Source organism: Neoaquamicrobium microcysteis (assembly GCF_008180155.1).
Taxonomy (GTDB): domain Bacteria; phylum Pseudomonadota; class Alphaproteobacteria; order Rhizobiales; family Rhizobiaceae; genus Aerobium; species Aerobium microcysteis.
Genome location: NZ_VSZS01000065.1, coordinates 54471 through 282521, shown reverse-complemented (window position 1 = coordinate 282521; position 228051 = coordinate 54471). Strand labels below are relative to the sequence as shown.

Below are 228051 nucleotides of genomic sequence, written 5' to 3'. Positions count from 1 at the left end.
CGCGACGGCGGATCAGGTCGATGACTGGGACGTTTACGACGCTGCCGGCACGGAAATCGGCGAGGTCGAGGAAGTCGTCGGCCCCGATGCAAGCACGCCCACGGCTCTGGTAGTGGATTTCGAAGGCAACGGCGGCTATGCCGATCAGGACGTCGTTATCCCGATCGACCAGTTCAGCCTTGAAAACAACCGGTTGGTCCTGAATGCCGATCCTGCCGCGGTAAGCAGCATGGAAATCTGGACCGACTGATCTGACGATCCTCAGTAAAAGGCCGCCTTCGAGGCGGCCTTTTATTGCCTGCCAGTCAGGCCGCCAGAACAGCCTTGACCGCGTCGATCGCCTCGCCGGCCCGGGCGCCATCCGGGCCGCCTGCCTGAGCCATGTCGGGCCGCCCGCCGCCTCCCTGGCCGCCGATTGCGGCAGAAGCCGCGCGCACGAGATCAACGGCCGAGAAACGGTCGGTCAGATCGTCTGTCACGCCTACCACAACGCTCGCCTTGCCATCTTCAGCCGTACCGACGAAAACAACCACGCCGGAGCCGAGCGATTTCTTGCCCTCATCGGCGAGCGGCTTGAGGTCTTTCGGCGAGACGCCCGAAACCACCCGACCGAGAAAGCCTACGCCTGCGACGCTCTCGCCTTCGTCAGCGCCTGCCGAAGCGGAGCCCCCGCCGAGCGCCAGCTTCCTGCGCGCATCGGCCAGTTCGCGTTCAAGCTTCTTGCGCTCGTCCAGCACGGCCTCCAACCGCGAAACGACATCGGCCGGCGCGACTTTCAGCGCAGCCGCCGCAGCCTTGAGGCGCCGGTCCTGCTCGTCGAGATGCAGCCTCGCCGCCTCGCCGGTCAGCGCCTCGAGGCGGCGCACACCCGACGCGACCGCGCTTTCGGCCACAACCCGCACAAGACCGATGTCTCCGGTGGCGCCGACATGCGTGCCTCCGCACAGTTCCACCGAATAGGGCTTGCCGGCCTTGTCGCCATGCAGCGACGTGCCCATGCGCACGACGCGCACCTCGTCGCCATATTTCTCACCGAAGAGCGCCATCGCGCCCTCGGCAATTGCATCGTCAACCGCCATCAGGCGCGTGGTAACCGGCGCGTTCTGAAGCACGATCTCGTTGGCGTAGGCCTCGATCTTTTCCATTTCTTCGGCCGAAATCGGCTTCTGATGCGAGAAATCGAAGCGCAGCCGCTCGGGCGCCACGAGCGAGCCCTTCTGGGCGACGTGCGTGCCCAGCACCTCGCGTAGCGCCTCGTGTAGCAGATGCGTCGCCGAGTGGTTCGAGCGGATTTTCATGCGGCGCGCGCGGTCCACCTTCATTTCCACCGCGGCGCCGACCTTGACCGAGCCTGAGGCAACCCTGCCGAGATGGACGAAGACGCCTTCGCCCTTCTTCTGCGTGTCGGTCACGTCGATGGAGAATCCTTCGCCTGCAATCGTTCCCGTATCGCCGACCTGACCGCCCGACTCGCCGTAGAAAGGCGTCTGGTTGACGACGACGGCGACGCTTTCGCCTTCGCTGGCATCGGCGGCTTCGGTACCATTCTTTACCAGCGCCGTGACAACGCCCTCGGCACTCTCCGTCTCGTAGCCGAGAAATTCCGTAGCACCGACACGGTCGCGCACCGAGAACCACACGCGCTCGGTGGCCGCTTCACCGGAGCCGCCCCAGTTGGCTCGCGCCTCGGCCTTCTGCTTTTCCATCGCGACGTTGAAAGCATCGAGATCGACGGAAATGCCGCGTTGGCGCAGCGCATCCTGCGTGAGATCGAGCGGGAAGCCGTAGGTGTCGTAGAGCTTGAAGGCCGTCTCGCCATCGAGGCGATCACCCTTGCCGAGAGTCTGGGTCGCGTCTTCCAGCAGCCCCAGCCCGCGTGCCAACGTCTTGCGGAATCGCGTTTCCTCGAGTTTCAACGTTTCGGAAATCAGCGCTTCACCGCGCACCAGTTCGGGATAGGCCGATCCCATCTCGCTCAGCAGCGCGGGAACGAGCTTGTGCATCAGCGGATCGCCGGCACCCAGAAGCTGAGCGTGGCGCATCGCGCGACGCATGATGCGGCGCAGCACATAGCCGCGGCCCTCGTTTGACGGCAGCACACCATCAGCGATCAGGAAGCAGGATGAGCGCAGATGGTCTGCGATCACACGATACGAAGCGACATTGTCCGCGGCCGGCCCCTTGCCGAGCGCGGAAGCCGTAGCATCAATAAGGTGACGGAACAGATCGGTCTCGAAGACGCTCTCGACCCCCTGCAGGATCGACGCCATACGCTCCAGCCCCATGCCTGTGTCGATGGACGGGCGCGGCAGCGGCACCTGCACGCCGGGTTCCGTCTGCTCGAACTGCATGAAGACGAGGTTCCAGAACTCTAGAAACCGGTCGCCATCCTCCTCCGCACTTCCCGGAGGTCCGCCCCAGATATGCTCGCCGCGATCGATGAATATCTCCGAGCACGGGCCGCACGGGCCGGTATCGCCCATCGCCCAGAAATTGTCGCTGGTGGGGATGCGAATGATCCTGTCGTCGGAAAAGCCCGCGATCTTCTTCCAGTAGTCGGCCGCCTCGTCGTCGGTGTGGTAGACGGTGACCAGCAACTTGTCCTTCGGTAGGCCGAAATCCTTCGTGATGAGGTTCCAGGCAAGCTCGATAGCCTGCTCCTTGAAGTAGTCGCCGAACGAGAAATTGCCGAGCATCTCGAAGAAGGTGAGATGGCGCGCGGTGTAACCGACATTGTCGAGATCGTTGTGCTTGCCGCCGGCTCGCACGCTCTTCTGTGCAGTCGTGGCTCGGACATAGGGGCGCGTTTCGAGACCGGTGAAGACGTTCTTGAACTGCACCATGCCGGCATTGGTGAACATCAGCGTCGGGTCATTACGGGGCACGAGCGGGCTGGAGGCCACAACCTCGTGCCCGTTCTTGCGGAAGTAGTCGAGGAAGGTCGACCGGATATCGTTGACGCCACTCATGCTGATGCCTTCGTGAAAAACCGCGATGGTTCGCGGCAATGGAAAGAATGTGGAGATGGCTTTTAACGTTCGCGAATCCGGCTGTCCAGAAATCCCGCAGAGGCGCGAACAAACGAAAAAGCCGCCGACGCGGAAGCGCCGACGGCTGGACCATGCAACAGGCGCGGCAGCTTACATGCCGGAAGCCTCATCGACATCATTGCCGTCCTGATCGCCGGGACCGCCATTATCCAGGAACTTCTCGGCAATCAGCCCGGCATTCTGGCGCAGCGCCAGTTCGATCTCGCGGGCGGTCTCAGGGTTGTCGCGCAGGAACAGCTTCGCGTTCTCGCGCCCCTGGCCGAGACGCTGGGAGTTGTATGAGAACCAGGCCCCCGACTTCTCCACGATGCCGGCCTTGACGCCGAGATCGACCAGTTCGCCCGTCTTCGATACGCCCTCGCCATACATGATGTCGAATTCGACCTGCTTGAAGGGCGGAGCGAGCTTGTTCTTGACCACCTTCACGCGTGTCTGGTTGCCCACGACCTCGTCGCGATCTTTCACCGCGCCGATGCGCCGGATGTCGAGACGGACCGAGGCGTAGAACTTCAGCGCGTTGCCGCCTGTCGTCGTCTCGGGCGAGCCGAACATCACGCCGATCTTCATGCGGATCTGGTTGATGAAGATCACCATGCAGTTCGAGCGGGAGATGGAAGCCGTTAGCTTGCGCAGCGCTTGGCTCATCAGGCGGGCCTGAAGGCCCGGCAGGGAATCGCCCATCTCGCCCTCGATCTCTGCCCGCGGCGTAAGGGCTGCAACCGAGTCGATCACCAGCACGTCGATCGCGCCAGAGCGCACCAGCGTGTCGCAAATCTCCAGCGCCTGCTCGCCCGTGTCGGGCTGCGAGATCAGCAGGTTTTCCAGATCCACGCCCAGCTTGCGGGCATAGACGGGGTCCAGAGCGTGCTCCGCATCGACGAACGCACAGATGCCACCCTTCTTCTGCGCCTCGGCCACCGTATGCAGCGCCATGGTCGTCTTGCCGGAGCTTTCCGGGCCGTAAATCTCGATGATGCGTCCCTTGGGCAGGCCGCCGACGCCCAGCGCGATGTCGAGGCCGAGAGAGCCCGTCGAGACCGTCTCGATCTCGACCACCTGCTCGTTAGCCCCCAGCCGCATGATCGAGCCCTTGCCGAAAGCCCGCTCGATCTGCGAGAGCGCCGCATCCAGAGCCTTTGATTTGTCCACCGAACCGTCCTCAACAAGCCGCAATGAATTCTGTGCCATAGTACCTTACCCCTTGGTCGTCAGCGAAGCCGGTCAGTCCGGTGTCCCTGAGTTTTTTGTACCTTTTTTGTTCCCTTTTGGCAATAGCACCTACGGTATTGTTATTACTTGATAATTTTGATTTGTTCTATTTTTGTCCTATCCGAAACGTTCTAGGGCGCGCATTGTCGCAGCCCGCACGAGTACGTGATTTCGCAACCCGCCCGCCCAGTCGATTCGTTACGCACCATGCCCGGACAAAGAAGGCGCCACCGGCAAAGCGGCGGCGCCCCTGATATGATCCACCCTATGCGTCGGGCCGGCAGTCACGCCAGCGCGATGCTTCCGGCTCAGGTGATCGGCGAGAGATAGATTTCGACGCGGCGATTCTGGGCGCGCCCTTCCGGCGTCGCGTTGGTGGCAACGGGCTGCGACGGGCCGAAACCGTTGATGGCAAAGCGGCGGCCGTCCACGTTCTGCTGCACCAGATAGTTGGCGACAGACGATGCACGGCGCTGCGAAAGCGCCTGGTTGTGCTGCAGGCTGCCAGTCGAGTCCGTGTGGCCGTTGATGTCGACCAGCGTGCGGTTGTACTTGTTCAGTACCAGCGCCACGGCGTTCAGCGTGTTGTGGAAGTTCGGCATCACCTGGTCCTGATCGGTAGCGAAGGTGATGTTGGACGGCATGTTGAGTACGATTTGATCGCCGTTACGCGTCACCGAGACGCCGGTGCCCTGCAGGTACCCGCGCAGTTCAGCTTCCTGCTGGTCCATGTAGGAGCCAACGGCGCCGCCGGCGAGCGCGCCGATGCCGGCGCCGATCAGCGCGTTGCGGCGGTCGTCGCCGCCGGCCAGCATGCCGAGGCCAGCACCTGCCAGCGCGCCAAGCGCCGCGCCGCCAGCAGTACGCGAAACCTGCTGCTCGCCCGTGTAGGGGTTGGTGGTGCAGCCAGCCAGAAACACGCCGGCAGCCGCGCCGATCATCAACTTCTTCATCATGGAAACCCTCTCCTGAATGTCGCTTTCTCGCGAATCCCGGAGCCGTTTTAGCACAGATTGCGGCAAAAACCGGAACGGCCGGCCGTGCCTTGGCCACCGCGCCTACAGAGTCTTGTACATGATAGTCGTGCTGTCCAGCTTGCCGGCATCGAAGGGATCGCGGCAAAAGCGTGGTATCACGCCGACCGTCTCGTAGCCGAGCGAGCTGTATAGCGGTTCGGCGCGGTCACCAGTGCGGGTATCGAGCGTCAGCAGGCTGCGGTCGAGACCGCGCGCATGCCTCTCCAGCTCAGTCATGAGCGCTCTAGCTATGCCGCGCCGGCGAAATTCGGGGTGCACCAGAAGCTTGCGCACTTCGGCGCGGTGGGGTTGGTTTGGCGGCGTGTCGTGGTCGAGTTGCACAGTACCCACGATGCGGCCTTCATCTTCTGCGGCCAGCAGTACCGCGCCGCCGACGAGCAGACCGGGGAGCACCTTGTCACGCCAGAAGGCTTCGGCCTGGCCTAGGGAAAACGGCAGCACGAAGCTGATGCTTGCGCCGTCGTGAACGCAGGCATGGATCAGTGCGGCGAGATCGCCGATCCGCTGTTCGGCCTCCTGCGCCGACAAGGCGGAGATAGCTATGGAGGAAATTTCCGTCATCTGTGTCATACCATGAAGAGAACATAATGGGCGCCGCAACCCGGCGGCGTGGTGAAAACGCTGGTGCCGAAAAGCTGGTAGCGAAGGCTATCGCCGGGTCGCATGTGGTGAGAGCGACCTTGCACGGTGACTTCGAGTTTGCCTTCCAGCAGCCAGAGATGATGTTCGAGGCCCGGCCGCGGCGGCCGGTCGTAGGCAAGGCTGCAACCCGCCTCCAACGTGCATTCCAGCGCTTCGCCCGCCAGCGCGCTCGAAGGCGGTGAAATCGAACGCCGCAGAAAACCGCTTTCCTCGTCACGCCACACCGGTTGCTCTTGCCGAGGAACCATTGGCGCGAACGTGTCCTCCACCATGCGCATCAGCCGCGACAGCGTCATGCCGTAGGCGGCGCACAGCTTTCCCAACACCGCGGTCGTGGGGCTCACCTCTGCGTTTTCCAGCCGCGACAGAGTTGCCCGGCTGACCCCGCTTTCGGCCGCCAGTTCATCAAGAGACCACGCCCGCTCGGCGCGTAACGCCTTGAGCCGCTGTCCAATGAGCCGGTCTATTTCAGATGCATTGAGTACGTCGTTTCCCATATTCGGGAATATTTCCCACAAACGGGATTTAGTCAAGCAAGTGCACGGCCCGGACACTGTCCCGCCCTGCATACCCATTTCGACTATGCCGCGCGCATTCACTATCCTTTTGGTCTGCTGGCAAGCAACGCGCTGCTTGGCTACCGAAGATGTCGGGAGCAACATCAGAACCGTAACAGGCATGCTGATTGAAGGTAACGAGGCGCTATTCGCACGCGCGCATCATGTCTGTGTGGTCGGCGCCGGGCCGGTTGGGCTCGTGGCCGCCATGGAAATGGCAAAGCTCGGCCATTCGGTCACCGTGCTGGAATCGGGCACGATGCAGGTCGATCCGGCCACTCAGCAACTCTCGGACGCGATACGCGTCGATCCGCGCCGCAATGCCGACATGGCGCTAGTTGTGCAGCGGCGCTTCGGCGGGACGTCCAACCTGTGGGGAGCCGGGTGCGTGCCGCTCGATGCGGTGGATTTCGAAAGACGTTCCGTCACCGGCGATGCCCCATGGCCAATTACTTACGCAGAGTTCGCCGAGCATCTGCCGGCCGCCTGCCGCTATGCACACTGCGGGGACGGTTTCACAAACAGGCTGAATGCGCCGATTGCGGATACGGCCTTCAGCACCGACCGGCTGATGCGGTTTGCCGACCCGCCTAGCTTCCTCAAGGCCTATGCAGACGAGATCGCGTCTTCGGATCGCATTACCGCCGTGCTCGGTGTCACGGTCACCGAAATCCGTTTCTCGCAGAACGGTACCGTCTTGGGGCTGGAGGTGCGCCAGCGCGATGGCGTCAGGGGTCTGCTGCGCTGCCGCGCCGTGGTTCTCGCCTGCGGCGGGGTGGAGACGACCAGGCTGCTGCTTGCGGCGCAGGCAAATGCGCCCGAGCGCTTTGGCGGAGAGGCTGGCCCGCTCGGCCGCTACTACATGGGGCACCTGTCGGGCACGCTGGCGGACATCCGCTTCAAGGATGCCGCACTAGACAGCAGCTTCGACTTCTTCCTTGGAGAAGACAGGGCCTATGCACGGCGGCGCATAGTGGCAAGCGACGCGCTACAGGCGCGGGAGGGCCTGACCAACATCGCTTTCTGGCCGACATTGCCGCCAATGCGCGATGCGGCGCATCGTGACCCCGTGCTGTCGATGGCCTATACGGCACTGTCGATCCCACCGCTCGGCCGGAGGCTGGTGAGCGAGTCGCTGCGCCGCATCAACATCGGCGATGGCGGTAACCACGCCGCGCACCTGCGCAACATCGCATTGGGGCTGCCGGCTATTGCGACCACCCTGCCCCGCTTTCTCTATCGGCGCTTTCTGGCGCGGCAACGCCTGCCGGGGCTGCATCTGCGCAATCCTGCAAGGCGCTACGTCCTGCACTATCATGGCGAGCACCTGCCGCAGCCGTGGTCGCGCATCCGGCTGTCGCATGAACGCGACGCCTACGGCATGCCCAAGGCGATCCTCGACCTGCAGTTCAGCGAGGCGGATGCGGTATCGATCGTGCGGACGCATGAACTGCTCGCCCGCTGGCTGGAGCAGAACCGGCTAGGCGAACTCTTGTGGCGAGATGCGCCGCAGCAGCGGCTGGAGCAGGTGCTTGAGCAGGCCGGGGACGGTGTCCACCAGATCGGAACGCTGCGCATGGGCGAAAACGCGCGGCTCGGCGTGGTGGACCGCAACTGCCGCGTCTTCGGCAGCGCCAACCTCTTCGTCGCCGGCAGCGCCGTATTCCCCACCTCGGGGCAGGCAAATCCGACCCTCAGCGCGATTGCGCTAGCGGTGCGTCTGGCCCGTTTCGTTGCGAAGGAAGCCGTCTCGCACGAAATGGTATCGTAGGGGCCTGGTGCGGACAGCCGGAACCCATCGCCAGCCCGGCGGGCAGATCGCGCACGGCACGCCCCAGTCGCGCGATCTCTTCGGGCCGGTTGCTGGCAAGGATCGGCATCGTTGCCGGATAGCGACCGAAGAACCACTCGAGAACCCTTCGGTAGTCGAAACGTCCGCCCCGCGGCGGGCCCTCGCCGTGGCCGATGAGAAACCGGAGGAGCCCGAAGGCGGAGGTGCGCTTGCCCTTGGCGACCTGATCAACCAGCGCCGGCGAAGTGTCGGCAACCTCGAACTGGACCATATCGCCCACCATGGATCCGCCGCCGCAGGCGAGGAAATAGTCGGTTGAAGCGGACACGCCAAAGCGCAGCACCTTGCCGTCACGCTTCAACCTCTCCATCGCTTCGACGGTTTCGAGCACGGCCGGCAGGTCGGCAAGCCCGCGCGGTTCATGAAAGAACAGGCAGTCGAGATAATCGGTCCGCAGCCGCCGCAGCGACTGCTCGACGCTGCGGATCGCCGTTTCCGTCGAAAAGTCGCGTAGGCCGTATTCGCCGCCATAGGAAGGTGAAAAGGTGCGGCGCAGGAACTTGCTGGCGAAATAGAAGGTCGTGTTGCGCCCGCCCAAAGCGCCGGCCGGTATGCCGAACTTGGTGGCCAGCGACACCTGCATGCGCCGCCCCTGCAATACACGTCCCGTTTCCGCCTCGCAAAGCCCGTCGCCATAGGCCGGCGCGAGGTCGAGATGCGTCAGCCCTGCATCTACCGCCCCGCGGACGATGCGTTCCCGCTGACGTCTTGAAAGAACATGGTGAAGGCGCCCCAACCCGAAACCAATTAAGGGCTGAACCTGATGAACATCTTGCATGACCGCCCGTTGCTTCTATCCCGATCAGCAATCATGCCCGCCACCTCGCCGCTCTCAAACCTATCCAAACGGATGAACCGCATACCCGATGCAACTAACCCGCGTACGATACGCCCTTCGGGTGCCATGCCCGCGCCATGGATGCTAAACGGCTTGGGCAGACAGGCGAAACGAGTCGTCACGGAGGCGCGCGCATGAAGCACAGGGTCGTGGTGGTGGGTGCGGGCTTTGCCGGCCTTCAGATGGTGCGGGACCTCAAGGCGGCGGGGTGCGACATCACGCTGATCGACCAGCGCAACCACCACCTGTTTCAGCCGCTGCTCTATCAGGTGGCCACCACGCTGCTCGCCACGTCTGACATCGCGTGGCCGATCCGCCGGGTGGTCAGCTCGCGCAAGGACGTGACTACGCTGCTGGCGACGGTGGAGGGTGTGGACCGCGAGAAGCGCGAGGTCATCCTGAAGGATGCCGGCCGCGTGCCTTTCGATACGCTGGTGATCGCAACCGGCGCCCGCCACGCCTATTTCGGCAATGACCACTGGGAGGTCGATGCGCCGGGTCTGAAAACTCTGGAGGATGCAACAACCATCCGCCGGCGCATCCTTATGGCCTTCGAGCGTGCCGAGATCATCGACGACGAGGCGGAGCGCGAGGCGCTGATGACCTTCGTCGTGATCGGCGCGGGACCCACAGGCGTAGAGCTTGCCGGCATCATCGCAGAGTTGGCCCATCGCATCCTCCCGCGCGAATTTCGCCGCATCGACACCCACCGCGCACGCGTCATGTTGGTTGAGGCAGGCAAACGCATCCTGCCGAGCTTCAAGGAAGACCTTGCCGGCTATGCCACGAGCGCGCTGAGGAAACGCGGTGTCGAGATCCGAACCGGCAAGCCCGTCACGGACTGCTCCGCCGACGGCATCGTCCTCGATGGCGAGCCTGTCGCCGCGCGCACAATCATCTGGGCCGCAGGCGTGCAGGCTTCACCCGCGCGCGAATGGCTTGATGCGGAGGCCGACAAGGCAGGCCGCGTCAAGGTGAGCGAGAACCTGACCCTGCCGGGCGATCCCGCGATCTTCGTGCTCGGCGACACGGCCCACGTGGAATCGGGCGGCAGGCAGGTGCCGGGCATCGCGCCTGCGGCCAAGCAGCAGGGAACGTATGCCGCGCGCACCATCCGGGCGCGGCTTGCGGGCAAGCCCGCGCAGCCTCCATTTCGCTACAGCCATATGGGCGACCTCGCCACCGTTGGACAGAATGCGGCGATCATCGATTTCGGGCGGTTCAGCATGAAGGGACGGCTGGCGTGGTGGGTCTGGGGCGTGGCCCACATCTATTTCCTCATCGGCGCGCGCTCGCGGCTCATGGTGTCGATCAGCTGGCTGTGGAGCTATTTTTCCGGGCAGAACTCGGCGCGCCTCATCACGCAGAAGGACAAGCTGCGCGGGTGAGCGAGGGATCGGAGAGCGCGCTTTAGCCCGCCCTTGAGCGGGAATGAGGCTGAGGCCATACTCGCAGTATGTCCATCGATAGTCATGACGCCTATATTGCCGCCGCACCGGAGCAGTTTCGCTCCGTGCTTGGTCAACTTCGAGCGCAGCTTTCGCGTGCACTCCCGGATGCGATTGAAGTCGTCAAGTACGGCATGCCGGGATTTCAGATCCGAGAAACGATCATCGCCGGCTATGCTGCGTTCAGCAAACAGTGCGGTCTCTATGTCGATCCGGCCGCAATTGCCGTCCATGCCGACGAGATTGCCTCGTTGAAACTGAAGGCGACCAAGACGGGCGTCACGTTCTCGGCGAGCAAGCCCATCGCTGCCGATCTGGTCGAGAAACTGGCAACCAGTTCGCGCAGCAATAAGGGCCTATAGCGCCAGAGCGTCAGCGATGCGCATCTGGTTTACAGCGTGCTGCGTCGAACGTCCCAATTAGTTATTTGGCCGACAGAGGGCAGTTGTCCGCTTTTGGCCTCGAAGTCGCCCCCTAAACCAGTTCCACGTCCACCACACCGTGCACGGCTTTCATGGCCGAGGCGATCTGGGGGGTGATGCGGTAGCGGTCGGGCAGCGATATCTCGATCTCGCCCTGCCCTTCCGGCTTGATGACGATGAAGCTGACCTGCCCCTCGCCGCGCACGGAGAGCTGGCTGGCGATGCCGCCAAGGGGGGCCGGGTCGCGCAGGTAGATGCGCATTTCCTTCTGGTGGCGGACGGCCTCGTCCTCCAGCGCCTGTGCCGTCTGGATGCGCAGGTTCACGCCTTCCGGCCGGTCTTCCGCAGCGACGGTGATGACGACCGAGCGGCCGGGCTCCAGCACGTCGCGGAACTGCGCCAGCGCCTCAGAAAACAGCACCGCCTCAAACTGGCCGGTCGTGTCGGAGAAGTTCACCACGCCCATCTTGTTGCCGGTGCGGGTCTTGCGCTCCTGCTTGGAGGTGATGGTGCCGGCAAGGCGGCCGGCAGTCGCGCCGCGCTTCACGGCGACCTGGAATTCCGCCCAGTTCTGCACCCGCATCTTTTCCAGCAGGGCCTTGTATTCGTCGAGCGGGTGGGCGGAGAGATAGAAACCGACCGCCGCGAACTCGCGATGCAGACGTTCGGCCGGCAGCCACGCGTCGCAGGCCGGCAGTACCAGCTTCTCCGGCTGCGCGCCGAGGGCCGCGCCGAAAATGTCGGTCTGGCCGGAAGCGGCGTTTTCCTGCGCGCGGGCGGCCATGCCCATCATGCGCTCCAGCCCCGCCATGAGCGAAGCTCGGTCGTAGCCGAAGCAGTCGAACGCGCCGGCCGCGATCAGGCTTTCAAAGACGCGCTTGCCGACGATGCGCGGGTCTACCCGCGAGCAGAAATCCTCAAGGCTCTCGAACGGCCGCTCGTTGCGCTTCTCCACGATGTGATCGACGGCCGCTTCGCCCACGCCCTTGATGGCGGCGAGCGAGTAGAAGATGCGGTTATCGCCCACCTCGAACGGCCTGTGCGACGTCTTCACGGACGGCGGCACGACGTCGATGCCCAGGCGCATCGCGTCGGCACTGAAGTCCGCCAGCTTGTCGGTGTTGTTCATGTCGAGCGTCATGGAGGCCGCGAGGAACTCGACCGGATAGTGCGCCTTCAGATAGGCGGTCTGGTAGGAGACGATGGCGTAGGCGGCCGCGTGCGACTTGTTGAAGCCGTAATCCGCGAACTTGGCCAGCAGGTCGAAGATCATGTTCGCCTGCGGCTTGGAGACCGCCTTCTCCATCGCGCCGGTGACGAAGCGCTCGCGCTGCTTGTCCATCTCGGCGCGGATCTTCTTGCCCATGGCGCGGCGCAGAAGGTCTGCCTCGCCGAGCGAATAGCCGGCGAGTTCCTGCGCGATCTGCATCACTTGTTCCTGATAGACGATGACGCCCTGCGTCTCCTTGACGAGATGGTCGATCATCGGGTGGATCGAGGCGATCTCCTCCTCGCCGTGCTTGCGCGCGTTGTAGGTGGGGATGTTCTCCATCGGGCCGGGCCGGTAGAGCGCCACCAGCGCAATGATGTCCTCGATGCGGTCGGGCTTCATGCCGATCAGCGCCTTGCGCATGCCGGCTGATTCCACCTGGAACACCCCCACCACCTCACCTCGCGACAGCATCGCGTAGGTGTCGGGATCGTCCAGCGGGATGGTTGCGAGGTCGATAGCAACGCCGCGGCGACGGATCAGCTTTACCGCCGTTTCCAACACGGTCAGCGTCTTGAGGCCGAGGAAGTCGAACTTGACCAGACCCGCCTGCTCGACCCACTTCATGTTGAACTGGGTGACTGGCATGTCGGAGCGCGGGTCGCGGTACATCGGCACCAGTTCGGACAGCGGCCTGTCGCCGATGACGATGCCGGCGGCGTGCGTGGAGGCGTGGCGGTACAGCCCCTCAAGCTTCATGGCGATGTCGAGCAGGTTCTGGACGACCGGCTCCTTCTCCACCTCCTCGGCAAAGCGCGGCTCGGCCTCCACTGCGTCTTTCAGTTTCACGGGATTGGCGGGGTTTGCAGGCACCATCTTGCAGAGCCGGTCGACCTGCCCGTAAGGCATCTGCAAGACGCGGCCCACGTCGCGCAGCACGGCGCGCGCCTGCAGCGACCCGAAGGTGATGATCTGACCGACCTGGTCGCGGCCGTACTTCTGCTGGACATAGCGGATGACCTCTTCGCGCCGGTCCTGGCAGAAGTCGATATCGAAGTCCGGCATCGACACGCGGTCGGGGTTCAGGAAGCGCTCGAACAGCAGCGAGAAGCGCAGCGGATCGACGTCGGTGATGGTCAGCGCGTAAGCGACCAGCGAGCCCGCGCCCGAACCGCGGCCGGGACCGACGGGTATGTCGTGCGCCTTGGCCCATTTGATGAAGTCGGCAACAATGAGGAAGTAGCCGGGGAACCCCATCTTCGTGATGATGCCGATCTCGAATTCGAGCCTGTCGCGGTAGTTCTGCTCGGTATACCCTGTGGTGGGGCCATGTGCTGCGAGGCGCGCTTCAAGACCCTCGCGGGCCTGTCTTGCAAGCTCGTCGGCCTCGGCGGCCAGCGCCTCATCGGGATTCTGCGTGTCGGCACCGGTGAAGCGTGGCAGGATGGGGTTGCGGGTCTGCGGATAGTACGAGCAGCGCTTGGCGATCTCGACCGTGGAAGCAACGGCCTCGGGCAGATCGGCGAACAGCGCGATCATCTGAGCCTGCGATTTCAGGTGGTGGTCGGGCGTGAGCCGACGGCGGTCGTCCACCGCCACGACCGAGCCGTCGGCGATCGCCAGCAAGGCGTCATGCGCCTCGTAATCGTCGCCGGCTGGAAAGAACGCCTCGTTAGTGGCGACCAGCGGCAGGTCGTGCGTGTAGGCGAGGTCTATCGCCGCGTTTTCGATACTCTTGTCGTAGCCCCTGAAGCGCTGCAACTCGACGTAGAGCCGGTCGCCGAAGGCCTGCTTCAGCTGGATCAGTCGAGCCTCGGCAAGAGCGCGATGGTCAGTCCTGAGTGCTGTTCCGATGGGGCCCCGCTCACCGCCGGTCAGGCAGATGACGCCGCTCGAAAGCTCCGCCAGCCATCCGGCCTCGACATGCGCAGGCCCGCCGGCCGGCACGTCGAGATAGGCGCGCGAGACAAGGCGCACGAGATTGGCGTAGCCCTCCTCGCTGGCCGCGATGAGCACGAGCGGCTGCACGTCAGGCCCCTGCCTGCGGCCCCCATTCTGGCGCGAAGCGTCTGCCGAGGCATCGCCGAATGCGACGTCCATCTGGCAACCGACAATGGGCTGGATGCCGTCCTTGGACGCCTTTTGCGCAAATTCGAGCGCGCCGAAGAGGTTGTTGGTGTCGGTTACGGCGATGGCCGGTGCACGGTCCTTGACGGCGTGGCCGATGATCTTTCCCAGCGGCAGCGCGCCTTCCAGCAGCGAGTACTGCGAGTGCACACGCAGATGCACGAAGGTAGCAGCCTTCGCCGCAGATGCCCCACCGCGCGCGGCAGCCCGTATCGGATCATCCGATATCGCCATCGACCTTCCTCGTATCATACCTTGACAGAATCCCCGCCATTTTCAGTGACGGAACCGGCCGAGTCCACCGCCGGGTCAAGCTTACCAACATGCATTCCGGTCAAAAATGCTCCCCTGCGCCGAACGGGCCGATGCGGATGCCGAGCGCTATGAGATAGGCGGTCGACCAGCCGATCAGCAGAAAGCCGTTCACGCCCTCAAGCGCCGAAAACACGCGCCAGCCGACCGGCGGCACGATATCGCCGTAGCCCAAGGTGCAGAAAGTGGCGATAGAGAAATAGAGCGCGCTTTCGATATCCGGAAAGATGCCGAGGGCCAGATAGGCGGCGGTCCAGATCCAGATCTGGGCACCCAAAACTCCAAAGATGCCAAGGGCCGCGAGCGCCATTGCCAGCATGTGCGTGTGCCTGCGGTCGAGGGGCAGCATGCCCGCAAGGCGGCTCGCTCCATTGCTGACGGCCATCAGGCCGATCATGTGGACGAACACCGTCGTGCCGATCAGCACGGTTGCGAAAAGGAGGTTGTGCAGCATGGCTCGGGCCCCGCAAACACGCGTTCGTCGTACACCGGCTTGAATCGCCGGTTCATTCCTGAAAACGTGTACCCGAAAAATTCATCATTGAGGAATCGCCATGAAGACCCGCGCCGCCGTTGCCGTTGCCGCTGGAAAGCCACTCGAGATCATGGAAGTGAACCTTGAGGGGCCGCGCGAGGGTGAGGTGCTGATCGAGGTCAAGGCGACCGGCATCTGCCACACCGACGAGTTCACCCTGTCGGGAGCGGATCCGGAGGGCATCTTCCCCGCAATCCTCGGCCATGAGGGTGCGGGCGTCGTGGTCGATGTCGGGCCCGGCGTGACCAGCGTCAAGAAGGGCGACCACGTCATCCCGCTCTACACGCCGGAATGCCGCTCCTGCCCGTCCTGCCTTTCGCGCAAGACCAACCTTTGCACCGCAATCCGCGCCACGCAGGGCCAGGGTCTGATGCCGGACGGCACCAGCCGGTTTTCCATCGGCAAGGACAAGATTTTTCACTACATGGGCTGCTCAACCTTCGCCAACCATACGGTCCTGCCGGAGATCGCGGTAGCCAAGGTCAACCCTGAGGCACCGTTCGACAAGATCTGCTACATCGGCTGCGGGGTCACCACCGGCATCGGGGCCGTAATCAACACCGCCAAGGTGGAGATCGGCGCTACGGCGGCCGTGTTCGGCCTCGGCGGCATCGGCCTCAACGTCATCCAGGGCCTGCGGCTTGCTGGCGCCGACATGATTATCGGCGTCGATATCAACAACTCCAAGAAGGAGTGGGGCGAGCGCTTCGGGATGACCCATTTCGTCAATCCCACCGAGATCGACGGCGACGTGGTCTCGCATATCGTCAACCTGACGAAGCGCGGCGCGGACCATATCGGTGGCGCAGACTACACTTTCGATTGCACCGGCAACGTAAAGGTCATGCGCCAAGCCCTTGAATGCGCTCACCGCGGCTGGGGCGAGTCGATCATCATCGGCGTCGCGGGCGCGGGCCAGGAAATCTCGACGCGGCCATTCCAGCTCGTCACGGGGCGGACCTGGAAGGGCACGGCCTTCGGCGGAGCGCGCGGCCGTACCGACGTGCCGAAGATCGTCGACTGGTACATGGACGGAAAAATCCAGATCGACCCGATGATTACGCACACCCTGTCTCTGGACGAGATCAACAAGGGTTTCGACCTGATGCACGCAGGCGAATCCATCCGCGCCGTCGTCGTCTACTGACGCGGTCACGGAACCCTCGCAGCCTCGGCGCATTTTCGGGGCTGAAGGGCGTTTCCACCAAGGCGAGGTCGCGATCATGAAAACCCGAAACGAGGGCCTGCTTCTTCTGGCGGGTATCTCCCTGCTCACGCTTGCCGCTTGCGGGGAAGAGCAGGAAACGGTCGTGCAGTCGCAGGAGCCGCCCGCTGCAGTGGAAGCGCCAAACGCCGTGCCCGGCGAAGACGACCGCTCGGAAGACGCCATGCGCCGTATCGGTCAAGGTGCCGACGCAATCCTGCAAGGGGCGGAGGAACTGACCCGGGACGCCCGGGAGCGGGCGGAGCGCCTGCTTGAGGACTCGGGCCCGGCGCTCGAGCGCGCCGGCGAACTCGCTCGCGAGATCGGTGCATCGCTGGACCAGATAACAAGGCAGGCCCTGCGCGATTTCGAGACGGGCGTCGCACTGCTGCAGCAGCGGATCGACGAATCCACCGCCGATATCGAGCCGGAAACCGGCGATCCGCAGGCGGAACTGCCTCCGCTCGACCGCCTGAGGGCCGACACGCGCGCCGCGGCGCAGGCCGGACCTGCCGGCGTCGGGCCAGACTATGTTGGCGTATGGGCCGGCGATACATCGTCCTGCGGGCGAATCGATGTTGAAGCCGTGGAGATGATGGCGGTGATTACACCCACCACGATGCGCCGCCACGAGAATGTCTGCAACTTCGCCGAGGCGTCGATGACCGATCGAACGGCCACGCTGGCTGCCTCATGCATCGCCGAAGGCGAGATGGAAGACCGGCAGATCATACTCGACATGCCCGACGAAAACACGATCGAGATAGGACAGGCCGGCATGGACGGCACCGCACGGCTGGTGCGCTGCCACCTCCCATAACGCTTCGGCATCAAAGGCGGCGCCATCTTTCCGGACGGATGGAACCTTCCCCGCCGCCGCGCTATCCTGTGGCCCGATTTGGCAGACAGGGGTTCAATGGGTCGCATGTTGAAGCGGGTAGCGGTTTGGGCAGTAACGTCGCTGGTTGCAGGGTTCGCCGTGTTTTTCGTCTATGGAAGCTGGCAGACCTATACCACGCTAGACCGCATCCTGACCGTGGGCGCACCGACCGCACAAAACAGCGGCTGGCCGACACCTGAAACTGCGGCCGACATCGGCTATCGCGGCAATCCCATGGAGGCTTATGGCTATCCGTTCGAGGAGATCGCACTGGAGACGGAACTTGGTGCAGCGCCGGCGTGGCTGGTGCCGGCGCAGGGCGGTACACTCGACGGCACATGGGGTATCGTGGTGCATGGCATCGGCGGACGGCGCGAGAACGGCTACCGCTTCCTCCCGGCGTTTCATGAGGCGGGCATGGCGACGATGCTCATCTCGTACCGCAACGACGAGGGCACGCCCGCATCGCCGGACGGACGCTACGCCTTCGGCCTGACGGAATGGCGCGACCTCGAGGCGGCTGCGCAATACGCGCTCGACAATGGCGCCGACGCACTGGTTCTGCTTGGCGAATCCATGGGTGGCGGCATCGTCGGGCAGTTTCTGCGGCGGTCCGAACATGCCGCCAGCGTGAAGGCGGTCGTGCTTGACGCCGCCGCCATCGACTATCGGGCGATACTCGTGTCGGCGATGAAGCGCGAGGGAGCGCCCCTGCCCGACCTGCTTGCAACAGGCGGCATGTGGATTGCGGCAAAGCGCCAGCCTTTCGACTTGCGCGAAGCGGTCACCACCGGCGACTTTGCCGCCTTCGACGGCCCAATCTTCGTTTCGCACGGAGCCGGCGACCGGATCGTGCCCGTCGAACTTTCCGACGAACTGATGGAAAAGCGAAGCGCGCCGAGCGAGTATCTACGCACCAGAGCCGACCACATCCTGTCATGGAAGGAAGACCCGGCCCGATACGACGCGGCGTTGCTGGCATTCCTGCGGACGGTGCAATGATCGCGGCGCCCCACATCTACGTCGATGCAGACGCCTGCCCAGTCAAGGACGAGGCGACGAGAGTGGCCGAACGCCACGGGCTGATACTGACCTTCGTTTCCAATGGCGGCCTTCGCCCTTCCCGCGACCCGATGATACGCAGTGTCGTCGTATCCAAGGGTGCGGACGCGGCCGACGACTGGATCGTTGAGAACGCGACGCAAAACGACATCGCGATCACAGCGGACGTGCTGCTTGCCGCTCGGCTCGTGGCCAACGGGGTCCATGTCCTTGGGCCCACCGGACGACCGTTCACGCCCGAATCGATCGGCATAGCGGTGGCGATGCGCGATCTCAAGCAGCACCTGCGCGAGACCGGCGAGATCAGAGGCTTCAATCCCGGTTTCTCGCAGAAAGACCGCTCGGCATTCCTCTCCGCGCTCGACCAGACCGTCAGACGGGCGGTCAAAGCGACAGCGCCCTGATGATGCGCAAGCGGCACCGGCCATTTTACCTTGCAGTGATAGCCGCGGCCGCCTCCTGCGTGTCCGCAGTAGCCGTTCCGCACCTGACAGTCTGGATCATCGCTTCCAACGCTTTTTTCATCAGTTATCTGGCTCTCACCCTGTCGCGAGTGTCGAAACTGCCCGCCGGTATTCTGCGCAGCGATCCCGCCGGCAACGACCTGCCTATGTGGGCAATCTTTCTCATAACCTTTGGTGCAGTGGCTGCCGCCTTGGTCGCGCTCTTCATCATGCTCAACGCCCAGAACGCCCCCGGCGGATGGGTATTGGTGCTGGCGTTCTGCGCGGTACCGCTTGGGTGGATGACGATCCATATGATGGCTGCGATCCACTACGCCCATGTCTACTGGGAAAGTGGCAAGGGGCTCAGCTTTCCCGGGGCGAAGAGCCCGGGCGGAATCGAATTCGTCTATTTCTCTTTCGTCATCGGCATGACGGCGCAGACCTCGGACGTGGCCATCACTACGTCGGCGATGCGGCGCATGAACTTGGTGCACGCAATCGGATCATTCTTCTTCAACACCATTCTAGTGGCGGCCGCAGTAAACGCCGCCGTTGCGCTAGGCGGGTGATCGGCGGCATCGACTTGGCCGCCGGGATGAGCTAACCGGAGCCCATGAAAACCGTATCGACTTCCCTTTCCCACGACGGCGTCCAGGGCGTTTATTCCCACGCTTCCGAAACCTGCAACTGCGAGATGACCTTCGCCGTGTTCGTGCCGCCGCAGGCAAAGGACGGCCCCTGCCCCGTCCTGTGGTATCTCTCCGGACTGACCTGCACGCACCAGAACGTGATGGACAAAGGCGAGTATCGCAGGCTCGCCGCAGAGCTGGGTCTGATCGTCGTCTGCCCGGATACCAGCCCGCGCGGTGAGGAGGTGCCCGATGAAAAGGACAACTGGCAGTTCGGCAAGGGCGCGGGGTTCTACGTCGATGCCACGCAGGAAACGTTTGCCCGAAACTACCAGATGTACTCCTACGTCACGCGGGAACTGCCCGCGCTGATCGAAAAGAAGTTCCCGGCCGACATGAGTCGGCAGGGCATATTCGGCCACTCGATGGGCGGCCACGGCGCCATGACGATCGCGCTGAAACATCCCGATCGGTTCAAAAGCTGCTCGGCCTTTGCGCCGATCGTCCAGCCGTCGACGGCAGGCTGGTCGAAACCGGCGCTCGAGAAATATCTCGGCACGGACCAAGCCGCCTGGCGCACCTATGATGCCTGCGCGCTGGTGGAAGACGGTGCGCGGTTCCCTCACTTCCTGATCGACCAGGGCACGGCAGACAGCTTCCTCGATGAAGGGCTGCGGCCATGGCTGTTCGAGGAGGCTGCGAAGGACACCGGAATCGCGCTGACACTCAACATGCGCGAGGGCTACGACCACTCCTATTTCTTCATTTCCACCTTCATGGACGACCATCTGCGATGGCACGCCGAACGCCTCACCTGAGATGAAAGGTTGCGCCCGCGCGGCATATGCCTATCCTTGAGGCATCGCCGCCCGCCGTTCGCGCGGGCTTTTCCGAGACAATCAGGAGGTGGGACGGGTGCCCGACACCGTGACGATCTATTCCGAAATTCCCGACACAGACACGCTCGGAGGCAGGCTTTCGCGCGCCAGAGACGCAGTGGGCCTTTCCGCCGCGCAGCTTGCCCGCCGCATCGGCGTGCAGTCATCCACCATACAGGCCTGGGAGAGCGACCGCTCCCAGCCGCGCGCCAACCGGCTGTCCATGCTGGCAGGAGTGCTCAACGTCAGCCTCTCGTGGCTGCTGCACGGCATCGGCACCGCGCCGAGCGAGGAAGACGAGGTGGAGCTGAACGAGAGCGTCGCCCTCCAGCTCGACCGCCTCAAGCGCCTGCACCAGGAAACCGCCGATATCATCATGCAGATCGAGCGCGATATCGGCCGCATGGCCGCCAATTGACAAAGCCTATCGAGCGATCGGCTTTAACGATGTGCGCAGGTGACAGCGTCATCCGCATGGGCTAGAACCGACTCGTCCCGGGGCGCGAATGTCCCGCCGGTCTGCGGGAGAGAGCAGCGACAGCTGCCGCCGAAGGGGAAATCGCCCGAAATCTCTCAGGCAAAAGAACCGTAGACCGGTCAAGACACTCTGGAAAGTCGGGGAACGTCCCCGCGCCGAAGGTGTAAGGCTCCCCGACAGAGTTCCGGGTGGCCGAGTCTCTCAGGCTTCCGACAGAGGGGCGCGAGCTTGCCGCAATCACGCGGCCGGCTGGTGCTGTTCTGGAGGATGGATGACCGATACGGGCGAACTTTTTCAATTGCCGCTGAAAGACCTGCACGAAGCCGCCGGCGCACGCTTCGGCGGCTTTGCCGGCTGGTCGATGCCCATCACCTACCCTCTGGGCGTGCTGAAGGAACACCTCCACACGCGCGAAAAGGCCGGGCTGTTCGACATCTCGCACATGAAGCTGTTCCTAGTGACCGGTAGCGGCGCGGGAGACGCCCTGTCGCGCGCCTGCCCCCTCGATGCGGCGGCGCTCGTGGCCAACCAGTCGAAATACACCTTCTTTCTCAACGACGACGCGGGCATCATCGACGACCTGATCGTGACGCGCCTTGGCGAAGAGCGCTTCATGGTCGTTGCCAATGCCGGCAACGCCGCAACAGACGAGAAGCACCTGAAGGCGGTTGCGGCTGGCTTCGACTGTACGGTCGAGCCGCTGGACCGCGTGTTCCTCGCCCTGCAAGGCCCTGCCGCCGAAGCGGTGATGACAAAGGCCGGTCTGGACCTTTCTGCCCTGACCTTCATGCACGGCGTGGAGCCGCGCGACGACTGGTTCGCCAGCCGGTCGGGCTATACGGGCGAAGACGGCTTTGAGGTGGCGATGCCGTGGGGCGAGGCAAAAGCCTTCGCCGAAGCCCTGCTGGCCGACGAGGCGGTCGAGTGGATCGGCCTCGCCGCCCGCGACAGCCTGCGGCTCGAGGCCGGACTGTGCCTGCACGGACAGGACATCACGCCAGACATCAACCCGGTAGATGCCGGCCTGATGTGGGCCATACCGAAGAGCCTTCGCGAGACGGGCGGCTTTATCGGCGCGGATGCTCTGCGAAGCGCCATTGCAACAGGGCCGCAGCGCAAGCGCGTGGGCCTCAAGCCCGAAGGCCGGCAGCCGGTGCGCGCGGGCGCAAAACTCTTCGACGCGAACGGCAACGAGGCGGGACAGGTGACCTCGGGCGGGTTCGGGCCCTCGGCGGGATTCCCCGTGGCGATGGGCTACGTGCCGGTCGCGCTTTCCACTTCAGGCAGCAAGATTTTCGCCGAGGTTCGCGGCAACCGCGTGCCCCTCGACGTTCACCCCCTTCCCTTCACGCAGCATCGCTACCGCAAAGGATAACCCTCATGGCAACCACCTATTTCACCGAAGATCACGAATGGCTGCGCGTTGAGGGCGGCGTCGCCACCGTCGGCATCACGGACTACGCGCAGGAGCAGCTCGGCGATCTCGTCTTCGTGGAACTGCCGGAGGTCGGCAGGACCGTGGCCAAGGGCGACGCGGCCGTGGTGGTCGAATCGGTCAAGGCCGCATCGGACGTCTACGCACCCGCGGATGGCGAAATCACTGAGGTCAACGACGCGCTTTCGTCAGACCCTGCACTGGTCAACTCGTCGCCGGACGGCACGGGCTGGCTGTGGAAGATGAAGCTTGCCGACGAAAGCCAGCTGGAAGGGCTGATGGACGAGGCAGGCTACAAGGCGATGATCGGGTAAGGACACGACATGACCGACAAACAAGCCATTTTCGCCGATCGCCATATCGGCCCCGGCCCCGCGGACGTGCGGGCCATGCTCGCGACGCTGGGCGTTCCGTCAGTAGAGACGCTCATCAGTCAGGCGGTACCGAAGTCGATCCGGCTGGATCGCGCGCTCGACCTGCCCCCCGCCGCAAGCGAAGCGCAGGCGCTGGCCGAGCTGGGCGAGAAGATGAATCGCAACGTCGTGCTGAAAAGCTTCATCGGGGCGGGCTATCATGGTGTGCACGTGCCGCCCGTCATCCAGCGCAACCTGTTCGAGAACCCTGCCTGGTATACGGCTTACACACCCTACCAGTCAGAGATCAGCCAGGGCCGACTGGAGATGCTGTTCAATTTCCAGACGCTGGTGAGCGAGCTGACGGGGCTGCCCGTCGCCTCGGCCTCGCTGCTGGACGAAGCGACGGCGGTCGCCGAAGCCGTCGGCATCGCATGGCGGCACCACCGCTCGAAGCGCAACGACGTGGTGCTCGCGGGCGATCTGCACGGCCAGACGCTCGATGTCGTTCGCACGCGCGCCGAGCCGCTGGGCATCGTTATCGGCGCGGACGAGATCGGTGCGGAGACGGCAGCCGTGATCGTGCCGTGGCCGGACACCTACGGGATATATGGCAACCACAAGGACACCATCGCCAAGGCCAGGGATGCAGGCGCAATCGTCATCTTCGTGGCCGACCCGCTGGCGCTGACGCTGACCGACGCGCCGGCCTCGCTGGGCGCCGACATCGCGGTGGGCTCGATGCAGCGCTACGGCGTCCCGATGGGCTATGGCGGCCCGCATGCCGCGTATTGCGCGGTTTCGGACGCACTCACGCGCCTGATGCCGGGCCGCCTCGTCGGTCAGTCCACCGACGCACATGGGCGGCCGGGCTACCGGCTCGCGCTCCAGACCCGCGAGCAGCACATCCGACGCGACAAGGCGACTTCCAACATCTGCACCGCGCAGGCGCTGCTTGCCAACATGGCAACAGCCTACGCGATCTGGCACGGCCCGGAAGGGCTGCAGGCGATAGCGAGCAGGGTCAACGGGCTGGCCGCACGGCTGGCATCGGCGCTCGGTATCGAAGCGGCACTGTTCGACACGGTGACGGTGAGCGTGCCCGGCAAGGCCGAAGCAATCGCGAAGAAGGCGGACGAAGCTGGTCTATTGCTGCGCGTCATCGACGGCGACCGCGTCGGCGTGACCTTCGACGAAACGTCTACCGAGGCCGATCTGGAAACGATCGCCGGGCTGTTGGGCACGAGTGCGCCGGCTGAGGCGAAATCCAATCTGCCCGGCAAGGCACGGGCCGCAGGCTTCCTGACCCAGCCAATGTTCCACGAGCATCGGTCCGAGACGGAGATGATGCGGTTGCTTCGCAGGCTGGCGGACAAGGACCTCGCGCTCGACCGTGCGATGATCCCGCTCGGCTCCTGCACCATGAAGCTGAATGCGGCTGCGGAGATGATGCCGGTGAGCTGGCCGACGGTCGGCAATCTGCATCCCTTTGCGCCGGCCGCACATTCGGCGGGCTACAGGGCGATGACCGACGAGCTGGAGGCGTGGCTGGCAGAGATCACCGGCTTCGACGCCGTATCGTTGCAGCCAAACGCAGGCAGCCAGGGCGAGTATGCAGGCCTGCTGGCGATCCGCCGCTATCATCTGGAGCGTGGCGACGCAGATCGCACGGTGTGCCTGATCCCCTCCTCCGCCCACGGCACCAACCCGGCAAGCGCGGCGATGGCCGGCATGGATGTGGTGGTGGTGAAGTGCACGGATGATGGCGACATTGACGTGGACGACCTCAAGGCCAGGGCGACGCAGTATGCTGACAGGCTCGCGGCGCTGATGATTACCTACCCTTCCACGCACGGCGTGTTCGAGGAGGGTGTGCGTGACATTTGCGCCGTGGTGCATGAGCACGGAGGACAGGTCTATCTCGACGGCGCGAACCTCAATGCGCTGGTGGGGCTGGCGAGACCGGGCGATCTTGGCGCGGACGTCTGCCACATGAACCTGCACAAGACCTTCTGCATTCCGCACGGCGGAGGGGGCCCAGGTGTCGGCCCCATCGGCGTCAAGGCACATCTGGCTCCCTTCGTGCCCGGCCATGTCGATCTGGGTTCAGCACACGCCGTCGCAGCCGCCCCGTTCGGTTCGGCGTCGATCCTGCCGATCACGTGGATGTATATCCGCATGATGGGAGCGTCGGGCCTCAAGCGCGCGACGGAGACGGCGATCCTGTCGGCCAACTACGTCGCGGAAAAGCTCAAGGCGCACTATCCGGTGCTTTATGCCGGCCGCAACGGGCGAGTGGCGCATGAGTGCATCCTCGATACGCGAGTGCTGAAGGACAGCGCGGGCGTGACCGTGGAAGACATTGCCAAGCGGTTGATCGACTACGGCTTCCACGCACCGACCATGTCGTGGCCGGTGGCTGGAACGCTGATGGTGGAACCAACCGAAAGCGAGCCGAAGAAAGAGCTGGATCGCTTCTGCGAGGCAATGATGGGGATCGCGCTGGAAGCCGAACGTGTGGCGAAGGGCGAGTGGCCGAAGGACGACAACCCGCTGGTCAACGCACCTCACACGGCCAACGAGGCAATGGCCGACGAATGGAAGCATGCCTATCCGCGCTCGGTTGCGGCATTTCCCTTCGGCGACGCGGACTTCACGGCGAAATACTGGCCGCCGGTGTCGCGCATCGACAATGTGGGCGGCGATCGCAACCTCGTCTGCGCCTGCCCGCCTGTGGAAGCATTGGCAAGCTGAGAAACGCGCCTCGCCGGCTTAGCCGACGAGGCGCCACTCGCCCGTCTCGATGCGGTTGCGGCCGTCACGCTTCGCCACGTAGAGCGCGCGGTCCGCGCGCGCCATAACGTCTTCAAGGTTGGGCAGCGCGTCGTCGCCGAAGGCGATGCCGGCGCTGACGGTGCACTGGAAGGTTTCGCCGCGCGCCGACACGAAAGTGATCTCCGCGAAGGCTGCGGCGACACGCTCGGCGATCTTGCGCGCCTGTTCCGGCGATACGCCGTCCGTTACCATGACGAACTCTTCACCCCCAAGCCGGACGGCATAGTCGATGTTGCGGGCGTTGGCCTGAAAAGCCTGGGCGAACCCGCGCAGAACCTCGTCCCCGGTGGCATGGCCGTAAAGGTCGTTGACCTGCTTGAAATGGTCGAGATCGAAAAGCACGACGGCCTTGCGCGGCCCGAAAGGCCCTGAGTGAGCGGCTTGCAGCGCGCGCCGGTTCAGCAGGCCCGTCATCGTATCGATCATCGCGGCGCGCTGGAAAGTGCCGGCCAGCCGCGACTGGTCGAGGAGCAGCGTCAGCGCGCCGATACCCGTCATGCCAAGTACCGATATCACGACGTTGATGTCTTCTGCCCAGTTGCTCGGTGGGCTGCCGATGCGCCACTGCCCTTCGACCAGCAGTACGGTCCCGCATAGCGCGAACGAAAGGCCGACCAGAAAGTACAGGCCGGCAAGCGCGCCGAGCGAAAACAGCGCTTCGCTACGCCGACCGAAATAGGTCCATGCCGTGAGCACGAACATGACTGCCGTCAGAAAATTCTGGATGACGAGCGCAACGCCGTCATAGCCGAGCGCAAAGACCGGCGGTACCAACACGAGATAGGGCACCGCGAGCCATAGGATTGTCGGCACCGGGCTGAGATTGTCGAGAAACTGTCGCGAGGCCGCGTAGAGCCCTATCGCGCCTACCGGCAGCAGTGCACAGGCGACGGTGCCGAGAACGGGGGAAAGGGTCTGCGCATAAAACCAGAATGCGGCGACGTGGCCAACGAGCGCGACGACGGCAACCGCCCACGTTACAAGGAAGCCGCTGCCCCTGTTCACCTGCCAGAACAGAAGAACTGTGAAACTCAGGCAGAGACCGGAGATGGCCGTCGCAATCAGCAACGAATTTACATCGGGCATCAGCGCATCCTCGAGCGCCCGGCCTCCCCCGTCAACCGGCATTTACAGCATATCGTCCCGCAAACGTCTTCACCATTTGTTAACGCGCCGGGCGCGCGTTCTCAGCTGCGCTCAAGCAGCTTGAGATTGGCGTCGATGACGCTGGTGTCCGTCATGCCGGCTCGTGCCTCGAGAAACAGCGCGCGAGCCTTGTCGCGCTCGCCGCGAAGCAGATGCGAATAGCCCATGTTGTTGACGATCCGCGGCTTGCGGCCGGCAAGCTTGAGCGCCTGCGCATAGGCCCGATCGGCGAAGTCGAAGCGGCCGAGCTGGTCGTAAGAGGCGGCGAGCCCCATCCAGCCCTCGGCGTTTCCGGCGTCGACCTCGACCGTCTTGCGGAAGTGCTGCTCCGCAAGCCCGTAATTGGCTTGCCGGAAATGCGTCTTGGCCGATACGAGATCGGCAGCACCCGGCATCGCTCGGCCGGCGCCGGCGATCGAGGTGGTTTCGGTCGCGTCGATCGAGGCCGTCTGGCAGCCCGCAATTGCAAGCATGGCGACGAGCGCGACGATCAGCTTGGGTCTATCGTGAAGCATGGCCCTGCCCCTTGCCCGCCCCCGCAGGCTTCACGCTTACATTAGCTTTAGGGCTTTAAGCTTCGGTGCGAAAATGCCTGCAATCAGGCAGCCTCGCGGTCATCATGCATTAAGCATGTCAATCCATCGCCGAGAGCTTCACCACGATGGGAATGATGGCCACCATCAGCACCACCGGCAGGATGCAGACGGTGACGGGAACCGACATCTTGGCAGGCAGGGCGTGGGCTTTTTCTTCGGCCAGCGACATACGCTTGTGGCGCATCTCGTCCGAGAAGACGCGCAGCGCCCCAGAAAGGCTGGTGCCGAGCTCTTTGGACTGCTGGAGGAGCGTCGCGAAGGAGCGCACCTCGTCGAGGCTGAGCCGGTCTGCAAGCGACTTCAGCGCGCCGTCCAGGCTGCGGCCGGCGCGCAGCTCGATGGACACGAGTTGGAGGTTCTGGCTGAGAGACGGATAGGTGGCGGCCAGTTCCTTCGACACGCGCTCGATACCGGATTCCATGCTCATGCCGGCATCCGAGCAGACGATCATCAAATCCATGAAGTCGGGGAAGCCGTTGCGGTACTCGACCATCTTGGCCTTGACCTTGCGCGACAGCACGAAGGACGGCGCGAAGTAGCCCATGATGGCCGCCACGCCTACAAATATCCAGCGGTTCGCTTCGGTGTCCTCCGCGCCGCTGCCCTGGGCGAGAATGAAGGCCGCGATGCCCGCGCCCGCCAGCGAAGCAAAACGGATGAGGAAGAACATGCCGACGGCACCGGGGTCCATATAGCCGGCCTGAATGAGCCGCATGCGAAGGCGCGCGACGTTCTCGGGATCGGCCTTGGCGTAGAAGTCGTGCGCGGATTTTGCCGCCTTCTCGCGCACCGCACGCTTGCCGCGCTCCTTTTTCGGCCGCTCGGCAGCGACGTCCATGCCGGCGCGGAGCCTGCGGCGGACCTCGCCGCGATCGCTCGCACCAGCCAGAATCGGCCAGAACGCGGCGACACCTCCGGCGACCAGCAGGAGCGCGGCCGCCGGAAGGAGCATCGGGATGGGGCCGGAAAGGCCTATGAGTTCAGCGATCCCGCCCATGGTCAGAACCTGAAATTCGCCATCTTGAACATCATGACGTTGCCCAAGACCAGCCAGAACACCGAGCCGGCGAGCATGTACCACGTCATCGGCTCGTGCCAGACATCGCGATAGAAGCTCGGCATCAGCACCATGATGCCAGCGCCCAGCAGTACCGGCACTGCGGTTAGGATGTAGGCCGACATGCGGCCCTCCGTGGAGATGGAGCGCACCTTGCGCTTGAGCTTGCCGCGCTCGCGGATGACGGTCGAAAGCCCGTCGAGGATTTCGCGGAGATTACCGCCGGAGGTAGACTGGATCGAGACGGCGGTAACGAAGAGCGGCAAATCCTCATGGCCCACGCGCTGGAACATGGAGTGCAGCGCCGAGACTAGATCGGAGCCATAAGTCACCTCGTCGGCAACAAGGCCGAACTCCGTGCCGATCGGGTCGGGCATCTCTCGTGCGACCATGCCGATCGCGACAGGCACCGGATGACCGGCCTTCAGCGACCGCGTTATGAGCTCCAGCGCCTCGGGCAGCTGGATGCCGAAAATCTTGTGCCTCCGGTTACGCAGGAAACGCAGCGTCAGGATGGGGATCGCGATGCACAGCGGCAGCAGGACGACGAGACCGAACTTTAGCGGGACGCCTAGCCAGTTGAGCGCCAGCACCATTGCCAGCGCGGCACCCGACGTAATGGTCAGAAACCTGGGCATCGGCGTTACCACGCCGGACTGGGTGCGGAGCTTGCGCAAGGCGTTTAGCGAGAACAGCGACTGGCCCTCGACGCCGCGCTCCTTGCGCAACTGCACCAGAACCTGTTCCTGGCTCAGCTTCCGCTCCTGCAGTTTCATGCGGCGGTTGACGGCTTCGCGCCTGTCGCTGCGGCCGGCGAAAACGAGGTAGACGGCCTCCGCGATCAGGATGCCGAAGATTGCCGCGCCGACGTATATGAGGGTAAGCGCGCTCATGCTCGCCTCATTCCTGCGGGCGGCCCGGCTCGAAATACTTGCCGGGGAACTCGATGCCCATCGCCTTCAGATCCTCGAGGAACCGCGGGCGGATGCCGGTTGCCTCGAAATGGCCGACAATCTTGCCGTCGGCTTCCGTTCCGGTACGCATGAACCGAAAGATTTCCTGCATCTGAATAACGTCGCCTTCCATGCCGGTGACTTCGGCGACGCTCGTGACCTTGCGCTTGCCATCGGCAAGGCGGGTGAGCTGGACGATGATGTCGAGGGCCGACGCGATCTGCGAGCGGATGGAGGCGACAGTCATCGGCATGCCGGTCATGCCCAGCATCTGCTCCAGACGAGATATGGCGTCGCGCGGCGTATTGGCGTGGATCGTCGCCATCGAGCCTTCATGGCCAGTGTTCATGGCCTGGAGCATGTCGAAGGCTTCCTCGCCGCGGCACTCGCCCAGAATGACGCGGTCCGGCCGCATGCGCAGTGCGTTCTTGACGAGGTCGCGCTGGCGTATCTCGCCGTGCCCCTCGATGTTTGCGGGACGCGTCTCCATGCGCGCGACGTGAGGCTGCTGAAGCTGAAGCTCGGCCGCGTCCTCGATGGTGATGAGGCGTTCGTCCTCCGGGATGAAGGCCGAAAGCGCGTTGAGCATGGTTGTCTTGCCGGTGCCTGTGCCGCCCGAGATGATCGTGGTCTTGCGCGCATAGACGGCGGCGGCCAGCACCTCTGCCATCGGTTGGGTGATCGCGCCGAACTCGACGAGCTTGTGCAGGCCCATCTTGTTCTTGGAAAACTTGCGGATCGACACTAGCGGGCCATCAACGCCGACGGGCCGGATGGCGGCGTTGAAACGCGAACCGTCGAGCATGCGCGCATCGACCATTGGCTGGCTCTCGTCAACGCGGCGGCCGACGGCTGCGACGATCTTGTTGATGATGCGCAGCAGGTGCGCCTCGTCCTTGAACGGGACGTGGATCTGCTGGAGCTTGCCCTGGCGCTCCACGAAGCAGTTCTGGTGCCCGTTGATGAGAATGTCGTTGATGGAAGGGTCCTTGAGCAACGGCTCCAGCGGACCCAGCCCCACCATCTCATCGACGATGTCGTCTACCAGCGCGTCAAGCTCCGCAACGTTGATCGCAAGCCGCTCTTCGCGGGTCTTCTCGGTCACGAAGTCCGATACCTGCCGTCGCATCTCGTCCTTGGGCAATCGCTCCAGCGCAACGAGGTTGATCTCCTCGATCAGCATCCGGTGGATGCGGATGCGCGCCTCCAGCACGCGGTTGGAGGTCTTGGTCTGCTCCTGCCTCTGCTCGGGCTCCGGCCGCCGCGAATTGGGGATGGAGACCACCACCTCGCGCTCTGACGAGCGCGCGGGTTTGGGCGCCTGTGCCACGCGAGCCTGCAATGTCGAGAAACGGCTGACCGACATGACTATCCCTTTATCCAGCCTTGCGCATGAACGGCAGGTTGAACAGCGGCTTCTTCTTGCGCGCTGCCGCCTCTTCCGGAAGGATGATGCGCTTCAGGTCCTGAATGACGTTAGCCTGTGCGTCGATCATCTGTAGCGGAACGCCACGATCGACCGCCTGCCGCACGAGCTTGTAGTTGTTGGCTACGCCGCCGGCGAAGTGGTTGCCCAGAACCTCCTCGACATCGGCCTGGCGAACGCCGTTTTCGAAGGCCCGCTGCTCGAAGCGATTCACGATCACCTGAGGCTCCACTTCCTTGCCGACCGTCTCATGGATCGCCTTGATGAGACGCTGGGTGTGGCGCAGGCAGGGTACCGTCATCTCGGCCACGATATAGAGCTTGTTGGAGCCGAGCAGCACCGTCTGCGTCCACGGAAACCAGGTGCGCGGCAGGTCGATGACGACATTGTCGAAATAGGCCGACACGAGATCGAGCATGCGCAGCACGACATCGGTGTTGAAGCTGCGCATCTCGGCGGGCTGCGTGGGTGCTGCAAGCAGGCAGAGGCCGCTTTCGTGCTTGGAAAGCATCACGTCCAGAAGCTGGCGATCGAGACGCTCGGGCTGGCTCTCGATCTCGGCGATGTCGAACAGCGGTTCCAAATCGAGGTATTCGGCGCACGCGCCCTGCTGGAAGTTGAGGTCGACGATGCAGGTGGATGCAGGTCGCGACAGCGAGTGGTGGAGTTGCCATGCCGTCTGCAGCGCCAGCGTCGTGGTCCCCACGCCGCCGGCAGCTGGCATGAAGGCGTATATCTGCGAATCCGCATTCTCCGCCCTGCCCGGCCCCTGAAGTGCACGGATGCATGACCGGACCAGATCGGCGACGGCGATTGGCTTGACCAGGAAATCGGCGACCTGAAGCTGTACGAGGATGCGCACGGCGGCGGCGTTGAACTCCTGCGTGACGACAACCACCGGCGCACGGCCGTCGAGACGGCGCATGACACGCTGCAGCGCTTCGATCTGGTCGAGCCTGGACGCGTCCATGTCCACGATCACCGCGCCGCAGTCGGCCTCCTGCAACTCGCCGCGCAGTTCGGTAATGGCCGCCTCGACCGTCACCAGATCGATCGCTTGCGACGTGGCGAAGGCCGCGCGCATCTCCTGAACGAATGCGGCATCGGCAGAAACGAGCACGATGCGTTTGGAAACGGCGCTCATTCGGCCGGCTCCCCGCTGCGAACGGCGGGCGTTCTCAGGCGCGTGTCCTCCACGCCGTAAGGCCAGGGGTCAACCATCTGCATCGCCGTGTTGGCGGCTATGGCGTCACCGGCGGACGTGGTCACGCCGTCGTAGCGCAACACGTCTTCCGTGGCGCATCCGGCCAGGCAGAGGCAGGCAATCGCAGCCCAGATCGAAAAAGTTATGACCCGCATCGTCCTACTCCAGATCCAGAAAGTGGCCGAAGGCGGGGGCCGGCGAAGGCGCGCCCCCGGCATAGGCGTGAAGCGCGCCAACCGCCTGGCCGTTGGGCCGCAGTTCCTCGACATTTCCGAGGAAAAAATCGGTGTTGCTCGCCGCTACCGCGCCGTCGAAAGGGGTACGCGGGTTCTTGGTCGGATCCATCGGCTTGACCAGATGCGGCGTGATGATGATGACGAGGTCGGTTTCACGGCGCTGGTAGGCCTTGGACGAGAACAGCGCACCGATCACAGGCAGCCGGGAAATGCCCGGCATCCGCTGGGTGATCTGGTCGTTCTGGCTTTGCAGCAGGCCCGCGATCATGAAGCTCTGGCCGCTCTTGAGATCGACCGACGTCTTCGCCCGCCGCACGACGAAGCCGGGAATGGCGATGTCGCCGATGCGGTATGAGGCAGAAGCGTCCACGGACGAGACTTCCGGCTCGATGTCGAGGCTGATGAGCCCTTCCTGCAGCACGACCGGCCGGAAATTGAGGCTCACCCCATATTGCTTGTACTCGACGGTGATCTTGTCGCCGTCGGAAGCGACGGGAATGGGAAACTCGCCACCTGCGAGGAAGCTCGCCTGCTCGCCCGATCGTGCGATCAGGTTGGGTTCGGCGAGGCGACGCGCCACGCCGCGATCCTCGAGCGCGCGAATGGCCGCGTCTATGGAAAAACCGCCCGATGCATAGCGGCCGATGATGTCGCTGACCCCTGTGGAAGAGCCGGCCCGCGGGCTCGAGTTGAACGAGATCTCACCGCCGGGCCCCACATAGCTGACGCCGATGCTGGCGCTGAGCTCATGGCCGACCTGACGGTTGATCTCGACGAAGCGCACATTGAGCTGCACCTGCTGGGAGGACGAGATGTCGACCGAGTTGATGATCTCTTCTTCGCCCGCAAAGCGCGCGGCGATGTTCTGCGCCCGCTCGGCCGCCACGGCATCTTCCGCAGAACCGGAAAGCAGCAGGCGGCCATTAGCGGAATTGACCTTGATGTCGCTGCCGGGCACCGCCTCGCGGATGGTGCTGGCCAGGCGCTGAGTATCCAGCGTCACCTCGATATCGACCGTACCGACGAGCTGCCTGTTCTCGTCGAAGAGCGCCAGCCCTGTCGTGCCGAGCGCATTGCCCAGAACGTAGAAAGTGCGGTCGGTGAGCGGCGAGACGTTGGCGACGTTCGGATCGCCGACGACGATCTCGTAAAACGGGCTTGCGGTGCGGATGGTGCGCGGCTTTCCTCTGGCGATCTTGACCACCGAGTGCGCGCCCGAGGCAATCTGGATCGCATCGCCATTCGCTCGCGCCAGCTGCACTGCACCGAATGCAAACGCGAAGGTAGCCACGAAAATCAGGGCAAGCCGCAGCCAGCGCGGCATAGCGCCCTGCCCGGCGGTGTAATCATTGACCCTCATCCCCAATGCTCCCCTGTAGTCCCCGAACGCCCCGTTCACGGCTGCTGCGAATTGACCTGATAGCTCTGCGTTCCATCCACACCGCGCGTGATGATGACCGTCTTGAGCTTGGGTCCTTCCGGTTCCTTGGCCGTCGCCTTAATCAGCGAGCCCATCGCCCCGGCGATGCCCGTGCCGAAGGAACCGCCGAAGTCGGATATGGTCGTCACCCCATCGGGCGACATGCCCGCTTCCCCTGCCGAACGAAGAGACAGCGACAGCGTGCCGACGTTGCGCGCAAGCGCTACTTTCTGCGCGCCCTCGCCGGTGACCTCGATGGTGACCGAGCTGGCGACCAGCGGGTCGATCCGCCGCTCGTCGGCACCCTGGCCGACCGTCAGGACACGGGCGTTCGCAACCACGATCTCGCTGGTGATGGTGGAACCCGCCGCCCCGCGTGCGTTGCCCTGCACCTCATGGATGGCGCCGGCATCACGCGTAAGCACCACGTCTACCCGGTCGCCAGGCGTGATGAAGCCTCCGACACCGGCAATCTCGTCTGTGCGGATGGTTACGGCGCGCATGCCGGGCGTCAGCAGGTTCGCGAGTGACGCGCGGCCATCGGCGCCGGACAGCTTCGCCAGAAGCACCGGCTCGTTCGGCTCTATCGGCGACAGCACTACGCGCGCACCATCCGCCATCAGCGCATCGATCGAAGCAAACGCACCGTGGGGAAGCGTGTCGCGCGGCCATGGAATTTCGGCCAGCTGGCCGGGTTCGAGCGTCATGCCATAGCGCAGCGGGGCCGCCGCTACTACGATGCGGCCGAACTCGACCTGAGGAACCGCGGGTGCTGCCGCCACCAGCGTCGTGTCGGCGCGGGCCGCAGACTGGCTGCGCAGCCAGAAATCGGCTGCGACGATGGACACCGCCCCGAAAACGGCGGCGATGCCAATCATGGCGATGATCCTGCGTTTCAAGCCCCGGCCCCCTGCACATGCGGCTGTTTTGTGTTAGAGGGCGAGGCTGGGGGGCAAACCTAAACAAATCTGCTTTTTGGGGGCGCTCGGCGGGCACATATTCGGCAGGCTGGTTAGTCAGCAGTAAGTGCCATCCGTAAAATTGTCGCCATTTGGCTCAGATATGCCCGCGGACCGAACGGAACAGGAACTCCCGTCGCCTTGACCGCGCAGGCATGGCAATATCGACGGTGATTCGCGGCAACCGAACGACAGGCCTTCATGGACGACGCTAACGATCTCTTCGCCACCCTCGGCAGCACGCCTACTCAACCTGCAACGCCGTCGCGCCCGGCCGATCCGCTGGTGCAGGCAGCCAAAGCCGCAGCCAGACAGCAGCCGAAAGACGGCAGCGAAGGCTACAGCGCGGCCGACATCGAGGTGCTGGAAGGGCTGGAGCCGGTTCGCCGCCGGCCGGGCATGTATATCGGGGGCACCGACGAGAAGGCGTTGCACCACCTGTTTGCCGAAGTCATCGACAACTCGATGGACGAGGCCGTGGCCGGACATGCGACCTTCATCGACGTGGAACTCGACGCCGACGGCTTTCTGACCGTCACCGACAACGGACGCGGCATTCCGGTGGACCCGCATCCCAAGTTCAGGGACAAGTCGGCGCTGGAAGTCATCATGACGACCCTGCATGCCGGCGGAAAGTTCGATTCCAAGGTTTATGAAACCTCCGGTGGCCTGCACGGCGTGGGCGTTTCGGTGGTCAACGCGCTGTCGGACGTGCTGGAAGTGGAGGTGGCGCGCGGCCGCAAGCTCTATCGCCAGCGCTTTTCACGCGGCATTCCGCAGGGTGGGCTGGAAAATCTCGGCGAGGTGCACAACCGCAGGGGTACTCGGGTTCGCTTTCACCCCGACGCCGAAATCTTCGGCAAGAACGCGAAGTTCGAGCCGGCTCGGCTGTGGCGCATGGCGCGGTCGAAGGCCTATCTGTTCGGCGGCGTCGAGATACGCTGGTCGTGCGATCCTTCGCTGATCGGCGAGAAGGACGAGACGCCGGCGAAGGCGGTGTTCCACTTCCCCGGCGGTTTGAAAGACTATCTGTCGGCTTCTCTGGGCTCGGAATTTCAGGTCACCCGCGAAATCTTCGCCGGAAAGAGCGAAAAGCAGGGCGGCCACGGTTCGCTGGAATGGGCGGTCACGTGGTTCGGCGGCGACGGCTTCATCAACTCCTACTGCAACACGATCCCCACCGGCGAAGGCGGAACCCACGAGATGGGCTTCCGCAACGTGCTGACACGCGGACTGAAGGCCTATGCCGATCTCGTCGGCAACAAGCGCGCATCGATTGTCACTGGAGAGGACGTGATGATCTCGGCGGCAGGCATGCTCTCGGTCTTCATCCGGGAGCCGGAATTCGTCGGCCAGACGAAGGACAGGCTGGCGACGGTTGAGGCGCAGCGCATCGTCGAAACGGCGATCCGCGACGCATTCGACCACTGGCTGGCCGACAACCCGCAGGAAGCGGGCAAGCTTCTCGACTGGGTGATTGCGCGCGCAGACGAGCGGGTGCGCCGTCGGCAGGAAAAGGAAGTCAGCCGCAAGAGCGCGGTGCGCAAGCTTCGCCTCCCGGGCAAGCTGGCCGATTGCACGCAGAGTGCTGCGCAGGGTGCGGAACTCTTCATCGTGGAGGGCGACTCGGCCGGCGGCTCGGCGAAGCAGGCGCGCGACCGCGCCAGCCAGGCGGTGCTTCCGCTGCGCGGCAAGATCCTCAACGTCGCCAGCGCCGGCCACGACAAGCTTTCGGCCAACCAGCAGATCGCCGACATCATCCAGGCCCTGGGCTGCGGCACGCGCTCGAAATACCGCGACGAGGATTTGCGATACGACCGGGTGATCATCATGACCGACGCGGACGTGGACGGCGCGCATATCGCTTCGCTGCTGATAACCTTCTTCTATCAGGAGATGCCGCATCTCATCCGAAACGGCCACCTCTATATGGCGGTCCCGCCGCTTTACCGCCTGAGTCAGGGCGGCAAGACGATGTATGCGCGCGACGACGCGCACAAGGATGAACTGCTGAAGACCGAGTTCACCGGGCGCGGAAAGGTCGAGATCGGCCGTTTCAAGGGCCTCGGCGAGATGATGGCCGCCCAACTCAAGGAAACCACCATGGACCGAGGCAAGCGTACGCTCTTGCGGGTCGATGTGCTAGACGACGAGACTGCGACGAAGGCGTCCGTCGACGCACTTATGGGCACCAAGCCGGAAGCACGCTTCCGCTTCATTCAGGAACGGGCCGAGTTCGTGGAAGAACTGGACATCTGACAGGCCGCGACGGCGGCCGATTCAGCAAGCGGACGCTGCCCCTCACAGTCCAAACGATTATGCCGCCGCTATCGCGAGCGCGTGGTGGCGGGCGTTCTCGCGCAGGGTTTCGAGATGGATGGTCTTCACCAGCGTCGCGATCTCCCGGTCGCGCTCCGAGTAGCCGGACTGGCCGGGTGCCGCGCCGATTTCCTTGAGCATCAGCCAGCTGACTTCCTGCGCACCGGCAACGCGCTTGCCGAGCGCGACGGCGCGCCAGACCTGCAAAGCGCAGAGAAACACGCGATGAAGCACCTCGCCTAGGCCTGCCGCCCGGAACAGCGCAATCACCGCCACATCGCGACCGGACGACAGGATCGCGCGCACGCGGCTTTCCGACTGGCCTGAGAGCGCCATCAGGACTGATCCCAGGAAATCGACCTTGCCATGCGCGATGGCGCGGATGAGGAAGGCGGCGGTCAGGTCGCCACGCAGGCGCAGATGCTCGATAAGCGCGGCGTGCTCGGTGCGGCTGGTATTGTCGATAAGCGTCAGCGACGCACGCTGGCAGGCTTCTCGCGTCACGCGCTCGGCACGGGCCGCACCCATCAGCGCCACGACCAGCGGCGAGGATTTGAGCGCTTCGCCCAGCTTGACCAGCAACGTGTGACGACAGTCGCCGGGCAGGCGCGGATCGCTTAACATCGCTTCGCGCAGGCTGGCTTCGTGACCAAAACGCTCGGCCATGCGGCGGAAGGACAGCGAAGCGATGTCGGCACCGCCGTTGCCCAGCAGGGCAAGACAAGCAACCGGCTCACCCACCTCGGCAATGGCGGCAGACAGGCTCATCGAGACATAGGGGCGTGACGCCACCAGCGCCTGTATCGACCCGTCGGACGAGGCGACGCGGTCGATCAGGTCAGCATCGGTAAGCAGCGGCGAACGAACCAGCACGACGGCGGCAACCTCTTCCTGATCAGCGGCCAGCGCGGCGACGATCTGCGCCGGCGCGTGACAGCTCATGGAAACCGCCTCGGCCAACGCCGCGCGGACCTTGGGCGACGGGTCGTCGAGCAGCAGCGTCAGGGCTGCTTCCGCCTCGCAACGATCCTCAAAGGGGAGCTGGTGGTCGAGAAAGGCGTGGGCGAGCGCACTGGCGGCTGCTGCGCGCTCCGAAACGCGCGCATTGCCGATCCACCTCAGAAAATGCTTGATGACCATCGAATGCCCTACCCCACCCAACTAGCGGTGGAAGCTAAACAAAAATGGTTTACGAACGGTTCACCATGACCTTTAACCGGGCGGCAACCATAGGGTTACCGAGGAGGCGTGCGTGGCCGGTCTGTATCTGGAAGAATTCGAGGTCGGTCAGCTTATCCGCCATCAGTTGACGCGTTCGATAACAGAGAGCGACAACGTCCTGTTCTCCGTCATGACGATGAACCCGCAGCCGCTGCATATCGACTTCGACTATGCGGCGAAGAGCGAGTGGGGCAAGCCGCTGGTCAATTCGCTGTTCACGCTCGGCCTGATGATCGGCATTTCCGTGCACGATACGACGCTGGGCACCATCGTTGCCAATCTCGGCATGAGCGACACCTCGTTCCCCCACCCGGTCTTCCATGGCGACACGATCCGCGTTGAGACGGAGATAAAGTCGGTGCGCGAATCCAGGTCAAAGCCCGATCGCGGCATAGTGGAGATGGAGCACCGCGCCTACAACCAGCGCGGCGACCTCGTGGCGCGGTGCGTGCGCCAGACGATGGTTCAGAAAAGGCCTGCCTGATGCGTTCGCTGCTTTTCGTTCCTGGCGATTCCGAGAAGAAACTGGCCAAGGGCCTGGCGTCAGGCGCCGATGTACTGCTTGTCGACCTGGAAGACTCGGTCGCTCCGGACAACAAGCAGGCAGCGCGCGAAATCGCCGCCGGCTTCATCGGTTCGGCTACTGGCGGGCCGCTTATCTATGTGCGTGTGAACGACCTTTCGACGGGCCTGACCGACGACGACCTTGCTGCCGTCATGAAAGCCGGACCGGCGGGCATCATGCTGCCGAAATCCAACAGCGCCGACGATGTTGGGCGGCTAGCAGTGAGGCTGCGCGTGGAGGAAGCCGAGAACGGGCTTGTCGACGGCTCGACAAATATCATCCCAATCATCACAGAGACGCCGCTGGGCGTGCTCAACGCGGCGACCTACCGCCAGGCGGACGCACGGCTGGCCGGCCTGACATGGGGCGCGGAAGACCTGTCGGCCGAAATCGGCGCGTCGGAGACCCGCGACGAGGCGGGCCGCTATACCGATGTTTTCCGTCACGCGCGTGCTGCGACGATCCTTGCGGCCTACGCAGCCGAGGTACTCGCAATCGATACGGTGTTCCCGAACTTCCGCGACGAAGACGCCTTTCGACGAGATTGCCTGGAGGGTGCACGCGACGGGTTCGTCGGCCGGATGGCGATCCACCCATCCCAGGTCCCAATCATCAACGAGGTGTTCACGCCATCCGCCGAGGCGGTCGCCCATGCACGCGCTGTGGTGGAGGCATTCGCGGCCGCCGGCAATGTGGGCGTGGTTGGCATCGAAGGCAAGATGTACGACCGCCCTCACCTCAAGCGGGCGGAGCGGCTTCTGATGCGCGCAGAGGCCGCCGGCGTCGCCTGAACTTACAAAAGATGGGATCGGTGCTGCGCCATGCGGCAGTCGAAATCGGCAGCCAGATCGCCGAGACTGATCGCGCCGAACCGCTCGAGCAACAGCGCTTCGGCCTCGCGCAGCGTATCGCTGAGACGCGTATTGACCGCCTGTTCCACTAGGCATCGTGGATCGTCGCGCGCGATGCCGATCGCGAACGGCGACGGCGCGCCCAGCGCCTGGTGAACGTCCAGCAGCGTGATTTCGGCGAGGCTGCGCGCCAGCATCCAGCCACCGCCATGTCCTCTTTCTGAGACGACGAGGCCCGCTTCGCGAAGGCCGGCCATCATCCTGCGCACCACCACCGGGTTGGTCGACAGCATGCCGGCGAGCAATTCGGACGTGGCGGCACCCGCGTGCCGGTCCAAATGGATCAGAAGATGCAGCACGCGGGAAAGGCGGCTGTCGCTGGGCATGACGGTTTCCCTTCCGTGTCCTTAAATACAATCCATACGGATCATGAAACATATTTTGTTACGTGTCTCTTGATGCTCGATATTTTCGTAACATATAAAGATACGAATAACGAAAATGGAGAGCGAAGCGATGCCCTACGACGCCATCATCATCGGCGGGAGCTATGCCGGGTTGTCGGCAGCATTGCCGCTCGTCCGGGCACGGCGCACCGTCCTGGTGATAGACGCGGGCCTGCGCCGGAACCGGTTCGCCGACGCATCGCACGGTTTCTTCGGGCAGGATGGCAGTGACCCGTCGGCCATGGTCGCTGACGCGAAAGCGCAGCTCCTGCGCTACGACACGGTCGAGTGGCGCGACGGAACGGCTGTGAGCGCCAGAGCTTCCGGTCGGCTGTTCGCCGTGACCACCGATAGCGGGGACGAGTTCGAAGCTCGACGCCTCATTCTGGCAACGGGAGTGCGCGATGAACTGCCCGACGTGCCGGGGCTGGCCGAACGCTGGGGGCGCAGCGTGTTCCACTGCCCCTATTGCCACGGATACGAGTTAAATCAGGGTCGCATCGGCGTGCTGGCGAGTTCCGCTTTGTCCATTCATCATGCCCTGATGCTGCCGGATTGGGGTATGACGACCTTCTTTGTCAACGACGCGTTCGAGCCGGACGAAGGCCAGCTTGCACAGTTGAATGAGCGCGGCGTGACGCTGGTATATGGAAAGGTGGCGCGTGTCGAAGGGGAGCGCGCCGCCATCGTGATGACCGACGGATCTGCCTGGCCCTGCGACGGCTTGTTCGTGCTGGCGAAGACCCAGGTCGCGAGCCTTGTCGCCGAACAACTCGGTTGTCGGCTCGAAGAAAGCCCGGTGGGGCAGTTCATCTGGACGGATGCGCTGAAGCAGACCAGCATTGCAGGCGTATTTGCCTGTGGCGACGGTGCGCGCGGCGCTGGTTCGGTGCCTCTCGCGGTCGGAGACGGGGCGCTGGCGGGCACCAGCGCGCATCGCACGCTGATGTTCGGGCTTTGAGCTCTCCCTAATCCTTCCACCGCGGGCGGATCATCTCGAAGGTTTCGGTAATCGCGGCATAGTCACGATAGCCGAGTCGCGAAACCGTGCCCGCCTTTACGATGTCGAACATGCCGTCCGTCAGCACCACCTCGTCGATGTAGACGCCGACCACCTCGCCGAAAACGACGATATTGCCGGAAACCCGGCCATCCAGCCCGCGCGGTTCGTAGATGTCGGTCACCTTGCATTCGAGCGCGGCAAGCGCCTCGGCTACACGAGGCGGCGCGACGAGACGGGACGGTGCCTGACCAAGACCTGCAAAGTCGAACTCCGACTTGCCGCGCGGCGCGTCAACGGAGGTGGCATTCATCTTCTCCGCCAGATTGCGCGACACCAAATTGGCCACGAACTCACCGGTTTCGCCGATGAAGGTGGCGCTGTCCTTGCGGCCTTCCGACGAGAACATCACCATGTGCGGGTGCGTCCCCAGCGCGTTGAAGAACGAATAGGGTGCGAGGTTGAGGGAACCGTCCTTCGCCAGCGAAGAAATCCACCCGATCGGGCGCGGCGCAACGATAGCTTTGAACGGATCGTGCGGGAGGCCATGGCCCTTGGACGGTTCGTAAAACATGATCTATCCTTCGTAAGGCCCTGAATAATCGGAATATAGCGACTTAACGTCCGGGCGTGGCCGCTCGAAAGCGTTGCCCTCGAAAGTTCCTATGTGGACGAAGCCCACGACACGCTCCTGAGGCGCGAGGCCCAGTATGCGCCGCCCCTCCTCATCGTCGGAATACCAGTTCGTGATCCAATTCGTGCCGTATCCAAGGGCGTTGGCGGCCAGTACGAGATTCATCGCAGCCGCCGCACCCGAAAGGAACATCTCCCATCGAGGAATCTTGGGGTTGTCGCGGGGCACCGATACGACGCCGATAACCAGCGGCGCGCGCGAAAAGCGCGTCAGTTCCTGCTGGCGGCGGCCATCGTTCAGCGCGCCCTCGCGTTCCTCGGCACGTGCGGTGAGTAACTCGCCGACGCGTTGCCGTGCGTCGCCGCGATAAAGGATGAAGCGCCACGGCTCCAGACGGCCGTGATCGGGCACCCGCGACGCGATGGTAAGCATCGTCTCGATCTGCGAATCGGAGGGTGCCGGCTCCTTTAGTTCTGGGATAGGCGCGGATTTTCGCGCCAGCATGAAGTCGATGAAGGGTGAGGACAAGAGCTACTCCTGCGATACGATACGAAAAACTGGGTACCGACGGGGAGCCGGATGCCTGACGAATGCGAATTTTGCGCCTTGAAATTGCCACCGCCCTGGGCTTCAACGCAAGACATGACAGGGGACGTTTCCAGACTGTTCACCAGAACGATGGTGGCCGCAGCGCTTGTGCTTACCGTTTTTTCGGCCGCAGCGCAGGAAGAGCCGGATGTACTCGACGGCCTGGAGGTTCCGGGCCTTTCCAGTTTTGCGCCGCCCACCACGCAAGGGCCGCTCGCGACGGCGGGCGAAGGTGAGGTCACGCTCTCCGCTCATTTGACAGAGGAAGGGCCCGCGATCTCGCGCGGTCTGGTCTGGCGTGTGTTCAGGCCTGAAGCTGACGAGGAAGGCAAATTGCCATTGGTTGCCTCGGCACAGGGTGGCTCGGGCGTCTTCATGCTCGATCCGGGCAGCTATCTGGTTCACGCTTCCTTCGGCCGTGCCGGCGCCACCAAGCGCATCACGGTCGATCGCGGCGCGCGTACCGAATCGATCGTTCTGGACGCTGGTGGGCTGAAGCTTGACGCAGTGCTGTCGGACGGCCAGCGCATCGCCGCAGGCAAGCTCAAATTCTCGATTTACGAGGAGCAGCCGGATGCGACGGGCGAGCGGCCGCTGATTGTCCCCGACGTCAGCCCCAACAGCGTGGTGCGGCTCAACTCCGGCACCTATCACGTCGTATCGACTTACGGAGCCGTCAACGCCGTCATCCGCTCCGACATTCATGTGGAGGCCGGCAAGCTGACCGAGGCGACTGTGGAGCACAAGGCTGCCGAACTCACGCTCAAGCTGGTACGAGAGAGCGGCGGCGAGGCCATTGCCGATACGTCCTGGGCGGTCCTAACCGATTCGGGCGACATCGTGCGCGAGAGCGTTGGCGCGTTTGCGTCTATGGTGCTGGCCGAAGGCGACTACGCCATCGTCGCCAAGAACCGCGACCGCATCTACCAGCGCGATTTCAAGGTCGTGGCCGGGCGCAATCAGGATGTCGAAGTGCTCGCCGTCGAGGAAAACGGCGAGTAGAACGCGAAAGGGCAGACGAAACGCCTGCCCTTCCCATTTCACGGATCACGTTTGAGCTCAGGCCGCTTCGGCGATCTTTCGCGCGCGCTTTACGTCGGGCGGCGTCGCTTCCTCCACCAGCATGCGCAACGCGGCATCCAGCGTCATCGCTTCCTGATCGCGCGATCCCAGCCGGCGCACGTTGACGCTTCCCTCCTCCGCCTCGCGACGACCGCAAACCAGAATGACCGGAACCTTGGCCAGCGAATGCTCGCGGACCTTGTAGTTGATCTTCTCGTTGCGCAGGTCGGCTTCCGCCAGAATCCCGGCGGCCTTCAGCTTCGCGACCACGCGCGCCGCATAGTCGTCGGCGTCGGAGGTGATTGTGGCGACCACGACCTGCACCGGCGCGAACCAGAGCGGGAAGTGCCCGGCGAAATTCTCGATCAGGATGCCGAGGAACCGCTCCATCGAGCCGCAGATGGCGCGGTGGATCATCACCGGCTGCTTCTTCTCCGAATCGGCGTCGATATAGAACGCGCCGAACCGCTCCGGCAGGTTGAAATCGACCTGTGTCGTCCCGCACTGCCACTCACGGCCGATGGCGTCACGCAGCGTGTATTCGAACTTCGGACCGTAGAACGCCCCCTCGCCCGGCAGAATGCCGGTCTTGATGCGGCCTCCTGACTGCGCCTCGATGGTCTTGAGGACATCCATCATCACCGCTTCCGCGCGATCCCAGAGCGCATCTGAGCCGACGCGCTTCTCAGGCCGCGTCGAAAGCTTGACCACGATCTCGTCAAAACCAAAATCCTCGTAGACGGAGAGGATCAGGTCGTTGATCTTCAGGCACTCGTCGGCCATCTGCTGCTCGGTGCAGAAGATGTGCGCGTCGTCCTGTGTGAATCCGCGAACGCGCATCAGCCCATGCAGGGCGCCGGACGGCTCGTAACGATGCACCGCGCCGAACTCCGCAAGTCGGATTGGCAGCTCGCGATAGGACTTCAGTCCGTGCTTGAAGATTTCGACATGGCCGGGGCAGTTCATCGGCTTGAGCGCGAAGACGCGCTTGTCCTCGGCCTCGTCGCCTGCCGACTGCACGGCGAACATGTTCTCCTTGTACCAGCCCCAGTGGCCGGAGGTCTCCCACAGCGAATGGTTGAGCACCTGCGGTGCATTCACTTCCTCATAATCGGCCGCCAGCCTTCGGCGCATATAGGATGTCAGCGTCTGGAACATGCGCCAGCCCTTGGAGTGCCAGAAGACGACGCCCGGCCCCTCCTCCTGGAAATGGAACAGGTCCATCTCCCGGCCGAGGCGGCGATGGTCGCGCTTCTCCGCTTCCTCTAGCATGTGGAGGTATTGGTCGAGCTGTGCCTGATCGGCCCAGGCCGTCCCGTAGATGCGCGTCAGCATGGGGTTGTTGGAATCGCCGCGCCAGTATGCGCCGGCAACCTTCATCAGCTTGAAGGCATTGCCGATCTGGCCTGTCGACGCCATGTGCGGCCCGCGGCAAAGGTCGAACCAGTCGCCCTGGTAGTAGATCTTGAGATCCTGCCCCTCGGGAATCGCATCGATCAGTTCGACCTTGTAGGCCTCGCCCTTGTCGCGGAACACCTGCTTTGCCCGATCGCGATCCCATACCTCTCTGGTGAAAGGCTTGTTGCGTCCTATGATCTCGCGCATCTTCTTTTCGATGACCGGGAAATCCTCGGGCGTGAAGGGCTCGTTGCGCGCGAAGTCGTAGTAGAAACCGTTCTCGATCACGGGACCGATGGTCACCTGCGTTCCCGGCCACAGCTCCTGCACCGCTTCGGCCAGCACGTGGGCGGTGTCGTGCCGGATCAGCTCCAGCGCGCGCGGGTCGTCGCGAGTGACGATCTCGACCTTGCCGGATACACCGAGCGGATCGGAGAGATCGCGCAGCATGCCATCGACGGCGTAGGCCACGGCCTTCTTGACCAGCGATTTGGAGATGGATTCGGCCAACGCGGCACCGGTCATCGCCGCGTCGTATTCGCGGACGGAACCATCGGGAAATGTGAGGGAAACGGAAGTCATGTGGATTCTCCTATCCAGTCCTGCAAACGAACGCAGGTGGTGAAAATTGCCGGGTGCGCCCGGCGGCAGCGGTGTTTAACCGCATCGACGCCCTGCGTAAAGCCGTCCGGCGTCAGTCCGTCGCGGTCCGTGACCTGGCGGCTATCCACCAATAGCGCCATGGCGCGTACCAGACGTATCGATGTTCGAGCCGCTCCGGCACCAGGTCCACGCCGTGGGTGCCGCCCGGCCCGCAGCGGGCGAAGCGAAACAAGCCCATCCATCCTCCGGCCCAGAGGCCGTGGCGCGCGACTGCCTCATAGGCATATTCGGAGCAGGTCGGAAAATGGCGGCAGGAGTTGCCTACAAAGCCCGAAAGCGTGAGCTGGTAGAGGCGCACGAGCGCTGTGCCGAACACGCGGCCGGGCGTCCTCCGCCACGGGCCTGAGTAGTTTCTGGTTCCGGATTTCATGCTCGGTTCACGCCGCCGCTTCGGCGCGCTTCTTCTCGATCTGCCCGATGGCGTCGACCACCGCGTCGAAGGTGAGCATGGTGGAGGCGTGGCGTGCCTTGTAGTCGCGGACGGGCTCCAGATATTTCAGATCCTCGAAGCGGCCGTTCGGCGGCGCGCCGTTCTCCTTGAGCATCCGGAGCATGGTATCGCGCACCGAACGCAACTCGGCCGCCGTGGCGCCGACGACATGCTGCGCCATGATCGAAGAGGACGCCTGCCCCAATGCGCAGGCTTTCACGTCATGGGCGAAATCGGTAACCACATCGCCATCCATGCGAATGTCGACGACCACGGTTGAGCCACACAACTTGGAATGGGCCGTGGCGGTCGCATCGGGGTTTTCCAGACGGCCGATGCGCGCGATGTTTCCGGCAAAGCCCAGAATTTTCGCGTTGTAGACATCGTTTATCATGGTTTTCCGCTTTCAGGGCGCGCGAAGAGGATGGTTTGCCGCTTCCGCGTCTTCCAATCGTCGTACGGCCACATATATAATGGCGTGACCCTGCCGGCCACAAGCCGGGCAAAACGCCCGCGGCCTCAGGGGGAATGCACGCCGCTTCCGGAACGTTCAGATGAAGCTGAAAATCCGCGAAAGGCTGTGGTCCGTTCAACTCGTCCCTTCGTAGAAAGGGACTACGGGAGACGCCTTTCATGGATGCCGTCGTGAAGAACTTTCCGCCGCGCCCGGACAATACGCAGCCTGCTGCGCCGGCCAAACCAGACTATATGGAAAAGCCGGTCACCGACCGCCCCAGCCAGGCCGAGGTCGAAGCCGCCGTTCGCACACTGTTGCGCTGGACCGGTGACAGCCCTGACCGCGAAGGTCTGGTCGATACGCCCAAGCGCGTGGCCAAAGCCTACCGCGAGATGTTCTCGGGCTACGACCAGTGCCCGGCAGACGAACTCGGCCGCACCTTCGAGGAGGTCGAGGGCTACGACGACATGGTGCTGGTGCGAGACATCACGTTTCACTCGCACTGCGAGCACCATATGGTGCCCATCATCGGCAAGGCGCATGTGGCGTACCTGCCGGACGGCAAGGTCGTGGGCCTGTCCAAGATCGCGCGCACCGTGGATATCTTCGCGCATCGCCTCCAGACGCAGGAAGCGATGACGGCGCAGATCGCCGGCGTGATACAGGACGTGTTGAACCCGCGCGGCGTGGCCGTGATGCTTGAAGCCGAGCACATGTGCATGGCGATGCGCGGCATCCGCAAGCAGGGCTCGACCACGTTGACGACCACGTTCACGGGCACGTTCAAGGATCATCCGGAAGAGCAGGCCCGCTTCATGATGATGGTTCGCGGCTTCCCGGCCTGATTGCTTCCACATGAACTTCGCCTCCCCGCCCCAGGACAAGGCCGCGCTCGAAGAGGGCGCGGCATTCACGCCGCGTTTCGACCGCGATGGCCTCATCACGGCCGTCGTGACGGACGCCGGCGACGGTGCGTTGCTGATGGTCGCGCACATGAATACCGACGCCCTGTCGCTCACCATGGAAACCGGTATCGCCCACTTCTGGTCACGTTCCCGAGGGAAGCTGTGGAAGAAGGGTGAGACATCGGGGAACGTTCAGCGCGTCCTAGAACTAAAGACGGACTGCGATCAGGATGTTGTCTGGCTGAAAGTGGAAGTAGCCGGGCATGATGCAACCTGTCACACTGGGCGGCGTTCCTGCTTTTACAGGACGGTCAGGTTCGAGGATGGGAATGTGGCTTTGGTCATGGATGGCGACACGGCGCGTTTCGACCCCGCCGAAGTCTATGCGGACAAGGCCTGAACCAGCACCTTCCGCCTCTCCTCAGAGATTCATCATTTCGATACGACCCGCGGCGTATAAGTCGTTCGGGGATAGGGAGTATGTATGATGCTCGAATGGGCGTCGCTGCGTAGCAGGCACGAAGGGGGGAACGGTGGAGACCTTCCCGCCGAGCCGGTAATTTTGGAGCCGAAGCCTGTCAAGAAGTCCGGCATCTCGTTGGCACTTGGCGGCGGCGCGGCGCGCGGTTGGGCGCATATCGGCGTGCTGCGTGCCCTCGACGAGGCCGGCATCCAGATCGACATGATCGCCGGCACCTCCATCGGAGCGCTCGTCGGCGGCTGCTATCTTGCCGGCAAGCTGGACGAACTGGAAGAATTCGCAAGATCGCTGACGAAGCGCCGCATGTTCGGCTTGCTCGACCTGCATCTCGGCGGCAACGGACTGTTCGGCGGCATGAAGCTGACTGCGCGGATGCAGCAGCATATGGCGGGCATCACCTTTGCCGATCTTCCCAAGCCGTTCGTCTGCGTTGCAGCCGAAATCCGCACCGGCCACGAAATCTGGCTGTCCAGCGGCTCGCTGATTACGGCCATGCGCGCTTCCTACGCCCTGCCAGGCGTGTTCGAACCGGTCGCCTGCAACAAGCGGGTGCTGGTGGACGGCGCACTGGTCAACCCGGTTCCGGTTTCAGTCTGCCGCGCGCACGAGCAGCCGCTGGTCGTGGCCGTGAACCTGCACTACGACCTGTTCGGCCGCGCCGCCGTAATCAAGCACAGCGCCGATGGTCCCGAGGCCGGCGATAACGAACTGGTGGTCGACAAGGGGCCGAGCGAGCGCGAGGCGCGCCTCGGCATAACCGGCGTCATGGTCGAGGCCTTCAACATCATCCAGGACCGCATCTCGCGAGCTCGCATGGCCGGCGATCCGCCAGACCTGTCGCTGCTGCCGAAACTCGGCCACATCGGCCTTACCGAGTTCCACCGCGCGGACGAGGCGATCCGCCTCGGTTATGAGGTGACCAAGGCGCAGCTCGGCGAACTCGAACGTCTGCAAACCGTACTCGGCTAAGCCAAAGCCGCGTCGACGACCCTGAACTGCACCGAGCGGGTGCCGTTCCACCAATTCGATGAGACGCTTCCGGCTACGTGAACCGTGCGTCCACGACTGGCGAACAGGAAATTGCCGAGGTCTGTGTCGGCCGCGCGGAACGCCATCGCCTGAAGTCGCGAGCCCGTCTGCGAGCGCAAATCCACACGAATGTGATTGACGCCGACCTGACGGGCATCAGCCAGCGTATGGCGCGGCAGCACCAGCAATGGCTGCGCATGCCCCGCGCCAAATGGCCCCGCACTTTCCAGCGCATCCAGCAGATCGAAGGTCGCGCCATCGGCTGAGAGCGCCGCGTCGATCTCCAGCGTTTCTTCGTGGCGAAGCCGGGAAATTTCGTCCTGCGCCCACTCTTCGAAAAACGCGCGGAGTTCGCCGAGCTTCGGCTTTTCAACCGTGATGCCGGCCGCCATCGCGTGGCCGCCGCCCTTAACGAGCAGGCCGCGTTCTACCCCTTCCCGAACCATCCGGCCGAGGTCGAAACCAGCGATCGACCGGCCGGAGCCGGACCCGACGCCGTTGGCGTTGAACGCGATGGCGAAGGCCGGTCGACGAGCGTGTTCCTTCAGCCGCGCGGCGAGCAGGCCGACAACGCCTGGATGCCAGCTTTCACGGGCGGTGACGATAATGGCCGGGCCATCTCCTACGACAAGTTCCGCATCGGCTTCGGCGCGGGCTTCCTCAAGCATGACCTGCTCTATCGCCTGCCGCTCCTGGTTCAGCGTGTCCAATCGCTCTGCGATCGTGCGCGCTTCGACCGGGTCGTCCGTGGCCAGAAGCCGGCTACCCAGCGCGGCATCGCCGATACGTCCGCCGGCGTTGATGCGAGGGCCGAGAATGAAGCTGAGATGGTAGGGGTTGAGGGGCTCGCCGATGCGCGAGACCCGTGCAAGCGCGGCCAGTCCCGCGTTGCCGAGCCGTCGCATCGCAACGAGCCCTTTCACCACAAAGGCGCGATTGACGCCGACAAGCGGCACCACATCGCACACGGTCGCAAGCGCGACGAGGTCGAGCCAGCCGAGCAGGTCCGGAGCCTTGCCGGCATAGCCGCGCTCGCGCAGCAGGCTCACGGTTCGCACAAGCGTGACGAAGACGACGCCAGCCGCACACAGATGACCCTGCCCGGAAAGGTCGTCCTCGCGGTTGGGATTGACCACGGCGACGGCGGCGGGCAGCGCGCCGCCGACTTGATGGTGGTCGAGCACGACGACCTGCGCTCCGGCCTCGTTCGCCGCATCCACAGACGCGGCGCTGTTGGTGCCGCAATCGACCGTGACGATCAGCTGTGCGCCGCGCGAAACCAGATCGCGCATCGCATCCGGGTTGGGTCCGTAGCCCTCGAAGATGCGGTCCGGGATGTATATCTCGGCCTCGACGCCATAGTGGTCGAAGAACCGCTTCATCAGCGCGGCGGACGAGGCGCCGTCCACGTCGTAGTCGCCGAATATGGCGGCCTTCTCGCCCCGCATCACCGCTTCGGCGATGCGTGCGGCGGCCTTGTCCATGTCCGTCAGGGAGAGCGGGTCGGGCAGAAGATCGCGAATCGTCGGATCGAGGAACCGCATCGCGTCGTCTTGCGCCACGCCGCGCCCCGCCAGAACCCGAGCGACGATGTCCGGCACGCCGTGGCTCTGGCGGATGGCGAGCGCAACGTTCTCCTGCCGCTGGTCGAGCCTGTGCGTCCAAGCAAGGCCCCGCGCCGACTTGCGCACGTCGAGAAAATAGCGCCGTTCCGTCATGCCCGCTCCGCGTTCATCGCACCAACCTAGGCGCAATCGCGGCTGTTGCCAAAGCCGGGATCAGAACTTGTCCAGATCCTGATGGCGCGCCTTGATCTCGCGCACCGTGCCGGAGGACGAACGCATGACGATCGTATGGGTCTGGATCGAATCGCGGCCAAACTTGACGCCGGCGAGCATGTTGCCGTCGGTCACGCCGGTTGCCGCGAAAAGCACATCGCCTCGCGCCATCTCCTCCATCGCGTAGACCTTGTTGGGGTCGGCGATGCCCATCTTGGCTGCGCGTGCAACCTTGTCGTCCGTGTTGAGCTGGAGACGTCCCTGCATCTGACCGCCGATGCATCGCAGGGCCGCCGCCGCAAGAACGCCTTCCGGCGCGCCACCTGTCCCAAGATAGATGTCGATGCCGGTCTCGTCGGGATCAGTGGTGTGGATCACGCCAGCGACGTCGCCGTCGCCTATGAGTCGAATCGAGGCGCCCGTCGCGCGCACGGCCTCGATAAGGCGCGCGTGGCGCGGCCGGTCGAGAATGCAGGCCGTGATCTCCGAGACAGGCACGCCCTTGGCCTTGGCGAGGTTTTCGATATTCTCGACAGCCGGCGCGTCGATATCGACCACACCCTTGGGATAGCCCGGCCCGATCGCCAGCTTGTCCATGTAGACGTCGGGCGCGTAGAGCAGGCTGCCCTTCTCGGCGATGGCGATGACGGCCAGCGAGTTCGGCAGGTTCTTGGCGCAGATGGTTGTGCCTTCCAGCGGATCGAGCGCGATATCCACGCCGGGGCCGTCGCCGGTGCCGACCTCCTCGCCGATATAGAGCATTGGGGCCTCGTCGCGCTCGCCCTCGCCGATGACGACCGTGCCGGCAATCGGCAGGCGGTTCAGTTCGGAGCGCATCGCGTCGACTGCTACCTGATCCGCCGCCTTCTCATCGCCCCGGCCGCGAAGCCTGGCGGCTGCAACCGCCGCGCGCTCGGTGACGCGCACCAGCTCGAGAGTCAGAATGCGATCGAGACCGGACGAGGCGGTTTTGGCCATTTGGGATGTTCCTGCTTGAAGGCTTTGGCGCGGGTATGCATCTCTTCTGGCAAAGACGGCGCGGGGCCGCAAGGGTCCAACAGACGCGCGCAACCACATCAATCGATTGAATGTTTTGGCAGGCCCTACGCGGCGCGCTCGATGCGGATGACCTGCGGCTTGTCGAGCAGATGGCCGTCGCTTGTGATGCCATCGACGGCCTTGCGAACGGCTGCCTCCGTCGTCTCGTGCGTGACGAGGATGACGGTCTTCTGCACCTCGGAACTGGCACCGTTGGCGTGCTGGACGATGGATTCGAGCGAAATGTCGTTGTCGGCCATGCGCCTTGCGATGGCAGCGAACACGCCTGTGCGGTCATGAACCGTGAGGCGGATGAAATAGCCGCCCTCGTGGCTGCGCATCTGCGCGCGCTTGTAGGGCGAGAGCTCCTTGACCGGTCGGCCGAAGACCGGCCCGTGCTGGAATCCGGGACGGCTTTTGGCTATGTCTGCGACGTCGCCGACCACGGCCGACGCCGTCGCATTGCCGCCGGCGCCAGGGCCGGAAAGCAGCAGCTCGCCAAGAATGTCCGTCTCGACCGCCACGGCATTGGTGACGCCGTGCACCTGCGCGATCACCGAGGCGGTCGGGACCATAGTGGGGTGCACCCTCTGCTCGATGCCGCTCTCGGTGCGCTGGGCCACACCCAGCAGCTTGATGCGATATCCCAGTTCGGCCGCCGCGCGGATATCGGCCTGCGTGATGTTCGAGATGCCTTCCATGTAGATATCGTCGGCTGCGATGCGGCTGCCGAAGGCCAGGCTGGTCAGGATTGCGAGCTTGTGGGCGGTATCATGCCCTTCGATGTCGAATGTGGGATCGGCCTCGGCGTATCCGAGGCGCTGCGCGTCGGCCAGACATTCCTCGAACGAGATGCCCTCGGCTTCCATCCGGGTGAGGATGTAGTTGCAGGTGCCGTTGAGGATGCCGAAGACACGGCTGACGGTGTTGCCGGCCATCGCCTCGCGCATGGTCTTGATGACCGGGATGCCGCCGGCCACCGCGGCCTCATAGTTCAACAAAACGCCCTTCTGCTCGGCGATGTCCGCGAGCGCCAGTCCGTGCTTGGCCAGCAATGCCTTGTTGGCGGTGACGACGTGACGGCCGGCCTCGAGCGCGGTCTTCACGCAGTCGAGCGCCGCCCCTTCATCGCCGCCGATGAGTTCCACGAAGACGTCGATGCCGTCCCAGCCCGCAAGCTCCACCGGATCGTCGAACCACTGCGCAGCGGAAAGATCGACGCCACGATCGCGAGCCCTTTCACGCGCGGAAACGCCGGAAACGACGATGGGGCGGCCGCACTGGCGGGTAAGCTCAGCCGCCTTGTCGGCCAATACGCGGGCAACGCTCGCGCCAACCGTCCCCAGTCCGGCAATTCCAACACGCAATGCTTCGCTCATGCCCCCGGCGTCCCTCGTAATGCGGTAATAATGAAAGTCGTTTGCTCAGCGGCGCGCGCTGAGCGGAATGACATTGTCGGGCGTCTCGCCGGCGGTGCCGAGGAAACGCTTGATGTTGCGCGCGGCCTGGCGGATGCGGTGCTCGTTTTCTACCAACGCGATACGCACGAAATCGTCGCCATGCTCGCCGAAGCCGACGCCCGGCGCGACCGCGACATCCGCCTTCTCGACCAGCAGCTTGGAAAACTCAAGCGAGCCCAGATGCCGGAAGGCCTCGGGGATCGGAGCCCAGGCGAACATCGTCGCGGCCGGCGCGGGTATCGCCCAGCCGGCCCGCGCGAAGGCGTCCACCATCACGTCGCGACGGCGGTGATAGACCGCCCTCACCTCAGCGACGTCCGCGCCGTCGCCGTTGAGCGCGGCAGTCGCAGCAACCTGGATCGGCGTGAAGGCGCCGTAGTCGAGATACGATTTCACGCGGGTCAGCGCGGCGATCAGCCGTTCGTTGCCGACGGCAAAGCCCATGCGCCAGCCGGGCATGGAGAACGTCTTCGACATGGACGTGAACTCGACCGCGATGTCGATCGCGCCCGGCACCTGCAGGATCGACGGTGGCGGGGTGCCGTCGAAATAGATCTCGGAATAGGCCAGATCCGACAGGATGATGATGTCGTTCTTCTTCGCGTAGGCGACCACATCCTTGTAGAAATCGAGCGATGCCACGTGCGCTGTCGGGTTCGACGGGTAGTTCATGATCAGCGCGAGAGGCTTGGGAATCGAGTGCTTCACCGCGCGTTCCAGCGCCGGTATGAAGCCGCCGTCCGGCTCCACCTGCATGGAGCGGATGACACCGCCGGACATGATGAAGCCGAAGGCGTGGATCGGATAGGTCGGGTTCGGACACAGGATCACGTCGCCCGGCGCGGTGATCGCCTGCGCCATGTTGGCGAACCCTTCCTTGGAGCCCAGCGTGGCGACGATCTGCGTATCGGGGTTGAGCTTCACGCCGAAGCGTCGGGCGTAATAGGCAGCCTGCGCGCGCCTCAGCCCAGGAATGCCCCGCGAGGACGAGTAGCGGTGCGTGCGCGGATCGCGCACCACATCGACCAGCTTGTCCACGATAGCCTTTGGGGTCGGAAGGTCGGGATTGCCCATGCCGAGGTCGATGATGTCTGCCCCGTTGGCCCGCGCGGTCGCCTTCAGACGGTTGACCTGCTCGAAGACGTAAGGCGGAAGCCTGCGGACCTTGTGAAACTCTTCCATTGGAAATCCCGTCGCGAATGGGCTGTTCGGTGGCGGGCTATACACCCGATTGAAGGCACGGTCGATAGAGTCACTCGCCTTCAATTTCTGCGAGCGCCTCCTCGGCATGGCTGCGCGCCAGCCGGCGCAACTCGTTGCTCGTGTCGCGCACGTTGCCGCCGCCCTGGCTCGCGACCTGGGCCCTGCGCTCGCGCAGTGTCGCGGCCGTGTCGCGGCGCTGCTGCGGCGTGATCTGCGCGGCGGCCGGCGTCGGGATGATGTTCAGGTTCGGATAGTTGCCTGGCTGGCCGAACGCCGGCTGCTGCGTTTCCTGAAATGCAGCAGGCTGGCCGGCGACTTGATTGCCGGCAACAGGGGCCAGATCCTCGATGTTGGTGGTGGAGCAGGCGGCCAACGCCAGCGCAAGAACCACCGGCGCGATGCGCAGCGCGAAAAGTTCAGCTTCACGTCGCCTTGTCATCGTTCCACCTTATGGCGCGTCTACCGGATGTGTCTGGTGCGGACCAACGGTATGCGGCCTACTGGTCCCATGGTATTGTGTCAACAAAACGCCCCAGGAGGACGAACGCTCAGCATGGCAACACGGGACGATTCGGGCAACGGCCGAGCCAGGCCACATTCGTCGGTAGAGCAATATCTGGTCAAGGATCCGGAGCAGTTTGCCGTCAACATTGCCCGCGCCGTAGAGGAAGCGGGCAAGGCCGCAGCAGCATGGACCGCGCCGCGCGAGAAGGGCGAGGTTCGCGACACCATGGCTGAGCCGATGACCGACATGGTCAAGACCTTCTCGAAGCTGACCGAATACTGGCTGTCCGACCCCGCCCGCGCGCTGGAGGCCCAGACCAGGCTGTTCTCCGGCTACATGGACGTGTGGACTAACGCGATCCAGCGCATGGGCGACAGCGAGATCGAGGATGCCGTGAAGCCGGAGAAGGGCGACAAGCGCTTTCAGGACCCTGAATGGGGCCAGAACGCGTTCTTTGATTTCCTCAAGCAGGCCTATCTGGTGACCTCGCGCTGGGCGGGCGACCTCGTCGAGCACGCTGAGGGGCTGGACGAGCATACGCGCCACAAGGCGCAGTTCTACGTCAAGCAGATCACGCAGGCGATCTCGCCGTCCAACTTTCTTCTGACCAACCCGGAAATCTTCCGCGAGACGATGGCGTCGAACGGAGAGAACCTCGTGCGCGGCATGAAGATGCTGGCCGAGGACATCGCTGCCGGGCACGGCGACCTCAAGCTGCGGCAAGCCGACAACACCAGCTTCGAGGTCGGCAAGAACATCGCCACGACACCGGGCAAGGTGATCGCGCGCAGCGAGGTGGCCGAGATCATCCAGTACGAGCCGTCGACAGACAAGGTGCTGAAGCGGCCGCTTCTGATCTGCCCGCCCTGGATCAACAAATTCTACATTCTCGATCTCAACCCGGAGAAATCGTTCATTCGCTGGGCCGTCGCACAGGGCCATTCGGTGTTCGTCATCTCCTGGGTCAACCCGGACAGCCGCCATGGACGCAAGGACTGGGAAGCCTATATCCGCGAGGGAATTCAGTTCGCGCTCGACACGGTCGAGGACGCGACGGGCGAGCGCGAGGTGAATGCCATCGGCTACTGCGTTGGTGGCACCCTGCTTGCGGCGGCTCTGGCGCTTTTCGCAAAGGAAGGCGACGACCGCATCAAATCGGTCACCTTCTTCACCACGCAGGTGGATTTCACCTATGCCGGGGATCTCAAGGTTTTTGTCGATGAAGATCAGATCGCAGCGCTAGAGCGCTCCATGGAGGGCAAAGGCTACTTGGATGGCACCAAGATGGCGACCGCTTTCAACATGTTGCGCGCGGGCGACCTGATCTGGCCCTACGTCGTCAACAACTACATGCGCGGCAAGGACCCGATGCCGTTCGATCTGCTTTACTGGAACTCCGATTCCACGCGAATGAGCGCGGCCAACCACTCCTTCTACCTGCGCAACTGCTATCTGGAGAACAACCTCATACGCGGCCGGATGAAGCTTGCGGGACGCAACCTGTCACTGGGCGACGTGAGCATTCCCGTCTACAACCTCGCTGCGCGCGAGGACCACATCGCGCCGGCGCGTTCGGTGTTTCTCGGATGCCGCTATTTCGGCGGCGACGTGGACTATGTGATGGCCGGATCGGGCCACATCGCAGGTGTGGTCAACCCGCCGTCGGCGAAGAAATACCAGCACTGGACGGGCGGCAAGCCGGAAGGCGACTTCGAGGAATGGGTCGCCAAGGCGACCGAGAACCCCGGCTCGTGGTGGCCTCACTGGCAGAAATGGATCGAGAAGCAGGACGCTGCTACCACAAAACCGCGCAAGCCAGGTGGCAACAAGTTCAACGCACTGGCCGACGCGCCCGGCGACTATGTGCGGGTGCGGGTTTAGCTCCAGCCTCGACAGGCCGATAAAAGCAGAAAAGGCCGCCCGGAGGCGGCCTTTCTTGTATTCGGTGACGGGAACCGATTACTCGGCGTCCTTGTCCTTGGCGGCAGCCTTCTTCTTGGGCGCGGCCTTCTTCTTTTCGCCATCGGCGGCGTCGTCGGCATCCTTGGCCTTGGAAGCGGCCTTCTTGGCAGGCTTCTTCTCGGTCTTTGCCGTCTCTTCCTCGTCGTCGGCCAGAAGTTCGTCCTTCGAGACTTTCTTGTCGTCAACGGAGATCACGCCAAGCAGGTGGTCGACCACCTTCTCTTCAAACAGCGGCGCGCGGATGTTGGCAAGCGCCTGCGGGTTCTGGCGGTAGAAGTCGTAGACCTGCTGCTGCTGGCTCTGCGGCACACGACGGATCTGCTCGAACAGCGAGCGCTGAAGCTCGTCGTCGGTGACCTGGACACCGGCCTTCTCGCCGATGTCCGCCAGCACGAGGCCCAGACGCACGCGGCGTTCGGCAAGGCGCTGGTATTCGGCACGCGCCTCTTCCTCGGTAGTCTCTTCGTCTTCGAAGCTACGGCCGGCCTGAGCGAGATCGGCATTCACCTGAGCCCAGATGTTGTTGAACTCGGCCTCGACCAGCTTGGAAGGAGCCTCAAATTTGTAGGCCTCGTCCAGAGCATCGAGCAGCTGGCGCTTGGCCTTCTGGCGGGTGACCGAGCCGAACTGGCTCTCGATCTGGCCGCGAACGATCTCGCGCAGCTTGTCGGCGCTTTCCAGACCGAGCTGCTTGGCGACTTCGTCATTGATCTCGAGCTTACCGGGAGCCGCAATCGCCTTGACCTTGATGTCGAAGGTAGCTTCCTTGCCGGCCAGATGGGCGGCTGGGTACTGCTCGGGGAACGTGACGGTGATGGTCGACTCGTCGCCTTCCTTCACGCCTACCAGTTGCTCCTCGAAGCCCGGAATGAACTGGTTTGAGCCCAGAACCAGATCGGAATCCTCGGCAGCGCCGCCCTCGAAGGGCTCGCCGTCGATCTTGCCCAGATAGTCGAAGGTCACGCGGTCGCCATTGGCGGCCTTGCCCTTCTTGGGCTCGTAGGTGCGCGCGGAATCGGCGACACGCTCGACCTGCTCTTCGACTTCCTTCTCGGGAACGTCATAGACCAGACGGGTAATCTTGATGGACGAAAGGTCCTTTTCCTCGATGGGCGGCAGCACCTCGTAGTCGAGCGAGAACTCGAAGTCCGCGTTGCCGGCGAGGATCTTCTCGGCTTCCTTCTCGTCCTCGGTCATGGTGACCTCGGGCTGCATCGCGGCCTTCTCGCCGCGATCGTCGAGGATCGAACGCGAGGAATCCGACAGAATCTCGTTCACGACCTCAGCCATGAACGACTTGCCGTACATCTTGCGCAGGTGCTGCATCGGCACCTTGCCGGGACGGAAGCCGTTGATCCTGACCTTGTCCTTGGCCGAGACAAGCCGCTCCATGAGCCTGGCTTCCATGTCCTTGGCCGGAACGGTCACCTTGATCTGACGCTTCAGCCCATTGTTGAGCGTTTCGGTTACCTGCATCTCAAAACCTTTGTCTTCATCAACGCCGCCGGTCGGCATCTTGCCGTCCTGACCGCTGTAAACCTCTCCGGGGAGTGGATTGGTGCGGGTGGAGGGACTTGAACCCCCATGCCGTGAGGCGCTTGGACCTAAACCAAGTGTGTCTGCCAATTCCACCACACCCGCTTCCGGGCACTCCGCCCTTGAAAGCGCGTGGTTCTATATCATCGGCATCTAAGGGTTCAAAGGGAAATTGCCGCAAAAGACGGCGTTTTTTTGCCGGTTACGCGGGCGGCGACGCTGCCTTGCGCCCACATTCAGAAAAGCGGCTCCGAATAGAGCATCTTTTCCTCGTCGTGGAACGACTTGATCTGCGCGGTGCCATCGGAAGCCACCGCGACCTTCATGCGGAACTGGCGCTGGCGCATGTCGGCCTCGATCGCCCTGCCCTCACCCTCCGGCACGTAGAAGCGCTCGATGCCGTAGTCGATGGAGACGGAGGTCGTGTTGTCGAACCAGACGGCGCTCGCCGTGCCGCGAATATCGACCTCGCCGCCCCCGGGGACCGGCTCCAGCCGCTCCTCGTAACGCGCAGCCATAGGCTCCCATATTCCGCCGTTCCCTTCCTTCAGTCGGACGAAGACCGTGCGCCGCTCGCCGCTTTCGGTTCCTTCCGGACGCTCGGCGAAGAGGTCGGTCGGCACGGACGAGATATTGTAGCCCAGCACCACATAGTCGCCGCGCAGAAGGTCGCGCGGATCCACCGGCATGACGGAAAGCGTGACCTCCTCCCCATTTCGCAGGATGGCGGCGCGACCTGCGATCATGGACACCAGCAACGCTATCTGCAGCAACGCCACGGCGGCTGCGATAACAAGGAGCCTGCGACGGTCGCTCATGGCCGCATCCCTTCCAGGGGCCGGGCCGCGAACCGGCGCTCCAACCGCGTAATCAGCCAGGCGAGTACCGACAGGACGAGGCCGCCGAGAACAAAGAACCCGGCCGTGCCGAGCATCGAGCCCAGCATCACCATATAGACGAAGCAGAGCTGGAACGCGAAAGCCGCATAGGCCAGCCAGCGCAGCATCCTGTTTTCCTGCCCAGCAAGAAGCAGGGCCGCGATGATGCCCGCGAAGGCCGCGATGGACGGAACCAGAAACGCCTGTTCGTCCACCAATGCTATCTGGATGATGCCGATACCGGTCAGGAAACCCAGTAGCGCGTGCACGGGCAGGCCTGACCCGAGCGCCAGCCAGCGGCCGGCTTGCGCCGGCCGCCACTCGCCGAACGCGAGCAGCCCTGCCGACAGCAGAGCCATCACCAGCGGCGTCGCAAGGCTCTCGTCGCGCCAGTAGTGGAGAAAGCCGAAGAGAATGAGCGAGAGGAAGATGAGATGGCGCGATGTGACGCTGCGCGCCCAGAAAGTCAGCGCGTAAAGCAGCACGGCCACCAGCAGGTAGGCATAGGGAAGCTCGCGCATCGACCACCAATGGTCGAAACCGTGCATCAGCATCCAGACCGCGCCCAGAAGCACCGCACCGACATTGAGCGGCCCGGAGCGAAGCATGGCGGCGGCTAGCGCCGTGCCTGCGCCCCATACGAAGATCGCCTGCTTCTCGTCGCCCGACATATGATACATCTGGCCGATCAGGGCGATCGACGCGCCGAAGGCCGCCGCGGCGACGATCCACGCGCCCTGCCCGAACGCGTCCTCGCCGCGCAGCTTGAGCACCGCACCACCCAGATATCCGGCTGCAATGGTTGCAAACAGCATGGAAACCCGCACCAGCCGCGGGATCGCTTCCCAATTAGCAGCAATGAAGATGAGTATTGCAGCCGCGAAGAGCGCCGCCGCCATCATCGAAAGCACCGAACCAAAAGAGACGCGGCCGCCGCCGTTTCGCTCCACGTCGAGCGAAAGTGCGCTCGCCGTCGGCGCGTCGATCAAGCCCGCTTCGCGCCAGCGCGCGATGTCGCGTTTGACTTTGGTCGCATAAGACGCCATCCGGCGATCCTCCGCCAATAGGATAGGCGCGCGGCCCAGCCCACACAAGCGGGCAAATTGTGCCCTGATTACGGCTACATAGCCGAATCGGCCACGCTTTCGCCGCATAGGCTTAAATCCATTAATGTTGCATTGCACAAAACGCATTGGTGCTATGCAGCATCATCACTTCAAAAGCGGATCGGTCGCGACTATCTTCCAATCATCGCAAGAACAAATGAACCAGACGAACGCTTATAGGTGTTGAAATGAACCTGATCCGCAACTACCGCAACTGGCGCCGCTACCGTGAGACCGTCACCGAGCTGAGCCGCCTGTCCAACCGCGAACTGAGCGACCTCGGCATTGCCCGCGGCGACATTCCCTTCGTCGCCCGCAAGTCGGTCTAAGAATTCAGAGATTTCGCCAGGATCTACCTCCTCCCAGATCCTGACGAATACGGCCCGAGACTACCTCCTCCCAGTCGAGGGCCACCATAAAGACACCCGCCGGACCTCCTCCCCCGGCGGGTGTTTTTTTTATGCTCGGCGTCCTGCCCAGCCTTCAGGCGTTCCTTGCATTCGCCCCAGCGCCGGACTAATTCCCCTTCATGACAATCGAACCCGTTCACGTCGTCGGCGGCGGCCTCGCAGGCTCCGAAGCTTCCTGGCAGATCGCGCAGGCGGGCGTGCCCGTCGTGCTACACGAGATGCGGCCGGTGCGCGGCACGGATGCGCACAAGACGGAGGGCCTGGCCGAGCTGGTCTGCTCCAACTCCTTCCGCTCGGACGACGCCGAGACCAACGCAGTCGGCGTTCTCCACGCCGAGATGCGGCTGGCAAACTCGCTCATAATGGCTTCCGGCGATGCCAACCAGGTGCCTGCGGGCGGCGCGCTGGCAGTCGACCGCGACGGCTTCTCCGACGCCGTGACCGCCAGGCTGGAAGCTCACCCGCTCATCACCATCGTGCGCGAGGAGGTGTCCGGCCTCCCTCCCGTCGAATGGGGCAAGACCATCATCGCCACCGGTCCGCTCACAGCGCCTTCGCTGGCGGAGGCCATCGCCGCGGAGACCGGCGCGGACGCGCTCGCATTCTTCGACGCCATCGCGCCCATCGTGCACTTCGACACGATCGACATGGACGTCGCATGGTTCCAGTCGCGCTACGACAAGGTCGGACCCGGCGGCACCGGTAAGGACTACATAAACTGCCCCATGGACAAGGAGCAGTACGACGGCTTCATCGCCGCTCTGCTCGAAGGCGGCAAGACCGAGTTCAAGCAGTGGGAAGGCACGCCCTACTTCGACGGGTGCCTGCCTATAGAGGTGATGGCGGAGCGCGGGCCCGAAACGCTTCGCCACGGCCCCATGAAGCCGATGGGACTGACGAATGCGCATAATCCGTCAGTGAAGGCTTACGCAGTCGTCCAGCTGCGGCAGGACAACGCGCTCGGCACGCTCTACAACATGGTGGGTTTCCAGACCAAGTTGAAGCACGGCGAGCAGGTGCGCATCTTCCGCACCATTCCCGGGTTGGAGAATGCGGATTTCGCGCGTCTCGGTGGCCTTCACCGCAACACCTACATCAATTCGCCCACGCTGCTCGACAACTCGCTGCAGCTGAAGTCGCGGCTTGGGCTTCGTTTCGCGGGTCAGATCACCGGCTGTGAAGGCTATGTGGAAAGCGCGGCCATCGGGCTGCTCGCCGGGCGTTTTGCGGCGGCCGAAAGCCTCGGGCAGTCCATTTCGCTGCCTCCCGCAACCACGGCCTTCGGTTCGCTGCTCGGTCACATCACTGGCGGCCACATCACTTCGGACGACGAGCCGGGCAAGCGGTCGTTCCAGCCGATGAATATCAATTTCGGCCTGTTCCCGCCGCTGGAGCCGGGCACGAAGCTCAGGCCCGACGGCTTCGAGGGTCGTTTCCGGGGCAAGGACAAGTCCATCGCCAAGAAGAAGGCGATGTCGGCGCGCGCGCTGGCAGACTGCCGCGCATGGCTGGGCGGCATGCCAAGGGCCGAAGCGGCAGAGTAACGCCGCTACTATTCGGCAGGCGTTATCCCGGCTTCCGATGCGCCCGGCAAACCAGGTGTCCCGGCTTGCGAAGGGTTGCGGCGCACATAGGCGGCCTTGAGCGTTTCGGACGTGTCACGCGAGCCGTCGTGGCTCCACCCCGGCGGGCGGAAGAGATAGCCGAAACGCTGGCGCAGCGTCAGGCCCGGCGCGAACGCGTCCTTGAACATGCCGACATATTCATGGAACGCCACCTTCACCGGATTGAACGTGCCGATGTTGCGCACGATGCCGTATCGAGGCCGGTCTTCCTCAAGCTCCTCCACGAACGTGCCGAACATCCGGTCCCAGATGATGAGCGTACCGGCATAGTTGGCATCCAGGTAGCGCGGGTTGGTTGCGTGGTGCACGCGATGATGCGACGGCGTGTTGAAGACGTATTCGAACGGCCGCCACATCTTGCCGATCGTCTCAGTGTGTATCCAGAATTGCCAGACGAGGTTGAAGCCGAAGACGAAGGCGATGACCGCCGGGTGAAAGCCGAGCAGCACCAGCGGTGCCTGCAGAACGAACATGCCGGTGAACAGTCCGGTCCACGACTGCCGCAGCGCCGTGGACAGGTTGTAGTGCTGGCTGGAGTGGTGGTTGACGTGCTCGGCCCACACCCAGCGCACCCGATGCGCGATGCGGTGATACCAGTAGTAGCGCAGGTCATCGAACAGGAAGGCGACCACGAACACCCAAACCGATAGGCCCAGATCGAAGAACCTGAACTGCCAAAGCCAGAGCAAGGCCGTGTAGGAAACGACGCCCAGCAACAGCCCAGACACCACGTTTCCCGTACCCATCAACAGGCTGGTCAGCGTGTCGCGCGTCTCGAATTCGCCCTTCGCCCGGCCCGTGCGCACCAGCCATAGCTCGATCAGGATCGCTGCGACGAAGAACGGGATGGCAAACTGCGTGACGGCAGGAAACTGGTATTCGTTCATTATGTCTTCTCCCACAGCGCCGCCTTGCGCAGCGCCGAAAACATCGTCTCCACCGCCTTCGCCTCCTGTCCATCTGCGAAGCCGAAGATGCCGCCGGGCCAAGTGAAGTCTCTAAAGCGGACTAGAAGTTCCGAATCGCTCGCGCGCGGCGCGCTGGTCAGATCGCTCGCAGCGACAAGCCGTGTGAGGAACTTGCCGCCTATGGCGTGAACGATGCCGACATGGCCGTTCTCCAATTCGAGGAACGCTGCATCCCCTTCGCGCGTGAGCCAGACCCTGCCCACCATCATTTCCGGATAGTCGACGGCAAACCGGGTGCGGGCCGCTTCTTCACCGCTCAGGCGCGCCGGCGCGCTTCCACCCGTCAGGTGCACGGCGGCGACCACGGCAGCGATGCCGACCACAACGATGATGACGAGCAGCGCCAGGCTCATCGGCTGCGTTCCTCCCGAAGCGCGATAATGCGAATCTAGCTCAATCTTTACGTTAACGTCAAAGGGATTGGATGTGCTAACCCCATCCGCCCGACGCGCGACGAAGCAGCGTCCAGTGGCGGCGAATAGCGGATATATCGATGGGTTCCTGTAACGTGCGGGCGCCTAGCACGGAGGCGCGGTCGATATAGGCCAGCGCCAAAGCAGCCGGCAGAAAGGCGGCGCGCATCGTGGTGGGCACTCCGGTAGCTTCTGCCTCGAAACGGGCGACATGATCGCGCCCGAGCTCTACCATCGCCGCGATGACGCGGGAATTGGCGGCGTCATCCTGTCCGGCGAGAAACGCCTCGCGATCCGAGCCGGCCGCCGCAAGAATGTCGGCGGGAACAAAACATTGGCCGCGCGCGCGATGAAGAGGCAGCAGCCGCAATATGCCTGCAACCCCCTGCGCGCAACCGGCATGCCCTGCGGCGGAAGCGAAGGCAGGCGCCGCTTCCGCCTCCAGCACCAGCGCGGCGAGTTGTATGATCGCGGAAACCGTCTCGCCGCAATAGCCTTCCAGATCGCTCCTGCTCGGCATCGGATCGTCGTAGAGATCGAAGATACGGGCTTCGAGATAGCGATCAAAAGCGTTGCGCGGCAGGCCGTGCCTGTCAATCACCTGCGAAAGCGCTACCGCCAGCGGATGTCCGGCGGCCCCTTCCGCGCCGGCTGCAAGCGCGTCGCGCCACCATTGGAGGCGGATTTCTCCCGGCAGCGCTTCGTGGATGCGGTCGCGGATCGCGACGATTTCGGCATCGAAGCGGTAGAGAACAGCCAGCGCCTCGCGCCTTTCGGCTGGGGCGTAGAGGATGGAAAGATAGCGATCCGCATTTGCGCGCCGCAGCGTCTGCAGGTCTGCTGCGTCAGTATCGTCCGCCATGTCAGTCGACGCTGAGCAGAGCGGCGGCGACCTGACGGTCCTCGGCAAGAAGCACGTTGTAGGTGCGGACGGCCGATCCCGTCGACATCGGCTCGGCCGCAATGCCGGCTTCGCGCAGACGGGCCTTCACTGCGGCCGGCAGCGGCTTCAGGTCGAGCCCCGTGCCGACGAGCAGGATGTCGATAGAGGCCGCTTCGTCCAGTACGAGCTGGAAATCGTCGGCGCTCAGGCGCCCCGGATCGGCCGGCTCCCAACCGTGTATGCCCGACGGCAGGCACAGGATAGAGCCCCGATGCGACATGTCGGCAAAACGGAAGCCCCCGTTTCCATAGGCGTCGATGGCGGCACGCCCAGGATAGTGGGCGTCGCGGATGATGATCCCGCGATTCACCCGCTATGCCTTCGCTGCAACCTGCCCCGGCGTCTGCTTCTTCTCCTCTTCGGCTCCGAACATATCGGGCCGAAGCTTGAAAAGGATCAGCATCGGGCCGGCAACGAACAGCGACGAGTATGTGCCGATGAAGATGCCCAGTATGATTGGCAGCACGAAGCTCGCGATAACCTCGCCGCCGAAGAAGTACAGAGCGCCAAGCGCCAGCAGGGTGGTCACGCCGGTGAGGATGGTGCGAGAGAATGTCTGGTTAAGCGACAGGTTGATGAGCTCTTCCAGCGGCATCTTCTTGTATTTGCGCAGTGTCTCGCGAATACGGTCGTAGATGACGATGGTGTCGTTGATCGAGTAGCCGACCACGGTCAGGATGGCCGCGATACTCGTCAGGTTCATCTCCAGTCCTAACAGGAGATACACGCCGACGATCATGATCACGTCGTGGGCGGTGGACACCACCGCGCCGACGCCGAATTGCCATTCAAAGCGAAGCCAGATGTAGACCAGCATGCCCAGCATCGAAAGCAGGATGCCGATCAGGCCGCTCATCGCCAGTTCGCTCGAAACCGTCGGGCCGACGACCTCGATCCTGCGGAACTCGTAATCGGCGTCCAGCGCCTGGCGTACTAGCTGCATCGCCGACTGCTCGGCATTGTCGCCGCCTTCCTGCGTCTGCAGCCGGATCATCAGTTCGCGTTCGCCGAAGGCCTGAACCTGCACCTCGCCCAGATTAAGCTCGCTCAGGCGCGCGCGCACGTCACCGGGATCTGCTTCCGCAGCCTTGGCCTGCACCTCGATGAGGGAGCCACCCTGGAAGTCGATCCCGTAGTTGAAGTCCTTGACGAAAAGCAAGCCGGCCACGGCGATCGTCAGCGCGCCGGTGATGGCGAAGGCGATGTTGCGCACCTGCATGAAGCGGAACTTGGGCTCCAGCGGCATGTAGTGCACGAGGCCGGCCGGCAGGTTGGTCGGCTTGGAGCGGCGCAGCCACCATGCGGCGATCAGCCAGCGCGTCAGCGTATAGGCCGTGAACACGGTGGTGATGAGACCTATGCCCAGCGTCACGGCAAAGCCGCGAACCGGACCGGTGCCTACATAGAACAGGATGGCCGCAACGATGAACGAGGTGACGTTGGCGTCGAGAACGGTAGACAGCGCGCGCTGGAAACCGGCGTCGAGCGACTGGACGAGCGACCGCCCCTTGGACACCTCCTCGCGCACACGCTCGAAGATGATGACGTTCGAATCCACCGCCATGCCGATCGTCAGCACGATACCGGCAATGCCGGGCAGCGTCAGTGTCGCGCCCAAGGCGGTCAGGATCGCGATCAGCATCACCAGATTGGCGAAAAGCGCGATATTGGCGATGAGGCCGAGCTTGCCGTAGATCAGGAACATCGACGCGAAGACGAGAAGGCCGCCGACGATGGTCGCGAGAGCGCCCGCCTCGATGGAATCCTGGCCGAGGCTCGGTCCGACGGTCCGCTCCTCGATGATGTTGAGATCTACGGGCAACGCACCGGCGCGCAGCAGAACCGCAAGATCGTTTGCGGTCTGGACCGTGAAATTGCCGGATATCTGCCCCGATCCGCCAAGGATCGGCTCGCGGATCTGCGGCGCGGAGATCACATGATTGTCGAGGACGATCGCAAATAGCCGGCCTACGCCCTGCTGGGTGGCCTGTCCGAACCGCGAAGCGCCCTGATTGTCGAAGCGGAACGAGACGACGGGCTCGTTGGTGCGCTGATCGAATGTTGCCTGCGCGTCGACGAGGTTTTCACCCGACACGATCACCCGATTCTCGATGATGTAGGGGATCGGCGGATCGTCGTTGGAGTACATGACCGTCGAACCGGCCGGGGGGCGCCCCTGCACGGCTTCCGCCGCCGGCATCGACTGGTCGACCATCTGGAATGTCAGCTGCGCGGTCTGTCCCAGAATGTCCTTCAGGCGCTGCGGGTCCTCGAGGCCCGGAACCTGCACCAGAATGCGGTCCTCGCCCTGCCGCTGGATGATCGGCTCGGTCGTGCCCAGCTCGTTCACGCGCCGGTTTACGACCTCGACCGACTGGTTGAGCGCGGTTGCGAGGCGGTAGTTGATGCCCTCTTCGGTGAGCGTGAAGCGCAGAAGCCCCGGCTCCGGCTCCTGCATCGACAGTTCGGTCACGCTGCCGGTGCCGAACAGGCCGGACGACACAGGCTCCGTCAGGCTTGCGAGCGCCTGTTTCGCAGCCTCGATCTGCTCGGCGTCGCGCACGCGCACCTGCACCGTACGGCCCGAACCCGACAGCCCCGTGTAACCCACCCGCGCGTCGCGCAGGGCGATGCGGATATCGTCCCGCGCCGTGTCGAGCCGGTCGGCGACCATGTCGTCGCGGTCGATCTGCAACAGGATGTGCGAGCCGCCCTGCAGATCGAGGCCCAGCGTCAGCTGACGCTTCGGCATCCAGTCAGGCAGAGAGGCGAGCGTCGATTGCGGCAAGAGGTTCGGCGCGGCGACGACAAAGGCGACCAGAACGGTCAACCAGATGGCGATCGTCTTCCAGCGCGAGAAATAGAGCATTGGGCTTCGTCCAGTTCAGACGGAAAGAGAACCGCTTCCGTCCTGAATACGGTTATTTCTTGGCGTTCTGGTTCGCGACCGGTTCGCCCTTGACGCGCACGTCGGCGATGGTGGCCCGCAGTGCCGTTACCTTGGTGCCGCCGCCGAGATCGATCTCGAGTTCGCTATCGTCGATGACCTTCGTCACCTTACCCACGAGCCCGCCGCCCGTCACCACCGTGTCGCCACGACGGATCGCCGTCAGCATCTCGCCGCGCCGCTTCATCTGCTGGCGCTGCGGCCTGATGATCAGGAAATACATGATAACGAAAATGAGGACGAACGGCAGAATGCTGATGAAAACATCGGGGCCGCCGCCGGCCGCCTGGGCGTATGCGGGGGTAACGAGCATGTTGAAACTCCTGAGACGAAATGCGCGAAGGGACCGGCGCGCCGGCCCCGTGAAGCTGGCGGGAATATAATCGCTGGCCGCGCCAATGCAACCGCGATAGCCGGCTGTTGTGCCGCTTTTCCATGGGCTTCGGCCGTGATAGGCGGTGTCGAGGCCTCGCCAACCACGAAAAGACACGCCCGATGACGAATGCATTGCCCGAAACGATGGAAGAGAAGCTGGATCGCCTGATCGCGGCCGTGTCAAGACTCGGGCCAAAGGAGCCGGTTCCGACGGACCTTACGAGTGCCGACTGCTTCGTCTGGGCGGCTGAACAGGGCGTTCTCGAGCCAGTCACAAAGGTCAATCGCGTCGAGATCGAGCTCATCCGAGGGGTCGATCGCGTCCGCGACATCCTGATCGACAATACGGCGCGCTTCGCGGCCGGGCTGCCGGCCAACAACGCCCTTCTGTGGGGCGCACGCGGAATGGGCAAATCCTCGCTGGTGAAGGCAGCACATGCGACGATCAACCGCGATCGGCAAGACGGTGAAGCGCCACTCAAGCTCATCGAAATCCACCGCGAGGATATCGACACGCTGCCCCGCCTACTCGCCATCCTCAAGGGCGCACCGTACCGCTTCATCCTGTTTTGCGACGACCTGTCGTTCGACCACGACGACACGTCCTACAAGTCGCTCAAGGCGGCGCTGGAAGGCGGCGTCGAGGGACGCCCCGACAACGTGATCTTCTATGCCACGTCGAACCGCAGGCACCTGCTGCCGCGCGACATGATCGAAAACGAACGATCGACGGCCATAAACCCGCATGAGGCGGTCGAGGAGAAGGTATCGCTGTCCGACCGCTTCGGCCTCTGGCTCGGGTTCCACAAATGCTCGCAGGACGACTATCTTGCGATGATCGACGGCTATGTCCGGCATTTCGGGCTGTCGGTCGATCCCGAAAATTTGCGCCGCGACGCGCTCGAATGGGCGACGACGCGCGGCAGCCGCTCCGGCCGCGTCGCGTGGCAGTTCACGCAGGATCTGGCCGGCCGGCTTGGCAAGCGTCTCGAATGACAAACGCCCGCCTCGAAAGGCGGGCGTAAGCGGGCGGTCCGGACTGGAGACGAAACGGGCCGCGTCGTCTCTTGAAAATCTATTCGAGGAAGGTGGTCGGGTTCACGGGCGTCGAGTCCTTGCGCACCTCGAAGTGCAGCTTCGGCGTCTCTGCCGATCCGCTCATGCCCGCCTTGGCAATCTCCTCGCCGCGCCGCACCTTCTGGCCGCGCTGGACGTTGATCTCGCTGGCATGGCCGTAAACCGTCACTAGCCCATCCTCGTGGCGCACCAGCACCGTGTTGCCGAATTCCTTGAGGCCGTCGCCGGCATAGATCACGACGCCGTTCTCGGCAGCGCGAACTGGTGTGCCGGCAGGCACTGCGATGTCGATGCCGTCGTTCTTCTTGCCGCCGGAAGAGCCGCCGAAGCCGGAGATCACGCGTCCGCGCACCGGCCAGCGCATGCGGGATATGCCGGTCGCATCGGGCGCAGGCGCGCTTGTGTCGAGCGAAGCCTGCTGTATGACGCTTTCGGCCGGCTGCTGGGGCTTGGGCGGCGTGTAGGCGGAAACGGACTCGGGCTGCGCCGGCTTGGCCGGAGCGACGGTCGCCGTCGTGGTGGCGTCGGTGCGGGGCGCCTGCGCCACCTGCACTGTTGGGGCAGCACCGCCTGCCGGGATGGTGAGCGTCTGGCCGATGCGGATCAGGCCGCTGGACAAGCCGTTTGCCTGCTTGAGCGCCTCGGCGTTCACGCCCGTCTTGCGGGCGATGCCGTTAAGCGTATCGCCTGCCACGACTGTGTAGCTGCCGCCGGCGGGCGCCGCGCCGCGCTGCGTATCGTTGGCGGCCAGTTGGGTGCCGGGCTGCTGCTCTTTCAGCTTGGGCTGCTGCGGCAATACGGCAAGGCGTTCCGGTGCCTGCCCGGGTGTCGGCGCACCGGGCGCCGGCAACGTCGCATCGGCGAGCGTCGGGGCCACTGGCGCGCGCTGTGCCGTACCCGGCGCGGACGGAGCCGGCAGCATCTGAGCGTTCTGGACGGCGGGAGCCGACGCGACCGGGCTGGAGAGGCCTGAGCGCGCCACACCCTGCACCGGAGCGTTGTTGTAGACCGGCTGCGGCGCGGACCATGTGTTCTGAGTCGGAGCGGACGCCATCATCGTGCCGCCACCTATGTCGCCCGCCGGACGCGGGTTCAGGCCGACGCGATTGAGAATGCCGCCGCCGCGCTGCGCACTTGCGACCGAACCGGTGTAGGTCTGATCGACCTGCGCGACATCGCCGGGAAACGGCTGCTGCACGGGCGCTGCCTGCTGGGGCCGGGACGAACCCGTCAGGATCGAATCCTGAAACCGGCTTACGTCGGAGCTGCAACCCGCAGCCAACCCGCCGATAAGGAGCACCGCGGCGCCGCGCGCCAGAGTGCGCTGGTATTTGCCTGTAACTCCTAAACGCATCACACTACCCGCAATACCCGATACCAAAGACTGGCATGATTAAAGCGCGTTAATGTTACTGGTCGGTTAAGCTGCGGAGAGGAAATTCAGATTTCTGAATCAGGGTTTCAGATGGCCGCCGCCACGCCGCTTGCCATGGGCTGGAACCGCACCTGTGCAAAGGGAGTGCGCTCGAAGCGACTGCCCAGCTTAGCAAGCTTCTCCATTACCTGCGTGCCTTCCGCAGGCCCTACCGCCGCCACCATGACGCCACCGGTCGAAATCTGGTCGACGAAGCTGCGCGGCAATTCCTCGTAGGAGGCCCAGACGATGATGCGGTCGAACGGTCCTTCGGCAGGCGCGCCCAGCGTACCGTCGGCCTGGCGGACAATGATGTTGGAGATGCCAAGCGCCTCGTGACGCTGGCGAGCCAGCTCAACGAGCGTCTTGTAGCGGTCCAGCGTCAGCACTCTGGCTGAAAGCCGCGCCATGACCGCCGCCGTGTAGCCGGAACCGGTGCCGATCTCCAGAACCCGGCAACCCGGCTGGAGGTCCAGGGCGGCAAGGGCCTGCATCTGAAGGTCGATGCCTTCGATCGTTTCGCCGCATTCGATCGGGACGCTGCGGTCCGACCATGCATCGGCGCGCCACTGGCTGGGCACGAAGCTGGTGCGCGGAGTCGCCTCTATCGCCGCTATCAGGTCACGACGGTCTAGCCCTGCGCCGCGCATGCGCAGCAAGAAGCCGGCGAACTTCTCCCGCTCGGCCTCGTCCATCTTCACACCTTCGTCTTTGCGAGTGCGTTGGCGATCTGGTCCTTCACGGCATAGGCCGTCAGGTCCATGTGCAGCGGCGTCACCGAAATCTGATCAGCCCTGAGGGCGGCAAGATCGGTCCCGTCACGGATCTCAGACGGCTCGCGGCCAAACCGCAGCCAGAAATAGGGGAAGCCGCGACCGTCCTTGCGCTCGTCCAGCCACAGGCCATGAACCAGCTTGCCCTGGCTTGTAACCGACACGCCCTTCACGTCCTGCGGCGCGCAGTTCGGGAAGTTGAGGTTGAGGAAGACGTTTTCGGGCAGCGGCAGGCCGATCAGCTTCTGCAACACCTCGGGTGCGTGGTGCTCGGTCGTCTCCCACAACACGGTGCGCCCCTCCTCCGTCACGGAGTAGCCCTGGCTGAGCGCGATGGAGCGAATGCCCAGCAGCGTGCCCTCCATCGCGCCCGCGATGGTACCGGAATAGGTGACGTCGTCGGCGACGTTGGAGCCCGAATTCACGCCCGAGAGGATCAGGTCCGGCGGTTCGGGCATCAGCTTGCGCACGCCCATGATGACGCAGTCGGTCGGCGTGCCGCGTACCGCATAATGCTTGTCGCGCACCTTGCGCATGCGCAGCGGCTCGGACAGCGACAGCGAATGTGCGAAGCCGGACTGGTCCGTCTCCGGGGCCACCACCCACACATCGTCGGTGAATTTGCGCGCCACACGCTCCAGCACCTGAAGGCCTTCGGCATGGATACCATCGTCGTTGGTCAGAAGGATGCGCATCAGGCCGCCTCGATCTTCTCGATGCCGCCCATATACGGCCTCAGCGCGTCGGGGACGCTGATCGAGCCGTCCTCGTTCTGGTAGTTCTCCATTACGGCGATGAGTGCGCGGCCGACCGCCGTGCCCGAACCGTTGAGCGTGTGCAGGAATACAGGCCCCTTGCCCTCCGCCGGGCGGTAGCGTGCATTCATCCGCCGCGCCTGGAAATCGCCGCAGACCGAGCAGGACGAAATCTCGCGATAGGCGTTCTGGCCCGGCAGCCAAACCTCGATGTCGTAGGTCTTGCGCGCACCGAAGCCCATGTCGCCGGTGCACAGAACCACGGTGCGGAACGGCAACTCCAGACGCTTGAGAACCGTTTCGGCGCATTCGGTCATGCGCTCGTGCTCGGCAAGCGAGCTTTCCTGATCCGTGATGGAGACCAGCTCCACCTTGTAGAATTGGTGCTGGCGCAGCATGCCGCGGGTATCGCGCCCGGCCGACCCTGCCTCCGAGCGGAAGCACGGCGTCAGCGCGGTGTAGCGACGCGGCAGGGTTTCGTGGGACACGATTTCCTCGCGCACCAGGTTCGTCAGCGACACCTCCGCGGTGGGGATTAGCCCAAGCCGCCCGTCGCCATGCTTCACAAAGAAGAGGTCTTCCTCGAACTTCGGCAGTTGGTTGGTGCCGTAAAGCACCTCGTCGCGCACCAGTAGCGGCGGCTGCACCTCGGTGTAGCCGTGCTCGGTCGTGTGCAGGTCGAGCATGAACTGCCCCAGCGCGCGTTCCAGTCGCGCGAGGTGCCCCGAAAGAACGGTGAAGCGAGAGCCCGACAGCTTGGCCGCGCGCTCGAAATCCATCATGCCAAGCGCTTCACCGATCTCGAAATGCTCCTTCGACGCGTTGGCACGCCGCGGTTCGCCGACGCGGCGCACCTCCACATTGTCGGCCTCGTCCTTGCCTACCGGCACGTCGTCCAGCGGCAGGTTGGGGATCACCGACAGCGCGTCGTTCAGCGCCTTGTCGAGCTCGCGCTCGGTCGCCTCGCCGGCTTGGATGAACTCCTTGATGCCGGCGACTTCGCCCTTCAGTTCCTCGGCACGCGCGGCATCGCCGGCACGCATCGCGTTGCCGATCTCCTTGGATGCGGCGTTGCGGCGTTCCTGCTTTTCCTGGAGGGCGACGAGGTGAGCGCGGCGTGCCTCATCCTTCTCGATCAGGTCGTCGACGATTGACTGCGCCGCATCCGCCGACTGGCCGCGCTTCTGCAGCGCATCGGCTAGGGCCTGCGGGTTTTCGCGAATCCATCTGATGTCGAGCATGGCGTTGGGTCGTCCTCGGTAAGCCGTTGAAAGGCGTCCGAGGGGGTAAACCGCAATTGGATTCGACGCAAGCGCGAAGCGGTTTTGCCCGCCCGTGGCCCCGCTACTCGGCGGGCTTGGCCTCGGCCGAAGCAGTTTCCGCCGCCGCCCGCTTGGCCTCCTCGCGCGCCCGGCTCTTTTCGATGCGTTTCACGAGAATGATCGAAATCTCGTAGAGAAGGATCGTCGGCAGTGCGAGGCCGATCTGGCTGACCGGGTCCGGCGGCGTGATGACGGCGGCAACGACGAAGGCGATCACGATCGCCCATTTGCGCTTGTCGACCAGCCCCTGTGCGGACAGAAGGCCGACCCGCGCCATCAGCGTGGTCACCACCGGCAGCTGGAACACAAGCCCGAAAGCCAGGATCAGCGTCATGATGAGGCCGAGATATTCCGACACGCGCGGCAGCAGCGAAATCTGGATTTCCTGATCCGGACCGACCTGCTGCATGGCCAGGAAGAACCACATCACCATCGGCGTAAAGAAGAAATAGACCAGCGCCGCGCCGATGAGGAACAGAATGGGCGACGCCACGAGGAACGGCAGAAACGCCATGCGCTCGTTGCGGTAGAGACCCGGCGCCACGAACTTGTAGAGTTGAGTGGCGATGACCGGAAAGGCCAGCACGAGGCCGCCGAACATACCCAGCTTGATCTGGGTGAAGAAGAACTCCTGCGGCGCGGTGTAGATCAGGTCGACCCGGGTCGATCCCATGCCGGCCCAGACAGTGGCCCACTGGAACGGCAGTACCAGGAAATTGAAGATTTGTTTGGCGAAATAGAAGCACACGAGAAAAGCGGCGAAGAATCCCACCAGCGACCAGATGAGGCGCGAGCGCAGTTCGATCAGGTGCTCGATCAGCGGAGCCGACGACTTGTCGATCTCTTCGTCCTGGGGCTTGCTCACGAGGCTGCTCCACCGGTTTTGGTTTTGGTGGCCGTTTTCGGGTTGGAGGCCGCGGGCTTGGACGGAGCCTTCTTGGCCGTTGCTGGCTGGGCCGTCGCAGGTTTGGACGTCGCAGGCTTGGCTGCCGGTTTCGCTGTCGTCGCGGCTTTCACTGGCGCTGCTGCGCCATTGGCGGCTGGCTTGGCGACCACCGGTGCCCCCTCGCCTAGCCCCTCACCTGGCATCGCCGTCGGCCCAGCCTTGGCAGGCTCCACGGCCTTCGCATCGGCGGTCGCAGACGCAACATCCGGCGAAGGCTGCGGCTTTGCCGATGTCGGCTTCATCGCCGCGTCGAGGCCGGCACGCACATCCTGCGCGGCCTTTTCCATCGGCGACAGTGCCTTCTTGATCTCGTTCTTGGGGTTGAGCGCGCGCACGTCGTCGGCGACCTTCTTGATGTCGTCGAGTTCGGCTTCCTTCAAGGCTTCGTCGAACTGCTTGCGGAAATCACCCGCCATCACGCGCAGCTTCGCCGTCGTCTTGCCGAACGTGCGCAGCATGCCCGGCAATTCCTTCGGCCCGACGACCACGATCATCACGACCGCGATCACCAGCATTTCGGTCCAGCCGATGTCGAACATCGCTTCTCAACTCCGAGGCGGATAAGGCAGGCGCGAGGCCGTCAGGAGGTCTTGCCGGCCTTTTCCTTGGCGGCGCCGACGGTCTCGTCAGAGCGGTGTTCCACCGTCTTGGCGCTTTCCGCTTCGTCTTCGTCGGACATGCCCTTCTTGAAGCTCTTGATGCCCTTGGCCATGTCGCCCATCAGCTCCGGAATCTTGCCCCGGCCGAACAGCAGAAGCACAACCACCAGAACGATGAGCCAGTGCCAGATCGAGAAGGTACCCATAGTTCACTCTCTCTTCGAATGTTTCCCTCAGCCGCTTTTGGCGCAGCCTCGGGGTTTGATTTATGTGCTTTCTTGCGTTCTTTCAAACACAAGCACATCAGGTTTCCTCACCGTGAGCCAAATTTCCCGGTTCGGGTTGGACAAAGCGCCGCACCTCACGCGCGCGCGCACCAGGCGATCGGCCCCGGGAACCGCAAGCTCGAGCAGTTCCACTACACCCAGGAAACGGCGTGATACCACCCGGGCGGGGATTTCGCCATGCGTCTGGGATACGTCGAAGGCCGACAGGCGAAACGCAACCGATGCAGACGTGCCGTCTGCCAGTCCGCCCGCATCGAACCTGCCCAGCGGCGTATCCACCGCTCCGTCCTCGACCCGCGCTTCGAACACGTTGATCTCGGAGAAGAAGCCGGCGGCGAAAAGGGTGGCGGGGCTGTTGTACAGTTCCTGCGCCGTGCCCAGTTGCACCAGCCGTCCATCCTTGAGAAGTGCGATCCTGTCGCCCATGCGCATCGCCTCTTCCGCATCGTGCGTGACGACTATGGCGGTAGCGCGGCTGCGGCGCAGTATCTCCAGCGTTTCGGCGCGCACCGTGTCCTTGAGCCGCGAATCGAGGCCGGAGAACGGTTCGTCCATCAGCAGCACCGCCGGGCGCGGCGCGATCGCGCGTGCCAGCGCCACGCGCTGCTGTTCGCCGCCGGAGAGGATGTGCGGATAGGAACCCGCGTAATCTTCCAGCCCCACGCGAGCCAGCGAGATCATCGCTTCCCTGCGTGCTTCCTCGCGCGACAGCGCCGTCAGGCCGAAACGCACGTTGTCAAGAATCGTGAGGTGCGGAAACAGGGCAAAATCCTGGAAGACCAGCCCGATGGAGCGCTGTTCGGGCGGCAGGAATACGCTGGGTCCGGCTATCTCGCGATCGTTCAGCAGCACGCTGCCGCGCGTTTGCGCCTCTATACCTGCGGCGATGCGCAGGAGCGTGGTCTTACCAGACCCCGAAGGCCCCAGCAGGCACAGTACTTCACCCGGCTCGGCGGCAAGCGACACTTCATGCAAAGTGGCGGCAGTGGGTGAGAACTCGTGGCTGACGCGGTCGAAGGCGAGCCGTGCGGCGAAAGACACGCCTGCCGTCACCCTTGCCGTCGCCGAAGCTGCCACCATGTCTCGCACGCCCTTTCCCGTCACAGCCTCCTTAGCGCTTCGAGGCGCGCCGGGGCAACTCAAATGGGAACGCAGGCGCGCTCAGACTATTCCCCCCAGGGAAAAATTTGACGGAAAGCGGAATTCTCCTGGCTGCTGCGCGAGAATCGATCAGTCGTCCGTTACGCGGGGCGTCAGCAGACCCAGTTCCTCAAGGTCGATATCCGTCAGCGGATCCTCATCATCGGCTAGGCTGTCGGGATCGGCGGGCGGCTGCGGCACTGCAAAATTGGAAGGCATCCGCGCTGAGAGCAGCCCCGCGCCCTTGAGTTCGTCGATGCCGGGAAGGTCGCGTATTTCCTCCAGGCCGAAGTGATCCAGGAAGGCCTCGGTGGTGCCGTACGTGACCGGCCGGCCCGGCGTGCGGCGGCGGCCGCGCATCCTGACCCAGCCCGTCTCCATCAGCGTGTCGAGCGTGCCCTTGGAGGTCTCCACACCGCGTATTTCCTCGATCTCCGCGCGCGTGACCGGCTGGTGGTAGGCGATGATGGCGAGCACCTCGAGTGCCGCGCGCGACAGCTTCTTCTGCTGCACGGCATCGCGGCTCATCAGGAAGGCGAGATCGCCCGCGGTGCGGAAAGCCCACGCGTCACCGACGCGAACGAGGTTGACGCCGCGCCTCTCATATTGCCGGCGCACTTCTTCCATAACGGCGGGTACGTCCACGCCTTCCGGAAGCCTTGCGGCCAGCGCTTTCAGCGATACCGGCTCGGCCGAAGCGAAGACGACCGCCTCCGCCATGCGCACGGCCTCGGCGAGATGCAGGCGCTCTGCCGGATTGATGTCGAGATCGTCGTCGTCCTCGCGGGAGAAGGGGACGATCTTCGCGCCGGTTTCATTCATGGATCACTTCTCCCGGCACGGTGTGCGCGGCCGCCTTCTGCCTTCCCCGCATGAACAGGGGGGCGAACGGCATGTCCTGCCTGACCTCAAGCTGCCCCTCGCGAACCAGTTCCAGGCTGGCAGCGAAAGAACTCGCAATGGCGGTGGCGCGTTCCTCGGGCGTGGTCATGTAGCGGATGAGGAATATGTCGAGCGCCGTCCAGTCGCGCAGTTCTCCGATCAGCCTTGTGAGGATTTCGCGCGCTTCCTTGAGCGACCACACGCCGCGCTTTTCGATGCGCACATTGGTGATCGCCTGACGCTGGCGCTGCGAGGCGTATGCCGTGAGCAGGTCGTAGAGCGACGCGTTGTATTCGTTGCGTTTATCGACGATGACGGTTTCCGGCGCGCCGCGCGCGAAGACGTCGCGGCCGAGCCTGTTGCGGTTGACGAGGCGCGCGGCAGCATCGCGCATCGCCTCCAGCCGCTTCAGCCGGAATTGCAGCACGGCCGCCAACTCCTCGCCGCTCTCGCCCTCGTCGCCGGGCTGCTTGGGTATCAGCAGCTTCGATTTCAGGAAGGCCAGCCACGCCGCCATCACGAGATAATCGGCGGCCAGTTCCAGCCGCAGCTTGCGGGCATTCTCGACGAAGGAAATGTACTGCTCGACAAGGGCGAGCACCGAGATGCGGGCGAGGTCGACCTTCTGGTTGCGCGCCAGATGCAGGAGCAGGTCGAGCGGGCCTTCAAAGCCATCGACATCGACCACGAGCGCAGGCTCGGAGACGCCGCGGCTCTCGTCGTTGTCGGCCCAGAGCCGGTCCATCGGCGTGGCCTTGCTGTCTCCCGCTACCGTCAAATCCGGTTCCTACGCCACCGCCTCGAACATCGCCGCGAACTCGGCCCTTGTTGCATCTTCCTTCGCATCGTCGCGCCGCCTCAGCCCGTGAAGGGCGCTCTCGGCACGCTCGGCCGCCTTGCCGGAAAGAACCGGAACGCGGCCGGCAACGACGCTCATTTCGTCCATCCTGCCATTGCAGTGAAGAACCACATCGCAGCCCGCCGCAAGGATTGCGTCCGTTCTGGCTGCGAAATCCCCAGAAAGCGCATTCATCGACACGTCGTCGCTCATCAGCAGGCCGTCGAACCCGATTTCCCCGCGAATGATGTCCTCGATCGCCTTTGGAGAGGTCGTCGCCGGCGCATCCGGGTCGATTGCGGTGTAGACGACGTGTGCCGTCATCGCCATCGGCGCGTGGTTCAGCGCCTTGAAGGGAGCGAAGTCGTGGCCGCGAAGCTCGTCCAGCGGCGCATCGACGACCGGCAGGTTGTGATGGCTGTCGGCAAAGGCGCGCCCATGCCCCGGAATGTGCTTGATGACGGGCAGCACGCCGCCTGCCTCCAATCCCGCCATCGCCGCGCGCCCCATGGCGGTGACGATTTCGGGGTCCTTGCCGTAGGCCCGGTTGCCGATCACGTCGTGTGCGCCTTCCACCGGCACGTCCAGCACCGGCAGGCAGTCGGCATTGACGCCGTAGCGCAGCAGGTCGAACGCATGGAGCCGGGACATCAGCCAGGCCGCGCGCAACCCCGCATCGCGGTCCGCGCGGTAGAGCGCTCCCAGCGCAGAACCGGGCGGATAGTCTGGCGCCAAGGGCGGGCGCAGGCGCTGCACGCGGCCGCCCTCCTGATCGATGAAGACCGGCGCGTCCGGCCGCCCGACGCAATCGCGCATCGCGGCGGTAAGGTCGCGCAGCTGCCGGGCATCGGCGACGTTGCGGGCAAAGACGATGAACCCCCACGGCCGCTCGTCGCGGTAGAAGGCTATCTCGTCGGCGGTGAGCGTCGTTCCCGACGCTCCAAGGATGACTGCTTTTGATTCGCTCATGGCTGGAATCATAGCCTCAAGGGAGGTTTTGCGCATCTTCTCCGCGCAGCGACGTACGACCTACAACAAACAAGCCGCCATGCGAGCGCATGGCGGCCTGTTCGTCGTTTATCGGGGCGCGTCAGCGGGAGACGAAGCAGCTTCCACCGGCGGACTTGTAACGGGTGCAGAGCTGGATGGCCTCGTCGCGCGTCTCGGCGGGGATGCGCACGCGGTAGTACGTTCCCATGCCTTCGATATCGGCCCGCACGATGTTGACGCCCCTGCCCTCTAGAACGCCGCCGTAACGACGCGCGAGGTCCTGATACGTCGACTGCGCGCCTTCGGCCGTCGGCTGCGACGCGATCTGCATCGACCATGCGCCGGATGCTGCGGCAGGCGCTGCTGCGGGCGCGGAGACCGGCGTTGCAGCCGGAAGCTGGCTTGCGGGCTGCTGCTGCACGGCGGCTTGCGCCACGACGGGGGCTGCTGCCGGAGACTGCGCCTGCGGCGCCGTCTGCGGGTCCATGCGCTGCGAAGGAACGACTGCAACGGTCGCCGGCGTGTTGACCACGGGTCCGCCATCATCCTCTGCCTGCGCTGCCTCCTCGCTCGGTACGAGGCCGGCCTGCGGGGCGGAATTTGCGGGGGCCAGGGCAGGTGCTGCCGCGATCGTCGCTGCGGCCAGAACCGATTCCGGCGTCTGTTCGGCCGCAGGTGCTGCTTCCTCGCGCGGAACCATGGTGCCGTCGGCGCGCACGACCATGGTACGCACCCGGCGCGGCGCGACCGCTGCGACGTCGTCGCTCGCACCTACGCCTTCCGGTTCGGCCACAGGCTCGATGCGATCTTCGGCCTTGGGCAATCCTGCAACCAAGTCATCGACGGTCGCGGGGACGTCTCCCTCATCGGTGATGCCGGGTGGCAACGTTGCCTGTTCGTCTGCCGTCGCCGCCATGTCGATGGGCTCCTCGGCGGTGCTGATGAGGCTTTCCTGCTGCGGGGCCGCATCGGACGCACCGCCCGAAACGCGCTGGTAGACCTGGTTGTCCTGATTGGGCACCGTAGTGCCGCCCGGATTCTCCGGGCGCACCTTCATCGGGTCCGCGTCGGCACGAACGACCGCCGGCGAATCGGAACCGCCGCCGAACATGGACATGCCGAAGACACCGACGCCACCGACCACGGCGACACCGGCCACCACCGCGGCGATCAGCAGGCCGCGCTTGCGTCCCGCCGGACGGTTATCTTCCTCTTCCTCGTAGGAGGACATCGCGATGGCCTGCTCGAGGTCGGTTTCATAGTCGAACCCGTCATCCAGATACTGGCCGTCGGCCTGCCACTGCCCCTCGCCCACCGCATAGGCGTCGGCCGGCTGGGCAGGCTGATCGTGACCACCGGCGCTGTGAGCAGCGGGAGCAGCCGCAACGGACGCCGCATGGGTGCCATAGGCGGCAGCGCCGGCGGCGACCGCCGCCGTTCCCCAACCAATATTCGGCTGGGAGGTCGTCGCCTCCGGCTCGTCGGCGGCCACGTCTCCGAAGGCCTGCGCGATCTCGCCCTCCAGGTCGTCGTAGAACCCGGTCGAGACATCGGCAGCGCCGTAGTCGACATCTGGAATGTCGAGGTCGTCGGTCATCGCGACGACGGTGTCGGAAACCTCGACCGTCTCGATATCCGGAGCGGGCTGCGCTACCGGCTTGGGCTGCTGCCAGGAGCGTTCCGGCTGCCAGGATGCGAGCGCATCGACGCCGGCAGCATGGGACTGCTGCATGGCAGGCTGCGCCGGCTCCTCGGCAAACGCCACGGCTTCCTCGCCGAATATGTCGGCGAAGTCGTCGTCGCCCAGCATGGCGATGGGGGCAACCTCTTCCTCGGTGGCCGAAACCGGCTCTTCAAGGATGTGCTCCGGCTCCTCGAAAGCGGGCTCCTCGGCTTCGAACGACGCTTCCTCTGCCTCGTATTCCGGTTGCGCCGGCTCGAAAACGGCTTCCTCGTTGCGGGGCGCTACGAAATTGCTGCGGCCGAAAGTGGTGACAGCCGGGTGCCAGTCGTCGGCGGCGGCACGCGTGGTTGGCTCCACCGATGGCGAAACCGGGACATCAGCAGCCGGCTCGTCGCTCAGCAACGCGCTCAGTTCGTCCTCAAGGCTCAGTTCCGCCGGACCGGTGGATGCGGCAGAGGCGTCCTGTTCGTCGGCCGGGGCGAAGAAGACATGCCCCATCGGGACATCTTCAACTTGATCTGGCTCCTCAACGTGCGCTTCGGCCTCGTAGGCAATCGCCGGCTCGTGCGACGTTTCAGGCGCGCCGGTGAGTTCCTCTTCCAGGAAACCGAAATCCATATCGACTTCGGCCATCTCGTCCTCATCGTCATCATGCGACGCGGGCGCGGCGGCCTCCTGCCGCCAATGGGCTGCGGCAGGCTCCTCGACGACCGCCCGCGACTCAGGCTGCGGCGCGACTGTATCGAACTGCTCGACCGGCAGATGATCGGCGGGCTCCTCCAGCTCTGCGATGAGATCGTCCATGGACAGCGCTTCGCTGGACGAGCCTGCATATGACGGCTCCTGCCCGAGCATTTCGGGCTCGGGCTCGAAGCTGACGGGCTCGGCGAATGCGGCCGGCTCTCTGTCCGCCGCGGGCTCCGCGTCGTCCTCAAAAGCGGCCTCGAACTCCGACAGGAAGTCGTCGGAAAGCTCGGGCTCTTTCTCGCTGGCTTCAGCCTCGTAGGAGACCTGCGGCTCCTCGATCGGGGCCCAGGACGATGCCTGGTGCACCGGCTCCGGCTGCTCCTGGGCAGCCTCGGGCTGCGGATCGTCGAAATCGGAAAAATCCAGATCGCCCATCAACTCCTTCTCGAGGTCGATGTCGAAACTGTCCTCGGAGGGCTGCTGCACCGGCGCTGCGGCGCGAGGATCGTGGCCCATGATACGCGTCAGTTCAGCGAACGGATCGTTTTCCGAAAAGCTCGCATGATCGTCGCGTCTGCTGTGGTTTGTGTCTGCCATGCTTTTTCCCACACTCGTACTGGGTCGGACGCCGGCGACGTCGCTTGGGGTTGGCCCTACCAGTGCATTGTGGGTAAAAGGTGACAGGAAACCCGTGTTTTCTAGCGCATTTCGGCCGGAGCGTCAGCTCCCACCAGCGCCAGTCCGGACGTCAACACATCCGACACGGCCTGCACCAGACCCAGCCTGGCGTGAGTCAATTCTGGGTCGTTAACCTTAACAAAGCGTAAGTCATTGTTCTCCGTGCCGCGATTCCAGTGCGCATGGAAGGTCTGGGCGAGGTCGTAGAGGTAGAATGCGAGCCGGTGCGGCTCCATCGCCTGCGCGGTCGCCTCGATCAGCCGGGGGTACTCGGCAAGCTTGCGGATGATGGCTATCTCGCCCTCATCCGTCAGCCGGGGGGCGGCCGCCTTCATCGTCGAGCGCTCGATCCAGCCCCCGCCAAGCTGTTCCTTGGCCTGCCGGAACACCGAATGGCAGCGCGCGGACGCGTACTGCACGTAGAACACAGGATTGTCCTTGGACTGCTCCGTCACCTTGGCGAAATCGAAGTCCAGCGGCTCGGAGCTCTTGCGATAGAGCATCATGAAGCGGATGGGGTCGCGCCCCACCTCATCGACCACCTCGCGCAGCGTGACGAACTCGCCCGACCGCTTCGACATGCGCACCGGCTCGCCGTCGCGATAGAGCTTGACGAGGTTGCACAGAAGGATCGTCAGGTTCAGCGCGCCGTCAGACACCGCCTTGGCAAGCGCCTCCATGCGCTTGACGTAACCGCCATGGTCTGCGCCCAGAATGAAGATCACATCCTGAAAGCCGCGCGCGTACTTGTCCTTCATGTAGGCCACGTCGGCGGCGAAATAGGTGTAGGCGCCGTCTGACTTGACCAGCGGCCGGTCCATGTCGTCGCCGACCTCGGTCGAACGGAAGAGCGTCTGCTCGCGATCTTCCCAATCGTCGGACTTCTCGCCCTTCGGCGGCGGCAGCTTGCCCTTGTAGACGTGGCCCTTGAGGGTGAGGTCGGCAATGGCCGAGCGGATCGCGGCAGCGTTGTCGGCATGGAGCGTGCGTTCTGAGAAGAACACCTCGTGCTCGACGTTGAGAGCAGCCAAATCCTCCTTGATCATCGCCATCATCGCGTCAATCGTGCGATCCTTCACGATGGCAAGCGCCTCTTCTTCCGGCATCTGGTTGAGCTTGCGATCGAACTCGTCGGCGAGCGCCTTGCCGACCGGCACGAGGTAGTCGCCGGGATACAGACCCGGCGGTATCTCGCCGACCTGCTCGCCCAGCGCCTCGCGATAACGCAGCATCACCGAGCGCGCGAGCACGTCGATCTGTGCGCCTGCATCGTTGATGTAGTATTCCTTGGTCACGTCATAGCCGGCGAAGGCCATGATGTTGGCCAGCGCGTCACCCACCACCGCGCCGCGGCAGTGCCCGACATGCATCGGCCCCGTCGGGTTGGCCGAGACGTATTCGACATTCACCCTGCGCCCTGCCCCAACGTCCGACCGGCCGTAGTCGGTGGCGGTGTCGAGGATATCGCCCAGCCGGGCCTGCCAGAACCCATCCGCCAGCCTCAGATTGACGAAGCCCGGCCCGGCTACTTCGGCAGCGGCAACATCGGCGTCATCGCGCATTGCGGCGGCTATCTTCTCGGCAAGCGCGCGCGGGTTCTCGCCCACTGCCTTCGCCAGCACCATCGCGGCATTCGTCGCCAGATCGCCGTGGCTCGCATCGCGCGGCGGCTCGACCGTGATGCGCGACAGGTCCGGGCGGTCGCCCGATTGTGTCTTCAGATCAAGCGCTTCGACGGCCTTGGTGATGCGCGAGGCGAACTGCGCGAAAATATTCATGGTCAAAAACTCTGCCGGTGTGCGGAATTGTGCGGGCAACGGGGCTCGCAAAGTCGCGCCCCGCCTAGCCCAAATCGGGAGTCCGGTCAAACAGGCGGCGGTGTTCCTTGATGGCGTAGGTATCCGTCATGCCGGCGATGAAATCGGCAACGTCGCGCGCCTTGATGCGCTCCTCCGCCCGGTCCAGCCCCTCGCGCCAGCCTTCCGGCATGTCTCGCGGGTTGGCGAAGTAATGGCCAAACAGGTCGCGTACGATCCGGTCGGCGTTCTCGCGCACGGCCATCACGGTGGGGTGGCGATAGAGATTGGCGTAGAGGAACGTTTTCAGTTCCTTCTCCCACGCCGCCATCGCAGGCGAAAACGTCACCACCGGCCGGCCGGCACTATGGATGTCTGCCGGCGAGTATGGCTGAAGTTCATCAAGGTTAGCCCGCGAGGTCGCGATCACGTCCTCCACCATCGCGGTGATCTGCCTGCGCATCAACTCGTGGCCGGTGCGCACGGCGTCCAGCGCAGGGTACCGTTCGCGCACGGCTGTCAGGATGCCCCCAGGCAGCGAGACGGCTTCCAGCATGTCGAGCGACAGCAGACCTGCGCGCAGGCCGTCGTCTATGTCATGGGTGTTGTAGGCGATGTCGTCCGCAATCGCGGCGGCCTGCGCCTCGACAGAGGCGTATCTGTCCAGTTCAAGATCGAAGAGACCGCAAAAGTGCAGGATGGTATCCGGAACCGGCCCCTTCAGGCCCCTGCCCTCGCCATCCGTCAGCGGCCCGTTGTGCTTGACCAGCCCTTCCAGCGTTTCCCACGAAAGGTTCAGGCCCTCGAACTCGGCGTAGCGCCGTTCGATGCGGGTGACTATGCGCAGCGACTGCGCATTGTGGTCGAAGCCGCCCCACGGCTTCATCATCGCGTCCAGCGCGTCCTCGCCCGTATGGCCGAATGGCGTGTGGCCGAAATCGTGCACCAGCGCGATGGCCTCAGCCAGATCCTCATCCACGCACAGGGCCCGCGCCAGCGCACGCGCGATCTGGGCCACTTCTATCGAATGCGTCAGCCGCGTCCGGTAGTGGTCGCCCTCATGTGCGATGAAAACCTGTGTCTTGTGCTTCAGCCGGCGAAACGCGGTGGAATGGATGATGCGGTCGCGATCGCGCTGGAACGGCGTGCGCGTCGGGCTCTCCGGCTCGGGATAGAACCTGCCGCGTGTCATTGCTGGATCGCAGGCATAGGCCGCGCGGGGCCGATAGCCGAAACCGATACCTTCGAACGATGCTGACAATCCGGTCACCTGCAGCCGATCCGGCTTGTTGACTTGCCCCTTGCGGCTTCATACCTATTGGGTGGATGCAAACGCAAGGTGACACCATGGGCGTCGATGCGAAGACCGGCATGAAGGGCGTCGAGATGAGCGACGCTGCGGCGAAGCGGATCACGCAAATTCTGGCCAAGGAGCCCGGCAAGGTCGCGTTGCGCGTCTCTGTCGAGGGCGGCGGCTGCTCGGGGTTCTCCTACAAGATGGATCTGGTGGATTCGCGCAACGAAGACGATATCGCCATCGAGAAGGGTGGTGCGACCGTCCTGATCGACGATCTCTCGCTCGTCTATATGGGCGGTTCGGTCATTGACTTCGTCGACGATCTGATGGGCCAGTCGTTCCAGATCCGCAACCCGAACGCGGTTGCCTCCTGCGGCTGCGGCACGTCGTTCTCCATCTGATGAAGATCGCGACCTGGAACATCAACGGCGTCAAGGCGCGCATCGAAAACCTCGTGCACTGGCTGAAGGACAGCCAGCCCGACATCGTCTGCCTGCAGGAAATCAAGACGGTCGACGAGGGTTTCCCGCGCCTCGAGATTGAGGCGCTCGGCTATCATGTCGAGACGCACGGCCAGAAGGGCTTCAACGGCGTCGCTATTCTGTCGAAGCTGCGTTTCGACGAAGTCCATCGCGGTCTGCCGGGAGACGACGAGGACGAGCAGGCCCGCTTTATCGAGGGCGTGTTCTCGACCGACGCGGGCGCGCTGCGCGTCGTTTCACTCTACCTGCCCAACGGCAACCCGATCAGCGAGGACCGCAAGTTCGGCTACAAGCTGCGCTGGATGGCGCGGCTGGAGCGGTGGGCGGCCGAAAGGCTGGAGCTTGAAGAGCCGCTAGTGCTTGCGGGCGACTACAACGTCATTCCCCAGCCCATCGACGCGAAGCGGCCCGAAGACTGGGTCAATGACGCGCTTTTCCAGCCGGAAAGCCGTGGCGCGTTGCGCAGGCTCGAAAACCTCGGTTTCACCGACGCCATTCGCGCGGTGACGCAGGAGCAGACCTTCACCTTCTGGGATTATCAGGCTGGCGCCTGGCAGAAGAACAACGGCATCCGCATCGACCATCTGTTGCTGTCGCCGGAGGCGGCGAACCGTCTCGACACCACGTCGATCGAAAAGCACGTGCGCGCATGGGAAAAACCGTCGGACCATGTGCCTGCGGTAGCCGACCTGCGTTTCAACTAAAGCTGCGGGCTGTCAGTTCGCCTGGCCGAGTATGTCCTGCGCCAGCGCGATGGCGGTGCGGCGGTCGGCCTCGCCTGCCAGCGCAAACGCCTCTTCCTGCATACCGCGGATCCACTGCTTGTCGGAAGGCTGGGCGCGTTCCAGCGCGGCCGTCATCATCGCAAGGCCGCGCACGGCCTTGCCGCTCTGGAACAGCAGGTTGCCGAGCGTCGCCTGCGCGCCGGCATGACCCTTCTCGGCGGCAAGCTGCAGCCAGCGACCGGCCTGCTGAACGCTGGCCTTCACGCCACCCTCACCCTTGAGGAACATCTTGCCGATCTCGAACTGGGCGTTCGGGTTGCGATAGTTGGCGGCGGCACGCATGTAGTATTCCTGCGCCGCAGCGGCGTTGGCATGCACCGGCGTCCCCGGAATGCCCGTGCGCGCATAGCCCGCCAGCGCTACCAGCGCGTCGGAGACGTAGCTCTCGTCGGGCGAGCCCGGCTCCACGTCCTGAGCGGCGATTTCCTGGAAGAACTTGAACGCTTCGTAGTCGTTGCGGGTTACGCCGTCGCCCTCCGCATACATGCGCGCCAGCTTCCACCGCGCGCCGAGCTGGCCGTTGTCGGCCGCGTAGCGATAGGCTTCGACGGCCTGTTCCTTCTGCCCGCTCTGATAGGCGGTGAACCCGAAGCGGAACACGGCCCAGGGGCTGCGCTTTTCTTCCGGGCTGCCGATGATGGACTGGTCGAGGGCGTGGGCACGCGGAGCGGCGAATCCGAGCGTGCCGGCCGCAACCGTACATACAATACCCGCCCGGACGACCTCACCTAGAGTCATGATACCCTGTTTCTCCAGCCCCGCCCGGACCAGGATGGTGCGTAAATCCCCTCGCAAGCACATGCCGAATGGCTGCCAGTCGGGGTCTTCTGCGCTCTCATCATCATCCTTGCCGCAGACGGTTGCGGCGTTGAATTTTTCGTTTGTCCGGCAGCTCTGACGGCACCGTTCAATGACGCCTGCGAGCTAGCTCCCGGTTTATGGCGGGAAGTGGGCAAATTTCCTTAAGGCCGGAGCATAGCCTATGTGTGGATGAACGAGTGTTGCGGGAAAGCCACAATGAAAAACGCCCGTCGCGGAGCACGGGCGTTAAGTCTGATTTGCCTCTGGATTTGGCGGAAACGCGCCCTATTCCGGCAAAATGCGCACCGCGCCCTTGTCTGCGCTGGCGGCAAACGCGGCATATGCCTTCAGCGCCGTAGTCACGTTGCGCTTGCGTGGGGCGGCCGGCTTCCAGCCCAGCCTGTCCTGCTCGGCCCGGCGGGCCGCAAGCTCGTCGTCCGAAAGACGAAGGCTGATCGTGCGATTGGGGATGTCGATGTCGATGATGTCGCCATCGCGAACGAGCCCGATCGCGCCGCCCTGGGCCGCTTCCGGCGAGGCATGGCCGATGGAGAGGCCAGATGTGCCGCCGGAAAAGCGCCCGTCGGTCAGAAGCGCGCAGCTTTTGCCCAGCCCCTTCGACTTAAGATAGCTGGTCGGATAGAGCATCTCCTGCATGCCCGGCCCGCCCTTCGGCCCCTCATAGCGGATGACGACGACGTCGCCAGCCTTGACCTCGTTGCCGAGGATGCCCTTCACCGCCGCGTCCTGGCTTTCGAAGACCACGGCGGGTCCGGAGAACTTAAGGATCGACTCGTCGACACCGGCCGTCTTCACCACGCAGCCGTCTAGCGCGATGTTGCCCTTCAGCACCGCAAGGCCGCCGTCCTTCGAGAACGGATGCTCGACGGAGCGGATGACGCCCTTTTCGCCGTCGGTGTCCAGTTCGTCCCAGCGGGCTTCCTGGCTGAAGGCCGTCTGGGTCGGGATGCCGCCGGGCGCCGCCCGGAAGAAGGTCTTCACGCTTTCGCTGTTGGTGCGGGTGATATCCCAGCGGTCGATCGCGTCGCCCAACGTCGCCTCGTGCACGGTCGGGCTGTCGCGGTGGATGAGGCCGCCGCGCTCCAGCTCGCCCAGGATGCGCATGATGCCTCCGGCCCTGTGGACGTCTTCCATGTGCACGTCGCTCTTGGCCGGCGCGACCTTGGACAGGCACGGCACCTTGCGCGACAGGGCGTCGATGTCTTCGAGCGTAAAGTCGATCTCTCCTTCATGCGCGGCGGCAAGGATGTGCAGGATGGTGTTGGTCGAGCCGCCCATGGCGATGTCGAGCGACATGGCATTTTCAAAGGCGCGCTTGTTGGCGACGTTGCGCGGCAGCACGCTTTCGTCGTCCTGCTCGTAGTAGCGCTGGGCGAGATCGACGATCAGGTGTCCCGCTTCCACGAACAGGCGCCGGCGGTCGGCATGGGTTGCCAGCGTAGAGCCGTTGCCGGGCAGCGACAGGCCGAGTGCTTCGGTCAAGCAGTTCATCGAATTGGCCGTGAACATGCCCGAGCACGAGCCGCAGGTCGGACAGGCCGAGCGCTCGATCACCTTCACGTCCTCGTCCGACACAGTTTCATCGGCCGCAGCAACCATGGCGTCGACCAGATCGAGCGCGTGCGTCTTGCCGTGCAGAACGACCTTGCCGGCCTCCATCGGACCGCCGGACACGAAGACGGCCGGAATGTTGAGGCGCATCGCGGCATTGAGCATGCCCGGTGTGATCTTGTCGCAATTGGAGATGCAGACCATGGCATCGGCGCAGTGCGCGTTGACCATGTACTCCACCGAGTCCGCGATGATCTCGCGCGACGGCAGCGAATAGAGCATGCCGTCATGCCCCATCGCGATGCCGTCATCGACCGCGATCGTGTTGAATTCCTTGGCGACGCCGCCGGCAGCCTCGATCTCGCGGGCGACGAGCTGGCCGAGGTCCTTCAGGTGCACGTGACCGGGCACGAACTGCGTGAAGGAGTTTACGACCGCGATGATCGGCTTGCCGAAGTCGCCGTCCTTCATGCCCGTCGCGCGCCATAGCCCCCGCGCGCCGGCCATGTTGCGGCCGTGGGTGGTGGTACGGGAGCGATAGGCGGGCATGGCGTTTCCAGTCCAATGTTTCTTGGTTGGCCGATACTACCGGTAAACGGCGCGAATGTCAGCGACCGTACCGGAGGGTACTCTCCGATACGGCCACGACTTCTCGCCGTCAATAGTCTTGCCCGATGGCGGGCCGGCGATCAGACCTTGCCGGCTTCGCCTTCGTGATGCGCCTTGCGCTCCAGTTCGGCCAGTTCGCCCGGGGTCACTTCCTCTTCCTTCTTCTCCTCCTTGAAGATGACGGAGGCAAGGACGGAACCGAGGATCAGCAGCGCCACGACGCCAAGCGACACTTCCGACGGCAGCTTGTACCAATGCTGGATCAGCATCTTGAAGCCGACGAAGATCAGCACCAGCGACAGGCCGTGCTTGAGGAAGCGGAACTCGCGCATCATGCCCGAGAGCACGAAGAACAGCGCGCGCAGGCCGAGGATCGCGAACACGTTGGACGAGAACACGATAAACGGGTCGTTCGAGATCGCCAGCACCGCGGGGATGGAGTCGATCGCGAAGACGAGGTCGGTGATTTCCACCGTCACCAGCACGAGGAACAGCGGCGTCATGAAGAGCACGCCGTTGCGCCGCGTCAGGAACTTGGAGCCCTCGTAGTCCTCCGTCACCCGGCCTGTGGAACGCAGCCACTTGACGATGCGGCTGTTGCCCGGATCGGCCATCTCGCCGTTCGAAGTCATCATCTTGTAGCCGGAAACCAGCAGCACGATGCCGAGCAGCGCGCCGATCCACCAGAACTGGTCCACAAGATGCACGCCCGGCACGATCAGCGACAGACGCATGACGATCGCGCCGACGATGCCGTAGAACAGCACGCGGTACTGTGCCTCGGCCGGCACCTTGAAGTAGGCGAAGATCAGGGCGATGACGAAGATGTTGTCGAGCGAAAGCGCCTGCTCGACGAGGTAGCCCGTCAGAAACTCGGAGCCGCGCTGGCGGCCCTCGAAATAGAAGATGCTGGCTGCGAAAAGCATCGCCAGCGACACATACCCGCCAACCGTCAGAAACGCTTCGCGGGTCGTGATGACACGGTCCTTACGGTGAAGGACGAACAGGTCGAAGAAAAGGATCGCGGCGACGAACGCCAGGAATCCGGGCCAGAGCCACTCGTGGTCAAACATGATTTTGGATTTTCGGTAGCGCTGCGTCGGCGCGTCGTCGATCGGTCCGACATCACAGGCGACGCCTCGCCTGTCAGAGGGGCCCGGCCCGGGTGACTGCGCGCATAAATGAGGCATTGTCGCGCGACAATCAAGATGCCGCGCGAAAACTTCACGAATTTAATCGTTTAGGGCATCGGACCGAAAAGCGGACTCTGGTTTTCGCGTTGTTCCGACGCCCGCTCCGAGAACCGGATCGTGGGTCGCAGGCCCCGATCCGGTGCAGCTCCGCTATCCGGCGTCGCGAACCCGCGCCAACGCCGTGTTGAGCTTGCTGCGCGCCTCGGCGAGTTCGGCCTGCTTCTCGCGCTCGGCCTCCACCACCTCGGGCGCCGCCTTGGCGAGGAAGTTCGGGTTGGCCAGCTTCTTTTCGATGCGGGCGATCTCGTCGGCGTTCTTGCCCAATTCCTTTGAAAGCCGCGCCTCTTCCGCCTTCAGGTCGATCAGCGAACCCAGCGGCAGACAGGCCGTGGCCTCGCCGATCACGATCTGTGCCGAGCCCTTGGGCGCCGCCGTATCGAAACCGACCTCGCCGACGCGCGCGAGCCTCTGGATCGCCGGCTGGTGTCGGGCGGCACGTTCGCGCGTCGCGGCGTTCGCGCCGATCATCACCAGCGGCGCGGTGGCTGATGGCGGCACGTTCATCTCGGAACGGACGGAGCGGATGCCCGAAACCAGATCGACCAGCCAGTTGATCTCGGCGGCAGCCTCCGAATCCTCGAAATCCGGCGTCGGCCATTCTGCATGGCAAAGCAGCGTATCGCGGCTGGTGCCATCGGCTGCCGTCTGCTGCCACAGCTCTTCCGTCATGAACGGCATCATCGGGTGAAGCAGCTTGTAGATTTCTTCCAGAACGTAGGCCATTGTCGCGCGGCTTTCCGCCTTCGCCGCCTCGTCCTCGCCCATGAACACGGGCTTCAGCAATTCGACGTACCAGTCGCAGAACAGGTTCCAGACGAAGCGGTATGCCGCGGCTGAGGCCTCATTGAAGCGATAGCTCGTGATGCCCTCGGTCACCGCGCCTGACGCGCGGGTCAGCTCGGTCAGAATCCAGCGATTGACGGTCAGTTTCGCGTCTTCCGGGACGAAGACGGGATTGCGCGCAACGCCGTTCATCTCACCGAAGCGCGTCGCGTTCCACAGCTTGGTGCCGAAGTTGCGATAGCCCGCCACACGTGCCGTATCAAGCTTCACGTCCCTGCCCTGCGCGGCCATGATGGCCAGCGTGAAGCGCAGCGCGTCGGCACCGTATTCGTCGATCAGCTCCAGCGGATCGATGACGTTGCCCTTCGACTTCGACATCTTCGCGCCGTTCTTGTCGCGAACCAGCGCATGGACGTAGACCGTGTGGAACGGCTCTTCCTTCATGAAGTGAAGGCCCATCATCATCATCCGGGCGACCCAGAAGAAGATGATGTCGAAGCCCGTCACCAGAACGTCGGTCTGGTAATAAGTGTCCAGTTCCTTGGTCTTGTGCGGCCAGCCGAGCGTCGAGAAAGGCCACAGCGCGGACGAGAACCACGTGTCGAGCACGTCCTCGTCACGCGTCAGGATGTTGCCGGGCTCGTAGTTCTCGAGCTGGTCCTTGACCCAATCGCGCCACGGCGTATCGACGGCGAGGTAATATTCGACCGCCTCGTCCAGCGCTTCCTTCTCCGTCTTGGCGACGAAGATGTGGCCATCCGGGCCGTACCAGGCAGGGATACGGTGCCCCCACCACAGCTGGCGCGAGATCGTCCACGGTTGGATGTTCTCCATCCACTCGAAATAGGTCTTTTCCCAGTTCTTCGGCACGAAGTTGGTGCGGCCCTCGCGCACGCTCTCGATCGCCGGCTTCGCCAGCGTCTTCGCGTCGACATACCACTGGTCGGTCAGGAACGGCTCGATCGGCACGCCGCCGCGATCGCCATGCGGGACCATGTGGCGATGCGGCTCGACCTTTTCGAGGAAACCGCCCTCTTCCATGATCTGGACGACGAGCTTGCGCGCCTCGAAGCGGTCGAGACCGTGAAGCTGCTGCCAGACGTCCTCGCGCATCGCCGTCACCTCGACGCCCTCGACGAAGTCGTCATTGTCGATGATGTTGATGGTCGCATCGGTGTTCAGCACGCTGACCATGCGCAGGTGATGGCGCTTGCCCACCTCGAAATCGTTGAAATCGTGCGCAGGCGTCATCTTGACCGCCCCCGTCCCTTTCTCGGGGTCGGAATACTCGTCGGCGACGATAGGGATGCGGCGACCCACGATCGGCAGCAGGACGTGCTTGCCTACCAGATGGGTGTAGCGCTCATCGTCGGGATGAACGGCCACGCCGGTGTCGCCCAGCATCGTCTCGGGCCGCGTCGTGGCGACGGTGATATAGGTCGACGGATCCAGCGGATCGTAGGTCGCTCCCTCGATCGGGTAGCGGAAATGCCAGAGATTTCCGTTCGTCTCGACCTGCTCGACCTCGAGGTCGGAGATCGCCGTCAGCAGCTTCGGGTCCCAGTTGACCAGCCGCTTGTCCTTGTAGATCAGGCCCTCGCGATAGAGCGTGACGAAGACTTCGAGAACCGCTTCCGACAGGCCCTCGTCCATGGTGAAGCGCTCGCGCGCCCAGTCGCAGGATGCGCCCAGCCGCTTGAGCTGGTTGAAGATCATCCCGCCGGACTCGGCCTTCCATTCCCAGACCTTGTCGACGAACTCCTCGCGCGACAGGTCGCGGCGATGGATCTGCTTTTCCATCAGCTTGCGCTCGACCACCATCTGGGTCGCGATGCCGGCATGGTCCATGCCCGGCTGCCACAGCACGTTCTTGCCGCGCATGCGCTCGAAGCGGACCAGAATGTCCTGCAACGTGTTGTTGAGCGCATGGCCCATATGCAGCGAGCCGGTGACGTTGGGCGGCGGGATGACGATTGTGAAAGCCTCGGCGCCCGGCTTCGAGCCGGCACCCGCCGCGAAAGCGTCCGCTTCCTCCCACGCCTTGGCGATCTTGGGTTCGACGGCGTTGGCGTCGTAGGTCTTTTCAAGCATGGGAACTGTCCGCAACTTCGGAGAAAATAGTCGGCCGGTGTAAACCGGAAGGCCGATGCCAAGTCAACTGCGCGGGAGACCGGCGGTTCCAGCGAATGCAAAACGCCGCCCGGAGGCGGCGTCTAGTCATGTAGGGTCAGTCAGCGCTGCTTCAATTGCCGCGCGCGACGCGTTCGATCTCTTCGCGGACCAGCTTCTCCACGAGCGTGGGCAGGTTGTTGTCGAGCCAGTCCTGCAGCATGGGCCGCAGCATCTCCTCGGCCATTTCGTCGAACGAGCGGCGCCGGCTGGCGGCGAAAGCCTCGGAAAGCTCGCCGAAAGCGGCTGCCACCTGGCGGCCTGTCTGGTCGGAGATGATCGCCGGGCGACCCTCGGCAGCCGGATCGTCCTGCTCGGGCTCGGCCGCGTAGACCGGCGCATCCGTGAAGGTCTCCGCCTCCGGTTCTTCGTCTACAGCAACTTCGTGCCGAGCAAAGTCCGCTGCCGGCTCGGCTGCTTCGGGCTCGTCGCGGAGCGGAAAGATATCGACCGTGCGCGGCGAAACAGGCTCAATCTCGACTGCGGGGACATGCGATACGGACGCCTTGATGTCCGCCATGCTGGGCGCCTGCATCACCGACGGCGCAGGCTCGTCGAGTTCGGCACGGAACGCCTCCACCTCGCCGGACGACACGCCTGCCGCGTCCACGCCATGCTCCTCGGCCGGCTGGCGCACGCTGTCGCTGTCCTCGATGATCCTGCGGATTGACGCGAGAATTTCCTCCATCGAGGGTTCCCGCTGCGCGCTCCCGGTCTGTGCCATAATTACATTCGCCGCCTTCTGTGATCCGCATGCCGGCCCTACCCGTCCCCGCCAGGCAACGACCGAATCGTCCACTAGGCTAAACGACAGCGGGCCGGGAGAGAATCCCCCGGCCCGCCAATGCGTAGCTTTCGCACAAGTTTGGGAAGCGCGGCGCGAACCTAGCGCCCGTCCGGCGTCCTCGTGCCGACCCACTTGTCCTTGACGGCGTCGTAGTGCTCGCGTGGATTGTAGACGGCGACGTTCAGGCTCAGCCGCTCGGGCGACAGATGCCCCATCGCGGAGAGGATCGCATAGCTCGCGGCAACCACGTCGCGCTCCGCGGAAGCGAGGTTGATCTGCGCGGTAATCACATCGGCCTGCGCGTTCAGCACGTCCAGCGTCGTGCGCTGGCCGACATTGCGCTCCTCGACCACGCCGTTGAGGGCAAGCTGGGCCGCCGACACCAGTTCACGGTTGGCGGAAACAACCTGCTGGGAGGCTACATACTGCGTCCATGCGGCCGTCACGGCCTGCCGCACGCTGGCGCGGGCGACGTCCACCTCGATGCGCGCCTGGCCGAGCGATTCCTTCGACTGGCGCACCTGCGCCGACACGCGCCCGCCCTGATAGATCGGGATCGTCAGGTTGAGCCCGATGGAGGCGGAATTGGCCGTGCCGTCGCCGGCAGGCGTCGGACTGCCGACGCCCGGCAGATTGGTGTCGCGGAAGCTAGACGAAACGCCCGCCTGTGCGCTGACCTGCGGCAAAAGCTGGCCCTCGGCCGCCTTGACCACGAAGGCTGCGGCATCGACCAGATGCAGCGTCGCGCGAATGGCGGGATGCTCGTTCAGCCCCACGGAGATGGCATTCTCGATATTGCCCGGAAGCAGACGCGACAGCGGGCCCGCGCCTTCCAGCCGGCCAGGCCGGTCGCCGACGAACTGGAGATAGGCGGCCTCGCTGACCTGCACCTGCGCGCGCGCCGCGCTCAACTGCGCAACGGCGGATGCCTGCTGCGCCTGCGCCTGCGCCACGTCGGTCCGGGTACCCTCGCCCACCTCGAACCGGGAATTGGCTGCGCGCACCTGCTCGCCCAGGAAGTCGAGGTTGCGCTCGCGGAACACGGCGACCTGCCGGTCCCGCAGGACGTCAAGGTATGCTGCGGCGGCGTTGAAGAGGATGTTCTGCTCGCTGTTGCGCAGGCTCTCGTTGGAAGCGCGCACCCGCGCCTCGGCGGCGCGCACGTTGTTCTGCGTCTGGAAACCGTCGAACAGCGACTGCTGGATCTGGACGCCGAACGAACCCGCCGTCACCTCGGAGGAGTTATTCTGCGTGTAGGTGAGGCTGCCGGTCGCGCCGATCACCGGGCGCCAGCCCGACTTGGCGATCGCCACGCCTTCGTCGGTGACCCGTACGCCGGCGCGCGCCGAGTTCAGACTCGCATTGTTCTGGTAGGCCTTCGCGAGCGCACCGTGAATGGTCTCGGCCAGAGACGGCGTCGCGAACGAGAGTACCCCGCAGAAAACGAGCGTGGAGAAAAGACTTTTGCGTACCACAGACACGACCACCTCATTATCATCTCGATGGGTACAGCCTTGGTACCGCCCCCAACCGAACAATCTCTAGCCGCTCTGCGGCGCGACGAACCTCCATCCGACGCCGCAAACATGCGGAATCGCTCGCTCCCGAGGCGGACGCTACACTACTTTCCCACGAGGGGGCGTTACCGATAGGTAACAATTCAGGATTTTTTAAACTTCAGCTTCAACTAAAACTGGAACGCCTGTACGCGGCGGAACTCCGGGAGCGGGCGCACGGCGGCATTGAAGCCGTGGCTGGCGGAGACCAGCCCTCCCTCCTTGACATGCAGCAGGGCGCGACCGGCGTTGCCTTCGCCCAAGACGGCTACCAACCGGCCGCCGTCCTTTAGCTGGTCCGTCAGCGAGGAAGGCAGTTCATCGACGGCGCCGTTGACGAAGATCACGTCATAGGGCGCCTGCTCCGCGTGGCCGGCTGGCAGCGGGCCTTCCACGACAGAGACGTTCTCGCAGCCCAGCGACGACAGCGTCTGGCCGGCGCGGGCGGCAAGCTCCGCATCGCTCTCGAGCCCGACGACGAAGCTGGCCAGACGCGACAGGACGGCCGTAGAATAGCCGGTGCCGCAGCCGACATCGAGCACGAGGTCGGTATGACGAATCTTCGCCAGTTGCAGAAGCCGGGCGAAAGGCGACGGCTCCATCAGGTAGCGGCCGGGCGCGACCTCGATATCCTCGTCGATATAGGCGAGCGGGCGGCGCTGTTCGGGCACGAAATCCTCGCGCGGCAGGTCGAGCATGGCCGAAAGGATCGCAACGTCCGTCACGTCGGTCGTGCGGACCTGCCCGTCGACCATCTTCACCCGCTGTTCCTGAAAATCGGCCGTCATGTCTTAACCCGTCTGGCGCCCCGCCGGCGCATTGTCGAATCGGCTGAGAACGTCGGCTGATGCGGATTGGAGGCCTCGCCCGGAATCGAACCGGGGTGCAAGGATTTGCAGTCCTCTGCGTAACCACTCCGCCACGAGGCCTCGCCGCACGGGCGTTCTACGAAGCGACCTGTTAACAGAGGGTGTTGGGGCCTACAAGCCGCCGCTTGAAATTTTCAGTGCACCTGGGAAACCGCGAGCCGCGGCCGCTTACATGCCGTTGGTCTGGTCGCCCGGCTGCCTGGCGCGCGCACGCCGGCGCCCCCTGCGCTCGGCCCACCAGACTTCCGTGCGCCTGCGCCAGCGGCGCACCGTGGGAAACTCGTAGGATAGGATGAGCAGGCCGAGGGGAATCATCCAGAAGCCGAGGATCGGAAGGAAGCCGAAGCACCCGAGGATCACCAGCAGGACGCCGATGACGATACGCATTCTCCTCGATTGCGGCATCGAGAACTCGCGTCCCAGCAGGTTTATCGTCCGCTTCCTGTCCTCGAAGCGGTCGCCGCTTTCGTCCATCGCTGTACCGGTCCCTGGCGCCGGCGTGTCCGCCGGCAGTTGCGCGCACAGGGTGTGCGCCGTTCGCGACATATGAGGCGTCACGCCGCCAAACGCCATAAGGGTGAGACAAAAAGCGCGCAAAATCGAATATTGGCGCTTTGCAAAGCGGAAAACTGTTTGCTATAGGCACGCCACGTTCACGTGAGCAGGCTATTCCCCGGTAGCTCAGTGGTAGAGCAACCGGCTGTTAACCGGTTGGTCGCTGGTTCGAATCCGGCCCGGGGAGCCACTTTTCCAGAATGCCCGTCTCCGTCTGTGCCGTGATTGCGTTGCCCGCCGGCAAGTTTGCGGCCGTGTCTGGCCCGATGTAACCGAGCGACAGCAAGTTTGAGCGGTGCGCTGGTTGCGGCAGGTCGGCATCTTGCCGCAGGGTCCACTTGCCAGCCGCCTTCTCCCATTTCCACGCAGGTCATACGACGAAGTCAGATCATATGAGCGGTTCCTCATTCGAGGCCAGTCTTCCCGAAACTGAACGCCTCGCCATCGTCAACGAACTGGAACTGCTCGACAGCCCTCCAGAAGAGAGCTTCGACCGGATCGTGCGTCTGGTGCAGAACATATTCGACATTCCGATCGCGCTGGTGTCGCTGATGGATGCGAACCGCCAATGGCACAAGGCCTGCGTCGGCCTGCCGCGCGAAAGCGTCGACCGGCAGCACAGCTTCTGCCGGGTTCCGGTCGAATCGGGCGTTCCGCTCATCGTGCCGGATGCGACGCTCGATCCGCGATTTGCCGACAATCCCTTCGTGGCGGGCGATCCGTTCATCCGCTTCTACGCCGGCATTCCGCTGCGGATCGCTCCCGGCGCCGTGGTCGGAACCCTGTGCGCCATCGACCGCAAGCCCCGCCCCTTCACGGAGCGCGATTTTGCGATCCTCAGAGATCTCGCGCGCATCGCCGAGGACGAGATCGAGCTCAGGCGTCATGCGGATGTCGATGTCCTGACCGATGCGCTTTCGCGCCGCGCCTTCAAGCAGCTCGGCGGGCGCCTCGTACAGGTGCAGCCATCCCGGCATTCTCCGGTCTCGGCGATCATGCTCGACATCGACCACTTCAAGGCGATCAACGATACCTATGGCCATGCCGTGGGCGACACCGTGCTGACGGCTATCGCGGCCCGCTGCAGGGCGCAGTTGCGCGGCAACGACCTTTTCGGCCGGCTCGGGGGTGAGGAATTTGCGATCCTGCTGCCGCAGACCGGCAGCGACGGCGCCATGGTGGTGGCCGAGAAGCTGCGCCAGTCGATCCGCGAGACGCTCATCCCGACGGGGGATCACCAACTGCGCGTCACCGCGAGTTTCGGCATCGCCACGGCGGAGATGAACTTTCCCTCGCTCGATCATCTGCTCGCAGCGTCCGACCGGGCGCTCTATGCGGCCAAGGCGTCGGGGCGAGACCGGGTGGCGCACGCGGCCTGATCGAAAGGCCAGCCCGCCCTTGGCTGTAACCGCGTCACACCCTTGCACATTCTTGCCACTTTCCCGCCGCAGACATGGCGACGGGTGGGCATCCTCCTTGTTTTGGATACGTGAAAGATGAAGCTCCGGTTTGTGGGTCCTGTGTGCTGCGCGCTCCTCGCATCGGGCGCGGCGGGTTGCGTGCGTACGTCCGATGGCAGCATCGAACCGGCCTACGCGCCGGCGATGGGGCGTGCAGGCCCGCTGCCCGTCGTCACGCTCCAGCCCGTCAGGCGCGAAGTCAGCGACACGTTGCGCTACCGGCCCGCACCCGTTCCCGAGCCGCCGGCCGAAGCCTACGCCTCGCCGCCCGTCTATCGGGCGCCTCAGCGCCGGGCTGTGCAGGTAGAGGCAACGCCGCTCGCCTCGACGGTGGCCTGCGGCCCCACCCAGTCGGCTGCCGGGCGCGTTCGCGTCGAGTGTCGATAGCCCTACGCTGCTGCCATCATGGCGGCCGGTCCCTCTTGCAGTTTTCCACCATGACGTGAAAGATTGTCGCATGCGCCCGCCGAAAGCGGGCGGGCTACGTATAAGCTATGACCGGCCATCAGACCGGCGACGCAGCACAGGGACGCATGCATGTCGGACGTACAGTCGAAGCCCGGCACCGATTTTCTAGCCGTCAGGCTGGACCGCTCAAATTTCGCGGAGGTGACCCGGCCTCTGCCGATGCGCGCCCGCGCCATGCTGAAGGTGGCGATGGAGATTCCGCACGGCTCGCTCACGGTCACTACGCCGGAAGGGCTGGTTCTTTGCGTGGGCGGCAGCGGCCCTGGCCCGCATGCCGAGCTCATCCTCCACAACTGGAACCTGCCCGGCCGCGCCTTCTCGGCGGCAACGATCGGCGTTGCCGAATCATACATGGACGGAGACTGGGAGAGCCCCGACGTCACCACGCTGCTTGAGCTTTTCGTCATCAACGAAGATGCGGGCGAACAAGTGGCGGGCGGCGCGAACTGGCTGCTCACCACCGTCCAGCGCATCCGCCACTGGCTGAACGAGAACACGCGTACCGGCTCGCAGCGCAACATTTCCGCGCATTACGACCTCGGCAACACATTCTACAAGCAGTGGCTCGATCCCTCGATGACCTACTCCTCGGCGCTTTATTCGACCGGGGCGAACGATCTGGAAAGCGCGCAGGTCGCCAAGTACCGGGCGCTTGCGCAGGATGCTGGTATCGGGCCGAACGACCATGTGCTGGAGATCGGCTGCGGCTGGGGCGGGTTTGCGGAGTTCGCCGCACGCGAGATCGGCTGCAAGGTCACCGGCCTCACCATCAGCCGGGAGCAGCACGATTTCGCAAAGGCGCGCATCGCCCGCGCCGGGCTTTCCGAACTCGTAGACATCCGCATGCAGGACTACCGCGACGAGACCGGCAAATATGACCGCATTGCCTCCATCGAGATGTTCGAGGCGGTCGGCGAGAAGTACTGGCCGGTGTTCTTCGGCAAGGTGAAGGAATGCCTCAAGGCCGGCGGGACGGCGGGCATGCAGATCATCACCATCAAGGAGCACGCATTTCCGCGCTATCGGGCGCGGCCCGATTTCATCCAGCGCTACGTGTTTCCGGGCGGCATGCTGCCCACGCCGACGATCCTGAAATCGCTGGGCGCCGAGCACGGCCTGACGTTTGCGCGCGAGCGCATCTTCCCGCAGGACTATGCCCGCACGCTTGCCGAATGGCGCATCCGTTTCTGGGATTCGTGGGAAAAGATCGTGCCGCTGGGCTTCGACGAGCGTTTCCGCAAGCTGTGGGAATTCTACCTTCACTACTGCGAGGCCGGCTTCCGCGCCGAATACATCGACGTACGGCAGGTGTTCTACAAGGCCTGAAAGCGAGCTGGCTGCCGTCTCACGCGACCAGGTTGGTCGACAGATGGACGCCCATGGCCAGAAGCGCGACGAACAGTGCGCTCCTGAACCGGGCTTCCGAGAGGCGCCCCCTCACCTTTGCGCCGATCATCATGCCCGCGATCGCGGGCACGAGTGCCACGGCGGACATCATGCCCAGTTGCGCGTCGAGCAGGCCGTTGCCGCCCAGCGCCACGGCAAGAGCGAGCGTGGAAAGCGTGAACAGGATGCCCATCGCCTGAACCAGCGTATCCCGGCTCATCCCCACCGCCTGAAGATACATCACGCCCGGCACCACGAATGAGCCCGTCATGCCGGTCAGCACCCCGTTGGTTGCGCCGAAGACGGGTCCGAGCCAGCTTTGATGCGCGATGGGAATGGCGACCTTTACCCCGGCAAGGTTGATCGCCGCATACACCACAAGCAGCACGCCCAGAAGTCCGGTCAGTATCGCCGGGTCCAGGCGCGTCAGCGCAAGCGCGCCGACGCCCACCGTCACCGTCGCAAGCAGGAAGAACAGCCAGTCGCGCCGCAGGATCGCCAACGCGTTGCCGCCGCTCAGCGCCTGCCAGAGGTTCGTGGCAAAGGACGGCACCAGCAGCAGCGCCATCGCCTGCGGCAGCCCCAGCGTGGCGGCCAGCAACGCCAGGCTGACCGTCGGCAGGCCCAGCCCCACGACGCCCTTGACGAACCCCGCCAGCACGAACGTTGCGCAGATTGCCGCTATTGTCGCTGGCTCCATGACCTCCCCCTATCGGTCGATGGAGGCCGGCTGCATGCCGACCTCCGTGCCGCTACACCCTTACAAGGTGATGCGATATTTGGCGAAACCGGCCTCGCCTTCGCCGGCCGCTTCGATCGTGACGCCTTCCACCTCCGCGATGAAGGCTTCGGCTTTCGGCCCCGTTTCGAAGATGACCGTGGTGCCTTCCATCGGCACGAAGTTCCAGTTGCCGTCCGCCTTGGGGTCGATCGTGCCCTGTTCCACGATGTAGCGCACGATCACGTCGCGGTTGGTGTCCGGCGCCTCGAACACGACCTTGTCGGCGCCGATCTCCGGAAAGTTGCCGCCGCCACCTGCGCGATAGTTGTTCGACGCCACGACAAAGCGGGCTTCCGGGTCGATGGGCTGGCCGTCGAACGACAGCTCCACGATGCGGCTCGCCTCGGCGTTCACCACCACGCCGTCCTTGTCGTATTTCGCCGGCTGCGACAGGTCGATGCGATAGGTCACACCGTCGATCACGTCGAAATTGTAGGACGGGAAGTCCGGGTTGATGAGGGGCTGGTCCGACCCGCCGGCCTCGATCTGGTTGAAGATGCCGGCCGACATTTCCAGCCATTCCTTCACCTGCGCGCCGGTGATGACGACCGCCTGTACGGTGTTGGGATAGAGGTAGAGGTCGGCCACGTTGCGGATCGCCACGTCGCCGGGCGGCACGTCGGTATAGTATTCCGGCCCGCCGCGCCCGCCCGCCTTGAACGGCGCGGCCGCCGACAGCACGGGCAGCTCGGCGTATTCCGTGTCCTTCAGCATGTCGGTGATGTACCAGGTCTGCGCCTGGCTCACGATCTGCACCGACGGGTCGTCGGCCACCAGCGCGAAATAGGAATGCAGATGCGCGTCGGTCTTGCCGACAGGTGCGCGCACATAGGCAAGCGTCGCCTCGTGGTCGGCTCGCACGGCGTCCTCCACCTCGGCCTTGCTCTCCACCAGCGCCTGCGTCTGTCCGTCCACGCGCTGCGAGATGGGCCGCGCCTCGCTGGTCGAGCCCACGACGCGCCACGCATTGCCGTCGCGCTCCAGAAGCAGGTCCAGCAGGCCCAGATGCGAACCCCAGAAGCCGCCCATCACGCCCGGCTTGCCGCCGATCGTGCCCGCCGCCACATCGACGCCCTCGACCTCCTCGAACTGCGGGCCGGGGAAGACGAGGTGGCTGTGGCCTGTCACCAGCGCGTCGATGCCGTCTATGCCGGCCAGCAGGATCGAGGCGTTCTCCAGATTCTCCGAATACGCGACCGGGCCCATCCCGGAGTGCGACAGGGCGATGATGATCTCCGCGCCCTCCTCCTTCATTTGCGGCACCCACGCCTCGGCGGCTTTGACGATGTCGCGCGCGGCGGCGTTGCCGACCAGATGGCGCGAATCCCAGTTCATGATCTGCGGCGGCACGAAGCCGATCAGGCCGATGCGGATCGGATGCTCTTCGCCGGCACCGTCCGTGATCGTCTTGTCGAGGATGACGTATGGCTTGAGGAAAAGGTCGTCCTCGCGAGCATTGCCGGCCAGCTGGCCCTTGGCGACGTTGGCGCAAACGACGGGGAAGTTGGCGCCCGCGACGGTGTTCATCATGAAGTCGAGGCCGTAGTTGAACTCGTGGTTGCCCAAGGTCGAGGCGTCGTATCCCAGCACGTTCATGCCGGCGATGATCGGATGGATGTCGCCTTCCTTCATGCCGCGCTCATAGGCGATGTAGTCGCCCATCGGGTTGCCCTGAAGGAAATCGCCATTGTCGACCAGCAGCGAATTGGTCGCTTCGGCGCGGATCTCGTCCATGATGGTCGCCGTGCGCGCCAGGCCCATCGTGTGGTTCTCGCGGTCTCCGTAGTAGTCATACGGGAAGACGTGGACGTGCAGGTCCGTCGTCTCCATGATTCGCAGATGCGCCTGGTTTGCCTGCGCACGCGCCGAGAACGGGTGCAGCATCACAAGGGCGCTTGCAGCGGCGGAACCGGCAAGAAAAGCGCGCCGGGACATAGGATGGATCATCATCGCGGACATTGTGGTTCTCCGTCTGGATTGTTTGCTCTTGGCCCTGAGGGGCGAGCGAGTTTCACCCCAGGATGGAGACGAGTCCAGCAGCTTCGCGTGACCGCATCATGAAACCGCCGGGAGAATACCTGACCGACCGCGGCCTGCCTCAGGCCATTTCCGGCTTCATGCCGACATGCGTCCGGTCTACGACTTCGCGCAACGCGAAGGAGGAATTGATCTTGGTGACGTGAGGCATCGCCGTCAGCCATTCCTTGTGGATGCGCTCGTAATCCTCGAGGTCGCGGGCCGCTATGCGGAGGATGTAGTCGTATTCGCCGGACATCAGATGGCACGAAAGCACGTTCGGGCAGCGCTTCACCGCCGCCTCGAAGTCGGCAAGCGTCTTTTCGAACTGGCCGGACAGCGAGATGTGCACGATGGCCGTCATCCGATGCCCCAGTGCGGCGTTTGAAAGCCGGGCGTGGTAGCCGCGTATGACGCCTTCCTTCTCCAGATTGTCGAGCCGGCGCGAGCACGCCGACTGCGACAGGCCGACCGTCTCGGCCAGCGCTGCGTTGGAGATACGACCATTCTTCTGAAGCGCCTCGATTATGGCGATATCGATCCTGTCCAACGACATAACTCGAACATCCTTCGGCAAAAGCCGCTCATTGCGCAAAAATCCACGAATGAGCCTACCACCGATCCTATCATACGCAAACACGTGCGGCGGCCTTCGTGTTACCAATCTTGTATCAGGGAACAAAAACATCAAAAATTGCGAGGAAAGGCGTCATGCGCGTCGGGTGTCCGAAGGAAATCAAAAATCACGAGTACCGTGTCGGCCTGACGCCGGGTGCGGTGCGTGAATATGCGGCCCATGGCCACGAAGTGCTGGTCGAGACCGGCGCCGGTGCCGGCATCGGCGCCGACGACGCGGCCTATGTCGCGGCCGGCGCAAAGATCGCCCGGACGGCGGAAGAGGTCTTCGCCAAGTCCGACATGATCGTGAAGGTCAAGGAGCCGCAGCCGTCCGAATGGGTGCAACTGCGCGAAGGCCAGATCCTCTACACCTACCTGCATCTTGCGCCCGATCCGGAGCAGACCAAGGGCCTCGTCGACTCTGGCGTCACCGCAATCGCCTACGAGACCGTGACGGACGACCGCGGCGGCCTGCCGCTTCTGGCGCCCATGTCGGAAGTCGCCGGGCGTCTATCCATTCAGGCCGGCGCGACCGCGCTGCAGAAGGCCAATGGCGGCCGCGGCGTGCTTCTTGGCGGTGTGCCGGGCGTGCTGCCGGGCAAGGTAGCCGTCATCGGCGGTGGCGTCGTGGGCCTGCATGCCGCCAAAATGGCAGCCGGGCTCGGTGCCGACGTGACCATCATCGACCGCTCAATCCCTCGCCTTCGCCAGCTTGACGACATCTTCAACGGCCGCGTCCACACCCGCTATTCGACGGTCGAAGCGCTGGAAGAAGAATGCTTCTCCGCCGACATCGTCGTCGGCGCGGTGCTCATCCCCGGTGCCGCCGCTCCCAAGCTCGTCTCCCGCGAGATGCTGTCCGGCATGAAGAAGGGCGCGGTTCTGGTGGATGTCGCCATCGACCAAGGAGGCTGCTTCGAGACCTCGCATGCGACCACCCATGCCGACCCCACCTACGAGGTGGATGGCGTGATCCACTACTGCGTGGCCAACATGCCGGGTGCTGTACCCGTTACGTCGGCCCACGCCCTCAACAATGCGACGCTGCACTACGGGCTCCAGCTTGCCGACCGTGGCCTCAAGGCGATCATCGACGACAAGCACCTGCGCAACGGGCTGAACGTGCATCGTGGCCGCATCACCAATCAGGCCGTCGCCGAGGCCCTCGGCTACGAAATGGCAGAGCCGAAGGCCGTGCTCGCCGCCTGACGACAACGGGGTTCCGCGCACCTCCTCCCCCGCGTGGACAAATGGCCCGCCGGTATGCACCACCGGCGGGTCTTTTTTCGTCTCACACCCGCTCGATGCGGAGCTGATAGCAATTATTTCGCGCAGAGCGCATGTGCAGGTAGGCGATGTCGGAGCGCTGCAGCAGCTCGTGCGCGCGGGTGCAGATGTGCTGCTTGGGCGTCACCGCGCCCGTGCCGTAGACGATGCGGTCGTCGTGCCCGTAGCCGCGCAGCAGCCAGTCCGGCGTCGCCCGATAGATGTCGGGCATCACATCGCTTTCCGATGCGCGTTCGCACTCGTCGGCGCACAGGAAGATCGGGCCGGTTTCCGCGTAGGGCTGCAAATCGGGGAACGGCCGGTAGGCCAGCGTCAGCATCGGCGCACCCATCCTCACATGCCGCAGGCAGTGGCGGCACGGAAAGCCTTCGCTGGTGCACACGCTGCGCTCCGGCGGCCGCCCATAGGCGTCGGGCTCGCCGCGCTGGAAGGCGCGGGCTTCTTCGGTGGGCATGGCGACGAAACGGATCAGGGCCATCGGGCAAACTCCGGGAGGATCATCATCTGCCGCCACGATCGATGAATCTCACAGCATGCGACACCCGAAACATGCCAAGACCCGCCGGCGGGGGCCGGCGGGTCTTGTGCCGCGCGACGGGGGCCTGTGCCGCGCGGCGGGGAGATCGGGCGTGATCAGCGCAGGAACGACCCCACATTGCGCAGCGTGACGCGCCTGTTCTGCCAGTTTTCGTAAGGCGTCTGGACGAGCAGGTATTCCTCGCCGTAGCCCACCGTCTCGATGGCGCGTGCCGGGATGCCGAACTCGCCGACGAGAACGCGCTTGAGCGATTCGGCGCGGCGCTCGGAAAGGATCTGGTTGGAGTAGTCCGAGCCGACGGCATCCGTATGCCCCTCGATCAGCACACGCGTGCCGGGACGGCGATCCAGAATGCGGTTGAGCGCATTGGCGATCTCCTCGACCTTGCGGTACTGCGAGTACGGGATTTCAGCCGACCCGAAGGCGAAGTTGATCGACTGGATTTCGATCGAGGGTGCTGCGCGGCGCAAATCCGGCCGGCGCTTGAATTCCTGCACCGTCACACGGCGCTGCGGCGCCACCCGCGTGCGGGGCTCGGCTTCGAGCTGGCGCAGGATACGCTCGGCCGACGGCATGTCGGGCATCCCCTGGGCGGAGACGACGGCGGGGAAGGCGATTGCGGCCACCATGGCGGCGATGAAAGTGCGGCGAAACATGATCGTCTCCTTCAAGAGCGCCGGTGGCGCGTTTCGATGGAGAGACATTCGCAAACACGGGCTGAAACGCTGCTGAACGGCCTGTTGTCTGGCGTTCAGCTTCCTTAACGCGTTACAGCCAGGGTTCCACCGTTTCCTCCGAGAAGGCGTAGGGCGAGAAGCCGATGCGCTGGTAGAGCTGCAGAGCGCGCGGGCTGTCGAGCGTGTTGGTGTGGATCACCAGCCGCTGGGGCTGATGCGCCCATGCCGCGAACACGGCTTCCGACAGGAAGAATCTCGCCAGCCCCCTGCCCTGGAAGTCTGGCGTGAGGCCGAAATAGATGATCTCCGCTTCGCCGGGCAACCGCGACAGGTCCAGCTCGAAGAAGCCGGCCGGCGACCCGTCGACATAGAGCACCTGGATTTCGGTGCTCGTGGAGTGGATCAGCGGAAGAAGCTCGCCATCGGGCAGATCGCGGCGCAGAAGCCAGTGATGCGCCTTGCCGACCTGCCGGTAGAGATAGCGGTAGAAGGCGGCCGGCATATCCGTCGCGCGCAGCACGGCCAGCCGCGGCCCCATCGGCATCTGCACGCGGTGGGCCGGTGGCGCCAGCATCTCCAGATGCGTGATGCGGGCGATCAGTTCTCCCGCGCCGGTGGTTCCCTTGTTCATGTCAGGCTTCACCGGTGACGACCGGCGTGTCCTCGCGACCGCCCCACTCGCTCCACGAGCCGTCATAAAGCCGGTTGTCCTGATGCCCGACGGAGGCCAGCGCCAGCGAAATGACGGCGGCGGTGACGCCGGAACCGCAGGACGTGACCACCGGCTGCGAAAGATCGACCCCCGCCGCTTCAAGTGTGGCGCGCAACTCTTTGACCGGAAGCAGCTTTCCGTCTCTGGAGAGCGATGTCGCCGGCACGTTTCGTGCGCCAGGCATATGGCCCGAGCGCATGCCGGCGCGAGGCTCGGGGTCCTTGCCGGTGAACCGACCTGACGGCCTAGCGTCGGCGATCTGCGCGCCGCCGCCATCGACGATCGCGCGCATGTCATCCAGCGTAGCCACACGCGCTTCGTCGAACTGGGCATCGAAAAAGCCGGGTGCGATCTTCGTCGGCGCGGCGGTCACTTTTCGGCCGTCGGCCTTCCAGCGGTCGAATCCGCCGTCCAGCACGAGAACGTCCGTCGCTCCCATGGTGCGGAACATCCACCACACGCGCGGCGCCGAGAACATGCCCAGCCCGTCATAGACGACGATCCGGTCCTTCTCGTCGATGCCCATGGAGCTTGCGAACTGCGCGAAAAGCCCTGCGCGGGGCAGCGTGTGGGGCAGGCCGGAATCGGGCTCCACCACCTTGTCCTGATCGAAGAAGATCGCGCCGGGAATGTGGCCTGCCTCGTATTCCGCGCGGGCGTCACGGTTCTGCGCCGGCAGATACCACGAGGCATCGACGATCGAGAGGCCGGGCTCCCCCAGATGCTCCTCCAGCCAATCGGCCGAAACGACGAATGGGCTGTTCTCCTGCAATGCGCTCTCCACGTGTTGCTAACGTCATGGCATATTGCACATCCTCGGCATCTGCGAAACCGGGCGGCCGGGCGACGAGAGGAGCGGCAATGATCAAACGTGTATGGCGCGGTTACACCACCACAGAGAACGCTGACGCCTATGCCAGCCTGCTCGACAGCTTCGTCTTTCCCGGCATCGAGGCAAAACGGATCCCTGGCTACCGCGGCATAGAACTGCTGCGCCGTGAGGTGGGTGACGAAATCGAGTTCACCACGGTGATGACGTTCGATTCGATCGACAACGTGATCGCATTCCAGGGCGAAGACTACGAGGTCGCCTATGTGCCGGCGGAGGCACGCGCAATCCTGAAGCGCTGGGACGAACGCTCGGCGCATCACGAGGTGGTGCAGGTCCGGCAGTACTGAGCCGAAAAATGGCCTCAGTTGGCCGGCATGGGGCCGAAGCGAAGGCGGAAGCGACGGTTCTCGCGCCCCTTCTTCTCGATCTTGCCGATGTGAATCTCGCCGACTTGCGATGTCGAGGCGACATGCGTGCCGCCGCAGGGCTGCGTATCCACCGCCCCGCCCTCGCCTATGCCGACAAGACGGATGCGGCCGGAGCCGACGGGCGGCCTTACGTTCTTGGATTTCACCAGCGAAGGATTGGCGGCAAGCTCGTCGTCGGTGATCCACCGCGTGAACACGGGATGGTCCGCGCGAACCAGCTCCATCAGCCGCTCGGTAACCTCGTCCTTGGACAGGCCGGCATCAGGGATGTCGAAGTCGACGCGGCTGTCATCCTCGCTCACCGCCGCGCCGGTGATCGGGTACTGGCAGACGACGGTAAGCAGATGGCAGGCGGTATGCATACGCATCAGCTTCAGCCGCCGTTCCCAGTCGATCTCCACGCTCAGATCCTCACCCGGCTCGGGCAGAGCCTCTCCGGCGGCCGGCACGTGGATGATCTCGTCCTTGGTCTCGCCGGTGATCGTGGCTGCGATGGCGATGCGCGATCCGTCGGCGCGTGTGAAGAAGCCCGTATCGCCGGGCTGGCCGCCCGACGTGGCATAGAAGACCGTCCGGTCGAGCAGGATGCCGCCCCGGTCGTTAATGCCGAGAACCCTGGCCTCGGCAGATTTCAGGTAGGCGTCATCGCGAAAAAGCGCCTGCGTGACAGGCGCCATCACGCCACCTCCTCGAAAGGCACGGGAATGCTGACGGTCTCGTCCATCCAGCCCGGCACCGGCAGGTTCTTGCCGCGCAGGAACTGCGGATTGAACAGCTTCGACTGGTAGCGCGTGCCGTAGTCGCACAGGATGGTCACGATGGTGTGGCCCGGGCCGAGCTCCCTGGCCAGCCGGATCGCGCCGGCGATGTTGATGCCCGACGAGCCGCCGAGGCATAGGCCTTCCTCTTGCACGAGGTCGAACACGATGGGCAGCGCCTCCGCGTCGGGCACCTGGAACGAGAAGTCCGGCTCGAACCCTTCGAGGTTCGCCGTGATGCGGCCCTGGCCGATGCCTTCCGTGATCGAGGACCCCTCGGATTTGAGCTCGCCGGTGGTGTAATAGCTGTGCAGCGCAGCCCCCAGCGGGTCGGCCAGCGCGATCTTCACCGCATTGCTGTGTTGCTTCAGGCCCGCCGCAACGCCGGCGAGCGTGCCCCCCGTGCCGACCGCCGACACGAACCCGTCGACCTTGCCGTCCGTCTGGTTCCAGATTTCCTGCGCCGTGGTCTCGATATGGCCGTCCCGGTTGGCGACGTTGTCGAACTGGTTGGCCCAGATGGCACCGTTGGGCTCGGTCCTCGCGAGCTGCTCGGCGAGGCGGCCCGAAACCTTTACGTAGTTGTTCGGGTTGCGATAAGGCACCGCCGGCACCTCGATCAGCTCCGCGCCGAGAACGCGCAGCGCGTCCTTCTTCTCCTGGCTCTGCGTATCGGGGATCACGATGACGGTACGGTAGCCCAGCGCCTTGGCGACGACGGTCAGCCCGATGCCCGTGTTGCCGGCGGTTCCCTCGACGATCACGCCGCCGGGCCTCAGCAGCCCCTTCTTCTCGGCGTCGCGGATGATGAACAGCCCGGCGCGGTCCTTGACCGACTGGCCGGGGTTCATGAACTCGGCCTTGCCCAGGATTTCGCAGCCGGTTTCTTCCGAAGCGCGCCTGAGGCGGATCAGCGGCGTATTGCCGATGACATCGATAACCGAACTGGTCATGGGTGTTTCCTTGTCGTCATGCTTTTCAAAACCCTAGAAACGTGAAGACCCGCTTTCAAGGTCGGATTTTCTGCTGGCCCAGCATATTTAGGGATAGCCGTGCCCAATGTCGCATGGCGGCCTTTTAATCTGCGAAAAGCGCGGTTACGACAGTCTGCCCGCGAAACAGCTTCGGAATACTTCATGCCGCTTTACAGAGCCGACCCAAAGGACGGCGTCGCCTGGGTAACAGGCGCCAGCACCGGCCTAGGCAGGCAGCTTGCCCTCGATCTGGCCCGCCAGGGCTATGTCGTCGCGGCGACCGCGCGCGATGAAGACCGGCTGGTGACGCTGGTGGACGAAGCCGCCGGCGCTGCGGGTCGCATCGTCCCGTTCCTGTGCGACGTAACCGACGAGCGCGGCATGGACCGCACCGTAGACGCGATCGAGAAGCAGCTGGGGCCGATCGTGCTGGCCGTGTTCAACGCCGGCATCTATTCGGCCACGCATGGCGAGCGGCTGGAGACGTTCAACTTCGTCTCGACCTATCAGGTCAACCTGCTGGGCGTCATCTACGGGCTCGTGCCGGTGGCCGACAGGATGCGCGACCGCGGCTTCGGGCAGGTCGCGCTGGTGGGCTCGGTGACATCCTATTTCGGCCTGCCGGCGGCTGCCGCCTACGGCAGTTCCAAGGCCGCGCTCAACAGTCTGGCACAGTCGTTGCGCTACGACTTCGACAAGCTCAACATACGCCTGCAGATCGTCAATCCCGGCTTCATCGCGACGCCGCTGACGGCCAAGAACCGCTTCCCGATGCCCGGGCTGATGACGGTCGAGGACGCATCGAAGCGCATGTTGCGCGGGTTTGGCAGCGGCGGCTTCGAACTTGTATTTCCGCGCCGGGTCGCGTGGCCGACGCGGCTGCTGAGCTTCCTGCCCGAGGGGCTACGCTATCGCTTCATGCGCAGGCTGACCGGGTGGGACAGACGCCGCTTCGGCGTGAAGAACGGAAGATAGCAGTCGGGAGCGCCCGCCATGCGCATGATCCTGTTTCCCGTCGTCATCGCGCTTGCGGCGCTGGCGATCCTGTTCGTCACCGGGCCGCGCGTCGACAGGGACACCACCATCAGCTTCGACGGTTCGGCCATCGGCGACGATGCCGAGGCGTGGCTGGCGCAGCGCGAGGCCGAGGTGGCAGGCCTGCGCCCGGACGTTGCGAAGGAAATCGTCTGGGCGAACCCGGCAGCGCCCGCCAGAACGCCTCTCGCCATCGTCTACGTGCACGGGTTCTCGGCATCCAAGGGCGAGCTTCGGCCCGTGCCGGACGAGGTGGCGGGCGCATTGGGCGCCAACCTGTTCTACACGCGGCTTGCCGGCCATGGCGGCGACGGCGCGGCGATGGCGCGCGCGTCGGTGAGAGATTGGGCCAACGACTACGCGGAGGCCATCGAGATCGGCCGCAGGCTGGGCGACCGCGTCATCGTGGTCGCGACATCGACGGGCGCGGCGCTTGCCACATGGGCATCGGCGCAGCCGGCGCTGGCGCGCGATATTGCCGGCTATGCGTTCATATCTCCCAATTATGGCGTGCAGGCTTCCGGGGCGTGGCTGCTCACGCTCCCGTGGGGCGGCCAGATCGCCGAACTCGTCGCCGGCAAGGAACGCGGGTTCGAGCCGCGCAACGAGGCACACGGCCGCTACTGGACGACGCGCTACCCCACATCGGCCACGCTGCCGATGGCCGCGCTGACCGAGCTTGCGCGCGAAACGCCGGTCGAGACCGTCACCGCGCCGGCGCTTTTCATCTTTTCCGATGCCGACAGGGTGGTGCGGCCCGAACTGACCCGCCAGATGGCCGAACGCTGGGGCGGCCCCGCCGAGACGATGATCGTCGAAGGGTCGGACGACCCCGGCCATCACGTCATCGCAGGAGACGCGCTCTCCTCATCGACCAACGGTCTTGTCGCCGGCCGCATCACCGAGTGGGCGAAATCGCTCAGCCGCTGATTTCCTTGGCGGGCTTCTCCGGCTTCGCGTCGCGCGCCGCGAGATAGATCAGCAGCGAGATCGCCAGCATGATGGCGTAGAACCAGAACAGCGCCGCATAGGCCGCGGACGGGTCTTCCGGCACCGTGCTGGCCGTCACCACCCCGCCGGTCGCGAACTGCATCACACCCACGCCGCCGATGGAGAAGAAGTTGAGCAGCGTCACCCCCCTGCCCGTCAGGTGCGGCGGCAGAAACGCGCGCCCATGCGCCATCAGCAGGCCATAGCTGCCGCCGGTAATGCCGATGACGACGAGGATGGCGGTCGTCGCCGTCACGGTCGTGACGGGGTTGAGCGCGATGAAGACGAGCGCCGCCAGCCCGAGCGTATTTCCGACGATCGCCACCCATTTGCGGGTGCCGAAGAACGTGTCGAGAGGCCCGTAGATGAAGCTTCCGGCCACCATGGCGAGCGCCATGAAGAGCGTGACCTGCCCGATCGCCAGCGCGTCGAGGCCGTAGACGTCGGAAAGGTAGGGTCCGGCCCAGAGGCCGCGTATACCGGCAGCCGCAGCGTAGTTGAATGCCACCAGCGGCAGGATCGGCCACAGCACGCGCAGGCTGAAGAGCTCGAGGTAACCGGCAAATCCGTTGTCGCCCGAGCCGTCGCCGTGGCGCGCGGGATCGCGCACGAAGATCTGGATCGCCACAGCCGTCATCAGGGTGACGCAGCCGAGCCCGACCATCACCGGGCGCCAGCCGAAGGCGTCGGCGGCCGATGCCAGAGGCGATGCCCCGATCACGTTGCCGAAAGAGCCGAAGCCCACCAGCCATGAAACGAGGATGGCAAGGCGTGCAGGCGAGTAGGTGCGGGCGAAGATGAAGACCGAGGCCATCAGTACTGGCGCGCAGCCGATGCCGATAAACGCCATGGCGGCCGTGACCATCCAAGGCTCGGTCGCCATTGCAAACAGCATCGCGCCGCCACCGCCGCCAACGGCCAGCAGCACCGAAGCGGTGCGCTTTGGGCCGTAGCGGTCGAGCCAGACGCCGATGGCGAACTGCGCGGCCGCGAAGGCTATGAACCACGCTCCCGACGCGAACGAAAGCTGCGCCTTCGTCGCGCCTAACTCAGCGATCAGAGACGGCGTGAGCACCGCCATGAACGAGCGATAGAATTGCGACAGCACATAGGCTATCGCGAGCGCAGCCAATCCGGCCATATGGCGTTTCCCGTTTTTTGTTGGGCGGCCGGACGGCCGACGGGAAACGCCTTAGTCGATGAAACCGGCCCGCGCAATTGGGCCAGCCGCGTTCGGTCGGTCAGGCAGCCTTGCGGCCGCCTTGCGGGCGACGCCTGCCACGGAACGGCTTCTTTTCGCCATTCGGCTTGCCGGAACTTGCGAGATTGCGGCCCGGCTTGCCACCGAAACGCTTCGGCTTGTTGTTGTGAGGACGCCGCACGTCGTCATTGTCCGGCACGGGACGCGGAGCGTTCGGATCGCGCTTCGGCTGCACCGGATCGGGCTGGTCCAGATAGGACGCGGCGACCGTGAGCTTGGAGCGGATGATGCGCTCGACCTGGCGCAGCTTGGCGTTCTCGGTCGGATCGCACAGCGTGATCGCGATGCCGTCGGCGCCGTTGCGGCCCGTACGGCCGATGCGGTGCACATAGCTCTCTGCCTCGTCCGGCAGGTCGAAATTGACCACGTGGCTGATGCCCGGAACGTCGATGCCGCGCGCCGCAATATCCGTAGCCACGAGGATGCGAACCGAGCCATCACGGAAACCGTTAAGCGCCTTCTGGCGCGCGTTCTGCGACTTGTTGCCGTGGATCACGGCCGCCTCGAAGCCGTCACGCTCCAGGTCCTTGGTAACGCGGTCGGCGCCGTGCTTGGTGCGGGCGAAGATGATGACCGACTTCATCGCCTCGTCGGCGAGCATCTCGGAGAGGATCTTGCGCTTCTGCTTGGTGCGCGCCATCACCACGCTCTGCACGATCTCGCCGGCGGTCGTGCCCTGCGGCGCGACTTCGACGCGAAGCGGCTGCTTGAGCAGGCTTTCGGCAAGCTGGGCGATCTCGTTGGGCATGGTCGCGGAGAACAGCGCCGTCTGGCGGTCGCGGTGCGTCGCCTTGGCGATGCGGCGCACGTCGTTGATGAAGCCCATGTCCAGCATCCGGTCGGCCTCGTCCAGCACCAGATAGCGGGTTTCGGCAAGGCTGATGTCGCCTTCGCGAACCAGATCGGTCAGACGGCCCGGCGTGGCGATGAGGACATCGACGCCCGGCTGCATCTTCTTGACCTGCGAGAAGCGCGACACGCCGCCGAGCACCAGCGCGGTAGAGATGTGCAGGCCCTTGGCCAGCACGCGGATCGTCTCTTCGATCTGGACGGCCAGCTCACGGGTGGGAGCCAGGATCAGCGCGCGGCAGGTACGCGGAACGCGCTTCGAGCCGATGCCGATGATCTTCGACAGGATCGGCAGGCTGAAGGCGGCCGTCTTGCCCGAGCCGGTCTGGGCGATGCCAAGAATGTCGCGGCCCTTGAGCTGCGCCGGAATGGCCTGCTCCTGGATCGGCTTGGGCTCGGTGAACCCTGCATTGTGCGTCGCTTTCAGAAGCGGACCGGTGATGCCGAGAGCGGCAAAGCCTTCCGGTGCGGTTTCGATCGCGGCGATGTTGTTTTCGTTCGTCAAAATAATCTTCTCTCTTGCGGGATCGCGGAACTCGGTCCGGCCGCAGACAAACGCCACGGGGCGCAACCCGCAGCACAGTTTTCAATGATGGACGACAAGGCGGCGAACCGGATCGGTTCGCTCGGCTGCGCTGTCGTGCCCGCGCGCCTCTTGCGGCGGGGCTCCCCTCAAAATCCCGGCCCCTGGGGAGCGGAAAGTGGAAGGTCAGACGCAACCAGTCCGTTTAAATGGAAAGCCGGCATACCCGGCCCATGCGCCTCATGATTGTGCATATGGGGTAATTCGCGCAGGAAAGCAACTGCTTTCTTGTGCAGCGCAGCAAACCCGCTAGGTCTCGGCGGCCTCCGCCATCTCGGCCAGCTTCTTCACCGTGTTCCAGTTGCGCGCCGTGTTGGGCACGCCGATGCCCCTGTCGAACTTCTCCGCGAGCTTCGACCGGCCGAAGCCGTTTGGCGTGTGCAAATAGGCAACATTGCCGACCACGGCGATGCGCTCGCCGTCGCCCGCCACCGCCTCGAGAGCTTCCACGGCCCCCGCGGGAGGCTTGCCGTCCAGCCATGCCGCGTGAAGCTGGTTGCCGGGCTCCACGGCATCCGGAAACGGGTTGTTGGCCATCAAGGCAGCCCACTCCTTGCGCGTGAGTACATAGACCGCCTTGTCGAAGCCGAACTCGCGCGCGCAGATTTCAGCGATGCGCGCCACGACCTTTGCGCGCGCAAGATCGCTCTTCACCAGCGCGTTGCCGCTGTTGATGTAGGTCGCCACATTGTCGAAACCGGCTTCCGTCAGCTTCTCGCGAAGCGGCCTGGTGGGAAGCTGTGTCTTGCCGCCCACGCCGCGAAACAGGACGATGTAGACCGTGCCGCTCATATGATGAGCCCCGCCAGCACCTCGTTTTCGGTGATGTCCTGATAGGCCCAGCCGCCTTCGGCGAAGCGCTTGCGCAGCACGTCGAAGTTCTTCGCGTCCTTCGTTTCGATGCCGATGAGGACGGAGCCGAAGTTGCGCGCCGACTTCTTCAGATATTCGAAGCGGGCGATGTCATCGTCGGGGCCGAGCAGCGAGAGAAAATCGCGCAGCGCGCCGGGTCGCTGCGGAAAGCGGAAGACGAAGTACTTCTTCAGCCCCTCGAAACGAAGCGCGCGCTCCTTCACGTCGGGCAGGCGCTCGAAGTCGAAATTGCCGCCCGAGACGACGAGCACGATCGTCTTTCCCTTCAGCTCCTTGCGCGAAAAATCCTTCAGCGCGTCGATCGCCAGCGCGCCGGCGGGCTCCAGCACGATGCCCTCGACATTGAGCATTTCGATCATCGTGGCGCAGAGGCGGTTTTCGGGGATCAGGCGGACCTGCTCCTCGCTGAAATGCTTGAGCAGGCGGAAATTCTCGCGGCCGATCTCGCCGACAGCGGCGCCGTCAACGAAATTGTCCACCTTCTCAAGCTTCACGCGCTTCCCCGTTGAAAGGCTCTGGCGGAAGCTCGGCGCGCCTGCGGGCTCCGCGAAATAGAACGCGGTATGCCCGCCCGCCTCGCCGATATAGCGCGTCACACCGGCGGAAAGCCCGCCGCCTCCGACGGGCAGGATCATCAGGTCCGGCGAAAGCCCCTCGGGCAGTTGCGCGGCGATCTCGTGGGCGACCGTCGCCTGCCCCTCGATGATGTCGCGATGGTCGAAGGGCGGCACCATCAGCCCGCCGCTCTCTGCGGCAAACTCCTGCGCGGCGCGGTAGCAATCGTCGAAAAAGTCGCCAATCAGGCGGATTTCGACCGCCCCACCGCCGAACATGCGGGTCTTGTCGATCTTCTGCTGCGGGGTAGTGACCGGCATGAACACGACGCCGCGCTTCGCCAGATGCCGGCAGACATAGGCGAAGCCCTGCGCGTGGTTGCCGGCAGACGCGCAGACGAACACCTCGGCCGCTTCACCGCCCGCCAGCGCCTTGCGGAAGAAGTTGAACGCGCCCCTGATCTTGTAGGAGCGGACGGGCGACAAATCCTCCCGCTTGAGGAACACGCGAGCGCCCGTCTTGCGCGACAGGTAGTCGTTTTCCTGCAGCGGCGTTTCGGGAAAGAGGTCGCGCATCGCGGCGGCGGCGCGCCCAACCTCGCGTGGAAATCCGGACATCGTGTCTTCTCCGCCTGCGTTCGGGGCGCTATTGCACAATCTCCGCGATGACGCCACTGTTCGGCAGCGCAAGGTCAAGGCAGCGATTCCCCGTGCACTACACTTCAGTCAGAGCCGCGCTCCACATCGCGTCGGTGTTCGCGCTCTACCTGTCAGCCGCGATGCTGGTGCCGGCGGCCGTCGATCTCTACTACGGCAACGAAGACTGGATCGTCTTTGCCTTCTCCGCCTTCTTCACCGGCGGGCTGGCGATGGCGGTGGCGCTGGCGACGCAGGGGCGCGCGCCGCCCATCTCGTCGCGCTTCGGCTTTCTGGTGGTCAATTTCCTCTGGCTCACGTCCAGCGCGGTCGGTTCGGTGCCGTTTCTGGCGTCGTCGCTGGACATGGGTTTCGCCGATGCCGTGTTCGAGGCCGTTTCCGGCCTGACCACGACGGGTGGAACCGTGATCGTCGGCCTCGACAGCCTGCCTCCGGGTATCCTGATGTGGCGCTCCATCCTGCAATGGATGGGCGGGCTGGGCGTCATCGCGCTCGGCCTGTTCATACTGCCGTTCCTGAATGTCGGCGGCTTCTCCTATTTCAAGATCGAATCCAGCGACATTGCCGACCGCCCGTTCGAGCGCTTCTCCACCTATGCGACGACGCTGCTGGCCATCTATTCCACGATGACCATCATTTGCGCCGTGGCCTACGCGGCGGCCGGCATGAACGGCTTCGAGGCGCTCAACCACGCGCTCACCACCATCGCGACCGCCGGCTTCTCCACGCATGACGCCTCGATGGGTTACTACGCCGACAACCATGCCATCCTGTGGGTCGGCACCATCTTCATGTTCATCGGCGCCCTGCCCTTCTCCATCCTCATCCTGCTGATCGCGACCGGACGGCTCGACGCCCTGCGCGACCCGCAGATCAAGCTGTTTGCGCTCTATACCGTCGTCTTCGTCTTCGCGGTTGCCATCTACTTGCGCGTAAGCATGGGCTTACCATTCTGGGATGCGCTGACCCACGTGGCCTTCAACTTCGTGTCGATCATCACCACGACGGGCTATGCCAGTTCGGACTACATGCAGTGGGGGCCGTTTGCCGTGGCCTGCGCCTTCGCCGCGATGTTCATGGGCGGGTGCTCCGGCTCGACCTCCGGCGGCATCAAGGCCTACCGCTTTCTCATCGTCTTCAAGCTTCTGGTCAACGGCCTGCGCCGCTTCGTCTACCCCAACAGCGTTGCCAGCGTGCGCTACGGCGACCGCCCCGTCGACGATACGGTGCAGCGGGCGGTCGTGCTGTTCGTTTCGGCCTTCATGATTATCTGGCTCATCCTCACCGTCATGCTGGCAGCGACCGGGCTGGACCTCATCACGTCTCTGTCGGGCGCGCTGACAGCGCTGACGAATGTCGGCCCCGGCCTTGGCGACGTCATCGGCCCGGCCGGCAATTTCGCGACGTTGCCGGACACGGCGAAATGGATACTCTCCTTCGCGATGCTGCTCGGCCGCCTCGAAATCCTCGCGGTGCTGATCATCTTCACGCCGGTGTTCTGGAGCCGCTGATTTCGCTTTCTTCCCGCGTTGCGGGCAGATAGTTTCGCTGCACAGGGCGATTTGTCGAGGGAGTGCGCGTTGGGTTCGTCGGGTCGCAGCATTGCCCTCTGGCTGTCCATGCTCGCCATGGTCGTGCTCGGCTCGGGCTGCGCGGGCGGACAGTCGCGCAGCCTGCTCGACGCCGCAGCGGCGGAGCAGAGCCAGATACTCGCCACCCACCGCATCCTCGTAGCCACTACCCGTGCACCTGCAGCGGAACCGGCCGAGATGTTCAGCGGCGCGCGCGGCGACGCGCTCAGCTTCGCCCGTGTCGACGTCACCATTCCTCAGGGCCACCAGTCGGGCGTGCTCGAAAGGCCGCGCAACGGCCAGCGCCGCGACGCCGCCCGCCACTTCGCGGCAGGCGAGATCGGCGTTTTTCCGGCGGCTCCCGATTTCAGCGCCGCGCTGCGCGAGAGCCTGGCGCGCACCGACGGTCGCGCGCTCGTCTTCGTGCACGGCTACCGCACCGCCTTCGACAGCTCCGTCTACCGAGCAGCGCAGATCGTGCACGATTCAGGCTATGCGGGGACGGCGGTGCTGTTCTCTTGGGCGTCGACCGGGCGCACGGTCGACTACATCTACGACAACAACTCCGCGACGATTGCCCGCGACGGGCTGGAGGAGACGCTGCGCATGGTGCGCGCGGCCGGCGCGAGGCGCATCGACGTCGTCGCGCACTCGATGGGCAACTGGGTAACGATGGAGGCGCTACGCCAGATCGAGATCGGCCAGGACAATGACGCTTCCGGCATCCTCGGCGACGTGGTTCTGGCCTCCCCCGACATCGACGTGGACGTGTTCAAGAGCCAGCTGCGCCGCATGGGCACGCCGAAGCGGCCCTTCTTCGTGCTGGTGTCGCGCGATGACAGGGCGCTGCTGGTTTCCTCCATCATAGCGGGCAACCGTCCGCGGGTCGGCGACTATGACAAGGATGACGAACTGGCGAACCTCGGCGTCATCGTCGTCGACGTGTCGGGGCTTTCCAGCGGCGACCGGCTGAACCATGCCCGCTTCGCCGACAATCCGCTGCTCGTCCAGCTTCTCGGCGATCGTCTCAACGAAGACGACAGCCTCGGCGGCGATGCCAGCCAGATAACGGGCCGAATCGAAAGGCTTGCGCAGGGATTCGGGCAGACCATCGGCACGGCCGCGGAAATCATCATTACCACGCCGCTGGAGGTCATTAGTGTGGCGGTTGGACAATAGGGCGCGCAAAGCGAAGTACCTTTCCTATCGTAAGGTACCCATAACGACCGCGCTATGTCTTTTTTTATAGCGTTTTATTAGCTTTCGCGTATTTGAGTTTCGGTCGTTTTGAAGAATTTTGTATGCCTATTACACAAACCTCATTCCTTCGTGGTGGTGCAGTCCTGCTGATAGTGGGGCTGCTGGCGCTGCTTGCCATCGTCGGCTCGACGATCTGGCTGGTGGAGCGCTCGCAGCATTATTTCAATGAGGTTGTTGCAGCGCGCGACCTGCGAACCTCGACCAACAACCTGCGCATCGCAATGCAGGAAGTTGAGACGAGCCAGCGCGGCTTTCTGCTGACGCAGGAAGAAAGCTATCTCGAGCCGTACGAAGCCGCGCACAACCGCATCATTCCCACCTTCGAGGAGCTTCGCACCATCGTCGAGCGGTATCCGCAATACCTCGACGCCGTGGAGCGGCTGGGCCCAGAGATCGAAAGCAAGCTGGCAGAGATGGACCAGACGATCCAGCTTGCACGCACCGGCCAAGTTGCCGAGGCCGTCGAGATCGTCGCGACCGACCGCGGCAAGGAGATCATGGACGAGGCGCGTGCGCTTTTCACCAGGATCGTCGCCGATGCCGACAATCGTCTGATCGAGGGCGTCGAAGAGCAGCGCTTCAGTGCCAACCTCCTGCGCGTGGTGGCCATTGCGGGCGGCTTCCTGATTCTGCTGGTCGGCGGCGGCTCGGTCTGGATCGCGCTGAGCTACACCCGCGACCTGCTTGCCGCACGCCAGGAAGTCGAGACGCTGAACGCCGGGCTGGAGCAGCGGGTCAAGGAACGTACGCACGACCTGATCCGCGCCAATGAGGAAGTGCAGCGCTTCGCCTACATCGTCACCCACGACCTGCGCGCCCCGCTGGTCAACATCATGGGCTTCACCAGCGAGCTGGACCAGACCATGAAGTCGATCCAGTCCTACGTGCTGGCGGAGGGCGGGACGCTCAGCGAACAGGAAATCCACGAGGCGCGAGCGGCTGCGGCCGAGGACCTTCCGGAAGCCATCGGCTTCATCCGCTCCTCCACCCGCAAGATGGACGGGCTCATCAACGCGATCCTGAAGATTTCGCGCGAGGGCAAGCGCCCCATCAAGCCGGAGACGATAGACCTGCAGGCGCTGCTGGAGGCCAATCTGGCGACGATCCAGCACCAGATCGCGGAAGCAGACGGCGAAGCGACGCTCTCCGTCACCGCGCCGCGCATCGTTTCCGACAGGCTGTCGATCGAACAGGTCGTCGGCAACCTGCTCGACAATGCCGTGAAATACCGTGCCGGCGACCGCCCGCTGGAAATCCGCATCGTTGCGCGCAACGTGCCCGGCGGTCAGGTGCTCATCGACGTATCCGACAACGGGCGCGGCATCGCGGCCGAAGATCACCAGCGCGTGTTCGACCTCTTCCGCCGGTCGGGCCAGCAGGACAAACCCGGCGAAGGCATCGGCCTGGCGCATGTGCGCACGCTTGTTCGCAGCCTGGGCGGCGACATCACCCTTTCCTCCGAATTCGGCAAGGGCACCACCTTTTCCATTCTCCTGCCGCTGGACGTCAGGACCGTCATAAGGAGCGAAGCAGCATGAATGCCCCCAAACCGGTCACGATCATCATGATCGAGGACGATGAAGGACATGCCCGCCTCATCGAAAAGAACATCCGCCGCGCGGGCGTCAACAACGAGATCATCCCCTTCACGAACGGCACGGAAGCCCTGCGCTACCTGCTGGGCGCCGATGGCTCAGGGTTGGAAAGTGCCGGCCGTCACCTGCTCGTGCTGCTGGACCTCAACCTGCCGGACATGACCGGCGTCTCGATCCTCGAGAAGGTCAAGAACAACCAGCATACCCGCCTTTCGCCGGTGGTCGTGCTGACGACAACGGACGACGAGCGCGAGATCCAGCGTTGCTACGATCTCGGCGCCAACGTCTACATCACCAAGCCGGTGGACTACGAAGGCTTCGCAAACGCCATTCGGCAGCTGGGGCTCTTCTTCTCCGTCATGCAGGTTCCGGAGACCGAATAGCGTGCCAAACCGCGTATTCCGAGTGCTGCAGATCGACGACGACAAGGCGCTCGCACGCCTGGTCGAAAGAGCGCTGACGCGCCGTGGATACGCATATGAACTGGCAGCGGACGGCCAGGCCGGGCTGGACCGCATCGCCGAAGGTGGCATCGACGTGGTCGTGCTCGACCATTTCCTCGCGACCGGCACGGGCATGAGCGTGCTTGCAGCCCTCAGCGAGCGCAGTCCGTCGCCACCGGTGGTCTACGTCACCGGCTCGCAGGAGCCCACCGTGGCCGTGGAGGCGCTGAAGGCCGGCGCGGCGGACTATGTGCTCAAGACCGTCGGCGAGGAGTTCCTCGTTCTGCTGGTCAGCGCCATCGAGCAGGCCATCGAGAAGGCGCGGCTGGAGCGTATGCGCGAACTGGCCGAACGCGAGGTGCGCGAGGCGCGCGACCGCGCGGAAATCCTTCTGGCCGAGGTGAACCATCGCGTCGCCAACAGCCTGGCGCTCGTTGCCGCACTGGTGCGGATGCAGACCTCAGCCATCACCGATCCGGCGGCCAAGGATGCGCTCAACGAAACGCAGGCGCGCATCTCGGCGATCGCCGGGCTGCACCGCAAGCTCTACAACTCCGAGGATGTGCGGTCGGTCTCGCTCGATTCCTATCTCGCCACGCTGGCCGAGGAACTGGACACGACGATGCGGGCAATCGGCCATGCCCCGCGCATGAAGCTCGACCTTGAAGCGGTGGCGGTGCCGACCGACAAGGCGGTCTCGGTGGGCATGATCGTCACCGAACTGCTGACGAACGCCTACAAATACGCCTATCCGGAAGGAACGTCCGGCGAGGTGCGCCTGCTGATGCGCCGGTCGGAGGAAGGCCGCGCCCTGCTCGTGGTGGAAGATGACGGCATCGGCTGGAACGGCACCGGCACGCCGAAGGGAACCGGCATGGGCACGCGTATCGTCTCGGCGATGGCGGCGCAGCTTGGCACCACCATCGCCTATGGCGACGGCAAGGGCGGCACCCGCACCACCATCGAGCTGGTCATCGGCGAAGACGCCTGATCGCCGGACACTACTCCGTCACGAACAGGTCGACCTTCTCGAACCGCGTCACGTCGATGATGCCGACATCGGAGATGCGCAGCTCGGGAATGACGACGAGCGCCAGCAGCGAGTGCTGCATGTAGGCGTTGTTGAGGGTGCAGCCCATGTCGCGCATCGCCGCCGTGAGCGCCGCCGCCTTCTCGGCAACGATTTCCGCGCGCTCGTCCGACATCAGGCCGGCGATCGGCATCTCGACCAGCGCCAGTTCCCTGCCCTGCGAGAACAGAACGACCCCGCCGCCCACCTCGCCCAGCCGGTTGGCGGCCAGCGCCATGTCCTGCTTGTTGGTGCCGACCACGATCATGTGGTGCGAATCGTGCGCGACGGTGGATGCTATGGCGCAGTCCTTCACGTAGCCGAAGCCCGACACGAAGCCGTTGACGACGCCTCCCGTGCCGCGATGGCGCTCGACCAGCGCGATCTGGCAGACGTCGTTCTGGCGATCCATGGCGACGAGACCGTCCTCGACCGCGAGGTCGGCTTCCAGCGCCCTCGTCGGTGCCTGGTTCTCGATCACGCCGATGACGCGCGCGCGCACCTCGTTGGCCCCTTCGGGGGCGGCGATGTCGAAGTCGTCCGCGCCCAGCTTCTTGCCCAGCCGGACCGTGTTCTTGGCGCTGGCCGGATAATCGTATGCGGGAATGTCGGCTTCCAGCCTGCCGCCGCGCGCCAGCCTCGCACCGCGCGCATAGACCTCGTCGATGGCAAGCGCTGCAAGATCGGACACGATGAGGAAGTCAGCCAGCCTGCCCGGCGCGATGGAGCCCAGATCGCGCTCCAGCCGGAAGTGCTGGGCGGTGTTGATGGTCGCCATCTGGATGGCCGTGACCGGGTTCAGCCCCTGCGCGATGGCGTGCCGGACGACACGGTCCATGTGCCCCTCCTGCACCAGCGTGCCGGAATGGCTGTCGTCGGTGCACAGTATGAAGTTGCGCGGGTCGAGCCCCTGCTCCGTCACCGCCTTGATCTGGGTCGCCACGTCGTACCAGGCGGAGCCAAGCCGCAGCATCGCCTTCATGCCCTGCCTGACGCGGGCGATTGCGTCCTCCACCGTCGTGCCCTCATGGTCGTCTTCCGGCCCGCCGGCGACATAGCCGTGGAACGGAAGGCCAAGGTCGCGCGAGGCATAGTGGCCGCCTACCGTCTTGCCCGCCTTCACCGTGGCTGCGATCTCGGCCACCATCAGCGGGTCGTTGGCGGCGACGCCGGGAAAATTCATCACCTCGCCCAGACCGATGATGTTTTCCCACGTCATCGCCTCGGCCACGTCCTCGGCGGTGAGCTGCGCGCCCGCATTCTCCAGCCCTGGCGCGGAAGGCACGCAGGACGGCATCTGCACATGCACGTTCACCGGCATTGCCAGCGCCTCGTCATGCATCAGCCGCACGCCCTCAAGACCGAGCACGTTGGCGATCTCGTGCGGGTCGATGAACATCGACGTGGTGCCGTGCGGGATCACCGCGCGGCAGAACTCGGTCACCGTCACCATGCCGCTTTCGACATGCATGTGCGCGTCGCATAGGCCGGGCACGAGATAGCGCCCACCCGCATCGACGACCTTGGTGCCGGCGCCGATGGCGTGCGAGGCATCCGGGCCGCAATAGGCGAAGCGGCCTTCGACGATGGCGAGGTCCGTGCCGGGAATCACCTCGCCCGAATGGACGTTGACCCAGCGCCCGTTGCGCACGACCAGATCGGCCGGCTTGCGGCCGGTAGCGACATCGACGAGGCGCGGGGCGACCTCGGTCCAGGGTCTGGGACGGGCAAAGGCGGTCTTGACGGCTGCGGGCATTCGGCGGGCACTCCTTTTGACCCGACTGTGCCACGACCGCCTTTGCGATCACAAGAGAAGCTGCGACGCGATGCTACACTTCAAAGTCGGGTTTCATCGGATAACCGCCGCACCGGTAGTTGATGCACTGGTCGAAGGCCGCACCGCCCTCGCCGAGCGTCAGCAGGAAGCAGTAATCGACGCAATCCCACCAATCGCTTTGCGGGCTGCGCATCGCGTTCTGCGCCGAGCGCTCGGCCCCGCCCGCCGGCGTGCAGTTGCAAACACCACCGGCGGCCATGTTGCGGGCCACCCTCGCTCGTCCCTCGGCCAACTGGCCCAGATAGGAATAGCAGTGGCGGCACTTCACCGCGCCGGGCTTGATCTCCTCCTTGCAGAACGGGCAGATGCCCTCATGCTCCAGCGTCCGCGCCATCAGCCGCGAACCGCAGAAACGGCACTTCACCGCGCCGGCCTTGATCGCTTCCTTGCAAAAGGGGCATTGCTGTTCGCCAGCCTCGTCAACCATGCGTTCATCCTCTCCGAAACGGGGTTGCGGACGATAGGAACGTGGTTGCCTGAGCTGCCAGAATCGCACGCACCCGGCAGGGCGGCAACGCGATGCCAGACAGCGATAGTGATGAAGCCTACGTCTTTCGGGGAGCTTCCGTCCGTCTAAGGATGGTGCGGGCGCCGGGGATCGAACCCGGATGGCCAAGGCCGAGGGATTTTAAGTCCCTTGCGTCTACCAGTTCCGCCACGCCCGCGCGCCTCGCTTGTCAAGGGTTCTCCCGATTCCGTCAACCGGTATTGCCGCGCGCTTTCGCAAGGAGGAACGCGCGCTCGGCGATGCGGCGTATGAAGGCGACGACTCGCCCCGTCACCGCATATTGCGGCATGTGGCCGATACCGTCGGCGATCTCCAGTTCGAGGCCCGCGATCTTGCCCTGCATCGAAAGGCCCTGCCTTTCGTAGTTCAGCACCCGGTCCTCGGTGCCGAACAGGATGCCGACGGGCATGTCGATCTCGCCATAACGCGTCTGATAGCTGGGCAGGTCGTGCTGCACCGCGACAAGGTCGGTGGAGGTTGCATAGAAATGCCCGGGCCGCAGCCCGGCCAGCGCCCCGCCCGCCACGGCATAATCCTCCGGCGGCCTTTGCGGGCCGAACACGAAGTCTATCACCTTCGGCGCGTTCTTCATCGACATCGGCACCGCCAGCGTGCTGGCCACGATGCGGCGGCGCAGCGGAGAGGCGATGGCCAGCGCCCTGAACTCCGGCGGTGGGTTCGGCTCGTACTGCGTCAGCGGCGAGATCAGCGCGAGGCCGGATATCGTGTCCGGATAGTCCAGCGCCACGGCTAGCGCTATTGCACCGCCCAGCGAGTGGCCGACCAGCAGCGGCTTTTCCAGCCCCAGCTCCTCGATGAAGCGCACCGTCTGGCGCGCCTGCTCGCTCAGCCTGCCGTCGAGCCCCGCCCCGCGCGTCGAGTAGCCGGAGCCGGGGCGATCCATCGCGATGAGGCGATAGCCTTCGCCGAATTCCTCCATCAGCGGCCGACGCAGATGGTGCAGCGTGCCGCCGAGCCCGTGGATCATCACGATGGGGAGGCCCTGCCCGCTTTCGACATAGTGGATGCGGTTTCCGTCGACCGTCACGAACTTGCCGCTCGCCGGCACCGCCCGCTCGGCGCCGCGCGCGATGCGGCGCGTCACCCAGGCGAAATACGCCGCCACGAGGACGACGGCGGCAAGAACGGCAACGACGATGCCGAGAATGGCTGAGAACATGAGGCGGCAACATCCCGGAAATGCTGAGGGACCGACAGTCTAACCACGAAACGGCACCGGGCAAACAGTTGCCCATCAATGCGTGCAGCGCTATGGCTCGTCGTCCCCAACCGCAAGGAACCGCCATGGCCGACATCATTACCGCAGCGATGATCGTCATCGGCGACGAAATTCTTTCCGGCCGCACCAAGGACAGAAATATCGGTCACCTCGCCGACGTGATGACCGCCATCGGCATCGACCTCAAGGAAGTGCGCATCGTGCCGGACGAGGAGGACGAGATCGTCGCCGCCGTCAACGCCGTGCGCAGCCGATACGACTATGTCTTTACCAGCGGCGGCATCGGCCCGACGCATGACGACATCACCGCCGATTCGATCTCGAAGGCGTTCGGCGTACCGTGCGAATACGACGACAAGGCCTATGCGATGATGGAGGCGCACTACGCAAAGCGCGGCCTCGAATTCACCGACGCGCGCAAGCGCATGGCGCGGATGCCGCGAGGGGCGGACCACATCGACAATCCTGTCTCCATGGCGCCGGGCTTTCGCATCGGCAACGTTCACGTGATGGCGGGCGTGCCTTCCATCTTCCAGGCGATGCTGGACAATGTGGTTCCCACACTCAGGACCGGCCAGAAGCTGCTCTCCACGGCCATCCATTGTCCGTTCGGCGAAGGCGTGATCGGCGGGCCGCTGGCCGAAATCCAGAAGGCGCATCCCGACACCATCATCGGTTCCTACCCGAAATATCTGGACGGGGCGTTCTGGACCGAGCTGGTCGTGCGCGCCCGCACGCAGGAAGCGCTCGACGCCGCGGCGGAAGAGGTGCGCGCCATGGTCGAGGCGCTCGGCCCGAAGGCCGCCTAGATCACACCGCCTTGCAGAGCCGCAGCAGGCTAGTGAGGTGGACGAAGGGTGAGCCGCAGCCCCATGCGAAATAACGCGGAATCTGCCGTCCGTAGAGCCTGCGTCGCTGCTCGGCATGGCCTTGCACGTTGAACACCTTCCGGTTGACGAGCTGTGACTGATAGAGCCGGCCTAGCATCAAGCGGAAGCATGCGTTTTCGGGAAACCCGCTCGGCCGCGTGTCGGCGAAGGGTGCCAGGCTGAGCGTCACCGTCGCGCATCCTTCCTGCCTGAAGACATCGACGGCATGCTTCAGCAGCCCCAGTTCGGCGGTGTTGGTGGCGTCGGGATGCCTGCGCTTGAAGACAGCGACGTAACCCACCACCGCCCCGTCCTCGAACAGCGGATCGAAATACAGAAGCGCCACCACGCCTCCCTCCGGCGAGAGAAGCAGGAAGCGCCGCATCAGCGTGTCCGGCTTCGTGGGAAACGGCCGGTTCATGAACGCCATCTCGCGGCGCTTCACGACCCGCGTGCAGCGCCATTGCGCCGAAAGCGCAAGCGCGGCGTCATGCGCGCCCTCCAGTTCCTGCTCCTCGACGATGGCGTAACCGCTGCGGGCCAGCCAGTTCTGGGCGTAGCGCACCTTCTCCTTCTTGGGGCCGGAAAAGTCGTAGGCCGCGAGGTCGAGCGCGGTGTCGAAGCCTATGCGCGCGATGCGATATCCCATTGGAGCTAGAAGCACCGCCGTTTCGTGCGATATTTCGGCGAAGCTGGGCCTGCCCGCGGCCTTCACGAAGCCGGCGAGCAGTTCGGGCCAGCGATCGCGTGCGGCGACCGGATCGCCCAAAGCGATGCGCGAACCCATCTTTTCGCCATACGCAATATAGCCGCCGGCGTCACCGAAGTGGCGCAGGCCTGTCTGCACGGCGGTGGAGTAGGCTTGCGAGAAATTGCCATAACGCCGGACGGCAGAAAGACGCGCGGCGGCATCCGGCGCAGCGGCTTCCATCGACGCCGCGCGCGCATCCATCATCGCATCAAAAGCGAGGCGAACGCCTCTCATATGCCATCCTCACAAGCCCCGTCTCGGGCTTCATCCCGGCCCTACAATAGCAGGATCGGCGCGTGCGTCGCCCCTTCCGCGCCTCCGGCCGCGGCGCTATTGTGGAAAAGCACGACAGCGGTGTTTGACTTCGCTCAAGGTGGAACCGGGCGGCGCGTGGCAGATTGTCTTCCTGAGAGGTGCAGGCTCGCGCCCGCCGCAACGCTTCGGAGGCTGACATGAGTTACAAGACCATTCTGGCCGTATTGCAGTCAAAGGCGGATGCCGGGCGCGTGCTGGATTGCGCGTTGCCGCTGGCGACCCGCTTTTCCGCGCATCTCATCGGCGTGCATGCCGAGGCGATCCCCATCCCCTATGTGACGCCGATGGGCTTTCCGGACACCGATTTCATCGCCGCCAGCGCGGAGATGAACCAGCAGCGCAGCGCCGAGATAAAGGCGCTCTTCGACGCCCGTGCGGCCCGCGAGGGCGTGTCGTACGAATGGCAGGCCATGGAGAACGTTTCCGGCGACAGCGCGGTCAGCGCCCTGGTGGCCGCACGCGCCAGCGACCTGATCGTCGTGCAGCAATCCGACGCGGACGGAAAGTCGGGCTCGCTCGCAAATGTCGAGACGCTGCTGTTCGAAAGCGGCCGCCCGGTGCTGTTCGTGCCATACGCCGTGTCGGTACAGACCTCGTTTCGCCGGGTCATGGTGGCTTGGAACGGCACCCAGCAGGCCGCGCGTGCGACCTTCGACGCCCTGCCCTTCATCCGCGAGGCCGAGCAGACGGAAATCCTCTCGCTCGACGCGACCGACAGCTACGAGCAGGACGGCGCGGTGGCCGGCGTGGATATCGCAGCTGCCTTGGCCCGCCACGGCGCAAAAGTCACCTTCGCCAGCGAAGTCACGGGCGACCTTGGAGCCGGAGAGGCTATCGAGAACCGCATTGCGGAAACCGAGGCGGATTTGCTCGTCATGGGTGCCTACAGCCAGTCCTGGCTCAAGGAATTCTTCTTCGGCGGCGCCACCCGCACGCTGCTGCGCTCGATGCCGGTGGCGACGCTGATGTCGAGATAGAAGTGGCGGTCAGGGCGAAAACTTCTACTACCTTGCCAGACGCTGCGGTTTCCGGCTAATTCCGGCTGCATTCCTTCCCTGCAGCCGGAGTGCGCGTCGATGTCCCTTCCCGAAAAGGCCTTTCCCGTCTCTTGGGACCAGTTCCACCGCGATGCGCGCGCGCTCGCGTGGCGGCTGGCCGGCATCAATGTCGAGTGGAAGGCCATCGTGTGCATCACGCGCGGCGGGCTGGTGCCGGCGGCCGTCATCTCGCGCGAGCTGGGCGTGCGCCTGATCGAGACGGTCTGCATCGCCTCCTATCACGACTACACCGAACAGGGCGAACTCAAGGTTCTGAAAGAGATCACGCCCTCGCTGCTGGAAAACGAGGGCGCGGGCGTGCTGATCGTCGACGACCTGACCGACACCGGCAAGACCGCCGCCATCGTGCGGGCGATGATGCCCAAGGCGCATTTCGCCGCCATCTACGCCAAGCCCAAGGGCCGGCCGATGATCGACACCTTCGTCACCGAGGTCTCGCAGGACACGTGGATCTACTTCCCGTGGGACATGGGCTTCACCTACCAGAAGCCGATCTCGGAGGATCATCGCGGCTGATCGAAAGCACCGCGAACCTTGCGCGAAGCTTGCGGAGGCGGCCTTCAAGGCCGCCTTCCTTCATTTTGGGGTGAATTTCTGCCTTTTTGTCCTTTATTTACCGGTGATTGACTATCATATTGGTGAGACGGCAAACAAAGTTTCGGGGATTTTCGATTCATGCTCATCAGCCACGGCACACGCAAGCAGTTGAAGGAGCGCATCCGCCTCTTCTTCGGCGGCATGCCGTGTCGCGTGCAGGTGGCCGCCCTGCCCTGGCGGCGCACGGATGACGGCAGTTTCGAGGTCATGCTGGTGACCAGTCGCGGCACCGGGCGCTGGGTGCTGCCCAAGGGCTGGCCCGAACGGCGCGAGGAATCGCACGAAGCCGCCGCCCGCGAGGCCGCCGAGGAAGCCGGCGTCTCCGGCTCCATCGCCCGCAGCGAGATCGGCTGCTTCTATTACGGCAAGGAACTGCCGTCGGGAATGCGCTGGCGCTGCGAGGTTCACGTGTTCCCGATGGAAGTGGACCATGTGGCCGACAAATGGCCCGAGCGCAAGAAGCGTTCGCGCCGCTGGTTCAGGCCGCAGGATGCCGCCCGGCTCGTCCAGGAAGAGGATCTTGGCGAGCTGATCGCCAGTTTCGGCTTCAATCCACGGAAATTTGCCGCCTAGGCGCTTCGCAGTCATACGAACGCTTGTGATACGCGGCGCACTTCCTTAATCGGTCTGCGAAACGCACGGTCTCTGGAACCGCGCGACCCTTCCGGATTCGGGAACTGTCATGGCCGAAATCTCCGCCGAGCCGCGCAAGGATACGCTCGACAAGGATCTGGACAAGCTCGTCCACGTCGAGGAAGCGACCAGCTTCGTCGCCCAGCGCCTCGTCGCGCCCGGCATCGCGCTGCTGTTCCTGGCGCTTTCGGCCATCGTCACCTCGTTCTTCGTCATGGGCGAGCCGGGCGCGGTCGTCATCATCGCGGCGGCGGCCATCGGCGGCTACATGGCGCTGAATATCGGCGCGAACGACGTCGCCAACAATGTCGGGCCAGCCGTCGGTGCAAGGGCGCTGACGATGGGCGGCGCGCTGGCGATAGCGGCCGTGTTCGAAAGTGCGGGCGCGCTGATTGCGGGCGCCGAGGTGATGAACACGGTTGCCAGCGGCATCGTCGATCCGGCACGCGTCGCAGATGCCGGTGTCTTCATCCGGCTGATGCTGGCGGCGCTCATCTCTTCGGCCCTGTGGGTCAATCTCGCAACCGTAATCGGCGCGCCGGTGTCGACCACCCATGCGGTAGTGGGCGGCGTGGTCGGGTCGGGCGCCGCTGCGGCAGGCGTCGCCGCCGTCAACTGGCCGATGCTGAGCGGCATCGCGGCAAGCTGGGTCATTTCCCCGCTGCTGGGCGGCATGATCGCCGCGCTGTTCCTGGCCTTCATCAAGTCCTTCATCATCTATCAGGACGACAAGATCGCAGCCGCGCGCCGCTGGGTGCCGGTCCTCATCGCCATCATGGCGGGCGCGTTTGCGGCCTATCTGGCAACCAAGGGGCTGAGGCGCGTGCTTCCGCTCACCGGGCTTCAGATCGCCATGTTCGGCATCGTGTGCTTCGCGGCAACCTGGGCGTGGAGCCATCGCAGCGTCCGGCGCATGTCGCAGGGGATGGAGAACCGCAACCAGTCCCTGCGCAAGCTGTTCAGCACGCCTCTGATCTGCTCGGCGGCCCTGCTTTCCTTCGCCCACGGCGCAAACGACGTCGCGAACGCGGTCGGCCCGCTGGCTGCGATCGTGCACGCGGCTGGCGGTGGCGACATGTCCGGCCCGTTCGGCATCCCTCTGTGGGTGATGCTGATCGGTGCGTTGGGCATCTCGTTCGGGCTGGTGCTTTTCGGGCCCAAGCTCATCCGCATGGTTGGCGAACAGATCACCAAGCTCAACCCGATGCGGGCGTTTTGCGTGGCGCTGTCGGCGGCCATCACAGTCATCGTCGCGTCGTGGTTCGGCCTGCCCGTCAGTTCCACCCACATCGCCGTGGGCGCGGTCTTCGGCGTCGGCTTCTTCCGCGAGTGGTACACCGCCAATTCGTCGCGCCGTCGCGCCTATCTCGAGCGCAAGATGGAGCGCGCCCGCGCAGCGCGCCCGGCCGCAGGGCTCGCAGCCGACGACATGGACGGCGATGCCGAGAGCGAAACCGGCGACCTCCAGACCGACGGCCCGCCCGTCTCGCGCGAGGAGATCGCAAGGCGCAGGCTGGTGCGTCGGGCGCATGTGACCACCATCGTCACCGCATGGGTCACGACCGTTCCGGCCGCCGCCCTTCTTGCTGCCGGCATCTTCCTGATTCTCAACGCACTCGCATAGCGCGGCTTTTCGCAAGCCCCCGTCTGGGGACAATCCCCCTTCCGTTGCGGCATGTGGAAAGGCGCGCGTCGCGCACCGAACCGCCGCAGCGGTGGCTTTCGCACGTCGTACGGCCCCTCGCCTTCTCCCCGCTATCCACACTCCTGCACACAAGATGTTGCGGTCATAAAAGTTACAGAAACGAGTCCTTGACGATCCCTGGCGAGTCGCTTTTTATGAGCCATGCGTCCCATGACGAGGACGCGGCCGGAAAGTTCTGTCGTCGGCCGTTTTTTCCAGATTTGTTCGTGTTTTGCGGGGATCGGCCGTTGTCGCGGCGGCTGGCCGCGTGGGCGTACTGCGCCCTGCGGCATCAACGACGTCGGCGCTTTGTGGGAGTGGTGTAAATCGTCTGTTAATACTATATTTGGTGTTTACAGCCACCCTCTGCACTAGATAATGTGACTCATCGGCTGTCAGTTTGTCCGATCAGAATCACAATCAGGCGTCAGGTGAACGGGGCCCGCAAGGGTGCGTAGAGGTCGGATGAAGCCGGTTTTCGGCAGCGTCGGATCGATAGCATCGCGCGGTAGGGGAGCGTCGTCGTCGGGACGGACGGCGGCAGTCGGCGGACTTGTGTCAGGAGGCTTTGCAGGACGCAGTGCGTCGGCGGCCGTTCGGCACTATATTTAGAGACTATAGGGACCAGAAAAGATGCGCATCGAACGTCGTTTCACCAGAGAAGGCCAGTCGGCTTACGCGGAGATCGAATTCCGCAAGGCGACCAGCGAGATCAAGAATCCGGACGGTTCGATCGTCTTCCGTCTGGCCGATATCGACGTGCCGGCCCAGTTCAGCCAGGTGGCGGCCGACATTCTGGCCCAGAAGTATTTCCGCAAGGCCGGCGTGCCCGCGCGCCTCAAGAAGGTCGAGGAAAACGACGTGCCGTCGTTCCTGTGGCGTTCGGTCGCCGACGACAAGGCGCTGGCCGAGTTGCCCGAGGGCGAGCGTTACGGCTCGGAGACCGATGCGCGTCAGGTCTTCGATCGCCTCGCCGGCACCTGGACCTACTGGGGCTGGAAGGGCGGCTACTTCGCGTCCGAAGAAGACGCCTCCGCCTTCCGCGACGAGCTCGCCTTCATGCTGGCCACCCAGCGCGTCGCGCCCAATTCCCCCCAATGGTTCAACACCGGCCTGCACTGGGCCTACGGCATCGACGGCCCCGGCCAAGGCCACTATTACGTCGACCCCTTCACCGGCAAGCTGGTGAAGTCGTCCTCGGCCTACGAACATCCGCAGCCGCATGCCTGCTTCATCCAGTCGGTGGGCGACGACCTCGTCAACGAGGGCGGCATCATGGACCTTTGGGTGCGCGAGGCGCGCCTGTTCAAGTACGGTTCGGGCACGGGCTCCAACTTCTCCATGCTTCGCGGCGAAGGCGAGAAGCTTTCGGGCGGCGGCAAGTCGTCGGGCCTGATGAGCTTCCTCAAGATCGGCGACCGCGCCGCCGGCGCGATCAAGTCGGGCGGCACCACCCGCCGCGCGGCCAAGATGGTCGTGGTCGACGCCGACCACCCGGATATCGAGGCCTATATCGACTGGAAGGTGAACGAGGAGCAGAAGGTCGCCGCCCTCGTCACCGGCTCCAAGATCGTCAAGCAGCACCTCAGCGCCATCATGAAGGCCTGCATCAACTGCGAGGCCGACAATGGCGACTGCTTCGACCCGGCGAAGAACCCGGCGCTGAAGCGCGAAATCCGCGCCGCCAAGAAGAACTCCGTGCCGGAGAACTACGTCAAGCGCGTCATCCAGTTCGCGAAGCAGGGCTACACGGCGCTCGAGTTCAAGACCTACGACACCGACTGGGATTCGGAGGCCTACCTCACCGTTTCGGGCCAGAACTCCAACAACTCGGTCTCGTTGCAGGACGATTTCCTGCGCGCGGTCGAGAATGACGGCGACTGGAACCTCATCCGCCGCATCGACGGCAAGGTGCACAAGACCTTGAAGGCCCGCGACCTGTGGGAAAAGATCGGCTACGCCGCGTGGGCGTCCGCCGATCCGGGCCTGCACTTCAACACCACGATGAACGACTGGCACACCTGCGTGTCGGCCGGCGCCATCCGCGCGTCCAACCCGTGCTCGGAATACATGTTCCTGGACGACACGGCGTGCAACCTCGCCTCGATCAACCTCCTGCCCTACCGAAACGCCGACGGCACCATCGACATCGAGGCATACGAGCACACCGCGCGCCTGTGGACCGTCGTGCTGGAAATCTCGGTGATGATGGCGCAGTTCCCGTCGTGGAAGATCGCCAAGCTGTCCTACGAGTACCGCACGCTGGGCCTCGGCTTCGCCAATATCGGCGGCCTGCTGATGACGTCCGGCATCCCGTACGACTCCGACGAGGGCCGTGGCATCGCCGCCGCGCTCACCGCGATCATGACCGGCGTGGCCTATGCCACCTCTGCCGAGATGGCGTCGGAACTGGGCGCGTTCCCCGAATACCCAGCCAACGCGCTGCACATGCTGCGCGTGATGCGCAACCACCGCCGCGCCGCCTATGGCGAGAGCGAGGGCTACGAGAAGCTGGCCGTCAATCCGGTGCCGCTCAACGAGGAGCACGTCTCGCAGAAGGCGCTGGTCGAGCATGCGCGCGCCGCCTGGGACAAGGCGCTCGATCTCGGCGCCGAGTACGGCTACCGCAACGCGCAGGCCACCGTGATCGCGCCCACCGGCACGATCGGCCTCGTCATGGACTGCGACACCACCGGCATCGAGCCTGACTTCGCGCTGGTGAAGTTCAAGAAGCTGGCCGGCGGCGGCTACTTCAAGATCATCAACCGCGCGGTTCCGGAGGCGCTCCGCACGCTCGGCTATGCCGAAGCGCAGATCGCCGAGATCGAGGCCTATGCCGTCGGCCACGGCAACCTCAACCAGGCGCCCGGCATCAACCCCGGCTCGCTCAAGGCCAAGGGCTTCACCGACGAGAAGATCGAGGCGCTCAACGCCGCGATGGGCTCGGCCTTCGACATCAAGTTCGTGTTCAACCAGTGGACGCTGGGCGCCGACTGGCTGAAGGAAACCTTCAGCTTCACCGACGAGCAGCTGAACGACTTCTCCTTCGAGATTCTGCCCGCGCTGGGCTTCTCGAAGAAGGAGATCGAGGCCGCCAACATCCACGTCTGCGGCGCGATGACGCTCGAGGGCGCACCGCACCTCAAGGACGAGCACCTGCCCGTCTTCGACTGCGCCAACCCGTGCGGCAAGATCGGCAAGCGCTACCTGTCGGTGGAAAGCCACATCCGCATGATGGCGGCCGCCCAGCCCTTCATTTCCGGCGCCATCTCCAAGACGATCAACATGCCCAACGAGGCGACCGTCGAGGACTGCAAGGAAGCTTACATGCTGTCGTGGAAGCTGGCTCTCAAGGCCAACGCGCTCTACCGCGACGGCTCCAAGCTCTCCCAGCCGCTCAACGCCTCGCTCATTTCCGATGACGAGGACGAGGCGGACGATCTGGTCGAGGAACTGGTGGCCGCCCCTGCAGCCGCCAAGGCTGTCGCGGTGACGGAGAAGATCATCGAGCGCATCGTCGAGCGCGAGGTGCGTTCGCTGCGCGAGAAGCTGCCGAACCGCCGCAAGGGCTACACCCAGAAGGCGATCGTCGGCGGGCACAAGGTCTACCTGCGCACCGGCGAGTTCGACGATGGCCGCCTGGGCGAAATCTTCATCGACATGCACAAGGAAGGCGCCGCCTTCCGCGCGATGATGAACAACTTCGCCATCGCCATCTCGCTCGGCCTGCAATACGGCGTGCCTCTGGAAGAGTATGTGGAGGCCTTCACCTTCACCAAGTTCGAGCCTGCCGGCATGGTGCAGGGCAACGACGCCATCAAGAACGCCACGTCGATCCTCGACTACGTGTTCCGCGAGCTGGCCATCTCCTATGTCGGCCGCAGCGACCTCGCCCATGTCGACACGTCGGACTTCTCCAACACGGCGCTCGGCAAGGGCATCAACGAAGGCAAGGCGCTGCCCTTCTCCAAGGGCCTGACGCGTGGCGCCTCGCCGCTAAAGGTGGTGTCGGGCGCGGCGGGCGGCTCGTCGGAGCCCAAGGGCGTCGGCAACTCCAACGTGCGCGCCATCTCGTCGGGCGCGACGGTGACGGCGCTGAAGCCGCTGTCGTCGGAGCTCAAGGAAGAAGCCACCGCCTTCAAGCGCGACTATGAGGAGCGCGCGAAGGAACTGGCCGAGGACATCGCCGTCGAGGACGGCGTAGCCGAAGCCACCCCCGCCTCGGCGCTCTTCACCGACGCCGCGGCAAAGGAAGCCTCCGAAGCCAAGGCGCTCGCCGCCGAACGCCGCCAGCAATCGATGATGCAGGGCTACACCGGCAATTCCTGCTCGGAGTGCCAGAACTTCACCATGGTCCGCAACGGCACCTGCGAGAAGTGCGACACCTGCGGCGCGACGAGCGGGTGCTCGTGATCGGCAAACGGATACAATGACATGACGCTTCGGGCCCGGTCGCAAGATCGGGCCCGATGTGCGTCTGGGGATGGATTTGAGTTTGTCCGCGCGGAGCTGAGAGGCAGCGGCAATGGTGTCGGAAACAGACCAACCGCTGTCGGGCGACTTACTTGGAGGAAGCTGCCCTTCATCTTGTCAGGAGCTTCGGCAAGGCATCGCAAACAACCGCTCTGTTACGAACCGTTTGCTGCGTGAAAGCGGATATCCTCTTGAAGACGTCCGGCGTCCGGGAACTACGGCAAGAGATCCGTCACGGCGCGCCCACTTCCGTCCATTGCCATAGGGAAACTGGCATGTTCGTGGACAATTTTCCAGGAACCGCCGATGCGCCTTAGCACGATGGTTCGCCGGCTCCAGGAATCGACATTTGTGCCATCGGTCTTCATGCCGGTCATGCGCGACAGCCCGAAGGCCACTGCAAGATCGCCGTCGATGATGAATTGCGGGTCGGCCATATGGAGAGTTACGCCGTTGCGCCAAGTTGCAAACCAGGCATTTATCCCTTCCACGTCGCGTGCCTGTTCGCCTCGATAGGCAAGCGGCGGCGGCAGATCGAAAACCACGACATCCGCGTCCATCACACCGATGGTGGCGCGGGCGTCCCCGTTGGCGGTTGCCTCTTCCTGCGCCCGGATAACAGCCAGGATTTCCTTTTCAGACATCATCGTTTCTCCTTCATCTTCTGAAAGACGAGGACGGGGCGATCAATCCGACATCGACACGCCACCCCCTTTAGCTACTCGCGCATCCGTGTCTTCCGCGCCGGAGCCATGCGACGTGGTACGCGCGGAAACGATCGTCTTCTGCCGGGTGAAGGCGATGTCGATCGCTATGAAGACCGCGATGATCGCAAGCCCCGCGGCCGTCAGTTGCGACCAGACATACAGCGGGGACAGGCCTTCGATGAGGAAGGTGAAGATCGGCATGGCCGCCAGCATCACCAGCACCGTGTGCGGATCGGATTTCTCGATGCCTATCTGCAGGAACACGATCGGTATGATCGTGCCGACAAGGCCGATGCCGAGAAGGGTGAGCGCGAGCGGCGGCGTCCATGGCACGTCGGCCGCCCCTTCCGCCAGCACCAACGCCAGCGCCAGCGGCACGATGAGATAGCAACGGTGGGCAAGGATGGCGCCAGAGCTCCAGCCCCGCAGGCTGAGGTTCTTCGACGCGATGGTGATCAGCACCGAGCCGATCGCGGACAACAGGATCGCGCCAAGTCCGAGCCAGCCCCGGGCGCCATCCGTGGCGAAGCCCGCACCGGTGACTGCCGAGACCGCCAGCACCACGCAGCCGGCGACAAGCCCGCCGCACACCAGCGCCTTTATCGGGTCGGGCCGCGCCCGGGTGGCAACCAGCGTGATCAGCACCGACAGGATCGGCCCCGAACCGAACTGCACCGCACCGGCAACGGCCGGCTCGATCAGCTTCAGCGCATAGAAGAAAAAGAGAAAACAGAGCGCGGTGCTCACATTGAGCAACAGCAGCGGCTTCAGCGCGAATTCGCCGGTCCTGCGTCCGTAGATCGGCAGGAAGATCGCGGTAATCAGCGAAAAGCACATCAGAACGTAGATCGGCGACGGCACGGCGCCCAGCCACGTCCCGTACGCTACCTTGCCGCCGGCCATGAGTATGACGGCGACAAGCACCGCGAGGCGACCGACTGTGGTGCTGCTGTATCCGGCCACCGGCATTCCTCGTGAAAACGACCACGAAAGGGAGCCGACCGTGACGGACGGCTCTCCTTTGCCGGTCTCAGTCCTGCGCGATCAGGCGCGGACCTGCTTGGGCTCGAGACCGATGTGGATCAAGGTCTCCCCCGAGGCCATGATGGGCCCCGGGTGGATCGCCAGCACGATGCCGGCTTTCGGCGCCGTGGCCTTGCCGCGCTCGTTGCCATGCATGTCGAAATAGCGACCGATCTCGGTGCCTTCCTCGACGGTGTCGCCGCACTGCACGAAGCGCTCGAACAGCCCGCCCTGCTTTGCCGTCACCCATTCGAAGCTGGAGAAGTAGTTGAGCGCGCCGTAGTCGGTGACATCGCCCTCCAGCATTTCGAGGGCGCGAAGCGCGTTGTTCAGGCGCTCGGCGGCGTCGGTCACGGACTCATCGGTAAAGGCACGGACCTTGCCACCGCACTCCACGATGAAGCTTGCGATGCCGTCCCTGGCTGCGGTCATCATGGCGGACCCGGCAAGGAGCGTGTCGGGCGTCGGCAAGGTATCGCGGTAGCCGAAGGCCCTGGCGATCTTTTCGGACGTCTCTGCAACCTTGCCGGTGCCCTTGGGAAACAGCGCCCAGCGCACATCCGGCGTCAGCGCGGTGTGGAAGTCGATCAGGACATCGGCGTACTTCTTCAGCGGCTGGTAAAGCGCATAGGCCATCTGCTGAGTGAGCGTGCCGCCCTTGTCGCCTGGAAACTGGCGGTTCAGATCGCCGCCATTGTAGCCCTCGAACGGGCTCATGCGCAGCTTCTTCTGGAACGCCGTGACGTTGAGGACCGGGATCGCAACGACCGTGCCCTTGAGCCTGGCCGGATCGAGCGTACCGAGGAACTCGTGAATGATGTAGGTCCCGCAATATTCATTGCCGTGCACGCAGCCATGCAGCCATACGACCGGTCCGTCCGATGCGCCCTGCACGATCACGACGGGCGCGTTGATCGCATTGCCGTCCGGGCTCTCGCCGATCTTGAGTTCGCCCTTGGTGACACCCGGCGTCTTGGAATGCGCGGTGCCGACGATGATTTCCTTGGTCATGGTTTGGTTCTCACGCAGTCTGGGGATTCAGGCCGATATGGATCAGGACGTCGCCCTGCGGGATGATCGGGCCGGGATGGTATGCAAGCACGACGCCCGAGGCCGGCGCGGTCACGTCGCCGTCCGCCTCGCCATGCAGGTTGTAGTAGGTGCCGACGACATCGCCTTCCTGCACCTGAATTCCCGTCCTGACGGATGGGCGGAAGAGGCCGCCGCGCGGCGCATTCGCCCAATGGAAATTCGAGAAGGTCGTCAGCGGTTCGTACTTCGTCACCTCGCCTGGCAGGATGCCGATGGCGCGCGCGACGTTGCGCAGACGCTCGGTCACGTCCTTGACGGTCTCCATGCTGAACGAAGTGCCAAGACCGCCCGCCTCGGCGATATAGGCGGGGATGCCGTCGGCCGCCGCGCTCATCATGGCCGATCCGACAAGCGTGCCCTTCGGCGTCGGAAGCGTGTTCTCATAGCCGAAGGCCTCGGCCATAAGGCGCCCGCCCTTGCTGACGTCGCCGCCCGTGTCGGCATAGAGCGCCCAGCGAGTATCCGCCGTAAACGCCGTGTGGAAGTCGACGAGATGCGTCGCGTACTTCTTGAGGTGCTGGTAGACGACATGGGCCATCTGCTCGGTGAACCCGCCATTCGGGTTTCCCGGGAAGCAGCGGTTCATGTCGCCATTGTTGAAGCCCTCGAACGGGCTCATGCGGTGATAGGCGCGGAACGCCGTGATGTTGAGGATCGGCAGCGCGATCACGGTGCCGGTCATCTCCGCCGGGTCCAGCGAGCGCACGAAGGAGTGGACGTTGAACGTGCCGCAATATTCGTCGCCGTGAACGCATGCGTGCATCCACATCACCGGGCCGTCCTTCGCGCCGCGAACGATCGTCACCGGGATCTCGACCGGCGAACCGTCCGGATGTTCGGCGACCTTGAGGGCGCCGTCGAAACGCCCGGCCTTGTCGGCCCGGGCGGAGCCAACCTCTATAAGCTGCATGAAACAGTCCTTTCCTTTGAGGTCGCGGCGGTCAGATACGCATGACTGAGCGCAGGCCGACGAGCCGCTCGATAAAGAGTCCGAAGAGAATGATCATGACGATCTGGACGGTTGTGATCGCCGCGATGACAGGCGAGCTTTCCCACTGCACGTAGGAGAAGATCTCGACCGGGAGGGTCGTCACGCCCGGTCCGGAAATGAACAGCGCGATGTAGACGTCGCCAAAGGAGATGATGAAGGCGAAGATCGCAGCCGACAGGACGCCGGGTGCGACCAGCGGAACGGTAACTTCCCAAAGGACGCGCAGGCGGTTTGCGCCGAGCGTATAGGCGGCGGCCTCGATATCCGGATCGACGCCCTCGAGGCTCGCCATGATCCCGGCGATCGTGAAGGGGAGGCATATCAGGATGTGGCCGATCACGAGGACCGACATTTCGGGAAGCGGAAAGCGCGTCAGCAGCAGAAGCAGAGACAGGCTGATCAGGATGTGCGGGACCATCATGGGCAGCATCGCGATCGACTGGCCGATTGTGCGCGCACGACCCAGGAAGCGGACGATCGCGTAGGACGTCAGAAGCCCGATGATGGTGGCGAAGAAGGATGCGAGCAGCGCCAGCAACAGGCTGAACTTGAAGGCCGACACGAAGCTCGAATTGCCGATGAACTCTCGATACCAGTGCAGCGAGGCCTGCGACAGCGCATAGGTGTTGCTCATCGTCGGGCTGAACGAAGCGAAGACCACGATCAGGATCGGTGCCAGCAGGAACACGTAGAGAAGCGTGATCATGAGGCCGAAGGCAACGCGGCCCAGGCCCGAAAGATCGACTTTCGGCGCTTCGACCGCCCTGCCCGGACGGGCGGCGGCAACGACATTCTGGGTCTCGGAAGGATCAGTACGCACGGCGCATCTTCCTGAAATAGTAGGAGATCATGATGAACTGGCAGAGCACCAGCAGGGCTGCGACGGCGGCGCCCAGCGGCCAGTTGAACGTCGACAGGATGAGCTGGTAGATGAGCTGGCCCATCATCGTCATGTCACGCCCGCCCAGCAATTCGACGGTCACGATCGACCCCGACGTCATCGTGAACACGATGACCGAGCCCATCACGATCCCGGACCGGCTGAGAGGAAGCGTCACTTCGAAGAACGTGCGCAGCGGTTTGGCCCCCAGCGTGCTGGCGGCCGGCACAAGATGAGGGTCTTGTGCCACAAGCGACGAGAAGATCGGAAACACCATGTAGGGAAGCATGATGTGGACGAGCGCGACGATCACCGTCTTCTCGTTGCCGAGCATCGAGATCGGTCGTTCCACGATGCCTATCCACACGAGGATCGCGTTGACCAGCCCGTCGGTGCCCAACAGCACGATCCAGCCGTAGGTTCGCACGATGACGCCCGTCATCAGCGGCGCGATGATCAGGAACATCATGATGCCGCGCCACGTGCTTTTCACGCGGGTCAGGAAGTAGGCCAGCGCATAGCCGAACACGAGCGTGATGACGGTGACGACCAGCGAGACGCGAATGGTGTCGTAGATGATCCGGCGGTAATAGCCGTCGAAGATCAGGCGGCTGTAGTTGTCCAGCGTGGGCTCCGCCACATACATCTGCTGGGCCGAGTAGGTGAAGAAGCTCAAGGACAGGAAGAAGCCGATCGGCAGGAGAAGGAAGCACAGATAGAGGATGCCGATCGGCGACATCAGCGCCGCGCCGAAGAGCCCTCCTGCCCTGCTGCTTTGCTGGCTCATCTCAGGCTCCCGGGATCACGCGGCATTCGTGCAGCACCGCGCCGACATTCAGACCGGGCTGCATCTCGCGATACTTCTCGATGCTCGGCACGGAACACTGGAACGCATGGCCGTTCGCGGCAGTCAGCTCGAACAGGATGCGCTCGCCCTGGAACACGCGCTTCGAAATCGTCATAGGCAGCGCATCCGTGGCATTCGGCTCGCTCAGCGTAACGCGCTCGGGCCGCGCCATCAGCAGCGCCTGCGATCCGACGCCATCGACGGGCCTCACCGCTTTGGCAGGGATCGTCATCCCGCCACCCAGATCGGCGACGACATCGTCGCCGCGGACCTGCGCGATCGTGCAGGGAGTCAGGCTGGCCTCGCCGATGAAGCTCGCCGCAAACCGTGTCTGCGGGCTGTCGTAGAGCGCTTCGGGCGAACCGATCTGTTCGATATGACCGCCATTCATCAAGATGACGCGGTCCGACATCTCGAATGCCTCGTCCTGATCGTGCGTGACGAAAACGGTGGTGATGCCGAGCCGCTGCTGTATCTCGCGCAGCTCGAGCCGCATCTTCTTGCGCAAGAGCGCGTCGAGGTTCGAGAGCGGCTCGTCGAGCAGAAGAATCGAGGGCTCTATGACGAGCGCGCGGGCGAGCGCGACGCGCTGGCGCTGGCCGCCCGACAACTGGTTGGGATAGCGTTCCTCGACATTCGGCAGGCCGACGACGTTGAGAATTGCGCGGACGCGTACGGTAATCTCTGCCTTTGGCACCTTGCGCATGCGCAGACCGAACGCAACGTTCTCTGCGATCGTGCGGTGCGGAAAGAGCGCGTAGTTCTGGAATACCAGCCCGATGTCGCGGTAGGGCGGCGCGAGGGCGGTGATGTTGCGCCCGTTGAGCAACAGCCGGCCTTCAGTCGGCGTCGTCAACCCCGCGATGATATGGAGGGTCGTAGTCTTTCCGCAGCCCGACGGGCCGAGAAGCGTCAGCAGTTCGCCTTGCCTGACGTCGATGTCGATAGGGCCGAGGGCAGTCGTCGCGCCGTAACGCTTCACGATCTTCTCGAGAGTAAGAGCAAGCTGCACTGCGCGGTCCTCAAGCTGAATTGCTTCGTCAGCCGAAGGCCGAGCCGCCTTCGGATCACTGTCGTTTGTGGTGAACGTCGCCGTGATGGAGCGCCGCTGTCCGGCGCTCCATCACGCGCAGTCAGGCGCCGAGAACTTCCTTGTTCCAGCGCTCCGCGTACTGATCGCGATAGGCGAACAGCGTCATCGGATCGAGCTGGCTCTGCAGCTTGCCGAGCAGTTCCACGTCAGAATCGCTCAGTTCGAGCCTCTTCAGCTCCGCAGGCAGATTGGCCATCGCGTCGATGTTGGTCGGCGGGTATCCTGTGAGCTTGGCGAATTCGATCTGGCGCTCGGCCTCGAAGGTCGTGTCCAGCAGGGCCTCGGCATTGGCGACATTCTGCTCGGGCCGGTTGGCGATGATCGACATGTTCCAGATCCAGGACAGGCCGCCCTCTTCGGGGATCACGAATTCGACCGGGGTACCGGCTGCTGCGGCCTGTTCGATACGCGCACCGAAGAACGGCACCAGCCAGACTTCTTCCGCATCGATGAGCTGGCGAGTGTGTTCGACATTGTTGGCGACCACGGCGCCGTTCTCGGCAAAGAGTTCCTTGAACTTGGCAATGCCCGGCTCGATGTCCTCGGACGTGCCGCCGAAAGCGATGTTGATCGCATGGAACACCTCGTCACCGATCCAGCCCCATGCCGGGAATGCGACGCGTCCCTTGAACTCCGGATCCCACAGATCCTCCCACGAGGTGATCTCCCTGGTGATCTTGCTGGTGTTGACGCACAGGCCGTAGGGAGTGTGGCACTTTCCGGCGAGATACTGGTATCGGAAGGACGGGTGGATCTTGGCGAGGTTGGGCATCTTTTCTTCGGAAAGGGGCTGATAGAGCCCCATCGCGCCGAGCTGGCCCGCGCGCATCTGTCCGGTGTGGATCAGGTCCCACTGCGGACGCGCCTGCTGCGCCATGACCAGCGGCTCCTGGCCGAGGCCGAGCTTCCACAGGATCTCGACTTCGTTTGCCGAGCCGAAGGGGGCGGTGAATGTCTGCTCGACCCATTCCTTCCACGAACCGCCGGGCATGATGATGCGCAGATCGCCTGCGGCCTGTGCGGGCGTGTAGCCGAACGTGCCCAATGCGGCCGCGCCGGCGAGCGCGCCGCCCGCCTTCAGGACAGAGCGGCGAGAGACTGAACCGTTTAGAAATCTTGTCATTCTTTATTCCCCATTTTTGTCGTTGAAGGTGGAAGGATCACTCGACGAGTTCATCCAGGGTGAAATCGGGTATCGGCCAGTCGGTGAGATTTCGGTCCGTCCAGAAGGGATCCTGCAGACGCTGACCGATCGCGTGGGCTTCCTCGCGCAGGCGCTGAAGCATCCGGACACGCAAATCCTCGTCGACGGCACTGGTGGGATAGGAAATCGAAAAGCCAAGCGACTCGCCGGACTTGGGATCACGAACCGCCACCGCAAGTGCGGCGATACCGGGAATGATCGTGCTCTGCGTCCATGCGACGCCATAGGTCCGCACCAGTTCGATATGGTGCCTGATCTCGGCGTCCGAATAGCTCTGGGCCGCGTTCTGGCGCGCCCGGCGGGCGATGTCGTCGTCATCGAGATAGGCCATCAGAGCACGCCCCACCGAGGTGTTGAAGCCCGGCATCGGCTGGCCGATCTCGCGCACCAGCCGCAGCGGGTACGAACCATGCTTGACGGTGAGGATGATGATGTCCGAACCGGTCAGCACCGACGTGTAACCGGCAAAGCCGAACTCGGCCGTGACGCGCTCCAGGCTCAGATCGACCAGATCCTTCAAGGAGTGCTGGGCCGAATAGAGGTCCGCGAGCAGCAGCGCACGTGGCCCCGCTACGTAACCCGCATCGCCCTTCTCGCGCTCCAGCATGCCGTATTCGGACAGGGTCTTGAGGAGACGGGACACCGAGCTCTTCGGAATGCCGACCTCCCGGCACACTTCCCCGACGCGCAGAACCGGCCGGTCCCGGCTCAGTAGAAGCATCATTTTCAGCGCGTTTTCGAGAGAGCTCATGTTGTCCCATATACAGCAACGCTATTGCTATATATAATACACGCAAAATTATCGACGGGAGTCAACGGCTCCCGCGCAGTTGACCGCCGATTATCCGGGGTCATTTGAAGAACGTTGGAATAATCCGCTTTTCGGGCTGCGGTGTGTTCCGCCAGACGCAACGAACGGCTCCGTCCGCGCCTGCCCGGCAGATGGAGACCTTACTTGTGCACAGATGCAGGCTCGCTCTTACCCGGCTCAGGCGCGGGCGAAGGTAACGTGCGCAGCCGCCCGGTCGGCGAAAAGCGCGCGCGCCGAGCTGCCCGCAACGGCCTCGATCATGCGGCCGCAGCATCCCGTGGATATCCACTGTCCGGCGCGCAGATGGATGTTGCGCGCGCCAAGGTGGTTCGCGAGCCATGCCAGTGCAGCCAGAGGACCGCCGGGAACGTCGCCGGAAGCGCCGACGGCCTCCTCGCTGTCGACGCGAAGGCTCGCGGGAATCCGCTCCAGGTCGACATGTTGCCAGCCATCGACGGGGTCTCCGTGGACGAAGCCGGCGTTGAACCCCATGTCGCTGACGATCGCCAGCGCACCGAGCGAGGCCACCTCGCGGATGCAGGACCCTGCGATCTCCATCGCTGCGTGGATGTCGCCCACGGCATCCCGAACCTCGTTCACGCTGTAGGGGTTCGAGCGGGCCGGCAGGTCCGCCCTGAGCTTTATCGCCAGTTCGGCCTCGACCTTGCGGTCGGCATCTTCCGGCCAGGCAAGCTCGCTCCCGCTGGAAAAGACATTCGCCTTCAGGATGGGGCCGCAGATGCGCTCCGCGCCCAGCCTGTCGGCAACGTTCGCCGGAAGGGCGGCGACCTTCCAGCCGGCGATTTCCCCGCCGATCCGCGCCGCCACCAGGTTCTGGATGTGGTAGGCCTCGTCAAGCGTTTCCGGGATCGCTCCCGGAAACGTGTCGAGACGGATGCCGCCTAGCCGCGCCGCGGCAAGCTCGGCTGCAATGCCGTCCACGGCGGGATCGCTCATCGCCCTCACCTACTCGGCCGCCCTGCGGCTCTCGTTGCGGTTCGGGCGCGGCAGGAAGTGGCGGGTCATGGAGGGAATGAACGTATCCTCGACGATCAGCCCGCCAACCGCGGCGATGGTCCACCATGCCACGTCGGCCTGGTGTACGACGATGCATTCCAGCGAGCGCTTGACCGTGTCGCCCTCTGGAGAGTGGGCAACCGCGATATGCGCGATTTCCTCCGGCAGCCCGGCCATCAGGCAGATATGCGCGCCGTACACCGGATGGCGGAGCGACGGCTTGCCCACCTTGGTGGGGTCGTCATGCCAGCGCTTCTGGTTGACGGGATCGCACTCCCACGCCTTGCCGATGTCGTGGCACAGCGCGCCCGCAAGCACCACGTCGCGATCGATGTCCGCCTCGGGGAAGAATTCCGCGAAGTGGTCGACCATCTGCACGGCGATCCGAGCGACGCCGCGCAGGTGTATGTCCTGCGTGCCGCGCTTGAGCACCATGATGCCCGGATTGCCGTCGCCGGGGATCTCGCTGATGCGGCCGAAGCTGGAGCCGGAAATAGCGAGCGCCCAGCCCTCGATCGCGAGGTTGCGCAGCTTCTCGTCGCGCACGTCCATCAGCTCCGGCAGGTCCTCGACGACCTCGCGCTTCATCCTGTCGGTCACGGGTCTGAATTTTTCTGGGTATGTCAGCATGGTTTTCCTCACTAGCAAGACTGGTCGGGCGGCGGCGTGCGGCCGCTCATTTCATGATCTCGGGCAGCCACATGACGATGCCGGGGAAGAGGACGATCAGGCCGATCATCATCAGCAGGTTCACGACGAAGGGCAGCGCACCGATGATGACGTCGTTGATGTTGCCGCGCCCGCGCACCCCCTGCACGACGAACAGGCTGGCGCCGATCGGCGGAGTGATGAGCGCGGTTTCGATGAGCAGCACCACCATGATGCCGAACCACACCGGATCATAGCCCGCGCTCGCCATCACCGGCGTCAGCGTCGGCACGCTGATAACCATCAGCGGCATCGGTTCCATGATGCAGCCGAGCACGAGGTAGAATCCGATGACGAGAAGCAACAGCCCCTGCGGCGAGAGCCCATGCGTCGTCACGAAGTCGTTCAGCATCCGCGTGACCCCGACGATCGAAAGCACGAAGTTGAGGAACCAGGCGGCCACGAGGATGAGGAAGATCAAGCCGGTCGTCCGGATCGTGCCGAGGATCGCCTGGTTCAGCATGGCGACGTTGAGCCGGCCGTAGATGGCGGCGATGATCAGCGCCATGACGACACCGAGCGAGGCAGATTCCGTCGGGGTCGCCCATCCCAGATAGATCGATCCGATCACGACAACGAAGAGGACGAGCGGGGGAAGCATGTCGGGCAGCGTGCGCACCCTGCCCCGCCAGCTCGTCTCAACTCTCTGGCCGCCCCATTTCGGCCAGATAAGGCAGGCGAGCAGCACCGTCAGCATGAACAGCCCTCCGAGCACCACCCCGGGCAGGAAGCCGGCAAGATAGAGCGACGGGATGGACGTGTTCGTGAGGAAGCCGAAGACGATCAGGTTGATCGAGGGCGGGATCAGGATGCCAAGCGTGCCGCCCGCCGCGAGCGAGCCAAGGAAGAGGCGCTCGTTATAGGCGTAGCGCCGCACCAGCGGCACCGAGACGGTGCTGACCGTCGCCGCGGTCGCGACGCTCGAGCCGGACGTGGCCGCAAACGCCATGCTGGCGCCGATGTTCGCGTGCATCAGCCCGCCCGGCAGCCACGACAGCCATTGCTGTATCGCGCCGTACATACGCTCGGCGATGCCGGAGCGCACGAGGATCTCGCCGAGCAGGATGAACATCGGCACCGCGACAAGCAGGATGCCGCTCTGCACCGCCCAAGACATCGTCGCGATGCCGCGATAGAGCGGCAGGCCGCCGGTCACATAGTCGAGGCCGAAGCCGAGGAACGCCAGGGCCGCCCCAACCGGAAGGCTTATGAAGAGCAGCGCCAGCAGGGCGACGAGAATGTAGAGGATCATCGCGATTGCTCCCCTCGAGCGGTGATGACCTCGTCGCCGAGCGGGACGATCAGGTCCTCTTCCTCCAGGATGGCGCCGATGCGGCGCTGCACCTCGTCATGGTCGCCGCGCAGGAAGGCCCGCGTCCCGATCGCCGCCAGGTTGAGACTGACGACGAGGAAGAAGATCCAGCCGGCGCACCAGGCAGAAACGGGAATCCAGAGCGGCAGCGCCAACGAGGTGATCGAGCGCGTGCCGCGCTGCCAGAGGAAGTCCAGATAGGCGACGGCGTGCCAGACGAACACGGCGGCAAAGACGACCAGCGCGAACGCGCCTACGAGATCGGTCACCGCCCGACCACGCGGCGGAAGGTTGCGCGTGAACACGTCGATGCGGATGTGAGAACGCATCAGCATCGTGTAGCCGAAGGACCATGCCGTGGTAGCGCCCAGCACGTATCCCGAGACCTCGTTCGCCCCGCCGAGCGAGAAGCCGAAAGCCTTGCGCGAGATCAGTTCGGCACTGACGTAGAGAGCCGCCGCGATCAGCATATACCCGCAGACAAGCGCAGACTTCTCGCCAATGACGGAAAGCGCAGCATCGAACCGTTTCACGACGATCCCCTTTGACGTGGATACGACCGGCCGGCCCGCAGGCCGGCCGCTGACCCGCTCGATCAGTTCTCGGGTGCAGTCAGGCCGACCACCTTTCCGACGGTCTGGTTCCATTCCACGACGCATTCCGTTCCGCAGTCGGAAGCCCAGTTCGCCAGCACGGATTCGCGCATGATCTCGGCGTGGCGCGCCATGTCGGCGTCGCTGGGCGTGATCGTGGTCATCTCGCGGCCGGCTTCGGCCTTGATGCCGAACTGGCAGCTATCCGCGCCCGCATTGCAGTCGAGGCCGTCCTGCAGGTCGAGACCGCCCTGCTTCCACGCCATCTCTTCCAGCACGCCGAACTGTTCCTCAAGGAAGGCCTGCGTCTCCACGGGCAGCCCATTCCACCAGTCCAGGTTGGCCGCGGTGAAATTGATGGCCCAGCCGCCGAGCGGAATGACCATCTGGCTGTCCAGCACCTCCCACCAGCGCGCATTGTTGGCGTTGGACGGACTGGTGATGCCGCAATCCGCGACGCCGTTCTGCAACGCCGGAAGCGCTTCCTCCCACGGAATCGTCACCGTGACGGATCCCAGCTCTTCCATGTAGTCGGACATTGCCTTGGCCCAGACGCGGACCTTCTTGCCCTTGAAGTAGTCGAGATCGGTGATTTCTCCGCGACACAGGATGACCTGCATGGTGTTCGGACCGGTGGCGAGCAGCTTGAGGTTCTCTACTTCTTCGAGTCTCTTGGCGACTACGTCGCGATAGGCTTCAACGGCGGCACGGGCCTCCTCGACCGTCACGCCGATGCCCGGCAGGTCGATGCCCGCGAAGCGCGGATCGTCGGCCGCGATCTGGTTGAAGGCGCCGTTGACGACGTTGACGACGCCCTGCGTCGCCATGCGGGTCGCCTCGACCATATCGATGCCGGCTTCGTTGTGCGGGGTCGCCTCGACCGTGATCTTGCCGCCGGAAGCCTCAGGAAGCACCTGCTCGTAGAAGGGCTTCTGGACCTGCTTCCACGCATTGACGTTGCTTGGCGCCGCGATGACCGCGAAGGAAAGTTCTTCGATCTCCTGCGCGTGGGCGCCGCACGAAAGTGCAGCAAGACAGACGACGACGGCCGACGACGACTTCAACAATCTTCTCATGCTCATCGGAAACTCCCATTGGTTGAACAACTGTCGGTTGCCGTCGCCTGCGAGGTTTTCCCACCCTCGTTCTACTGCGCGACACCAGCAAATTCAGCAATTGGACAGTATCGGAATAGGATGATAAAAACTAATTGGAAAAAACAATTGCCTTGCATTGAAAAAGTCAATCGATGCGCTTTACGCTCGCCCAACTCGAAGCCTTCCACTGGATCGCCCGCCTCGGCTCTTTCCAGGGCGCGGCGCATCAACTCAATGTGGCCCAGCCGACGATTTCTTTGCGCATCCGCGAACTGGAGCAGAACCTCGGCGTGACTTTGTTCGAGCGCGTCGGGCGCAGCGTGCGGCTGTCCAGCGACGGCGAGGTCCTGCTGGAGCTCTCCGGCAACGTTCTGTCGGAAGCGCGTCGCATCCAGGAGCGCGTCGGCTCGGCCACAAACGTGCAGGGACTGATCCGGCTGGGCGTGCCGGAAACGTTTGCCCTGGCGTGCCTGCCGGAGCTGATGCGGTTCCTCGCCGTCGAGCACCCGGGGCTGCGCGTCGAACTCGCTATAGGCACCAGCACGCAGCTTTCTGAAGACCTGGAGGAAAGGCGCATCGATGTCGCCGTTCTCGGCGACCCGAAGGAGAACCTGCGGCTACGCACCATCCCGCTCGGTCATCACACGATGAAATGGGTCGCGCATGAATCGTTCGACCTGCGCGAGCCCGTACGACCTGTCGACTTGCGAGGGCTCCCGATCATCTCGACCCCGCCGCCTGCGCCGCAATTCGGCGCGATCATGGATTGGTTCCGCGAGGCGGGCCTGACGCCACTGCACGTCAGTTCGTGCTCCAGCGTCGCGGTCATCGCCGAGCTCGTCAGCTCCGGCGTCGGCGTCAGCCTGCTTCCCGTCTCCATCGTCAAGCGGGCAGCGCGCGCCGGGCGGGTCAGGTTGCTCAATGCGACCCCGCCGGTGCCTTCCTCGCATCTGTTCATCAGCTACCGCATCTCGGACGGCGGCGTGAACATCGACGCCGTCGTCCGCTCGATCACGGATGTGCTGGCTCGCGTCCCCTTCCTTGAAGAGAGCAGGCGCTGACCGGCTCTCAGTCGCGCAGCGGCTTGTAGGCCGTCGCCTTGATTTCGATCCGGGTCACGAACATGAAGTCGTTGCGCAACACGGCACGGGTGGGCTGCGTCGTGGTGAAGAACTGCTTGTAGACGTCGTTGAAACCCCAGAAATCCTGCGGCTCCTTGAGCCAGACGATCATGTCGATCACGTCGTCAAGGTTGCAGCCGGCGCAAGCAAGGATGCGACCGAGCTCTTCCAGCGTGCCGCGCGTCTGCTCTTCGATCGAGCGATGCTGCGCGCCCGATCCATCGTCGATCATCTCGCCGTCCTCGTCATAGACCACGCTGTCGCGGCCGAAATAATGATCGCTGATGCCCGAGACGATGACGAAATCCCCGGCGCGCACGGCCAGCGAGATCGGCACCGGGGCGTTGCCGGGAAAGCCGAAGAATTCGACGTCGGATGTGGCCATGGGGTCCTCCTCAGGGGTCTACCGGAAACGAGCGAGCGCGAAAGGCTCGGGTGGGACCGGCGGATCGCGCCGGGCGATGATGTCGACAAGCAGGCGCGCCGACCCGCAGGCGCCGGTCCAGCCCTGCGGGCCGTGACCCGTGTTGACGTAAAGGTTGGCGAAGGGCGTCGCGCCGATGACTGGTCGGCCGTCCGGCGTGGTCGGGCGCAGGCCCGCCCACACGAAGGGCTCGCCGTCGGCGAGGCAGTCCTCCATCGCGGGGAACAGGCGCACGACGTTCGCGGCGATCGCCCGCCAACGCCTGGGGTCTGGGCGGTCGTCGAAGCCCGTGATCTCCGCAGAGCCCGATATGCGCAGGCTGTCGCCCAGCCTGATGAGGCCGAAGATGCGCGAGGTATCCATGATCGCGCCGGTTATGGCGCCCGGCCAGCGGCGCGCCGGCACAGTGATCGACAGGCCTTTCGTGGGGATGACCATTGGCCGTATACCCAGGGGAGCGAGAAGCCCGCCGGTCCACGATCCCGTCGCGGCGACCACGGCGTCATAGACCTCTTCGCGGCCGTCGATGCGCACGGCCTCCACCCGCCCGGGCGCGGTGCGGAAACCGTCGACCTTCGCGTTCAGCCTGAAGGTGACCCCGCTCGCCTGCAGCAGCTTCGCTATCGCGCGGGCGAAGTCGCGGCAGAGCCCGGCCAGGTCGCGTGGATAGCTCACGGCGCCCGCCAGTGTCCCGCCTGCCCCGGCCAGCGCCGGCTCGAGCGCCACGGCCTCGTCACGGCTCACGACCTGCGCGGGAAACCCGGCGCCGGCAAGTCCTTCCACCAAACGCCCCGCCTTCCTGAACGCCTCGGCGTCGGAATAGATTTTCAGCATCGCCCCTTTCGCTCGTGAGAACGCGATGTTGTGCTCGGATGCGATCGCCTCCAGCCTGTCGATGCTGAGCATGGCGAGCCGCAGGCTGGCGATCGTGCTGTCGCGATACGCCTCCGCGCTACACGCCTTGAGGAAGTGGAGCCCCCAGCGCGGCAGGTTCGGCAGCTGCGAAAGCCGCACGAGCAGCGGCGCGTCGTCGCGGCCGAGCCAGGACAGCAGCTTCAGGGGCATGCCGGGCGCTGCCCACGGCTCGACCTGGCTGGCACCGACAACGCCGCCATTGGCGAAGCTCGCGCGCTCGGCGACATTGCCCGCAGCGTCGACCACCGTGACCTCGTGGCCGTCGCGATGCAGCTCGTAGGCGGTCATCGTTCCCACGATGCCTGCGCCGATCACCAGAATGTGCATCGCCCTTGTCCTCGCCGGGAGGCTTCGACCTCGGTCGCAAGCCGCGGCAGACGCTAGGTGAGGCTGACGCCCAAGACAAATTTGAATTTCAAACCGGTACCAATAAGAAAAGCAAATTCATATACTTAGATTGACATTACCTCCAGATTGGAAGGAGATTGCGGGACTGCCATCGCGACGGAGACCGCCATGATGCCGCCTGCCTGGAACGCCTCGCTTGTCGGCGCGAGCCGGTCTGCCGACCGGCTCCACACCCCTGCGCTCGTGCTCGACCTCGAATGCTTCGAGGTCAATGTGGCGCGCATGGTGACGATCGCGCGCAGCGGCCAATGCCGGTTGCGGCCGCACGTGAAGGGGCCGAAGTCGACCGCCGTGGCCAAGGCGCTGGTGACGGCCGGAGCCGAAGGCATCGCCTGTGCGACGGTGTTCGAGGCCGAGACGATGGCGGGCGCCGGGCTCGACGACCTGCTGGTGACGACGCCGCTCGTCCAGCAGTCCTCCATCGAGCGGCTGGTCGGTCTTGCCGGGTGGCGCAAGGTGGTCCTGGTCGTCGACCATCCCACAGCCGCCGAGGCACTGTCGCGAGAGAGCGTCGCCGCCGGGCTGGTCATTCCCGTGCTGGTCGACGTCGATGTCGGCCAGCGGCGCACCGGTGTCGGCACCGAGGCCGATCTCGTCGCGCTTGCGATGCGCGTGAACGACCTTCCGGGGCTGCGCTTCGGCGGCATCCAGGCCTATTACGGCCATCTGCAGGGGGTGGCCGACCATGCGCGTCGCGACACGCTGGCGCGCGAGCAGCTGCAGCGCCTCTCGGCCATGGTGGCGGAGCTGCGCCGGGCCGGGCTGCCCCCCGAAATCGTGACGGGCGGCGGCACCGGCACGGCGACGAGCGATGCGTCGAGCTGCATCTTCACCGAACTGCAGCCGGGTTCGTTCCCCTTCATCGACGCGGCCTACGAAAAGGAGGATCTGGCGGGGGACGGTACCGCCGGGTTCCGCCCTGCCCTGTTCGTCGCGTCGACCGTGATCAACGCCGCCCAGCCGGACCGCGTGACCATCGACGCCGGCATGAAGGCGATCCCCACCGATGGGCCGGCGCCGCGCGTCGTGCGGTCGGCGCTGCGCTATGAGATCGCAGGCGACGAGTTCGGCTTCCTGTACCCCGCCGAAGGCTCCGAAACCCTGCCCCGCCTGGGAGACCGCGTCCTCATCGTGCCGCCGCACTGCGACACCGCGCTGAACCTGCATCGCTGGCTTCACGTGGTGCGCGACGGGACGGTGGTCGACATCTGGGAGATCGAGGCGCGCGGTGAATGGTGAGCGCCCCGCTCCCGGACACCAATTCCTCAACGGAGGATACGCCCCTTCAAGCGTGACCATGAAGGGGGAATGGGTCTGAGATTGTTCAGCCGCCGAACCGGAGAGGCGGCGATGGGCTGGAAAGCGAACCGGCCGGTCACGACGTGTCGGGCGCGGGGCTGAGATGCGGTGCGCCAAGCGCCACCGCCGCGAGCCTGAGCAGGGAATCGAGCGCATCGCGCAGCGCCGGCATACAGACGCACGGCGATACGGCGGGCTCGGCGCTGGCCAGCCTGCATGATGCGACAAGCAGCCTTGCCTGCCTGTCCAGTTGCCGGGCCAGCGCGCGAAGGCTGGCCGCGAGCCTCATGGCCTCCGCCGGACCTGTGCCCGCAGCCACGACCTGCATCGCCCCGCATGGCGCGTCGCCTTCGACGAAATCGTGCGCCACGACCTCGGCCTGCCGCAGCAACCACAAAACGAGGCTGCGGACGACGGGCGACCGCCCGGCGGCGCGCTCTGCCAGAACCGCAAGCGCGCAGAGAAGGGCGACGATGCGGCCGAGCGCTTCCCGCTCCTCCTCCAGTGCATCGTTCCAGTCCATTTGCCGTCGCTCCGTTGTCTGGCGGGCATTGTCCGGCAGGTGCGGAGCGAGGTGGACAGGATTTTCGGCACGCTGCTGACTTATGCTGACAACGGGATTTGAATGGCCGCGACCGGGCGCGATACGGGGACGGGGATTTTGGAGTGGATTCCACACTGGCAGCTTTCATCTGGCAAGATCAGAAAGCTGACGCTTTTCGGTATCGGCGAAGCGGGCACGAACCAGCATGTTGCCGCAGAGGTGGCCTCGCATTGGATGCGGCGGCAAGATTAGCTGACTAGCTCAATTTCTTCCGAACTGATAACGATTTGCTCAAAGCAGGAGGGGACATTGGGTAAGACTATTCAGCTTGGTATGCCGAGGAAGATTGAGCCGCTTTTCACGAGAGTGTCGGCGGTCAAGGATGGGCTTCTGGCGGCTCATAAGGCAGGAAGTGGTTCGCCGAATGAGGTGATTGGGAACGAACGTGAAGTCTTCATTCGGAACTACCTCGAGGCCGCATATCCCAAGCCGTTTCGCTTTGCTGGAGGTTTCGTAACTGACTCCGAAGGTCGGAAATCGGGCCAGCTGGACATTATCGTTGAGAAGTTCCACTCAATCAGCTTCCCCGCGCAAGCGGGAAGCAGCGAGCGGCTGTATCTGGCGGAAATGGTCTCTGCAGCAATCTCGGTGAAATCCAATCTTTCTGCCCAATGGAAGCAGGTCACCTCAGAGATCGATAAGCTTGACCCTGTGAAATCCGACCCCACTGGCTTTTTCCAGGTGAACGCACACTCCGGAAGTGTACCGTTTTTTGTCCTCTCCTATAGCGGAGCGCAAACTCTAGAATCGCTTGGGGAAAAATTAGATGCGCTTCCTAAGAACAACTGCTTGAAGGCTGTGGCGGTGCTCGACTCAAACATCTTCGCAGTTCAGACCTCACCCAACAGGTGGGTCTGCAACCAGGATGAATCCAGCTTCTTTTACTTCATTGCCCAACTGCATGATGAGATTACTCGCAATTTCACCGTCGCAGAGAGCATCTGGAAGTACGCCTGCGAAATTACGGACCATAAATAAGGTCAGAACAGCTCTACCGATTGCAGATACTGCGCCCATGGGATTTTCTCGCCAGCCGCGAGGTTTTAGGGCGCTCATGTTTGTCCGCCGTCTCGTGAGAATTGGCAGCCCCCATGACTCCCGGAACATGCCGATCGACCGCGTTTTTCCGGCCGGCATTCCGGAAGCGGATGTGTAGATTTCGGTCGACGACATCGTTGAAGGCGATACTGTTGGTGCCCCGCAGTGGCTCGCTGACACGATCGGAATGTCGCGTTCCACTCAAATTCGTCGCCATAGTCTTGTTCGCGACGTCAGCTTTAATGATTGCAAAGGAGCGTCTTGGAACGGCAAAAATGGCGTCGAAAGCTGCCAGCAGCCAACTACACGCAGCAGATGCGCAGCCCCGGCATCCTGATGCTCTGTCCTTGGAAATCTGGAGCGGGTAGCGGGAATCGAACCCGCATATTCAGCTTGGAAGGCTGCTGCTCTACCATTGAGCTATACCCGCCTGAGCCATGGCTCCGATGCGCAGTGGTGGAGGGAGTTGGATTTGAACCAACGTAGGCATAGCCAACGGATTTACAGTCCGTCCCCTTTAACCACTCGGGCATCCCTCCGTTCTGCGCCGGAGCCATGCGACGTGGCACATGCGGGATCGTCGTTGAAGGTCTTGCGACCGCCGTCGAAAATCCGCGAAGCGCCTTATGGCGGTATGGGTCCCGGCTGTCAACCGGCGCGGGCGGCAAATTCCAGACGAATTTTCGCGTGCCGTTCGCTGCCCGTATGCAAGCCCCGGCAGCACCGCTATAGAGACGCCATGAAGAAAGACCCCAAGTCCGGAACGCCCAAAGACACCCACTATGCGCGCCTGCGCCGCGCGCATCGCGACCGCGTGCATCAGGAGGGCGAGCGGCCCGGCGACGGGCTGGTGCAGCTCTACGGGCTGCACACGGTTCGCGCCGCGCTCGACAACCCGGCGCGCCGCCTGCGCCGCATGCTGGTGACGCGCAACGCGCTGGCGCGGCTGGAGCTTTCCGAGCCGCTGTCGTTCCCCTTCCCCGCCGAGATCGTCGAGCCGCGCGACATCGACAGGATCGCCGGCACCGATGCCGTGCATCAGGGCGTTCTGGTGGAGGCCGAGCCGCTGAAGCCCAAGCCGCTGTCGGCGCTTTCCGACACGCGGCTGGTGCTGGTTCTCGACCAGGTGACCGACCCGCACAATGTCGGCGCCATCATGCGCTCGGCGGTGGCCTTCGGCGCGGGCGCGCTCATCACCACGGGGCGGCACAGCCCGGCCGAGACCGGCGTGCTCGCCAAATCCGCCTCCGGCGCGCTGGAGCATATCGACCATATCGAGGTGCGCAACCTTGCCGACGCGCTGGGCGAGCTGCACGAGGCGGGCTTCCAGACCATCGGGCTCGATTCCGAAGGGCCTGCCGAACTCGAAAAGAGCTTTTCGGGCGAGCGGATCGCGCTGGTTCTGGGCGCTGAGGGCAAGGGCCTGCGCCAGAAGACGCGCGACACCGTCACCACGCTCGCCCGCCTCGACATGCCGGGCGCGATCCGATCGCTCAACGTGTCGAACGCGGCAGCCGTGGCGATGTATGCGGCGGGAAAGTACCTCGCCGGGTAGGGCCTACGCGCCCGGACGGACATTCTGCGCCCACACCCCCTCCACCGCCTTCGGCGATTCCCCTCCCGCGCTTCGCAGGGGAGGAACCCAGGTCGGGGACTGCCGCAACGGGGATCCTCCTCCGTTTACGGGTAAGGTGGCGCGAAGCGCCGGAGGGGGCGTTTTGACGAAAGCCTCCTGGCCTACGCGCCGATTTCGTGGCCGGCCAAGCGCTCCAGCGCGCGCACCAGCGCCGAATGGTCCTGCGACGCATCGCCATCGGCCGCGCAGGCGTTGAACAGCTGCTGCGTCGTCGCCGTGTTTGGCAGCGCCACACCGAGCGCCCTTGCCCCTTCGAGCGCCAGGTTCAGGTCCTTCTGGTGAAGTTCGATCCTGAAGCCGGGATCGAAGCTGCGCGCGATCATCCGCTCGCCGTGAACCTCGAGAATGCGCGAGGCGGCCAGCCCTCCCATCAACGCCTGACGGACCTTTGCCGGGTCTGCGCCCGCCTTGGACGCGAACACCAGGGCCTCGGCCACCGCCTCGATGGTCAGCGCGACGACGATCTGGTTCGCGACCTTGGTGGTCTGGCCGACCCCGTTGCCGCCTACGAGCGTGACGTTCTTTCCCATCGCCTCGAAGATGGGCCGTGCGCGCTCGAAGGCGGCTTCCGGCCCGCCGACCATGATGGTCAGCGAGGCAGCCTTCGCGCCCACCTCGCCGCCCGACACCGGCGCGTCGAGATAGGTGCAGCCGAGCGCCTCGATGCGCTGCGCGAACTCCCTCGTCGCGATCGGCGAGATCGAGCTCATGTCGATCACCAGCTTGCCGGGTGACAGGCCCTCGGCGACCCCGCCCGGCCCGAAAAGAACGTCTTCGACCTGGGGGGTATCGGGCACCATGATGATGACGACGCCGGATGCGCGCGCCACGGCCGCATGGCCCGAAACCGTGGCCAGACCGGCGGCGACCAGCTCTGCAGGCGGCTGCTTGCGGTGGTCGGACGATACCAATTCAAAGCCGGTTTCGAGCAGATGCCCGGCCATGTGCCTGCCCATGATACCAAGGCCGATAAAGCCGATCTTTTCAATGGTCCGCATCTTGCAGCCGCCCCTTGTGTCCGAGGGTTCCGGAAAGCCACCCAAGCCCCTCCATAGTGCCGCCCTTCGGCCGGTACTCCGCCCCTACCCAGCCGGCATAGCCGAGCCGGTCCAGGTGATCGAACAGGAACGGAAAATCGATCTCGCCCGTGCCCGGCTCGTGGCGGCCGGGATAGTCCGCGATCTGCACATGTGCGATGCGATCGAGGTTCTCCTCTATCGTGCGGGCGAGATCCCCCTCCATGACGTGCATGTGGTAGATGTCGTACTGGAGAAAGAGGTTCGGCGAGCCGACAGCCTCCATGATTTCGAGCGCCTGGCGCGAGGTCGTCAGGAAGAAGCCGGGCATGTCGATCCGGTCGTTGATCGGCTCGATCAGCAGCCGGATGCCGGCGTTTTCCAGCCTGTCGGCGGCAAATTTCAGGTTTTCGACGAAGACGGTTCGCGCTGCGTTCCGGTCGATTTCGGCGGGTACGATGCCGGCAAGGCAGTTGACCTGTCCGCAGCCCAGCGCCCTGGCGTAGTCGATCGCGGTCTCGATCCCGCGGCGGAACTCGCCCTCGCGGCCGGGCAGCGCCGCAATCCCGCGCTCGCCAGCCGCCCAGTCGCCGGCCGGCAGGTTGAACAGGGCCTGCGTGAGCCCGTTGCGCCGCAGCCTTGCGGCGACCGCGTCGATCTCGTGCCCGTAGGGCGAGACGTATTCGACGGCGGTGAAACCTGCGCCTGCGGCCGCGTCGAACCGATCGAGAAAATCGTGCTCCTGAAAGAGCATGGACAGGTTGGCTGAAAATCTCGGCATGGTTCCTCCCCTCAATCCAGCAGCGCTATGGCCGTCGGTGCGTCCTCGTTGCGCTCGGCCAGTTCCTCGAACTCGACGATAGCGTCGATCTCCGCGCCCATCGAGATGTTGGTGACGCGCTCGACGATGAACTCCAGAACCACAGGCACCTGAAACTCGTTCATCAGCCGCTCCGCCTCGGCAAAACCGGCCGCGAACTCTTCCGGCCGCCGCACGCGCACCGCCTTGCAGCCCATGGCTTCGGCGACCGCTACGTGATCGACACCGTAGCCGACTTCGGCGTGGCCTACCGTGTTGACGTTGTCGAAGGCCAGCGACACCTCGAAATCCATGTCGAACCCGCGCTGGGCCTGGCGGATGAGACCGAGATAGGCGTTGTTGATAACGACGTGGATGTAGGGCAGCCGGTGCTGCGCGCCTACCGCCAGCTCCTCGATCAGGAACTGGAAGTCGTAGTCGCCGGACAGCGCCACGATCCTGCGTTCGAGGTCTGCCGCACGCACGCCGAGTGCTGCGGGCAAGGTCCAGCCGAGCGGACCGGCCTGCCCGCAATTGATCCAGTCGCGCGGGCGATAGACGTGCAGGAACTGCGCGCCCGCGATCTGGGACAGGCCGATGGTGGTGACATAGGTCGTGTCACGGCCGAAAGCGCGGTTCATCTCCTCGTAGATGCGCTGCGGCTTGAGCGGCACGGCGTCGAAATGCGTCTTGCGCTTCATGGTCTTCCTGCGCTCGCGGCACGCGCCGGCCCAGCCCGACCAGTCGCGCAGACGGCCCGCAATCTTCCACTCGGTCGCAACGTCGAGCAGCGTCTTCAGCGCCGCGCCGGCATCCGACACGACGCCGTAGTCTGGCGCAAAGACGCGGCCGATCTGGGTCGGCTCTATATCGATGTGAACGAACTTGCGGCCTGCCGTGTAGCGATCGACCGAGCCCGTGTGGCGATTGGCCCAGCGGTTGCCGACACCCAGGACGAAGTCCGACGCCAGCATGGTGGCGTTGCCGTAGCGGTGCGCCGTCTGCAGCCCGCACATGCCGGCCATCAGCGGGTGATCGTCCGGGATCGTGCCCCAGCCCATGAGCGTCGGCACGACGGGCACGCCGGTGATCTCGGCAAACTCCGTCAGAAGGTCAGACGCATCGGCGTTGACGATGCCGCCTCCGGCGACGATCAGCGGCCGCTCGGCCTCATTCAGCATCGACAGCGCCTTTTCGGCCTGCGCCCGCGTCATGGCAGGCTTCCAGACCGGCAGCGGCTCGTAGGTGTCGATGTCGAACTCGATCTCGGCAAGCTGGACATCGATGGGGAGGTCTATCAGGACCGGACCCGGCCTGCCCGAACGCATTAGGTGAAACGCCTTCTGAAACGCCATCGGCACCTGATAGGGCTCCATCACGGTAACGGCCCATTTGGCCACCGGCGCGGCGATGGCCGCGATGTCGACCGCCTGAAAATCCTCCTTCGAAAGACGCGCGCGCGGCGCCTGGCCGGTGATGCAGAGGATGGGTATGGAATCGGCAGACGCCGAATAGAGCCCGGTAATCATGTCGGTGCCGGCGGGCCCCGACGTGCCGATGCACAGCCCGACATTGCCGGCTTTGGCCCGCGTGTACCCTTCGGCCATGTGCGAAGCGGCCTCGACATGACGCGCCAGGATGTGGCGGATGCCTCCCCTCCCCTTCAGCGCCGAATAGAACGGGTTGATTGCCGCGCCTGGCACGCCGAAGGCGCAGGACACGCCCTCACGCTCCAGAACCAGCACTGCGGCATCGACGGCACGCATCCTCGCCATGACAACCTCCTCGGACATCCCTGATTTACCGGAAGCATGTCGCGCCATTGCGGATTTTGCAATTTTTCTGGAAAAGTTTTTTACGATACGATAAAATCGGTTAAATGCCTGGTTGGCAACGGATTCCCATTTTCTGCCGTGGGTGCCGTGTCGCTGCAGGAAATATTCTCACGAGGTGACCATGGCCGCAGAACGGGAAGAAAAGCGCCAGCGCGGCAGGCCGCGGTCGTTTCACGGCCCATCGGATGCGGGCTCCATCCAGTCGCTCGACCGCGCGATGAACATCCTCGCGCTCGTTTCCGCCGGCGACGGGCTTTCGCTCAGCGAGGTGTCGACGGCGTCGGGATTGCCTGCTTCCACCACCTATCGAATGCTGACCACGCTGGAGACGCATGGGATGGTGGAGTTCGACGGGACGGACCAGCTCTGGAGCGTGGGTGCGGGCGCGTTCCGCATAGGCGCTGGCTTCCTGCGCCGCCGGAGGCTTGCCGACAGGTCGCGCACGATGATGCAGCAGATCATGCAGCAGACGGGCGAGACGGCCAATCTGGGTGTGGCGCAGGATGGCGAGGTTGTCTTCATCAGCCAGATCGAGACGCATGAGGCGATACGCGCGTTCTTCCGGCCGGGCGCCACCAGCCCGCTGCACGCATCCGGCATCGGCAAGGCGATCCTGTCGCACCTGCCCGAAAAGGCGGTCGCGGCCATGACGGCCCGCGACGGGCTCGAGGCATACACGCCGGCGACGCGCGCACGGATGCCGGAGCTACTTGCCGACCTGGCGGCGGCCAGACAACGCGGTTACGCGCTGGACGACGAGGAAAGGTTCGTGGGCATGCGATGCGTTGCGGCAGCCATATTCAACGAGTTCGGCGAACCTATAGCCGGCATCTCGGTTTCCGGTCCGTCGGTGAGAGTGACGCAGGAAAAGGCCGCACTGTTCGGCCCGCTGGTGGCGGAAGCCGCAGCGTCGATCACCGGGGCGATCGGCGGAACGCGGCCCTCAAACTGAAACCATTTTCGCGCCCAGCAATCGCGGTCAGACCAGACCGCCGATGTCCGTCACCTGGCGCAGATAGAAGGCGAGCAGCACGAACCCTGCGACGGCGGCCACGCCGCGCCAGTCGATCTCGGCCTTGCCCGCTTCCCGCACGATCTGCATGACGAGATAAACGGCAGCGGCAAGCGCGAGAGTGAAAAGAACGATCCTGATCATGCCCGATGCTCCCTGCCGGAAGGTTTGTCACACGTATATGGGGACGATTGCCGGAGAACTGAAGGATTTCGCTTTAACGCCGCCATTCAGGAGTTCTGATCGACGGCATCGACGAACTCATAAATCCAGAGGTCTGCCGGCTCCCAGTCAGCTTGTGCGGTTCAAGCTGCCTGTGAAGATTGCAACGGCTCAATTGCGGACACGTCCAATTCGCGCCTGATCTGCTCCAACTCGTACGAATACTGCAGGTTCATCCAGAATTCAGCGGTGTTTCCGAAAAACCGCGAAAGACGCAAAGCGGTGTCCGGCGTCAATGCCGTTTCACCCTTCACCAAGCGCTCGATGCGCGTGCGCGGCACGCGAAGCTGACCGGCAAGCTTGCCCGCGCTCATTCCAAGCGGATCAAGAAACAGCTCCTTCAGCACTTCGCCGGGGTGTGCCGGATCGACAAGATGAATCATGGCCATGTCCTTCAATGATAGTCCACAATTTCAACATCGGCAGGGCCGTTATCCGTCCACAAGAAACAGATGCGCCATTGGGCATTTATCCGAATGGAGTGTTGCCCTTTCCTGTCGCCGCTCAATTCCTCAAGATGGTTCCCGGGTGGAAAACGCAAATCCTCCAGAACCGCCGCAGCTTGCAGCGCCGAAAACATGGCGCGCGCCCGCTTTACCAGATCACTGGGGAAGCCTTTTCCGAAATCGCCGTTTACAGCTTGAGCGGCCAGCTTGCCCTTGGCGCTCTGGATCATCGCACATATGTATCATGCAATGATACATCAAGGCAACGGCGACATCATTTCGCCTCTCGACCTCGATTGCGCTGGACCGTTGCCAGCATCGTGCCATCAAGAAATGGTGCCGGTGGAGAGGATCGAACTCCCGACCTTCGGTTTACAAAACCGCTGCACTACCGCTGTGCTACACCGGCCGCCATTTACCCCGCCGTTACACCGCTCGCATTGCCGCTGTCAATACCGCTGTAATTTCAACGCTTTAGAGACTACAGAAATACGACCGGAAATCAGGTGCTCTACCAACTGAGCTACAAGGGCATCGGCAGAGGGGGTTAGCACAACTGGCAGCGCAGTAAAGCGGAATGTGCGGGCCCGTGAGGCCGCGGCGCTTTCTTCCGCAACGCCGGCGTGCTACCCCGTGCGCGCACTACCAGTTGCAGATACCCGCCGCGGGAACCGATGCGCGACACGAAAACCGCACTTTCCTTCATCTCGGCAGACAACATCGATGCGCGCGAAGCCGCGGCACGGCTGGCCGCTCTTTACGGGCACAGCCCGGTCGAAGATGCCGACGTGGTGGTGGCGCTGGGCGGCGACGGGTTCATGCTGCAGGCGATCCAGGAGAACATGGATTCGGGCCGCGCCATCTACGGCATGAACCGCGGCACCATCGGCTTCCTGATGAACGAATATTCGGAAGCCGACCTGCTGACGCGCATCGCCGCCGCCACGCCTGAAACGATCCGCCCGCTGGTGATGCAGGTCGAGACCGCCGACGGCCCGGCGATGACCGGCCGCGCCATCAACGAGGTGTCACTGTTCCGCCAGTCCGCACAGGCTGCCAAGATCCGCATCTCGATCGACGGCAAGGTGCGACTGGACGAACTGATCTGCGACGGGGTGATGGTGGCGACGCCGGCTGGCTCGACCGCCTACAACCTTTCTGCCCATGGCCCCATCCTGCCGCTGGACGCGCCGCTGCTGGCGCTGACGCCGGTGAGCCCCTTCCGCCCGCGACGGTGGCGCGGCGCGCTGCTGCCCAACCGCGCGACCGTGCGCTTCGACATTCTGGAAGCGGACAAGCGGCCGGTAAACGCCGTTGCCGACCATGTCGAGGTGAAGTCGGTGACATCGGTGACGGTGCGCGAGTCGCGCCGCTCGACCGTCACGCTGCTGTTCGACGAGAGCCATTCGTGGGACGAGCGAATCCTGACGGAGCAGTTTCGCTATTGAAATCAGCGCGCTCCTTAATCATATCTCGGTGAAAATCGCGCAAATCCGGCGTTTTCCGGCGCTTGCCGTTGACATTGCCGCATTCGCGCCTTAACGCCACCAACGAGCATCCGTGCGCCATGCGCCGGGTTTGACAGGCGCAAGTGCGGCGGCGCCATAACTTTCGCGAACCAGCAAAGACAGCCATCACGTGTCATCCGACAACCAGAACGAAATGCAGGCCGAAGCAGAAGCCGAAGCGCCTCCCGTCACCTTTGCCGATCTCGGCCTCTCGCCGAAGGTCGTTTCCGCGGTAACCGACGCGGGCTATACCAACCCGACGCCGATCCAGGCAGGCGCGATTCCACACGCGCTGCAGGGCAAGGACGTGCTGGGCATCGCCCAGACCGGCACCGGCAAGACCGCAGCCTTCGTGCTGCCGATGATTACCCGCCTCGAAAAGGGCCGTGCCCGGGCACGCATGCCGCGCACGCTCATTCTCGAACCGACGCGCGAACTGGCCGCGCAGGTGGAAGAGAACTTCGTCAAATACGGCAAGAACCATCGTCTCAACATCGCGCTGCTGATCGGCGGCGTGTCCTTCGACGAGCAGGAAAAGAAGCTGGAGCGCGGCGCCGACGTTCTGATCGCGACGCCCGGCCGCCTGCTCGACCATTTCGAGCGCGGCAAGCTGCTTCTGACCGGCGTGGAAATCCTCGTCATCGACGAGGCCGACCGCATGCTCGACATGGGCTTCATTCCCGATATCGAGCGCATCGCCAAGCTGATTCCGTTCACCCGACAGACGCTGTTCTTCTCGGCCACCATGCCGCCGGAGATCACCAAGCTGACGGAGCAGTTCCTGCACGCGCCGGTGCGCGTCGAGGTTTCCAAGGCGGCATCGACGGGCGTCAACATCGTCCAGCGGCTGGTGAAGTCGAAGTCCAAGAGCTGGGACAAGCGCGAGACGCTGCGCAATCTCATCCGGGCGGAGGAAAGCGAGCTGAAGAACGCGATCATCTTCTGCAACCGCAAGGTGGACGTGTCGGAGCTCTTCCGCTCGCTGGTGAAGCACGATTTCGACGCGGGCGCCCTGCATGGCGACATGGACCAGCGCGCCAGAATGGCGATGCTGAGCGCGTTTCGCGACGGCAAGCTGAAGCTGCTGGTGGCATCGGACGTCGCCGCGCGCGGGCTCGACATTCCAGATGTCAGCCACGTCTTCAACTTCGACGTTCCGATCCATGCGGAAGACTATGTGCACCGCATCGGACGCACCGGACGCGCCGGGCGCTCGGGCAAGTCGTTCACCATCGTCACCCGCTCGGACGCCAAGTATCTCGACGCGATCGAGAAGCTGATCGGCAACAAGATCGAGTGGATGGACGGCGACCTGTCGACGGTCGGCCAGGACGACGCGGACGACGAAGCGCCGCGCCGCGGCCGTGGAGGCAAGGGACGCGAGCGTGGCCGGGCCTCGTCGGGCGAGCGCAAGCCGCGCGGCGAAAAGCGCGGAGAAAAGCGTACCGAGCCGGCGGAAGCCAGGCTCGAGGAAGCCGCGGAGACGGTCGAGGCCATCGCCGAGACGCCTGCGGACGACAAGCGGTCGCGCCGCGACGCCATCAAGGCCGAGAATGCCGAGCGCAAGACCAAGCCGGACACCCAGCAGCCGCGCCCGCGCGACGAGGGCAACCGCAGGGACCGCCCGCGCAACCCGCGTCGCGACGACGACGGCCCCTCGCCCATCGGCTTCGGCGAGGACATGCCGGCGTTCATGAAGATTCCCGCAAAGGTCTGACGGCCTTTCGGGACTACTTCTTCCTGCTCTTCTTCGACGACTGCGCGCGCAAGGATGCCTCGAAGGCCCTGCGCGCCCAGACGGTCACTTCATCCGGATCGTCCAGCGCATCGTCCGGGATGGACCAGTATGGCATCGCCACCGGTCCCTTGCGCATGTGCCCTTCATAGACCCACTGCCTCGATCCGGCCGCCTCGAAGTCCGGCGCGCTCTGCGCATCGGCCTTGAGAAGAATCTCGCCATCGACCTCCAGCGCGACGATCAACCCGTCGTGGTAGATGCCCTTGCCGCCGAACATGCGCTTGACGGTGACGCGGCCCAGCCCCGCAAACAAATCCGCTATCGCTTCTTTGTCCATGCGCCACCTGTGACGGGAAACATTGCCTCGCAACGTCGTTAGATTGACGGAAATGCGTTGAAGAGGAAAGACGCGATGCCGATGCTGCTGAAAGGCTCCTGCCGTTGCGGGGCGGTTGGCTTCGAGGTGAAGAGCCACACGCCCGTGCCCTACCAGCTGTGCTACTGCTCGATATGCCGCAAGCAGCAGGGCGGCGGCGGATATGCGATCAACCTCGCGGGGATCGCCGGGACGCTCAAGGTGAAAGGCAAGCGGCATCTGGGGCTGTACAGGGCCGCAATTCATGACGAAGAGCATCCGCAAGGCGGGACATCCAGCGGCGAGCGACGCTTCTGCAGGAAGTGCGGCGCAGCACTTTGGCTCTACGACCCGACATGGCCGGAGCTCGTCCACCCCTTCGCGTCGGCGATCGATAACGACCTGCCGGAAGCGCCGGAGCGCGTGCACCTGATGCTCAAATACAAGGCGTCATGGGTGGTGCCGAACGTGAAAAAGGGCGACGTGACGTTCGACCTCTATCCGCAGGAATCGATAGAGGGCTGGCACAGGAAGCGTGGATTGTGGATCGACTAGGCTGCGCCCGCAGCCGCCCTCGCCTCGGCCAGCGTCTTCAGATCGGCGGGCTTGAGCTCGACGGATTCGCCGCAGCCGCAGGCCGACGACTGGTTCGGGTTGTGGAAGGTGAAGCCGGTGCGCAGCGTCGTCCTCTCGAAATCCATCTCGGTGCCGAGCAGGAACAGGGCAGCCTCCGGCGCGACCCAGACATGAGCGTCGCCCCGCTCGATGTGGTCGTCGGCGGCGTTGGGCTCGCTGACGAGGTCGATGGTGTATTCCATGCCCGCGCAGCCGCCCTTCTTGACGCCGACGCGGATGCCCCGCGCGCCATCGCGCGCAGCAACGATCTCGCGCACGCGGTCTGCTGCGGCGTCGGTCATCGACATTACCTGAAATCTGCCCATTGCCTTCTCCATTCAGCGCCGGTTCAAGGCCGGCGGAACGATGTGTGTAACCCGAAGATGGTGAAGATTCGGAGCACTTGCAAGCAACTCAGTACCAGCCGACGGCGACCTGCGCCTCTTCGGACATGCGATCCGGCGTCCATGGCGGATCGAAAACCATCTTCACGTCGACGCCCGACACGCCTTCGACCGCACCGACCGCGTTTTCGACCCAGCCGGGCATCTCGCCGGCCACCGGACAGCCGGGAGCGGTGAGCGTCATATCGATCTTGACCGAACGGTCATCCTCGATGTCGATCCGGTAGATCAGGCCCAGCTCATAGATGTCGGCAGGAATTTCGGGGTCGTAGACCGTCTTCAGCGCGCCGACGATATCGTCGGTCAGCCGCGCGAGTTCGTCGCTCGGGATCGTGGATGCCGAAACGGCTGCGCCACTCGCCGGCAGCGCATCATCGGTCTGAGGGGTCGTTGCAGTTTCATCCGTCATGTCGGTCATCCGAAGAATTTGCGCGCCTTTTCGAGCGCCTCCACGAGCACGTCCACCTCCGCCTTCGTATTATACATGGCGAAGGAGGCCCGGCATGTCGAGGTCACGCCGAAGCGCTTGAGCAATGGCTGGGCACAATGCGTGCCCGCGCGCACGGCGACGCCGGACCGGTCGATCACCATCGAGACGTCGTGCGCGTGGATGCCCTGAAGCTCGAAGGACACGATCGCGCCCTTGCCCGGGGCGTTGCCGAAGATGCGCAGCGAATTGATCCCATGCAGGCGCTCATGCGCGTATGCGACCAGTTCGGCCTCGTGCGCGGCGATGCGCTCGCGGCCGATGCGTTCCATGTATTCGAGTGCCGCGCCCAGCCCGATCGCCTGCACGATGGGCGGCGTGCCCGCCTCGAAGCGGTGCGGCGGTTCGTTGTAGGTCACCGTCTCTTCGGTGACGTTCTCGATCATCTCGCCGCCACCCTGGAAGGGACGCATGGCGGACAGCATCTCCTTGCGGCCGTACAGCACGCCGATGCCGGACGGGCCGTACATCTTATGGCCGGTGAGCACGTACCAGTCGCAGCCGAGATCCTGCACGTCGACCGGCATGTGCACGGCAGCCTGGCTGCCGTCGAGCAACACGGGAATGCCGCGCTCATGGGCGATGCGGACGATTTCCTTGGCCGGCGTGACGGTGCCGAGCGCGTTGGACATATGCGTGATCGCGACCAGTTTGGTGCGCTCCGTCAGCGACTTCTCGAAATCCTCGATGCGGAACACACCGTCGTCATCGACAGGAACCCAGACCAGCTTCGCGCCCTGCCGCTCGCGGATGAAATGCCAGGGCACGATGTTGGAGTGATGCTCCATGATCGAGATGACGATCTCGTCGCCCTCGCCGATATTGGGCATGCCCCAGCCATAGGCGACGGTGTTGATCGCCTCGGTGGTGGACTTGGTGAAGACGATCTCGTCCACGCTGCCCGCATTGAGAAAGCGGCGCACGGTCTCGCGTGCCTTCTCGTAGGCGTCCGTCGCCGCGTTGGAGAGGAAATGCAGCCCGCGATGAACATTGGCGTATTCATTAGAATAGGCGTGCGTGATCGCGTCGATGACCGCCTGCGGCTTCTGTGCAGATGCGCCGTTGTCGAGATAGACCAGCGGCTTGCCGTAGACCTCTCGCGACAGGATGGGGAAGTCGCGGCGGATCGCCTCGACATCGTAGGGAGCGTTCTCGACTTTCTGGTCCATTTCAGTCAGCGGCCGCGGCCGCACTCCTTCCATCAGCCGTGCGTGGCGAACCAGCCGTCCAGCTTTTCTTCCAGCGCGCCGACCAGTGCCTCGTCGTCCAGCTCCTCGATGATCTCGGCAAGGAACGCCTTGATGAGCAGGCCGCGGCCCGCCTTCTCCGGCACGCCGCGCGCCATCAGGTAGAACAAGTGGTTGCCGTCGATCTCGGTTACCGTAGCGCCGTGGCCGCAGGCCACGTCGTCGGCGAAGATTTCCAGCTCCGGCTTGGTCGAAAACTCCGCGTCGTCGGACAGAAGCAGCGTGTTGCACGCCATCTTCGCGTCGGTCTTCTGCGCGATCGCAGCAACCTTGATCTGCCCCTGAAACACGCCGTGCGCCCGATCGGTGACGACGTTGCGGATGATCTCGGTCGAGGTCGTGTGCGGTGCGGAATGGTCGAGCACCATGGTGACGTCGCAGTGGGTGTCGCCGCCCAGCAGGTTGACCCCGCGCAGCTTGAAATCCGACCCTTCGCCCGCCGCGTCGACGCGCACTTCCTGACGCACGAGCTTGGCGCCCGCGTTCATGATGAAGATCGTGAGCTTGGCATCCTTGCCGATGGTCGCATTGATCTGGCCCAGATGCGTGGCCGTTGCCGCCTGCTCCTGGACGATGACCCAGACTATTTCGGCCCCCTCGCCCACTTCGAGCGTGGCTACCGAGCTTGCAAGGCCGGCACCGCTGCCCGCCTGCCGCTCGACCAGCGTAGCCTTGGCGCCAGCGCCCACCACAACCGGGAACCGGGCGTGGACCTGGCCACCGGCCTGCAGGTTCTGCAGTTCGATGGGCGCGGCAAGCTCAACGCCGTCCGCGATCTTCAGGCCGAAGCCATCGGAAGCAAACGCGGCGTTGATGGCGCCTACAGCGTCGGCCGAATCTGCCGGCGCCATGGCCGCCTGCGGGCCGCCCGCCATCAGCAAATCCTGAAAGCGCGTAACCGACACACCGTCGATCGAGCTCGGCTCGGACGCGATGCCGTTGGCGACCGTGAGTACGGTCGAACCTTCGACCAGCGGACGAAGCGCCTCGGGTGCTGCGGCCGGATCGAAAGCAGGGACAGTCGAAAGCAGACGCCGCAAATCCGTGTAGTGCCAGGCCTCGATGCGCCGCGTGGGAAGACCGGCCTTCAGCAACTCCACGGCATCGTCACGCGCGATCGTCACGTCGGCGTCGCCCGGCAGTTCGGAAACCCGCTCTGAAAACGCCTCGACCAGCGCGGCCTCGGCCGGCGTCAGCTTGGGGGAAGCATGAATGTTCATCATTCGCCTCAAGCCGCCTCGTCGATCACGCCGGCATAGCCATTCGCTTCCAGCTCGAACGCGAGGCTCTTGTCGCCGGACTTGATGACCTGCCCCTTGTAGAGCACGTGCACACTATCGGGCACGATGTGCTCCAGCAGGCGCTGGTAGTGGGTGATGACCACGATGGCGCGGTCGGGCGAGCGCAGTGCGTTGACGCCGTCGGAAACGATCCTGAGCGCGTCGATGTCGAGGCCGGAATCGGTCTCGTCCAGCACGCACAGCTTGGGCTCCAGCAGCTTCATCTGCAGGATTTCCGCGCGCTTCTTCTCGCCGCCGGAAAAGCCGACATTGAGAGGACGCTTGAGCATGTTCATGTCGATGTTGAGAGAACCGGCGGCTTCCTTCACCCGCTTGAGCAGGTCGGGGATCTTCAGTTCGTCTTCGCCGCGCGCCTTGCGCTGCGAGTTCATCGCCACCTTGAGGAACTCCATCGTGGCGACGCCCGGTATCTCCATCGGATACTGGAAGGCGAGGAAGATGCCCGCCGCCGCGCGCTCCGCCGGGTCCATCTCCAGGATGGACTCGCCATTGTAAAGGATGTCGCCTTCCGTGACCTCGTAGTCCTCGCGCCCGGCGAGGATGTAGGACAGGGTCGACTTGCCGGAGCCGTTCGGCCCCATGATGGCGGCGACCTCGCCCTTGTTCACGGTGAGGTTCAGGCCGCGGATGATCTCGGTGCCATCTTCGGCGATGCGGGCATGAAGGTTCTTGATCTCAAGCATCTGTGTTCTTCCTGAATTTCGCTTGCCGGCTCAGCCGACCGATCCCTCGAGTGAAATGCCGATGAGCTTCTGCGCCTCTACGGCGAACTCCATCGGCAGTTCCTGAATCACTTCCTTGACGAAGCCGTTGACGATCAGCGCGATCGCCTCTTCCTCCGGGATGCCGCGCTGCATCACATAGAAGAGCTGGTCCTCGGAAATCTTGGACGTGGTGGCTTCGTGCTCGAACTGGGCGGTCGAGTTCTTAGCCTCGATGTAGGGCACGGTATGCGCGCCGCATTCGTTGCCGATCAGCAGCGAGTCGCACTGGGTGAAGTTGCGCGCGTTCTCCGCCTTGCGGTGGGCCGAAACCTGGCCGCGATAGGTGTTGTTCGACTTGCCGGCCGAAATGCCCTTGGAGATGATGCGGCTCGACGTGTTCTTGCCGAGGTGGATCATCTTGGTGCCCGAGTCGATCTGCTGGTGGCCGTTGGACACCGCGATCGAATAGAACTCGCCGCGCGAGTTGTCGCCGCGCAGGATGCAGGACGGATATTTCCACGTGATCGCCGAACCGGTCTCGACCTGCGTCCACGAAATCTTGGAGTTCCTGCCGCGGCAGTCGCCACGCTTGGTGACGAAGTTGTAGATGCCGCCCTTGCCCTGCGCGTCGCCGGGATACCAGTTCTGCACGGTCGAGTACTTGATCTCGGCGTCGTCCAGCGCGATCAGCTCGACCACGGCGGCGTGAAGCTGGTTTTCGTCGCGCTGCGGGGCGGTGCAGCCCTCCAGATAGGAGACGTAGGAGCCTTCGTCGGCGATGATCAGCGTGCGCTCGAACTGGCCGGTGTTCTTCTCGTTGATGCGGAAGTAGGTGGACAGCTCCATCGGGCAGCGCACGCCCTTGGGCACGTAGACGAACGAACCGTCGGTGAAGACCGCCGAATTGAGCGTGGCGTAGAAATTGTCGGTCGTAGGCACCACGGAGCCGAGATATTTCTGGATCAGCTCGGGATGCTCGCGGATCGCTTCCGAGATCGAGCAGAAGATGACGCCGGCCTTGGCCAGCTCGTCCTTGAAGGTGGTGACGACGGAGACGGAATCGAACACGGCGTCGACGGCCACGCGGCCGGACTTGTAGACGTTGTCGTTTGCGCCATCCTCGTCGGCATCCTTCTGAACGCCGGCCAGGATCTCCTGCTCGCGCAGCGGGATGCCCAGCTTCTCATAGACGCGCAGCAGTTCCGGATCGACCTCGTCGAGCGACTTCGGGCCGGACTGGTTCTTTGGTGCGGCGTAATAGTAGAGGTCCTGGAAGTCGATCTTCGGGTATTCGACGCGGGCCCAGTTCGGCTCTTCCAGCGTCAGCCAGCGGCGATACGCGCCCAGACGCCACTCCAGCATCCAAGCGGGTTCGCTCTTCTTGTCGGAAATGAACCGGATGATATCTTCGTTCAGGCCCTTGGGAGCCTTGTCGGTCTCGATCTCGGTCTCGAATCCGTACTTGTACTGGTCCACATCGATCTTGCGGACCTGCTCGATCGTTTCCTGCACAGCAGGCATCGGCGCTCTCCATCCTCGCCGAGGTCAAGGCCCGGCAGTTTTCGAAATCGCATATGCGGCAAGCCGCAGATGCGCGTTACATAGTGCGGGCTTGCCATGAATGCACGTGCTTAGCGCGCCCAAGCCCAGAAAAACCTCTTCCTACGCCGCACTGCTCCTGCGCTGGACGAACTGGCGCAAGGCGGCCGCGAACCTGTCGATCTCGGCATCGGTGGTCGAGTGCCCGACCGACACGCGGATACCGCTGACCGTGTCGCCGTAGCCCATGGCCTTGAGCACGCGGCTGGCGCCGACCTTGCCCGACGAGCAGGCCGAGCCGGCAGACACGGAAACGCCCGCCAGATCGAAGGCGATGAGCGCCGTTTCCGCCTTCACGCCGGGAATGGCGAAGAAGACGGTGTTGGGCAGGCGCTCGGCATCCGCGGCAAAGATCACCGCGTCTTGCGAGACATCGCGGATCGCCGCCTCGACGCGCTCGCGCCTGGCCAGCAGCTCGCCCGCCAGCGGCAGCTTTTCAAGCGCCTCGCGGGCAGCGACGCCGAATGCGGCGATGGCGGCGTAGTTCTCCGTGCCGGCGCGGTGGCCCTTCTCCTGGCCACCGCCGGTGGCGATCGGAGCCGGCATCAGGACGTCGGAGTTGCCCACAAGCGCGCCTGCGCCCTTGGGACCGCCGATCTTGTGAGCGGCGAGAATCAGGAAATCCGCGCAAAGCCCTGTCATGTCGAGCGAAACGCGCCCGCCTGCCTGCACGGCATCGAGCACCAGCACGCCGCCCGCCTCATGCACGATGGCCGCGATCTGCGCGGCGGGCTGGATGACGCCGCTCTCGTTGTTTGCAAGATGGATCGCAACCAGCGGCAGGCCCCGCGACGTGTCATGCGCGGAAAGCGCGGCCTTCAGCGCATCGATATCCAGCCGGCCGTTGCCATCCACCGGCAGAAGCACGATGTCCGACGCGGCAAAGCGCCCGCCGGCAACGATGACGGAATGATCCGTCTCGGCGACATAAAGCTTCGAATAGACGACCGGCGAGCGCCCCATCCGCCAATCCGGCGTCAGCACAAGGGCCGCGGCCTCGCTGGCACCCGACGTGAAGACGACATGATCGGGCTTCGCATTGCAAAGTGCCGCAACCTCGCGGCGCGCGGTTTCGATGAGGCGGCGCGCCTCGCGACCCTCATGATGCACGGATGACGGGTTGGCCGTCAGGTCGAGCGCGGCCAGCATCGCATCACGCGCCGCAGGCAGCAGCGGCGCGCTTGCATTGTGGTCGAGATAGACGCGGCTGGCCGTCATCGCGGGCCTTGTGCTCCTTCAATCGGCATCGTGGCGGGAAGTCGGTGTTTTTCCTTGAAATTGCAAGGCCAGCCGTCCTATTTACCCGCTTTGCAAACCGGCGGGCGACTTGGCCTACCAGTTTTGAATTATTCTAAACTAGCTTCTAGGGTGACGGCCACGCCCCGTCAAGTCCACGGGGCGGAGTTGCCCCTGCTTCCGACGCCACAATGACGCGCCGGATGCGTCGAAAACCGGAGTAAGTATGCCCGAGGTCATTTTCGCAGGTCCCGCCGGCCGTATCGAGGGTCGCTACCAGCCCTCCAAGGAAAAGAACGCGCCGATAGCGATCATCCTTCATCCGCACCCGCAGTTCGGGGGAACGATGAACAACAAGATCGTCTACGACCTGTTCTACATGTTCCAGAAGCGCGATTTCACCACGCTGCGCTTCAATTTCCGGGGCATCGGCCGCAGCCAAGGCGAGTTCGACCACGGTACGGGCGAGCTTTCGGACGCCGCCGCAGCACTCGACTGGGTGCAGTCGCTGCATCCCGATTCCAAGACCTGCTGGGTGGCCGGCTACTCCTTCGGCGCGTGGATCGGCATGCAGCTCCTGATGCGGCGGCCCGAGATCGAGGGCTTCATCTCGATCGCGCCGCAGCCGAACATCTACGACTTTTCGTTCCTCGCGCCGTGCCCGTCTTCCGGCCTCATCATCCATGGCGATGCCGACAAGGTGGCGCCACCCAAGGACGTGCAGGGGCTGGTCGACAAGCTCCATACCCAGAAGGGCATCACCATCACCCAGAAGACGATGCCGGGCGCAAATCACTTCTTTTCCAACGACGCGGACCTGCTGATCGAGGAGTGCGCGGACTATCTGGACCGCAGGCTGGCAGGCGAACTCGCCGACCCGCGCCCCAAGCGTCTTCGCTGACGGATTTCTCCCGCCTGCCCGGCTTAGACGGAAACAGGCGATTTAGCGGCAGAATCATGATCTTGCCTCAATTCATCCCTAGCCGGGTGGTTGCGGAATGGTTCGGGATTCGGTACGTCTCGTTCCGGGCAAGGGGGAAAAGACGGCTCCACCGCATAATCGGAGCGTGAGATCTTGATTCTGGCCCGGCTCTTGGAAGGGGTTTGCATTGACGTGTGAGGGAACGCGCTCGAAACGCGGGGGACGACGTGCTGTCGTTGCAGCGCTGGCATCCATCCTCCTTGCGTCCTGTGCCACTTCCGGCGACGACAATACCTTCATGGGCTTCTCGCCCGCGCAGCAGATGGCTGCAGATGCCGGCTCCGACTTTGCCGGCCAGACGATCAACACCGCCAGTTCCGCCCCGGTCGTCGCGAACCAGTTCGTCATGGACGAGGACGACCCTTCGCTGCCCGAGGCCGTCGTAGAAGCGCCGACGCTGCGCCCGGTTTCCGCCGAGGAGGCCGCCGCCATCGCACAGGCGCAGGCTGCCGCCGGGCAGGAAACGGTGGCTGCCGAGACGACGGCGCAGCCGATGCAGGGCGAGCAGCCGCAGGCGCCAACGGAAGTGGCCGCCGCCGCGCCGCAGCCAGGCCAACCCCAGCCAGCGCAGCCACAGCCTGTCGCGGCCCCGCAGGCAGCGCAGGAAGACCCCGCGCAACAGCCGACCCAGTTTGCCGAAAACCCGTCGCCGGCAGCGTCCGAGGCGCTGGCTCTTGCGGAAGAACCCAAGAAGCGCGGTTTCCTCGCCAATCTCTTCGGCGCACAGCCGGCCCGCGCCGCAACCGCACCGCAGCAGGCCGCACGGCCGCTGATAGCGACCTCGAACACGCAGACCGCCTCGACGACGCAAACGGCCTCCACGACGCCTACTGCGCCGATCGTCCAGCTTGCGTCCACAAGCCCGGCGGCGGCGAGCCCGATCATTCCGCGCGGGGGCGAAGCCGCCCTGCCCGGCGTTCGCCAGAACGCGCTGTTCGAAATCTCGCGCCGCTCCGGCGTCGACGACGACAGCGACATAGACCTGCACGAGGATTCGAGCCTGTATCAGGTAGCCTCCGCCGCCGGCCTCGCCCGGCTGGCGCCGAACGGGCTGATGAAGCAGACCGAGCATGTCGACGTCGCCTGCCTCAAGCCATCGCTGGTGCGGGTGCTCAAGACCGTCGAGAATCACTATGGCCGCAAGGTCGTGGTCACCTCCGGCTACCGCAATTCGGAGCGCAACCGCAGGGCGCGCGGCGCACGCAACTCGCTGCACATGTATTGCGCGGCGGCCGACGTGCAGGTCGAGGGCGTGAGCAAGTGGGAACTGGCCGAATTCGTGCGCACCATGCCCGGCCGTGGCGGCGTCGGCACCTATTGCCACACCGAATCCGTGCACATCGACGTCGGCCCGGAGCGCGACTGGAACTGGCGCTGCCGCCGGCGCAAATAGCCGCAGGTAAATCCACGATTTTTTCCCGTCGTGGGCTCAAAGATGGGTTGCTCCCGGCGGCGATGCCCCCTATAAGCCACCTCGTTCTGGCAAGCGCCCATCGTCTAGCGGTCTAGGACGCCGCCCTTTCACGGCGGAAACACGGGTTCGATTCCCGTTGGGCGTGCCAGAAATTTCAAGGGGTTAGCCCCCTTCCCTCCATTTTTGTCCAACTTTTGTCCAACCGAGTGTCAGCGGCTAGCTTGCAATACGCGGCACTGCCACGGGCATCGCGTCTCATATGCTATAATGCCGATGGTCGATGAGGGGGGAGAAGATGTCGTCTGACGAACGATCAATCGAATATGAAAGCGCGCGCCTCGCGCATGCCGCAGCGAATAAGGGCATGGACAGCGAAATGAGCATGGTTGCCGGATTTGGTAATGCGGCCATGCGCGCACCCGCTCTGGCGGCGGCTGGGGGCATTGCTGCACTGCTAGGGTTCTATTCAGCCAATGCCATCGCATTGCGTGGAACTACAGCAGTCGCCGATTTTAATGCCGCCTTGCTCGCATTCTTCATTGCCGTCCTCGCATGTGTCGCTGCACCGGGTTGTGCCTACATCTCACAGGCATTCTTCATTTGGTCGAAAGGCCAAGAGACGCACCACTTCGACCGACCCTTCGTGCGTGAGACGAAGAAGTCCAAACGCCTCTTTGCGGTCGGGACGCTGTTTCAACTGGGAGCCGCCCTCCTGACCTTAGGCGCTATAGTCGCGCTAGTAATTGGAGGGCTATCCTTTATGCGTCTTGCCGATTTCACGGCCTCACACGAACCGCAGGAGACAGCGTCGCCGGGGGAAGGCCAAAGTCAGTGAACACCCGCCACGTGCCATTCGCTCAAATCCTACTGGTTAGCTTCATCAAACATCATGCGCTTTCGGTCATCGTGTCACAATGGCCCGTCGTGACTACTCATCGAACTGGCGCGGTGCGCGCAAGTATCGCTTTGACGAAGAGGCCCGCCGCAAGCGAGCGGCGCGCAAGAGGCTATCCGTGCCGGCGATGCTGACTGGCTTGTTGCTGGCGAGCGCGGCGGGCGTTGGCTACACGTCCGGCGGTGCATCGCTCGGAAGCTTCAAAGCGATGGCTCCCGGTTCGGGCTGCACGATCAAAGGCAACGTGTCGATTGAGACTGGCGAGCGCATCTATCACGTCCCCGGCCAGCGGTATTACCACGACACGGTGATATCGCCTCAACATGGCGAACGCTGGTTTTGCAGCGAGGCCGAAGCGCGCGCGGCCGGGTGGCGGAAGTCCAGGATTTAGATAGCCACCAGCGCCCCTAGCAGCGTCACCAGCACACCCGCCACGATTATCAGGGCTCCATACGCCAGCGCCTTCCTGCGGACGCTAGGCGGCTCGTCGTCACCCACTGGCAAGTCGGAGAACTGCGCTTCGTAGCGTGCCGCCGTCGATAGCTCACTGGCATCGTGCCTCGCCAAGTTCCCTATATGCTCTTGCGCTAGCCGTTCCATGGCGAGCGCCAATTCGCCTTCGGACCAACCGGCCGCGACGTGGCGCGCAATTAAGGCATCGTAGTCAGCCTGTAAGGTTCCTTCTTGCGCCCCATGTCGCGAACGGCCGTCATTGGGTATCTGCGTCATTCAGTTGCCAGTCTACTTGCCCTGTGCATCCAAAAGTCGGGAATATTGCGCGTTCAATTCATCCGCAGTTGTCAGAGTGAGATTTGCCGCGATTGAACGGACATGCCCGTTAATGGCAGTCTGGAACGCGTTCGGATCGGTCAAGGCAGCAATCTCCCTAGGGAAGTCCGACACCTGATAAAGAGTGTGTGAAGGTGTCGAGGGAGTGATGAACGTTACGATGCCATACTCGTTGGGTTCATCGATTCGCGCCCCGATGACCTCACCGTTTTCGTCGCGGATAATGAGCATATTGAGTTCGCTAGACATTGCCGCCTCCCGTCAGACTGAAATGCGTCGCATTCCAACCGGGTGAACGCGTGTTCTCAACTAGGCAGTTGTAGGACCAATCCGTTCCGCCGTTGCGATATACGAAGCGCTTCTGAAAACGGCTGGATTCGAGCTGGGTAGTTCCCGATGGAGTCGGGAAGGTGTTGAAGGGCTTGGGATCGGCCATGATCCATTGGGCCCCGCGATCCACGCCGACGCCCGCAGGTGTGAATCGGATCGTTACCCACATGGAACCGCCATTGGCGAGCCAATAATTTCCGACGTTGTGGAATGCCATGCTGTCACCTCGTGCCAAACAAAAGCAGATTGGCCAATGGCTCTAAGGTGACGTGAGTGGTAAGCGCGGCATTATTGTTGTATGGAGGGGCCGCTGCAATTGATGATAGCAGACGATGTAGCCCTTTCATAGACTGGCAATCTGTCGAGGCCCTATGCTAGCGCCGCATTCCCGGATAACCATTTTGAGGTGCTGCCATGCGGCACGGTCAGCGCGTACTCGATAACCACGCTTGGCCTCCGGCTCGATCCTCTAGCGTTCCTTGGAACCTTCCTCATCCCGACCACGACGTCGGCGCGAACGCCACGCCCGAAGATGGGCAAGCCCTTTGAGCACAGGCCTCCACCGACGATGACTCCTGTAAGAGGGGTTGGCCGATGGGCAGGAGGCTTCCGCTGGGGAGGCGGACATTTTGCCCATGGTGCGAGTTTTGGACGCGGAAGTGCATGCCGCGACCATCTCAAGCGCGATGTCCAGTTGGCGGGCCGTAGTCGCACCGTTGCTGAAGAGTGTGACTATCAACCGGCCAATATCTTCACGTTCTAGGTCGTTGGACTCAATGCCGTTGCGCTTGCAATAGGCGTCCAGCGCCGTCCTCATAACGGTCAACTGCTTCGGACTAGCGATGCCGTAGTACGACAAGCCGAAATGAGACATAAGCTTTCTCCACATGGGGCGAAAGCGCGATTTACTCTCCCAAGCGCCCGTGTGCCGTTGAACTTCGGGCGACGTGGCATCATACGTTCGTCCGATAGAGCATGCAATTAACTATTGCGTTCCGCCTGTATTGGTGCGCTTTGCAGGCTCATCGCGCTCCCGGCACCGCAACGGCCAAAAAACCCACCCTTCCGTTGTCGAATGAACGGCAACGGCTATGCGGGTCGAAAAGGCGAACTACCCGGTCAAATTCGGCAATGCCATAAGCCGCAAGCCTTTCAGCCGGCCCGGCGTCCCGCACGCGACTCGGCTTTCAACCCCAACACCAAAGCGACGGTAGGCCGAAAGCCATATAGGACAACATTCCTGTCCTGTTGCCGGGCAAATCGGGTAGTCTATAGGACGAAAATCCTATAGCTGGGCACAGATCGCGCTTCGCACCCCCGCATGGCATTTGAATCGCAGGGAGGACCCGCCAGCCGGAAAAATTCTGGCCGGCCTCAAAGTCATTCGTCGGAGCCGCCATCCTCGCGATGTTCTTGCAGGCGGATAACAGTGGCAACCGCTGGTGCGATAAGCTGTTGTGGCTCCGATGAACATTCACGATCAACGAGCACGTTTATAGCCGCTGCATCGGTCCTTGCGAAAACGTCACCTGTACGACTAACAAAGGTATTGTAGGCGGTCAGGTAGCCGAGAACCCATTGGGTCATGGCTTCGTTAGCGCGCGGCATTGTCGCGCGACCTTGTCGGATTTCAAGCCAGCGACCACAGCTTTCGCCTCCCCAGCCCCATAGTGCCACCGTTGGTTCTTCAGCCAAGGCCGGAGTGGCAAGGGCCAGATACAGCAACATCGCGGTTTTCGCTGACATGCTGGGGCATCTCCTAACGGACAGTGCGCATATTCGCATGATCTTGGCAGTCGGAAAAACCTGAAGCAACAGTCCGGCCGCATCGTAGTCGCCCATGAAGGTCGCTGTTGTGGCCGGCCATGGTCTAGGTGGTCTAGGCGGTCACACCCTTGTCCGCCTATTCGGCTTTTCTCACACACATCTATTATGTGTGAAATTTTCCGTGCGCGATAAAATATGGATAGAGGATATGTGTGTGCGAGAAATTCCTAAAGGGCGGGAAAAGGGTGTGACCGCCTAGACCACCCGGACCAGATCGCCCATGGCCACCATGACAGCATGTCCGTGGCTACAGCTTCGGCAACTCTGGCAGTCTGCCCGCCCTTCTCAAGTCTAGGATCAGATACATCCGACCTTTGCTCATGGCTTGCTCAAGTGTCGGGAACTCTTTAGCCGACCACACCATCTTCCGTCTGCGCAACTGATAGCCAAAGCTGAATGAGCCGTCCGCACGTTGGAATGCTTGCACCATATCGCCTTGTGAGGTTTCGAGCCGCTGGCCTTTTGGAGTCGGCGTCCAATGGGAGGCCAATAGTTCCTTGCGAAGTCGGTATGGTGGCTGCTGTTGTTTGACAGCTTCCACGGCCGCTTCGGCCTCTAAGGCAAACATGCCTGCCTCAAGTTCCATGTCGAAATGCGGCGTGCTGGGATGCTTCTCGTATTCGGCGGTCGCCTCACTTGCCCGGATCATGGCCCGGCGGTGGATGCTTTGAATCTGCCGGATCGCAGAAGGATTGTTCCGCAACGGCTCCAGCCGCCGTTTGTCCTTCTCAAGTGATCTTTGACGGTTTCGATGACGGGAAGCGGCATTCCTCATGGCCTTATCACGGCCTTGTGCAGCCACCAGATCGCCCGTCATGTGCCCGGCGCATTCGCAGCCCGCTTTCAGTTCAAGACCGCTGGGGTGCTGCATGTGCTGGACATAACGGATCGCCATATACTCGCACATTTCACACGTGGCGACCGCGCTGCCCAAGTCCGTGGTGCCCACGCATTCCCAACCGGTCTTGGGGAAATCGTCCAAGCCCCATTTGCCAGCGCCACGTGCCACGAGGGCCTTTTCCTTGGACATGGCGCTAACTCCTTTCGGGGTGAGGGGCAGGCTGCAACATCCGAATACCGGCCCAATGATAAGAGCGGCCATCATCGCCACGAGGCCGAACGGTCTTGATCTTGTGCCGGGCCGCTACCTCCAGATCGCGATGGAAGAAATTCGGGCTGGAATATCCAAGAGGCAAATCCTGCTGAAGCGTCCATGATTGGTATGCCGCCCATACGTCCCCTTTCGGCGTCGATACTTCGGGGTCCAGTTCACAGCAATCGCGCAGGAAGGCGTTTAGGGGCGAAGCCAGATCGGCCATGTTGTCGGCAACGTCGCGGCTGGCGGCCGTGACCGTGAAATGGCCTTGCTCATGCAAGCGCCGCCAGCCCCCGATAGCCCAATTGAGGATTCCGGGGAGTTCGGCTTGAAGCCGGCGGTCCAGTGTCAGGTCTTCACGGCCAAGGAAAGACTCTGTCATTTTCAACGCTACGAGACGGCCGGTCAGCGCTCCGCTGACGTCCGGCAGGGCGGGTGGTAAGTTCGTGGCTATCAGGATGCGGATAGCGAGCCGAACAGTCAGCGCGCCGCCGACGTGTTTGCGCTCTACGTCCACCGGGTCTTCGCCAACGATGCGCAGAATGTTGCCGACGATGTTCTGGCGGTCGGCGTTGCGCCCGGTCGGAAGACGCATATCGGCGATGACGGCAAGCGTCTTGCCTAGTGTGCCCTGAAGGCCGAACCGCGTCCCAAGATGCTCCAGCGTCGGGCTGCATATGCTGGTCGATCCTAGGAGGCGGTCCAGCACACGCAGAATTGTGCCCTTGCCGCTACGCGGCGGCCCCAGCAGGACGAAGAACTTTTGCAGGCTGGTATCGGGGATCAGCAGATAACCGAATAGTTCCTGCAACAGCCTAATTTGTTCGGGATCATGGCCCCATAGATCGGCAAGGAATTTCAGCCAGTGAGCCGGTTCCGGCGCTGCGGGGTCATAGTCATATGGCAAGCCGTTGCGCGTGAAGAACCGCGACGACGACGGCAACAACGCACCGGTGGGCAGGTGCAATAGGCCGTTGCCACATGCCAGGATTTTCCCTGCGGGCAAGTCGCCCTCTTCGGCGTCCAGCCAGCAAGGGGGCGCAAAGGTTCCGCGCTCGACTAGCGCCACGCCCTTCAGGGCGTCCAGCACATTGCTGACTGTCTTTGCGTCGGGCGATCCGCCAGCATCTTCAATGAAGGCGTAGACGTCGCGCTTCACAAGATCGGGCTCAACCAGATCATAGTGGGTGCCACGGTAGAGCAGCCAATCGCTTTCATACCAGAGCAACGTGGGGTGGACCTCATCACGAAAGCGCCGGGCCATGGCGAGCGGGGAGACGTTGCCGCTGTCCGGCTCACCACGATTGCGCGCGGCCTTCTCGATTGCCCGAACTCGCCTGTCCACGGCCGCTTCAAGTTCACGCAGCTTCGATACGCCGTTGTCGGTAAGGTGGCGCATCAAGCGTTCGTACATCGCCCGGTGCGTGACCTTCAGTTCCGCAAGGAGCGTCAGGTTGTCGGGCCGGAACAGTCGTTCCCGGCGCTTCGGAGTGATGGCGAAAAGGTGAGTGAAGCGGTTGTGCGGTTCCGTCTCCGTTTCGGTTTCCAGATCGGTGGGCAGGTCACGCATGGTCGGACACCTTGCGCCCGAACATCGCAGCGGCTCTTGCCTTCTCTTCCGCATCGACGCGCCGCAATAGGTCGTCATCGGAAAATGCGTTGGCGAAGTGGAGCCGGTCGGCCTCAAGGCTCGACACGCCCGCGTCGTTCTGGCCGTAGCGGTATGCGTGCGCGGTCTTGCGCTCCACATGATCGTCAGGCCATGCATCGGGGAAAACCGGAACGTGTTCGCGGATCAGTTCGACGGCGAGTCCTTGCGAAATACCAAGATCGCGCAGACGGCAGGCCATCTGATAGATACTAACGGCCCCGTCGCTCGTGGCGGTCCAGTTATCGGGGTCCGATACAAGGCGGCGGGCGGCAAGGACGTCAAAGTCAGCATCCCAGCCATTGGGCGGCGGCCGGTCGCCAGCATTGACGTGAGGCGCGCGGGGCAGCGTGATCGCGGACAAGTCGAAGCCGAAGGCTTCCACCAGATCGTCAAGCGTGTGCCGCGCCACGTCGCCAGCATCGTGGACAATACGAACCTGCCACGGATGCGCCGGGCGCTTCAGGTGGTAGAAGCCCGCCAGCCTGCCAACTTGTGTGGTCAGCGTACATTTAGGATCGCCGCCGTAGCGCTCGACAAGCGCCCGTTCTGTCTTTTGCCATACGTCCCATTTGGTAGTGGGCTGAACAAACCACCAGCACTGAAACTTGCTCACGCCATCGTGGCAGGACGATGCCACGACTAGGTGCGGCTCAACGGTCCACGTGTCCGGCAAGGGCGCACCGTCCATATCGAGGAAGAGCGCGCGGGCATGGCGCATATTCTCTTTGCGTCGGGCGCGGCCATCGGTTTCGTTGACGCTCACGAAGACGCCGCATCCATGGCGCTGGGCTTCCGTTAGACGAGGCAGCACGTCGTCTAGGCGGCCGTGCAACCCTCGTGCAAGGCGTGTGTTGGTCTTGTCGGCGTCGCTGAAAAGCTGAAAAGCGACGACGGGGTCCGGCTCACCTGTCAGGGCAGATAGGTGACGCCGCGCGCCATCAAGATCAAAGGTCGGCTGGGTCATGCAGACTCCTATGGGGCGGGCACGAGCGGCCATAGGAGAACCACCCGTGCCCCCTGTGTCGGGACCAGCCGAAAGCCCCGACAACATGAAACGAGAAGCGCTTCGGCTATGCGCTTGCGCATAAATTATGCAGCAAAAACAGCAATTTAGCGACGATCCACGGGCATCCATGAACGTCCACAGAGGTTGGCGGGCCGGAACGCCGGAGAGAACCGCTCCGACCCGCCGGCCGCGCTAGGGGCGCTCGCGAAGCGCTTCGGCGATTAGGAGCCCGGCGACGAGGACAGCCGCCGCGACGGGATCGCGTGTCGTTGACAGCAGGTCGCGGAAAGCGTCGTCGGCGTCGGCAACGTCCAGCGGTTCGGTTGGGCGCTCGCCACGAACGGGCACTGGTGTGGCGGTCACGGCTGACCGCCTCCCATTTCGGCGATGCGCTGAAGAAGATCATTCGTCCGCTTGTTTGCCCGGTTGGGCGCGACGTCGAACTGGACGCCGTCTCGCTGGACAGGCTCGGGTTCGCCGTTGCGCTGACGGTATTTGCGCCAAAACTCGCGGGCGAACTCGGGAAGTTCGTCGGCCTCGTCAGCCGTTGGAACCAACAGCATTGAGGCCATCGCGATCATCTTCGGCGGGGTAGCCAGAAGTCGTTCGACGGCTGCAATGTCGCCGCGCCGGTTGGCGTCAAGCATGGCGTGCCACTGTTCTAGGCTATGGCAGGGGATTTCGGTTTCATCGGTTGCGCCGATTCTGACAAAGATTGTCATTCAACTTCTCCTAAATTTCAGATTGAGGGGGGGGCGGGGCCGCGCCCTTCGACAAAACGCAGCCCCGCTGGTAGCGCGGGTGGAAGACGGCCCGCGCCGGGTGTTTTTGGCTATTCGACGCCCAAGATGGCGCGGGCGGGCAAGACAGCCGGGAAGTCTGTGTCGTGCCCAGCATCGATCAGCGACCACGTCAAATCGGCGATCTCGCGTTGAAGCTCCAAGATTTCCGCGTCGAGTGAACGAAGCAGCTTGCGGCGCTTGTCGGCGTCAAGAATCTGTTCGGTTGGAATCGCGGCGTACTCGGCCGCGACCTTTTCCTGAATTTCAGCCGCAAGCTCATCGCGCCAATGGCGACAGGCGAGCGCTTCCATATCCGGTACGCGCGGGAAGGCATTGCCGGTGTCGAGCGCGGGTTGAGCCTTGATGCTTACCGACGGTAACGAGAACGATGGCGTTCGGCGCTCACCGTGGAGCCCGGAAATCTCGATAGCGCCTATGTTCGCGCGCTGGTCGAGCTGCCGCAACAGCGTGCGGACCACGACTTCTTCGGGCTGGTGCGAGTTGAATGCGTCCTCACGCCTCTCCTGCCGGTCTGCCAGTGTCGCCATGCGTGCAGCGCTTGCGCCTAGCGGGTCGTCGTGATCGTCAGAGTATGCGGCGGACTCGAAGAAGGCGAGGCCGCTTCCTGTTTTCCGTCCCGCGAGATATCGCGTCACGGCCGCGAATTGCTCACGGTTGATGTGCGCGCGCGACTGGACACGTGTGAGCTTTTGACTCTGCTTGGAGTCAATCTCTTTGGCCAGCTTTTCGGCCTCAACGGCTTTCGCCATTTCGGCGGTGAAATCGTGCAGGGGGTACTCGCTTGCGCGCTCTTCGGTTCTATAGCGAGCCGTCGTGGCAATCGTCAGATCGGCTGCGGTCGCTTCTTTTGCGCGCCACGCCCCTTCGGCTTCCGCGTCCAGTTCCTTGACGCGTTTTCCAATAACGCTGTAACGTTTCCCGACGCGCGGGTCACTCCGGGCCAACAGGCCTTCGATTGTATGCGGCCCGTGTTCGGGTTTCTGATAGGCAATCAATTCAATGGTCATTTCGTTTCTCCGTTGGACAGTTGGGACTCGATCCATTCGGAGACTGCGACCGACGAGAAAAGCGCCACGCGTAGCCCTTGCGGCCGGATGGGACGCGGGAAGTCGCCGCGTGCTATCAGGTTGTAGAGGGTGCTACGCTTCAGCCCGGTGCGGGCAAGAACGTCAGCGAGACGCAAGAGGGTCTGGTGTTCGGTCACTTCAAATCTCCGCAATGTCGATGCGGAGATAATCCCTCCCCCTAGTCGGGAAGGGTAGGAAAGCGGACAGACTTCCTGACTGACGAGGCAGGTACAAGCTTGCCGGCGATATTCACGAGGCGACTCGGATCGGTAGCGTGACGAACGTTCTGACACGCGTACAGTCTATGGGCCGCCACATGTTGTTTGAACGTGTCCGTTTTGACAAAACGGTCAACGACGGATGGCAGCAAGCCGAGTTCCTTCGCAAGCTCGCGATTGCTCCGGCGCGGTTCACCCAACATTTCATCCTGCACAACAAGGCAGGCCGCCGCTGCGAGCTTTGCAGGCTGCGGCACGCACCACAATGCCAAGACGGCATCATTCGTGAATCTTCCGCGCTGTCCTCCGGTCCCATCCATGGTGCCGCTCGCGAGGCCAAGCGCACAGGCGATTGCCCACCATAGCTCAAAGGAGATTGGGCGCTTCTTTAGCGCGAACCAACGCGCGGCGTCGAAGAGCAGAACTCGGGATTTGATGTCCCAATCGCCCCCATAGGCGTACTCGCGGGTCTTCGTTGCGAACACTACGGCCGCCCGCAGGTCGTCATCGCTGTTCCAACCGCTATAAGCGATATCGCGGTGCTTGCGCCGCCTAACCGTCCTGTCAGACCGCCCGATGCGGGGAGCGATCTTGGAGGTCTGGAAACCGCTTCGGTCTAGTCGCTTCACTGTCGCCTCTTCGTCGCGCCGAGCGACGAAGTTGGAGATTCCAAGGGCAACGGCAAGCGTTATCGGCCCTTGCTCTTCACTGCGGACGTAGGCGTCAAGCGGGTCACCTAGCACGGTCAACCGACTGATTGCCCTAAAGATCGTGACTCTATGGTCACGGGTCGCCTTGGGGTTCATGCAGAGTGCCTCAACAGCGCGCCGCACCGCACCCGTCATTCTCTCAGGTATGCTCCACGACGGCGGCACGGGGACAGCGAAACATAGGGCTTTTGCAGCATGATCGGTCATAGCTTGCCTAGCCCACCGTCTGTGTCGACTTGCCGTCAGCGACCGACTCCATGTCGGCAAGATCGGGCTCTGTGGCCGGTGTACGCATTACAGTTTCGAAATACCGCAACGCAGCTTCGGCGCACGTCTTCCCGACCTTGGTGGAGAGAGGGACGCCGCCCTTATCGCAAGCATCCATCATCGCCGTGAACAGCGCATCCCGGTGATCGGCGCGCGCAATCAGCGGCGATCCCCTCTTCGCCTCTTCGAGCTTTCGCTTCGCCTCGCCGAACCGGGTCACGTTCGGGGCTTCCGTCCCTTCCTCGTGGCCCTCTTCCGTGTTGCCTTCCGTCACCAGTCCGGCGGCCTCCACTTCGTTAGCAGGTGGTCGGCTCTTGCTGGACGTGTGGCCCGGCAACGTCGGCGGTGTATCGTCCTTGGCCGGCTTCTTGTCTTCCGCAAGGATGCGGTTGATTTGACGTTTTGACATACCCGTGGCTTCGGCGACCTTGGCCCCGACCCCCTTGGGGCGACCCTCCCCTTTGCGTCCACGGCTACTTAGTTTCGGGTCATCTTGTCCCGATACTGCCGCGTCCATCCGCCCATATGCCGCCGCAAGGGCCTTAACCCACTTCTTGCGTTCGGCCGCCGTGAGGTCCTGTCGCTCTAGGTTCTCGACAATCTCCAGCGCTTCGGCCTCGTCGTCGGTCATGTTTACATACACATGACATTCGATGGCGTCCCACCCCAGCGACTTGGCGGCCGCAAGACGACGCGCCCCGGCGACAAGCTGGAAATAGCCGCTGTCCCCCTCTTTCACCATGCGAACGGCTATAGGGTTCTCCAGTCCGACCACGGACATAGACGATGCAAGGCTGGTTACGTCGCCGACTTCCCGGAGACGGTCGCCGACCCTAACCCCTTCGGGCGGAAACATTTCGGTACGCCCAAACTGCTTACGACGCTTCACGGTTTCTTTGTTGAGAAATGCCACTGGTCTACTCCTTACTTGCTGTCTCCCTTGAGTTTCCGCACATTATGTTTTGACAGCGCCAAGCAAATTTCGTGCCGTCCCGCAATGCGACTTACGACCGGGATGACCGTTACTCAAGGGCGTGTTGTCAGGAGACCGCCGCGTCGCGCCAACGATCCAGCGCTTCAACGTTGGATGGTTCGGCATTGCCGAAACGAGGCGCGCCGGCACGGATGGCATCTGCGATGAACGAGGGCGCAAGGTGGCCGTAGTGCTTTTCCACCATTCGCGTATCGGCGTGTCCAAGGTTTCGAGCGACAACCATCAATGGAACGCCATTCATGACCGCCAGCGACGCCCATGTATGACGGAGCCCGTGGAAGCCGATGGCCGGTTTGATCTTCGCACGCTCGCAAGCTTCGATCATCGGACGAGCTTGCTGGGACTTCTGCCATGGTTCTCCAGCATGGTTGGGGAACATGAGTTCGTCCCCTGCCCTGCCGGCCGTGGCACTCAAAAAGTAGTCCCTTCCCTCGTCAGTCAGGACAACGTGACGAGCCTTACCCGCCTTGCTCTCGCGTATCGTTACGGTGCCGACGTCGGGATTAAAGTCTGCAACTGTCAACGCGGCTAGCTCGCCGTAGCGCGCGCCGGTCTGAAGTGCACCCTGCACCAATAGCCGGAAGGCGTGGTCGCTAGCATTTACGAGGCGTTGGGCTTCGGCGACCGTGAGATACCGAGCGCGGGCAGCGTCAACCGACTGATAGGGTTCAACACGTCGCCACTGGGAATCGCTGGGCGTGCTGCCGTCCCGCCACGCGCGGTTCAAAGCTGCTTTCAGCACCGTTAGGGTTCGGTTTGCCGAGGCCTTGCGCCGCCTGATAGCTTCAGGGCTATCATCCAATTCACGGAATTTCGGTTGAGCCCCCTTCTTTGACCGGACCCTTGGCGGGGTTTCTGCCACCTTTCGCAGCCACGAGCGGATTTCTTTCGCGGTCAGCTTGTCCACCAGCTTGTCGCCGAGCGCGGGAAGGATCAAGGCGTCGGCTCGATAGCGTGCATCCTGTGCCGACTTCCGATTACCTTCCATCCATTCGATGTAATCGTCCACGGCCTCTTTAACGGTGATGCGCTTCGCGACTTTGACTGTTTCGCCTGATAGGTCGGCCTGCATTTGCCGGGCTCGGTCCTGTGCCTGCCAGAAGTCCAGAATGTTTTCGCCATCCGCGTCCAGCATGTCGTCTGCATCGGCTACCGCTTCAAGACGATATTCCTTGTCGCCGACGTAGAACCGGGCGACCCACTTGCCGCCCTTCTTGTTTTTCCGGTAGCCGATGTTCAGGCCGGGGCCGATGGCTCGATAGTAGGGCTTTGCCTGAACTGCAAGCTTCGTCCTAGCGGCTCTACTTTCCAGTCCGGAATCACGAAAACGCCTAGCCATTTTTGTCCAACTTTTGTCCAACCAACGGGTGTGGACGCCAATGTTAGCCGATGGATAGCCGGTTGAAAAGCGCTTTCGTTTCAATTGGTTATACTGAACTTTGGTGGACTCTTATGGACGTACATACATCTCTTTCACGGCGGAAACACGGGTTCGATTCCCGTTGGGCGTGCCAGAAATTTCAAGCACTTGGTGCTATCCTTTCCCCAATCCTTCAAATACGCGTCTCGCAGAGATGCAGATTTGCGCGCGAACATTGCCGCTTCCTATGACAGGAAGCTGTTGATCGACGCGAAAGCCGATTGTGCGACTCAACCGGGAGTGGGAGCCTCTGATTGCTGACGAGGGGGTCAGCGGGGTTGGAGGCTCGGCTTGCCATTGGCAGCCTCCCATGGCCGAGCCTCGCCCTGGGGGTATGCGTCGAACCGGGTCTCGGTTTGTCTTGAGCTCGATGATGCGTCGGGTGCCGTATTCGGGCTCCCATATGCCAGGCGGGACATATCGGTGCGTGGGCGTCGTTGCCTCGCCGCAACCGGTCATGGCCATCATCACTGCGTCACGGGCAGCTCCATTGCAAGGGGTTCGTCACCCCTGCCCCGTCTCGGTATCGCGGTTAAGCTCGTTCAGCGGCAGGCGGGCCTGACAGCCTAAATCTGCGGCCGTCGCGGTAGTGAACTTCAAGCAGTCTTTCCAGCGTGCCGGACAGAGCCAATGGCAACGCGTTTTCTCGTATCGACGGGAACCTGCGTCGCCGGCTGCTGTTGATATCGATAACCGGGAGAACTGCCATGAAGAAGATCACTGCCACATTCCCGTCTGCGGAGCTGGCGCAGACGGCGGTCGATGCGCTGGCAGATGCCGACATTGAAGAAGCAAATGTGAGCGTGGACGAGATGGATGACGGGAGCACCGTGGTGACGGCTACCGTGGATGACGAGAAGCTCGATGCTGCGGCAGCAGTTCTTGACGCTGGATCAGCTTCCAGCGTGGAGGATTGGTCGGATGCGGCCGAGCCGACGGTTGAAGGTCATCCCGACGGAAGCGGCCCCATGGTTATTCCACTCGTGCCGACCCGCTGACAGCTTTCTCGCTGCTTGTGCGGCCTTCCGGCTGCACACTTGAAATCAGGCCCGCGGCATGCCGCTGGGCCTGATGGTGCGCTTCTGGGCGGCGATGCGGAATTGCGCGTTGGGGGCGCCGTAGCCTCTGTAGCCGGCCCTGCGTTCGACGATCTCGAAGAAGAAGCCTTCGCCGAAGTTGCGGCCATACATCTGGAAATACTCACCGTCGCCATCGCGATCGTAGAGGATGTTGGCTTCGCGCAGCCGGTCGGTCAGCTCGGGATCGAGGCCAAAGCGCGCTTCGAGATCGTCGTAGTAGTTGCGGCTGATTTCGAGCGGCTGGAAGCCGAGGGCTGTCAGCCTGTCGGCCGTCGCGAAGATGTCATGGCAGGCGAATGCCAGATGCTGCACGGAGGAGCCGAAGCTCTCGGCGATGAAGTGTCCGGCCAGCGTCTTGCGGTTCTCGGCCCCGTTCAGGGTCAGACGCAGCGCGCCGTCGTCGCTCTCGATCACCTGGCTGCGCACGAGGCCGGCGGGATCGACCACGTCGACCATAGGCGACTTACGGGTGCGGAAAATCGATGTGTAGAAGAGCAGCCATGTAAGCATCTCTTCGTAGTTCATCGTCTGGGCGACATGGTCCACGCGCGTGAGCCCCGCATCCTGCATGGCCGCGCCGGTAGGCTCGAACTCTATCTCCCAGACACGCGAAAGCTCGCTCTTGCCGTCGATGAAATAGATCACGCCGCCACCGACGCCGCGGATGGCGGGGATAGCCAGTTCGCCAGGCCCGTGGCGCTGCTCGAACGTCTCGGCGCCGAGCGCGCGGGCGCGCGCGACGGTAGCGGCTGCATCCTCGACCCTGAGCCCGATCGCGTAGGCCGACGCGCCGTGGATCAGGTAGGAGGAATGGGCAAACCCCTCCTTCTCCGTGTTGACGACGATGTTGATACCGCCCTGCCTGTAGAGCACGACGTCCTTGGTGCGATGCGTGGCGGCCAGCGAGAAGCCCATAGCCGACAGAAGCTGGCCCAGCTCCTCGGCTTCGGCCTCGTCGGCCGCAAACTCCACGAACTCGACGCCGCTGGTCACGATGCGGTCCGGCATGGCCGGAACCTCTATCGCTATGTCGGGTTCGGCGCGGGCGACCTGGTCCATCAGGTGGATGAGCGATCGCCGGCCGTCGACCGAGATGGACTTTGGGGAACCGCCGCGGAACTGGTCGTTGAAGATTTCCAGCGACAGCGGGCCATCGTAGCCGGTGGCGGCCACCGCGCGCATGAAATCCGTCACCGGCAGGTCGCCCTCGCCTGGCATGTTGCGGAGGTGCCTGCTCCAGTAGAGCAAATCCATGTCGATGCGCGGCGCATCGGCAAGCTGGACGATGAAGATGCGATCGCCCGGGATCGAGCGGATCGTATCCGGATCGATTTTGCGAGCCAGCGTGTGGAAGGAATCGAGGATCAGCCCGATGTTGGGATGGTCGGCGCGGCGCACCACCTCCCAGGCGTCGCGATGGTCGCTGATGTGCCTGCCCCATGCCAGCGCCTCGTAGCCGACACGCAGGCCCCGGCTAGCCGCACGCTCGCCAAGCTCACGAAAATCGGCAGCCGCGCGGTCGATGCCGCCCAGCGAGACCGGCGAGACATTGGAGCAGATCAGCATCAGATCGGTGCCGAGCTCGGCCATCAGGTCGAACTTGCGCTCGGCGCGGTCAAACGCGCGGGCGCGGTGCGGCTCAGGCATGCCCTCGAAGTCGCGGAACGGCTGGAAAAGCGTGATCTCCAGCCCGTGGTCGCGCACCATGCGCCCCACTTCCGCGGGCGTGCCGTCGAAGGCGAGGAAGTCGTTCTCGAATATTTCTACCCCGTCGAAACCGGCGGCAGCGATCGCCGCAAGCTTCTCGCGCAGGTCGCCGCTGATCGATACGGTGGCAATCGAGGTCTTCATAGAGGTCATGGCTGCTCTATAAGATCGATCAGGGCCCTCACGCCATGCGCATATCCGCGCGCCCCGAGGCCGGCAATCACGGCGGTGGCCGCCCGCGACATCAGCGAGTGATGATAGAGCTCCTCGCGGCGGTGGATGTTGGAGATGTGGAACTCGACGATGGGACCGGGGAACATCTTGAGCGCGTCGAGCAGCGGGATGGACCGGAAGGTCAGCCCAGCCGGGTTGATGAGGATGCCCGCGCCATCGTCGATCGCCTCGTGCACCCAGTCTATCAGTTGATGCTCGGCATTGGTCTGGTGGAACCGCAGCGCACGGTCGCCCGCCGCCTCGCGGCAGATTGCCTCCACCTCGGCCAGCGTGGTCGTGCCGTAGATGTGCGGCTCGCGCTTGCCGAGGCGGTTGAGGTTCGGGCCGTTGAGGATGAAGATCGGTTTCATGGGTCCTCAGCCCCCATAGCCGAACATGCGCGGCACGAAAAGCACCACGTCGGGCAGAAGTGCGACGACGGCCAGCACGGCGAACATGACGAACAGGAACGGCATCACGTCGCGAACGATGGCGCGCAAGGGAACCTCTGCAATGCGGGTCATGATGAAGAGCAGAAGGCCGTAGGGCGGCGTTATCAGCCCCAGCATGATGTTGAGCACCGCCATCACACCGAAATGCACCATGTCAATGCCAAGCGCCTTGGCCGTGGGAATGAGCACCGGCACGATGACCAGCAGGATCGTGGTTCCCTCCAGCACGCAGCCCAGCAGCAACAGCAGTATGTTGACGATGATGATGAACTGAAGCGGCGTCAGCTCCCACGACAGCAGCAGCGCCGACAGCGTGTTGGGGATGTTCTCGACCGTGACGACGTAGTTGAAGACCATCGCGCCGGCGAGCAGCAGGCCGATCGAGGCGGTCGTGCGGCCGCTGTTGAGCAGAGCGGTGTAGAACTGCGAGAGCGTCACGCTCCTGTAGATGAAGACCGAAATGAACAGCGCGTAGCCGGCCGCGACGCCGGCGGCCTCCGTGGGCGTCATCACGCCGCCTCGGATACCGACCAGAAGCACGACCGGGAGCATCAGCGCGGGGAGCGCGCGCAGCGTGAGGCCGGGCAGCTGGCGCAGCGGCACGGGTTCCTCGACCGGGAAGTTCTTGCGCCGCGCATCCACCGCCACGACCGTCATCAGCCCCACGGCAAGAAGCACGCCGGGCAGGATGCCGGCGATGAACAGGAAGCCGATGGAGGCGTCCGACACCAGCGCATAGATGACGAGGGGAATGGATGGCGGGATGATGGGCGCGATGACGGCGGTGGCCGCCGTGAGGGCTGCGGCGTAGCTGGCCGGATACTTGTTGTCGGCCGTCATCAGCTTCTGCATCATGCGGCCGGTGCCGGCGGCATCGGCGATCGCCGAACCCGACATGCCCGCGAAGATGAGCGACTGAAGCACGTTGACCTGGGCAAGACCGCCCCGGAAGCGCCCGACGACGGCATTGCAGAAATGCAGGAGCCGCTGCGTCATGGTGCCGGCGTTCATGATCTCGGCAGCGAGGATGAACATCGGCACGGCCAGCAGGAGGTAGCCCGAATAGAGGCCGTTGAGGATCTGTTCGGCCGCCGTGCCCATGTCGAGACCGGCCAGCCACAGATAGAGGATCGAAGAAGCGATCATCGCGTGGCTGATCGGCAGGCCGAGAATGGCGAGCGCACAGATGGCGATGAGCGAGATGGTGAAGGGATCAAACATTACACACCCGAGCTCGCCTTGGTGGGATCGAAGTCTTCGGGCGCCGGCCCCTTGACCGCATGCCATGCGAGCCAGACGTAGCGCGCGACGATGGCGATGACAAAGACGACGTAGATCGAGAACAGCCAGTCGAAACGGATCTTCAGATAGGCCGTCTTCTGCACCTTCATGAAGGTGACGTAGTCGTATACGGCGGGAAACGAGTAGCTGTACAAGCCTATGAGAGCCACGGCCGCCAGGAAGACCATGACCCGCCGCACGCGCGGCGTGACCGCGCCGTAGACGAGGTCGAACCTGATCTCCTCCTCCTCGCGCACCACGAACGCTGCCCCGAAGAGGACGACCCAGATCCACATCACGACCGTCAGCTCGTTGCTCCAGCCGGTGGGCCAGTTGAGCAGGTAGCGGAAGACCACCTGAAGCAGGAAGGCGACGAACATGACGCCGATCATGATGACGATGAGATTTTCGCCGCGCCGATAAAGCCACTCGGCAAGTGGACGTAGACGTTCAAGCATCAGCTTGTTTCCCGGACCGTCCTGTAAGGAACAGGGCCGCGGCAGCTGCGCCGCGGCCCCGGAGAAGACGTCGTCAGAGCGCGTTGATCTTGTCAACCATGCCCTCGGGCCAGCTCTGGGCCAGATCCGAGGCGAGATACTTTTCCTGCACGTGGCTGCGGAAGGCATCGAGGTCCGGCTCGTAGATCTTCAGGCCGGCGCCCTTGAACTGCTCGACCAGAGCGGCCTCGCGGGCAAGGTGCTCGTCGGTCGAATAGGCGATCGCAGCATCGGCGGCAGCCTGGAACGCCGCCTGCTTCTCCTCGCCCATCTCGTCCCATACGGTCTTGGACACCGTCAGCAGGTCGAAGCCGACGAGATGCGAGGTCAGAACGATCTGGTTCATCACCTCGTAGAACTTCATGTTCTCGACGTTCGGCAGAGGGTTATCCTGACCGTCGATGGCGCCGGTCTGGAGGCCGGTGTAGACCTCGGCGTAAGCCATCGGCGTCGGGTTGGCGCCAAGCGCCTCGCCGAGGAACTGCCACGCATCGCCGCCCGGCATGCGCAGCTTGATGCCTGCCATGTCGGCCGGCGTCCTGATTTCCTTGTCGCCCTTCAGGCCGACCTGGCGAACACCGAAATAGGTCGGGCCAAGAACCTTCACACCGAGCTGGTCTTCGGTCATCGCCTTCATTTCCGCGCCGGCGTCGCTGGCGAAGAAGGCCGTCAGGTGAGCGGCGTCGCGGAACAGATAGCCGGAGGTCAGGATCGACCAGGCAGGGATCTGGTTGGAAATGTCCTGCGGGGCGATGTTGCCCATCTCCAGATTGCCACGCTGGAGTGCGACGAGCTCGGTGCCCTGCTTGAACAGGTTGCCGCCGTAGTAGCCCTCGAAGGTGAAGTCGTCGGCGACGGCTGCCGCGAACTGCTTCATCATCTCGGCGCGGATGTCCTGCTCCGAAAACACCGCCGAGAAGCGGAGCTTCGGCTTGTCCTGCGCAAAGGCCGGGAATGCGGCGAGCGTACCGGCCGCGGCGGTACCGATGAGAAACTGGCGGCGTGTTGCATTCACGTTCATGGTCTTCCTCCCTGTTGGAACTTACAGTGCGTTGATCTTGTCGAGCATCCCCTCCGGCCAGTTGGCCGACAGTGGGGATTGCAGGTACTTCTCGTTCGAATAGGCCCGGAACGCCTCGACATCCGGCTCGTAGACCTCCAGGCCCTCCGCCTTGAAGAACTCGATCAGCTCGGCTTCCTGCTTGAGATACTCTTCATTGCTCCACGCGAACGCCTTGTCGGCGGCCGCCTGCATGGCCTGCTGCTGCTCAGGCGTCAGCTTGTCGAAGAGATCGCCGTTCACCATCAGAAGCCCGAAGCCGACATTGTGTCCCGTCAGCACGATCTGGTCGGTCACCTCGTGGAACTTCATCAGCTGGTTATTGGGCAGCGGATTGTCCTGGGCGTCAATGGCGCCGGTCTGAAGGCCGGTATAGACCTCGGCATAGTCCATCGCGACGGGGTTTGCCCCTATCGATTCACCCAGAAACTGCCAGGACTCGCCGCCGGGCATACGCAGCTTGACGCCGGCAAGGTCCTCCGGCTTCTCGATCTTCTTGTCGCCCTTGAGATTGACGTGGCGGGTTCCGTAGTAGGCAGGCGCCAGCACCACGACGCCCATCTGTTCGCGCGCCATCTGCTTGAACTCGTCGCCCACCGGGCTGTCGAAGATGGCTTTCAGATGCGCCGCGTCACGCACCAGATAGGCGGCGGTCAGGATCGAGAATGCCGGAACCTGATTGGCGAAATCCGATGGAGGCATGAGCGCCATCTCGAGGTTGCCGCGCTGGACCGCGACAATCTCCGTGCCCTGCTTGTAGAGCGTGGAGCCGAAATAGGGCTCGAAGACGAAGTCGTCGCCCAGCTCCTTTGCGAAGATATCGACCAGCGCCACGGAGCGCGGCGCATCGGCCGTGGTGGAATCGGCAAAGCGCAGCTTGATCGGTTCCGCCATCGCCGCACCAGCGGCCATCGTCAGCGCGAGCGCAGCCGCGCCCGCCATCATGAAGCGTCGTGTGAGTGTCAGTGCCATTCAGTTCCTCCCAAGGCCAAATCGATTTTCAGGCAGTCCCTGCCCCAGCCCTTCGATGGCAAGCAGCGAACCGGCGAGCGGCTCGGCCGCGCGCTGGGCAGGCGACAGGAATTTCGTTGCGCTCGTGACGTAGAGCGTGCGCAGATCCGCACCGCCGAAGCACAGGCAGGTGGGGTTCGTGACCGGCAGCGGTAGGACACGGTCGACCGTGCCGTCGGGCCTGTGACGGACGAGGCGGCCGCCGGCAAAGAAGGCCATCCAGATACAGCCGTCGACGTCCACGCAGGAACCGTCGGGACGGTCGCCGCTCGAGGTGTGATCGGCAAAGACGCGCCGGTTGGTCACCACCCCGTCATCAAGATCGAGATCGTAGGCGTAGCAGATGTGGCGGCGCGTATCGGTGAAATAGAGGGTGCGGCCATCGGGCGAGAAGGCAATGCCGTTGGCCACGATCACGTCGCCATCGATCTTCAAAACCGCGCCGTCCGGGTCGATCCGGTAGAGGCTGCCGTTCGGCCGGTGGAGCTGGTTGTCCATCGTGCCGACCCAGAAGCGGCCGCGCGCATCGACGCGCCCGTCGTTGAGGCGATTGTCCAGCCCCTGCTCGACCGAGACCACATCCCTGCGCGCGCCGCTGCCTATATCGAGGCGGTAAAGGGCCAGATCCTCCGCCAGCAGCCGATCACCCTGCCCGGTCAATGCCTGCGTGCCGGCAAAAGTGCCGGGCAGCGGCATGGCATCATGCGCGCCGGTCGACGGATCGAAGCTCTGGAGCTTCGGCTGCTCGATGTCGATCCACCACAGTCTTTGCGTGCGTTCGCACCAAAGCGGCGTCTCGCCCAGCTGGTCGGCACCCTGCACGACCGCGTCAATCGAAGCCGAGGCAGAGTGCACGTTCATGCCGCCGCCTCGAAATGCCTGGCCATCTCGGCCATGTCGGCCGCCCGCCCGGTGAAGTGCTCGAAGGCGCGCACCGCCTGCCCGATGGCCATGCCGATGCCGGGAAGCGTCTGGCACCCGATCTCGCTGGCATGGCGCAAAAGCTCGGTTTCGCGTGGGAAATAGATGACGTCGGCAACCCATTGCTCGGGACGCAGCCATTCCACCGGAAACGGCGTTCCCGGCAGCTTGGCCATGCCGATGGGCGTGGTGTTGACGATACCGTCGGCCAACTTGACGGCCTGCTGCTTGTCCTCCGCGACGAGTACCCGCGCGCCGCCTGCCCCGCTCAGCCTCTGCGCCAGTTCGCTGGCGCGCGCGCCGTCCGGATCGACGATGGTGATTTCGCCAGCACCGAGACCGATGAAGGCCGCACACACCGCCGAGCCCGCGCCGCCAGCGCCGAAGACGGCGATGCGCCCGAGCGGTACACCGGGCATCCGGGTGCGGAAGCTTTCCGCGAAGCCCCAGTAGTCGGTGTTGTGGCCGGTCTTGCGGGGGCCGAACACGATGGTGTTGACCGCGCCGATCGCATCGGCTTCGGGCGAGACATCATCGAGCAGCGCCATCACCGACTGCTTGAACGGGTAAGTGACGTTGAGACCATGGAAGCCGAGGTCGGCAGCGGCCTGCAACACGGCCGGCAGGTCCGAATCCGCCAGCCCGGCGGCATCGAAGTCGATCAGCACGTAAGCGCAGGAAAGGCCGAGACGCGAGGCCTCGCGCTCATGCATCACCGGGGTGCGCGACAACTGAATGCCACGGCCCACAAGACCGACCAGCACGTCCGCGCGGCCGCCGATCTCCCCAAACCGACGCGTGAGCAAGGGCTCGATCGCCGATGCGACCTCGCCAACCCTATCCGGCATCCTACCTCCCGAAACGCCGCTATGGCGACGCTTGTGTTTGTCGGGCCGACCCCGATAAATGGAGCCAGCCGTGAATGGCATAATGTACGAACTGGTTAGTTTGTCAACGCTGCATTGCGGCGAGTGAGGATTCGATGTCGCAAGTCAAACCGGCCCGCAAGGATCGAGAGCCATCCAAACGCCCGCAGGATCCGGACGGGACGCGTCAGGACATTCTGGAGACGGCATCGAGGGAGTTTGCGCTGAACGGGCTTTCGGGTGCGCGAATCGATGAGATCGCTGCGCGAACAAAATCGTCCAAGCGGATGATCTATTACTATTTCGGGGACAAGGAAGGGCTCTATCTGCGGGCGCTGGAAAACGCCTACAGGACAGTGCGCGAAGGCGAGGACGATCTCGACACCGACGGCCTGCCACCCGTGGAAGCCCTGCGGCGACTCGTCGAGTTCACGTTCGACCATCACCACGAGCACGAAGATTTTATTCGCATGGTGATGATCGAGAACATCCACCACGGCGAATATCTCGAGCGGTCGGACGTCATCAGCGGGCTGAACGTAACCGCGATCGACCACATTGCCTCGATCTACCGGCGCGGCGTCGAGGAAGGCGTGTTTCGCCCCGGCCTGGACCCCCTGGAACTTCACTGGCAGGTGAGCGCGCTGTGTTTCTTCAACGTTTCGAACCGCGCGACCTTCTCCAAGATTTTCGGCCGAGACATCGGCACGACAGATCACCAGCGGCGGCTGCGGGACAATGCGGTCGAAATGATTCTCAAGTTCGTTTCGGCTGGTTGAGAGCCGGCTGCGACAATCTGCACACCCTTTGCGCAGGCCGAACACTTGCAAAAAGGAAAGGCAGAATATATGTCAGTGTTGTTGACGCTCTTCCTCCTCCCTGAGCGTCCACTGAATGAGCCCGCCGGACCTCCTCCCCCGGCGGGCTTTTCTTTTGGATCGACGGCGCCCGCGATGCCGTTTAGCTGGACCGCTCAAACTTGATTTTGCGAGTGGAGATTCCTACTTTGCGTAGGCTTCTCTGACATACTTCATACCGAAGACCACCGCCCGTGAGGGCAGGAAGGGACAATCTCATGATCGAACTGGTTGACGCCGTGACAACGGCGCTTGGCAGCGGGACGAATATCGTCACCGCTCTGCGCGATGCTACCGGGTATTCCGTAGAACAGATGTCGGTCGCGTCCGGCCTTTCAAGCGCCGAGATCGTCGATCTCGAGGCCGGCACGGACAACGACACTTCCAAACTGACAAGGCTGGCATCCGCACTGGGATTGCCCGCCGGCACGATACCGGAAAGCTGACCATGGCTGCCGTGGAGGCGGCACGCGTGGTATCGACGCGTTCCGCTTGCCCGGCAGGCTTCAAGCGCTGGCCGCCTCCGACCGCTTGCGCTGCGGGAACTCGATCACGTTGCCGCTACCGCCGGCGCTGAATTCCGACGCGAGGAACGCGTCTATCAGGATTTCCAGTGCCTGCCGCGACTTGACGCTCAGTTCGTCGTCGCCCGGCAGCAGACGGTGGGCTTCTTCCAGATGATAGCGCGCTGCCGAAAAACTGGGTTTCACAGTGGCCTCCTTTTCGCCCCTTGTGCGCGGTGTGCCCCCGCGCTGGTTTCAGGACCGAAAAGAGTTTTGGCGGCATTTTAACGATCCGGCCGGTCTGCACGAATATGGTTTACGCGGGGCCGGTCGGGCCGCTGCCACAATCGGCGTCGCCTGCGTGGTATTGGAGAGGCCAAGGCTGCGGTAGTAAGCCTCAACCGAGATGAGATCGAGGAGACAGACCATGCTGCGCAGGACGGATTTCTACATCGACGGCAAGTGGACGGCACCCGCCACGCCTCGGGAACTCGAAGTCATCAATCCGGCCGACGAACAGCCTTACGCAGTGATTTCGCTGGGGTCGGAAGCGGATGTCGATAAGGCCGTCGCGGCCGCGCGCCGGGCCTTTCCCGCGTGGTCGGCGACCAGCCTCGAGGAACGCATCGCGCTCGTCGAGCGCCTCCTCGACGTCTACAAGGCCCGCGCCAACGACATGGCCAAGGCCATCAGCGAGGAGATGGGCGCGCCCATGAAGCTCGCGATCGAGGAGCAGTCGGCGGCCGGAAGCTACCACATCAAGAACTTCATAGGGGCGCTGAAGGCCTTCCAGTTCGAGCACGCGCTGGATGAGCGCAACCCGCAGGAGCGCATCCTGCACGAGCCCATCGGCGTATGCGGCCTCATCACGCCGTGGAACTGGCCGATGAACCAGGTGACGCTGAAGGTCGTGCCTGCGGTGGGCGTCGGCTGCACCGTCGTGCTGAAGCCCTCCGAAATCGCGCCGATGTCCTCCATCGTCTTTGCCGAGATGATGGACGAGGCGGGCTTCCCCGCCGGCGTGTTCAACATGGTCAATGGAGACGGCCCGGGCGTCGGCGAGGCGATGTCTCGCCACCCGGACATCGACATGATGTCGTTTACCGGCTCCACGCGTGCGGGCGTCGCGGTGACAAAGGCTTCCGCCGACACGGTCAAGCGGGTGACGCTGGAACTGGGCGGCAAGTCGCCCAACCTCGTCTTTGCGGACGCAGACGTGGAGGATGCGGTGGTGCGCGGGCTCGACCACTGCTTCGAGAATACCGGCCAGTCGTGCAACGCCCCCACCCGCATGCTGATCGAGCGTCCTGTCTACGACCGTGCGGTCGAGATCGCCGAACGGCACACAAAGACGGTGAAGGTCGGCAATCCGGCCGAGGACGGCGGGCATATCGGCCCGCTCGTTTCGGAAACCCAGTTCAACAAGGTTCAGGGGCTTATCGAGATCGCCATCAAGGAAGGCGCGCGGCTAGTGGCGGGTGGTCCCGGACGGCCGGAGGGCTTCAACCGCGGCTACTACGTTCGCCCGACCGTGTTTGCCGACGTCAACAACGACATGACGATCGCGCGCGAGGAGGTGTTCGGGCCCGTTCTGGCGATGATACCCTTCGAGACCGAGGAAGAGGCGATCGCCATCGCCAACGACACACCCTACGGCCTTTCCAGCTATGTGCAGACCGGCGATGCCGAGCGTGCGCGGCGGGTTTCGCGGCAGTTGCGGGCCGGCATGGTTCAGGTCAACGGCGCAAGCCGGGCGCCGGGGAGCCCTTTCGGCGGGTACAAGCAGTCGGGCCTCGGGCGCGAAGGCGGCAAGTACGGGCTGGAGGACTTTCTGGAGGTCAAGGCCGTGTCCGGCTGGCCGAACGGCGGCGCGTAAGGCGCGCCATTCGGATAAGTGTTCTGGAAGGGCGGCGGCCAGCGCCGCCCTTTCGCGTATCTGCGACTGGACATTTCCGCGCCCGCATGGACTATCGGCAGCCGAGGGGTAACAAGGCAATGACCGATATCGCAGACGCAGTTCTGGCCGCGCTGGATGCGCGCCGGCAGATTTCACCCATCAGCGACAACAACAAGGATTTCGGCCTCGACGAGGCCTATGACGTGGCCGACCGCGTCATCGGCGTGCGGATCGCGCGCGGCGAGCAGCCGGCGGGCTGGAAGATCGGCTTCACCAACCGCACGATCTGGGACGAATATGGCGTCCACGCGCCGATCTGGGGCCCGATGTATCGCGAGGGCATCCACGCGCGCGCGCCGGACGCCGAAACGCTCGAGCTGGACGCAGGCGGCTTCATCGAACCGCGCATCGAGCCGGAGATCATTTTTCGCATCGCGCGCCCTCCCCACGCCGGGATGGACGACGCGGAATTTCTGTCCTGCATCGACGCCGTTTCCCATGGCTTCGAGATCGTGCAGTCGATCTATCCCGGCTGGAAGTTTTCCGCCGCCGACACCGTAGCTGCGTTCGCGCTGCACGGCGCGCTCGTCCATGGGCCGATGGTCGCCATAGACCATGACCGGTCGGCGGAATGGATCGCGCGGCTGTCGTCGTTCGAGCTGACACTGTTCAGGAACGGCGAGGAGGTCGATCGCGGCAAGGCCGAAAGCGTGCTGGGCGGCCCGCTCAGTGCACTCCGTCACTTCGTCGAAGGGCTTGAAGCGCGGCCGCTGGGCCGGCGCGTCGATGTGGGCGACCTCGTCACCACCGGCACGGTGACGCGAGCCTTTCCCGTGTCGAACGGCGAGACGTGGTCGACAGAACTTCACGGCCTGCCGCTGCCCGGCACGCGGCTGCGCTTCGGTGACGGGATCGAGCAGACGCTGCTGCGGCTGACCGAACAGGCGGCGCAGGCGCGATTTCGCATGGAGAACCCAGAGGCGTGCGAAAGCCCCGAAGAGCATCAGCAGGCGATGATGGCCAGCGTGGCCGCCGAGACCGCCATCTCCCGGCTGCTTTTGCGCGATCGCGAGAGGCTCGATGCCGCTCTGCAAACGGTCGCGGATCGTGCGGATGCTCTTTCCGCAACATGGAAGTCGTCATCGAACCCTTGAAGCGCGCGGCCATCGGTGCGACATGAGGGCCTTGAATTCACGGACGGACGATGATGGTCACCTATCTCGAAGCTGATGCCGCACCGCTGCGCAATACCGGCCAGATCAGGCTCTACGGGCCCGAGGCCTTCGAGGGCATGCGCAAGGCGTGCAACCTGACGGCGCGCTGCCTGGACGAACTCGCCGGCATGGTTGCGCCGGGCGTGACCACCGAAGCCATCGACCGCTTCGTCTTCGAGTTCGGCATGGACCATGGCGCCATGCCCGCCACGCTGAACTATCGCGGCTATACCAAGTCGTCCTGCACGTCGATCAACCATGTGGTCTGTCACGGCATTCCGGACGCCAAGCCGCTGCGCGAAGGCGACATCGTCAACATCGACGTCACCTACATACTCGACGGCTGGCACGGCGATTCGAGCCGAATGTACCCCGTCGGGCAGGTCAAGCGGGCGGCTGAGCGCCTGCTGGAGGTCACTCACGAATGTTTGATGCGCGGCATCGCGGCGGTGAAGCCGGGCGCCCGCACCGGCGCAATCGGCGCGGCGATCCAGGCTTACGCGGAGAGCGAGCGCTGCTCGGTCGTGCGTGACTTCTGCGGCCATGGCGTCGGGCGGCTGTTCCACGACGCGCCCAATATCCTGCATTACGGCAGCCCCAACGAGGGCGTGGAAATGCGGCCCGGCATGATCTTCACCATCGAACCGATGATCAATCTCGGACGGCTGCACGTGAAGGTGCTCTCCGACGGCTGGACGGCGGTTACGCGCGACCGTTCTCTCTCGGCGCAGTACGAGCACAGCATCGGCGTGACGGAAGACGGCTGCGAGATTTTCACGCTTTCCCCGGCCGGTCTCGACAAGCCCGGGCTTGCCGCCTGACGCAGTTCGCCTATCCTCTCATGCGGGTCATGCGTATGGGGGGCTTATGAGCGACGATGGCGACGAACGCGGTTTCTTTTCCGAACGCCCGCTGGCGCCAGATCCTGTAGCAAAAAAGACCGAAAAGCCCCACTATCTCGGCCATCGCGACCGGCTTCGCACGCGCTTCCGCGAGGCCGGGCCGGCTGCACTCTCCGACTACGAATTGCTGGAGTTGCTGCTGTTCCGCTCCATCCCGCGTGCGGACACCAAGGGGCTGGCAAAGGCGCTCATCAATCGATTCGGCTCTTTCGCAGAAGTCCTTGGGGCGCCTGAACATTTGCTGCGCGAGGTGAAGGGCATCGGTGATTCTGTCGCGGTCGACCTCAAGGCCGTAGCCGCCGCCGGCGCGCGCATGGCCAGAGGCGCGATCGCCCAGCGTGCCGTGCTCGGCTCGTGGGCGCAGGTGATCGAATATTGCCGCGCCGCCATGGCGTTTGAGCCGCGCGAGCAGTTTCGCATCCTGTTTCTCGACAAGAAGAACGTGCTGATTGCCGACGAGGTCCAGCAATCGGGCACGGTAGATCACACGCCGGTCTACCCTCGCGAGGTGATGCGCCGCGCGCTGGAACTCTCCGCGACCGCCATCATCCTCGTTCACAACCATCCGTCAGGCGATCCGACCCCCTCGCGAGCCGACATCGAGATGACGAAGACCATCATCGAGACGGGCAGGCCGCTGGGCGTGATCGTTCACGACCACATCATCGTCGGCAAGAACGGCCACGCAAGCCTCAAGGGCATGCAAAAAATATGAGGGGTTTCAAATATACGCGTTACGAGCGTGCTGGGGGATGGCTATGCGTTCAATTAAGCGAACGATTTAAGATGGGACCAAGATATCCATCGACAACTGCAATGGACGCATCGTTGGTCAAATGATTTCCGTCCCTGTATAATATGGCCTTGTCATTAAAAAACCGACAGTAATTTTTATCTGCTGAGCAGAAAAAATCTTTTGAATCTACATAGATTATGTCTTTCTGATCGGCCAACTCTGCAAGAAAATTATTGGCTGGATTTACTCTAGCCAATGCCTGCTCTCGCGTGAAGTCACGACAACTCGACTCATCTTCACCCTCCTGCGTAATTCCCAGTTTTGCAAAGCATCGGTGGGGCGCCACGCCCAGTGGCGGAACCTGACCAACCAATACAACCTTGTGCCCAATCTCGCGCAGGTAGCTTATCGTTTCAGAAATGCTTCTCTTGAAGTTGTGTGTGGTATTCTCCGGCGTGAAGGTCTCGTCCCCTGGCTCCACCAGATAAACAAGCGGGGCGCTGGCCTGGTCTGGCGGGCGGCTAGCGTCGTAGTAGGCGTCCCACCGGGCGGACAAGACGACCGTGGTGGGCTCGATCTCGGACAGCCATCGATAGTATTGCCGGATCATTTTTGCTTTCGAGGACTGATGTTCCGGCCCTCTGTAAGACTCGACGTTCACACCCGGAAATGTCCCGCCTGATCCATCGATCCTGATGGCTAACCCATGCTTACGCGCGAATTCCGCCAAGCCCGGAATCAGGTGCCCAGTATGCGAATCGCCAAAGACGACCACATCATATGCCCCTTTATCGGCACCTAGCTCACAACTGTAGCCGGGAAGCCTGACGCGATCACTCTTGGGACATAGCGCCTGGATGGTCTCCGCAAAATCCAGTCCCTCCAGCGAGGTTCCGGAAGTCTGCGGTTGAGCAGCCCGAATGCTGCCTACCCAAGTGTTGGCTGAGATTGCGACCAAGATGAGCGCAACAGCCGACGCCCCGAACATGAAAGGAATGTGTTCAACTTTTCCGTCGCGTTTGACGCGAAATGGCGCCTCGACGAGGCGAAGCATTGCATATCCGACAATCAGGGAGGACGCTATGATTGCCGTCTGTTCCCAGCCCGTGAAGTCACTCCCCTTCCAAACGCCGTAGAGCGTTATGATGGGCCAATGCGCGAGATAGATGGAATAGGAAGCGAGGCCGATCGTGACCGCAACCGTGTTGCCCAGACTGACGCGCGATAGAGTGGAATTGCACGCGAGGATAACCAAGGCAGCGCCGGCCGTGGGTATGAGGGCGGTCAAACCGGGAAAAGGTGTGTCGTGCGTGTATATAAAGATTGGCAATAGAATGAGCGCCGAACCCACGACAAAGACGAGCTCACCGGCAACGCCCTTCAACCTGCTTTGAGCTTCATCTAGATAAAGCGCACACAGGCCACCTAAACCAAACTCAAAAAGACGGAAGGGCGTCAGATAGAAAGCCCCGCTCATATCGGTCTTGAGCATCCACTCCGCCGCGAGCAGGCTGACAAGCGACATCAGCACTATCACAAGGGCTGCAGCAGCCTTTCCAGCAACTCGGATCAGATAAAACAAGGCCACGACGATCAGCGGCCACACCAAATAGAACTGCTCTTCTACCGACAGCGACCACGTATGCAAAAACGGCTTCAGTTCTGCGCCGGTGTCAAAGTAGTCAGCTTCCAGCCAGAAGAAGATGTTGGAGACGGACAGAATGGCATACATCGCCGCTTGCGCCGTCCCCTGCAGCAGATCAGCCGGCATTATGAGTCGAGCCACGAGAATTGTGACCGCTACGGTGAACAGCATCGCGGGAAACAGACGCCGCACGCGGCGGATGTAGAAATGACTGAACGATAAAGATCCGCGATCAAGCTCCGAAAGGAGCGACCGGGTGATAACGAAACCCGAGATCGTGAAAAAGACGTCGACGCCGACGAACCCGCCTGAAAAGCCCGCAACACCGGCGTGAAAGAGCAGCACCGACAAAACGGCCACCGCTCTGAGGCCATCCACCTCGCGCAAATATGCTGCAGACATCAACGCTCCTATCGAGGAGCGCTCTTTATCAACAGCGATACTGGTTGGAAAGTGCGCAAAAGAACCACGACTGTGCGATTGTGCTCGGCGAAGCAAATTGCTGTGGAATTGTACAAAAGCTTCACTGAATTCTTGGGCGCCGCCGCTCGTTTGAGATGAGTCGGCACCCAGATGAAGTCAGGCAGGCATCGTGAGCACGCCGCCGGTTACGGGCTCACGGCAGCCGGTGGTGGTCGGAAACGTCAGCGGCAAGCCTTTGACGGAGCGCACGGCGAGGTACGCCCAGGCTTCCGCTTCCATCGCGTCGCCGTCGAGGCCGGCATCTTCCGCAAGGATGACCTGCGCACCCTTTGCGCCTGCGCGCAGGTCGCCGACGATGTGGGGATTGCGGCGGCCCCCGCCGCAGATGATCCACAGGCGGGGCTGCTCCGGCATTTGCGTGGCGGCGGCGAGGATGGCCTGGGCCGATACCGCTGCAAGCGTGCGCGCTCCGTCTGCAAGCTCGAGCCCGGATATCCGATCCAGCGTGAAATCGTTGCGGTCCAGGGACTTTGGCGCGGCGCGGCCGAAGAACGGGCTTTCCAGGTAGCTTGCGACCACCGATGCCACCACCCCGCCTTCGCTCGCGATCATGCCGTCGGCGTCGAACGGCACGCCGCCCTCGCGCGATACCCATTGGTCGATGAGGGTGTTGCCCGGGCCGCTGTCGAAAGCGACGGGGTCTCCGGCCGCAGGTACGAAGGTGACATTGGATATGCCGCCGATGTTGACGAAACAGACCGGAAACTCGCCCAGTGCCTCCGGCAGCGATTTGGCCAGCGCGGCGTGATAGGCAGGCACCAGCGGTGCGCCCTGCCCGCCATGCGCCATATCGTTGGCACGCATGTCGTGCACCACCGGTAAGCCCGTTTCCTTCGCCAGCAACGCGCCGTCGCCCAATTGAACGGTCACACCGCGCTCGGGCCGATGAAGGACAGTCTGCCCGTGGAAGCCCAAAAGCTCGGCGCGAAGCTGCGGATGGTCTGCCAGAAACTTTTTCACCGCCTCGGCGTGGCGGAGCGTGATCTCGCGTTCCAGTTCCTCGAGGTCGCCGGGGCGTTCCTCCCGCTTGTCTATCGTCCTGGCATCATCGAGCGCGGCTTCGATGCGCCGACGAAAGGAAGCCTCGTAGGCGGTGAAGCTGCCCGGCCCGCGCTGCACTTCGGCTTCGCCGTCGGTGGTTACGACCGCAAGGTCGATCCCGTCCATGGACGTGCCGCTCATGAGGCCGATGGCGCATTTAAGGGACATTGCTGGCTGCCGTTGTTTGATTCTCGCCCCGCAGATGCTAAAGGCCCGCGGGTCCGCGCGCCATGACGGCCGCACGGGCGATAACGTCCACGGAAAGCAAGATCATGTCCGCCTTCAAGTCCGATTTCCTGCGCACGCTCTCCGAGCGCGGCTTCATCCATCAGATCTCGGATGAGACCGGCCTCGACGACCTTTTCGCAAGGGAGATCGTGACCGCCTATATCGGCTTCGATCCGACGGCGCCCAGCCTGCACGCCGGGGGCCTGATCCAGATCATGATGCTGCACTGGCTGCAGAAGACCGGCCACCGCCCCATCGCCCTGATGGGCGGCGGCACCGGCATGGTCGGCGACCCTTCGTTCAAGGACGAGGCGCGCCAGTTGATGACGCTGGACACGATCGCTTCCAACATCGCGTCGATCAAGAAGGTGTTCGGCAGCTACCTCACCTTCGGCGAGGGGGCGCAGGATGCGCTGATGGTCGACAATGGCGACTGGCTGCGCGGCATCAACTACCTCGAGTTCCTGCGCGATGTCGGCCGGCACTTCTCGGTCAACCGCATGCTTTCCTTCGACAGCGTGAAGCTTCGGCTCGACCGCCAGCAGTCGCTGTCGTTCCTCGAGTTCAACTACATGATCCTGCAGGCCTACGACTTCGTCGAGCTCAACAAGCGCTACGGCACGCGCCTGCAGATGGGCGGCTCCGACCAGTGGGGCAACATCGTCAGCGGTATCGACCTCGGCCACCGCATGGGCACGCCGCAGCTCTACGCGCTGACCTCGCCGCTGCTGACCACGGCGTCGGGCGCCAAGATGGGCAAGTCGCTTTCGGGCGCCATCTGGCTCAACCCCGACATGCTGCCGGCCTACGAGTTCTGGCAGTACTGGCGCAACACGGAAGACGCCGACGTCGAGCGCTTCCTGAAGCTCTACACGACGCTGCCGCTGGACGAGATCGCGCGGCTGGCGGCACTTGGCGGATCGGAGATCAACGAGGCCAAGAAGGTGCTGGCGACCGAGATCACCGCCATGCTGCACGGCCGCGAAGCCGCCGGACAGGCCGCCGAAACCGCGCGCAAGACCTTCGAGGAAGGCGCGCTGGCCGAAAGCCTGCCGACCGTGGAGCTTCCCGCCGCCGAGCTGGAGGCCGGCGTGGGCGTGCTGACGCTGTTCGTGAAAGCCGGTCTTGCCGGATCGAACGGCGAGGCGCGCCGGCATGTGCAGGGCGGCGCCGTGCGGATCAACGATCAGCCCGTGAACGACGAGAAGCTTGTCGTCGGCTCGGGCGACGTGACCGACGACGGCGTCATCAAGCTTTCGCTCGGCAAGAAGAAGCACATCCTCGTCAGGCCGGCCTGAGCAGCCGCGCTACCGGTATTCGAAGACCGAGCGGAAAATGCCCGGTGCTATCACCGATAGCGGATTGACCTGAAGCTGCGGCTCGCTGGAAGCGCCGGCGAGCCGGAAGGTAATGCCGATAAGCCCACGATCGCGGCCGTTGCCGAGTATCTGGCCGATCAGCGGTATCTCGCCGAAGATGCGGTTGATGCCATAGGCCGGCATGAAAGTGCCGGTCATGTCCATGTTGCCGGCCGGGTCATAGAAGGTGCCCTGGAACGTCGAGCCGATCAGCGGGCCGCGCAGCACGCCCTGCTCCAGCTTGAGCGATCCGGTGCTCTTTTCGACGACGGAGAAGCCCCTCTCGAAATGCACGCGGGAGGTGTCGATCTGGCCGCGTACGGCCTGATTAAGCGAGCGGTTGTCGTTGGCGGGAGGTGTAGACACCAGCGATGCCAGACGCGGCTCGTTGACCACCCAGAAGTTGCGCGCATCGACCTGTCCGCGCAAGGGACCGCCGCCCTGCCCGGCAAGCGACATCGAGATGGTGCCTTCCTGCATGTGCTCGTAAATGTCGAGAAAGCGCAGGACCGCGCCTGCGTCCGAAGAGCTCATCGACACGGCGCGCGCTTCACCGTCGCGCCCGTCGCGGAAGGCCACCGGCCTGCCGCTGCTGGTGATGGCCGAAAATTCCAGCCTGTCGGTACGCGCGCCGGTGCCCGAGTAGGAAAGCTTCACGTCGCGCAGCACCTCGCCGTGGAAACCGGTCATCGAGGCGGCTTCCAGATCGAGCGCGATGGGCACATCCGCGCCACCGGCCGACGTGGTGCCGCCCTCCGAATCCTTGGCGTAAAGTTTCACGATCGAGCGGGCGTCGATGCTGTTGCCGCGCACGGTGATGGCATAGCCCCGCCCCTGCGCGCGCATGTCGAACGAGAAATCGTCGCCCCGGTTCAGCCGGACGGATGGAAGGCGGATGCTCGACACCTCGCCGCCGACGAAGGAGAGCGTGCCCGCCGCACCGAAGGTCTCGCCGCTGAGGCGGAAATCGGCAAGATCGACCCTGTCGCCATCGGTCTGCATCGCAAAGGCCACGTTGCCAGGCACGCCTCTGCCCTTGCTCCAGCCTGCCCAGGGTATCGAGAGCGTCGCGTTTCCAAGGCTCGCCTCGATGGCTCGCCGCTCCCGCACGGCGTCGTCCAGCTTCACCTCGGTGGTGCCAGACAGGAGCGCCTTCAAGCCGGGCACGAGCGCGTTGCGCGCGTTGTCGTCCAGTTGCATGGCGATGCGGCGCTCGCGCTGTGCCTCGCTTGCGCCGAGTGGTTCGACCATTTCAATCGTGGCGGGCACGCCGTTCATCTGCGCCTTCGCATTGATGACCGCGCGGGAGGGATCGAGGTCGATCGAGCCGGCCGCCGCCGTAATCGTCTGCCCCTCGAACGGGGTAGCCAGCGCGAGGCCCTCGTAGTCCAGTTCCACCCGCCAGCCGAGGCTTTCGACGGGGATGGAACGCTGCAGCGGAATGTCGGCCGTGACCGTGCCGCTGACCTTGCCGGAAAGGTCGTCTGGCTTCAGGTCGATGAAGCGGCTGACATCGATCGGGTCGTAGCTGGCGAGCTGCATGATGCCGTCGGCCTCGCCTTCCACGTCGATGGTGAGCTTGCCTATGACGGGTTGGCTATGCGCGTCGCGGATGGCGAGCACGCCGTTGCGTGCGTTCACCGTGCGGCCGCCGGGCATGAACACGGTGCCGCTTTCGAGCGATATGTCCACGTCCGTGCCACGGAACACCACCGCGCCGTTGCCGTCACGCACCGGAGGAATGCGGCCCGCCACATCGAAGCGCGTGCCGCGAATGGTGAACTGGCCTGAAATATCGTCCGCGCCGAACGGCACGCCGTTGCCCATGCGGCCGGGCGGCACGGAAAGATCAAGCCGGCCGTTCTCCACCCGTCCGCCATAGATGTTGGCGACGACCCAGTTGCGCGCTCCCCGTGCAGCAAACCATGGCCAAAGCTGCTTGACCTGACCGACGGGCATGCGATCCACGTCCAGCGCCAGTTCCAGACCGGGGGTCTTGCCTGCCGCGAAACGCACGGCCGCGCTGCCGCGCACCTCGCCCTGCGCAGAGCGAACGTCCAGCTGCGGCACGGTCAGCACGCCGCCAGCGGGGTCGAAATTGCCCGCCAGCCGCGCCACAATCGGCATGGCCGGCTCGGGCGAACCCTGCGGCGAGACCGTCGAGCCGTCGCTGACGAGCTCGAAACGATATGACGGCTCGGCGGCGTTGGGGTCCGGCCCGAAAGCGCCGTTGAACCGCCAGGTCGAACGCCCGGTCGCAACGCGCAGGTTTTCGATCTCTATCTTGTCCTGCCCGTCAACGGCGCTTGCCGACAGGTCGATGTCTGCCGCCAACACGTCCGCACCGCCCACCGGGACCTGAAGCCCGCCGATGCGCGCGATCAGCGAGAACCTGTTGCCGTTTACGGTCTGCGAGCCAGAAAGCGTCGCGGAAAGCTCCCCCGTGCCATCGGCATCCTCGGCAAGAGGAGCAGCCAGCCGCATGTTCAGGGTTTCGACCCGGGCGCGCGCGGCGTCGAGCGAGGCCTCGCCCTCCAGCGTCGCAACACGGCCATCGACCGCGATCCGGGCCGACAGCGACAGCGCCTCTTCACCCTCGTAGCGGACGGTGGCGTTCTCGATGCGCACCACCCGCGCCGCTTCGCCGGGCAGGACAAGCTCGACATTGCCGAGCTCGACCCGGTCGATCTCGCGCCCGCCGAACGCGCCGATGCCGCGCTTGATGCCCTCGAAAACGGCCACCATCGCCGCGTCGGCATCGAACAGGCCGGCCTCGTCGAAGAAGGGCAGCGGCGGCGCGTCGCCGCGCTCGGGCAGCGATGCCAGTTCGATACGCGCATCGTCGAGCCGGACGCTGCCCAGCCGCACTTCGCCACGCGCCAGCGGCAGGATGCGGATGCCGAAACGCAGAGAGCCGACATCGAGCACGTCCGCCGCCGCGGCAGTCTGTATGAGCCGCGCATTGCTGACTTCCAATGCGGGCAAGCCCATGCTGTCGAAGGAGATGCGCGCGCCGCCGATATGGGCGTCGAACTCGTCGCCGAGCAAATTGGTGACGACCGCTTGGGCCTCGGTGCGCAGACGTTCGTTGCCGAGGCCGGCGAGAAGCACGACGAAAAGCAGGGCAAGCGTGACCGGGATTGCGACCAGCAGCCCGAGAACGGTTTTCACCGTGCCGCGAGAAGCCTTGCGCCACTGCGGCTCCGACGGTTGCTCGGCAGCCGATGGATAGTGATCGAGATTCGTTATGTCGCCCCTGCGAAAGCGGATTTTCTCGTGGGGAGGAACCTCGCTGTGCACGCCGGGCGAGCCTGTTTCCTGTCGTGGACGAATCTTTCGGGCTACTATATGCCCGCTCCGCAGCAGCGTAACCACAAAGAAGAGTGAGCGGATGGCACATATCGCGGCAGGCGAACAGGCACCAGACTTCGATCTTCCGGGAGACGGCGGTACGCGGGCGTCGCTATCGGCCCATCGCGGCAAGATTGTGGTGCTGTTCTTCTATCCCAAGGACGACACCGCCGCCTGCACGACGGAAGCGATCGATTTTTCTACGCTGAAACCGAAGTTCGATGCGCTGGGCGTCGTGCTTATCGGCATGTCGGCCGACAGCGCGAAGAAGCACGACCGCTTCAAGACAAAGCATGACCTCTCGGTAAGCCTCGCCTCCGATGAAGAAACATCGGTGCTTCAGAAATACGGCGTGTGGGTCGAAAAGAGCATGTATGGCCGCAAGTTCATGGGCATCGAGCGTACCACACTGCTCATCGACCGCGACGGCACGGTCGCGCGCGTCTGGAACAAGGTCAAGGTTGCCGGACATGCGCAGGAGGTGCTGGCTGCGGCCGAGGAACTCGCCGCCTAGCCCGGGAACCAAAGTCGAGAGACGGCGTTCATCTACCAGCACACCTATTCATCAGGCAGAGGGAGATGAACATGCTGCGTGGACTTTTACTCTGGATGATCGGTATTCCGATCCCTATCATCATTCTGCTGTGGCTGTTCTTCTTCTAGAGCCCGCCGTTACTCGGCATAGCCTGCAAACAGCGAAAACGCCCCGGCAATCCGGGGCGTTTTTCTTTTTCCGGCACCATTTCGCGGCACCCTCAAAGCTTTGTTAACCCTAACGATGTGTAATCGCGGTCACAATCTTCATACGGTTTGGGTGTGTGTCCGTGACAGAATATCGACAGGCTTCGGCCTTCGGAAAGCGCAGGGAGCCGCATACGGTCATCATCGCACGCGGTGACGACATCCGGCATTTCACCATCAGGCCCTGGCTTGCCGCCTTCGTGGGCTCGGTGCTGGCAGCGATGGCCATCGGCTATCTGCTGGCCACGTCCTATCTCGTGCTGCGCGATGATCTGCTCGGCGCGACGGCGGCTCGTCAGGCCCGCATGCAGCAGGCATACGAAGACCGCATCTCCATGCTGCGCGCGCAGGTCGATCGCATCACCAGCCGCCAGATCCTCGACCAGCAACTCGTTGAAAGCAAAGTGTCCGAACTGCTTGCGCGGCAGTCGCAGCTCACCCAGCGCCACGGTCGCATCGGCCCTATCCTCGATCGCGTTAAGGGCGAAGCCGGCGGCCTGCCGGAATCAGCTCCCCTGCCCGCTTCCAAGCCAGAACTGCGCGCGGCCAATCAGCCCGTCATCTATGCCGACAGCTCTGCCGCATCGTTCTGGTCCAAACGGCCGGCGCCCAGCGGCCCCGAAACGGCGGCCGACAGGGCCGACCGGCTCTTCGTCGCCATCAACCAGTCGCTGCGCGCAATCGAATCGGAGCAGATGGACGGCATCGGCACCCTCACCGAAAACGCCTTCAAGACGGCCGACGAGATCGCTTCGGCGCTGGAGGCTGCGGGCCTCCCGGTGGATATCGATACCGACGACGAGGCTGTCGGCGGGCCCCTGCTGCCGATCGATGCCGGCATGATCTTCGAGGCGCGCGTGCGTGAGCTGGATGAGGCGCTGGAAAAGCTGGAAACGCTGAAGGCTATCGCAAAGGAAATGCCGATCCACAACCCGGCACCGGGCAAGCCCGTCACCAGCAGCTTCGGGGTGCGGCGCGACCCCATCATCAAGCGGCCGGCCATGCATGCCGGGATCGACTTCCGCGCGCCGACAGGCACCGAGATCAAGAGCGCCGGGGCAGGAAAGGTGATCAAGGCAGGATGGAACGGCGGCTATGGCCGCATGGTCGAGATTGACCACGGCAACGGCCTGACCACGCGATACGCCCATATGAGCCGCATCCGCGTCAGCCAGGGCGACACCGTCGATACCGGCGATGTCGTGGGTGAAGCAGGCTCGACCGGCCGCTCGACCGGCCCGCACCTGCACTACGAGGTGCGCCGCAACGGGACGGCAATCGATCCGCTGCGTTTTCTCAAGGCCGGAAAGGCCATCGGCAAGCTGCTATAGAGCGGGATGAGGAAGAGTGTGATGCGGCTTTGCGCCCGCATCCCGCTTCAGCTCTCTGGAATCGATCACGTTTACGAACTCAGGTCGAACCGACCTGAGTTCGTCGCGATCTAGACAGCCGCCGCGTCCCTTTAGTCGATATCGGCGATTTCCTGGCCTGCGCCGCCCTCGATGCGCTGCGACAGGGCAGCCTCCATGAACTCGTCGAGCTTGCCGTCGAGCACGTCCGACGGGCTGGTGCTTTCCACGCCGGTTCGCAAATCCTTGACGAGCTGGTAGGGCTGCAGGACATAAGACCGGATCTGGTGGCCCCAGCCGATATCGGTCTTGGAAGCCTCGGTCGCATTGGCGATCGCCTCGCGCTTCTTCAGCTCATCCTCATACAGGCGCGACCGCAGCATCTCCCACGCCTTGGCGCGGTTCTTGTGCTGTGAGCGCTCTGCCTGGCAGGCCACGACGATGCCGGTGGCGATGTGCGTGATGCGCACGGCCGAGTCGGTCGTGTTCACGTGCTGGCCGCCGGCGCCCGAGGCCCGGTAGGTGTCGATGCGAACATCGGATTCCGACACGTCGATCTGGATCGTGTCGTCGATGACGGGATAGACCCACGTGCTGGCGAAAGAGGTGTGCCGGCGGGCGTTCGAATCGTAGGGCGAGATGCGAACCAGGCGGTGCACGCCCGATTCCGTCTTGAGCCAGCCATAGGCGTTGTGGCCCTTGATGAGCACGGTGGCAGACTTGATGCCCGCTTCCTCGCCGTCGTGAACTTCCAGCACCTCGACCTTGAAACCGCGGCGCTCCGCCCAGCGGGTATACATGCGCAGCAGCATGTTGGCCCAGTCCTGGCTCTCGGTGCCCCCCGCGCCGGCATGCACTTCGAGGTAGCTATCGTTGGCATCCGCCTCGCCCGAAAGCAGCGTCTCGACCTGACGCGCCTGAACCTCGGCGCGCAGCGCGCGGATGGCCGCCTCGGCCTCAGAGACGACCGACTGGTCGCCTTCTTCCTCGCCGAGTTCGATGAGCTCGATGTTGTCGGTCAGCGCCTGGGTGATCTGCCTGACGGTCGCGATGCCGTCTTCCAGGCTCTGGCGCTCGCGCATCAGCTTCTGCGCTTCCTGCGGATCGTTCCAGAGGTCGCCGTCTTCGGCGCGCATGTTCAGGTAATCAAGTCGCTTCAGCGCCTGATCCCAGTCAAAGATGCCTCCTCAGCAGGCTTATGGCCTGCTTGATTTCGTCGACGAGATTCTCTGTTTCTGCGCGCATGGCGGCAAGATGTCCTGATGTTCGGGTGCTTGAATCGGCGCGGACCATAGGCACCGCACCACAGCCTGTAAAGGCAAAATGAAAGGCCGCCCGACGGTGTGTTCCGTCGGGCGGCCCTGTCTTTCGGCGGGCGAAAGCCTCGCCCCGGTGGTGTCAGTAAAGCCCGCCGCCGCCAGAGCTGATCGCCTCGCTGGCTTGCGGCGAGAGTTCGCGCGCGCGTTCCACCGCCTCGAAATCGTCCATGCCGATGACCCAGTAGCTGTCGGCAGGGCCGGTACCGGGCTTGAACGCCTCCATGATGGCGCCGCCGGCACCCTCGGCGGCGCGCATGCCGCTCTGGCGGTCCACGGCCACCATCTTCATGCCCTCCGGCACACGGAAGTCGACCGGCCGCGTATCCTTGAGCACCTCGGCCATGAACTCCTTGAAGATCGGGGCAGCAAGGCCGCCGCCCGTGGAACCCTTGCCCATCGGGGTAGGCCGGTCGTAGCCCATGTAGAGACCGACGACGAGGTCTGGCGTATAGCCGACGAACCAGGCGTCCTTTTCCTCGTTGGTGGTGCCGGTCTTGCCGGCAATGGGACGGCCGAGCTCGGCAATCGTGGTGGCGGTGCCGCGCTGGACTACGCCTTCCATCATCGACGTGATCTGGTAGGCGGTCATCGGATCGAGCACCTGTTCGGCATTGTCGACCAGTTCCGGCTCGCTCTGGCCTTCCCACGCAGCAGCGTTGCAGCCTTCGCAGCCTCGCTGGTCGTGCTTGAACACGGTCTTGCCGTAGCGGTCCTGAATACGGTCGATCAGCGAAGGCACGATATGCTTGCCGCCATTGGCCATGATGGAATAGGCCGAAACCATCCGCATCACCGTCGTCTCGCCGGAGCCCAGCGACATGGCCAGCACAGGCAGCATCTTGTCGTAGACGCCGAAGCGCTCCGCGTACTCCGCCACGAGGTTCATGCCCATGTCGTTGGCAAGACGCACCGTCATCAGGTTACGCGAACGCTCGATGCCGGCGCGCAACGTGGATGGTCCGGCGGATCCACCGCCATAGTTCTTGGGCTCCCACACCTGGTTGCCGACCCGTATGCTGACCGGCGCGTCGAGCACCACGGATGCGGGCGTATAGCCGTTGTCGAGTGCGGCGGCGTAGACGATCGGCTTGAAGGACGAGCCCGGCTGGCGGAAGGCCTGCGTGGCGCGATTGAATTCCGACTGCGAGTATGAGAACCCGCCGACCATGGCGAGCACGCGACCGGTGTGCGGGTCCATCGCCACCATGCCGCCGGAGACCTCGGGCACCTGCCGCAGCTGCCAGCCCGCCTCGGCATCCTCGCCGGCGGTTTCCACCTTCTCGACGAAAACCACGTCGCCGGTCTTCAGCACTTCGGCCGGCGAATCGGCCTTCAATCGTCTGCCGTCGACGGTGTGGCGCAATGCCCAGTTCATGTTCTGCTTGGAAACGACAGCGGTTTCGCGTTCCTCGACGAGTTCTCCGGATGCCTGCCTGCCCGGCTGCAACCCGACCTGAAGCCCCTCGCCCGACGCTTCGAGCACCACGGCCAACCGCCATTCCGGCACGTCGGTCAGACGCTCGACCTCGCCCAGCGGTACGCCCCAGTCACTGCCCAGTTCGATCGTGGTCACGGGGCCGCGATAGCCGCGCAGCGTGTCGTATTTCAGCAGGCCATGCTGCAGCGCCCGCCGCGCCTTGACCTGCATGTCGGGGTCGAGCGTGGTGCGGACCGACAGGCCGCCTTCATAAAGAGCGTCCTCGCCATAGCGTGCGATGATCGCGCGGCGAACTTCCTCGGTGAAGTATTCGCCGGCGAACAGATAGGTGCCACCGCGCCGCGGCGTGACGCCGAGCGGGAGGGCCTTCTGCTTCTCCGCCTCGTCAGGCTCGACGTAACCGTTGGCGACCATCTGGTCGATCACCCAGTTGCGCCGCTCGATGGCGCGGTCGGTGTGGCGGAACGGATGATAGTTGGACGGGCCCTTGGGAAGGGCGGCAAGGTAGGCCACTTCGGCGACGGTGAGCTCGTTGACCGACTTGTCGAAATAGGTGAGCGCGGCGCCGGCGATGCCGTATGCGCCAAGACCGAAGAAAATCTCGTTCAGGTAGAGTTCGAGGATGCGGTCCTTCGAATAGGCCTGCTCGATGCGGAACGAGAGGATCATCTCGCGCACCTTGCGGTCGTAGGTCACGCTCGAATCAAGAAGGAAGTTCTTCGCCACCTGCTGCGTGATGGTCGATGCGCCGACCGGGCGGCGGCCGGAGCCCACATTCTGCACGTTGGTGACGACCGCGCGCACCAGGCTCATCGCGTCGATGCCGGGGTGGGTGTAGAAGTTCTTGTCTTCGGCGGATAGGAACGCCGCCTTCACGCGGTCGGGCACGGCCTGGATGGGGAGATAGAGGCGACGCTCGCGTGCGAACTCGCCCATCAGCGCGCCATCGGAAGCGTGGACACGCGTGGTGACCGGGGGCTCGTAGCGCGCCAGCACCTCGTAATCAGGCAAATCCTTGGCGACGGCGCCAAGATAGATAGCCACGCCCGCCGCTGCCACGAGCGCAAGCGCGACGCCGACGCCAAAAAAGTATCCGATAAGCCTTATCATGCCCACTCCAGTCTGCGGATCGAAGGTCTACGCCATCGCCACGCCCTGCAGGCTATAGCCGCGCTTCGTTCCGGTCGCCTTCCTTCTCATTCGCCCTTGTGGGCAAATTGCGGCAGCAGGAAAGCGTCGCCGCGCGATTCTTCAATTAAAACACTAGCTGTTGTGCGTATGCAACGAAAGCCCGCAATGCCGCCAGCCTACCCGCCCGCGCCCTGCCGCGCCGCCGCGAACAGATCGATTGCCTGCACGATGCCTTCGGCGGCCTTGGAGCGCCATTCGGGGTCGCGCAGAAGTTGCTCGTCATCGGCGTTGGAAAGATAGCCCAGTTCCAGGAGCACCGAGGGCACATCGGGGGCACGCAGGACGCGGAAGCCCGCGAAACGGTGCGGGTTCTTGTTTATCATCTGGATGGATGAGGACAGTTCGCCTACCAGCGAGCGCGCAAACCTGATCGAGAAGCTCTGCGTTTCACGGCGGATAAGGTCTGCCAGAATGTCGGCGACCTCCTGGCTGTCGTTTTCGACGGAGATGCCGGCGACCTCGTCGGCAAGGTTCTCGCGGATGGCCTTGGCGGCCGCCTCGGCGTCGGACGCCTTGTCGGCGACGGTGTAGACGGTGGCACCGCGCACACCGTTGAGGCGAATCGCATCGGCATGGATGGAGATGAGCAAATCGGCTTCCTGCTGGCGCGCGATGCGCACGCGCTCATCGAGGCGCAGGAAGAGGTCGCGGTCGCGCGTCAGAAACACGTCGTAATTGCCGCCGTCGCGAAGTTTCTTCTGAAGCTCCAGCGCGAACGCCAGCGTTATCGTCTTCTCCAGCGTGCCCGAAACGCCCTTGGCTCCGGTGTCGATGCCGCCGTGGCCGGCATCGATCATCACGCGGAACCGGCGTGCGCGAGGGTCTGCGACCTGCCCTACACGATCCGCCTTCGGAGTGGTCTGAGTGGCGCCGGTGGCCTCGATCTGCTCGGCCATCGCCGCCTCGAACGCCGCTTCGGACCCGGCGACGATGTCGGCCACGAGGCGATATCCCTGTGCCGATTCGTTCTCCAGTATGTCGAGTTTCTCGATCTCGAACGGGCCATCGAAGGAAAGGATCACGCGCGAGCGGCCCTGGTCGAGGTTGCCGTATCGAACATCGGTGACCATGCCGCGCGGCTCGAGTTCAGCCTCGTCGAAACCAAAGGCCGCTTCCGGCAAATCCACGACCATGCGATGCGGGCCGCGCAGCAGGAACCAGCGAATGTCGGGCTCCCTGTCGAAGTGGATCACGATGCGCGTGCGCGCAGCATCTCCGGCCATCTTGTAGCCGTGCGCCTGAAGATGCCCTTCGCCGCGCGCCGGCGACATGCCGCAAAGGATGCAGACCAGCATCGCAAGCAGCAGGCCCAGAAGGCCAGCGACGCCGTACGGCGCGCCCAGGCTGCTGGTTGGATGAGACTGCCGCTGCATTTTTTCCTGTACTGAAAGAGAGGCCGACGACCGGGCAATTAAGGATTGGTAACGGCGTATGGTTAAGCAACTCTTTAATGAATGTCCCGCGAGGCAGTATCGAATCGCGGTGCGAAATCGGGGTTGCCATGACCTGTTGCAAATCATAAAAGCGGGCTTGGATCACTGCAATGCCTGTGATCGTTCCAGCCTGCCGCCTACCCCTTGCCTTGGCAGCAACGGCGTTATGGCGGCTGATGGCCCGACCGGTCCCGGCGCAGATGTTTCCGACGAATTTCTTCAGGGTATTTCCGGTGACGCGGAACCCCTGGCGTGAGGAAAACGGCCGGGCGAACGCCCTGCCGGCTCTGTACGAGCACACTAGCTGGTCCGTCCTGTCGGACCTTGGTTCAAAATGGTTCCGCATGTAACGCGATGATCGAAAGCCTGACCATGTTCCAGCCCGGAAAAAACCGCGCCGTCTCGGCCGCGGCCGGAGCGGACGGTCGGCTACGGATGCGCATTGCGGACACACTATTATCCGGCGCAGCTGCCAGAACGTCGCAAAGGAGCCGCGTGATTTCGCGGTTGCCGTCGTCTGCCCGCGCCGGGGAGACAAGACATAATGCCCAACAAAATGCTTATAGATGCCTCCCACCCGGAGGAAACGCGGGTCGTTGTCGTTCGCGGTAACCGTATCGAAGAATTCGATTTCGAATCCCAGGACAAGAAGCAGCTCAAAGGCAACATCTATCTGGCCCGCGTCACGCGGGTAGAGCCTTCGCTGCAGGCCGCATTCGTCGAATATGGCGGCAACCGCCACGGCTTCCTGGCCTTCTCGGAAATCCACCCCGACTACTACCAGATCCCGGTGGCCGACCGGCAGGCGCTGCTGCGCGCCGAGGCCGAGGATGCCCGTTCGGAGGAAGAAGACGAGGACGGTGAAGAGAAGGGCCGCGGGCGCCGCCGCCGTCGCGGAAGCCGCAATCGCGGCAAGGCGACCGACGAGCGCAAGGCCTCCGACGAAAACGGCGACAGCGCAACCGATGAGGATGTGGCGGAAGATGTAAGCGATGACGGGGGCGAGGACGATGCCGCACCCCGCGCCATTGCCGAATCAGTCGAGGCCGAAGTCATTTCCGAAGATGCGCCGGAAGATGCCGAACGCCAGGCGACTTCTGACGACGAAGACACCAATAGCGGCAATGGCGATGACGGCGAAGTCGAATCGGTCGGCGCCGAGGACGCGCTGGAGGAAATCCGCGAGCGCCGTCGTACCCCGCGCCGTCAGTACAAGATCCAGGAAGTCATAAAGCGCCGTCAGATCCTGCTGGTGCAGGTGGTCAAGGAAGAGCGCGGCAACAAGGGCGCAGCGCTGACCACCTACCTGTCGCTGGCTGGCCGCTATTCCGTTCTCATGCCCAACACGGCGCGCGGCGGCGGCATTTCGCGCAAGATCACCAACGCGCAGGACCGCAAGCGCCTCAAGGACGTCGTCAAGGACCTCGAAGTACCGCAGGGCATGGGCGTGATCCTGCGCACCGCCGGCGAAAGCCGCACCAAGGCCGAGATCAAGCGCGACTACGAATATCTGATGCGCCTGTGGGACAATGTGCGCACGCTGACGCTGCAGTCCGCGGCACCTGCCCTCGTCTACGAGGAAGGCTCGCTCATCAAGCGCTCGGTGCGCGACCTCTACAACAAGGACATCGACGAAATCCTCGTCGCGGGCGAAGACGGCTATCGCGAAGCCAAGGACTTCATGCGCATGCTGATGCCCAGCCATGCGAAAGTCGTGCAGCCATATCGCGATACGTCGCCGATCTTTGCGCGCAACGGCATCGAGGCGCAGCTGGACAAGATGCTGCAGCCACAGGTGACCTTGAAGTCTGGCGGCTACATCATCATCAACCAGACCGAGGCGCTGGTCGCGATCGACGTCAACTCGGGTCGTTCCACCAAGGAACACTCGATCGAGGACACCGCGCTCCAGACCAATCTGGAAGCGGCAGAGGAAGTCGCGCGCCAGCTTCGCCTGCGCGACCTTGCCGGCCTCATCGTCATCGACTTCATCGACATGGAGGAGAACCGGAACAACCGGTCGGTCGAGAAGCGGCTCAAGGATCACCTCAAGAACGACCGGGCACGCATCCAGGTCGGCCGCATCTCGCATTTCGGCCTTCTGGAGATGTCGCGCCAGCGCATCCGCGCATCGGTGCTCGAATCGACCATGCAGCCCTGCCCCCATTGCGGCGGTACGGGCCATGTGCGATCCGAATCGTCGGTGGCGCTGCATGTCGTGCGCGCGATCGAGGAGTTCCTGCTCAAGGACTCGCGCAACCACATCACGGTTCGCACCCCGACATCGACGGCGATCTACGTGCTCAACCACAAGCGCGCGACGCTGACCGAGCTCGAGAACCGCTTTGGCCTGACCATTTCGGTTGAAGCCGACGAGAGCGTGCGTTCGCAGCACTACGCGATCTTCAAGGGCGCGCCTGCCGAGCGTCCGGCCTCGTTCACTCCGCCCGCTCCGACCGTCTATCCGGAGGAAGAGGAAGAGGACATCGTCGATGTTATCGTTGACGAAGAGGAGGAAGAAGCGCCCGTGGCCGCCGCGCCGGTCGAACGGCGCTCCGACGAACAGGGCGAAGGCCGCAAGCGCAAGCGCCGCAGGCGCCGGCGTGGCGGACGCGACAGGGATCGCGAGCAGCCGGCTGCGGCGACTGCCGACGCACAGGCCGAGAATGTCTCCGATTCGTCCGGCGAGGCTGAGGCCTCCGACGACGCGGACGAGCGCACCGACGCGGCGCAAGCCGACGGCGACAGCGAGAGCCAGGCAAAGAAGCGGCGGCGCGGCAAGCGCGGCGGCAGACGCAACCGCCGCGACGAAGCGGAGGAAAATGCGGTCGAGGCCGAGGCTTCCGGCGCCGAAACGGATGCTCCGGTAGCGGAAACCGCGGACCAGGCCGCGATGGAAGCGATCGAAGAGACCCCCGCTGCCGCAGAACCAGCCCCGACGAGCGAGCCCGAGCCTGAAAAGGCAAAGAAGAAGCCCGCTCGCCGGACGTCGAAGAAGGCGAAGGCCGCCGAACCGGAAGTCGCCGAGGCTGCTGCCGATCTTGCAGCCGAACCGGCAGGGGACGCTGCTGCGGAACCTGCCAAGGCCAAGCCAAAGCGGGCACCGCGCAAGAAAGCCGCCCCGAAGGCCGCAGCGGAAGAATCCGCCGCCGAAACCGTCGCGGAGCCCGTGTCGGCACCGGCTGCCGACGAAAACGCGGTGGTTGAAGCACCCGCGCCAAAGGCTGAGAAGAAGCCGTCCGAGCCCGTGGTCACTTCCAACGCCGCGGTCGAGGAAGAAAAGCCCCGCAAGGGCGGCTGGTGGCAGCGGAAGGGCTTCTTCTAAGCTTTTCAGCGACTCCAAGTGAACTGGAAACCGGCGCTTGCGCCGGTTTCTTCACATCAGGCCCTATAGCCAGCCCCGAAGCCGCTCGATTGCCGTGGTCACGTCTGCCTCGCTGCCGGCGTAGGACAGGCGCAGGTATCTGTGGCCTTCAACCGGGTCGAAATCGAGCCCCGGTGTCGCTGCGACGTGGCACTCCGCCAGCAGCTTCCTTGCGAAATCCATGCTGTCGTTCGTATGCCGCGACACATCGCAATAAGCATAGAATGCCCCGTCCATCGGCGCTGCCAAGGGCAGGCCCAGCGTCGGCAGCGCTTCGGCGAGGAGTTTCCGGTTCACGCGATAGCGGTCCTTCACGCGTTCGAGCTCGTCGCCGGCGTCGAAGGCATGGATCGCACCGATCTGCGAAATTTCGGGCGCCGAGATGTAAAGGCTCTGCGCCAGCCGCTCCACCGGCCTGACAAGGTTCTCCGGCAGCACCATCCAGCCGATCCGCCAGCCGGTCATGCAATAGTATTTCGAGAAGGAGTTTATAACCGTCACGTCGTCGCCCAGCGACAGCGCGGTCATGTCGGGCGCGGAATAGGCGAGCCGGTGATAGATCTCGTCGGAAATCACCGTGATACCCATCTCGCGCGCGGCCTCGACCAGCCCGCGCAACGCATCGTCGGGGATGATGGCGCCGGTCGGGTTGGCGGGACTTGCAAACAGCAGCCCCTTCAGCGGCTTGGCCCGGTGGGCTTGTTCGAGAAGCTCGGCGGTCAGCGAGCCATCCCCGTCCAGCCTGATCTCGACCACTTCGAGGCCGAGGGCGGCAAGAACGTTGCGGTAGGCCGGATAGCCGGGCGCGGTGATCGCCACCCGGTCGCCGGCGTCGAACATGGCGAGAAATGCGAGGTTGAAACCCGCCGAGGAACCGGTCGTGACCGCGATCCGCGACGACGGCACATCGACAGAGTAGTGATCGGCGTAATGCGCGCTGATTGCGGCTCGCAGATCGGCCAGCCCAAGCGAATCGGTGTAGCCGATGCGTCCTGTGTAAACGGCCGCCGCCGCCGCCTCGCGCACCTTCCGAGGCGCCGGATCGGAAGGCTGGCCGACGGCAAGCGACACGACCGGGTGGCCCTTCGCCTTCAGCAGGTTGGCTTGCGCCAGAACGTCCATGGCGTGAAACGGCTCTACTGCGCTGCGTCGTGAAATGGCTGCCGCCATGGCTTTTCCTCGTACGGGGTATTGGAATGCGCCGCACAAATGCCGGAAAGATGTGGGGATCACAAGTTCATGAATTCGTCGCCTGCGCCTTTTCAGCGCTTGTGAGGTCGGTTACCTGTGGCAACCATGTCGTCCATCCTTTCACGCGCCTTTGCGGTGCGCCTGTTCGCGGCGGCCGCGTTGACCGTGCCGACGATCGTGCAGACCACGCTTCCGACGGCCGCCCAGCAGCGCGGCGTGTCGGTCGTGCGCGATGCGGAAATCGAGGCGGCGGTTCGCGACTATGCACGCCCCGTGCTTGAAGCCGCAGGGCTCGGGCGCTCGGGCATCGAGATCGTGCTGGTCAACGATCCTTCCTTCAATGCCTTCGTCGCGGGCCGACGCATCTTCATCAACACCGGCGCGCTGTTGATGGCGGAGACCCCCAACGAGATCATCGGCGTGCTGGCGCACGAAGCCGGTCACATCGCCGGCGGCCACCAGCAGCGGCTGCGCGAGCAGCTTGGCCGGGCGCAGACGATGGCCGTGATCGCGACGGTGCTCGGCGTCGGTGCCGCCGTTGCAGGGTCAGCGGCCGGCGCCCAGGGGCTTTCGCAATCGGCTGCGGGATTGATGACCGGCGGCATGGAGGCCGCCCGACGCTCGCTTCTGAGCTACCAGCGCACGGAAGAGATAACCGCCGACCGCTCTGCGATAACCTATCTGGAACGCAGCGGGCAGTCGGCGCAGGGCATGCTCAAGACCTTCGAGCGCCTGGCGGGGTCGATGGCGCTAGCAGGCGTTCGCGTCGATCCCTACCAGATCAGCCATCCCATGCCGCGCGAGCGCATCGCCAACCTCGAGGAGCTTGCGCGCAAGAGCCAGTACTTCAACCGGCAGGATCCGCCCGCGCTCCAGCAGCGGCATGACATGATCCGCGCCAAGATCGCGGCCTACACGCAGGGCCACGCCGCCGCGACGCGGCTTTTCCGCGATAACCCGCGCAGTGCGGCCGCGCTCTATGCCGATGCGATCGGGACGTTTCTCGCCGGCAACTCGCGCGCGGCCGTCGGCAAGATGGACGCTCTTGTGCGTGCAGGACCGAACAACCCGTATTTCCATGAGATGCGCGGCGAAATCCTGATCAAGGCCGGCCGCCCCGCCGAGGCCGCCCAGTCGTTCGCCACCGCCATGCGGCTCGATCCCAACCGGTCGGGCATCATCCAGATCGGCTACGGACAGGCGCTGATGGCGACCGGCACGCAGGAGAACCTGCGCAAGGCCGTGGTGGAGCTGCAGACCGGGTTGTCACGCGAGAAGGAATACGGCACAGGCTATCGCTATCTCGCGCAGGCCCATGCCCAGCTCGGCGATGTCGCGCAGGCGGAGCTTGCCACGGCGGACGGGCACTTCTATTCCGGCAACTATCGCGACGCGAAAATCTTTGCAGCGCGCGCCCAGCAGAAGCTGCCCAACGGTTCGCCCGGCTGGCTGCGCGCTCAGGACATCATCAATTACCGGCAGCCGGGCCGCTGATCCGACGGCGCCACAAAGAGGGACGCAGACATGGGCAAGACAATCGCTATCGCCGTTGCAGGCGCAACGCTTTCCATAGCCATGCTGGCCTTCGGCTATGTCGCAGGCAGCGCCACGCATGCGCCCGCCGCGCAGGGCAACGTGGCTTCGCAAGCCACCGCTGCGCCGTCCGATCTGGACATGGCGGTGCGGGGCTACCTGCTGGCCAACCCGGAAATCCTCACCGAGATGCAGATCGCTCTGGAGGAGCGTGAGCGCGACCTGCAGCGCGTGGCGCAGATGGAGACGATCAGCACGTCGGCCGACGAAATCTTCAACGCCGACTATGACGGCGTAATCGGCAACCCCGAAGGCAGCGTCACCATCGTCGAGTTCTTCGATTACAATTGCGGCTTCTGCAAGCGCGCCATGGATGACATGGATGCGATGGTGGCGGCCGATCCCGACCTGCGCTTCGTGTTGAAGGAACTGCCCATCCTCGGCCCCGATTCCCAGAAGGCGCATGTGGTGTCGATGGCGCTTCGAGCGCTGGCGCCGGAGAAGTATGGCGACTTCCATCGCGACCTGATGTCGGGCGGGCGGGCGACCGAGGATGCCGCGATACTGGCCGCCCTGGCGCAAGGGGTGGACGAGACGGCATTGCGCGAGGAGATGAAGAACCCCGCCATCTCGGACGCGTTCGGCCGGACCTATGAACTCGCCAACCGGCTGTCCATAACCGGCACGCCCTCCTATGTGATCGGCGACGAGGTGGTGTTCGGCGCGCTCGGCCAGGCCGTGCTTGCCGAGAAGGTGGAGATCGCGCGCGCCGCAAACGGCACGTGATCCTCGCGCCGGCGACGAGAGAAACGCGGCCAACCCTGTTGTGGACATGAAAAGAACGCACTTGCGCTCTTTCCGACACCGTCTATGCCCATTATAGAGGTGCGCGGCGCGCAGGAACCCATTTCATGTCCAGCATCATCTATGTCTTGAACGGCCCGAACCTGAACATGCTCGGCAAGCGTGAGCCCGGCATCTATGGCGGCAAGACGCTGGAGATGATTTCGGAGGATTGCCGCGAGGCAGGAACAAAGCTCGGCATCGAGGTGGACTTCCGCCAATCGAACCACGAAGGCGTGCTGGTGGACTGGATACAGGAAGCCGGCAACAAGGCGCAGGGCATCATCATCAACCCCGGCGCCTACAGCCACACCTCAATTGCCATTCACGACGCGATCCGCGCGGTGCAGCCGCTGCCGGTGGCCGAAGTGCATCTTTCAAACATCCATGCGCGCGAGGAGTTCCGGCACCATTCCTGGGTGTCTGCGGTCGCCACGGGCATGATCTGCGGCTTCGGCCCGCAGGGCTACATCATGGCGCTGCACGGGCTCTCTGCCCGGATCCAGGCTGCATAAGAAGAAGGGTAAGGGATAAAACTCCGATGTCGACAAAGAAAACCGGTGTTGACCAGCAGCTCATTCGCGATCTCGCGAGCATTCTCGATGAAACGAACCTCACCGAGATCGAGGTAGAGCAGGAAGATCTGCGCATCCGTGTTTCGCGCAGCCCTGCCCCGGTGCAGACTTATGCCGCGCCCGCGGCAGCCGCCCCCGCAGCACCGGTCGCTGCCGCGGCTGCCCCGCAGGGCTCTTCCGCGCCGGCTGCCGACAATTCCAAGAACGCCGTTCCCTCGCCGATGGTCGGCACGGCCTATCTGGCCGCCGCCCCTGGCGCTAAGCCCTTCATCGAAGTCGGCCAGAAGATCAAGGAAGGCCA

Annotated in this window: 212 protein-coding genes, 8 tRNA genes and 1 riboswitch (2 of these 221 running past the window's edge); of the genes, 76 read left to right on the top strand and 144 right to left on the bottom strand. The window is 63.9% G+C overall.

Annotated elements, in window-relative coordinates; all coding sequences use genetic code 11:
- On the top strand, positions 1–250 hold the 3' portion of the coding sequence (locus tag FY036_RS16705; RefSeq protein ID WP_161601156.1) for a PRC-barrel domain-containing protein. It extends 116 nt beyond the left edge of the window; the window shows 250 of its 366 coding nt (coding positions 117–366); its start codon lies beyond the left edge, outside the window; the stop codon is at positions 248–250.
- 55 nt (positions 251–305) lie between these two features.
- On the opposite strand, the gene alaS is transcribed toward FY036_RS16705, so the two are convergent.
- The 5 genes from alaS to FY036_RS16680 all read right to left on the bottom strand — a co-directional run bounded on the left by alaS (position 306) and on the right by FY036_RS16680 (position 6435).
- A complete protein-coding gene (alaS, locus tag FY036_RS16700; protein WP_148915868.1) occupies positions 306–2969 on the bottom strand; it encodes an alanine--tRNA ligase in 2664 nt (887 codons plus the stop codon).
- A gap of 171 nt (positions 2970–3140) precedes the next feature.
- Positions 3141–4238 carry a recombinase RecA gene (gene recA / locus FY036_RS16695; RefSeq protein ID WP_148915867.1) on the bottom strand — a complete coding sequence of 366 codons (1098 nt, stop codon included), beginning with the start codon at positions 4236–4238 and terminating at the stop codon, positions 3141–3143.
- Positions 4239–4567: 329 nt separating this feature from the next.
- The gene (locus FY036_RS16690; RefSeq protein ID WP_148915866.1) at positions 4568–5215 is read right to left on the bottom strand and encodes an OmpA family protein; all 648 of its coding nucleotides are present in this window, start codon (positions 5213–5215) and stop codon (positions 4568–4570) included.
- Positions 5216–5317: 102 nt separating this feature from the next.
- The gene (locus FY036_RS16685) at positions 5318–5857 is read right to left on the bottom strand and encodes a GNAT family N-acetyltransferase (RefSeq protein WP_148915865.1); all 540 of its coding nucleotides are present in this window, start codon (positions 5855–5857) and stop codon (positions 5318–5320) included.
- A 5-nt stretch (positions 5858–5862) separates the two neighbouring features.
- Positions 5863–6435: a helix-turn-helix domain-containing protein gene (locus FY036_RS16680; protein WP_148915864.1), complete on the bottom strand. Its 573-nt coding sequence runs from the start codon at positions 6433–6435 to the stop codon at positions 5863–5865.
- A gap of 181 nt (positions 6436–6616) precedes the next feature.
- Between FY036_RS16680 and FY036_RS16675 the strand changes: the two genes are divergently transcribed.
- On the top strand, positions 6617–8266 hold the full coding sequence (locus FY036_RS16675; protein ID WP_161601155.1) for a GMC oxidoreductase: 1650 nt from the start codon (positions 6617–6619) through the stop codon (positions 8264–8266).
- Here the strand turns inward: FY036_RS16675 and FY036_RS16670 are convergent.
- Complete coding sequence (locus FY036_RS16670; RefSeq protein WP_210247467.1) at positions 8190–9083, bottom strand: aldo/keto reductase; 894 nt, start codon at positions 9081–9083, stop codon at positions 8190–8192. The two genes, FY036_RS16675 and FY036_RS16670, sit on opposite strands and share 77 nt — an antisense overlap.
- A 236-nt stretch (positions 9084–9319) precedes the next feature.
- Here FY036_RS16670 and FY036_RS16665 point away from each other — a divergent pair, with 236 nt between their 5' ends.
- Positions 9320–10573, top strand: coding sequence for an NAD(P)/FAD-dependent oxidoreductase (locus FY036_RS16665; RefSeq protein WP_148915861.1), 1254 nt, complete (start codon positions 9320–9322; stop codon positions 10571–10573).
- A gap of 68 nt (positions 10574–10641) precedes the next feature.
- Positions 10642–10995 (top strand): iron chaperone, encoded by a 354-nt coding sequence (locus FY036_RS16660; RefSeq protein ID WP_148915860.1) that lies wholly within the window; start codon positions 10642–10644, stop codon positions 10993–10995.
- 112 nt (positions 10996–11107) lie between these two features.
- Here FY036_RS16660 and dnaE read toward each other — a convergent pair whose 3' ends face one another.
- Complete coding sequence (gene dnaE / locus FY036_RS16655; RefSeq protein ID WP_148915859.1) at positions 11108–14626, bottom strand: DNA polymerase III subunit alpha; 3519 nt, start codon at positions 14624–14626, stop codon at positions 11108–11110.
- Between the two features lie 100 nt (positions 14627–14726).
- Positions 14727–15158 carry a potassium channel family protein gene (locus tag FY036_RS16650; protein WP_148915858.1) on the bottom strand — a complete coding sequence of 144 codons (432 nt, stop codon included), beginning with the start codon at positions 15156–15158 and terminating at the stop codon, positions 14727–14729.
- A gap of 100 nt (positions 15159–15258) precedes the next feature.
- Between FY036_RS16650 and FY036_RS16645 the strand changes: the two genes are divergently transcribed.
- The 10 genes from FY036_RS16645 to gcvP all read left to right on the top strand — a co-directional run bounded on the left by FY036_RS16645 (position 15259) and on the right by gcvP (position 25358).
- Positions 15259–16386, top strand: coding sequence for an S-(hydroxymethyl)glutathione dehydrogenase/class III alcohol dehydrogenase (locus FY036_RS16645; protein ID WP_148915857.1), 1128 nt, complete (start codon positions 15259–15261; stop codon positions 16384–16386).
- Between the two features lie 76 nt (positions 16387–16462).
- A complete protein-coding gene (locus FY036_RS16640) occupies positions 16463–17263 on the top strand; it encodes a hypothetical protein (protein WP_148915856.1) in 801 nt (266 codons plus the stop codon).
- Between the two features lie 105 nt (positions 17264–17368).
- Positions 17369–18325: an alpha/beta hydrolase gene (locus tag FY036_RS16635; protein WP_148915855.1), complete on the top strand. Its 957-nt coding sequence runs from the start codon at positions 17369–17371 to the stop codon at positions 18323–18325.
- Positions 18325–18789 carry a YaiI/YqxD family protein gene (locus FY036_RS16630; protein WP_201744794.1) on the top strand — a complete coding sequence of 155 codons (465 nt, stop codon included), beginning with the start codon at positions 18325–18327 and terminating at the stop codon, positions 18787–18789. The genes FY036_RS16635 and FY036_RS16630 overlap by 1 nt, the downstream gene beginning before the upstream one ends.
- A gap of 2 nt (positions 18790–18791) precedes the next feature.
- Complete coding sequence (locus tag FY036_RS16625) at positions 18792–19400, top strand: DUF1345 domain-containing protein (RefSeq protein ID WP_407941190.1); 609 nt, start codon at positions 18792–18794, stop codon at positions 19398–19400.
- A gap of 44 nt (positions 19401–19444) precedes the next feature.
- The gene (gene fghA, locus FY036_RS16620) at positions 19445–20278 is read left to right on the top strand and encodes an S-formylglutathione hydrolase (protein ID WP_148915852.1); all 834 of its coding nucleotides are present in this window, start codon (positions 19445–19447) and stop codon (positions 20276–20278) included.
- A gap of 97 nt (positions 20279–20375) precedes the next feature.
- Positions 20376–20756, top strand: a complete 381-nt coding sequence (locus FY036_RS16615) for a helix-turn-helix domain-containing protein (protein ID WP_148915851.1) — start codon at positions 20376–20378, stop codon at positions 20754–20756.
- A 94-nt stretch (positions 20757–20850) separates the two neighbouring features.
- A riboswitch (glycine riboswitch) is annotated at positions 20851–20937 on the top strand.
- Positions 20938–21087: 150 nt separating this feature from the next.
- Positions 21088–22191 (top strand): glycine cleavage system aminomethyltransferase GcvT, encoded by a 1104-nt coding sequence (gene gcvT, locus FY036_RS16610; protein WP_148915850.1) that lies wholly within the window; start codon positions 21088–21090, stop codon positions 22189–22191.
- A gap of 5 nt (positions 22192–22196) precedes the next feature.
- The gene (gcvH, locus tag FY036_RS16605) at positions 22197–22565 is read left to right on the top strand and encodes a glycine cleavage system protein GcvH (RefSeq protein ID WP_148915849.1); all 369 of its coding nucleotides are present in this window, start codon (positions 22197–22199) and stop codon (positions 22563–22565) included.
- 9 nt (positions 22566–22574) lie between these two features.
- Positions 22575–25358, top strand: a complete 2784-nt coding sequence (gene gcvP, locus FY036_RS16600) for an aminomethyl-transferring glycine dehydrogenase (RefSeq protein ID WP_148915848.1) — start codon at positions 22575–22577, stop codon at positions 25356–25358.
- An 18-nt stretch (positions 25359–25376) separates the two neighbouring features.
- Here gcvP and FY036_RS16595 read toward each other — a convergent pair whose 3' ends face one another.
- The 9 genes from FY036_RS16595 to cpaB form a co-directional block, all read right to left on the bottom strand.
- Complete coding sequence (locus FY036_RS16595; RefSeq protein WP_161601154.1) at positions 25377–26525, bottom strand: GGDEF domain-containing protein; 1149 nt, start codon at positions 26523–26525, stop codon at positions 25377–25379.
- 101 nt (positions 26526–26626) lie between these two features.
- Positions 26627–27100 (bottom strand): hypothetical protein, encoded by a 474-nt coding sequence (locus tag FY036_RS16590; protein WP_148915846.1) that lies wholly within the window; start codon positions 27098–27100, stop codon positions 26627–26629.
- A 118-nt stretch (positions 27101–27218) separates the two neighbouring features.
- A complete protein-coding gene (locus FY036_RS16585) occupies positions 27219–28178 on the bottom strand; it encodes a type II secretion system F family protein (protein ID WP_235897696.1) in 960 nt (319 codons plus the stop codon).
- 2 nt (positions 28179–28180) lie between these two features.
- A complete protein-coding gene (locus tag FY036_RS16580; protein WP_148915845.1) occupies positions 28181–29131 on the bottom strand; it encodes a type II secretion system F family protein in 951 nt (316 codons plus the stop codon).
- A 7-nt stretch (positions 29132–29138) separates the two neighbouring features.
- Complete coding sequence (locus tag FY036_RS16575; protein ID WP_148915844.1) at positions 29139–30557, bottom strand: CpaF family protein; 1419 nt, start codon at positions 30555–30557, stop codon at positions 29139–29141.
- 10 nt (positions 30558–30567) lie between these two features.
- On the bottom strand, positions 30568–31761 hold the full coding sequence (locus FY036_RS16570) for an AAA family ATPase (protein WP_148915843.1): 1194 nt from the start codon (positions 31759–31761) through the stop codon (positions 30568–30570).
- Positions 31758–31976, bottom strand: coding sequence for a hypothetical protein (locus FY036_RS16565; protein WP_148915842.1), 219 nt, complete (start codon positions 31974–31976; stop codon positions 31758–31760). The genes FY036_RS16570 and FY036_RS16565 overlap by 4 nt, the downstream gene beginning before the upstream one ends.
- 4 nt (positions 31977–31980) lie before the next feature.
- Complete coding sequence (locus tag FY036_RS16560) at positions 31981–33381, bottom strand: type II and III secretion system protein family protein (protein WP_148915967.1); 1401 nt, start codon at positions 33379–33381, stop codon at positions 31981–31983.
- A gap of 71 nt (positions 33382–33452) precedes the next feature.
- Positions 33453–34376, bottom strand: a complete 924-nt coding sequence (gene cpaB / locus FY036_RS16555; RefSeq protein WP_235897694.1) for a Flp pilus assembly protein CpaB — start codon at positions 34374–34376, stop codon at positions 33453–33455.
- 261 nt (positions 34377–34637) lie between these two features.
- Between cpaB and parE the strand changes: the two genes are divergently transcribed.
- Complete coding sequence (parE, locus tag FY036_RS16550; protein ID WP_148915841.1) at positions 34638–36695, top strand: DNA topoisomerase IV subunit B; 2058 nt, start codon at positions 34638–34640, stop codon at positions 36693–36695.
- Positions 36696–36752: 57 nt separating this feature from the next.
- Here the strand turns inward: parE and FY036_RS16545 are convergent, their stop codons facing one another.
- Entirely contained in the window at positions 36753–37895 is a 1143-nt protein-coding gene (locus FY036_RS16545; protein WP_148915840.1) for a DUF2336 domain-containing protein, read from the bottom strand.
- A 112-nt stretch (positions 37896–38007) separates the two neighbouring features.
- Between FY036_RS16545 and FY036_RS16540 the strand changes: the two genes are divergently transcribed.
- On the top strand, positions 38008–38460 hold the full coding sequence (locus FY036_RS16540) for a MaoC family dehydratase (protein WP_148915839.1): 453 nt from the start codon (positions 38008–38010) through the stop codon (positions 38458–38460).
- Positions 38460–39332, top strand: coding sequence for an HpcH/HpaI aldolase/citrate lyase family protein (locus FY036_RS16535; protein WP_148915838.1), 873 nt, complete (start codon positions 38460–38462; stop codon positions 39330–39332). The genes FY036_RS16540 and FY036_RS16535 overlap by 1 nt, the downstream gene beginning before the upstream one ends.
- A gap of 2 nt (positions 39333–39334) precedes the next feature.
- Here the strand turns inward: FY036_RS16535 and FY036_RS16530 are convergent, their stop codons facing one another.
- Positions 39335–39778, bottom strand: a complete 444-nt coding sequence (locus FY036_RS16530; protein ID WP_148915837.1) for an Rrf2 family transcriptional regulator — start codon at positions 39776–39778, stop codon at positions 39335–39337.
- A gap of 130 nt (positions 39779–39908) precedes the next feature.
- Between FY036_RS16530 and FY036_RS16525 the strand changes: the two genes are divergently transcribed.
- Entirely contained in the window at positions 39909–40799 is an 891-nt protein-coding gene (locus FY036_RS16525) for an NAD(P)/FAD-dependent oxidoreductase (RefSeq protein ID WP_148915836.1), read from the top strand.
- Between the two features lie 7 nt (positions 40800–40806).
- Here FY036_RS16525 and FY036_RS16520 read toward each other — a convergent pair whose 3' ends face one another.
- Together FY036_RS16520 and FY036_RS16515 are read right to left on the bottom strand one after the other, a co-directional pair.
- Complete coding sequence (locus tag FY036_RS16520) at positions 40807–41412, bottom strand: flavin reductase family protein (protein WP_148915835.1); 606 nt, start codon at positions 41410–41412, stop codon at positions 40807–40809.
- A 3-nt stretch (positions 41413–41415) separates the two neighbouring features.
- A complete protein-coding gene (locus tag FY036_RS16515; RefSeq protein WP_148915834.1) occupies positions 41416–42000 on the bottom strand; it encodes a nitroreductase family protein in 585 nt (194 codons plus the stop codon).
- Between the two features lie 114 nt (positions 42001–42114).
- On the opposite strand from FY036_RS16515, the gene FY036_RS16510 reads away from it, so the two are divergent.
- Positions 42115–43062 (top strand): hypothetical protein, encoded by a 948-nt coding sequence (locus FY036_RS16510; RefSeq protein WP_235897693.1) that lies wholly within the window; start codon positions 42115–42117, stop codon positions 43060–43062.
- Positions 43063–43119: 57 nt separating this feature from the next.
- Here the strand turns inward: FY036_RS16510 and thrS are convergent, their stop codons facing one another.
- From thrS to FY036_RS16495, 3 genes are all read right to left on the bottom strand, one after another.
- A complete protein-coding gene (thrS, locus tag FY036_RS16505; protein ID WP_148915833.1) occupies positions 43120–45102 on the bottom strand; it encodes a threonine--tRNA ligase in 1983 nt (660 codons plus the stop codon).
- A 112-nt stretch (positions 45103–45214) separates the two neighbouring features.
- Positions 45215–45553, bottom strand: coding sequence for a membrane protein insertion efficiency factor YidD (gene yidD / locus FY036_RS16500; RefSeq protein ID WP_148915832.1), 339 nt, complete (start codon positions 45551–45553; stop codon positions 45215–45217).
- A gap of 7 nt (positions 45554–45560) precedes the next feature.
- Positions 45561–46007, bottom strand: coding sequence for an iron-sulfur cluster assembly scaffold protein (locus FY036_RS16495; RefSeq protein WP_148915831.1), 447 nt, complete (start codon positions 46005–46007; stop codon positions 45561–45563).
- A 239-nt stretch (positions 46008–46246) separates the two neighbouring features.
- Between FY036_RS16495 and folE the strand changes: the two genes are divergently transcribed.
- From folE to FY036_RS16480, 3 genes are all read left to right on the top strand, one after another.
- Positions 46247–46915: a GTP cyclohydrolase I FolE gene (folE, locus tag FY036_RS16490; RefSeq protein WP_201744787.1), complete on the top strand. Its 669-nt coding sequence runs from the start codon at positions 46247–46249 to the stop codon at positions 46913–46915.
- Between the two features lie 10 nt (positions 46916–46925).
- On the top strand, positions 46926–47375 hold the full coding sequence (hisI, locus tag FY036_RS16485) for a phosphoribosyl-AMP cyclohydrolase (protein WP_148915830.1): 450 nt from the start codon (positions 46926–46928) through the stop codon (positions 47373–47375).
- Positions 47376–47462: 87 nt separating this feature from the next.
- Entirely contained in the window at positions 47463–48425 is a 963-nt protein-coding gene (locus FY036_RS16480; RefSeq protein WP_148915963.1) for a patatin-like phospholipase family protein, read from the top strand.
- Here the strand turns inward: FY036_RS16480 and recJ are convergent.
- The 5 genes from recJ to FY036_RS16455 form a co-directional block, all read right to left on the bottom strand.
- Complete coding sequence (gene recJ, locus FY036_RS16475) at positions 48422–50203, bottom strand: single-stranded-DNA-specific exonuclease RecJ (RefSeq protein WP_148915829.1); 1782 nt, start codon at positions 50201–50203, stop codon at positions 48422–48424. The genes FY036_RS16480 and recJ overlap by 4 nt on opposite strands.
- A gap of 60 nt (positions 50204–50263) precedes the next feature.
- Positions 50264–51241: a class II fructose-bisphosphatase gene (gene glpX, locus FY036_RS16470; protein ID WP_148915828.1), complete on the bottom strand. Its 978-nt coding sequence runs from the start codon at positions 51239–51241 to the stop codon at positions 50264–50266.
- Between the two features lie 125 nt (positions 51242–51366).
- The gene (locus FY036_RS16465; RefSeq protein WP_148915827.1) at positions 51367–52680 is read right to left on the bottom strand and encodes a homoserine dehydrogenase; all 1314 of its coding nucleotides are present in this window, start codon (positions 52678–52680) and stop codon (positions 51367–51369) included.
- A gap of 45 nt (positions 52681–52725) precedes the next feature.
- Positions 52726–53943, bottom strand: coding sequence for an LL-diaminopimelate aminotransferase (locus FY036_RS16460; RefSeq protein WP_148915826.1), 1218 nt, complete (start codon positions 53941–53943; stop codon positions 52726–52728).
- A 70-nt stretch (positions 53944–54013) separates the two neighbouring features.
- On the bottom strand, positions 54014–54403 hold the full coding sequence (locus FY036_RS16455; protein ID WP_148915825.1) for a hypothetical protein: 390 nt from the start codon (positions 54401–54403) through the stop codon (positions 54014–54016).
- A gap of 114 nt (positions 54404–54517) precedes the next feature.
- Here FY036_RS16455 and phaC point away from each other — a divergent pair, with 114 nt between their 5' ends.
- A complete protein-coding gene (gene phaC, locus FY036_RS16450; protein WP_148915824.1) occupies positions 54518–56350 on the top strand; it encodes a class I poly(R)-hydroxyalkanoic acid synthase in 1833 nt (610 codons plus the stop codon).
- Positions 56351–56428: 78 nt separating this feature from the next.
- On the opposite strand, the gene tig is transcribed toward phaC, so the two are convergent.
- The 4 genes from tig to FY036_RS16430 form a co-directional block, all read right to left on the bottom strand.
- Positions 56429–57907, bottom strand: a complete 1479-nt coding sequence (gene tig / locus FY036_RS16445) for a trigger factor (protein WP_148915823.1) — start codon at positions 57905–57907, stop codon at positions 56429–56431.
- Between the two features lie 80 nt (positions 57908–57987).
- Positions 57988–58072, bottom strand: a tRNA-Leu gene (locus tag FY036_RS16440).
- Positions 58073–58203: 131 nt separating this feature from the next.
- Positions 58204–58785 carry a GDYXXLXY domain-containing protein gene (locus FY036_RS16435; protein WP_148915822.1) on the bottom strand — a complete coding sequence of 194 codons (582 nt, stop codon included), beginning with the start codon at positions 58783–58785 and terminating at the stop codon, positions 58204–58206.
- Positions 58782–59891: a DUF2157 domain-containing protein gene (locus tag FY036_RS16430; RefSeq protein ID WP_148915821.1), complete on the bottom strand. Its 1110-nt coding sequence runs from the start codon at positions 59889–59891 to the stop codon at positions 58782–58784. Before FY036_RS16430 ends, FY036_RS16435 begins: the two co-directional genes overlap by 4 nt.
- Positions 59892–60139: 248 nt before the next feature.
- Here FY036_RS16430 and FY036_RS16425 point away from each other — a divergent pair, with 248 nt between their 5' ends.
- A complete protein-coding gene (locus FY036_RS16425) occupies positions 60140–60280 on the top strand; it encodes a DUF1127 domain-containing protein (protein WP_148915820.1) in 141 nt (46 codons plus the stop codon).
- Between the two features lie 200 nt (positions 60281–60480).
- Complete coding sequence (gene trmFO / locus FY036_RS16420) at positions 60481–61905, top strand: methylenetetrahydrofolate--tRNA-(uracil(54)-C(5))-methyltransferase (FADH(2)-oxidizing) TrmFO (RefSeq protein WP_148915819.1); 1425 nt, start codon at positions 60481–60483, stop codon at positions 61903–61905.
- An 8-nt stretch (positions 61906–61913) separates the two neighbouring features.
- On the opposite strand, the gene FY036_RS16415 is transcribed toward trmFO, so the two are convergent.
- The 6 genes from FY036_RS16415 to yajC all read right to left on the bottom strand — a co-directional run bounded on the left by FY036_RS16415 (position 61914) and on the right by yajC (position 67570).
- Positions 61914–62873, bottom strand: a complete 960-nt coding sequence (locus FY036_RS16415) for a sterol desaturase family protein (RefSeq protein ID WP_201744786.1) — start codon at positions 62871–62873, stop codon at positions 61914–61916.
- Positions 62873–63307, bottom strand: a complete 435-nt coding sequence (locus tag FY036_RS16410; RefSeq protein WP_148915818.1) for a hypothetical protein — start codon at positions 63305–63307, stop codon at positions 62873–62875. The genes FY036_RS16415 and FY036_RS16410 overlap by 1 nt, the downstream gene beginning before the upstream one ends.
- A gap of 76 nt (positions 63308–63383) precedes the next feature.
- Complete coding sequence (locus tag FY036_RS16405) at positions 63384–64229, bottom strand: phytoene/squalene synthase family protein (protein ID WP_148915817.1); 846 nt, start codon at positions 64227–64229, stop codon at positions 63384–63386.
- Between the two features lies 1 nt (position 64230).
- Positions 64231–64620 (bottom strand): Mth938-like domain-containing protein, encoded by a 390-nt coding sequence (locus tag FY036_RS16400; RefSeq protein WP_148915816.1) that lies wholly within the window; start codon positions 64618–64620, stop codon positions 64231–64233.
- Positions 64621–64623: 3 nt separating this feature from the next.
- Positions 64624–67179 carry a protein translocase subunit SecDF gene (gene secDF, locus FY036_RS16395; protein WP_148915815.1) on the bottom strand — a complete coding sequence of 852 codons (2556 nt, stop codon included), beginning with the start codon at positions 67177–67179 and terminating at the stop codon, positions 64624–64626.
- A gap of 52 nt (positions 67180–67231) precedes the next feature.
- Complete coding sequence (gene yajC / locus FY036_RS16390) at positions 67232–67570, bottom strand: preprotein translocase subunit YajC (protein ID WP_148915814.1); 339 nt, start codon at positions 67568–67570, stop codon at positions 67232–67234.
- Between the two features lie 182 nt (positions 67571–67752).
- Between yajC and FY036_RS16385 the strand changes: the two genes are divergently transcribed.
- Positions 67753–68628, top strand: coding sequence for an ATP-binding protein (locus FY036_RS16385; protein ID WP_148915813.1), 876 nt, complete (start codon positions 67753–67755; stop codon positions 68626–68628).
- A 79-nt stretch (positions 68629–68707) separates the two neighbouring features.
- On the opposite strand, the gene FY036_RS16380 is transcribed toward FY036_RS16385, so the two are convergent.
- The 14 genes from FY036_RS16380 to FY036_RS16315 all read right to left on the bottom strand — a co-directional run bounded on the left by FY036_RS16380 (position 68708) and on the right by FY036_RS16315 (position 84761).
- Positions 68708–70063: a peptidoglycan DD-metalloendopeptidase family protein gene (locus FY036_RS16380; RefSeq protein ID WP_148915812.1), complete on the bottom strand. Its 1356-nt coding sequence runs from the start codon at positions 70061–70063 to the stop codon at positions 68708–68710.
- Between the two features lie 107 nt (positions 70064–70170).
- Positions 70171–70818: a protein-L-isoaspartate(D-aspartate) O-methyltransferase gene (locus FY036_RS16375; RefSeq protein WP_148915811.1), complete on the bottom strand. Its 648-nt coding sequence runs from the start codon at positions 70816–70818 to the stop codon at positions 70171–70173.
- Between the two features lie 2 nt (positions 70819–70820).
- Complete coding sequence (surE, locus tag FY036_RS16370; protein ID WP_148915810.1) at positions 70821–71591, bottom strand: 5'/3'-nucleotidase SurE; 771 nt, start codon at positions 71589–71591, stop codon at positions 70821–70823.
- Entirely contained in the window at positions 71591–72892 is a 1302-nt protein-coding gene (gene serS / locus FY036_RS16365) for a serine--tRNA ligase (protein ID WP_148915809.1), read from the bottom strand. Before serS ends, surE begins: the two co-directional genes overlap by 1 nt.
- Positions 72893–72995: 103 nt before the next feature.
- The gene (tatC, locus tag FY036_RS16360) at positions 72996–73838 is read right to left on the bottom strand and encodes a twin-arginine translocase subunit TatC (RefSeq protein ID WP_148915808.1); all 843 of its coding nucleotides are present in this window, start codon (positions 73836–73838) and stop codon (positions 72996–72998) included.
- Positions 73835–74458: a Sec-independent protein translocase protein TatB gene (gene tatB / locus FY036_RS16355; RefSeq protein WP_148915807.1), complete on the bottom strand. Its 624-nt coding sequence runs from the start codon at positions 74456–74458 to the stop codon at positions 73835–73837. Before tatB ends, tatC begins: the two co-directional genes overlap by 4 nt.
- A 41-nt stretch (positions 74459–74499) precedes the next feature.
- Positions 74500–74724 (bottom strand): twin-arginine translocase TatA/TatE family subunit, encoded by a 225-nt coding sequence (locus FY036_RS16350; protein ID WP_148915806.1) that lies wholly within the window; start codon positions 74722–74724, stop codon positions 74500–74502.
- A gap of 60 nt (positions 74725–74784) precedes the next feature.
- A complete protein-coding gene (locus FY036_RS16345) occupies positions 74785–75885 on the bottom strand; it encodes an ABC transporter ATP-binding protein (protein ID WP_148915961.1) in 1101 nt (366 codons plus the stop codon).
- 150 nt (positions 75886–76035) lie between these two features.
- Positions 76036–76767: an SMC-Scp complex subunit ScpB gene (gene scpB, locus FY036_RS16340; RefSeq protein WP_148915805.1), complete on the bottom strand. Its 732-nt coding sequence runs from the start codon at positions 76765–76767 to the stop codon at positions 76036–76038.
- Positions 76760–77572 (bottom strand): segregation and condensation protein A, encoded by an 813-nt coding sequence (locus FY036_RS16335; RefSeq protein WP_148915960.1) that lies wholly within the window; start codon positions 77570–77572, stop codon positions 76760–76762. Before FY036_RS16335 ends, scpB begins: the two co-directional genes overlap by 8 nt.
- 42 nt (positions 77573–77614) lie before the next feature.
- Positions 77615–78634 (bottom strand): beta-N-acetylhexosaminidase, encoded by a 1020-nt coding sequence (gene nagZ, locus FY036_RS16330; protein ID WP_148915804.1) that lies wholly within the window; start codon positions 78632–78634, stop codon positions 77615–77617.
- Between the two features lie 121 nt (positions 78635–78755).
- Complete coding sequence (locus FY036_RS16325; protein ID WP_148915803.1) at positions 78756–81623, bottom strand: SPOR domain-containing protein; 2868 nt, start codon at positions 81621–81623, stop codon at positions 78756–78758.
- 101 nt (positions 81624–81724) lie between these two features.
- On the bottom strand, positions 81725–83482 hold the full coding sequence (argS, locus tag FY036_RS16320; protein WP_148915802.1) for an arginine--tRNA ligase: 1758 nt from the start codon (positions 83480–83482) through the stop codon (positions 81725–81727).
- A 64-nt stretch (positions 83483–83546) separates the two neighbouring features.
- Positions 83547–84761 (bottom strand): deoxyguanosinetriphosphate triphosphohydrolase, encoded by a 1215-nt coding sequence (locus FY036_RS16315; protein ID WP_148915801.1) that lies wholly within the window; start codon positions 84759–84761, stop codon positions 83547–83549.
- A 110-nt stretch (positions 84762–84871) separates the two neighbouring features.
- Between FY036_RS16315 and erpA the strand changes: the two genes are divergently transcribed.
- Both erpA and xth read left to right on the top strand, forming a co-directional pair.
- Entirely contained in the window at positions 84872–85198 is a 327-nt protein-coding gene (erpA, locus tag FY036_RS16310) for an iron-sulfur cluster insertion protein ErpA (protein WP_201744793.1), read from the top strand.
- A complete protein-coding gene (gene xth / locus FY036_RS16305) occupies positions 85198–85983 on the top strand; it encodes an exodeoxyribonuclease III (protein WP_148915799.1) in 786 nt (261 codons plus the stop codon). Before erpA ends, xth begins: the two co-directional genes overlap by 1 nt.
- A 12-nt stretch (positions 85984–85995) precedes the next feature.
- Here the strand turns inward: xth and FY036_RS16300 are convergent, their stop codons facing one another.
- From FY036_RS16300 to FY036_RS16260, 9 genes are all read right to left on the bottom strand, one after another.
- Positions 85996–86802 carry a tetratricopeptide repeat protein gene (locus tag FY036_RS16300; RefSeq protein ID WP_148915798.1) on the bottom strand — a complete coding sequence of 269 codons (807 nt, stop codon included), beginning with the start codon at positions 86800–86802 and terminating at the stop codon, positions 85996–85998.
- Positions 86803–87150: 348 nt separating this feature from the next.
- Entirely contained in the window at positions 87151–88986 is a 1836-nt protein-coding gene (ilvD, locus tag FY036_RS16295; protein WP_148915797.1) for a dihydroxy-acid dehydratase, read from the bottom strand.
- 140 nt (positions 88987–89126) lie between these two features.
- Entirely contained in the window at positions 89127–90119 is a 993-nt protein-coding gene (locus FY036_RS16290) for a TerC family protein (RefSeq protein WP_148915796.1), read from the bottom strand.
- A 270-nt stretch (positions 90120–90389) separates the two neighbouring features.
- A complete protein-coding gene (locus FY036_RS16285; RefSeq protein WP_148915795.1) occupies positions 90390–93173 on the bottom strand; it encodes a valine--tRNA ligase in 2784 nt (927 codons plus the stop codon).
- A 151-nt stretch (positions 93174–93324) separates the two neighbouring features.
- On the bottom strand, positions 93325–93939 hold the full coding sequence (locus FY036_RS16280; RefSeq protein ID WP_328593108.1) for a PopZ family protein: 615 nt from the start codon (positions 93937–93939) through the stop codon (positions 93325–93327).
- A 197-nt stretch (positions 93940–94136) separates the two neighbouring features.
- Positions 94137–95519 carry a TolC family outer membrane protein gene (locus FY036_RS16275; protein ID WP_148915793.1) on the bottom strand — a complete coding sequence of 461 codons (1383 nt, stop codon included), beginning with the start codon at positions 95517–95519 and terminating at the stop codon, positions 94137–94139.
- Between the two features lie 206 nt (positions 95520–95725).
- Positions 95726–96382 (bottom strand): protein-L-isoaspartate O-methyltransferase family protein, encoded by a 657-nt coding sequence (locus FY036_RS16270; RefSeq protein WP_148915792.1) that lies wholly within the window; start codon positions 96380–96382, stop codon positions 95726–95728.
- A gap of 67 nt (positions 96383–96449) precedes the next feature.
- A tRNA-Cys gene (locus FY036_RS16265) sits at positions 96450–96523 on the bottom strand.
- 108 nt (positions 96524–96631) lie between these two features.
- On the bottom strand, positions 96632–96937 hold the full coding sequence (locus tag FY036_RS16260; protein WP_235897692.1) for a PGPGW domain-containing protein: 306 nt from the start codon (positions 96935–96937) through the stop codon (positions 96632–96634).
- A gap of 196 nt (positions 96938–97133) precedes the next feature.
- On the opposite strand from FY036_RS16260, the gene FY036_RS16255 reads away from it, so the two are divergent.
- The 4 genes from FY036_RS16255 (at position 97134) to FY036_RS16240 (ending at position 100272) form a co-directional block, all read left to right on the top strand.
- Positions 97134–97208: transfer RNA gene (locus FY036_RS16255), tRNA-Asn, on the top strand.
- Between the two features lie 202 nt (positions 97209–97410).
- Complete coding sequence (locus FY036_RS16250) at positions 97411–98397, top strand: sensor domain-containing diguanylate cyclase (protein ID WP_148915791.1); 987 nt, start codon at positions 97411–97413, stop codon at positions 98395–98397.
- Between the two features lie 117 nt (positions 98398–98514).
- Positions 98515–98865 (top strand): hypothetical protein, encoded by a 351-nt coding sequence (locus FY036_RS16245; protein WP_148915790.1) that lies wholly within the window; start codon positions 98515–98517, stop codon positions 98863–98865.
- A 150-nt stretch (positions 98866–99015) separates the two neighbouring features.
- Complete coding sequence (locus FY036_RS16240; protein ID WP_148915789.1) at positions 99016–100272, top strand: SAM-dependent methyltransferase; 1257 nt, start codon at positions 99016–99018, stop codon at positions 100270–100272.
- A gap of 19 nt (positions 100273–100291) precedes the next feature.
- Here FY036_RS16240 and FY036_RS16235 read toward each other — a convergent pair whose 3' ends face one another.
- The 3 genes from FY036_RS16235 to FY036_RS16225 all read right to left on the bottom strand — a co-directional run bounded on the left by FY036_RS16235 (position 100292) and on the right by FY036_RS16225 (position 103685).
- On the bottom strand, positions 100292–101032 hold the full coding sequence (locus FY036_RS16235; protein ID WP_148915788.1) for a sulfite exporter TauE/SafE family protein: 741 nt from the start codon (positions 101030–101032) through the stop codon (positions 100292–100294).
- 60 nt (positions 101033–101092) lie between these two features.
- Positions 101093–103072 carry a bifunctional 2',3'-cyclic-nucleotide 2'-phosphodiesterase/3'-nucleotidase gene (locus FY036_RS16230; RefSeq protein WP_148915787.1) on the bottom strand — a complete coding sequence of 660 codons (1980 nt, stop codon included), beginning with the start codon at positions 103070–103072 and terminating at the stop codon, positions 101093–101095.
- Positions 103073–103211: 139 nt separating this feature from the next.
- Positions 103212–103685 carry an Lrp/AsnC family transcriptional regulator gene (locus FY036_RS16225; protein ID WP_148915786.1) on the bottom strand — a complete coding sequence of 158 codons (474 nt, stop codon included), beginning with the start codon at positions 103683–103685 and terminating at the stop codon, positions 103212–103214.
- A 155-nt stretch (positions 103686–103840) separates the two neighbouring features.
- Here FY036_RS16225 and ald point away from each other — a divergent pair, with 155 nt between their 5' ends.
- Positions 103841–104956, top strand: a complete 1116-nt coding sequence (ald, locus tag FY036_RS16220) for an alanine dehydrogenase (protein ID WP_148915785.1) — start codon at positions 103841–103843, stop codon at positions 104954–104956.
- An 82-nt stretch (positions 104957–105038) separates the two neighbouring features.
- Here the strand turns inward: ald and FY036_RS16215 are convergent, their stop codons facing one another.
- The 4 genes from FY036_RS16215 to sseA all read right to left on the bottom strand — a co-directional run bounded on the left by FY036_RS16215 (position 105039) and on the right by sseA (position 107733).
- Entirely contained in the window at positions 105039–105512 is a 474-nt protein-coding gene (locus tag FY036_RS16215) for a DUF1203 domain-containing protein (RefSeq protein ID WP_148915784.1), read from the bottom strand.
- A gap of 155 nt (positions 105513–105667) precedes the next feature.
- Positions 105668–106231 carry an OmpA family protein gene (locus FY036_RS16210; RefSeq protein ID WP_148915958.1) on the bottom strand — a complete coding sequence of 188 codons (564 nt, stop codon included), beginning with the start codon at positions 106229–106231 and terminating at the stop codon, positions 105668–105670.
- Positions 106232–106340: 109 nt separating this feature from the next.
- A complete protein-coding gene (locus FY036_RS16205) occupies positions 106341–106880 on the bottom strand; it encodes a GNAT family N-acetyltransferase (protein WP_148915783.1) in 540 nt (179 codons plus the stop codon).
- 1 nt (position 106881) lies between these two features.
- Entirely contained in the window at positions 106882–107733 is an 852-nt protein-coding gene (gene sseA / locus FY036_RS16200) for a 3-mercaptopyruvate sulfurtransferase (RefSeq protein ID WP_148915782.1), read from the bottom strand.
- Positions 107734–107822: 89 nt separating this feature from the next.
- On the opposite strand from sseA, the gene FY036_RS24160 reads away from it, so the two are divergent.
- Entirely contained in the window at positions 107823–108140 is a 318-nt protein-coding gene (locus FY036_RS24160) for an antibiotic biosynthesis monooxygenase (RefSeq protein ID WP_148915781.1), read from the top strand.
- Between the two features lie 14 nt (positions 108141–108154).
- Here FY036_RS24160 and FY036_RS16190 read toward each other — a convergent pair whose 3' ends face one another.
- Both FY036_RS16190 and FY036_RS16185 read right to left on the bottom strand, forming a co-directional pair.
- On the bottom strand, positions 108155–108898 hold the full coding sequence (locus FY036_RS16190) for an alanyl-tRNA editing protein (RefSeq protein ID WP_148915780.1): 744 nt from the start codon (positions 108896–108898) through the stop codon (positions 108155–108157).
- The gene (locus FY036_RS16185) at positions 108898–109932 is read right to left on the bottom strand and encodes a cysteine synthase A (protein WP_148915779.1); all 1035 of its coding nucleotides are present in this window, start codon (positions 109930–109932) and stop codon (positions 108898–108900) included. The genes FY036_RS16190 and FY036_RS16185 overlap by 1 nt, the downstream gene beginning before the upstream one ends.
- A gap of 183 nt (positions 109933–110115) precedes the next feature.
- Between FY036_RS16185 and FY036_RS16180 the strand changes: the two genes are divergently transcribed.
- Positions 110116–110928 (top strand): SDR family NAD(P)-dependent oxidoreductase, encoded by an 813-nt coding sequence (locus tag FY036_RS16180; RefSeq protein ID WP_148915778.1) that lies wholly within the window; start codon positions 110116–110118, stop codon positions 110926–110928.
- An 18-nt stretch (positions 110929–110946) separates the two neighbouring features.
- Entirely contained in the window at positions 110947–111918 is a 972-nt protein-coding gene (locus FY036_RS16175) for an alpha/beta hydrolase (RefSeq protein ID WP_148915777.1), read from the top strand.
- On the opposite strand, the gene FY036_RS16170 is transcribed toward FY036_RS16175, so the two are convergent.
- The 4 genes from FY036_RS16170 to ilvA form a co-directional block, all read right to left on the bottom strand.
- Entirely contained in the window at positions 111908–113119 is a 1212-nt protein-coding gene (locus FY036_RS16170; RefSeq protein ID WP_148915776.1) for an MFS transporter, read from the bottom strand. The two genes, FY036_RS16175 and FY036_RS16170, sit on opposite strands and share 11 nt — an antisense overlap.
- A 100-nt stretch (positions 113120–113219) precedes the next feature.
- Positions 113220–114593, bottom strand: coding sequence for a DEAD/DEAH box helicase (locus tag FY036_RS16165; RefSeq protein WP_148915775.1), 1374 nt, complete (start codon positions 114591–114593; stop codon positions 113220–113222).
- Positions 114594–114920: 327 nt separating this feature from the next.
- A complete protein-coding gene (locus FY036_RS16160; protein WP_148915774.1) occupies positions 114921–115463 on the bottom strand; it encodes a DUF1697 domain-containing protein in 543 nt (180 codons plus the stop codon).
- A complete protein-coding gene (gene ilvA, locus FY036_RS16155; RefSeq protein WP_148915773.1) occupies positions 115460–116716 on the bottom strand; it encodes a threonine ammonia-lyase IlvA in 1257 nt (418 codons plus the stop codon). The genes FY036_RS16160 and ilvA overlap by 4 nt, the downstream gene beginning before the upstream one ends.
- A 92-nt stretch (positions 116717–116808) precedes the next feature.
- Here ilvA and FY036_RS16150 point away from each other — a divergent pair, with 92 nt between their 5' ends.
- From FY036_RS16150 to FY036_RS16130, 5 genes are all read left to right on the top strand, one after another.
- Positions 116809–118266, top strand: a complete 1458-nt coding sequence (locus FY036_RS16150; RefSeq protein WP_148915772.1) for a TrkH family potassium uptake protein — start codon at positions 116809–116811, stop codon at positions 118264–118266.
- 69 nt (positions 118267–118335) lie between these two features.
- Positions 118336–119505 (top strand): alpha/beta hydrolase, encoded by a 1170-nt coding sequence (locus FY036_RS16145; protein ID WP_328593107.1) that lies wholly within the window; start codon positions 118336–118338, stop codon positions 119503–119505.
- A 122-nt stretch (positions 119506–119627) separates the two neighbouring features.
- Positions 119628–121124 carry a sensor histidine kinase gene (locus FY036_RS16140; protein WP_148915771.1) on the top strand — a complete coding sequence of 499 codons (1497 nt, stop codon included), beginning with the start codon at positions 119628–119630 and terminating at the stop codon, positions 121122–121124.
- Positions 121121–121564: a response regulator gene (locus FY036_RS16135; RefSeq protein ID WP_148915770.1), complete on the top strand. Its 444-nt coding sequence runs from the start codon at positions 121121–121123 to the stop codon at positions 121562–121564. Before FY036_RS16140 ends, FY036_RS16135 begins: the two co-directional genes overlap by 4 nt.
- A 1-nt stretch (position 121565) precedes the next feature.
- Positions 121566–122615: a sensor histidine kinase gene (locus tag FY036_RS16130; RefSeq protein WP_148915769.1), complete on the top strand. Its 1050-nt coding sequence runs from the start codon at positions 121566–121568 to the stop codon at positions 122613–122615.
- 10 nt (positions 122616–122625) lie between these two features.
- Here the strand turns inward: FY036_RS16130 and ade are convergent, their stop codons facing one another.
- The 4 genes from ade to FY036_RS16110 form a co-directional block, all read right to left on the bottom strand.
- Positions 122626–124449, bottom strand: a complete 1824-nt coding sequence (gene ade, locus FY036_RS16125; protein ID WP_148915768.1) for an adenine deaminase — start codon at positions 124447–124449, stop codon at positions 122626–122628.
- 73 nt (positions 124450–124522) lie between these two features.
- On the bottom strand, positions 124523–124957 hold the full coding sequence (locus tag FY036_RS16120; RefSeq protein WP_148915767.1) for a double zinc ribbon domain-containing protein: 435 nt from the start codon (positions 124955–124957) through the stop codon (positions 124523–124525).
- A gap of 153 nt (positions 124958–125110) precedes the next feature.
- Positions 125111–125195 (bottom strand) — tRNA-Leu (locus tag FY036_RS16115).
- A gap of 33 nt (positions 125196–125228) precedes the next feature.
- Complete coding sequence (locus tag FY036_RS16110; RefSeq protein ID WP_148915766.1) at positions 125229–126218, bottom strand: alpha/beta fold hydrolase; 990 nt, start codon at positions 126216–126218, stop codon at positions 125229–125231.
- Positions 126219–126343: 125 nt separating this feature from the next.
- Between FY036_RS16110 and FY036_RS16105 the strand changes: the two genes are divergently transcribed.
- On the top strand, positions 126344–127087 hold the full coding sequence (locus tag FY036_RS16105; RefSeq protein ID WP_148915765.1) for a competence/damage-inducible protein A: 744 nt from the start codon (positions 126344–126346) through the stop codon (positions 127085–127087).
- A gap of 1 nt (position 127088) precedes the next feature.
- Here the strand turns inward: FY036_RS16105 and FY036_RS16100 are convergent, their stop codons facing one another.
- Entirely contained in the window at positions 127089–128132 is a 1044-nt protein-coding gene (locus FY036_RS16100; RefSeq protein WP_148915764.1) for a DUF2156 domain-containing protein, read from the bottom strand.
- Positions 128133–128350: 218 nt separating this feature from the next.
- On the opposite strand from FY036_RS16100, the gene FY036_RS16095 reads away from it, so the two are divergent.
- The 5 genes from FY036_RS16095 (at position 128351) to FY036_RS16075 (ending at position 136598) form a co-directional block, all read left to right on the top strand.
- Complete coding sequence (locus FY036_RS16095; protein ID WP_148915763.1) at positions 128351–129190, top strand: universal stress protein; 840 nt, start codon at positions 128351–128353, stop codon at positions 129188–129190.
- A 99-nt stretch (positions 129191–129289) separates the two neighbouring features.
- On the top strand, positions 129290–129787 hold the full coding sequence (gene gpt / locus FY036_RS16090) for a xanthine phosphoribosyltransferase (RefSeq protein WP_148915762.1): 498 nt from the start codon (positions 129290–129292) through the stop codon (positions 129785–129787).
- Positions 129788–129946: 159 nt separating this feature from the next.
- Positions 129947–130441 (top strand): NUDIX hydrolase, encoded by a 495-nt coding sequence (locus FY036_RS16085; RefSeq protein WP_201744785.1) that lies wholly within the window; start codon positions 129947–129949, stop codon positions 130439–130441.
- 109 nt (positions 130442–130550) lie between these two features.
- On the top strand, positions 130551–132125 hold the full coding sequence (locus tag FY036_RS16080) for an inorganic phosphate transporter (RefSeq protein ID WP_148915761.1): 1575 nt from the start codon (positions 130551–130553) through the stop codon (positions 132123–132125).
- 693 nt (positions 132126–132818) lie between these two features.
- The gene (locus FY036_RS16075) at positions 132819–136598 is read left to right on the top strand and encodes a vitamin B12-dependent ribonucleotide reductase (protein ID WP_148915760.1); all 3780 of its coding nucleotides are present in this window, start codon (positions 132819–132821) and stop codon (positions 136596–136598) included.
- Between the two features lie 275 nt (positions 136599–136873).
- On the opposite strand, the gene FY036_RS16070 is transcribed toward FY036_RS16075, so the two are convergent.
- From FY036_RS16070 to FY036_RS16005, 14 genes are all read right to left on the bottom strand, one after another.
- Positions 136874–137302, bottom strand: coding sequence for a YybH family protein (locus FY036_RS16070; RefSeq protein ID WP_161601153.1), 429 nt, complete (start codon positions 137300–137302; stop codon positions 136874–136876).
- A gap of 42 nt (positions 137303–137344) precedes the next feature.
- Complete coding sequence (locus FY036_RS16065) at positions 137345–138328, bottom strand: DMT family transporter (protein WP_235897691.1); 984 nt, start codon at positions 138326–138328, stop codon at positions 137345–137347.
- 81 nt (positions 138329–138409) lie between these two features.
- Positions 138410–139399, bottom strand: coding sequence for a succinylglutamate desuccinylase/aspartoacylase family protein (locus tag FY036_RS16060; protein WP_148915757.1), 990 nt, complete (start codon positions 139397–139399; stop codon positions 138410–138412).
- A gap of 10 nt (positions 139400–139409) precedes the next feature.
- Complete coding sequence (locus tag FY036_RS16055; RefSeq protein WP_148915756.1) at positions 139410–140390, bottom strand: succinylglutamate desuccinylase/aspartoacylase family protein; 981 nt, start codon at positions 140388–140390, stop codon at positions 139410–139412.
- Between the two features lie 31 nt (positions 140391–140421).
- Positions 140422–141291 carry an ABC transporter permease gene (locus FY036_RS16050; protein ID WP_148915755.1) on the bottom strand — a complete coding sequence of 290 codons (870 nt, stop codon included), beginning with the start codon at positions 141289–141291 and terminating at the stop codon, positions 140422–140424.
- Positions 141281–142138, bottom strand: a complete 858-nt coding sequence (locus tag FY036_RS16045) for an ABC transporter permease (protein WP_148915754.1) — start codon at positions 142136–142138, stop codon at positions 141281–141283. Before FY036_RS16045 ends, FY036_RS16050 begins: the two co-directional genes overlap by 11 nt.
- A gap of 1 nt (position 142139) precedes the next feature.
- The gene (locus FY036_RS16040; protein ID WP_148915753.1) at positions 142140–143210 is read right to left on the bottom strand and encodes an ABC transporter ATP-binding protein; all 1071 of its coding nucleotides are present in this window, start codon (positions 143208–143210) and stop codon (positions 142140–142142) included.
- Between the two features lie 121 nt (positions 143211–143331).
- Positions 143332–144414: an ABC transporter substrate-binding protein gene (locus FY036_RS16035; RefSeq protein ID WP_148915955.1), complete on the bottom strand. Its 1083-nt coding sequence runs from the start codon at positions 144412–144414 to the stop codon at positions 143332–143334.
- A 37-nt stretch (positions 144415–144451) separates the two neighbouring features.
- On the bottom strand, positions 144452–145246 hold the full coding sequence (locus tag FY036_RS16030) for an IclR family transcriptional regulator (protein ID WP_148915752.1): 795 nt from the start codon (positions 145244–145246) through the stop codon (positions 144452–144454).
- 237 nt (positions 145247–145483) lie between these two features.
- Positions 145484–146263, bottom strand: a complete 780-nt coding sequence (locus tag FY036_RS16025; RefSeq protein ID WP_148915751.1) for a 2-keto-4-pentenoate hydratase — start codon at positions 146261–146263, stop codon at positions 145484–145486.
- A 9-nt stretch (positions 146264–146272) separates the two neighbouring features.
- Positions 146273–146953, bottom strand: coding sequence for an HD domain-containing protein (locus FY036_RS16020; RefSeq protein ID WP_148915750.1), 681 nt, complete (start codon positions 146951–146953; stop codon positions 146273–146275).
- Positions 146954–146999: 46 nt separating this feature from the next.
- On the bottom strand, positions 147000–148283 hold the full coding sequence (locus tag FY036_RS16015) for a TRAP transporter large permease (RefSeq protein ID WP_148915749.1): 1284 nt from the start codon (positions 148281–148283) through the stop codon (positions 147000–147002).
- Positions 148280–148876: a TRAP transporter small permease subunit gene (locus FY036_RS16010; RefSeq protein WP_161601152.1), complete on the bottom strand. Its 597-nt coding sequence runs from the start codon at positions 148874–148876 to the stop codon at positions 148280–148282. Before FY036_RS16010 ends, FY036_RS16015 begins: the two co-directional genes overlap by 4 nt.
- A 62-nt stretch (positions 148877–148938) precedes the next feature.
- Complete coding sequence (locus tag FY036_RS16005) at positions 148939–150018, bottom strand: TRAP transporter substrate-binding protein (protein ID WP_148915747.1); 1080 nt, start codon at positions 150016–150018, stop codon at positions 148939–148941.
- 167 nt (positions 150019–150185) lie between these two features.
- Between FY036_RS16005 and FY036_RS16000 the strand changes: the two genes are divergently transcribed.
- On the top strand, positions 150186–151094 hold the full coding sequence (locus tag FY036_RS16000; protein ID WP_148915746.1) for a LysR family transcriptional regulator: 909 nt from the start codon (positions 150186–150188) through the stop codon (positions 151092–151094).
- Between the two features lie 7 nt (positions 151095–151101).
- On the opposite strand, the gene FY036_RS15995 is transcribed toward FY036_RS16000, so the two are convergent.
- Positions 151102–151539 carry a RidA family protein gene (locus tag FY036_RS15995; RefSeq protein WP_148915745.1) on the bottom strand — a complete coding sequence of 146 codons (438 nt, stop codon included), beginning with the start codon at positions 151537–151539 and terminating at the stop codon, positions 151102–151104.
- An 18-nt stretch (positions 151540–151557) separates the two neighbouring features.
- A complete protein-coding gene (locus tag FY036_RS15990) occupies positions 151558–152820 on the bottom strand; it encodes a D-amino acid dehydrogenase (protein ID WP_148915744.1) in 1263 nt (420 codons plus the stop codon).
- Between the two features lie 147 nt (positions 152821–152967).
- Between FY036_RS15990 and FY036_RS15985 the strand changes: the two genes are divergently transcribed.
- The gene (locus tag FY036_RS15985) at positions 152968–154140 is read left to right on the top strand and encodes an alanine racemase (RefSeq protein ID WP_148915743.1); all 1173 of its coding nucleotides are present in this window, start codon (positions 152968–152970) and stop codon (positions 154138–154140) included.
- A gap of 136 nt (positions 154141–154276) precedes the next feature.
- On the opposite strand, the gene FY036_RS15980 is transcribed toward FY036_RS15985, so the two are convergent.
- A complete protein-coding gene (locus FY036_RS15980; protein ID WP_148915742.1) occupies positions 154277–154723 on the bottom strand; it encodes a hypothetical protein in 447 nt (148 codons plus the stop codon).
- 102 nt (positions 154724–154825) lie between these two features.
- Here FY036_RS15980 and FY036_RS23815 point away from each other — a divergent pair, with 102 nt between their 5' ends.
- Positions 154826–154996, top strand: a complete 171-nt coding sequence (locus FY036_RS23815) for a hypothetical protein (RefSeq protein WP_161601151.1) — start codon at positions 154826–154828, stop codon at positions 154994–154996.
- Positions 154997–155053: 57 nt separating this feature from the next.
- Positions 155054–155782, top strand: a complete 729-nt coding sequence (locus FY036_RS15975) for a DUF6602 domain-containing protein (RefSeq protein ID WP_148915741.1) — start codon at positions 155054–155056, stop codon at positions 155780–155782.
- Between the two features lie 416 nt (positions 155783–156198).
- Here the strand turns inward: FY036_RS15975 and FY036_RS15970 are convergent.
- Both FY036_RS15970 and FY036_RS15965 read right to left on the bottom strand, forming a co-directional pair.
- Positions 156199–156272 (bottom strand) — tRNA-Gly (locus FY036_RS15970).
- Positions 156273–156296: 24 nt separating this feature from the next.
- Positions 156297–156381, bottom strand: a tRNA-Tyr gene (locus FY036_RS15965).
- Between the two features lie 200 nt (positions 156382–156581).
- On the opposite strand from FY036_RS15965, the gene FY036_RS15960 reads away from it, so the two are divergent.
- Positions 156582–157397 carry a TrmH family RNA methyltransferase gene (locus FY036_RS15960; RefSeq protein WP_148915740.1) on the top strand — a complete coding sequence of 272 codons (816 nt, stop codon included), beginning with the start codon at positions 156582–156584 and terminating at the stop codon, positions 157395–157397.
- A gap of 182 nt (positions 157398–157579) precedes the next feature.
- Here FY036_RS15960 and FY036_RS15955 read toward each other — a convergent pair whose 3' ends face one another.
- From FY036_RS15955 to gcl, 3 genes are read right to left on the bottom strand one after another with little or no spacing between them, the layout of a single operon-like run.
- On the bottom strand, positions 157580–158467 hold the full coding sequence (locus FY036_RS15955; RefSeq protein WP_148915954.1) for a 2-hydroxy-3-oxopropionate reductase: 888 nt from the start codon (positions 158465–158467) through the stop codon (positions 157580–157582).
- Positions 158463–159275 (bottom strand): hydroxypyruvate isomerase, encoded by an 813-nt coding sequence (gene hyi, locus FY036_RS15950; protein WP_148915739.1) that lies wholly within the window; start codon positions 159273–159275, stop codon positions 158463–158465. The genes FY036_RS15955 and hyi overlap by 5 nt, the downstream gene beginning before the upstream one ends.
- 11 nt (positions 159276–159286) lie before the next feature.
- Positions 159287–161068, bottom strand: a complete 1782-nt coding sequence (gcl, locus tag FY036_RS15945) for a glyoxylate carboligase (RefSeq protein WP_148915738.1) — start codon at positions 161066–161068, stop codon at positions 159287–159289.
- A 181-nt stretch (positions 161069–161249) separates the two neighbouring features.
- Between gcl and bhcR the strand changes: the two genes are divergently transcribed.
- Complete coding sequence (gene bhcR / locus FY036_RS15940; protein ID WP_148915737.1) at positions 161250–162080, top strand: HTH-type transcriptional regulator BhcR; 831 nt, start codon at positions 161250–161252, stop codon at positions 162078–162080.
- Positions 162081–162107: 27 nt separating this feature from the next.
- Here bhcR and FY036_RS23810 read toward each other — a convergent pair whose 3' ends face one another.
- From FY036_RS23810 to FY036_RS15925, 4 genes are all read right to left on the bottom strand, one after another.
- On the bottom strand, positions 162108–162284 hold the full coding sequence (locus tag FY036_RS23810; protein ID WP_161601150.1) for a hypothetical protein: 177 nt from the start codon (positions 162282–162284) through the stop codon (positions 162108–162110).
- 161 nt (positions 162285–162445) lie between these two features.
- Positions 162446–162745, bottom strand: a complete 300-nt coding sequence (locus FY036_RS15935) for a HigA family addiction module antitoxin (RefSeq protein WP_148915736.1) — start codon at positions 162743–162745, stop codon at positions 162446–162448.
- 11 nt (positions 162746–162756) lie between these two features.
- Positions 162757–163038: a type II toxin-antitoxin system RelE/ParE family toxin gene (locus FY036_RS15930; RefSeq protein ID WP_148915735.1), complete on the bottom strand. Its 282-nt coding sequence runs from the start codon at positions 163036–163038 to the stop codon at positions 162757–162759.
- 104 nt (positions 163039–163142) lie between these two features.
- A tRNA-Thr gene (locus tag FY036_RS15925) sits at positions 163143–163217 on the bottom strand.
- A gap of 265 nt (positions 163218–163482) precedes the next feature.
- On the opposite strand from FY036_RS15925, the gene FY036_RS15920 reads away from it, so the two are divergent.
- A complete protein-coding gene (locus tag FY036_RS15920; RefSeq protein WP_148915734.1) occupies positions 163483–164256 on the top strand; it encodes an NAD kinase in 774 nt (257 codons plus the stop codon).
- A 214-nt stretch (positions 164257–164470) separates the two neighbouring features.
- Positions 164471–166033: a DEAD/DEAH box helicase gene (locus FY036_RS15915; RefSeq protein ID WP_148915733.1), complete on the top strand. Its 1563-nt coding sequence runs from the start codon at positions 164471–164473 to the stop codon at positions 166031–166033.
- A gap of 13 nt (positions 166034–166046) precedes the next feature.
- Here FY036_RS15915 and FY036_RS15910 read toward each other — a convergent pair whose 3' ends face one another.
- Positions 166047–166391, bottom strand: coding sequence for a TfoX/Sxy family protein (locus tag FY036_RS15910; protein WP_148915732.1), 345 nt, complete (start codon positions 166389–166391; stop codon positions 166047–166049).
- A gap of 75 nt (positions 166392–166466) precedes the next feature.
- On the opposite strand from FY036_RS15910, the gene FY036_RS15905 reads away from it, so the two are divergent.
- Positions 166467–166964, top strand: coding sequence for a GFA family protein (locus FY036_RS15905; RefSeq protein ID WP_148915953.1), 498 nt, complete (start codon positions 166467–166469; stop codon positions 166962–166964).
- Here FY036_RS15905 and sufA read toward each other — a convergent pair.
- The 7 genes from sufA to FY036_RS15870 all read right to left on the bottom strand — a co-directional run bounded on the left by sufA (position 166961) and on the right by FY036_RS15870 (position 173984).
- Positions 166961–167350, bottom strand: a complete 390-nt coding sequence (gene sufA / locus FY036_RS15900; protein ID WP_148915731.1) for a Fe-S cluster assembly scaffold SufA — start codon at positions 167348–167350, stop codon at positions 166961–166963. The genes FY036_RS15905 and sufA overlap by 4 nt on opposite strands.
- 88 nt (positions 167351–167438) lie before the next feature.
- The gene (locus FY036_RS15895) at positions 167439–167837 is read right to left on the bottom strand and encodes an SUF system Fe-S cluster assembly protein (protein WP_201744784.1); all 399 of its coding nucleotides are present in this window, start codon (positions 167835–167837) and stop codon (positions 167439–167441) included.
- Between the two features lie 5 nt (positions 167838–167842).
- The gene (locus tag FY036_RS15890; protein WP_148915730.1) at positions 167843–169084 is read right to left on the bottom strand and encodes a cysteine desulfurase; all 1242 of its coding nucleotides are present in this window, start codon (positions 169082–169084) and stop codon (positions 167843–167845) included.
- 32 nt (positions 169085–169116) lie between these two features.
- A complete protein-coding gene (sufD, locus tag FY036_RS15885; RefSeq protein WP_148915951.1) occupies positions 169117–170382 on the bottom strand; it encodes a Fe-S cluster assembly protein SufD in 1266 nt (421 codons plus the stop codon).
- 8 nt (positions 170383–170390) lie between these two features.
- Positions 170391–171146 carry a Fe-S cluster assembly ATPase SufC gene (gene sufC, locus FY036_RS15880; protein ID WP_148915729.1) on the bottom strand — a complete coding sequence of 252 codons (756 nt, stop codon included), beginning with the start codon at positions 171144–171146 and terminating at the stop codon, positions 170391–170393.
- Between the two features lie 30 nt (positions 171147–171176).
- On the bottom strand, positions 171177–172688 hold the full coding sequence (sufB, locus tag FY036_RS15875) for a Fe-S cluster assembly protein SufB (RefSeq protein WP_148915728.1): 1512 nt from the start codon (positions 172686–172688) through the stop codon (positions 171177–171179).
- Between the two features lie 141 nt (positions 172689–172829).
- Complete coding sequence (locus tag FY036_RS15870; RefSeq protein ID WP_148915727.1) at positions 172830–173984, bottom strand: cysteine desulfurase family protein; 1155 nt, start codon at positions 173982–173984, stop codon at positions 172830–172832.
- 244 nt (positions 173985–174228) lie between these two features.
- On the opposite strand from FY036_RS15870, the gene FY036_RS15865 reads away from it, so the two are divergent.
- The 5 genes from FY036_RS15865 to FY036_RS15845 all read left to right on the top strand — a co-directional run bounded on the left by FY036_RS15865 (position 174229) and on the right by FY036_RS15845 (position 177684).
- Positions 174229–174903 (top strand): alpha/beta hydrolase, encoded by a 675-nt coding sequence (locus FY036_RS15865; RefSeq protein ID WP_148915726.1) that lies wholly within the window; start codon positions 174229–174231, stop codon positions 174901–174903.
- Between the two features lie 319 nt (positions 174904–175222).
- The gene (locus FY036_RS15860; RefSeq protein WP_148915725.1) at positions 175223–176377 is read left to right on the top strand and encodes a YcbK family protein; all 1155 of its coding nucleotides are present in this window, start codon (positions 175223–175225) and stop codon (positions 176375–176377) included.
- 93 nt (positions 176378–176470) lie between these two features.
- Positions 176471–176546, top strand: a tRNA-Glu gene (locus tag FY036_RS15855).
- 147 nt (positions 176547–176693) lie between these two features.
- A complete protein-coding gene (locus tag FY036_RS15850; protein ID WP_148915724.1) occupies positions 176694–177233 on the top strand; it encodes a hypothetical protein in 540 nt (179 codons plus the stop codon).
- Between the two features lie 79 nt (positions 177234–177312).
- Positions 177313–177684: a sunset domain-containing protein gene (locus tag FY036_RS15845; RefSeq protein WP_407941188.1), complete on the top strand. Its 372-nt coding sequence runs from the start codon at positions 177313–177315 to the stop codon at positions 177682–177684.
- Here the strand turns inward: FY036_RS15845 and FY036_RS15840 are convergent.
- The 14 genes from FY036_RS15840 to FY036_RS15780 all read right to left on the bottom strand — a co-directional run bounded on the left by FY036_RS15840 (position 177681) and on the right by FY036_RS15780 (position 189474).
- Positions 177681–177860 (bottom strand): hypothetical protein, encoded by a 180-nt coding sequence (locus FY036_RS15840; protein WP_148915723.1) that lies wholly within the window; start codon positions 177858–177860, stop codon positions 177681–177683. The two genes, FY036_RS15845 and FY036_RS15840, sit on opposite strands and share 4 nt — an antisense overlap.
- Before the next feature lie 174 nt (positions 177861–178034).
- Positions 178035–178331 carry a hypothetical protein gene (locus FY036_RS15835; RefSeq protein WP_148915722.1) on the bottom strand — a complete coding sequence of 99 codons (297 nt, stop codon included), beginning with the start codon at positions 178329–178331 and terminating at the stop codon, positions 178035–178037.
- Positions 178324–178629 carry a hypothetical protein gene (locus FY036_RS15830; protein ID WP_148915721.1) on the bottom strand — a complete coding sequence of 102 codons (306 nt, stop codon included), beginning with the start codon at positions 178627–178629 and terminating at the stop codon, positions 178324–178326. The genes FY036_RS15835 and FY036_RS15830 overlap by 8 nt, the downstream gene beginning before the upstream one ends.
- A gap of 1163 nt (positions 178630–179792) precedes the next feature.
- Positions 179793–180158, bottom strand: coding sequence for a hypothetical protein (locus FY036_RS15825; protein ID WP_148915720.1), 366 nt, complete (start codon positions 180156–180158; stop codon positions 179793–179795).
- Positions 180159–180486: 328 nt separating this feature from the next.
- The gene (locus FY036_RS15820) at positions 180487–181269 is read right to left on the bottom strand and encodes a hypothetical protein (protein WP_148915719.1); all 783 of its coding nucleotides are present in this window, start codon (positions 181267–181269) and stop codon (positions 180487–180489) included.
- Positions 181270–181273: 4 nt separating this feature from the next.
- Positions 181274–182905 carry a DNA primase family protein gene (locus FY036_RS15815; RefSeq protein WP_161601149.1) on the bottom strand — a complete coding sequence of 544 codons (1632 nt, stop codon included), beginning with the start codon at positions 182903–182905 and terminating at the stop codon, positions 181274–181276.
- Positions 182898–183950: a DNA-primase RepB domain-containing protein gene (locus tag FY036_RS15810; RefSeq protein WP_161601148.1), complete on the bottom strand. Its 1053-nt coding sequence runs from the start codon at positions 183948–183950 to the stop codon at positions 182898–182900. The genes FY036_RS15815 and FY036_RS15810 overlap by 8 nt, the downstream gene beginning before the upstream one ends.
- Positions 183951–184184: 234 nt before the next feature.
- A complete protein-coding gene (locus FY036_RS23805) occupies positions 184185–184355 on the bottom strand; it encodes a hypothetical protein (protein WP_161601147.1) in 171 nt (56 codons plus the stop codon).
- A complete protein-coding gene (locus tag FY036_RS15805; RefSeq protein ID WP_148915716.1) occupies positions 184352–184714 on the bottom strand; it encodes a hypothetical protein in 363 nt (120 codons plus the stop codon). Before FY036_RS15805 ends, FY036_RS23805 begins: the two co-directional genes overlap by 4 nt.
- Before the next feature lie 110 nt (positions 184715–184824).
- Complete coding sequence (locus tag FY036_RS15800) at positions 184825–185802, bottom strand: hypothetical protein (protein ID WP_148915715.1); 978 nt, start codon at positions 185800–185802, stop codon at positions 184825–184827.
- A complete protein-coding gene (locus FY036_RS23800; RefSeq protein ID WP_161601146.1) occupies positions 185799–185999 on the bottom strand; it encodes a helix-turn-helix transcriptional regulator in 201 nt (66 codons plus the stop codon). The genes FY036_RS15800 and FY036_RS23800 overlap by 4 nt, the downstream gene beginning before the upstream one ends.
- Positions 186000–186040: 41 nt before the next feature.
- Positions 186041–186886 carry a hypothetical protein gene (locus tag FY036_RS23795; protein ID WP_161601145.1) on the bottom strand — a complete coding sequence of 282 codons (846 nt, stop codon included), beginning with the start codon at positions 186884–186886 and terminating at the stop codon, positions 186041–186043.
- Positions 186887–187004: 118 nt separating this feature from the next.
- A complete protein-coding gene (locus tag FY036_RS15785) occupies positions 187005–187970 on the bottom strand; it encodes a ParB/RepB/Spo0J family partition protein (protein ID WP_148915712.1) in 966 nt (321 codons plus the stop codon).
- Between the two features lie 127 nt (positions 187971–188097).
- Entirely contained in the window at positions 188098–189474 is a 1377-nt protein-coding gene (locus tag FY036_RS15780; RefSeq protein WP_235897690.1) for a tyrosine-type recombinase/integrase, read from the bottom strand.
- A gap of 704 nt (positions 189475–190178) precedes the next feature.
- On the opposite strand from FY036_RS15780, the gene FY036_RS15775 reads away from it, so the two are divergent.
- On the top strand, positions 190179–190469 hold the full coding sequence (locus tag FY036_RS15775; protein WP_148915711.1) for a hypothetical protein: 291 nt from the start codon (positions 190179–190181) through the stop codon (positions 190467–190469).
- A 45-nt stretch (positions 190470–190514) separates the two neighbouring features.
- Here the strand turns inward: FY036_RS15775 and FY036_RS15770 are convergent, their stop codons facing one another.
- The 8 genes from FY036_RS15770 to FY036_RS15735 form a co-directional block, all read right to left on the bottom strand.
- Positions 190515–192401, bottom strand: a complete 1887-nt coding sequence (locus FY036_RS15770; protein WP_148915948.1) for a bifunctional sugar phosphate isomerase/epimerase/4-hydroxyphenylpyruvate dioxygenase family protein — start codon at positions 192399–192401, stop codon at positions 190515–190517.
- Between the two features lie 5 nt (positions 192402–192406).
- Entirely contained in the window at positions 192407–192841 is a 435-nt protein-coding gene (locus tag FY036_RS15765; protein WP_148915710.1) for a type II 3-dehydroquinate dehydratase, read from the bottom strand.
- Positions 192842–192847: 6 nt separating this feature from the next.
- Positions 192848–194143 (bottom strand): TRAP transporter large permease, encoded by a 1296-nt coding sequence (locus FY036_RS15760; protein ID WP_148915709.1) that lies wholly within the window; start codon positions 194141–194143, stop codon positions 192848–192850.
- Positions 194143–194661 (bottom strand): TRAP transporter small permease, encoded by a 519-nt coding sequence (locus FY036_RS15755; protein ID WP_148915708.1) that lies wholly within the window; start codon positions 194659–194661, stop codon positions 194143–194145. The genes FY036_RS15760 and FY036_RS15755 overlap by 1 nt, the downstream gene beginning before the upstream one ends.
- A gap of 73 nt (positions 194662–194734) precedes the next feature.
- Positions 194735–195721: a TRAP transporter substrate-binding protein DctP gene (gene dctP, locus FY036_RS15750; protein WP_148915707.1), complete on the bottom strand. Its 987-nt coding sequence runs from the start codon at positions 195719–195721 to the stop codon at positions 194735–194737.
- Positions 195722–195742: 21 nt separating this feature from the next.
- Positions 195743–196732: a TRAP transporter substrate-binding protein DctP gene (gene dctP, locus FY036_RS15745; protein WP_148915706.1), complete on the bottom strand. Its 990-nt coding sequence runs from the start codon at positions 196730–196732 to the stop codon at positions 195743–195745.
- On the bottom strand, positions 196733–197632 hold the full coding sequence (locus tag FY036_RS15740) for an SMP-30/gluconolactonase/LRE family protein (protein ID WP_148915705.1): 900 nt from the start codon (positions 197630–197632) through the stop codon (positions 196733–196735).
- Complete coding sequence (locus FY036_RS15735) at positions 197629–198540, bottom strand: shikimate dehydrogenase (protein WP_148915704.1); 912 nt, start codon at positions 198538–198540, stop codon at positions 197629–197631. The genes FY036_RS15740 and FY036_RS15735 overlap by 4 nt, the downstream gene beginning before the upstream one ends.
- A 134-nt stretch (positions 198541–198674) precedes the next feature.
- Between FY036_RS15735 and FY036_RS15730 the strand changes: the two genes are divergently transcribed.
- Both FY036_RS15730 and FY036_RS15725 read left to right on the top strand, forming a co-directional pair.
- Positions 198675–199337, top strand: a complete 663-nt coding sequence (locus tag FY036_RS15730; RefSeq protein ID WP_148915703.1) for a TetR/AcrR family transcriptional regulator — start codon at positions 198675–198677, stop codon at positions 199335–199337.
- 296 nt (positions 199338–199633) lie between these two features.
- Positions 199634–199861, top strand: a complete 228-nt coding sequence (locus tag FY036_RS15725; RefSeq protein WP_148915702.1) for a helix-turn-helix domain-containing protein — start codon at positions 199634–199636, stop codon at positions 199859–199861.
- A gap of 60 nt (positions 199862–199921) precedes the next feature.
- Here the strand turns inward: FY036_RS15725 and FY036_RS15720 are convergent, their stop codons facing one another.
- Positions 199922–200125 carry a hypothetical protein gene (locus tag FY036_RS15720; RefSeq protein ID WP_148915701.1) on the bottom strand — a complete coding sequence of 68 codons (204 nt, stop codon included), beginning with the start codon at positions 200123–200125 and terminating at the stop codon, positions 199922–199924.
- A gap of 220 nt (positions 200126–200345) precedes the next feature.
- Here FY036_RS15720 and FY036_RS15715 point away from each other — a divergent pair, with 220 nt between their 5' ends.
- From FY036_RS15715 to radC, 4 genes are all read left to right on the top strand, one after another.
- Positions 200346–201794 carry an aldehyde dehydrogenase family protein gene (locus FY036_RS15715; RefSeq protein ID WP_148915700.1) on the top strand — a complete coding sequence of 483 codons (1449 nt, stop codon included), beginning with the start codon at positions 200346–200348 and terminating at the stop codon, positions 201792–201794.
- 119 nt (positions 201795–201913) lie between these two features.
- Entirely contained in the window at positions 201914–202969 is a 1056-nt protein-coding gene (locus FY036_RS15710) for a 2-keto-4-pentenoate hydratase (protein ID WP_235897688.1), read from the top strand.
- A 53-nt stretch (positions 202970–203022) separates the two neighbouring features.
- On the top strand, positions 203023–203850 hold the full coding sequence (map, locus tag FY036_RS15705; protein WP_148915947.1) for a type I methionyl aminopeptidase: 828 nt from the start codon (positions 203023–203025) through the stop codon (positions 203848–203850).
- Positions 203851–203896: 46 nt separating this feature from the next.
- Positions 203897–204646 carry a RadC family protein gene (gene radC, locus FY036_RS15700; protein WP_148915699.1) on the top strand — a complete coding sequence of 250 codons (750 nt, stop codon included), beginning with the start codon at positions 203897–203899 and terminating at the stop codon, positions 204644–204646.
- A gap of 49 nt (positions 204647–204695) precedes the next feature.
- Here radC and FY036_RS15695 read toward each other — a convergent pair whose 3' ends face one another.
- Together FY036_RS15695 and FY036_RS15690 are read right to left on the bottom strand one after the other, a co-directional pair.
- Positions 204696–206714: an acyltransferase family protein gene (locus FY036_RS15695; protein ID WP_148915698.1), complete on the bottom strand. Its 2019-nt coding sequence runs from the start codon at positions 206712–206714 to the stop codon at positions 204696–204698.
- 177 nt (positions 206715–206891) lie between these two features.
- On the bottom strand, positions 206892–208004 hold the full coding sequence (locus FY036_RS15690) for an anhydro-N-acetylmuramic acid kinase (protein WP_148915697.1): 1113 nt from the start codon (positions 208002–208004) through the stop codon (positions 206892–206894).
- 104 nt (positions 208005–208108) lie between these two features.
- On the opposite strand from FY036_RS15690, the gene tyrS reads away from it, so the two are divergent.
- On the top strand, positions 208109–209362 hold the full coding sequence (gene tyrS, locus FY036_RS15685) for a tyrosine--tRNA ligase (protein ID WP_148915696.1): 1254 nt from the start codon (positions 208109–208111) through the stop codon (positions 209360–209362).
- A 9-nt stretch (positions 209363–209371) separates the two neighbouring features.
- Here the strand turns inward: tyrS and FY036_RS15680 are convergent, their stop codons facing one another.
- Complete coding sequence (locus FY036_RS15680; protein WP_148915695.1) at positions 209372–212722, bottom strand: YhdP family protein; 3351 nt, start codon at positions 212720–212722, stop codon at positions 209372–209374.
- Positions 212723–212813: 91 nt separating this feature from the next.
- Between FY036_RS15680 and FY036_RS15675 the strand changes: the two genes are divergently transcribed.
- Complete coding sequence (locus FY036_RS15675) at positions 212814–213287, top strand: peroxiredoxin (protein ID WP_148915694.1); 474 nt, start codon at positions 212814–212816, stop codon at positions 213285–213287.
- 310 nt (positions 213288–213597) lie between these two features.
- Positions 213598–214845, top strand: coding sequence for a M23 family metallopeptidase (locus FY036_RS15670; RefSeq protein ID WP_235897687.1), 1248 nt, complete (start codon positions 213598–213600; stop codon positions 214843–214845).
- 131 nt (positions 214846–214976) lie between these two features.
- Here FY036_RS15670 and prfB read toward each other — a convergent pair.
- From prfB to FY036_RS15655, 3 genes are all read right to left on the bottom strand, one after another.
- A protein-coding gene (gene prfB / locus FY036_RS15665; RefSeq protein ID WP_148915692.1) for a peptide chain release factor 2 occupies positions 214977–216108 on the bottom strand; the annotation gives its coding sequence in 2 pieces (ribosomal slippage) (positions 214977–216041 and positions 216043–216108; 1131 coding nt in all).
- 153 nt (positions 216109–216261) lie between these two features.
- A complete protein-coding gene (locus FY036_RS15660) occupies positions 216262–218730 on the bottom strand; it encodes a penicillin-binding protein 1A (RefSeq protein WP_148915691.1) in 2469 nt (822 codons plus the stop codon).
- 197 nt (positions 218731–218927) lie between these two features.
- Positions 218928–220184: an N-acetylmuramoyl-L-alanine amidase gene (locus FY036_RS15655; RefSeq protein ID WP_148915690.1), complete on the bottom strand. Its 1257-nt coding sequence runs from the start codon at positions 220182–220184 to the stop codon at positions 218928–218930.
- A gap of 604 nt (positions 220185–220788) precedes the next feature.
- Between FY036_RS15655 and FY036_RS15650 the strand changes: the two genes are divergently transcribed.
- Entirely contained in the window at positions 220789–223569 is a 2781-nt protein-coding gene (locus FY036_RS15650) for an Rne/Rng family ribonuclease (protein ID WP_148915689.1), read from the top strand.
- 63 nt (positions 223570–223632) lie between these two features.
- Here FY036_RS15650 and FY036_RS15645 read toward each other — a convergent pair whose 3' ends face one another.
- A complete protein-coding gene (locus FY036_RS15645; RefSeq protein WP_148915688.1) occupies positions 223633–224778 on the bottom strand; it encodes a pyridoxal phosphate-dependent aminotransferase in 1146 nt (381 codons plus the stop codon).
- A 126-nt stretch (positions 224779–224904) separates the two neighbouring features.
- On the opposite strand from FY036_RS15645, the gene FY036_RS15640 reads away from it, so the two are divergent.
- From FY036_RS15640 to accB, 4 genes are all read left to right on the top strand, one after another.
- On the top strand, positions 224905–226293 hold the full coding sequence (locus FY036_RS15640; RefSeq protein WP_148915687.1) for a M48 family metalloprotease: 1389 nt from the start codon (positions 224905–224907) through the stop codon (positions 226291–226293).
- Positions 226294–226323: 30 nt separating this feature from the next.
- Positions 226324–227118 (top strand): DsbA family protein, encoded by a 795-nt coding sequence (locus FY036_RS15635; protein WP_148915686.1) that lies wholly within the window; start codon positions 226324–226326, stop codon positions 227116–227118.
- Between the two features lie 125 nt (positions 227119–227243).
- Complete coding sequence (gene aroQ, locus FY036_RS15630) at positions 227244–227690, top strand: type II 3-dehydroquinate dehydratase (RefSeq protein ID WP_148915685.1); 447 nt, start codon at positions 227244–227246, stop codon at positions 227688–227690.
- 26 nt (positions 227691–227716) lie between these two features.
- Positions 227717–228051 carry the 5' portion of an acetyl-CoA carboxylase biotin carboxyl carrier protein gene (gene accB / locus FY036_RS15625; protein ID WP_148915684.1) on the top strand. Its footprint extends 133 nt past the window's final position, so the window shows 335 of its 468 coding nt (coding positions 1–335); the start codon lies at positions 227717–227719; its stop codon lies off the right edge, out of view.

Excerpts from the sequence above, each read along its gene's own strand:
- alaS (WP_148915868.1), bottom strand. The coding sequence starts at position 2,969 with ATGAGTGGCGTCAACGATATCCGGTCGACCTTCCTCGACTACTTCCGC.
- recA (WP_148915867.1), bottom strand. The coding sequence starts at position 4,238 with ATGGCACAGAATTCATTGCGGCTTGTTGAGGACGGTTCGGTGGACAAA.
- FY036_RS16690 (WP_148915866.1), bottom strand. The coding sequence starts at position 5,215 with ATGATGAAGAAGTTGATGATCGGCGCGGCTGCCGGCGTGTTTCTGGCT.
- FY036_RS16685 (WP_148915865.1), bottom strand. The coding sequence starts at position 5,857 with ATGACGGAAATTTCCTCCATAGCTATCTCCGCCTTGTCGGCGCAGGAG.
- FY036_RS16680 (WP_148915864.1), bottom strand. The coding sequence starts at position 6,435 with ATGGGAAACGACGTACTCAATGCATCTGAAATAGACCGGCTCATTGGA.
- FY036_RS16675 (WP_161601155.1), top strand. The coding sequence starts at position 6,617 with ATGCTGATTGAAGGTAACGAGGCGCTATTCGCACGCGCGCATCATGTC.
- FY036_RS16665 (WP_148915861.1), top strand. The coding sequence starts at position 9,320 with ATGAAGCACAGGGTCGTGGTGGTGGGTGCGGGCTTTGCCGGCCTTCAG.
- FY036_RS16660 (WP_148915860.1), top strand. The coding sequence starts at position 10,642 with ATGTCCATCGATAGTCATGACGCCTATATTGCCGCCGCACCGGAGCAG.
- dnaE (WP_148915859.1), bottom strand. The coding sequence starts at position 14,626 with ATGGCGATATCGGATGATCCGATACGGGCTGCCGCGCGCGGTGGGGCA.
- FY036_RS16650 (WP_148915858.1), bottom strand. The coding sequence starts at position 15,158 with ATGCTGCACAACCTCCTTTTCGCAACCGTGCTGATCGGCACGACGGTG.
- FY036_RS16645 (WP_148915857.1), top strand. The coding sequence starts at position 15,259 with ATGAAGACCCGCGCCGCCGTTGCCGTTGCCGCTGGAAAGCCACTCGAG.
- FY036_RS16640 (WP_148915856.1), top strand. The coding sequence starts at position 16,463 with ATGAAAACCCGAAACGAGGGCCTGCTTCTTCTGGCGGGTATCTCCCTG.
- FY036_RS16635 (WP_148915855.1), top strand. The coding sequence starts at position 17,369 with ATGTTGAAGCGGGTAGCGGTTTGGGCAGTAACGTCGCTGGTTGCAGGG.
- FY036_RS16625 (WP_407941190.1), top strand. The coding sequence starts at position 18,792 with ATGCGCAAGCGGCACCGGCCATTTTACCTTGCAGTGATAGCCGCGGCC.
- fghA (WP_148915852.1), top strand. The coding sequence starts at position 19,445 with ATGAAAACCGTATCGACTTCCCTTTCCCACGACGGCGTCCAGGGCGTT.
- gcvT (WP_148915850.1), top strand. The coding sequence starts at position 21,088 with ATGACCGATACGGGCGAACTTTTTCAATTGCCGCTGAAAGACCTGCAC.
- gcvH (WP_148915849.1), top strand. The coding sequence starts at position 22,197 with ATGGCAACCACCTATTTCACCGAAGATCACGAATGGCTGCGCGTTGAG.
- gcvP (WP_148915848.1), top strand. The coding sequence starts at position 22,575 with ATGACCGACAAACAAGCCATTTTCGCCGATCGCCATATCGGCCCCGGC.
- FY036_RS16595 (WP_161601154.1), bottom strand. The coding sequence starts at position 26,525 with ATGCCCGATGTAAATTCGTTGCTGATTGCGACGGCCATCTCCGGTCTC.
- FY036_RS16590 (WP_148915846.1), bottom strand. The coding sequence starts at position 27,100 with ATGCTTCACGATAGACCCAAGCTGATCGTCGCGCTCGTCGCCATGCTT.
- FY036_RS16585 (WP_235897696.1), bottom strand. The coding sequence starts at position 28,178 with ATGGGCGGGATCGCTGAACTCATAGGCCTTTCCGGCCCCATCCCGATG.
- FY036_RS16580 (WP_148915845.1), bottom strand. The coding sequence starts at position 29,131 with ATGAGCGCGCTTACCCTCATATACGTCGGCGCGGCAATCTTCGGCATC.
- FY036_RS16575 (WP_148915844.1), bottom strand. The coding sequence starts at position 30,557 with ATGTCGGTCAGCCGTTTCTCGACATTGCAGGCTCGCGTGGCACAGGCG.
- FY036_RS16570 (WP_148915843.1), bottom strand. The coding sequence starts at position 31,761 with ATGAGCGCCGTTTCCAAACGCATCGTGCTCGTTTCTGCCGATGCCGCA.
- FY036_RS16565 (WP_148915842.1), bottom strand. The coding sequence starts at position 31,976 with ATGCGGGTCATAACTTTTTCGATCTGGGCTGCGATTGCCTGCCTCTGC.
- FY036_RS16560 (WP_148915967.1), bottom strand. The coding sequence starts at position 33,381 with ATGCCGCGCTGGCTGCGGCTTGCCCTGATTTTCGTGGCTACCTTCGCG.
- parE (WP_148915841.1), top strand. The coding sequence starts at position 34,638 with ATGGACGACGCTAACGATCTCTTCGCCACCCTCGGCAGCACGCCTACT.
- FY036_RS16545 (WP_148915840.1), bottom strand. The coding sequence starts at position 37,895 with ATGGTCATCAAGCATTTTCTGAGGTGGATCGGCAATGCGCGCGTTTCG.
- FY036_RS16535 (WP_148915838.1), top strand. The coding sequence starts at position 38,460 with ATGCGTTCGCTGCTTTTCGTTCCTGGCGATTCCGAGAAGAAACTGGCC.
- FY036_RS16530 (WP_148915837.1), bottom strand. The coding sequence starts at position 39,778 with ATGCCCAGCGACAGCCGCCTTTCCCGCGTGCTGCATCTTCTGATCCAT.
- FY036_RS16525 (WP_148915836.1), top strand. The coding sequence starts at position 39,909 with ATGCCCTACGACGCCATCATCATCGGCGGGAGCTATGCCGGGTTGTCG.
- FY036_RS16520 (WP_148915835.1), bottom strand. The coding sequence starts at position 41,412 with ATGTTTTACGAACCGTCCAAGGGCCATGGCCTCCCGCACGATCCGTTC.
- FY036_RS16510 (WP_235897693.1), top strand. The coding sequence starts at position 42,115 with ATGACAGGGGACGTTTCCAGACTGTTCACCAGAACGATGGTGGCCGCA.
- thrS (WP_148915833.1), bottom strand. The coding sequence starts at position 45,102 with ATGACTTCCGTTTCCCTCACATTTCCCGATGGTTCCGTCCGCGAATAC.
- yidD (WP_148915832.1), bottom strand. The coding sequence starts at position 45,553 with ATGAAATCCGGAACCAGAAACTACTCAGGCCCGTGGCGGAGGACGCCC.
- FY036_RS16495 (WP_148915831.1), bottom strand. The coding sequence starts at position 46,007 with ATGATAAACGATGTCTACAACGCGAAAATTCTGGGCTTTGCCGGAAAC.
- folE (WP_201744787.1), top strand. The coding sequence starts at position 46,247 with ATGGATGCCGTCGTGAAGAACTTTCCGCCGCGCCCGGACAATACGCAG.
- hisI (WP_148915830.1), top strand. The coding sequence starts at position 46,926 with ATGAACTTCGCCTCCCCGCCCCAGGACAAGGCCGCGCTCGAAGAGGGC.
- FY036_RS16480 (WP_148915963.1), top strand. The coding sequence starts at position 47,463 with ATGCTCGAATGGGCGTCGCTGCGTAGCAGGCACGAAGGGGGGAACGGT.
- recJ (WP_148915829.1), bottom strand. The coding sequence starts at position 50,203 with ATGACGGAACGGCGCTATTTTCTCGACGTGCGCAAGTCGGCGCGGGGC.
- glpX (WP_148915828.1), bottom strand. The coding sequence starts at position 51,241 with ATGGCCAAAACCGCCTCGTCCGGTCTCGATCGCATTCTGACTCTCGAG.
- FY036_RS16465 (WP_148915827.1), bottom strand. The coding sequence starts at position 52,680 with ATGAGCGAAGCATTGCGTGTTGGAATTGCCGGACTGGGGACGGTTGGC.
- FY036_RS16460 (WP_148915826.1), bottom strand. The coding sequence starts at position 53,943 with ATGGAAGAGTTTCACAAGGTCCGCAGGCTTCCGCCTTACGTCTTCGAG.
- FY036_RS16455 (WP_148915825.1), bottom strand. The coding sequence starts at position 54,403 with ATGACAAGGCGACGTGAAGCTGAACTTTTCGCGCTGCGCATCGCGCCG.
- phaC (WP_148915824.1), top strand. The coding sequence starts at position 54,518 with ATGGCAACACGGGACGATTCGGGCAACGGCCGAGCCAGGCCACATTCG.
- tig (WP_148915823.1), bottom strand. The coding sequence starts at position 57,907 with ATGCAGGTAACCGAAACGCTCAACAATGGGCTGAAGCGTCAGATCAAG.
- FY036_RS16435 (WP_148915822.1), bottom strand. The coding sequence starts at position 58,785 with ATGAGCGACCGTCGCAGGCTCCTTGTTATCGCAGCCGCCGTGGCGTTG.
- FY036_RS16430 (WP_148915821.1), bottom strand. The coding sequence starts at position 59,891 with ATGGCGTCTTATGCGACCAAAGTCAAACGCGACATCGCGCGCTGGCGC.
- FY036_RS16425 (WP_148915820.1), top strand. The coding sequence starts at position 60,140 with ATGAACCTGATCCGCAACTACCGCAACTGGCGCCGCTACCGTGAGACC.
- trmFO (WP_148915819.1), top strand. The coding sequence starts at position 60,481 with ATGACAATCGAACCCGTTCACGTCGTCGGCGGCGGCCTCGCAGGCTCC.
- FY036_RS16415 (WP_201744786.1), bottom strand. The coding sequence starts at position 62,873 with ATGAACGAATACCAGTTTCCTGCCGTCACGCAGTTTGCCATCCCGTTC.
- FY036_RS16410 (WP_148915818.1), bottom strand. The coding sequence starts at position 63,307 with ATGAGCCTGGCGCTGCTCGTCATCATCGTTGTGGTCGGCATCGCTGCC.
- FY036_RS16405 (WP_148915817.1), bottom strand. The coding sequence starts at position 64,229 with ATGGCGGACGATACTGACGCAGCAGACCTGCAGACGCTGCGGCGCGCA.
- secDF (WP_148915815.1), bottom strand. The coding sequence starts at position 67,179 with ATGCTCTATTTCTCGCGCTGGAAGACGATCGCCATCTGGTTGACCGTT.
- yajC (WP_148915814.1), bottom strand. The coding sequence starts at position 67,570 with ATGCTCGTTACCCCCGCATACGCCCAGGCGGCCGGCGGCGGCCCCGAT.
- FY036_RS16385 (WP_148915813.1), top strand. The coding sequence starts at position 67,753 with ATGACGAATGCATTGCCCGAAACGATGGAAGAGAAGCTGGATCGCCTG.
- FY036_RS16380 (WP_148915812.1), bottom strand. The coding sequence starts at position 70,063 with ATGCGTTTAGGAGTTACAGGCAAATACCAGCGCACTCTGGCGCGCGGC.
- FY036_RS16375 (WP_148915811.1), bottom strand. The coding sequence starts at position 70,818 with ATGGACGAGGCCGAGCGGGAGAAGTTCGCCGGCTTCTTGCTGCGCATG.
- surE (WP_148915810.1), bottom strand. The coding sequence starts at position 71,591 with ATGCGCATCCTTCTGACCAACGACGATGGTATCCATGCCGAAGGCCTT.
- serS (WP_148915809.1), bottom strand. The coding sequence starts at position 72,892 with ATGCTCGACATCAGATGGATTCGCGAAAACCCGCAGGCCCTAGCCGAT.
- tatB (WP_148915807.1), bottom strand. The coding sequence starts at position 74,458 with ATGTTCGACATCGGCTGGACCGAAATGCTGGTGATCGCGGTCGTGATG.
- FY036_RS16350 (WP_148915806.1), bottom strand. The coding sequence starts at position 74,724 with ATGGGTACCTTCTCGATCTGGCACTGGCTCATCGTTCTGGTGGTTGTG.
- FY036_RS16345 (WP_148915961.1), bottom strand. The coding sequence starts at position 75,885 with ATGGTGGCAGCTTCGGCGACGGCAAGGGTGACGGCAGGCGTGTCTTTC.
- scpB (WP_148915805.1), bottom strand. The coding sequence starts at position 76,767 with ATGAATGAAACCGGCGCGAAGATCGTCCCCTTCTCCCGCGAGGACGAC.
- FY036_RS16335 (WP_148915960.1), bottom strand. The coding sequence starts at position 77,572 with ATGGACCGGCTCTGGGCCGACAACGACGAGAGCCGCGGCGTCTCCGAG.
- nagZ (WP_148915804.1), bottom strand. The coding sequence starts at position 78,634 with ATGAGCGAATCAAAAGCAGTCATCCTTGGAGCGTCGGGAACGACGCTC.
- FY036_RS16325 (WP_148915803.1), bottom strand. The coding sequence starts at position 81,623 with ATGGCAGACACAAACCACAGCAGACGCGACGATCATGCGAGCTTTTCG.
- argS (WP_148915802.1), bottom strand. The coding sequence starts at position 83,482 with ATGAATATTTTCGCGCAGTTCGCCTCGCGCATCACCAAGGCCGTCGAA.
- erpA (WP_201744793.1), top strand. The coding sequence starts at position 84,872 with ATGAAGGGCGTCGAGATGAGCGACGCTGCGGCGAAGCGGATCACGCAA.
- xth (WP_148915799.1), top strand. The coding sequence starts at position 85,198 with ATGAAGATCGCGACCTGGAACATCAACGGCGTCAAGGCGCGCATCGAA.
- FY036_RS16300 (WP_148915798.1), bottom strand. The coding sequence starts at position 86,802 with ATGACTCTAGGTGAGGTCGTCCGGGCGGGTATTGTATGTACGGTTGCG.
- ilvD (WP_148915797.1), bottom strand. The coding sequence starts at position 88,986 with ATGCCCGCCTATCGCTCCCGTACCACCACCCACGGCCGCAACATGGCC.
- FY036_RS16290 (WP_148915796.1), bottom strand. The coding sequence starts at position 90,119 with ATGTTTGACCACGAGTGGCTCTGGCCCGGATTCCTGGCGTTCGTCGCC.
- FY036_RS16285 (WP_148915795.1), bottom strand. The coding sequence starts at position 93,173 with ATGCTTGAAAAGACCTACGACGCCAACGCCGTCGAACCCAAGATCGCC.
- FY036_RS16280 (WP_328593108.1), bottom strand. The coding sequence starts at position 93,939 with ATGGAGGAAATTCTCGCGTCAATCCGCAGGATCATCGAGGACAGCGAC.
- FY036_RS16270 (WP_148915792.1), bottom strand. The coding sequence starts at position 96,382 with ATGACGGCCGATTTTCAGGAACAGCGGGTGAAGATGGTCGACGGGCAG.
- FY036_RS16260 (WP_235897692.1), bottom strand. The coding sequence starts at position 96,937 with ATGGACGAAAGCGGCGACCGCTTCGAGGACAGGAAGCGGACGATAAAC.
- FY036_RS16250 (WP_148915791.1), top strand. The coding sequence starts at position 97,411 with ATGAGCGGTTCCTCATTCGAGGCCAGTCTTCCCGAAACTGAACGCCTC.
- FY036_RS16245 (WP_148915790.1), top strand. The coding sequence starts at position 98,515 with ATGAAGCTCCGGTTTGTGGGTCCTGTGTGCTGCGCGCTCCTCGCATCG.
- FY036_RS16240 (WP_148915789.1), top strand. The coding sequence starts at position 99,016 with ATGTCGGACGTACAGTCGAAGCCCGGCACCGATTTTCTAGCCGTCAGG.
- FY036_RS16235 (WP_148915788.1), bottom strand. The coding sequence starts at position 101,032 with ATGGAGCCAGCGACAATAGCGGCAATCTGCGCAACGTTCGTGCTGGCG.
- FY036_RS16230 (WP_148915787.1), bottom strand. The coding sequence starts at position 103,072 with ATGTCCGCGATGATGATCCATCCTATGTCCCGGCGCGCTTTTCTTGCC.
- FY036_RS16225 (WP_148915786.1), bottom strand. The coding sequence starts at position 103,685 with ATGTCGTTGGACAGGATCGATATCGCCATAATCGAGGCGCTTCAGAAG.
- ald (WP_148915785.1), top strand. The coding sequence starts at position 103,841 with ATGCGCGTCGGGTGTCCGAAGGAAATCAAAAATCACGAGTACCGTGTC.
- FY036_RS16215 (WP_148915784.1), bottom strand. The coding sequence starts at position 105,512 with ATGGCCCTGATCCGTTTCGTCGCCATGCCCACCGAAGAAGCCCGCGCC.
- FY036_RS16205 (WP_148915783.1), bottom strand. The coding sequence starts at position 106,880 with ATGAACAAGGGAACCACCGGCGCGGGAGAACTGATCGCCCGCATCACG.
- FY036_RS24160 (WP_148915781.1), top strand. The coding sequence starts at position 107,823 with ATGATCAAACGTGTATGGCGCGGTTACACCACCACAGAGAACGCTGAC.
- FY036_RS16190 (WP_148915780.1), bottom strand. The coding sequence starts at position 108,898 with ATGGCGCCTGTCACGCAGGCGCTTTTTCGCGATGACGCCTACCTGAAA.
- FY036_RS16185 (WP_148915779.1), bottom strand. The coding sequence starts at position 109,932 with ATGACCAGTTCGGTTATCGATGTCATCGGCAATACGCCGCTGATCCGC.
- FY036_RS16180 (WP_148915778.1), top strand. The coding sequence starts at position 110,116 with ATGCCGCTTTACAGAGCCGACCCAAAGGACGGCGTCGCCTGGGTAACA.
- FY036_RS16175 (WP_148915777.1), top strand. The coding sequence starts at position 110,947 with ATGCGCATGATCCTGTTTCCCGTCGTCATCGCGCTTGCGGCGCTGGCG.
- FY036_RS16170 (WP_148915776.1), bottom strand. The coding sequence starts at position 113,119 with ATGGCCGGATTGGCTGCGCTCGCGATAGCCTATGTGCTGTCGCAATTC.
- FY036_RS16160 (WP_148915774.1), bottom strand. The coding sequence starts at position 115,463 with ATGAGCGGCACGGTCTACATCGTCCTGTTTCGCGGCGTGGGCGGCAAG.
- ilvA (WP_148915773.1), bottom strand. The coding sequence starts at position 116,716 with ATGTCCGGATTTCCACGCGAGGTTGGGCGCGCCGCCGCCGCGATGCGC.
- FY036_RS16140 (WP_148915771.1), top strand. The coding sequence starts at position 119,628 with ATGCCTATTACACAAACCTCATTCCTTCGTGGTGGTGCAGTCCTGCTG.
- FY036_RS16135 (WP_148915770.1), top strand. The coding sequence starts at position 121,121 with ATGAATGCCCCCAAACCGGTCACGATCATCATGATCGAGGACGATGAA.
- ade (WP_148915768.1), bottom strand. The coding sequence starts at position 124,449 with ATGCCCGCAGCCGTCAAGACCGCCTTTGCCCGTCCCAGACCCTGGACC.
- FY036_RS16120 (WP_148915767.1), bottom strand. The coding sequence starts at position 124,957 with ATGGTTGACGAGGCTGGCGAACAGCAATGCCCCTTTTGCAAGGAAGCG.
- FY036_RS16110 (WP_148915766.1), bottom strand. The coding sequence starts at position 126,218 with ATGTTCTCAGCCATTCTCGGCATCGTCGTTGCCGTTCTTGCCGCCGTC.
- FY036_RS16105 (WP_148915765.1), top strand. The coding sequence starts at position 126,344 with ATGGCCGACATCATTACCGCAGCGATGATCGTCATCGGCGACGAAATT.
- FY036_RS16100 (WP_148915764.1), bottom strand. The coding sequence starts at position 128,132 with ATGAGAGGCGTTCGCCTCGCTTTTGATGCGATGATGGATGCGCGCGCG.
- FY036_RS16095 (WP_148915763.1), top strand. The coding sequence starts at position 128,351 with ATGAGTTACAAGACCATTCTGGCCGTATTGCAGTCAAAGGCGGATGCC.
- gpt (WP_148915762.1), top strand. The coding sequence starts at position 129,290 with ATGTCCCTTCCCGAAAAGGCCTTTCCCGTCTCTTGGGACCAGTTCCAC.
- FY036_RS16085 (WP_201744785.1), top strand. The coding sequence starts at position 129,947 with ATGCTCATCAGCCACGGCACACGCAAGCAGTTGAAGGAGCGCATCCGC.
- FY036_RS16080 (WP_148915761.1), top strand. The coding sequence starts at position 130,551 with ATGGCCGAAATCTCCGCCGAGCCGCGCAAGGATACGCTCGACAAGGAT.
- FY036_RS16075 (WP_148915760.1), top strand. The coding sequence starts at position 132,819 with ATGCGCATCGAACGTCGTTTCACCAGAGAAGGCCAGTCGGCTTACGCG.
- FY036_RS16070 (WP_161601153.1), bottom strand. The coding sequence starts at position 137,302 with ATGTCTGAAAAGGAAATCCTGGCTGTTATCCGGGCGCAGGAAGAGGCA.
- FY036_RS16060 (WP_148915757.1), bottom strand. The coding sequence starts at position 139,399 with ATGACCAAGGAAATCATCGTCGGCACCGCGCATTCCAAGACGCCGGGT.
- FY036_RS16055 (WP_148915756.1), bottom strand. The coding sequence starts at position 140,390 with ATGCAGCTTATAGAGGTTGGCTCCGCCCGGGCCGACAAGGCCGGGCGT.
- FY036_RS16045 (WP_148915754.1), bottom strand. The coding sequence starts at position 142,138 with ATGAGCCAGCAAAGCAGCAGGGCAGGAGGGCTCTTCGGCGCGGCGCTG.
- FY036_RS16035 (WP_148915955.1), bottom strand. The coding sequence starts at position 144,414 with ATGACAAGATTTCTAAACGGTTCAGTCTCTCGCCGCTCTGTCCTGAAG.
- FY036_RS16030 (WP_148915752.1), bottom strand. The coding sequence starts at position 145,246 with ATGAGCTCTCTCGAAAACGCGCTGAAAATGATGCTTCTACTGAGCCGG.
- FY036_RS16025 (WP_148915751.1), bottom strand. The coding sequence starts at position 146,263 with ATGAGCGATCCCGCCGTGGACGGCATTGCAGCCGAGCTTGCCGCGGCG.
- FY036_RS16020 (WP_148915750.1), bottom strand. The coding sequence starts at position 146,953 with ATGCTGACATACCCAGAAAAATTCAGACCCGTGACCGACAGGATGAAG.
- FY036_RS16015 (WP_148915749.1), bottom strand. The coding sequence starts at position 148,283 with ATGATCCTCTACATTCTCGTCGCCCTGCTGGCGCTGCTCTTCATAAGC.
- FY036_RS16005 (WP_148915747.1), bottom strand. The coding sequence starts at position 150,018 with ATGAGCATGAGAAGATTGTTGAAGTCGTCGTCGGCCGTCGTCGTCTGT.
- FY036_RS16000 (WP_148915746.1), top strand. The coding sequence starts at position 150,186 with ATGCGCTTTACGCTCGCCCAACTCGAAGCCTTCCACTGGATCGCCCGC.
- FY036_RS15995 (WP_148915745.1), bottom strand. The coding sequence starts at position 151,539 with ATGGCCACATCCGACGTCGAATTCTTCGGCTTTCCCGGCAACGCCCCG.
- FY036_RS15990 (WP_148915744.1), bottom strand. The coding sequence starts at position 152,820 with ATGCACATTCTGGTGATCGGCGCAGGCATCGTGGGAACGATGACCGCC.
- FY036_RS15980 (WP_148915742.1), bottom strand. The coding sequence starts at position 154,723 with ATGGACTGGAACGATGCACTGGAGGAGGAGCGGGAAGCGCTCGGCCGC.
- FY036_RS23815 (WP_161601151.1), top strand. The coding sequence starts at position 154,826 with ATGGCCGCGACCGGGCGCGATACGGGGACGGGGATTTTGGAGTGGATT.
- FY036_RS15960 (WP_148915740.1), top strand. The coding sequence starts at position 156,582 with ATGAAGAAAGACCCCAAGTCCGGAACGCCCAAAGACACCCACTATGCG.
- hyi (WP_148915739.1), bottom strand. The coding sequence starts at position 159,275 with ATGCCGAGATTTTCAGCCAACCTGTCCATGCTCTTTCAGGAGCACGAT.
- gcl (WP_148915738.1), bottom strand. The coding sequence starts at position 161,068 with ATGGCGAGGATGCGTGCCGTCGATGCCGCAGTGCTGGTTCTGGAGCGT.
- bhcR (WP_148915737.1), top strand. The coding sequence starts at position 161,250 with ATGGCCGCAGAACGGGAAGAAAAGCGCCAGCGCGGCAGGCCGCGGTCG.
- FY036_RS23810 (WP_161601150.1), bottom strand. The coding sequence starts at position 162,284 with ATGATCAGGATCGTTCTTTTCACTCTCGCGCTTGCCGCTGCCGTTTAT.
- FY036_RS15935 (WP_148915736.1), bottom strand. The coding sequence starts at position 162,745 with ATGATTCATCTTGTCGATCCGGCACACCCCGGCGAAGTGCTGAAGGAG.
- FY036_RS15930 (WP_148915735.1), bottom strand. The coding sequence starts at position 163,038 with ATGATCCAGAGCGCCAAGGGCAAGCTGGCCGCTCAAGCTGTAAACGGC.
- FY036_RS15920 (WP_148915734.1), top strand. The coding sequence starts at position 163,483 with ATGCGCGACACGAAAACCGCACTTTCCTTCATCTCGGCAGACAACATC.
- FY036_RS15915 (WP_148915733.1), top strand. The coding sequence starts at position 164,471 with ATGCAGGCCGAAGCAGAAGCCGAAGCGCCTCCCGTCACCTTTGCCGAT.
- FY036_RS15910 (WP_148915732.1), bottom strand. The coding sequence starts at position 166,391 with ATGGACAAAGAAGCGATAGCGGATTTGTTTGCGGGGCTGGGCCGCGTC.
- FY036_RS15905 (WP_148915953.1), top strand. The coding sequence starts at position 166,467 with ATGCCGATGCTGCTGAAAGGCTCCTGCCGTTGCGGGGCGGTTGGCTTC.
- sufA (WP_148915731.1), bottom strand. The coding sequence starts at position 167,350 with ATGGGCAGATTTCAGGTAATGTCGATGACCGACGCCGCAGCAGACCGC.
- FY036_RS15895 (WP_201744784.1), bottom strand. The coding sequence starts at position 167,837 with ATGACGGATGAAACTGCAACGACCCCTCAGACCGATGATGCGCTGCCG.
- FY036_RS15890 (WP_148915730.1), bottom strand. The coding sequence starts at position 169,084 with ATGGACCAGAAAGTCGAGAACGCTCCCTACGATGTCGAGGCGATCCGC.
- sufD (WP_148915951.1), bottom strand. The coding sequence starts at position 170,382 with ATGAACATTCATGCTTCCCCCAAGCTGACGCCGGCCGAGGCCGCGCTG.
- sufC (WP_148915729.1), bottom strand. The coding sequence starts at position 171,146 with ATGCTTGAGATCAAGAACCTTCATGCCCGCATCGCCGAAGATGGCACC.
- sufB (WP_148915728.1), bottom strand. The coding sequence starts at position 172,688 with ATGCCTGCTGTGCAGGAAACGATCGAGCAGGTCCGCAAGATCGATGTG.
- FY036_RS15870 (WP_148915727.1), bottom strand. The coding sequence starts at position 173,984 with ATGACGGCCAGCCGCGTCTATCTCGACCACAATGCAAGCGCGCCGCTG.
- FY036_RS15865 (WP_148915726.1), top strand. The coding sequence starts at position 174,229 with ATGCCCGAGGTCATTTTCGCAGGTCCCGCCGGCCGTATCGAGGGTCGC.
- FY036_RS15860 (WP_148915725.1), top strand. The coding sequence starts at position 175,223 with ATGGGCTTCTCGCCCGCGCAGCAGATGGCTGCAGATGCCGGCTCCGAC.
- FY036_RS15850 (WP_148915724.1), top strand. The coding sequence starts at position 176,694 with ATGTCGTCTGACGAACGATCAATCGAATATGAAAGCGCGCGCCTCGCG.
- FY036_RS15845 (WP_407941188.1), top strand. The coding sequence starts at position 177,313 with ATGGCCCGTCGTGACTACTCATCGAACTGGCGCGGTGCGCGCAAGTAT.
- FY036_RS15835 (WP_148915722.1), bottom strand. The coding sequence starts at position 178,331 with ATGTCTAGCGAACTCAATATGCTCATTATCCGCGACGAAAACGGTGAG.
- FY036_RS15830 (WP_148915721.1), bottom strand. The coding sequence starts at position 178,629 with ATGGCATTCCACAACGTCGGAAATTATTGGCTCGCCAATGGCGGTTCC.
- FY036_RS15825 (WP_148915720.1), bottom strand. The coding sequence starts at position 180,158 with ATGTCAGCGAAAACCGCGATGTTGCTGTATCTGGCCCTTGCCACTCCG.
- FY036_RS15820 (WP_148915719.1), bottom strand. The coding sequence starts at position 181,269 with ATGTCCAAGGAAAAGGCCCTCGTGGCACGTGGCGCTGGCAAATGGGGC.
- FY036_RS15815 (WP_161601149.1), bottom strand. The coding sequence starts at position 182,905 with ATGCGTGACCTGCCCACCGATCTGGAAACCGAAACGGAGACGGAACCG.
- FY036_RS15810 (WP_161601148.1), bottom strand. The coding sequence starts at position 183,950 with ATGACCCAGCCGACCTTTGATCTTGATGGCGCGCGGCGTCACCTATCT.
- FY036_RS15805 (WP_148915716.1), bottom strand. The coding sequence starts at position 184,714 with ATGACAATCTTTGTCAGAATCGGCGCAACCGATGAAACCGAAATCCCC.
- FY036_RS15800 (WP_148915715.1), bottom strand. The coding sequence starts at position 185,802 with ATGACCATTGAATTGATTGCCTATCAGAAACCCGAACACGGGCCGCAT.
- FY036_RS23795 (WP_161601145.1), bottom strand. The coding sequence starts at position 186,886 with ATGAACCCCAAGGCGACCCGTGACCATAGAGTCACGATCTTTAGGGCA.
- FY036_RS15775 (WP_148915711.1), top strand. The coding sequence starts at position 190,179 with ATGAAGAAGATCACTGCCACATTCCCGTCTGCGGAGCTGGCGCAGACG.
- FY036_RS15770 (WP_148915948.1), bottom strand. The coding sequence starts at position 192,401 with ATGAAGACCTCGATTGCCACCGTATCGATCAGCGGCGACCTGCGCGAG.
- FY036_RS15765 (WP_148915710.1), bottom strand. The coding sequence starts at position 192,841 with ATGAAACCGATCTTCATCCTCAACGGCCCGAACCTCAACCGCCTCGGC.
- FY036_RS15760 (WP_148915709.1), bottom strand. The coding sequence starts at position 194,143 with ATGTTTGATCCCTTCACCATCTCGCTCATCGCCATCTGTGCGCTCGCC.
- FY036_RS15755 (WP_148915708.1), bottom strand. The coding sequence starts at position 194,661 with ATGCTTGAACGTCTACGTCCACTTGCCGAGTGGCTTTATCGGCGCGGC.
- dctP (WP_148915707.1), bottom strand. The coding sequence starts at position 195,721 with ATGAACGTGAATGCAACACGCCGCCAGTTTCTCATCGGTACCGCCGCG.
- dctP (WP_148915706.1), bottom strand. The coding sequence starts at position 196,732 with ATGGCACTGACACTCACACGACGCTTCATGATGGCGGGCGCGGCTGCG.
- FY036_RS15740 (WP_148915705.1), bottom strand. The coding sequence starts at position 197,632 with ATGAACGTGCACTCTGCCTCGGCTTCGATTGACGCGGTCGTGCAGGGT.
- FY036_RS15735 (WP_148915704.1), bottom strand. The coding sequence starts at position 198,540 with ATGCCGGATAGGGTTGGCGAGGTCGCATCGGCGATCGAGCCCTTGCTC.
- FY036_RS15730 (WP_148915703.1), top strand. The coding sequence starts at position 198,675 with ATGTCGCAAGTCAAACCGGCCCGCAAGGATCGAGAGCCATCCAAACGC.
- FY036_RS15725 (WP_148915702.1), top strand. The coding sequence starts at position 199,634 with ATGATCGAACTGGTTGACGCCGTGACAACGGCGCTTGGCAGCGGGACG.
- FY036_RS15715 (WP_148915700.1), top strand. The coding sequence starts at position 200,346 with ATGCTGCGCAGGACGGATTTCTACATCGACGGCAAGTGGACGGCACCC.
- FY036_RS15710 (WP_235897688.1), top strand. The coding sequence starts at position 201,914 with ATGACCGATATCGCAGACGCAGTTCTGGCCGCGCTGGATGCGCGCCGG.
- map (WP_148915947.1), top strand. The coding sequence starts at position 203,023 with ATGGTCACCTATCTCGAAGCTGATGCCGCACCGCTGCGCAATACCGGC.
- radC (WP_148915699.1), top strand. The coding sequence starts at position 203,897 with ATGAGCGACGATGGCGACGAACGCGGTTTCTTTTCCGAACGCCCGCTG.
- FY036_RS15695 (WP_148915698.1), bottom strand. The coding sequence starts at position 206,714 with ATGTCTGCAGCATATTTGCGCGAGGTGGATGGCCTCAGAGCGGTGGCC.
- FY036_RS15690 (WP_148915697.1), bottom strand. The coding sequence starts at position 208,004 with ATGTCCCTTAAATGCGCCATCGGCCTCATGAGCGGCACGTCCATGGAC.
- tyrS (WP_148915696.1), top strand. The coding sequence starts at position 208,109 with ATGTCCGCCTTCAAGTCCGATTTCCTGCGCACGCTCTCCGAGCGCGGC.
- FY036_RS15675 (WP_148915694.1), top strand. The coding sequence starts at position 212,814 with ATGGCACATATCGCGGCAGGCGAACAGGCACCAGACTTCGATCTTCCG.
- FY036_RS15660 (WP_148915691.1), bottom strand. The coding sequence starts at position 218,730 with ATGATAAGGCTTATCGGATACTTTTTTGGCGTCGGCGTCGCGCTTGCG.
- FY036_RS15655 (WP_148915690.1), bottom strand. The coding sequence starts at position 220,184 with ATGCAGCGGCAGTCTCATCCAACCAGCAGCCTGGGCGCGCCGTACGGC.
- FY036_RS15650 (WP_148915689.1), top strand. The coding sequence starts at position 220,789 with ATGCCCAACAAAATGCTTATAGATGCCTCCCACCCGGAGGAAACGCGG.
- FY036_RS15645 (WP_148915688.1), bottom strand. The coding sequence starts at position 224,778 with ATGGCGGCAGCCATTTCACGACGCAGCGCAGTAGAGCCGTTTCACGCC.
- FY036_RS15640 (WP_148915687.1), top strand. The coding sequence starts at position 224,905 with ATGTCGTCCATCCTTTCACGCGCCTTTGCGGTGCGCCTGTTCGCGGCG.
- FY036_RS15635 (WP_148915686.1), top strand. The coding sequence starts at position 226,324 with ATGGGCAAGACAATCGCTATCGCCGTTGCAGGCGCAACGCTTTCCATA.
- aroQ (WP_148915685.1), top strand. The coding sequence starts at position 227,244 with ATGTCCAGCATCATCTATGTCTTGAACGGCCCGAACCTGAACATGCTC.